This is a genomic window from Thalassospira sp. TSL5-1, from assembly GCF_001907695.1.
GTDB lineage: Bacteria > Pseudomonadota > Alphaproteobacteria > Rhodospirillales > Thalassospiraceae > Thalassospira.
In genome coordinates, this window is record NZ_KV880641.1 from 1 (window position 1) to 203568 (window position 203568).

Consider the following 203568-nt stretch of genomic DNA (forward strand, 5'->3'; position numbering starts at 1 on the left):
CCACCTGTAAACACCTTTTTTGAAGAAAAATGACGTTTTTTACGGAACATTAGGTACAGGCCCGAAACGGTCCGCACAAATGCTGGGGTTTGCGCACTTTGCACATGCAGCATTTTTTTACGTTGCGCAGCACGCAAGGCGATCAATGTCGGATTTATGACAAATGCCAGAGCATGATCTTTCAAAATATCGGCTTGGAGTCCGGGAAGTTACCAGCGAAATGGCAAAAACCGGCGCAGAACGACACAGTATTTTCGCTTTTGTATCCTTTACTCTCGGCGTAAAGAGGTTGGAACTGTATCAGGGTATAGACCCTTTAATATGACACGGCCCTGAGCGGGTAGGCATGAGACCGATTTCCCGTTCGCAGGACCTTTTTCCCGACAAAGCAGGCAAAGAACAGATCATGATCCGCATTCCCCATATTGTTGCCCATCGCGGTGCCTCTATTGAAGCCCCGGAAAACACCATTGCCGCCTTTCGGGTTGCCCAGGCGCGTGGAGTGAACTGGATTGAATGTGATGTGACATTAAGTGCCGATGACCAATGTGTCCTTATTCATGATGACACGCTGGAACGCACCACCAATGGCAGCGGCCCCATTCATCACCATGACCTGGCAACATTACGCCAGCTGGATGCCGGAGCCTGGTTTTCAGACATATATAAAGGCGAGCGCATTCCCACCCTTTCCGAAACGCTTGATACCCTGGCGGCATTGGGCATGGGGGTTAACCTGGAAATCAAACCATCGGGCTGTGATGCCATAAAGCTGGCAGAGGAAGTCGCCCGCGAAATTGCCAACCGCAAGGATGTGCCGATCCTGTTATCGAGCTTTGATCGCGACATTGTTGCGGAGATGGCAAAGCTGTGCCCCGATCATGATTGCGGCTGGCTGGTTGAAGAGATCCCTTCGGACTGGCAGGATGAATATAAGCGCCTGAAGGCCAGCGCCCTGCATGTTGACCATAAACAACTTACAGCAGAAATGTGTGCGGAAATAACAGGCGAAAATGTACCTTTGATCTGTTATACGGTGAATGATCCGGACCGGGCACGTAGCCTGCTGTCCTGGGGGGTGAGCAGCATTATCACCGATAACCCTGCTTTGATGACCACCGTGATCCCCCCGATCAGATAACAAGACCTCTATTAACAAGATGTCCTAGCAACGATTGCCGTATCACCGCCACCCACGGACACGGCACAGAGGGACACATTTCGGAAATGTCTGGACATGACGACGCCCCAAAACGGCATGACGCCGGATTATTCGCCCCAGCCACTTTATCCCCATAACCGGGTAAAACGGCATTTGACAGAGCTGTTCCGCCTGGCGGTTCCGGTTGTGATTGCGCGTATCGGCATGCTGATCATGTCAGTGGTTGATACCATTATTGTCGGCAATTATGACAGTGCCGGACTGGCCTATCTGAACGTTGCCCATGCGCCGTTCATTTCCCTGCTGGTCACGGGGGTTGGCCTTTTGACCGGCATCATGATCATGACATCGCATGCGGTTGGCCGGAAAAACTACCTTGCCGCAGGCCATGTCTGGCGGGCCTGCCTGCCTTATGCCGCCCTTTTGGGGCTTGGTTTGGGGGCGTTTACCTGGAACATCCACTGGCTGTTTGTTCTGACAGATCAACCTGCCGATATTGCCCTGCATGCCTCGAACCTGGTGCGCATTCTTGCCCTGGGGCTGCCCGCAGCCCTGATTTACACCGCCTGTTCGTTTTTTATGGAAGGGTTACAGCGCCCGCTGCCCGGCATGGTCATGATGCTGCTGGCCAATGTGGTGAACCTGTTTCTGGATTACGGGCTGGTGAACGGGGCCTTTGGCATGCCCGAACTGGGTGCCAGTGGCGCTGCATGGACATCAACCATCATTCGCTGGCTGATGGCCTTTTCCATGCTGGCCTATGTCTTGATGCTGAAAAACCATGCCCTTTATGGGTTACGGGACGGTTTTTCCGGCTGGTGGCGGAATTCGCGCGAGGCGCGGTCGGTCGGCTATGCCTCGGGTGCCAGCCAGGGCATGGAAACAATGGCCTTTGCCGCCATGCAGCTTTTTGCCGGGCGCCTGGGAATTGTCGCCGCCGCAAGTTACGGTATTACCATGACGATCCTGGCCCTGATGTTCATGTTTGCGCTGGGGTTGGCATCGGCAACTTCGGTACGGGTTGGTATTGCCTATGGCCGGCGCGACCGGGCCGATATGGCGCTGGCGGGCTGGATCGGTCTGGTCACCACCATGCTGGTGATGTTTGGCCTGAGCCTGCCGGTTTATTTCTTTCCCGGCTGGGTGGCGAACCTATTTAGCGAGGATGCCGTGGTCATTGCCGGGACTTCGGGGCTGTTGATTTTGATGCCAATCATTTTCCCTACCGATGGCGGGCAGAATGCGGCAATCAATGCCCTGCGCGGTACCGGGGAAAAATGGGCCCCGACCATGCTGCACATGTTTTCCTATATCTTTGTCATGATCCCGGCGGGGTATTATCTGGCATTTGTTCAGGGATTGGGCGTAACCGGCCTGTTTTGGGGCATTGCCATTGCCAGCCTGGTGGCGGTCAGCGGCCTTGCCATTCGATTCAAAATTGTATCGGCACGGGAATTGCCTGCTTATCCCTAAGCGGCACGTCACATTGCACCCCTACAAAATGGTCCGCCCGATATTTTCGGAGCGGACCTTTTTATTGCGCCAAAAGCAGGTGACGATCAGACAAACACACCACCCAAAAGACAACACAAAACACGATGGAAAATCGCCATGACGAAAACACCCGCCCCAGCCCCTAACCCGCCTTCCCCGCAATGGCGTGGCAGCCTGTTTGACGCGATGGCAGTTTTACGAAATCAAACCGATCCGCGATTTGAAATCCTGCTCACGCAGGGCAGCATGTCGGTCGAAATTTACGCGCCGCAAAAGCAGGACCATCAAACGCCACACCGCCAGGACGAGCTTTATATCATTCAATCCGGTTCCGGCATCTTTAGCCGGGATGGTCAACGCAGCCCGTGCCGTGCTGGCGATGTGTTATTTGTGCCCGCAGGCATGGATCACCGGTTTGAGGCGTTCACCGATGATTTTGTCACCTGGGTGATTTTCTGGGGACCGGATGGGGGCGAAACCCCATGACCTATGATTTACCCGTCAATTGCGCGTTGCCGCCAGCACCAAGCGCGGCATCAGCATATCGCAAAACGGAATAACCAGGGCATCAAAGGCGGCAGCGGCCCGCGGCGCATCAATGCGGATAATATGCTGTTCAATATCGCGCCGGGTGGAAAGGTCGTTCAGGGCGGCAAGTTCGGGCAGGTTTTGGATCAGCATATCGTAAAACCCGGCCTGATCAGCCGTGACATGTCCATCGCCAACATTGGACAGGTGATTATAAAGCGCCATCGCCAGAAACCAGCGGCAATAAGGCACCAGCCCCTGAATAATATCATCGCGCTGGGCGGACTGAACATATTGCTGCAGGTCCGGGTCGAGCCAGACGGCATTTTGCACCCCGGCAACAAAGGCATTACGCAATGCCGGGCGGTCTTCGGTAAAGAACACACCGGTGAGCCAGCCGGACAAACCATCCAAAGCAGCCTTGCGGCTTTCGGGCGTTGAATTGGGCCCATAATCCAGCGCAGGCAAAGGCGGCTGGCCCGGCATGGCAAGGGCCGCCACCGCCAGATCCATCACCGCATGAGTCAACCAGGCCTGATGCCAGATTTGCATAGGGCGAAAGAACGGTTCCTTTTCGGCCCCGCCCGCCTCGATCCAGCTTTCAATCAAATGGCTGCGCCCCAGCGCAATGCCGATTTGCAAGGCGGCTTCAAAGCCGATACCACCGCCCTGCACCAAATGACGGGTGCCCAGCATATCTTCAAGCAACGGCAGGGTGGCAGCCGGATGATCGCTGCGCACACCCGAGCCCAGCGGCAGATAAAACGCTACTGCATCACTATGCCCGAGAACCGCACGCACATGCCGCCCGAAACGGCCCCAAAACACAAGGCGCACCGGTTCAGACCGCTTGCGCCATAAAGGCCGGGTTTCATCCCAGTTGGCGGTTTCAAAATCGGCCAGGGTCAAAGATTTGGCCAGTCGCGCCAGTGGTTTTTCAAGTGCTGCATCAAGCTCCGACAAGGGGCCGACATGGGCAATTGACAAGCGCCAGCCCGGTTGTTCATGGGGGTGATGGTCCAGCCATAAATGGGCAAAGCCGTCGGACCCGGCACGCTCCATGGCCGGAGCGACCAGATCGAGGAACATTTGCAGGGCGGCGGGAATATTAGCCACATCATGATTGGGCAGGGCATCGCCGACCATGAAGGTGCGGAGCGTGACATCTTCGCCATCGGGCCGGTTGGCAAAAAGCGGAGGGAGGAAACCAGCATAAGGGTCGATGGACATAAGACATACTCGCTTTTTACAAAACCGGATGAAGACCCGGCGACCAAGAAAGACTAGCGCGAAACAAGACGGTCCAGACGCAGGCGATGTCGGGCATCACTTAACCGCCAAACACCGGACTGCACCGCCAGCCACACCCCCAGTCCGGTGGCACCGGCAATCAGAAACATCAAAAGTAGCTGATAAAGAACCGCCTGCAAGGGGTCAATCCCGGCCAGGATTTGCCCGGTCATCATACCGGGAATAAAAACAATACCGCAGGCCGACATGGAATTAAGAATGGGCGTGAGGCCATTTTGCATGGCAACCTTTACGGCCGGGGCAAAGGCCTTTCGGCGTGTACCACCAAGGGCCAGCCGGGCCTCGATCGCGGGGCGCATATCGTGCACCGCTTCGCCCAAGCGCATCATACCCAGCGACACACCATTCAAACTATTGCCCAAAACCATGCCCAACAGCGGCACAACAAACCGCGGATCATACCAGGGATCAGGCCTAAACTGGGTTGCCAGGGCGAACCCCGTGACCAGAATGGAGGCCGCCGCCATCGCCCCGGTACCAAAGGCAAAACCCCACAGCCCGGAAAAACGGTGTTTCTGGCGGGCCGTTGCCTCGCGCCCGGCAAACAACACCATCATCAGCACCAGCAATGCCGTCCAGAGCGGAGCATTCAGCGCAAACAGATATTTCAGCACCAGCCCCAGCAGCAAAAGCTGCACCACCATGCGCAGGGCCGCGACAAGAATGCGTCGCCCAAGCCCCAAACGATAGATCACCGATACCAGACCATGCGCCAGCAATAATGCAGCAGCCAAGCCGACATCAAAAATATCAAGCCGGATGAAAGGTTCGATCATGCCTGAGGACCTTCTTGCATGGCCGTCGCGTCTGGCGGGATTTCCCGGCACCCCTGTGGATCGAGATGATAGTGGCGATCGCCGATCTCGCGGGCCTGGGCGGCGTTGTGGGTCACAAGCAAAATCGCCCCGCCCCGTGCGGCGAAGTGGCGCAGCATGTTTTGCACCGCCTGTGTGCTTTCCGGGTCCAGGGCGGAGGTGGGTTCATCGAGCAGCAAAACCGCCGGTGCCCCCTCCATGCCCCGCAACAGGGCAAGGCGCTGCCGCTCGCCAGTGGAAAGTTCAGCAATCGGGCGGTCCATAACGGCTTCGGCCAACAGCAGAGAGGACAGACGGGTTTGCACCGCACTGGGTTCGCGAAAATGCGCCCGGGCTGTTTCCGCCCACCAGCCCGGTTCGGCCGCCACATAACGCACCCGGTCGCGCCATTTGGGCGCAGGCATGGCGGATAGGGCGATATTACGCAACATGACCGTACCCGATGAGGCCGGTTCCAGGTCCGCTATGGCGCGCAAAAGGCGGCTTTTGCCAATGCCGGATGGTCCGCGCAGAGTGATAATTTCACCCACATGCAGGCACAGCGACACCGGTGGCAAATCACCCACGGTCAGACCATCAATTTCAAGAACGCGATCAGCCATTGGTCACCTTGAACATCGCCAGGGATCAGGCGCGGGTCAGGCCCGCATGCCCCAGCGAAGCCTCACGATAAACCGATGGCGGCATGCCGACAAGACGGCGAAAATCGCGCGAGAAATGGGCATTATCGGTAAAACCACACCAATAGCCGATTTCACCGATTGAAAGGTTCGTGCCACTGATCAGGCGGCAGGCTTCGCGCACACGGGTTAAACGCAGCAAATCAGAAAAACGGGTATTGGCGCTTTGCAACCGGCGCTGCAGGGTTCGGGCTGATGTGTCCATCTCGCGGGCGACATCATCAATCGTCCAGCCCCGGCCAACATCATTTTCCAGCATCGCGACAAGTTTGCGCACCACGGGCCGCCCCGCCACCGCAGACGGTGCCGTTCCGGGCATATTGGCCATAAACGGATAACCCGGCGACACCGGGACAAAACTTTGCCAGCTAATGCGCCAGCGCAGGCCGCGCCCGGCAAAATCACGCACCTTGACCAATTTACCATTGCGCACCATCGTCACAGCAGAGCCGTGCGATGGCAAAATCACGCTGGTAATGCCCTCGACCCCGATGGCTTCAAGAAGGCCAACAATAAAGCCATGCAATAACAGGTTTTCCACCCGTGAGGGGGCCTGGCCGCGCACGGTGCCGCGATGCAGGGTGATCGACCGGCTGGTGGTGGTAAATTCGGTGCGCCCGCGGGCATGGGAATAGCTTTCAAGGCGACGCCAGCGTTCAACAATCAGCTGCGGGCTACCGCCATAACGCAGCATGGTCAAAACCGGAGCCTGTTCCTTTAAGGCCAAATGGCGCCCCAGCTTGACCAGCACATAAGCCCCCACGGCTTCTTCTAGAGCGAGCATGACCGAACGCAGGCGCCCCGCCGTCATGACGGTACCCTCGGGCACAAGGCCATATCCCTGTGGAAGCCAGGCGAGCTGACGAATCAATGCTCCCTGCAGACCGAACGAAACAAATTCCTGCATTAACGCAACGCACCCCTCTTTAATGGCGCAATCTTACAAGCATTCTGCGTTTAGGTCATCCTGCCATAAAAAATATCACGAAGCTGTTACAAAACAATTTCGCGGTCGCATCGAAGACAACAAATACAACCCTTCAGATTCAGGTGGGGGTTCGCGAATGGAATACAATGTGTCATGCTGTGGCTTTAAAAATGACGAAAGGATAACCGTGATCAGGGTTTTGTTTGTTTGCACCGGAAATATCTGCCGCTCTCCCACCGCAGATGGCGTCTTTGCCAAAATGATCGAGGATGCGGGACTTGCGGGAAAAGTTATCGTCGATAGCTGCGGCACCACGGGCTATCATGTCGGCGAACCGGCTGATCGGCGCGCCATACAGGAAGCCCGCAAACGCGGTTATGACCTGACCCATTTACGCGCCCGTAAATTGATACAAGCCGATTTCGAGAATTTCGATTACCTGATCGCTATGGATGACGGCCATCTTGAGGCGCTTGAACGCGCTTGCCCGGAACACTATCGCGACCGCGTGAAACTGTTTCTTGATTACCATCCGGCGCACCGGGGCGAAAGTGTGCCCGATCCCTATTATGGCGGGACACAAGGCTTTACCCATGTGCTTGATCTGATCGAGGAAACATCGCGGAACCTGCTTAAAGAACTGCGCCAGACCCACAAGCTGTAAACACAATGGCTCGATATGGCACGGACAGAACGCATATTGGATCAAAAACGTATCGCAGATACCATCGGATGCACCGTCCGCCATATGCGTGTGATGACGCAAAGCGACATGACCTGCGTGATGTGGGCCGAGCTTGAGGATACCGACGGTGGCGAACCAACGGCCATGGTTCCGCGACAGGTCGTTGTCAAACACACCGCCGATAACACCGCGCTTATTGAAGGCCGGATGTTACAAAAACTGGGCGCGCTCTCTCCCATCCGCTATCCGGGGGTGCTTTACGGCGATGATCACCTGTTGGTCATGGATTACATTGATGCCGATGGTCAGGCGGGACCATCTGGGGCGCAGGATCTGGCACAACAGCTGGCCGCGCAACATGACATTACCCAACCGGATTTCGGGCTGGAATTTGATACCCTGATTGGTGGCTTGTACCAGCCCAATCCCCCCTGTGCCAACTGGCTGGAATTTTTCCGTGATCAGCGCCTGTTATTTATGGCGCAATGTGCCAGCGACAGCGGAAAGCTGCCCGCACGGCTATATCATCGCATTGAAAAACTTTGCACCCGGCTGGACGAATTTATAGCCCCCGATGTTAAACCGTCCCTGCTGCATGGCGATTTGTGGGGCGGGAATATTCTGTATCATCAGGGAAAACTGGCCGGGCTGATTGACCCGGCACTGTATTTTGGCGATGCGGAAATCGAACTGGCCTTTGGCACCCTGTTTGGTGACCTGAATAACGACTTTTTCGATACTTATCGCCAGTATCGCCCGCTGGAGCGGGATTTCTTCACCACCCGGCGCGACCTTTACAATCTTTATCCGCTACTCGTGCATGTTCGCCTGTTTGGCGGCAGCTATGTGAACGCGGTTGACCACAACTTGGCGCAGTTGGGGTTTTAACAAAAAAGGCCGCATCGGCGGGATGCGGCCCTTTGAAAATCATGATCCGTGACAGGCTAATTATTTGCCGATCATGGAGAAGAACTCGCGCCGAGTATTGGCATCATCACGGAAAGCACCAAGCATGCGGCTTGTGACCATCGAGACACCGGTTTTATGCACCCCGCGCGTGCTCATGCACTGATGATTGGCATCAATGACAACGGCAACACCCAGGGGATCAAGCTCTTCCTGAATGGTGTTGGCGATTTGCGATGTCATTTTTTCCTGGATTTGAAGACGTTTGGCATAAACCTCGACAACGCGGGCCAACTTTGAAATACCAACGACGCGCTTGCGCGGCAAATAGGCTACATGCGCCGTGCCGATAATCGGCACCATATGATGTTCACAATAGGATTCAACGCGAATGTCGCGCAATAGGACGATTTCATCGTATCCTTCGGTTTCTTCAAAGGTACGGCGCAAAATTTCTGCCGGATCCTGCTGATAACCGGCAAAAAATTCGCCATAAGACCGCACGACACGATCAGGTGTGCCCAGCAGACCTTCACGCTCCGGATCATCCCCCGCCCAGCGCAGCAATGTCCTTACCGCTTCTTCAGCCTCTTCACGGCTGGGGCGGTTCACTGCCGTTTCCTCATTGCACATATTTGTTCCTCTTTATCTGTCCTGAACGGTTCTTTGCACCTGACCCTGGCAAAGCTTTCCTGTTTTTTACAATCAGTTCAACGTTGCAACACTGTGCGGACTATCGAGCGAGAAGGCCGGAATATCAATCGTAAACTCGTTTCCATCCGGGTCTTCCATCACGTAATGGCCCACCATAAAGCCGCCTGGCGTCGAGAGCGGGGCGCCGCTGGTATATTTAAAGCTTTCGCCCGCTTCGATAACCGGTTGTTCGCCCACGACCCCCTCACCATCGACGATTTGGGTCGCCCCGCGTGAATCCGTAATCTTCCAGTGCCGGCGCAGCAATTTTACCGCACGACTTCCCAAATTCTCGATCAGAACACGATAGGCCCAGACATAACGATGCCGATCCGGGTCTGACTGCTCATCAAGAAAGGTCGGTGTCACCGACACTCTGATGTTATGTGTTACAGCCTTGTACATTCAGAACTCCAGACCAGATCACTCCGCAACGCGGATAACCCGGTTTTCATTATTTCAGCATTTAGATCATCACGGTTCAAATCGCTACCTCCCTAAACGCTGCAAGTCCAATATTTGTGCCATAAATCCTTAAAAAAGAAACGGCCCGCACATCGCAGGCCGTTTGGCTACTCTGTCAGGTTGTGCAAAATTTTATACGTTCAATGCCGCAAACAGATCTTCTTTCAGATCATCAATATCTTCAAGCCCGACAGAAAGGCGCAACATCCCTTCGGTAATGCCCATCGTAATTTTGTCTTCAGCCGGAACACGCTGATGCGTCGTGGTCCAGGGATGGGTGGCGAGGCTTTTGGCATCGCCAAGATTGTTTGAAATATCAATCAGTTGCAAATTATCCAACAGCGAAAACGCCGCCTGTTTCCCGCCCGCCAGTTCCAGCGCGATTAACCCGCCACCGCGGCCTGACATCTGTTTCATGGCCAGTTCATGCTGCGGATGGCTGGCAAGCCCCGGATAAATCACCTTGGAAATCTGCGGCTGTTCGGACAGGAAATTCGCCAGTTCTGTTGCATTTCGGATATGTGCATCGACACGCAGGCTCAGGGTTTCAAGGCCCTTAAGCAAGGTCCAGGCGTTAAAGGGGCTCATGCTGGGCCCGGTATGACGCAGGAACTGGGTTAGATGATTATCGTGCCAGTCCTTGTCATTAAACAGGATCGCCCCACCCAGGCACCGGCCCTGGCCATCGATATGCTTGGTCGCCGAATAGACAACCACATCCGCCCCCAATTCAAACGGATGCTGCAAAATCGGTGTCGCAAAAACGTTATCAACCACCACCTTGGCACCAGCCTTGTGGGCCAGTTCGGCCACAAAGGCAATGTCGATCACTTCAAGGGTCGGGTTGGACGGGGTTTCAAGGAAAACAGCGTCAGCAGGCTTGGACAGCGCCTTTTCCCACGCGGCATGGTCGGTGCCATCCACCAGTTCGGTTTCAACGCCAAAGCGCGGCAACAGGGTGGTGAGAATAAACTCGCAGGACCCGAACAGTGCGCGTGAGCCAACAACACGACCGCCCGCCTTGGTACAGGCGGCCAGCGCATTCCAGACCGCTGACATGCCCGATGCGGTTGCGCGGCAATGTTCTGCACCTTCCAGCAGGGCAAGGCGTTCTTCAAACATGGCAACGGTGGGGTTGGCAAAACGCGAATAGACAAAACGTTCCGGCCCGCTGCCATCAAACGAGGCTTCAGCCTCGGCAGCACTGTCATAGACATAGCCGGAATTCATAAAAATGGCTTCGGAAGTTTCGTTAAAACCGCTGCGTTTGGTGCCACCACGAACAGAACGGGTGGCAGCGCGCCATGTGTCGGAAGCCTTTTTTTCGGTCGTCATCGTCTTGCTCCTGTGCCCGGCTGTGTTGCGCAAACCGGGCATAAAAAAACCCGACCGGCACATGATCAGGTCAGGGGGGCGATGCCATCCTGTCCTCTTTAGCGGTTTTTAACGTGGCCGCAAGCCGGTCAACAAATCCCACGCGAAGGGAGACTACGCCCGACACTTACCAACGTCAAGACATCGGCAGGCGGAAAACCGCCCCCAAACGCCGCTTTTTACCTAACCGTATTTTTTTACACGATATTTTTATCAGCCTGACAATCGCCACAAGAGGTACCGAAACAACCGGCCAATATACGATACCCTATAGCCCCGCCCCAACAAAACCGCAGGTTTTCTTCACGCAATGGTGAAAGCAGTTCATGTGTCAAAGTGCAAATAAGGCTCTATTGTCAGAAAGATACATGAGATGTTTTGGGCCTCCGGTTTGAAAGCGCCATGCGATCACATGACGACATACCGAAAACTTCTTCGGTCTGCCCGTCTGTCCCAAAACACCAAAGAGAGCAACAAAACCCGCGACACAGAACGAAACCCAAAGCCTGTTTTGAACGTTTCAGTACCAGGAACCCCAAAGAGCGACTTGATGACAGCCAGCAACCGGCCCCTTTCAGACCGCACACCGCATAAAGGATGCCCCGGCACCGCCCCCAAGGCGGAACGTGCATCCTCGCGTTTTGCGCTGCGCCGCCTGGTTCCGGTCGGGGTTTTGATTGCCGGGTTGGTGCTGGCCTATTGCCTGGGCACAACCGATTTTCTGTCTTTTAAAACCCTGCACATTCATCGCGATGAACTAGAAGGCCTGGTGGCACAAAACCCGGTTTTAAGCGTTGCGGTCTTTATGCTGATTTACATTGTCGTTGTTGCCCTGTCGCTGCCGGCCGGGTCGATCCTGACAATTGTAGGGGGTTTTTTGTTCGGGGTGACGGCCGGCACATTTTATGTTGTCACGGCTGCAACCCTTGGCGCGTTGATCGTTTATCTGGCTGCGCGCTATGCGTTTTATGACTATATGCGCGCCAAGGCGGGAAATGCCATTCGCAAAATGCAGGATGGCTTTGCCGAGGATGCCCTGTCCTATCTGATGGTGTTGCGCCTGGTCCCGCTTTTTCCGTTTTGGCTGGTCAATCTGGTCCCGGCCTTGCTGGGTGTAAAAATTCGCGCCTTTTTGCTGGGCACGCTGATTGGCATTATCCCCGGTACATTTGTGTATGTATCGATTGGCGATGGTTTGGGCGCACTGTTTGACCAGGGCAAAACACCTGATTTTGGCATTATCTTTGAACCACGCATTTTAACACCGATCATCGGGCTGGCGATATTGGCCCTGATCCCGGTTGCCTATAAAAAATACCGCAAACACAAGGCCGAAAGCCAGACATCATGACCAGCCGCATTGACACCGACATTTGCATTATTGGCGGCGGATCGGCCGGGTTGTCAGTCGCAGCCGGGGCCGTGCAAATGGGCGCGCGCGTGGTTCTGGTTGAAAAGGGCCGCATGGGCGGCGATTGCCTCAATACCGGCTGTGTCCCCTCCAAGGCATTGCTGGCCGCCGCACACCATGCCCATGCCATCAAAAACAGCCATCAGTTTGGCCTGCATACCAGTCCGCCCCAAATTGATTTTGCCGGGGTGATGGCCCATGTCCGCGATGTGATTGTTGGTATAGCCCCCCATGATTCGGTCGAACGGTTTGAACGACTGGGCTGCACCGTGATTACCGATCATGCCCGTTTTACCGGCCACCATACCCTTGTTGCCGGGGGCACAACCGTGCGGGCAAAACGTTTTGTCATTGCCACGGGTTCGCGCGCGGCCATTCCGCCCATACCGGGGCTTCAGGATGTACCGTTTCTGACCAATGAAACCCTGTTTGACAACACCACCTGCCCCCAGCACCTGATTATTGTGGGCGGCGGACCAATTGGCATTGAAATGGCGCAGGCCCACAAAAGACTGGGCGCGCGCGTGACCGTGATCGAACAGGGGCAGATCCTGCCCAAGGATGACCCGGACCTGGTGGCGGTCGCCCGCAAGGCGCTGGAAAATGACGGGATCAGCCTTTATGAAAACGCAATGGCAAAGCAAGTGGCCCGGCATGGCACGGGCTATCGCCTGACCATGATGCACAAGGGGGCGGAACTCACCCTTGAAGGCAGCCATTTGCTGATCGCAACCGGCCGCCATGCCAATATCGAGGATTTGGGCCTGGACGAGGCCGGGGTGGAATGCGCCAAGGGCGCGATAAAGGTCGATGCCCGCCTGCGCACCAGCAATAAACGCATTTTTGCCATTGGCGATGTAACCGGCGGCCTGCAGTTTACCCATATGGCGTCCTATGATGCGGGCATTGTCATTCGCAATGCGCTGTTCCGTCTGCCCGCAAGGGTTAATTACCGCGCCGTGCCGTGGGTGACATATATAGACCCGGAAATCGCACAGGTCGGCCTGACCGAGGATGCGGCACGCGCCGCACATGGCAATTGCGTTCGCACCGCAATTTGGCATTACGCCGACAATGACCGTGCCCGGGCCGAACGACGCACGGACGGGCTGATCAAGGTTGTCACAACCGCGTCGGGGCGCATTCTGGGGGCTGGCATTGCCGGGCCCCAGGCTGGCGAACTGATTGGCCTGTGGTCGCTTGCGATTAACCGGAAAATGAAAATCGGGGCGGTAGCAGGACATATTGCGCCCTATCCCACCCTTGGCGAAATTTCCAAACGGGTGGCAGGGGCTTGGTACACGCCCAGCCTGTTTAGTAAAAAAACCCGTAAAATTGTGCGGTTATTGCTGGCTTTGGGATAAACTGCCAATTCCCGGTTTGCACCGGCAAACACGAACATGCAGCATGGTACGCCAATGCGTGCCACCTCCAACAACATGAAGCCGGCATATGGACAGACCACATCTTCGCCTGCCCCCCTGGACCAAATCGCTTTCAGCCCGGTTGCTGTTTTTAACCGTCGGGTTTGTCATGCTGGCGGAAATCTTCGTGTTTGCCCCCTCGGTGGCACGGTTTCGCATCGACTGGTTGCGCGCCCATCTTGATTCCGCCTATCTGGCCGCCCTCGCACTTGAGGCGACCCCCGACCTGATGGTCTCAAAGGACCTGGCCCGCGAATTGCTGACCAATGCCGGTGTCGAGGCGGTCGTCCTCCGCCGCGATGACCGTAAATTGCTGCTTCAACGCGACGATATGCCCGAAAAGGTAGATCATAATGTCGATCTTGGGCAATTTTCCATCGCATCGGCCATCGCGGAAGCGTTTGAAACCCTGATACAACCCAAAGACCGCATGTTGCGCGTAATGGGCATGCCGTCGATGGCGCCAAACTTCAAAATTGAAATTCTGGTCCATGAAAGCAAACTGGCCCATGAAATGTATGAATTTGGCTGGCGGGTGCTGGGCCTGTCGCTGGTCATTTCATTTTGCACGGCAGCCCTGGTTTATTTTTCGCTCAACCTGTTGCTGGTAAGGCCCATGCGCCGCTTTACCCGTGAAATGATCCGCTTTCGCCGCAACCCGCAAGATAGCGACAACATCATTGTGCCCGACCAGCGCGAAGACGAAATCGGCATTGCCCAGCAGGAACTGGCCAATATGCAACATGACCTGCAGGCCATGCTCAATCAGCGCCGACGTCTTGCCGCCCTGGGCACGGCAGCCACCAAAATCAGCCATGATTTACGCAATGCCCTTGCCACATCCATGCTGATGACCGAACGCCTTGCCAGCAGCGAAGACAAGGAAGTCCGGGCCGTGGTGCCACGCCTGCTCGCCTCGATGGAGCGTGCGGTTTATATCAGTGAACAAACCCTGTCCTATGCCCGCGAAGCCCCGCCAATGCTGGATATTGCGCGCTTTACCCTGCGCGAATTGTTCGAGGAATGTTCCGAAACGATACTGGAACAACTCGCCAGTGACAGCGCCGCATCCGACACGGAAACCGACCTTGCCAGCCGCCCGCTTGATCTGAATGGCGATCAGCCCCAGTCACCGCAATTAACTTTGAATGTGGCCGACGAACTGGTGGTCGAGGCCGACTACGACCAGCTTTTGCGGATTTTTGGCAATCTCATCCGCAATGCCTTTGAGGCCGGTGCCAGCCACGTCACCATCAACGCCACCCCCTGTGACCGAGCCCAACTATCGCAAAGCAACGATATGGCCGGGCCACTGGAGCTGGGCGGGGCGTCGACCGCGCTGGATGATATTGATGATTTCAACCCGGTGCAGGAGCAAAAAGCCATTGAAATTCTGATCACCGATAACGGTCCGGGCCTGCCGGAGAAAACCATCAAAAATCTGTTTGTGCCTTTTGCCGGAACGGCACGCCAGGGCGGCACCGGTCTTGGCCTTGCCATTGCCCGGGAATTGATGATGGCACATGGCGGCACCTTGCGGCTGCGGGCATCCGGGCCAGATGGCACCACCTTTGCCGCCATTCTGCCGGTTAATGCAGCCATTGCCCATCCAGATTGACGGCTCGAAAGCTATAGTTTTATCCTATCGAAAATAACATTTTATTCGATTTAACCCGCAGATCAGTATTTGGCATAGTTGCTTCAAGGCGATGCCGGGCTTTATCCCGAACCCCGATCCGCTCCTGACCCTGGGCCTGGTGTCGCCGTTCCGTTTTTCCCGGCTTGCGAAATGCACATCGGGCGCTATGTCAAAAATACAGGCCTTTAAGGCACAAAAAACGTCAGACCTTGAAGGTATAAAATCCATATACCAGCCCCCAACAGGTAGCGGTATCTGTTAGCTTCCTTACAGATGCCCCGTAAAACCCCGTCCTCCCCTGAACTGACCCCAGGGTTTTATTTTTCAAATATGGAAATTTACCATCACAATATGAAATCAGTCGCGCCAGAATTGCGGGGAGAGCAGGATCAGCACGGTAAAGACCTCGAGCCGACCGATCAGCATGCCAATCGCCATCATCCATTTTGCGCCATCGGGTAAGGTGGCAAAGTTGCCTGACGGCCCGACAATGGGGCCAAGCCCCGGCCCGACATTGGCAATAGCTGTTCCCGCACTGGAAATAGCGGTAATGAAATCCAGCCCCATCGCGCCCAGGCCTGCCGCCAGCACAACAAAGCAGAACACAAACAAAAAGAAAAAGCTGAGAACCGATTCCGTCACATCTTCGGTCAGGGGCTTGCGGTTATAATAGGCAATGAAAACGCCATGCGGCCGCAGCATATGGTTCAGCTGGATTTTGGCGATTTCATAAAGCACCTGCAGGCGGAAAATTTTTACCCCGCAGGTCGTGGAGCCCGCGCAGCCACCAATAAACATGACAAAAAAGAACACCGACACCGCAAATGCTCCCCACAAACCATAGTCAGTGGTGGCATAGCCGGTCCCGGTCATAACAGAAATGATGTTAAAAGAGGCATAGCGCAAAGCGGTCAGGAAGCTAACATCATTGACCTCGCTATGCCACAGGGCAACACTGAGAATAATGGTAAGCGCGATGGTGACAAACCAGCGCACCTGGGAATCACGAAACAGGACAAAGGGCTGCCCCCGCAGGCTTTGCAAATAAAGCAAAAACGGCAAGGCCCCGGTGGTCATACCCAGGGTGATGATCACGTCAATCAGGGCATTGTCGTAATACCCGATCGAAGCATCACGGGTTGAAAACCCGCCAGTGGCGATGGTTGTCATGGCATGGGCAATCGCATCAAAGCCCGACATACCTGCCCACCACAGCAAAAACGACCAAATGATGGTAAAGACGACATACAGGGTGAAAATGCCCATCGCGATTTGCGTCGCACGGGGAAAGGCCTTGTCGGATTTATCGGAATTTTCCATACGAAAAAGCTGCATCCCGCCCACGCGCAGCATCGGCATCACGGCAATCGCCATCACGATAATCCCGATCCCGCCCAGCCATTGCAACAGCGCCCGCCACAGCAAAATGCCCGGCGGGGCCGAATCCAGCCCGACCATCACTGTCGAACCAGTGGTCGATATGCCCGACATGGCCTCGAAAAAGGCGTCGGTATAGCTCATATTCAGGTTGGAAAAGGCAAAAGGCAGGGCGGAAACTGCCGTGAGCACCAGCCAGCTTGCCGTGGTCAGGATAAAGGCCTGACGCGAGGTCATACGCAGGGTATCGGTCCGGTTCATCATCACCAGCGCACCGCCGATAAACAGCGAAACCGCCGAGGCCGCCGAAAATACCAGCCAGTCGGGATGCCCGTAATAAAGGTCCACCAGTGCCGGCACGACCATGCCAATGGCAAGGGTCGCAAGCAAAATGCCAATGATGAAAAGGATTGGTCGAAAATCGATCAATGAATAGCCCCGTCTTCCCCTGTCGGTATCAGCCCGTCTTGCCCGTTGCGTATCGCCATATCACGGACGCTGTTTAATTGCATCCTGCTTTGATCTTCGGCGGACATATGCCCCATATCGGGCGGCCCGCAAGCCGGGTATCTGCCCTGTGACAGCGACACTGGATGCTGGCGGCGGATTCTTGGGGAAAGTGCGGGCAATGTCCAGTTTTTACGCTCACAACGGGCAGACCATGCCCGTAATATTACGCATTTCGCATACAAAAGCCCGTCTGTTTGCCCGTCAAAGCGGGTTGGCAGCCAATAAGCGGGTTGGCAGCAGCCCAGCCAGCCTTTATATCGCAAGGTCAAATCGCATTCCCAACTGAAAGCCGCAACGGAAATGTCCGAACTTTCAAAAACCTTTATCCTGACCATCACCTGCCCGGATACCTTTGGCATTGTCGCAAGTGTCACCAGCTTTCTGGCGGACGAAGGGGCGTTTGTGACCAAGCTTGAACAGTTTGGCGACCCTGAAAGCAAACGCTTTTTCATGCGGGTCAAATTTGATGCCGGGCGCGCCCTGCGCACCGAAGCCGAATTTGTCGAAAAATTCACGCCGATTGGCGAACGGTTTTCGATGGACTGGAAACTGCACGACTATTTCCGCAAGCCGCGCGTGATTTTGATGGTCTCGAAATTCGGCCACTGCCTGCACGATATTCTGCACCGGGTGGCATCGAACAATTTGGGCATTGAAATTCCCGCCGTGGTTTCCAACCACGAAGATATGCGTGGCATTGTCGAATGGAACGGCATTCCCTATTACCATCTGCCGGTTGATCGCGATAACAAACACGCCCAGGAAACCAAACTTCTGGACCTTGTGGGCGAACACAAGGCAGATCTGGTCGGGCTTGCGCGTTATATGCAGGTTCTTTCAACCGATCTATGTCGGGAACTGGAAGGGCGTTGCATCAATATCCACCATTCCTTCCTGCCCAGCTTCAAAGGGGCAAAGCCCTATCATCAGGCGCACAAGCGCGGAGTGAAACTGATTGGCGGCACGGCACATTATGTTACCGCCGACCTTGACGAAGGCCCGATCATCCATCAGGCGGTGGAACGGGTGGATCACACCATGACCGCTGAGGATATGGTGGAAATCGGCCGGGATATTGAATCGGTCGTGTTTTCACGCGCCATTCAGATGCACTGCGAACACCGTGTCTTTCGCAACGGCAGTAAAACGGTTATTTTCCGGCGATAGTAAAATTTACACCGATTGCATCTTAACGTTTAAAAATCCCGGTCAGACCCGTCTATGGCCGGGATTTTTAGTCTGAAACAACAGAAAGCCTATCATTACAGATAGTAAATGGGGCATGGTGTTACAGGCAATTTTCCCATAGATTGCATATTCACAAATGTAAATATCGCGCCCATCATCGGCGCAAGACCGTTTTAAAGTGGAATCCAACGTGCCGGGAAAGAAGCTACATTTTGCCCTGATTCTTTGTATCCTTTTGGGAATAGGGTTCCTTACAACAAGCTTTGTCAGTTTTTATGTCGCACGGGATTCCCTGCAAGAACAAATCGCCGAGAGTACATTGCCGCTTACCAGCGACAATATCTATTCGGAAATCCAGCGCGACCTGTTGCAGCCGATCTTCATTTCATCGCTGATGGCGCACGATACGTTTTTCCGTGACTGGACCCTGAATGGCGAAAAAAACACACAACAGGTCACGCGCTATTTAAGCGAAATCCAGAAACGTTATGGCACAGTAACCGCGTTTTTTGTTTCGGACAAAAGCCGGAACTATTACCACACGGACGGCATTATAAAGCAGGTCTCGCCCGACGACCCTGATGATGCGTGGTATTTTCATTCCAAAAACATGAAAGACACCTATGAAATCAATGTCGATCACGACACGGCCGACCGCTCAAGGCTGACGATTTTTGTCAATTATCAGGTGCGCGATTACGAAGGCAAAGTCATTGGCGTGACCGGGGTGGGACTGGCCGTCAATTCCGTGACCAACCTGATCGAGACCTATCAAAAACGATATGGTCGCACGATTTATTTTTCCGACCGTCAGGGCAATATCACCCTGCATGGCAGCGATTTTGGCAATGACAAAACCCTTCAGGCTCATAAAAGCATCAGCCCGCTGGCAACCCAGATTTTAACCTCGCCGGGAACATCGCTGAGTTACAATGACGGTACAGAAACCATTTTCGTCAATAGTCGCCTGGTACCGGAATTCAACTGGCTGCTGCTGGTCGAACAGCACGAACAAATCGGCGACCAGCGCATTGAAAATACCCTGCTGATCAATATCGCGATTTCGCTGTTCATTACATTGCTGGTTGGCTTTACCGCCTATTTTACCATACGCGGCTATCAAAAACGGCTGGAAGAACTGGCATCGTTTGACAAGCTGACATCGGCGTGCAACCGCCAGGTTTTTGACCTGGTGTTTGAGAAAGTCACCAAGGCTTGCCGTCGTCGCAAAGAACAGCTTGCCATGATCTGCCTGGACCTGGACCAATTTAAGGAAATCAACGATACCTACGGGCATCCGGGTGGCGATACCGCCCTGCGCGAGGTCGCGACAATGATCAGAAGCCAGATTTCCGATGAAGATACGCTGTGCCGCTGGGGCGGGGATGAATTTGTTGTTTTGCTGCCCGGCCGTGACCGCAGCAATGCGATGCAAACCGCACGGCGCATTGCCGATATGATCCGCCAAAACGGCGTTCGCTTTGGCCGCGAAAACATCTCGCTGACCATTAGCGCCGGTGTAACCGAATATCGCGACAGCGAAACACTGTCATCGATCATCAACCGGGTGGACCAGGCGCTTTACAGTTCCAAAAATGCCGGGCGCGACCAGATTTCGCAGGCGTAAGCCCAGTCCAAAGCCTTTTCTGCGTAAACCTGCCCTCCGGCCAACCAGCCGCCAACCAAAATGCAAAAATGGCCCCGCCTGACATTCAGACGGGACCATTTTTATCAATTAGTCATCCGCCCGAAAGCGGGTAAAAAGCCGTGATCAGGCAATCGAGGCCTCGGCAATCTGAACGGCATTAAGGGCGGCACCCTTCAGCAACTGGTCGCCAGCGACAAACAGTTCCAGGCCATGATCACCAAAGATCAGGTTGGTGCGGATACGGCCAACTTCGACATCATATTTACGGGTCGCGTTGATCGGCATCGGATATTCCAGCTTTTCAGGATTATCCACCAGCTTCACACCCTTGGCCTTTGCCAGCACATCGCGGGCTTCCTGCGGTGTGACGGCCTTTTCGGTTTCAACAACGATGGATTCCGAATGGGTCCGTTCCGTCGGAATACGCACAGCGGTACAGGAAACCGGCAAGTCCGGCGCACCAAAGATTTTGCGGGTTTCCCACGTCACCTTCATTTCTTCACGGGTATAACCGTTATCCTGGAAGGTATCGATATGCGGAATAACGTTGAAAGCCAGCGGATGCGCAAACACTTCCGCCTTGATTTCTTCGCCCTTAAGACCCGATGCCAAACCTTCGTGCAGTTCGTTCATGCCCGGCTGACCGGCACCCGATGCTGCCTGATAGGTAGAAACAAACACCTTTTTCAGGCCAAATGCCTGATGCAGCGGCCACAGGGCCACAGCCGCAATGGCGGTGGTGCAGTTCGGGTTGGCAATCAGCTTGGCTTTCTTGGCCAGGTCACCATTGATTTCAGGTACAATCAGCGGCACATCGTCGTTCAGACGGAAAGCCGACGAATTGTCGATCACAAGCGCGCCCTCGGCAATTTGCGGGGCATATTCCTTGGCAAAATCGCCAGATACGGCCAGAAACACGATATCGCATTTCTTGGCATCCTCAACCGAGAACAGGGTCACGGTTTTAGTGCCGTATTTAGTCTCCAGGGTTTTTCCTGCCGAACGTTCGGACGCGAAAAGGGTCAGTTCACCCACAGGAAAATTACGATCAAACATAACATTGATCAGCTCGACGCCAACCGCACCGGTTGCGCCGATCACACCGACATGGAGATTTTCGGCACTCATAATATCTGACTATCCTCGTATATTGTTGTGTCGTTTTCGACCTCCGCGATCATTCGCGGGTCGTGCATTATATTGATTTCCCGATATAACGCAAATCAGGGTTCGTGCGGGTTATCCCGCATAATGACTGCACTGACAAACGCACAACCCTGCGATTTGTTCCCGATCCTTCGAGAAACATCTTGCAAAATGGGTTCATTCATTCCGTCAGGACATGCAATATTTCGCAAAATCACTGGTCTGATTCGCTGTCCAGTCCGGTTTGGGCGTATGTTGCATGGTATCGCACCAGTCACGGCTGCCAATCTCGGGTGCGCAGGCAACCAGTGTCAGTGTCACCATCATGGCGGCCAGGGCGATCAGGATTCTTTGCATCCATCCCATCGTGCTCCTCCGTTCCGGTTTATTTCACCAAAACCCTAAAACACGGATGGGGCAAAAACAGGGCAACAACCTTTTCTTGCACAAGTCGCAAGACTAATCGCGCCAAAAGGCTGGCAGTAACAACACCAGCAGCGTTTCAAATTCCAGCCGCCCCAGGATCATGGCAATATCCAGCACCCATTTTGCCGAATCGGGCAGGCTTTGAAAATTGCCAGCCGGGCCGATAATCGGCCCCATACCCGGCCCCACATTGGCAAGGGCGGTTGCCGCCGCACTCATGGCGGTAATTAAATCCAGACCGGCAAAACCAAGGGCAACGGTGACACCGATATAGCTGATGGACAGCAGAAAAACGAAAACCGTCACCGCGTTATAAATGTCACTGGTGATTTCATTACGGTCAATATAGCTGACCGTCACCGCACTGGGGCTGCGCAACCGCAGGAAATGGGCACGCAGACCACTAAATACCACGTAAAGGCGGAACATTTTAAACCCGCCCGCCGTCGAGCCCGAACAGCCCCCTACAAAGGTGGCAAAGAAAAACAGCATGACGGCCACTGGCCCCCACAGCAAATAATCGCCCGAGGCAAAACCGGTGGTGGTGATCACCGATACCAGATTAAACGAGGCCAGGGTAAAGCTGGCCCACAATCCATCGTCCGAGATTTGCATCAGACGGAATGTCAGAAGAGCAATAAAAAAGCCCGATACCAACAACAAAAGCCGGATTTGCTGGTTATCAAACAGGGCGCGAATGCTGCGTTTGCGGACCATCACGGCATAAGCGGTAAAGGGAAGCCCGCCGGCAAACATGAACACCGTTCCCACCCAGTGCAACGGCCAGTTTCCGGCAAATTTGCCAAAGGACTGGTCGGTGGTGGAATAGCCGCCGGTTGCCAGTGTGGTCATGGCGTGATTGATGGCCTCAAACCAGGTCATGCCAAAAATGCGATACAGCACCATGCAAGTCAGCGACAGCAGCGCATAGATTACAACGATTTGCAGGCACATGTCGCGCATACGCGGGCTGAGTTTTTCCGAACGGTCCGAACTTTCCATCTGAAAAAGCTGCATCCCGCCAACCCGCATCAGCGGCAGCAGGGCAAGGGCGGTTACAATAATCCCAATCCCGCCCAGCCATTGCATGATCGAACGCCACAAAAGCAAACCCGGCGGCATGCGGTCCAGGCCGGAAAGAACCGTGGAGCCCGTCGTGGTCAACCCGGAAATGGTTTCAAACACCGCATCACAAAAGCTGATATCCAACGATGAAAACCATAGCGGCAAGGCCCCGGTCACACTCACCGCAATCCAGGAAAAGCCGGTTAAAACATACCCCTGCCGGGCGGTCACACGCGGGCCAATGTCAGACCGGCAGGCAAGGCAGGTCATGCCGCCCACACCAATGCTGGTAAAGGACGCCTGAGTAAAAATCAGCCAGTCAGGGTTGCCAAAATACAGATCAACAATTGCCGGAATCAGCATGGCGGCTCCGATGATGATCACCATCAGCCCAACAACAAAGAAAATCGGTTGCAGTCGTAACAAGGCAGCATCCATGCAAGTTCGTACAATCGGCATTTACCATGCCGTGGCTTTGGTCCGGGACAGAATTGGATATACCCGTTATCGCGCGGGCCGCGCCTGCATGGCCTTATTTCCTGCCACGCATTTTTCCCCGATCCTTCTTTTGTCCTATGCTCTATAACCGCAAATGGCCTCGTGTGCATCCCGTTATCGCAAACTTGGCGTCAATCAGGCATCTTTTCGCCGTGTTTTCCCATCATGAATGCTATGGTCTGCATCATAGCCCGGTTTACTGACTTGTCCCCGCCCTCGGCTCCCAAAGCGATCATGCGCCCGATCACGCCCTGGCATGGTTGGCACCATGACAAGGGGTGAAGGCCACAACAAAGACAAAAGCAAAGAGAATATCCATGATCCTGCGTGCTGCATTCTGGCAAAAAATCCTGCACCGTCGCATGTCTCTTCCGGTTCTGATCATCGCCCTGGTGGCAAGCGGTTTTGCGGCCAGCCCGCTTGCGGCTGCGACCAAAACCACCACCAAAGCGGCCACCCCGCCCGATGTCAGCAATCAGACGGTTTTCAAGGCCGACGGGCACAAGGTTTTTGCCATTGATGGTGACACCATCCTGATTGATGGGCATGTGTTTGATATTGCCGGGATCGATGCGCCGGAACTGGGCCAGCAATGCCTGCATGATGGCAATTTGAAAGATTGCGGATTATCTGCCGGGATGCAGTTGCAAAAATACTTCACCATGTCACCTTTCCCGGCTGAATGCGTCTTGGCCGATGACCAGCGTGATAATGGCAGCACAAACAGCGGCAAAAATGGCAAAAGCTGGCCCCGCGTCGAATGCTCGATTGGAGATCGCGATGTTGGGGCAGCCATGATAGCCGATGGCGAGGCCTTGCCGATTCCCGGTTTTTCACTGGATTATGACGACCAGGCCAAACAGGCCGCCAATGCCGGAATTGGCCTTTATGGCACCAAAATGATCCCCCCGGCTGAATGGCGGGCGGGCAAACGCCTGCCGGACGAAAAGAAACGCTGCCTGTTTGTCGGCGATGGCAAGGGCCATTACATCAGCTCGCTGGACCCGCGTTTTGTCAATTATGCCAGCGAAAACCCGCCGCAAACCGTTTGTAGCGACGAGGAAGCCCGCAAATTGGGGCTGGAATATTTGCCCAACAACTAAGTACCCGCAACGGCCCTGAAGCTGTTTTCGGGCTTTTTGCCCTTATTCAAACGATAGCAAGACCAAAGCCAGGCCAGCTTGATGCCAAATGTCAGCACAAGCCAGCAGGCAACAAAGGCCGCAACGCCTAATGGCAATTCGGCCATGTGCCGTTGGCCGTCGATCAGCGGGCCAATGCGCACCAGATAAACCGCCATGATTGGCAAAGAGACCAGGGGCAGGATGGTAAAGAATGCGGCCATGACAAATGTACCGCGCCATCCTGCACCAGCTTTGCCGGAACGTTGGCGTTTTTTCATATGCAGCCAGGCCCCACTCAGGGCCAGACCGGACAAAATCAGGCCAAACACAAACCAGATAATTTTGGTTATCACCCCACCAAAGGTACCAAAATGCAGCGGATCAGCCATGTCGGACCAGCGCCAATAGGCCGATAAATCATCCGCATGTTGATTGAAAACAACCGCACCCGTTTGGGGATCAAGATAGATTTTATTGGCGCGATCCCGCACCAGCACATCATCGGACTGGCCGATGACATAAAAATACCCGCCACGATTGGGATAAATGCCGGTAATGCGCATATCGGGCCGGGCGGATTGCGCGTGCACCAATAAAGTTTCAAATGGCAGGCGGTCCTGCGGTTTTATCTGGATTTTGGGCAGGACATGCACTGCCAAGGGAAAGGAATCCGTATAGGCAAACTTGCCATCGCCCAGCTTGTAGCGCCCTTCCTCAAACAGGTACCAAAAACCGGTCAGGGCGATCAGCACCACGAACCACAGGCTCCACAAACCGGCGATTTTGTGCAGGCTGCTCCAGAGACTGACCCGGGTTTTGCCTGTACGCAGTTCAAAAAACCGTCGCCACCAGCGCCGATAAAACAGCAGGGCGCTGACCATTGCCAACATCAACGGCAGAGAAAACGCGGTGATGATGAATTTACCCACCCCGTAAAAGCCAAACAGGGCTTCGTGATATTCGCGAAAGAACCGTTCGATCGTGAAAAGTGACTGGGTTCCCAGCACCGCCAGCGTTGCCGGGTCAACCTGGACAATCCGCCGTTCGCCCTGTGCGGTGATAATATCAACGCTTGCCGGGAAAACGGCATAAAGCGGTTCTTGCAGAAATTCGACCCGGGCGTGCGGGAACTGTTGCTTAACGGCAGCAAAAATGCCCGAAAAATCAACATGCCCGGCAAAGGGGGGCAAATGTGCGGCGGGTGTGAATAACCAGTCCAGTTCCTGCGACAAAGCGGCAAAGGCGCCGCTCCAGCATATGGAAAACAACATCAGCCCCAAACAGACACCAATCCAGCTATGCCAGTCAAACCACCTGGGTTTAACTGGCTTGCCGGTCTGTTTCCTGCCAAGAGGCGCAGGATCAGAATTCAAATCGGATGCTCCCGTAGAATGTGCGCGGTGCGCCAACACTCACCCGATAGGTTCCGCCCGATGCGACATAGTATTTTTCGTCCGTCACGTTTTTAACCCCAAGGTCAAACCGCACACGGGACTCGTTGCGCACCGGAAGGTAATACCATATGCCCACATCCAGCAGGGTATAGTCACCCAGCTCAAAATTGTGCGCACTATCGCCATAACGATTACCCACATGATAAAGCCCGGCACCAAAGCCCAACCCCTTCAGGCTGCTTTCGGCCTTTTGGAACTCGTAACTCGCCCAAAGGCTGGTGGTAATATCGGGCGTATTGGTGGGGGTGTTGCCGTTATTGGCGTTCTCGCTTTCAATTTCGGCATCCAGCACACCGACACCGGCGCGCAGGTTAAAGCCCTGAACCGGATTGGCCGTGATAACTGCCTCCGCCCCGCGCGAGCGAATACCGCCGGTCAGTTCCGGGGTGCCATTCACCGTTTCAACGACATTTTCCTGACGAATGTCAAACAGGGCACCGCTTAATAAAATACGGTCATTCCAACCGGACCATTTTGCCCCGACTTCATATTGGCGGCCCTGCTCCGGGTCAAAAACCGCCGTGGTTTCGTTGCCCGAATAAATATTCTGGGACTGGAACGTTTCGGCATAGGAGGCATAAAGCGACAGGTCTTCCACCGGTTTCCAGACCAGCCCTGCCGATTTGGTCAAATGCCCGTCCGACCCCGGATCAAAACCGCTGGCGGTATCCGTCAGACGATCAATCTGGCTATATTCGTTGGCAACCACTTCGTAACGTGCCCCCAATGTCAGGGTCACGGCATCGGTCAGGTGAATATCCCCCTGGGCATAGGGGCCATAGGAAAGCTGTTTGACCTTGGTATAACGCCGCAGGATCGGATTGCTATCGGTATTATCAACCAGGGTAAATGAGGACGGGTTGGAAACGGTGCCGCCGGTTTGGTTGGCACCGGCAAAGTTGGTCCAGGATTCATCCTGATGGCGCAACTCGACCCCGGAAACCAGATCCACCGGCAACCCGGCATCAAATTCGCCACGCATTTGCATACGGGCAAAAACCGTTCCCAATTCACGATCATCGTTACCCTGAACACGGCGCGTCAAGACACCGGTATTGGAAACATTGACGACCTCGTTACGAATTTCATCAACCTGTTCGTAGGCATAAAACAGCTTGTTTTCCAGCGTCCAGTCGTCGTTAAAAACCGGTATGGCGCTATCAACTTCAAAAATGTGGGTCGATACATCGCGATTGTTCAAATTCGACTGATCAAAGCGTGTATCAACCGCTGTGTTGACGATGCTGCGCTTTCCGCCCCCCGCCGGAACGGTAATGACACCCCGGTCAATCGGCCGTTCGTCATGGGTGTATTCATAATTGAAATTCACATTCGCACCCGTTTCCCCCTCCCAGTAGAAAGAGGAAGACAAAAACTGGCGGTCAATATCGGCCTTGCGGAAATTGCGGCTGTTTTCCGCCGAAGTTGTCAGGCGGTAGGCCATTGTTTTTTCATCATTCAGCGGCCCGGTAAAATCGGCCTGAACCTGGCGTTCACCATATTCGTTAAAATCGGTCGCAACATGATTTTCGCGGGTGAATTTGGGCTTTTTGGTAATGATATTAACCAGGCCGCCCGGCGTCATCTGCCCGATCTCGGCCACCGGACCCTTGACGATCTGCACACTATCGACGGTATCGGGGTTAACGCGCCCATTGGTTTTCAGGCGCACGCCATTGCGGTAAATATCATCCCGGCGGCGAAACCCTCTGATCAGAAAATCTTCACGGCTGCCGCCATAACCATCAACATTCACCACATTGGGGGACAGCCGGTAAACATCCTCGAGTTCGCTGGCATGCTGATCGAGCAAAAGCTGTTCGGGGATCACATCTACCGTGCGGGGAATATCGGTCACATCCTTGGCAAGCAATGTTCCGGTTTCGGAATAGCGGCTGTCATAGCGCGACTGACGGGTGCCAATCACGGTAATCGCATCCAGCGTAATGCCGTCACTCAGGCCGGATGCTGCCGGGCGTTTTTCAATCGTAACGGACTGATCCACCGTATAACGATATTGAAGACCCGTTCCCGCCAGCAAGGTACGCAAGCCATCATTGGTGCCAAACGTGCCCTTCAGGGCCGCCGAGCGAAGGGCATAAATTGATTTATCCGTATAAAGAACCTGAATGCCGGTTATCGCCGAAAAGGCCGCCAATGCCTGGGGCAAAGGCTGGGATGCTATGTCAAAGGCATAGGCTGCCTGATCGCTGTTCGCCAGTTTTCCGCCCGCGACCGGTTTCTGCGCTGCCTCGTCCCCCCAGGCAGCATGGCTGCTCATCAGTGCCCCAAACGACACCATAAGGCACATCCCGAAGCCAATTTTTGGTCTTGCCAAGGTTCCCAATTCCGTCCCCCAAACTCTATACATCATCAAATTGCGAATACGGCGCATTCGCGACATATGAGTAAGACGGACCAGAAACGATCACCCCCTAGTCCCACATCAATTTTTTAAAAATTCTTATTCACAGCAAAAAGGGAAGAGAAGGCACAAGCATCTACGGAAAGGTTCAAGCCCCTGTTTTAAAAACAAAATCAGGCATCATCCTGCCATGCCAGAACGACCAGATAATCCGTCACCCGGATCACACGTACAGAAAGCGTATTTTCAATCGCATCCAAAACCCGGCCAATATTATCCGTGCGAAAGACACCGCTGATATGCAAGTCAGCCAAATGGCGATTTGCGATGACGATTTTCCCCGGATAATAACGGTTCAGTTCCTTGACCACCTCGGAAACCGGGGCGTCGTAAAAAACCATCTGGTCCTTTTGCCAGGCGGTGGTTGCAAAGGCATCAAACGAATGGGCCTTGCCAATCCCGGTCGGTGTTAAATCAGCCGCCATTCCCGGGGCCAGCAGGGTCGGCGCCTGCGACGCGGTGGCCTTATCCCGTAACGCCACCTTGCCTTGCACCAGGCTCACAATAACGGAATCCGCCATTTTGCGCACATTAAACCGGGTTCCCAAAACCGTAATGGTCCCCTGCGCCGTTTCCACGACAAATGGCTTTTGGGCGTTATGGGCCACATCAAACCACACTTCCCCCGCCTGCAATTTCACCAGCCGCTTATCCGCCCCAAAGGCGACCTCCAGCCGGCTATGCACATTCATCGTTATTTTGGACCCGTCCGGCAGGGTTTGGGTCATGGGCTGTTGGCTGGTGATATACAGACCCGGATTAAAATACTGTTCGACATCATTTTTGAAATAACCGCCCGTCACAATGCACAGCAAAATAACAGCGGCAAGGGCCGCAATGCGCCATCCGTTAGAGGGCTTTTGCCGCCCAGCCTGTGATGGCACCGCTTGTGCGTCGGATATAACCGGGGAAACCTGGCCTTGCGCCCGCCATATCCGTTTAACGGGCAATTCCAGTTTGCCCCACAGAAGCTCAACCTCGCAAAAGGCGGCCGGGTGCAGCGAAGATTGTTGCTGCCAGCTTTCAAATTCAGCCAGCACCGTTTCCTGCGACCCAGTATGGAACGCGGCCTCGCGCAGGCGGCCATGCCAGATCACGGCTTCCTGAAACAGCTCGTCAGAAATCTCTGCGGCAAAATCCGCATCGCGTTCACTCATGCCAATCCGCCTCAGCCATCGTTTTGCGCGGCCAAACAACCAGGGCAGCTTGCCCCTTCCCCATCATCATGCCAATATACATACCGGGTGTGACTTACATGATGTTGTCTCACAATTCACGCCTCGCATCCTGCAGGCAACGACGACATTCAACCATGGCCCGCGCAATATGGTTTTCCACCGTACGGACCGAAATATCCAGCGTTTTGGCAATTTCCGACATCGAAAGTTCCTGCCCCCGATACATCAAAAAAACCTGACGGCATTTTTGCGGCAGCCGTGTCACCACGTCGGAAATCAACGCGAGTTCCTGACGGGCCGAGACCATATCTTCATGAGACGGCACAGCGATATCATGCTGGGGCGCACAGTTTTCCGCCTCGCTATTTTCATCATGTGGAAGGGGCGAAAGCTCAATCGTCTGGCGTGCTGAATGATGACGATGATGATCAATGACCAGATTGCGCACCATACTATAAACATAAGCACGCGGATTTCCGGGCATCACCACACGGGTTATGCTGGCGCGGATCCAGGTTTCATGGACAATTTCTTCCGCCAATGGGCGCGATCCTGTCCGACGAACCACAAAGCCCAGCAGCTCGTCGTAATATTCTTCAACAACTTGTGCCAAATTGGAGAAACGTCGCCTGGTCATATGGTTATGCTGCAAATACATTCCTGAACGCCTGCGATCACCAGGGACCCTGGCCGCGCGAAACAGGCACCATATAGATTATGATTATCATTCTCAAATTAATAATATGAAAAGCGCGTAAATACAAATAAGGCGTGCAAACCCTAGATGCACAACACGTTAGTCTATGTAATATCGAGGGAAATTGGAGCGGGTGAAGGGAATCGAACCCTCGTCGTAAGCTTGGGAAGCTTCTGCTCTACCATTGAGCTACACCCGCTTTGCGGCACGCTTTATAGCCTGACTGCCCCGGCTGTGCAAGACAATCACGCAATTGCCACCGCAAATATTTTTGCCCGGTCAGGAACGCGGTGTCATCTTCCAGATCACCCCGGCATGGTCATCGGAAATCAGCACCGACCCATCATCGCCAAAGGGCTTGATATCCACCGGGCGGCCCAGAACCGCGCCATTATCGCGCAGGAAGCCGGACAGGAAGGGCTCTGCGGTTTGCGGCTTGCCTGCGGTGAATTTCACCCGCACCACTTCGTACCCATCCGGCACCGTACGATTCCACGACCCGTGCAGGGCCACCAAAAGGTCGCCCTGATAAAAATGCAGGCCCAGCGGCGCGTTATGGGCGTTAAAGGTAAAGGCCGGGAAAGTTACCTTTTGCGGCACATCTTCGTTTTTGAAATCCGGCGCGCGTGTATCATTGCCCGCAAACCACGGATAGCCATAAAAACCGCCCGGTGCGCTGGCGTGATTGAGTTCCTCGCGCGGGATATTGTCACCCAGGCCATCGCCGCCATTATCGGTAAACCACAAATCGCCACTATCGAGGTTAAAAGTCAGCCCGACGGAATTACGAATGCCCGAGGCATAAATTTCAGGATCACCACCCCCAACCGGCAGGGTGATGATGGTGCCTTCCAGCCCCGAAACCTTGCAGATATTACAAGGAGCCCCCACTGCAACAAACAGTTTTTCACCATCGGGTGATAGGGCGGCATAGCGCCAGCCATGATGGCTTTTGTCTGGCAGGCCATCAAACAGGATATTTGACGGAGAACCAAGTTCTTTGCCGTTAAAATTGGCAAGATCAAACGAAACAACACGACCCTGATCGGCAATAAACAAAGTGCCCTTTTGATAGGCCACCCCATTGGCCGAGGTAAAATCCGATGAAATATTGCGGGCCTTGCCAGCCTTTCCCTGCCCGTCAACCGGCACAAAATACAGGTTACGCCCGCGTGTTCCGACAAACATCCCGCCCTGATCCGGGGCAAGGGCGATGGACCGGGCATTGGGCACAGTGGCAAAAACCGACAGGTCATAACCATCGGCAACGGTGAGCTGGGACCCGATTTTTTCCAGCCTGTCCATGTTTTCATCGGCAAAAGCAGACGAAAACGGCAAGGCTGCCAGAACAAGCGCCAGCAAGGGCAAAGCAACCAACCCGGCACGCTGCAACCTGACGGAACCCGTTTTTTGTAATAATTGGGATAAAAAATACCCGTCTTCACGCCTCTCCTGGTCGCCTTGTGACCAGAAAGAGAATGAAAACGGGCGGAATTGCGTCGTGCGGGGCATGGTTTTCTCCTTTGGGCGCTGGGCCCAGGAAAAACCCCGGGCCGATTAACGGGCGCGTTCGGAAATCGGTGCGTTGACCGACAGTTCCATATCCCAGGGGAAATAAATCCAGGTATCCTGGGAAACTTCGGTAACGAAGCTGTCCACAACTTCACGGCCCTGCGGTTTGGCATAGACGGTGGCAAAATGCGCCTTGGGCAGCTTTTCGCGCACGGCCTTGGCGGTTTTTCCGGTATCGACCAGATCGTCGATAATCAGCATGTTTTCGCCATCGCCTTCGACATCCTTGAGCCATTCCAGGTCGCCACGGCTTTTGTCAGAATAGCTGCGAACGCACACCGTATCAATCAAACGGATATCAAGTTCGCGCGCAATGATCGCAGCAGGCACAAGCCCGCCCCGCGTAATGGCGACAATACCCTTATACGGGCCTTTTTCCAGCAAGCGCCACGCCAGGGCACGTGCATCACGGTGCATTTGCTCCCAGGAAACCGGAAATCCCTTGTTGTATGCGGCTTCGCTCACAACGTTTCTCCTGCAAAAACCACTGTGTCAGCCCTTGGCGCACATGGCCAGGCAAACACCCAAAAATGACAAGGCGCTTTCCTACGCCTTGTCTGATTGAAACACAAGCCTTCGGAATTGTGGATAGGGCATTTAAAGCGGAATTTTCTCAATCCCCCGTCCGGGAGGCATTTTCAACTCTGGCCGCAGCATCTTCTGCCTCCTGGCGCGAAGGTCGGTGCCCGGTTCGGACAGATTGTGCAAACAGGGCGCGAATATAAACCGGATAGGTCAAACCGGCGAGACCCAGGATCGACAGCCAGTTGGACGGCGCAATGCGTAAAACACTAAATTCCAGCCAAAAAGCCACGGCAAACACAAACGCGACGACCACTAGGGCTTCCACCACCAGAAACACAAAAACCGGCACCCGTTTTTGTTCGACCGTATCAATCGTTTCGCGCGAAAAACTCATCAATCGCCCCGGCAGCTTGCGCCCCCAGTCCCGCAGATCAAGCAGCACCGTGCGATAATACAGCATCGCCCCGTCCGTTAAGGTGCAGATTTTTTCATCTGTCGCGTCCGCACCGCCATTACGAACTGAAGCATCGCCCTCCTGCTCCACATCCGTTTTGCCACCGAAAAAACGCACCAACACAAGAAATACCAGACGGATCAAAAACAGCCCCAGCATCGTCAGTAATTCAAGATTATTGGAATTAAGCGTGCCCAGCGGTTGGATGGTATCGGTCCTGGCGGTACCGGACAAATAGGCCGGGCCAAAATGCAACAGGTTTTCCAGCGCCATTGCATGCACATTCACCCCGGCAATATCGGCTTCAACCGTTGGCGGGTGCACGATGTCCTGCAGGCCCTGCAGGTTAAAACTGTACATAATCACCCGGCCCCCCAGTTGACCGATCCAGCTGTCTTCAGCATCGGGGGTGCCTTTTTGCGCCTGGCCTGCACTTACCGTATCAAACGGACCACAGAAATTGGCATCGCCGCGATGCCCCAGCATCGTTTTGACGACAAAGTCGTAAACCAGTCCCACCAGAAAGGAGAAATCCTTTTCCCGACCGGCAGGGCATTTTGTCGGAAAATGATCGCGGATAACCTCGGTTCCGTCGTCTTTCCTGTAAACGGATTGCAAAACCGGCCAACCGGCATAATCAGGCTGGTGATCTGGCCAAACCAAATTCATCGGCCGTTCCTGCGCATAACCGCGCCACAAATCCAGGTTTCGCTGCTGCCAAACCGCCATGTCCGAAGGGGCAGGAACGTCCCCCGCCAGGGCTTTGTCGCAATTCCAGTTGCGACCGGCAAAAGCCGACGTCTCCAATTCTCCCCGCGCAATAGCCTCGGCACGGCGGGCACACAGATCCAGATAGATCTGCAAGGCAGCAGCCGGGTAATAGTCGGCCTGTCGGGCTGCCTTCACTTCCTTGTCCTGTGATGCCGGATCCGCATCGTCCGCCATACCGGGGCGGTTGGGAAAAAGGGCGTAATTCAGACCGCGAATATCAGCACTGCTGCGGGCATCGCCCCACCCGGCAACCAGTTTGACCTTGCCTCTCAAATCTGCCAGCACTTCGGGAAAGCGATCATCATCATGCCGCCCGGCAGTGATATAAACGGGAATGCCCAGCCTGCGATAGCCATCAACGGTCCGGACAAGCTCGTCAAGCGTGTCGTCCCGCATGGTAAATTGCGGCGGTTTATATTTATCAACCGAGATGGTCACTTCGGTATTGCGCGCATCCTGCAGGGTAAAGTCGATAAAAACCGCCAAGGGCAACGGCGCATTTTTCCGCAGAAAAGACCGCAAAACCATGCCATGAACCATAAAAACCGGCGGCCAGCTTGTATCAAGGTCGTACATCGATTTCTGATCAAACAGAACAATGCCAATATCGTCTTTATGAGGGGCGTCATAAACCGCCGACCCGAACAGCCGGTTAAAAAGCTGATAGCTGTATTCATCTACCGGCTCGGTGAATTCCTCGGGCTGAAAAAAGACAATCAGCCCGGCCAACAGAAAGGTAATCGCCGCCCAGTTCAAATAGGCCAAGCCCGGCCCGGCCTTGCCCCGTTGCCGGAGCGGCCTTTGCTGGGGGGTATCGTCGGACACCATTGTTTGCCCCCGCCCGGACGGGTCATCTATCGACATTGATTTTACCTATCGTTTTGGCGCACGAGGACACGGTGAAGGGGTTGCTCTAAAGGCCCCTTCGCCGGTTTGGTCAACACAGCCTAGTTTTCGATAGAACAAAGCTCGCGCTGCTGCGGGTAACGGGCAACACAGCCGACTTTAAGCTCGTTCACCCGGCCTTTTTCCCCCTCGCGGGTCAGTATCGGTATCAGGAAATGATAGGCCTCGACCGGCCAGTCGTAATGGGCGGCGGCCACTTCCATTCCCTCGATGGCCTGCTTTTTCCGGCCAACCTGTTTTTGCAGTTCCGCCCGTTCCAGGGCCAGTTGGAACGGCAGAATATCGCCTGCCTCGGGCGGGGAGACGAGATCGATATTCTTCAGTGCCAGATCATATTTTCCCTGATAGGCCCGCAATTTGGAAAACGCATAGCGGGTATAGGCATGATCAGAGGTTTCACCACTCACCGCAGAACGGGCAAGGGTTTCAAGTTTGCGGAAATTGACCTTGTAGCCTTTCTCGAATTCCGCTTGCTGTAATTCCGAGACCACACGATGGGCCGCAATATAATGATCCAGCAGGTCGGCATTGCCATCCACGGTACGCATATAAAAGGCATTATTGATGGGACGGCGGCGTTCCATCGGGTATTCGCGTTTCATATAGCCCACCAGGGCCACCATACGGTCCTGTGCATCTTCATGGCGGCTGGCAAGCTGGTCCTGAATTTTGCCAATCGCATTGCGAAACTCGCCGATGAATTTATTCCATAACGGACTGTCGCTATTTGACTGGAACTGGGCGGACAGCTGCTTTTCAAGCTGATTGCGTGTCGACAGATGCAAGCGTTCAAAGCTGTCGTCATATTTGCCGACAATAGCCAGAAAACGAAGAGATTCTGACGGATTATACCCCGCCTTTGTCATCAGATCGAGGCCGAGAAAGTCGGCTTCCTTTTCAGCCGCCCGGTCCCAGACCGGCAACAGAATATCGCGCGAAACAATATCGCTGCCATAAAGCTGAAACGATTTGCGAAGCTGGTCATCACCACCCGCGCGCGACACGGCAAAATCCATTGCCGTCACAAGATAGGGCCGCAAAGACCGCAACAGATTATCCGGCGAATGTTGCAAGGCGACATGGCTGTATTCATGCGCCAGCAAAAACGCCAGCTGGTCTTCGGATTGCAAATACTGGAAGGCGGAAAAATGAATGTAAATCGCCCCTTCGGGCACGGCCATCGCACCTGGCCCGGCATTTGCCAGCAAATAAACGCGCGCCTTGGGGGCCCCGGCAGGCGCCCCCTTAATGATGCGATCCAGAACCGATTGGGCATAAGCCTGTAATTCGGGGAAATCGGCAATACCGACCGAAGATGCCATCACCTTGATGCGGGCCTTTTTCAAGCCCTCGGCGGTGTCGGTTTTGGCAGCAGGCAGCTTGACACGATCGATATATTTGGCATCGTCCGGAATGCTGGACCATAAGGGCAGATTAATACCCGTCTGGTTGGTAACGCACCCTGCCAAAAACAGCATCGCCGCACCAGGCAATGCCCATTTGAATTTTTTCATCATGTCCCTGCCCTATTTCTTGCGACAGGTCGAACGACCGCCTGCACCCCGTCCGGTATTCCCCAGTGCCCGGGTCACATCGGCATCACAAAAAACCTCGATCACGCCGTCATAGGCGGAAATCCAGACTTCGTTGCCATCAACCCAGTAATCACCCGGCTGATTGTCCAAGCGAATATGGTGCATCCGCCCGGCGGAAACTTCAGTACCGATATACTCCACCTCGGCCGGAAATTCGCTACCGGGAATGGATTTGACCATATTGCGATTGCGCCCTGGCGCATCATACAGGTCCACATCCAGCATCGGCATTTGAACTTCGACGGCAGAACGGACGCTTCCCGCAGCATAAGCCGGTACAGAAAGGCAAAAAATGCCCCCGACGAAACAGGCCACAGCCGCCCCAAATTTCATCTTGGCACGCAATACGCGCCCACCCGGCAGAAAACCGGTAACAGATTTATTCATGCAGTCCCCCAAATCCTAAGGCCGCAGTCCCAAATGCGGCCTTCTTCAATTTTTGCATCAATTTTTGACTATTTCATACTATCCGTTCGCAGAGTTCTCCCTAACCATTAGGCGTGGCTATTCCCCGCGTTTTCCGTGCTACCAGCAGGTTCTCAAAATCCTGTTTCAGGGCGGCAAAAGGGGCATCCCAGTTATTGGGCTGTTGCTGGCGATAGATGCGCATGGTGGGGTACCAGGGGCTGTCGGCCCGATCCACCATCCAGCGCCAGTCGGTGGTGAAAAGCTGCAACATCCAGACCGGCAGCCCCAGGGCCCCGGCAAGATGGGCTGGCGCGCTATCGATGGTGACAATCAGGTCCATTTCAGCCATCAGGGCGGCGCTGTCGCCAAAATCACCAATCCGGTCGCCCAGATCGTGAATAAAGGCCGAGGCCCCCAAGCGGGCAATATCGGCGCGGCGATCATCAATCTGGAAACTGAAAAAGGCCGCGCCGGGAAGCCCCATCAATCCCATGAATTTTTCCAGCGGGCAGGAGCGATCCCGCGGGTTCAGTTTGCCCGCCCAAATAATGCCAACCTTTAATACGACATCCCCCGCAATACCGCTCAGCGCCATTTTGCGCGGCGGCGTGATATAGGGGCTGGCAGACGCCTGAAACAGTTCCTGCGCACCGATATTAAGCAGATAAGGCAAACTAAGAAGCGGGGCATGAAGGTCAAATTTTGGCGGTCTGACGCCCTTTTCAATCACCTGGCCCACCCCGGGCACGGTTTGCATAATGCCCAGCATTTCCTTGCGGCATTCCACAATCACATGGGCAGCCCTTTTGGCCACCAGCGGAATGAAACGGGCAAACTGGATCATATCGCCAAAGCCCTGTTCAGCACGCAAAAGCAGGGTTTTGCCCCGCAAATCCGCTTTGCCATCCCATTCCACCGCATCGGGAAGCGGGCGTATGGGGTTATCAGCCAGACGGCGACGGACCTCGTAGGCTTTCCAGCCCGCTTCATAATGGCCTAGTGCCAGATAAGCCAGCGAGCGGTCCCACAGGGCCTCGGTATAATCGGGGTCGATGGCGAGTGCCTTGTCAAAATATTCTATCGCCTCGGCAAAGCGGTTAAGGTCACGATAAACCAGCCCGGCATTAAACAGGTGGGATTTGTCATGATCATCGCGCGCCAGCGATTGCTCATGGGCCTGGCGGGCTTCGTCAAAGCGCATCATTTCGCGCAGGCAATTGCCCATATTGGACCAAAGCCCGGCATTATCGGGCCGCAAGGCAGCAGAGCGACGATAGGCCACCATCGCCGCATCGAACTGTTTGGTGCGGCGCAGGGCCACACCCAGATTGTTCAAAATATCAGGCTGGTCCGGGCGGGTACGCAAAATCGCACCATAGAGGGTAATCGCTTCCTCCAGCCGGCCGGCACGATGCGCGGCCACGGCACGGGCAAACAGATTATCGCCCGCCGCACCGGTACGATGCACCGTCAATTTACGCGGAGGAGGAGACGTTGGGGTTGCCACTGCATCGGGCACCGGGGCTGCGTTCTCGTGATCAGACGATGGCACGGACAATGGCACAGGCGATGGTATCGCGCCATTTTCTCCAGGCGGAGGATTGGCCGCAGATGTCGATGCCGTAGCCTCAATATCTAATGCACCTGATGCACCAGACGAACCAGACGAACCACCAGCCGACTTCACCTGATCCCGCATAAGCTTGCGGGCCTTTGATTTAGATTTCGCCATTCCCCAATTCCCCGTCACACCGGTGCCCCGGCTTCCCCCATCGATTTTCAACCGGGACAAAATACCCGGTCTGGCGCGCAACGCAAACGGGATAACAAGACAAAAAGCACTGTACCGATTCGCCCGCACCAACACACCAGGTCGGTTTTGCCGAATAAGTATCGGTGCAGAGCCTGAATTTCAGGGCAAAATCGCCCCAGAGCCGCCTTTCAAACTATTTTCGGAAAGTTCGTTTTAAACAGTTCAGTTATTTGAGGCCTTCGGATAGCCTTATTCACAAGGGTGAGAGAATATGCAACTGGCGCGCGATCCGAAAGGATGCGACTTGCCTGTTCGCAGGCCGGTTTGACGACTGGCAAACACAAAAGCCCCGACAACAGGGGCAACAAAAAAAGGGACCCCGGAAGGCAGGTCTGAACCGGAAAAAAACAACCGGCATGATCTGATACCGGCCGGGAGGAAACAAAAACAGATAAGGCTTAATGGACCGGGAGACATCTATGGCCGCAAAGGGAAAGTCCGGCGCATCTGTCGGACGTAAAGTGATTGTGGTGCTTGTCGCATTGCTGGTAGTGGGATTTGCCGCAATGATGAGCATCCAGGCGGTATCGCAGCGCGATGCCATGATCGATTTGATGTATCGTGAATCCGTCAAAAAAACCGAAATGCTGTCCACTGCCGTTCAGGCGGGCTTCATTGCGATGGATGCCAATTCGATTGAAAAGGAATTTCGCAAGCTGTCAGACAGCGCAGACAGTGAATTGGCCAGCTTGCAAACCAACATGCCGGATGGCACCAATATTGCCCAGTTCCAAGCCGAAAACATGCAGACCTATGACCTGAAGGCTCTGATCGAACCGCACCTGCCCAAATTGGAAAATAAGGAAGTTGTCAGCTTTGTCACTGATGGCGCGGTAATTGTGGCCGCCCCAATTACCAAATATTCCAAACGCAAGGACGAAGACGTTTATCGCGGCATGCTGTTGACCGCCTGGAGCCTGGAAAATGTCCGGGCATCGGTAACAAAAGCGGTGGTCATGCAGTTGGCCCTCGCGGCAATCATTCTGATTGTTTTACTTGGGGCGACATGGTTTGTTCTGCGCGGTCAGATCCTGATCCCCTTGCGTAAAATAAATGCGGTCATGACCGAACTGGCACATGGCAACCTGCAAATTGACATTCCCGGCCTGCAACGCCGCGATGAAATTGGCGAAATGGCCGGATCGGTCGAAGTATTCAAGAAAAATGCCATCCGTGTCAGCCAGTTGGACCGCGAACGCGAAAATGAACGCCAGCGCGCCGAACAGCAACGCCAGGAGGCAATGCACAGCCTGGCCGGGCGGTTTGAACATACGGTTCTGGGTGTGGTCGACGGCGTTTCGGGGGCATCCAACGAAATGCAGCAGGTGGCACAAAGCATGGTGGCAGCCGTCCACCAGAACGAAGCCGGGTCACAAGCCGTGGTCGCCGCCGTAGACCAGGCCAACCGCAGTGTTGAAACCGTGGCCAATGCTGCCGAGGAACTGGCACGTTCTATCCAGGAAATCAGCACGCGGGTAAATGACACCTCCAACATTACCGAACGTGCTGCAACCGAAGCCAACCGTGCCAACGAAATGGTGCAGGGCCTTGATGTTTCGGCACAAAAGGTGGGTGAAGTGGTGCAAATCATTCAGGCCATTGCCGAACAAACCAACCTTTTGGCCCTGAATGCCACCATCGAAGCCGCCCGTGCGGGCGATGCCGGCAAGGGTTTTGCCGTGGTTGCCAACGAGGTTAAAAACCTTGCCAACCAGACAGCCCGCGCGACCGAGGATATTTCCGCCCAGATTTCGGGCATCCAAGGCTCGACACAGGATACTGTTAGCGCCATTGACGGCATCACCCGCATTATCCATGACCTAAATGAAATTTCGGCCGAGGTTGCCGCTGCCGTGCAACAACAGGGCAGTGCGACCAACGAAATTTCCAACTCCGTCCAGCAGGCCGTGAGCAGCACCCAGGAAGTCACCGCCCATATCCGGGAAATGCAGGATGCCGCCAGCCAGACCGGGCAGGCCGCGCGGCAGGTTCTGGATGCGTCGGAAAAACTGGGCTCGCAATCGGGCACGTTGCGCAGCGAGGTCAGCAATTTCCTGCGCGATGTACGCGAAAGCTGACCGTTACCCGCAAAACAGCCGGTAACAAACACAATTAAAGGCACCCTGGATAAAACGGGGTGCCTTTAAACATTCAGCATACGATTGGCAAAATACAAGGCAACCGCCCCAAAAGCGTTAGCGCAAGGGCGGATGCGTTGCAGCGGCATCGTTGATGCGCATCATCAAGGTTTCATCAAGTTCGACATAGCCCAGCTTTCGATAAACCGGCTGCATGTCCCGGGTGGCAAGCAACCAGCGGCGCACACGTTGCATATCCGGGTGCTCATGCAGGGCGGCAACCAGTTTCAGGGCAATGCCGCGACGGCGATAATGCTCATCAACAAAAACATCCGCGACATACCCCACAGCGATGTTGTCGGTAACAACGCGGGCAAAACCAACCTGTCGTCCGTCGCAAAAGGCACTGGCGCACAGCGACTTTTGCACCGCATTTTCAAATTCACCGCGTGAACGGTTCATGGCCCAGTAAGCCTTGCCGATAAAGCCGTAGCAGTAATCAATATCGACACGATCCCGGTCGCAGGTGATTTCGATCTGAGAAGCATTTTCCATAAAGCTGTCCTGTACCTGTTTTTAGACGGCACATAAAACCCACTTTACGCACACGCCCTATTTCAAAACCAGCGCCACCGCAAGACCAATAACTGCCGCCCATAACAGCAGGCCATTTAGGGGTACGCCCCCCCCCTTGCCACGGCGGCGCATGGACGCCACCGTATCAGGATGCAGTTTCAGGCCCTGTTCGGTTAACACTCCCGATGCGCGTTCTGCCGCCTCAATCACACGGGGAAGACGGCGCAACATGCTGCCCGCCTGGCGGGTGGCCTCGGCTATTTTGGCTTCGGGGCCCAAATTATCGCGCATCCATTCTTCGATTAACGGGCGCGACAGGTTCCACATATTTTCATTGGGATTAAGAATACGCGACAACCCTTCGGCCACAATCATGGTTTTTTGCAGCATCAAAAGCTGGGGCTGAGTTTCCATGCCAAAGGTTTCCGTAACCTGAAACAACTGGCCCAGCAAACGCCCAACCGAAATATCGGCCAGTTCCTTGCCCAAAATCGGCTCGCCAATCGACCGGCACACCTGCTGGAAATTTTCAAGCGACTGATGGCGCGGCACATAACCGGCCTCAAAATGGATTTCGGCCACCCGGCGATAATCACGGGTCAAAAAGCCCAGCAGCATTTCGGCCAGATAAAGCCGTGTTTGCCGGTCCACCCGGCCCATAATGCCGAAATCAACCACGCTGACACGGCCGCTATCATCGACAAAAAGGTTGCCCGGGTGCATATCGGCATGAAAAAAACCGTCGCGGAAAACCTGCTGGAAAAAAGCAGCCGCCGCCTTTGCCAGCAATTCGGTGCGATTGATGCCCATATTATCGAGCGCCTCGACATTGTCGATACGCACACCACGCACCCGTTCCATTGTCAGAACATGCTGGGCAGTCCGTTCCCAATCAATTTCCGGGATATAATAGGTCGGATCATCCTGGAAGTTTTCGCGAAATTCTGATGCGGCTGCCGCCTCGAAGCGAAAATCCATTTCCATTTTAACGCTGTCTTCCAGCGTTTTGATGGTTTCAACCGGTTTTAGGCGGCGCAAACGCGGTTGCGTCCATTCAACAATTTCCGCAACCCAGTAAAACAGGTCCAGATCCCGGCCAAAACGCCTTTCGATATCGGGGCGCAGCACCTTAACCGCAACCTCGCGACCATCAGGTGTTGTGGCGAAATGCACCTGCGCAATCGAGGCGGCGGCCACCGGTTTTTCGTCAAATTCGGCAAACAGATCGGCAAAGGGTGCCTCAAGTTGCCGGGAAATCAGACGTTTGGCAATGTCAGCTGAAAAAGGCGGCAACCGGTCCTGAAGCGAGGAAAGGTCCGTTGCGACATCCTCGCCAATCAGATCAGCACGGGTGGCAAGGGTTTGCCCCAGCTTGATAAAGGCCGGGCCCAGTTCCTCGAGCGCACGGGCCAGCCTTTTGCCCGGTGGCAGGCTGGAGCCCCCCGAAAACGGGGCCGTTAACCGGGCCAGGGCCGCCAGAAATTTACCGCCCGGCACCAGATCAAGCGGAAATAGGGCATCATGCCGCGCCAAAGTTCGCGCCATGCCGATCAGGCGGAAACTGTTACGAACAAAGCGAATCATTTGACCAAAACCTCAGATTCGCCAGCCGGAATGAATGGCGGCAATTCCGCCGGACAAATTACGATAGCGCACCCGGCCAAAGCCCGCTTCGCGGATCATGCTGGCAAAAGTTTCCTGGTCAGGAAACTGGCGAATACTTTCGGCCAGATACTGGTAAGCTTCACGGTTGCCCGCAACAAACCGGCCAATTTCAGGCAGCAGCTTGAACGAATAGAGATCATAAATTTTATCAAAGCCCGGCACGACAACCTTGGAAAATTCAAGGCACAGGAACCGCCCGCCCGGTTTGAGCACCCGGTAGGCTTCGTTCAAGGCTTCCTGAATGCGGGTAACATTGCGAATGCCAAAGGCAATGGTATAGGCATCCATCGACTGATCGGGCAGCGGCAATTTCTGCGCATCGCCCACCATCCAGTCGATATTTTTAAGCAGGCCATGATTGGCCGCACGGTCCCGACCCACATGCAACATTTCATAATTGATGTCACACACCGTAACGGCACCACCGCCATTTTTCAGGAACCGAAAGGCAATATCGCCCGTGCCACCGGCCACATCGATCAGGTGCATGTCGGGGCGCGGTTTGAGTTCATTGATAAAACTGTCTTTCCACAAGCGATGGATGCCACCGCTCATCAGATCGTTCATCACATCATATTTGGACGCGACCGTGTCAAACACCTCGCGCACCATGGATGCCTTTTGGTTTTCCGGCACATCGCGGAAACCAAAGTGGGTTGTTTTTTCGCCGGTTTCGCCCGCGGCTGGGCCTTGATGCTTGCTCATGGCGGGAAAATAGCGCAGCAACCGCCCGCCCGCCAGTGTAAAGCAGCAGTTTTTAGAAATATCCTGTTGAAGGGCGGATGTTTCTGCTAAGGAAAAATAACGTTACCTTGCTACATAAAATCATCACAAACAGGATCTGCCATGAGCTGTATGGTCAAAATATGCGGAATCAATAGCGAAGACGCTGTTATTGCAGCCATGAGTGCCGGGGCGGATGCCCTGGGTTATGTATTTTTCCCACCCAGCCCCCGGCACATTTCCCTAAAAGGTGCCGCCACCCTGACCGAACGTGTGCCCGACAGTATTTTGAAAGTTGGCCTGTTTGTCGATGCGGGCAATGAAGCCATCGCCAATGCGGTAAAGGCCGGCCACTTGGACGTGATCCAGCTTCATGGCAGCGAAACACCAGACCGTGTCAAAGAAGTGCAGGATGTTTTGGGCCTGCGCGTGATGAAGGCAATTTCCGTTAGCACCGCAGAAGACCTGGACCGCGCGGCTGAAACCTATGACGGCGTGGCCGACTTCCTGCTGTTTGATGCCAAACCGCCCAAAGACAGCACCCTGCCCGGCGGCAATGCCGTTAGCTTTGACTGGACGCTTCTGGCCGGGCGCGACTGGCAAAGCAACTGGATGCTGGCAGGCGGCCTTGATCCCAATAATGTGGCCGAAGCGGTTGAAATTTCCAAGGCGCCGTGGGTCGATGTTTCATCCGGGGTGGAACGCACCCGCGGCGTGAAGGATGCGCGCAAGATCAATGCCTTCATCCGGGCAGCCAAAGGATATTGATGGCCAAAGCAGATAAAACCGCCCCTTGACCTGCAGATGTCCGGGGGCGGTTTTTTGTTGATATCATCCCGCGATGATTGCGATCATTAATAAATTATTGTTTTCTCAAGTAACCACTTCCATCCTGACATCCTGATCGCATTTTTGATGCGGCATCAATGCCATAGACGGAGCCTTGCTGCATGAATGCGCCTTTGCGCCAACGTTGTTCAGATATTTTGCGCGCCAAAGTGCGCAATGAACCAGTAACGATGGTGGTGCATGTGGCGTTGTCGCTGCTGATTGTGATCAATGTGGCATCGGTAATGCTGGATACAGTCGAACCCTTTGCCCGCAACCATGTCGACTGGTTTTGGGGCATTGAAATTATCTGCACCACAGCCTTTACCGTTGAATATCTGCTCAGGATCTGGAGCGCGCCGGAGGACGACCGTTTTACCGGGCGGTTCGGGCGCCTGCGCTATATCGCAAGCCCGATGGCCCTGGTTGATCTGATCTCGATTTTACCGGTTTTTCTGCTGTTGCTGACCAGCATCGATTTGCGTTTCATCCGAATTATGCGGCTGCTGCGCCTGTTGAAATTTACCCGCTATTCCCACGGGATGGACCTGCTGACAACGGTTCTGCGCCAGCAACTAGGCATGTTGGGAGCCGCCGGTACCGGGCTGGCCTGCTTTCTTATTTTCAGTTCCGGGGCGATGTATTTGCTTGAACATCAGGTGCAGCCCGAAACATTCGGTAATTTGCCCAAAGCCCTGTACTGGTCGATCATTACCCTATCGACCGTGGGCTATGGCGATGTCGTGCCCGTTACGGTGGGGGGCAAAGTACTGGCTGCCCTCATCGCCCTTAGCGGTATTGGCATGGTTGCCGTGCCGGCCGGTATTTTGGCATCGGCCTTTAGCAGCGAATTGCGCCGCCGCGAGGAAACCTATCGCCAGACCGCCACCCAGCATATGCAGGGCGGGCTGCATCTAACCGATGCCATGCGCGCCCGCCTGCAAGACCACCAGGAAGAACTGGGCCTGACCGATGAACAGGCGGAAATGATTATTAATGATGTGCGCGAAGTCCATCGTGGGCATATCGTGGATGACACGCTGTTTTGCCCGCATTGCCGCAAGCCACTGCGCATCGAGGTCTCGGACCGTTCACGCAACCGTTAAACGGCTTTTTGCAATAACGGGTTCAAAAGCCTTGACGTTATAAAAAAGCCCGCGCATAGTTTGCCCATGAAAACACAGGACATGACCCCAAACCGCATTGCAAATCGTTGGTGGTGGCGCGCTTAAAGCGGGCGGCCAACCCATGTCTTGATCATTTTACCGGCCGCCTGATTTTGCAGGCGGTTTTTTGTTTTCAGTCATCTTCCATGTCTTTCTGAAAAACGATCTCCGTCTGTGGCAGTGCCCCACAACAGGAGACGACCCGTGACCACCCCGACCCAGCCCACCCGCCTGTCGCAACCATCGCATCAGGATGATGAAGTCCCCCGCGATTATCACTATGTCACCAATGGCGGCATCCAGGTTTCGCGCCGACAGACCGAGATTGTTTATGAAAACGCCACCGCCGGGCTGATTGACAGCCTGGATGCGGCAAAGGGTGTTTTGCTGTCTTCGTCCTATGAATTTCCCGGGCGTTATTCACGGTGGGATATGGGGTTTGCCCAACCACCGCTGGAACTGACCGGGCGGGACCGTGGTTTTGCGATTCATGCGCTAAATGAACGCGGTCAGGTATTGCTGCCCGCCATTGCCCCGATTTTGGAAAATCACCCCCATATAGAAGGGCTGACCCTGGGCGATGAGGGTATTTTTGGCACCGTTGGTCAACCCGCCAAATGGTTTGCCGAGGAAGAACGCAGCCAGCAACCCAGCCTGTTTTCGGTGGTGCGTATTTTGCGCGACCTGTTTGCCCATGCGGGCGACGAACGGTTGGGGCTATATGGCAGCTTTGGCTATGACCTGGCCCTGCAATTTGAACAGATCGCCCTAAAACAGGACCGTCCCAGCGACCATAAGGACCTGCATCTTTACCTGCCCGACAGCATTATCACCGTGGATCATGCCGCCCGCCGTGCCGTGCGCCTGGATTATGACTTCACCATTTCCAGCGGCGAAAGCACCCAAAGCACGCAGGGCCTAGCCCGCAAAGGTGCCGCCCATCCGCCGTCGCGCGGGGCCAACCATGTTGCCCAAAACGATATGGCCGAGGGCGAATATGCCGCCATTGTCGATGATGCCAAACCGCGCTTTTCCCGGGGCGAGCTGTTTGAAGTGGTACCATCACGGGTATTTTGCACCGCCTGCACCACGCCCCCGTCGGAAATTTTCCGCCGCCTGAAACGGCGCAACCCCGCCCCTTATGGCTTTTTGATCAATCTGGGCCATGGGGAACATTTAATTGGCGCATCACCGGAAATGTATGTGCGCGTCACCGGCAAACGGGTGGAAACCTGCCCGATTTCCGGCACGATAGCGCGTGGCCGCGATGCGATTGAGGATGCGGAAAATATCCGTACCCTTCTCAATTCGGCCAAGGAAGAATCCGAACTGACGATGTGCACCGATGTGGACCGCAACGACAAGGCCCGGGTGTGTAACCCCGGTTCGATCCGCATTATTGGCCGCCGCCAGATTGAAATGTATTCCCGCCTGATCCACACCGTGGACCATGTGGAAGGCAGGCTTCGCGAAGGGTTTGATGCGTTAGATGCGTTTTTGACACATTGCTGGGCCGTCACCGTGACCGGTGCCCCCAAACGTGCGGCCATGACCCATATTGAAAATGTCGAACGCAGCCCGCGCGCCTGGTATGGCGGGGCAATTGGCGCTGTATTATGCAATGGCGACCTTAATACCGGCCTGACCCTGCGTACCGTGCGCCTTAAACAGGGCATTGCCGAAGTCCGCGCCGGGGCAACTTTGCTTTATGATTCAGAATCCGCCGCCGAAGAAGCCGAAACCGTGCTGAAGGCATCGGCGATGATTGACGCCATCACCCGACCCGATAGCGAACAAAATACCGATGACCCCACCCGGTCCGGGATTGGCAAGCGGGTCTTGCTGGTCGATCATGAAGATAGTTTTGTACAAAACCTTGCCAGCTATATCCGTGCGACCGGGGCTGAAACCCTGACCATGCGACCCGGCTTCCCCGATGAAGTGTTTGATGATTTCCAACCCGACCTGGTGTTTTTATCACCCGGTCCGGGCCGACCGGATGATTACGGCCTGCGCGGCAATATTGAACGGGCCCTGGCACATGGCCTGCCTGTCTTTGGCGTGTGCCTTGGCCTGCAAGGGATTGTTGAATTTTTTGGCGGGTCGCTGGGGCAGTTGGATACGCCGATGCACGGCAAACCCTCCAAGGTGCATTTGCAAACCAGTGACCCGCTTTTTGCCGGATTACCGGAAAATGTCGTTGTTGGCCGCTATCATTCACTGTTTGCCGACCCGGAAACCCTGCCCTCCGACCTGATCGTCACCGCCAAAAGCAGCGATGGTGTGATTATGGGCATTCGTCACAAATCATTGCCCATCAGCGCGGTGCAGTTCCACCCCGAAAGCCTGCTAACACTGCAGGGCGAAGCCGGAATGCACATGATTGCCAACCTGTTGCGCCATCCAATGGGCCGTCCTGGTGGCAAAGAAACGAATGAAACCGGTGACACCGATGAAGCAGACAAAGCCGCGTAACACAGACATGTGCCGCTTAGCATTCTGCTAAGCGGCATCACACAGTAGCCTCCCCCACCACCGGTCCCCCCTGAGACCCCGGTGGTTCACTCCAACGACCATGCGGCACTTTGCATGGTCGTTTTTTTATCCCGTTTATCCTTTTTTCGGCTCAGTCCTCGTCATCGCCAAGGGTGCCATCCACCACGCTGTAATCGGGCGGCGGGGTGCGGCGGAAGGCATCAGGATTGCCTTTCTTTTTATCGCGAATGGTGCGGAAAAGCTGGCGACCATGAAACGGCACGGGTTTTTCCTCCGTCGGGCCACCAGCGCGCACCGGGCGCGGGGCAAAACGGCCAAGGGTGATCAGGCGGTCATACATCACGATATTGGCGGCAATGGCGACATTGATGCAAAATTTCATCGGGATTTTCAGGATGAACTCGCAATGTTCCTGGGTTTCAGGCGACAGATCCCCCCGTTCCGGTCCAAAAACATAGGCTGCCCGCGCCGGATGTTTGAAACTGGGCAGTTCGATGGCGTCAGGCGTCAGTTCCACCCCCACCAGGGTGCAGCCCGTTGGCAGCATCATATTGTCCAGGTTGGGAAAGTGGTAATAGGGCATCTGCTCGGACGCCTTGGAAGTATCGGTTGCGTGTGCTTCTTCTGTTTGAAAATCCGCATCGACGGTAAAGGCAAAGCTGGCACCGAAGGCATGGGCCGATCGAAACAGCGTACCAACATTCAAGGGCTTGCTGGCACCCTCAATCCCGATCCCGAAATAACCGCGCATCATAGTCCTCCGTGCTGCACGCCTGTGCGCTTTCACACACTCCAAAATAAAAAATTGCCCCCCGGCTATAGCCCGAAGCCGCCGGTGTATCAAGCAACTCCCCCGCCAAATACGCCGCTTTGGGCGATAGATACGGTGTTTTCTGCAACATGAAGGAAGTGTGCAAACGGATTAGAGGCGAAAGGCGGCATGATGAATCCTGGGTGAATGGATCCTGATCGTCTCAAAACGCGATTTCCGACCTCGATCACGATTAAGGTCGCCCTTCACCGGTATTTTCTGCAAAATCAGGCGATTATTTCCCGCCGGAAGCCGAGGCCGTCCATGCTGTTTATTCCTCTTCCGTTTGTTGTTTCGCTTCTGCTGATCATTCTGTTTGTCGCCGTGATCAAGCGTGACTCCGAAACGGCAGCCAATATTCCCTTCCTTGCCCTGATTTTACTCAGTGCGCTGCAATCGGTTTTTTCAGGTTTACACTGGGGATATGACGTTAAGGCGGTCATGTATATCACCCCGGTGACAGCGGCGTTCATGCCCCCGCTGACCTATCTTGGGGTTTCGCAACTGGTGGGTAAAAACACGCCAAAGCAGTTTTTCCGGCTGAGTTTTCACCTCCTACCCGCCATCATTGTGCTTTTGTGTATGGCCACACGCCGCGCGGCAATTGATATTGTGCTGATCCTGATATTCATCGGGTATGCAGCCGCTATTTTGCGGCTCATGCGGCACGGCACGGATGCCCTGCGCCTGGCCCCGTTCGAGGGGGCGACATCCACCTATCATGCCATTCTGTTCGCGGCCTTTGCCCTGGCCCTGTCTGCCACGCTTGATACCCTGATTTTCCTGGATTTTTTATGGAAAGATGGCGCGCTTGCCGTTCAGGTCATTACCTTTGGCAATCTTGGCACCCTGATCATTTTGTCCATTGCCGCCGGTGTTGCCAGCCGCAGTCATGTACCCGCCGAAATGCCGGAAACCCCGCCACAACCAAAACAAACCGAAGAACTGGCCGAAGACAAAGAAACAATCCTTGCCGTCCAGGCGATGATGAAAGACCGGCATGTTTATCGTGATCCCGACCTTAACCTGGATCGCCTGTCCCGAAAAATGACACTGCCATCACGCCAGATCTCGGCTGCCATCAACCGCGCGACGGGCAAAAACGTGTCACAATATGTCAACGAATACCGCATTGCCGAGGCCTGTACCTTACTTGCGGAATCCGCTACCCCTGTTACCGAAATCATGTTTGATGTCGGTTTTCAAACCAAGTCGAACTTCAACAGGGAATTTCGCCGGGTGACGGACATGTCGCCGCTGGAATGGCGTAAAAAACATGGCGCAAATGGCGGCATGCACTAAAAAAGCCCACCCTATCCAGACAATTTTGACCTGAATCGCGATTAAGGACGACCTAAAAGCTGTTTCAGGTCTCGCATTTTGCCCCATCCTGCATGCTGTCGGCATCACCACAATCATTGCCTGAAATTGCAAGGTTGCCGACATGCACACAATAACCGATCACAACGACAAAATTGCCGCAACACTGACATCCCTGTCGTTTGAACCAGCGGCCAATGACCCACCACCCCCGAAAAAGCACAGATCAAAGGGGGCGCATGCCATCGCCATTATGACGATGATCGGGATCATCGCAGCCTTCCTGACAGCCGCGATAATGGCCCCAAATGATGACGCGCCCCTTCTTGTGCGTATGAAGGGCCTGTTTTCCGAAATAACCGATGTGTCGGAACCCGGAGCCAATGCGCGGCTTAACGCCACATCCACACAAACCACTCTGCCCTTAACCGAAACCTTCCCCACACCGTCAAATGCACCGGCCCCAAGAGAAATTACCGGTTCCGGGTTTGTGGTAACGCCCCGTTTCACCGCCGTATTTTCCAAATATGAAGGCCGCATCACCAATATTGCCGTTGTACCCGGCGACAGGGTGGCACAAGGGCAAATACTGGTCACACTGGAAGATGCCAATGCCGATTTTGCCCTGGAACAGGCCCTGGCCGACAAGAATGCCGCCAGTCTTTCGCTTGCGGCAGCGATGATTGATTTAAAACAGGCCCGCACGACCCTTGACCGCATTGAAATTCTGGCAAAGCGCGATGCGGTATCCAAACAGCGGCTGGATGAAACACGCACAATGGCAAGAAGTGCAGCCAACAACGTAGAGCAGGCGCGACAAAAGATTGAGAGCACCGACCTTGCCATTCGCATCGCCAAAGAACGCCTGGCAGAACTTGTCATTCGTGCGCCTTTTGCCGGGACTGTCACACACTTAAACGCCCATACTGGCGACACGGTACTGGCCCGCGCCGATAGTGTTCGTGACAGCCAAAGCCTGCTGACCCTTGCTGATACACAGCACATGATGATCGACGCCGACGTGGCCGAAACAAATATTGCCAGCCTTCATCCGGGATTACGCGGCGAAGCCGTTCTGGATGGTTTTCCCAATTATCCTTTCCCCGTTGAAGTCACCCGGTTGTCCCCTGTCGTGTCGCTTGAAAAGGGCACAATCACGCTGCGTCTTTCCCTGATTGATCCGCCAAAAGGCATGCGGCCCAACATGGCGGCACGCATCCGCCTTTTGCTTCCCCATCAAGCCAAGCTGCATGAAAGCAGCCTGCAAACAGGTGACGTAACACAATGACACAGAACAGCTATATCGCACTTGATGGCATACAAAAAAGCTATCGTATCGGCGGGGAAACCATCCCGATTTTCACCAATCTTGACCTTTCCATATCCGAAGGGGAATTTGTTGCCATCATGGGGCCGTCCGGTTCCGGTAAATCAACCCTTCTGAACCTTCTTGCCGGTATCGATACCCCGGATGCGGGCATATTGCGCATCCATCATCAGCGTATTGATCGCATGGGCGAAGCCGCACGCAGCGCGTGGCGTGCCCACAATATGGGCATTGTCTTTCAGTTCTATAATCTGTTGCCGATGTTAAATGCGGCGGAAAATGTGGCCCTGCCCCTACTGTTAAAACCCCTATCGGCAGCAGAACGCCAGCTTCGCGTCACCAAAGTACTGAATCTTGTCGGGCTTCGGGGGCGGGAAAAGCAATATCCATCCGTGATGTCAGGCGGGCAGCAACAGCGTGTCGGCATTGCGCGCGCCATTGTATCGGACCCATCCCTGTTGCTGTGCGATGAACCCACCGGTGATCTTGACCGGAAATCCGCCGACGAGGTTCTGGAAATACTCGCCTTTCTGAACCGGGAAATGGGCAAAACCATCATCATGGTCACACATGATCCCCAGGCCGCCCATGCAGCCAGCCGGTTATTGCACCTTGACAAGGGCCAGTTCATTGACACGGAAAGGGCAGCATCATGACCTTTTTAATGTTGGTGCGCAAAAATGCCTGGCGGAAACCGTTTCGCAGCATCCTGTTAACGGTCTGTGTCGCCATCGCCTTTTTGATCTATGGCCTGACAACAAGTTTCGTCGAAGGATCACAGGGAACAAGTGGGGCTAGCGACGATATTTTAGGCGTTATGAATGCGGGAGGACGCCCCCTGACCCTGCCAATGGCCTATCTTGCCCGCATCACGGCCGAACCCGGTGTTGCGGCCGTGTCGCCGGTGGCCCGCCTGCGGGGTTTTGTCAATACGCAAAGAAATATCATGGCGCTTAGTGCCGTTGACCCCGAACAAATTCTTGCCGTAAATGGCAAGGAACTGGGACTGACGCCACCATTGATCGCCGCCCTCAACCAGGATCGTGACGGTATTCTGGTTGGACGTGCCCTGGCATCCAGCCAGAACTGGTCAGTGGGCGACACAATTACCCTGACAACCTTTCAAACCACCCGGTCAGATGGCGGGCACAATTGGCGGTTTGCCATCAAGGGTATTTTCAACGGCGAAAGTACCAGTACCGATACCTATTTTGCCATTGGCCGGTACGATTATGTCAATGCCACCCGTGCGCAGGGACAGGGCAGGGACCAGGTCGATACATTTGCGGTTCGGCCCGGTTCGTCCGTTTCACCTGCCGAACTTGCCAGCCGAATTGACCATCTTTTTGTCAATTCGGCGGCCCCCACCCGCACACAGTCGGAACGGCAGTTTCTAAGTGCCTTCTTGCGCCAATATGCCGACATCACCCTGATCGTCGATCTGGTAATTGGTGCGGCCTTTGTCACGCTTTTGCTGATCGTCATCAACACCATGATTTTTGCCGTGCGCGAACGAACATTCGAGATCGCCATTCTCAAGACACTCGGCTTTTCCAATCGCAAAATACTGGTTTTGGTTCTGTCGGAAACGCTGTTTGTGTTTGTCATTGGCGGCCTGACCGGCCTTGCCCTGGCCAAACTGGCGACGGTCTTTGCCATGCCCGCACTGGGGCTGAGCTTTTCACCCCTTCTCGCCCTCAAGGCCAGTCTTCTGATCCTTGCGCTTGGTATGGCAACCGGCCTTTTGCCCGCGTTCAATGCCATGCGCACACCCGTCATCAAAGCTTTCAGAACAAGGTAAGTTCCATGTCATCCCAGATTAAACAAACACTTGTGATGATACGTGCCAATCTTTTCAGCTTGCCACGGCGCCTCTCGGTCTCGCTTTCAATGGTGCTGTCAATTGCGCTGGTGGTTGCTGTCCTGGTGGGGTTTCTCGCCATGGCCAGGGGGTTTGAAACCGCCCTTTCCAGTGCAGGGTCCCCTGTGGTTGCCGTTGTGCTGGGCGGGGGCACTAACCAGGAAACCGGGTCGGATATTCCGGCCAGTGCCATCCGCAATATCGCGGCAAGCGGCGGCGATATGGGTGTGGTACGCGATCCTGCCGGGAATATCGTTTTATCACGCGAACTTGTCGTACCTGTCGAAATACGGGAGCATGGTAAGAGCCCCGCGACAACACTGGCCCTGCGCGGCATGGATGTAACAGGGCCTGGCATTCGTGACGGCATTACGCTATCTGCCGGGCGCCTGTTTCGGCCTGGCAGCCGGGAAATTGTTGTGGGCAATCACTTGGCTGGCCGCTTTGATGGTTTGAGTATCGGTAATGTCATTCGGCTCGGATCGGTTGAGTGGACGGTCACCGGCCATTTTTCCGCACATGGCAGTGCCTTTGAATCCGAAATATGGGCCGACCTTGATACCGTTCGTGCCGCCTTTGACCGGCAGGGGGATGTGCAAAGCCTGCACCTGCGCCTGCAAGACCCGGCAGCGATAGCAGAACTGAATAACAGGCTTAGAACGATCACGACAACATCCCTGATCGCGGTTTCCGAAGCCAGCCTTTATGCCGCCCAGTCGGGCCAGGTTTCCCGTCTGATCAAACTGTTTGGCTGGCCGTTGACCCTGCTGATGGCGGTTGGTGCAACAGTGGGGGCCCTTAACACCATGATGAGCTCGGTTTCCAATCGCACAATCGAAATTGCCACCGTGCGCGCGCTGGGTTTCAGCCGCCTGTCAGCATTTCTGGCAACGTGGTTTGAAGCCGTCATTTTGGCCGCCATTGGCGCTATTCTTGGTGTGATAACATCCTGGCTTGTTTTTGATGGCTGGCAAGCCAGTACAATGGCAGCCAATAACACGACTGTCGGATTTGCCTTAACCGTCACACCTGACATCATGGTCACGGCTGGCCTTCTCAGCCTTGCGATTGGTTTTTTGGGCGGGGCTTTTCCGGCACTCGTCGCAACGCGGCTTCCGTTAACAGCGGCATTACGGCCACGTAGTTAGAATGTTCCCCTCCCCCGATAAACCGCTACAAAAGGTGGTGGAACATCTTGCAGGTTAAACCGTTTCATTAACAGTGGGCCCGATGGGAATAACGTCCCCTCCCGATGTGAAATTCCCTTGGGCCTGACGCCGACAAACGCCTAATCCGAAATGACACGACAGGAGATCCACAATGAATTGGGATCAAATCGAAGGCAAGTGGAAGCAGTTGCGCGGCAATGTCAAAGAGCAATGGGGCAAACTGACCGAAGACGACATTGACCGCATTGACGGCAACCGTGATCAGCTTGTCGGCAAGTTACAGGAAGCCTATGGCATCGAACGCGAAGAAGCGGACCGCCAGGTCAGCGAATGGTTTGATCGCCTGTAACAGCGTTTTCATCCGGTCCGATACCGTCAGGCCCGACATCCTGCGGGCCGGAAACAAAAGACCGCAACAATGATTGCGGCATTCACATCGCCCCTTTTTGCGCATCCCCCGGCGTGAAAAGGGGTTTTTCCTGTCAGATACAGACCGGAACCATCCCCCATAACCGGCGTAGATCCTGCTTCAGTAATTTATGCTGGCCTAAGGACGAGAGGATGTTAAAAATCCCGAGGCAACAAGATGACAGGATTTTAGGTAACACAATGGCAGTTTCATCCCCCTGTATCGGCATATGCGAACTGGATGCGGAAAAACAGGTTTGCACCGGGTGTTTTCGCCATATTCATGAAATCGGTGCCTGGGGTACGGCCAGCGACGGCCAGAAAAAACGTATTTTGCAAAAGGCGCGTGAGCGCAAAAAACAGTTTGAAAGAAACTAGGAAAATTTGCACGGCATCCCCTAAAGCCACCACCCTAAGCGTCCCGGTACCGGATAATCAGCCTTAATCCGAATTATAATGCAGATCAGTCTCGACAGAGGCCAGCGGCGCTGTCGCCGGGATCACAATACGGAAGGTCGTTCCCTCGCCTTCAACACTATTGACCGTAATCTCGCCCATCAAAACCCGGTTAACGACATTTGCCACCACGCTCAGTCCCAGGCCGCTGCCACCATTGTTCCATTTGGTGGACCAAAAGGGTTCAAAAATACGGTCTGAAAATTCCGCCGGGATGCCGACACCGTCATCCACAATCTCGATGCAAATCGTGTCCTTGGTCAGGGCAAAGGCGCGAACCGAAACCATGCCCGACTTACGCCCGACAAAGGCATGAACCTTGGCATTCTGCAACAGATTCAAAATGATCTGATCAATCGCGCTGGGATAACTTTCCATAGCCAGGCCAGCCGGGCAGCTTTTGCGTAAAATAATGCTGGATTTGCGAAATTCCGGTCGGACCGTTTCAAGCAGAGAATTTAACACAATTGCCAAATCAAACTTGCGGCGGTTCTGGGTGCTCTGGTCCACTGCAGTGCGTTTGAAATGCCCAATCAGGGCAACCGCACGCTCGATATTGGACTGGGCAATACGACAGCCCCCCTTAAGATGTTCCAGATGTTCCTCGACCGTGCTGCGCCTGATTTGCGAGGACCGGAATGCCGTTCCCAGTTCATCCACATCTTCGGACAGGGCCGAAACCGTGGTCAGCGCATTGCCAATCGGTGTGCGCAATTCATGGGCGACACCGGCAACAATGCGGCCCAGCGATGCCATCCGCTGAACTTCAAGCAATTGTTCATCAACACGTTTTTGCACATCCCGGGTTTGACGCCGTTTGATCAAATAATGCGCCCCGACCCAGGATAACAGCCCGCTTAACAGCTCCCAAATTGCGAAGAAAATGAAATCGCGTTTTTCAAAGGCCATCAAACGGCTTTCCAGGCTAATCGAGCCCAAAACCAAAAGGCCATTATCCTCGACCTGACGGGCAATCAACGCCCCACCAGAAATGATGCCTGAAAGCGGCAAATGACGAACAGTATAAAGCGTATCAGCATATTCAAAAACGACATTGCTTTTCTCACTTTCCAGCTTTTGCCACAAAACAGGATCGCTTTTTGCCAGGGTCGTTTCATTACCTGTCATAAAGCCCCACAGATACTGCTTTGGCTTACCAGCCAGCCAGTAGCCATCATTGTTCAGCAGGGTCGTTTGAACATTGCGAGGCGCAAAGGAGCCAAATTCCGCAAGCATTTGTGACGCATCGATATTAAAAACCAGATAGCCTTCCTTGCGACCCGACTTATCGAGGATCTGCGAGATCAAACGCACAGTTGGCCGCCACGGAACCTCGATCTTGCCATTTTCAACATTCAAATCCAGCGCCGAGATATAAACCTCGTCTGCCGTGATTTTTGTCGCCCGCTGGTAGTAATAACGGTCGGACTTGTCCTGCAAGTCCTGGTCGGGAATACGCACAACGCCGCCAACAGTGCGATCCACCCGAATAACCTCCCGGCCATTGGTAGCCAGAATACGTGCCTGAAAAATATCTGGAAGCTGTTTGACGATGACCGAAAGATGCGTCGCGGCAGAATGATCATCGGATAAAAAATTGCGGATATCCTCGGTTTCCGAGGCGATCAGCAATTGTTGCTCGAAACTGATAAAGGCATTGTAGAGGACATTTTCGCGACGATTGGTAAAACGCTCGAGCACCAGTTCGCGATCTTCGCGCAAAGATTTCTGTTCCGCCTGGTACCAGCCCAGCAAACCTGCCCCAAAAAGCAAAGTACAGAACAAAAAAATCAGCCCGAAGATCCACCAGAAACGCAACGAGGACAAAATGGTATGCAAATTTCCGGCACCAGAAAGCAAACCTTCCTGGGCACGTTTGATCATGGCGCGCCGGGCCGTTGTCATTGAGCAAACACCTTGGACATATCCCAGCCTTTTTCCCAGGATATAAAATCGTCTTCCGGCATTGGGCGGCCATACAGAAAGCCCTGCACATATTTCACACCAATGAACCGCAAAATCTGATGCTGTTCGACCGTTTCCACCCCTTCTGCCAACACTTCCAGCCCCAGATTATCGGCAATGGTTTGGGTTGAGGCCGCAATACTTTGCCGGGCTGTGACCACCTGCAAGGGGCTGACAAAGGAACGGTCAATTTTGACCTCGTCAATCGGCAGGCGATCCAGATAACTGAGCGAGGAAAAACCGGTGCCAAAATCATCCAGCGACAGGCGAAAACCGGCCTCTTTCAGCATGGAAATAACCGTGATGCCCTCACGCGCACTGTGCATGGCAAAGCTTTCGGTAATTTCAAATTGCAGGTTTTCCGGCCCCAGTTGCGCATCGCGCACATGTGACAACAACCGGGGCACAAACCCCTTTTGATTAATATCAGACACCGAAAGATTAAGCGAAACCCGCACTTCGGGCAGCGTAAGCTGCTTGCGCCGTTCTACAAATCGCCCGGCAGCCGCCACCGCATGAAAGGTCAATTCCGAAATAAGACCGCTTTTTTCCGCCAGGGGAATAAAATGCGCGGGCGACACCGGTTCGCCTTCAAATGTCCAGCGGGCCAAAATTTCCATGCCAGAGAGTCTGCCGGTTGTGAGGGCGATTTGTGGCTGGAAATGAAACGTAATATCACCATTGCGCAGGGCATCATGCAGGCCGCTGCGCAACTGTACCGACCGGGCAATATTGTCTTGCAGGTCGGGAGTATAAAGCATGGCCTTGCCGGGGGTGTTTTGGGCCGCACGCAATAATGTGGTCCGCACAGCGCGGTCCACCGCGACCGATTCATGGTTTTCCACACCTTCGCGCACCACGCCGATCGTGGCCGACAGGGTGATGCTGTTTCCATCAATCACAAAGGCTTTTTCAAAGACCGACAACAGGATGGTTTCCTCAACCACACAATTTTCGTCAATCACGGCAAGGCGGAATTCCCCCAGACGGGCGACAAAAATGTCATCGCCGATCATGGTTTTCATCCGCGCATGAACCACCATGATCAGGCGGTCAACAAATTCCGTGCCAAAGGCCACGGCAAATTGCGGGGCTTCGTCGATCAGGACCAGGGCGACATGGCAATGCCGATCATCAATATCGATAATGTCAGACAGCTTGCGAAAATAGGCATTCTGGTTGGGAATACCCAGTTTCTGATCAACAAATGCCAATTCATCAAGACGTTTAAGCAGGGCAAGGTTTTCAAAACACAGCGCCAGATTGCCCGAAAACAGCCGCAGCAGCGAGATGGCATCATTATTGACCCTGCCCGCATGCTCAAAATAAACCAGCAATTCCCGGTCACGATTGGCCGCAAAGCGCATGGCAATGCTGTTGCCAATCAAAACCGGTTCATGGCTGTCAAAGGGCAAAGTGCATAGCGAAGTAATGTCGATCCCGGGAACACTGGCAATATCCAGCCCGACCTGATCGTGAAACCGGCCCAGCCCGGCAATAATCGGCAGGCGCATCAGGGTATCGCTGCCTTCCTGTGCTGGACCAATGGCGCAAATGGCCCCTTCCGGTTCCAGATGCAACAGGGCCGCCAGTTGCACAAGCACCCCTTGCGCAAACAGATCAAAACTGCGGCGGCTATATAGATCGCGCGTGCTTTTAATGATCAGTTCCAGCCCACTGCGCGTTTGTTCAAGAGTATTGATATAATCATAGGCACGGATGGAAGCCGTCAGGGTTGTGATCAACCTTGTGCGCGTCAGTTCATCCTTGGTGCGGTAATCGTTAATGTCATAGTCGCGGATGATCCGGCTTTCGGGGGCGTAACCGGGATGACCGGTTCGCAAAATGATCCGGGTTTTGGTATGTCCCTGTTCACGTAATTTGCGCACCAGATGCAGCCCGGCATGTTCTTCTTCCATGACAACATCAAGAAGGATTACCGCAATATCGGGCCGGGAATTGAAAATCCGTTCGGCTTCGGCACCGGAATGGGCGTGGATCAGTTCAAGCGAACGATCAAGAATAGTAACCTTACGCAAGGCAAATTCAGTCGCCTCGTGAACATCAAGATCGTCATCCACCACCAGAATTTTCCACGACGACAGCGCCGGCGGTAATAAGGTGCCATCTACGGGGTCGTCAAGACCAACACCACGGTCGGCACCATCATCAGCGCCGTCAAAAATTTCAATAAAATCGTCTTCATCGCTGTCCACTTTATCCCGATCCCCTTAAAGCCTTTAAATGCCTGCCGACGGGACGTTCCCCCTCAGGAAAATGAAAACTGTCTCCATCATCCTGCCCCTATATGTTTGACCCCCAATCTGAATTGGGGGCATCGCACCCAGTATATCCTCAACACGTTTTTCCCCTTAACCAATTGATTGTCAAACAATAGAATTATTTTAAAAGTTAATTCGCACCATTTTCAAAAAATGTGACTCGTTTCACCTTTCGCCCCTTGTAAACGATCCCTCTGGCACCGATGAGCAGACAGAAAACAGCCCTTTCGTTTTTTATTCAGATTTATCTGATATTACATCGGAACGATGAACAGGCTTAACAACCGGCTGCCGTGTAAAAATGCTTTTTTCTCACCTTTAATTAAGGTGAACATAAAAACTTTCAACTTCAAGGGGTAAAATGGAACAAGATCCAATTACGCCAGCCAATGACGCCGCCAGCCTGCGCCGCCTGATGCGCACGGCCCCCGAAGCAACCCTGGCGACCCTGGCCTTTACCCACAGTCAGGTGGCAAATGGCTGGCCGGTCGCCTCGATGGTGCAGCCGGTGATCGATATGGATGGCGCACCGATTATCCTGATTTCGCAACTGGCCGATCATACCCGTCATATCCATAATGACCCGCGCGTATCCTTGATGTTTCGGCCCTATTCCCCTGGTGGCACGGTAGAAACATCCCACCCCGCCGCCGCACCCAAAACCCCCGTTACCGATACCCAGCGCCTGACAATTTTTGGGCAGGCCACGAAAATTGACGATGCAAGGATCGAACGCCGCTACCTTACTGTTCAGCCCGCAGCCGCCCTTTACGCCGGTTTTGCCGATTTTGCCTTTTACCGCATTGAAATTGAGGCGGCCTATTGGGTCGGCGGATTTGGTAAACAGCGCCGCCTGCGCGGAGAACAGCTTTATGGCGCGGACCTTAACACCCTGACAAAAGGCCATGCCGCGCTAATTGATGATGTGAACAAAAACAAACCAGACCTGATTGCCCAAATTGCGCATTGGTATCTGCCAGCAATAACGGCGCCCAAAACCCGGTGGACACTGGCGGCCATTGACTGCGACGGAGCGTATTTTTCCTTTAATGACACCGTCTTTCGACTCGAATTTCCTCATACAATTTGCAGTATGGAAGATGCGCAAAAGATTCTGGTGAAAATAGGTCAGAAAAAGACCGAAATTCCGATATAAAACGGCAGATTTCCGGCGTTTTCAGCATATATGAACATGCTATTTTCACATTCGGGAAAAGGGTGAAAATTGCGGGTTATTTGACCAAAGCAGCGGTTGCTTTTGCCATGCCATTGTAACAATATGTCGCAATGTCAGGGACCCACCCCACGGGTTGCTTTCATATTTGTTTTTAAACCCCAGAATTTGATCCGACTAGGAGAGATCCGTGCTGCAATCAGGACCCGTTGTCAGCCGTGTAGGCCTTGAAAAACATGGCCTCAAAAATCTTGGCGCTGTTCACTGGAATTTGGACGCCGCAGGCCTTTACGAACATGCCATTCGTCGTTCGGAAGGCAAAATTGCCAAGGGTGGCGCCTTTGTCGCCCTCACCGGCGAACATACCGGTCGCTCCCCACAGGACCGTTATATCGTCGAAGAAGACTCGGTTAAGGCCGATATTGACTGGGGCGATGTTAACCGCCCGGTTTCCCCGGATGTATTTGAGCGCATGTATCAAAAAATCCGCGCCTATTTCCAGGGAACCGAACTTTTCGTACAGGATTGTCATGCCGGTTCCGACCCGCAGTTCCGCCTGCCGGTGCGTATCATCAATGAAAATGCCTGGCACAACCTGTTTGTGCGCAACATGTTCATTCAGCCGCCCAAAGAAGACCTGCGCGATTTTGACCCCGGCTTTACCATTCTGCATGCGCCGGGCCTGCAGGCTGACCCGGAAACGGATGGTACGCGTTCCGACGTTTTTGTCATGGTCAGCTTTGAACGTAAAATGGTGCTGATCGGCGGCACCTGGTATGCGGGCGAAATGAAGAAATCGATCTTCTCCGTCCTTAACCACATTCTGCCGGCCAAAAACGTTTTGCCAATGCACTGCTCGGCCAATATTGGCCCGAACGGCGACACTGCCATTTTCTTTGGTCTCTCTGGCACGGGTAAAACCACCCTATCGGCCGATGCGTCACGCACCCTGATCGGCGATGACGAACATGGCTGGGGCGAAGACGGCGTTTTCAACTTTGAAGGCGGCTGTTATGCCAAGGTGATCAAGCTGTCCAAAGAGGCAGAGCCGGAAATCTACGCAACCACCCAAACCTTTGGGACGGTTCTGGAAAACGTTGTCATGAACAAGCAAACCCGCGAGCTTGACCTTGACGACCCGCGCCACACCGAAAACACCCGTTCGAGCTATCCGATCGAATTCATCCCCAATGCGTCGGAGAATGGCCGGGGTGGTCATCCGAAAAACATCGTCATGCTGACCTGCGACGCCTTTGGCGTTTTGCCGCCAATCGCAAAACTCAGCGCAGCCCAGGCGATGTATCACTTCCTGTCAGGCTATACCGCCAAGGTTGCTGGCACCGAAAAAGGCGTCAAGGAACCGACTGCGGCATTTTCCGCCTGCTTTGGTGCGCCCTTCATGCCGCGTCACCCGTCGGTTTATGCCAAACTTCTGGGTGAACTGATTGAAAAGCACGGTTCGGATTGCTGGCTGGTCAATACCGGCTGGTCCGGTGGCGGCTTTGGCGAAGGATCTCGCATGAAGATCGGCTATACCCGTGCCCTTCTGAATGCGGCCCTGAATGGCGAATTGAAAAACGTTCCGTTCGCAACAGATCCGTTCTTTGGCCTGTCCTATCCGACCGAATGCGGCGATGTTCCGGCAAACGTTCTTAACCCGCGCGAAAGCTGGTCGAACAAGGCCGCCTATGACAAGGCAGCGGCAAATCTTACCGCACGCTTTGAAAAGAACTTTGCCAAATTTGAAGAACATGTAGATGATGGTGTCAAAGAAATTGCTATTCGCAACAGTGCCGAAATCAAGGCTGCCGAATAACATCTGCTTTGTTTAGCACCGGAAGGGCTGACCCTATTCGGGTCAGCCTTTTTTTATGTCGCGAAACATGAACAAAAAGCGGTGCGCCAGACAACCGCAACCAGGGACCGGAATAATGTTACAGATTAAACGCGGTCAGAGGGGAGAACGCGCATGACATGGTTGCGGAACCGGAATTGGGCGATTGGTTTTTTGGCGATATTCCTGTTCTGTGGTATCAGCATCATCGCAGATGCCCACGAAAAACCGCGCCGTAATGTGACGCTGGCCTGCAACCCTTTTCCGCCGTCGAAAATCGCCGAAAACCTGAAAATGCCTGGCTATGATGTGGAAATTCTGCGCGCCGCCTTTGCCGTAAGCGACATCAAGGTCAAAACCCCGTTTTATCCCTGGAAACGGGCATATCTGCTGGCATCAGAAGGGCAGGTAGACGGCCTGTGCTCCTGTTCCTATTCGGTCGAGCGGGAAAACGACCTGCTCTATTCGATCGAGCTTGGAAATGCGCGCATCGGACTGTTTTCCATTGCAGGCCATGTTCCACAATATATTACCAAACTGGAAGATGTGCGCAATTTGCGCATCGGCGTGGTTTCAGGCTACAGCCTTGAAAAATCGGCCGGAGATGCCGGGCTGAATGTGGTAACGGCAACCAGCGAGCAGACTTTACTGGGAATGCTCTATACCGGTCAAATCGATATGATCTATTCTTTCCGCGCGCCGGTTCTTGTGGCACAAAAAAAGCATAATATTCCTTTTTCGCTGGAATATCGCGAACTGAAACATGCCCCTTATTATGGCTGCATTTCACGCAAGATCGACGACGCCTATGCGCTGGTCGAAACCCTCAATCACGGGCTCCGAACCATTCAGGCCAATGGTGTTTATAACAGCATCCTGAAAAAATACGGCGTAAGCGAAATGTCCCTGGCCAATCCCACAAACTGGATCAATTAGTCTCTTTTTACTGGGACGAAAGCCTTTTGCCTTTACCAGAGCAAACGCATAAACATACCTGGCTGCACACAGAAATGACGCGGCCAACAAAACCAGACACATGAATGGAAAAACGCTCTAACTCAAACTCTTGCGCCCACGCCGCGACCGCAATTTCCGCCAATAGCTGGTAATATCTTTTTCCGGCTTGCCAAAAAGATAGCCTTGGGCGTAATCAAACCCGGCCTTGGTCACAAGGTCGCGCATATCGTCGGTTTCGATCATTTCCGCCACCACCTCGACCCCCAGCTGATGGCACAGCCCCACCAGAGAACGCAAAAAAGCCCGGCCTTTTTGGGTTTTCAGCGATTGATGAATCGACGGACCATCGATTTTGACATAATCAACTTCCATCGCGCTCAGATAGCTGAAATTGGCCGCACCGGTGCCAAAATCGTCCAGACAAATTTCAACACCATATTGCCTGAAACGCGCCAGCCAGCGCGACGCCTGCTCAAGTTCGGTAATTTCGGCTGTTTCGGTAATTTCGATCATCAATTGCGGCAGGGCTTTTTTGCTACGCTCGAACAATGCGATCACCGAACGGCAAAAATCGGGATTAACCAGACTGTTGCCCGAAACATTAACCGCCACACGCGCATCAATGCCTTCTTCAAGCTGGCGTTCAATCCATTTCAGGGTCCGGCGCAACATCGCCAGATCAAGCCGGTGGATCATATTAACCTGCTCGGCAAACATGATCAGCTTGTCGGTCGGGATCAATTCGCCATCTTCGCGATAAAAACGGACCAGCACTTCAAAATGGTGAATTTCCGCCGATGGCAGGCGCACAATCGGCTGATAAACCGCATCAAATTCCAGCCGGTCCACACGCTGGCCAAAATCACGCATCGCGCCAAAGGTATCATTGACCAGGTTGGGCATATGCCCGCTCAGGCGTGAAAAGGTAAAATTGTGTTCCTGTTTGTCGCAAAAGCGCCGGATCGAATATAAAACACCACGCGCCAAATCGCCCGGCGGCATGGCATGCGCGGTAAAATCGGTTTCCGACGTCCGCACAATAACACCCTTGCCATCCGGGTCGGCATTTTGCACGCACTGGGTAATCCGGTCTTCCAGGTCGCCAATACGCACTTCGGGATTATGCAACATGCCAAACTGGTTGGTGTTGATACGCCCGGCGGTATCCCCGGCAATGGAATGCGCCCTAAAAAATGCACCGATGGTCGACAGCATTTCGTCACGGGCCACCGTTTCCATGCGGGCGCACAGGGGTTCAAACGCATTCAGGGTAAACAGCGAGAATTTCTGATTCTGTCCGGTTTCGCGTTGCGCCATCAAACGTTCGGTGACAACACGCGACAGGCTTTCCTCGTCCAGCAGGCCGGTTGCGCCATCACGCTGAATGGATTGCAAAACATCATGTGGCAACGAATTTACCGTGACGCGCAAGGCAACAAAAAAATGGCCGTCCAGATCGGGTAAAAAATATCCCGTCAGGGATACTGGCGGGCTGATACGCTCATCAGGGCGGACAAACCGCACCAGGACATTGTCCATCCGGCCACGCCGGCGCGCTACATGCAGCATCTCGCTAACCAGCGGCCTGAAATGACTGGCAAGCAGGTCAACAAAAGGCCCGCCTTCGATTTGCTGGGTCCTTTGCCCCAAAATCCCTTCGGAGGCACCAGACGCAAACACAATACGGAACTCTTCATCAAGCTCCAGCAACAGGTCGCCCCAAACAAATGCCAGTGCTGCAAAACGATTGCGTTCATTGCGCAAGGATGACGCATGTTTCTTAAGACTGTTGGCCAACTACCCCTCGCACGCCAAAACGGCACTCTCATTTCGATCTTCCCGGGAAAACAAAATCATTTTCGCGGAAGCCCCCAATCCGGCATTCACCAGATATACCCAACCCTTTAAAGGCACTTTATCATTCTGACAATTAAAACTGACTTTATGTGGTTTTGTCGAATTTAATCTGTGTGGCACACTGCCCATCACGAATTTTTACGATAAAACCAATTCCAGTTTTATCGCAACCCACTGCGTATGTGCATGTTTACCTGTAGCGGCATTGTGATTGTTCTTCATTCATCCCCCCGGACCCGCTATGACTACAAATCAGTTTCAAATCGGTTTTATCGGCCCGCTTCCGTGATATCCGGACGATTCCGGTCTTTTTCAAGCCCCTGACCAATGGAAAAGGATTTTATGAACCACACTGTTCAGCCAACAGACCCCGCCACCCTGCCGGTCGTTAACGAAAACAGCGTTTTGATCTTTGATCTTGATAACACGTTGTACCCGTCAAGCTGTGATCTTTTTTCCCAGGTTTCTGTCCTGATCGGGAAATATGTAGCCGATTATCTGCGCCTGCCGGCAGAAAAGGCATATCTGGTTCAAAAAGATTATTTTCGTCGATATGGCACCACGCTCCGCGGTCTGATGATGGAACATAAAATCGATCCGGCCGATTATTTGAACAAGGTTCATGATATTGACCTATCGGTCATTGCGCCATCACCCGTACTTGCCAATGCGCTGGCAAACCTGCCCTGCCGCAAGGTCATTTTCACCAATGCCTCGCGCGGCCATGCCAGCCGCGTTATGGAACGCCTTGGCATTGCCGATCATTTTGAAACGATCTTTGATATTGTTGATGCCGAATATATCCCCAAACCGCAACAACAGCCCTATGATCGCCTGCTTGCCCGAGACGGCATAGATCCAACATGTGCGATCTATTTTGAGGACATGGCCAAAAACCTGTTACCGGCAAAGGATATGGGCATGACCACCGTTTGGGTCCATAGCGATTCGGATTGGGCCCATGAGGGACGGGATGACCCGCGTATTGACCATGAAACCGACGATCTGCCGGCCTTTCTGGAAATGCTGGTCAACAAATCAATGCGTTAGTGCGCCGCCATTTTGTCAATCGCCACATATATGTCGCAGTTTGGCAATGATGCCGGAATGATAAAAAGTTATAATCCGTCAAAATACCGAGACGGGCGGAGTTGACTTGACGCCGGGCTTTGCCCATTCTCCGCCGCGACGTATAAAAACAGCCACACCGCAAGGACGACCATAAATGGACAAGATTGAACTTGAAGGCGTGATCAATGTCGCCTGGGAAAACCGCGAACAGATCACCTCGGCCACCCAGGGCGAAACCCGTAAAGCTGTCGAGCAGACCCTGCTGGCTCTCGATAGCGGTGACTTGCGCGTGGCTGAGAAAAAGGATGGAAACTGGACCGTCAACCAGTGGGCCAAAAAGGCTGTTCTGCTGTCTTTCCGCCTGAATGACATGACCACCATCCCCGGTGGGCCGGGCGAAAACACCAACTGGTGGGACAAGGTTCCGTCCAAATTTGCCGGTTGGGGTGAAGAAGACTTCAAAAAGGCCGGTTTCCGCGCCGTTCCTGGCAGCATTGTGCGCCGTTCGGCCTATATCGCGCCGGGCACGGTTTTGATGCCCAGCTTTGTCAATTTGGGTGCCTATGTTGATAGCGGTGTGATGGTTGATACCTGGGCCACCGTTGGTTCCTGTGCCCAGATCGGCAAAAATGTTCACCTTTCCGGTGGTGCCGGTATTGGCGGCGTGCTGGAACCGCTGCAGGCCGGCCCAGTGATTATTGAAGACAACGCCTTTATCGGCGCGCGTTCGGAAATTGTCGAAGGCGTCATCGTCGAAGAAGGTGCCGTCATTTCGATGGGCGTTTTCATCGGGGCATCAACCAAGATCATCGACCGTGAAACCGGTGAAGTCTTTGTTGGCCGCGTTCCGGCCTATTCGGTTGTGGTGCCGGGCTCGATCCCGGGCAAGCCGCTGCCCAATGGCAAACCCGGCCCGAGCCTGTATTGCGCCGTAATCATCAAACGGGTTGACGAAAAAACCCGTTCCAAAACCTCGATCAACGAATTGCTGCGCGATTGATCGCTGTCAGCCCGTGATCTGATTGATTATAAGGGACGAAAGTGCAAAACGCATTTTCGTCCCTTTGTTTATGATTGCATATCCATAAGTTTTTCCCAAAGAGAGGCCCCATGTCGTCCGCCGCCCCGTCTGTCGCCCTGAAACTTGCCCAGTCCCTCATCCGTTGCCCTTCCGTTACACCAGCCGATGCCGGTGCGCTGGATGTTTTGCAGGCCGCCCTTGAAGAACGCGGGTTTGACGTCAAACGCAAAATTTTCAGCGAGGACGGCCTGGACAGCATCGACAACCTTTATGCCCGCCGGGGTACCAAGGGCCGGAATTTCTGTTTTGCCGGTCACACCGATGTGGTCCCTGCGGGCGATGAAAAGGCCTGGACCGTTGCCCCCTTTGGCGGCGATGTGGTGGATGGTCGCCTGTTTGGGCGCGGAGCAGTTGATATGAAAACCGGCATTGCCTGCTTTGTCGGCGCACTGGACCGTTTTTTGGCCGCCAACCCCGATTTTGATGAAAGCATCAGCCTGCTGATCACCGGGGATGAAGAAGCCGATGCTATCAATGGCACCGTCAAATTACTGGAATGGTGCGACGCGCACGGCGAAAAATTTGACGCCTGCCTTGTGGGCGAACCCACCAACCCGAAATATCTGGGCCAGATGATGAAGGTGGGGCGGCGTGGATCCATTACCGGCTGGATTACGGTATATGGCGCGCAGGGGCATGTCGCCTATCCGCATCTGGCAGATAACCCCGTACCCCGGCTTATTCGTGTGCTGGATGCCCTCACCTCGCGCGAGCTGGATACCGGCACCGATCATTTCCAACCCAGTAATCTTGAAGTCACCACCATTGATGCCAACAACCCGGCAACCAATGTGGTCCCGGCCAAAATCAGTGCGGCGTTTAACATCCGCTTTAATGACCTGCACCAGGGGGTTGATCTGGAAAAATGGATCCGCGATACCTGTGCGGAACATGCCGGTGCCCATGACCTGACGGTTAAAATTTCCGGCGAGGCCTTTTTGTCCGCCCCGGGGAAACTGGCCGGGCTAATCGCCGATGCGTCGGAGAAAATCACCGGCCACCGCCCGGAAATGTCCACCACCGGCGGCACGTCGGATGCCCGTTTCATTCAAAAATATTGCGAAGTTGCCGAATTTGGCCTGGTCGGGCAAAGCATGCACAAGGTTGATGAACATGCAATGGTCGATGATATCGACAACCTTGTTCTGATTTACGATGAAATCCTGAACCGGTTTTTTGACTGATCCCGCATGGCGGGAAGGCAACAACAGGCCGCGATGCCGGGGCAAATTTTCCCTACCGGCATTGCGGCATCTTGCCAAGGGCAGGAAAGCCTCCCTATGATGCAAAAGCCGGTCATCCTGTTTCATGGCACGGCATCTTTCATTCCCTTGCGTCAGCATTGACGGATTTCCAACCAATGAAAAAAAACGCCCCCGCCGCCAATGGCGCCCAGCCGGTTCCTGTTTGCCATAAAGGCGATATTGTCCCGCGTATCGCACTGCCCGGCCTGAATGATGTTGCCATAGACCTGACCGACCAGCGTATTGCTGGCGACAGCCTGATTTTATGGGTCGGGACAAAACAACCCACCGCCGATGATATGGCGCAAACCGCAAAATTTGCCGGGCAAATGAAACAAACCACCATTCGGCTTTTCCTGGTGGTAGCGGGCCATAAAGGCAGCCTTGACGAAGATTTCAAACGCCAGATCCCCGATTGCATCACGGTGATATTTGACCCGGAAAACCGCCTGATGCCGGTTTTTGACATCAAGGATCAGGGTTTTATCGTTATTCGCCCCGACGGACGATTGGGCGGCGTATTTTCGGCCCCCGAAGAAGCCATGAACGGATTTCAGATGGCGGTTGCCTATTGCCAGGCCCATTTCGACATGGTGGGATCAGGCGTTATTCAACGCCAGGCACCGGTCCTGGTGGTGGATAACGTGCTGGAACCCGAACTGTGCGACCAGTTGCTGAAATATTGGCGCAAGGGCGACAAACAGGCCAATGGCGTTTCCAAAGGCAACCAAAGCAACCAGGCCGGCGATACCGCGATGAAAGTGCGCAACGATGTCGTGCTTTTGGATGAAAAACTGTTTAACGAGGTTAAAAACCGCATCGTCAAACGGGTTGTGCCCGAAATTGCCAAGGCTTTTCAATTCCAAACAGCCAGCATGGAGGCCCTGCGCATTGGCAATTATCACAGCAAGGAAAAAGGGTTTTTCGGCCGACATCGCGACAATAAAACAACCTTTACCGCCCATCGCCGCTTTGCCGTTTCGCTAAACCTTAACCCGCTGACCTATAAGGGCGGGCAGGTTAATTTCCCGGAATATGGACAGGCGCTATATGCGCCACCTCAGGGCGGCGCACTGGTGTTTTCCTGCTCGCTTCTGCACGAAGCCATGCCTGTGACCGAAGGCGAGCGATTTGGCATTTTCACCTTCCTGACCGATGCCGCAGGTGCCCGCCAGGAACAGGAGATGATGGCCAAACATCGCGGCACCGTGCAGCCACTGGCGATGAAGAAATAACCCGTCCCAAAGCATCCAAAACCAGACAGGCCGGTTGCCATTACCGGCCTGATCCCTTTCAGACTATTCCGGTTTCCAGGTAATTGGCACATAGGCCGGGTGTTGGGCAAATCTCGCAAGCCAGCGGCCAATGCCTGGAAAACGCGCCATATCCAGCCCACCCTCGTCGGCAACATGGGTATAGGCATAAAGCGCAATGTCGGCGATGGTGCAGTCATCACCCACCAGCCAGTCATGGTCTTTCAGACGATCTTCCATGATGGACAGCGCATTATAAGCCGCCTCGCGTTTCATGGGTATCAAGGGCTTGCCATAGTCCGGCGTGCCTTTGACACTCATCCAGGCACGCAAAACCGCAACATTGGGTTCGTGTTCATATTGTTCAAAAAACAGCCACTGATAAACCGCTGCCCGATCCCATTTGTCGGTCGGCACCCATTTGGTGCCTTCAGCCAGAAACAGCAAAATGGCGTTGCTTTCGGCCAGAACATGCCCATCCCCCATATCAAGCGCAGGGATACGCCCGACCGGGTTGATATTTTTGCGAAAATCATCCGTGCGGGTGTCACCCTTGGTGATATCATGTTCAACAAGTGAAAATTCCTGGCCCAAAAACCTCAGCAACAGCCGGATTTTATAGCCATTACCCGATGGCAGAAAATCATGCAAAATCATGGTTTTTATCCTGATAAACGGTCTGTGTAAAATCGGGCCGGCCCCGCAATGCCATCTTTGCTGCAGGATCACTGGCAAACAATCGAATAGTTTTGACGATATTGTTCAATTTCATTGATGGTTTTTTCTGACCAGTTTTGCGGTATCTTTTTCGTCATGCCAAAAAACACGGGAAGCCATCATGGATAGTGATCTTCTGCGCAGCTTTGTTTCCTTTGCCGAATGCGGCAGTTTTAACCGCGCGGCAGACCGTGTGGGCCGCACGCCATCGGCCTTTTCGATGCAAATGAAGCGGCTGGAAGAGACACTCGATCAGAAACTGTTCACCCGTGAAGGCCGCAATGTCGTGCTGACCAACGAGGGGATTACCTTTGTGGGTTATGCAAGGCGCATTTTATCGCTACAGGAGGAAGCCCGCGAAAGCATACGCGGCGAGACACTTTCCCGCCCCATCCGCATTGGCTGCCCGGACGATTATGCCGAAAAAATTCTGCCCGTGGTATTGCGTGCGATCAGCGAAATCCACCCCACAGCACAGTTTTTCATTTCGGTTAATCCGACAATTATTTTACGGCGCATGGTCGATCAGGGCGAACTGGATCTGAGCATTATCAGCCGGTCGGAAAAAGGCGAGGAAGGCTATTTCCTGCATCTTGAAACCGGGGTTTGGGTGACATCACCGATCCATCAGCAACACCTTGAGGACCCTTTGCGCCTGGTATTACCGGCGGAAGACTGCAAATTTCACGCCTGGGCGATTGACGCCATTTCCAAATCGGACCGCCCCTTCCGGCTGATGGCAACAACGCGGCAGGCCGCATCGCTGTTACATCTGGTCCGCGACGGTTTGGGGGTTGCCGCCCTGGCCGCCATTTCCGTAAGTGACGGGTTGCAGATATTGGATCATCAGGATGGTTTCCCACCCCTGCCCGCCGTGGGCATTGCCCTTTTAATCAATGAAGCGGCCCATCCGCTGGTTAATCGGCAACTTGCCAGCACCATCCAGCATCGTGTAAGCACCACCTTTGCCGCCCGTGCAACCACGCGCAAAACGGCCTGATGACGAACAGACCATTCCGTCTGCCGACAAACGAACCGAAAGCACCCATAAATGCCCGCCAAAACCCGCCTTCATGTTTGCATCACCTGCCGGACATCAGATTCGACAGTAAACGGCAACCAGAATGACGCACGCGACGGCAAAATCCTGCTTGATGCTCTGGTCAAAAACCAGAAAAGCAGCGCGGATGTTGAAATTGTGCCGGTAGAATGTCTGAGCAATTGCAAATCGGGCTGTTCGCTGGCGTTAAATGCCGCAGGCAAATGGGGTTATGTATACGGTCATTTAAACCCGGATGTGCATCACGAGGATATTTTGAAACTTGCCACGGCCTATGCACAAAGCGACGACGGCATTGTCCCCTGGCGCGAACGGCCCGAAGGGGTTCGCCGTAATGTCATTGCCCGCATTCCGCCCATCCGTTCCTGATCAGGGCAAAATACCCCGATGCCAGCGTGACCATAAAGGTGCGATCTGGTTTTCAGCGCGCAAGTCATCCAGATAACCATCAAAATGCGCAACCGTGATCGGGGCGTTGTGCGAAATCACGGCGACAAGCGGATAGCTGTTCTCGGCCTGCGGACCAATGGCAATTTTCTCGCCCATATCACGCACCTGCCGAAATTTTTGCGACATGAACCCCGCCGATAAAATACCAACATCGGCATCTTTGCGGATCACGGCTTCCAGAACTTCTTCTTCGTTATATAGCAGAGAAATATTCAAAATCCGCTCAAGTTCTTGCGGATCATCAACAAAATTGACCAGGCGATAATGAAAGCCCAGCACCCCGGCAAGACTGTATTCCAAAATATCCTGAAAATAGCGCGGACCATAAACATTCTCGCGCCGGGCAACCAGCAAATCGGATTCGTGGACAATCGGTTTTGAAAAACCAACCGCCCGACCCGACCAGTTCCAATTCGGATTTTCCAGCAAAATCATATCGACATTGCCCGCCGCCAAATCCTGGTAACGACGCCTGGAAGAGGTCTCAACAGCGACGAATTTAAAATTGTCCTGAACGCGATTAAGCCTATCTAACAAGTCATGGGCAAAGCCTGCCTGCGCACCATCCTGATAAAAATGAATGACACTATATTCGTAAACCCCAACCATGACATTGGTGCGATACTGCGCCTGCGCTGGCTGTGCTGCAAAAACAATCGCAGCCACACACAAGAAATGAAAAAGCAACCTGTCCATGATCTTCATATGCCAGACAATCTGTATTGGACTCTAATGTCTCTTGATAAAGTGGCATCCCACCGCCGCAGCGGCAAAATGACAAAGGGCATTGTGCGCCATTGTACGCCTAAGCCCGTAAAACTGCCACCTTCGTAATATCCTGGAACATCCTGCCGGCCAGCGGGAAATACCGCCATTCCCCTGCCCGGCAAACGCACACGCCCTGTTGCACAACGGCCCGCATCGCTTTCCGTCAAATCTTTCTTGCAACCCAGCTTTCAAGCAAATACCGCGCAATTGAAATTTCACGCGGCAAGTGGATACCACGATTGCCAAGATCGTGCACTTCGGTGCGCGGCACCCACATGGCATATTCGATCTCGTTATCATCAATTACGATATCGGTTGTTTCCGCCTCGCAAATAAAACCCAGCATGAGCGAGCCTGGGAAAGGCCAGGGCTGGGAGGCGATATAGCGTGGCATTTTGGTACGAATGCCGACTTCTTCAAACACCTCGCGCTGGACCGCCTGTTCCAGGGTTTCGCCCGGTTCGACAAAACCGGCCAGAACCGATACCATATCAGGCAGAAATTGCGGCGAACGGGCCAGCAATACATGGTCATCGTGATGCACCAGCATGATCACCGCCGGGTCCGTGCGCGGAAAATGCACGGTCCCACAGGCCGGATTGGAACATTGCAGGCGATACCCGGCTTCCTGGACCAGATTGGGATGACCACACACCCCGCAAAACCTATGTCGCGACTGCCATAAAAACAGGGCACGCGCCTGGGCGGCCAGGGCGGCATCATCATGCGACAGGGCGGCCATGCGGGTACGTATATCGCCAAAGGCCCCGTTCAAAATGATGGCGGCCTGGTCACGGTCCGCTTCTAGCGGCGACACATCAAGGGCCAGCACCGGCGCATTTTGATAGCGCCCCAAATAGGCCCAATTGGCCGCTTCATGATCAAAATCCAGCTGCAACAGGCGTGCCGCATCCAGCAGGACAATTTCATGTTCGCCGCTTTCTTCTGGCCGAACAAACAGCGGATCACCGCCATGACACACCAGAATACGGACATGAGATTCCCGTAAAACCTGCTGACGCCAGCGCAAAGACGCCCGAATTTCAGCGTCGCGGTCCAACCCGACAGACGCATAAAACAACTGTTCCATTTATAACCTGTAATCTTTGGCCAGGATCGACGGGGACGTCGCGGCCTCTGAACTGAATTTTGCCGACATTAAACCGCCAGCCTGCCCGAGGCAAAGGACGAACAGCACGATGACAAAAAATCGCAATCGCCCCTTGCGTTTTTAAACGCCCTGCGCGATATAGGGGGCGAGAGGCTGGTCGTGGACGGACCGCTCGCCAACCCGGTCAGGACCGGAAGGTAGCAGCCGTAACGAGTTTTTCCGGGTCGCGGTCCAGTCTCTCACCCTTTTCCCCTCCAAATCATCATCCGCCCCGCACTGATTTTTGATCAGCCTGTTTGCCTGCCTTTAACCAATCAATACGAAGCCAGAAAGGCGGCAGCATGCCCGTGTAAGCATCCTGCGTTTTCCGGAAACATGCGATGCAGGATGAAAAGGGCATCACGAAAACAGCCCGCTTTCGTCCTGAAGCGCATCGCAAAAGGAGAAAAACATGCGGCACCTTACAGCAAAACTGACGGCTTCCTGCTTGCTTGCCATTGCCTTTATGACAACCCCGGCACTGGCTGACGTTGACATTTATCGTGGCGTGGACGCCAAGCAAAATGGCAGGGCAACGCTTTCGCCCAGCCAATTCAACTTCAACCCGGATCTTTCCACATTCAACGATCCAGCACTTGCCCCGGTACATAAAAGTTGCAACTTTCGTTTTACCGTGACACTGGCAGATGATCCCGAAGTGGGGGATAGTGGACCTGTTGTCGGTCTGGAGGGCTATACTGCCACATACGACAATAACCCCGAAGGCCATTGGGGTATTGCTCATCCCGCCAATGTAAACGCGGACGAGGCCAAAGCAGCAGTTTCCCTGTACGCCCAGGCCAATCGCGGCCGGGTCGTGAACGGTACACAGAATAACTGCAATTGATGGAAACACCCCCATGACCATACGCCATCTCGCCTGTCAATTTAACCCTGATGCCGTGAAAAGCGAGATGGCGTCCTGGTTGCGCCTGCCCTTGTCAAAGCGCCAAACGGCATTGCGCCACGTAATGGCGGACCCACTTGTCGAACCCGTCCTGGATGCCTTGCGCGTCGATACAGATATCGCAAACCGCAATATCAACACGGCGTATGGGGCACTCCTGGCGTCGCTTCGATCGTTCGCCGCCATACCGGGCCTGTCCGACAGCGACTTAACACCGCTGATCGACTGGTTGAATCTGGATAAAACCGCCTTGTGCCCCACCAGCACCAACCCGGCACGGGGGCGAAAAATTGACGATGCCCTGTTTAACGATTTAACAGCCCCGTCTATCGCCAGTGATGACACCATGCCCGAACAGGCCGGAATTCTGCTGCCGCGCGATGTTGCGGCCCTAGGGCAATTTCTGTCAACATCGCTTGCCATCAGTGACCCGACACGTCAGGCGACACATGAAATGCTTGCCAACATTACGACGGATAAAAACGGCTTGCTGGTTATCATTGACCAGTAAAACACAACCCAACCTGATCATGCGATGCTGGCAGCCCACCACATTCACCCTATATGTGCCCGGTAAGCACGCCATATGGCGCGGCATAACGGCAAATACGGCATGAAGAACATATCTGCCCTTTGCCCGCGCCGCCGGATGCTGCTAAAACACAAGCGCGCACCATAAACTTGCCGGACCGGATGAATGACGGATCAGAACCAGACCGCCAGCCCAGATCAAGCAGCCGCCCCTGAAACAGCCAAAAGCGAATATCAGGTGCTGGCCCGCAAATATCGCCCGAAATCGTTCGACGAGCTGATCGGACACGGGCCGATGGTCAAGACCCTTTCCAACGCCCTGGAAAGCGGCCGACTTGCACATGCCTTCATTCTGACCGGGGTGCGCGGCATTGGTAAAACAACGACTGCCCGTATTATTGCCCGCGCGTTAAACTGCATCGGCCCTGATGGCAAGGGCGGCCCCACCATTGAACCCTGTGGGGTGTGCCAGCATTGCCGCGCCATTGCCGAAGACCGCGATGTGGACGTGATGGAAATGGACGCCGCGTCACGCACCGGTGTGGATGACATTCGCGAACTGATCGAGGGTGTGCGTTACCGCCCCACCGCCGCGCGTTACAAGATTTACATCATCGACGAAGTGCACATGCTGTCAAAAAGTGCGTTTAACGCGCTGTTGAAAACGCTGGAAGAACCGCCAGAGCATGTGAAATTCATTTTCGCGACCACCGAAATTCGCAAAATTCCCATTACCGTGCTGTCGCGCTGCCAGCGGTTTGACTTGCGCCGAGTGCAGACCGATGAACTGGTCGCCCATTACCGGCGCATTGCCGGGCTGGAAAATGCCGAGATCGAAGACGAGGCCCTGGCCCTGATCGCGCGTGCAGCCGATGGATCGGTCCGTGATGGCATGAGCCTGCTGGATCAGGCAATTTCGCACGGTGCGGGCAAAGTCACCACCCAGCAGGTGCGTGACATGCTGGGTCTTTCCGACCGGTCGCGCATTTTCGATTTGTTTGATCTGACCATGAAAGGCGAGATCAACGAAGCATTGGAGCTTTTGGGGGCGCAATATGCCCTGGGCGGCGACCCGGCGGTGATGTTGCAGGATTTACTGGACCTGACCCACTGGCTAACCCGTGTGAAACTGGCCCCTGATGCCGCCGATGACCCCGGCGTTTCGCAAATTGAACGTGAACGCGGTCGCGAAATTGCTGCCAAGCTGGCGATGCCGCAACTTACCCGTGCCTGGCAAATGCTGCTTAAGGGCCTGGAAGAAACGCGCATTGCGCCATCGCCCATTCAGGCGGCCGAAATGATTTTGATCCGCCTGGCCTATGCGGCAGAAATGCCCTCGCCGGGTGATTTGATCAAAAAGCTGAAATCGGGCCTGAATGGCCCGCAAGCCGGTAATGGCGGCCCGGCGGGTGGTGGCAATGGCGGCAGCGGTGGTGGCCCGCGCATGCAGGTGGTTAATGGCGGCGGTACGGCACAGGCCGTTTCGCAGCACTATGCCCCGGCCCCCCAGCGCGCCGAAGAGCCCATCTACGCCAAAATGCCCGAAAGCCTGCAAGAGGTTGTCGCCCTGTTATCAGCCGACCGCGAAACAACCGGGCTTGCCATTCAGGTGAAGAACTATCTTCATCTGGTGAAATTTGAAAAAGGGCGTATTGATTTCCGTCCCGCGCGCGGCGCCAATGCTGACCTTTCCAGCCAGTTGATCAAGGCCCTGAACGGCCTGACCGGCCAGCGCTGGATCGTTTCGGTATCCGAGCGCGAACAGGGTGCCCCCACCCTGAAGGAACAGGAACTTGAAGAACTGGAACAGCGCAAGGCGGATGCCTCGCAGGACCCGCTGGTAAAGGCTGTTCTTGAAGGATTTCCGACGTCAAAAATCGTTGCGGTCCATTTACCGGCAGACCAGATGCCGGACCTGGCCGAAGGCGATGACAGCGGATCGGTTTATGATGATGCGTTTTATCTCGAAGGAGACGACGAGCTATGAAGAACCTTGCAGGGATGATGAAACAAGCCCAGCAAATGCAGTCCAAAATGCAGGAAATGCAGGAACGGCTGATGGAAATGGAAGTCGAGGGGCAGTCCGGTGCCGGCATGGTTACGGTCATGCTGAATGGCAAAGGCGAAATGCGCGGCCTGAAACTGGATAAAAGCATTGTTGACCCGGAAGATGTCGAGGTCCTCGAAGACCTGATCGTGGCCGCCTATAACGATGCCAAGGTCAAGGTCGAGGCACAGGTTTCCGAAAAAATGAAAGAAGTCACCGGCGGCCTGAACCTGCCCGAAGGTTTCAAACTGCCCTTCTGATTTCGGATCGGATATGCCCGGCAGTTTGCCACGGCAAAAGCAAAATAAAGGGCGGCATTGCGCTGCCCTTTGTTATTATGGGCAATATCTTGCATCGCATATGACCGCGTTGGAAAAACAGGGACCATCATGACCGGACGGGAAATTGACAATCTGATCAAATTGCTGGCGCGTTTGCCGGGCCTTGGCCCGCGTTCGGCACGCCGCGCGGTGTTACAGATGTTGAAAAAACCCGAAACCCTGATGCTGCCGCTGGCAAAGGCCCTGGAAGATACCGCGCACGCCATGACCACCTGCCATGTCTGCGGCAATATTGATGTAACCGATCCGTGCCATATTTGCGCCGGGGCAGGCCGCCAGCACGATATGATTTGCGTGGTCGAGGAAGTCCAGGATCTCTGGGCGCTGGAACGCGGGTCATCCTTTAAGGGGCTGTATCATGTTTTGGGCGGCACCCTGTCCCCGCTTGATGGCGTTGGCCCGGATGATTTGCGCATCGACCAGCTGGTTGCACGCGTGCGCGATACCGGGGTTAACGAGGTTATTCTTGCCACCAACCTGACGGTCGATGGGCAAACAACAGCCCATTACATTACCGAACGGCTGATCGATACAGGTGTAAAGGTCACGCGACTGGCGCATGGCGTGCCGGTTGGCGGGGAGCTGGATTATCTGGATGATGGTACGTTGACCGCAGCCCTGCGCGCACGCAGTTAAGCAAAAGTCTTTTACCAAAAAAACCGGCCTCACCTGAAAACAGAGAGGCCGGGAAAAGCAAGATTGATAACATCGAGCTTGCCGGAACCCTTTTAAACCCTGCCGCATCTCGGGGAAAATGCGTTAAGGTATGGTTCCGGCATCGGCAATAACCCGGGGAGAGCGGTTATCGCCAGGAGACACCGAAATCCGGATAAATATCAGTCCAAAATACAATTTTTCGTGCAAGCCACAGAAAGACCGGGCAAAAGGCTTGCCGCATATGTACCTTTTCGTGATACGTTGGTATTCGATAATCTCTATCCTTACGTTACGCCTTCTCCCCTGAGGACGCAGTGAACAGTTTCACAACACCACCGCAATTCGCAAAGGTCGCCTCCCGCATTTTGGCAGGCAGCTTTTTATTTGAAGATCTTGATCCGGCCCTGCTGGAGCAGCTCTCGGAGTCCGCCACAATCAAACGGCTGGCTGATGGTGATTTGCTGTTTGAAAAAGGCGACCCGGCCGACGGACTTTATGCCGTCGAGGCCGGGAAAATTCGCATCTCCAGCCTGTCAGGTTCCGGCAAGGAGATTGTGCTGAACGTCCTAGCCCCTGGTGCGGTTTTTGGTGAAATCGCCCTGCTGGACAGCGAACCACGCACCGCAAGTGCGCGTGCAGTTGGCCCCACCCGCCTGCTTTATATTTCGCGGGAAAATTTCTTTGAAATTTTTGACCGCGAAACCGAGCTGCGCCGCCATATCACTGCGCTTTTGTGCCGTCGCCTGCGCTGGGTCAGCGCGCTACTGGAAGATGCCAATTTTTTGGATCTGACCGCACGTTTGATCAAGCGGTTGCTTTGGCTGGCCGAACGGCATGGCGGCCCCGACCCGGAAGGCATTCGCATTGCCCTGCCACTGTCGCAACAGGAACTGGGATATATGCTGGGCGTCACCCGTGAAGCGGTGAACAAAAAGCTGCGCGAGCTTGAAAAAGCAGGCCTGATTACACGGCGTGATGGCCGCCTGGTCATTCGTGACAAGGACGGACTGGCAGATTTACTCGCCAATGCAAGCAAGCCCTGACAAACCCAGCCTTTTTGACCGCCTTGTCGATCGCGAGGAACGACGGGGGCTGTTTGTCGTGGCGTTTTTACGCATTGCGATGCTGGCCTTCATCCTGTTGCTTTTCAGCAAGTCCAACACGCCGACCGGCGAGCTTTATTCGCTGCTAGAGGTGCTGACCTGGTTCATCCCCGGTGTCATCATCCAGATTTTTGTTGCCTATCGCGGCCATAAATGGCGCTGGTTGCTTTATGTGCTGGCGGTGACGGATGCCTTGCTGATTGTCTATGTTTCCGTCGTGCCAGACCCGCGCCATCCCTTTATCGATCATGAAGCCTGGGTGTACAGCTTTGTTGCGCGCGACCGTGGCATCGTCTTTTCCATGATCATGATGGCCCTGGTCATTCTGACCTTTTCACCCCGACTGATTTTGTGGTTCGGGTTGTGGCTGTTCAATGCCTGGATTTTGGGCATCGCCTGGCTGGTCAACCGGCCCGGCATTTTGATTTCGCAGCATTTCGGCGACCAGTGGAGCCCCGGTGAAAGCGGAGAGGTCCCGCTCTATAACCGGCCGGAATATCTGGATGTTTCGGCCCTGGCCGAACAGGTGGTGATTGTTGTCGTCTTTACCCTTGCCTGTGCGGTGATGGTGGCAAGACTGCGCATTCTGATCCGGCAATTTGCCGCCGCCGAACGGGCACACGGCAACCTTGCGCGCTATTTTCCCGCCGCCCTGGCCGACCAGCTTGCCGAACGCGACGAACCCATCCGCATTGGTGAAAGGCGCGAATGTGTGGTGCTGTTTGCCGATATTATCGGTTTTTCCAGCTATGCCGAAAATCGCGACCCCCAGGATGTGATGCGCCTGTTAAACCGCTTTCACGGCACCATGACCACCCAGGTTGCGTCCTATGGCGGGATTGTCGAAAAATATATCGGCGATGCCATGATGGCGAGCTTTGGGGCGTTTGATGCCATGTCCTGCCCGGCGGCCAACGCCCTTTCGGCGGCACAGGCCATGATTGACCGCATCCGCGACTGGCACGCCCAGGACCCCAGCAATGCCAACCGGCCGCTGCGCATTGGGGTTGGCCTGCATTATGGCCCCGCCGTTGTTGGCGATATTGGCGAGGGCGAATCGGTGACACCTGCCGTGATCGGGGCAACGGTGAACCTTGCCAGCCGGCTGGAACGGGCCACCCGGACCCTGAATGCCGAAATCGTTGTCAGCGAGGATTTTGCCCACCAGCTTGAAAAAGAGCTGCCCGATATTGGCAAAATGCTGCTAAACGCCCTGTATAGCCGCGACACCATTCGCGTAAAGGGCTTTACCGCCCCCATACCGGTCCGGTTTCAGCCCCGTCCACTGGCAACATTAAAAAATGCCGGGCAAAAAGCTGACGGATCAGTTTGAAAATCGCAGCATTTGGCATGTAACGATAACTTGAGCGAATATTTTCAAAAAATTTGATCTGGTCGCTTTACCTCCCCGCCTGATACGCCAATATGTGGTTGAATATTTGTATCACATTCACCCGATATCGGAGTAAGGCATGTTAGAAGACGTCATTCGCCAGGAACTTGACCAAAACAACATTCCCCAAACGATCAAAATTGCGACCCTGATGGGGGACCGGGAATTTCGCTGGGACAAGGCGATTTACATGCCTGCCGGTCTCAGCGGATTTGCCGACAACAATATTTTTGCCCTCGCCAATTTCCCCAGCGAAATTTCCAATTGTTTCAAGCTGCTGCAATGCCTGACTGACCCGGAACTGGCCTTCATCGTTGCCCCTTACAATATGGATAGCGGCATTCTGGCTGTCGAAGATCTCGATCCGGCGATTACCGTGCATAACATTGCCCCGGAAAACCTGGCGATTGTTCTGATCGTGACGCTGCAAAAAGCCGATGACAATGACACCATCGAAATGACCGTCAATCTGCGCGCGCCCATTCTGATCGATACCGCCCGTCAGACTGCCTTTCAGATTAGGCTCAATAAACCAAAATATGATTACCGCCATCCCCTAAGCGCCTAAGGAAAGTCCAACCATCCCCCTGGCCTTTTCAACCTTGGGGAGCACCCGCTATTCCTGCCTTTACAAATGCTGTAAACGACACAGACGGACCGGTCTGTGTCGGGGCAAAGGATGCGCCTTGATTATAAAACGGGAAATTTCAAAAACATAATTATCGCAAAGATGATAAAATTCGGGTCTGTTTCCTTTTTCATGCCATTTTTGCCCAATAGACTGTTTTTTCATTAAAAACTTGCGGGCCCAAAGGGCTGTCACACGATCAAAAGGACCCATTCATGGCATCGGAACTGCGCAACCGCCTTGTTCTTGCAACCATCCTGGGGGCAACCCTTTTCGGGGCACCCGATTTATCCATATCTGATGCCAAAGCGGCCGATGCCGCCGACAAGGCCGAAGCATCCGTGCCACTTGCCGCCTCGGATCGCAGTAAAATGCGCCTTACGGTTTATCCCGGCAATCTCGCCATGATTGCAGAACAGCGCCAGGCCAACCTTGCTGCCGGACGCCAAACCCTGAAAATCATGGACCTGCCGCAAACGCTACTGGATGATTCACTGCTGATTGGTGCCGATAAAAATGCCAATTTGCAGTTGCTTTCCACCACCGAGAAAACCAACCCGCAAAGTGGCTATACCCTGCTGGAACAATTTATCGGCAAGGAAGTCAAAATCCGCCGTGACGATGATCTGATCAATGCCACCCTGATTGATCTTGATGGGCAGGCGCTGGTGAAAACGGCGGACGGGGTTGAATATGTGCCCACCCAAAACATCGTCATGCCGGTCCTGCCCGATAATTACACCACCCGCCCGTCCCTGGATGCCACCATTCGCACCTCGGCTGCGACAGATCATGTTTCACTGGCCTATCTGATGGGGGGTATCAGCTGGCAAACCGCCTATGTCGGCCATTATGACAGCAAAACCGGTACCCTGGAGCTGGGCGCACGGGCACGCATCGTCAATAATAGCGGTGGTGACATTCACGATGCCAATTTGCAGCTGATTGCCGGTGATCCCAACCAGAATTCACCACGCCCGATGGCGAAGGCCATGCGTGCGGAAATGATGATGTCCGTTAGTGCCGACAGTGCCAGTGGTGGCCAGGCGGCGCGCAGTAAATTCGAGAATTTCCATGTTTACGGCCCCTATAGCGACCTGAACATGAAGGACGGTCATGCCGTTACCCTGCCGCTGCTGGAAAACCGCAAAATCAACGTTGACCGTGAAATGACCTTTTATGGCAACACATCCATGTATTACAGCGGCAAGGGAACAAGACAGGATTTCATCCGGCCGGAATTGCAGTTAACCCTGAAAAATGATGGCGGCGCTGACGAACAAAGCCCGTGGCCTGCCGGACAAATTCGCATTTATGCCAATGATGCGGATGGCATCCCGGTGTTTTTGGGTGAAGACCAGATGAACCTGACTCCGGCGGGCGAAAAAGCCCACTTGACCCTGGGCCAGGCCAGCGACATTACCGGCAGCCGCCATGTCGTGGAATATGACCGCAAAGCGCGCAAAAACCTGCCCGATGAAGTGGCCGCAACCCTGGAATGGACCCTTAAAAACAGCGGCCCGCGTGACGAAACCGTCACCATCGAGGAAACACTTCCGGCCAACTGGAAAATCATCAAGGAAAACAATCCGCACCAAAACCTCGAAGCAGGCCAGGTCAAATGGCAAATCAAGCTGCCTGCTGGCAAGGAAACCACCCTGCGCTGGTCGGTCCATAGCGACGAATAAGACAGAAGATTTTCCAACAGCACAAAACATCATGGCGGCCCACACGGGTCGCCATTTTTTGTTCCGCCTGACAGGATGAAATGTGAAGAAGGGCATATTTCACAGCCTGCCCCCTTTCCAATCAGGGCACAAACACCCTATGTTGACGGCAATTCAATCATTGCCAGCCTGCTGGCCGTAGAAGCGGAAACCGATTTTAACAATGTCAGTTGCCAGAGAAACCCTGCGCGCCCTGTATGGAACATGGCGCATTGCTCATCGTGATGCCCGCGGCGTGGGGTATTTTACCTTCACCGTCGATGGCTTCTGGCGTTCATTTCTGGCCGCAATCCTGGTTTTTCCAGCCTTTGCCCTGCTGCGCTGGCACGACCTTGACACTGTTCCGGCCGATTTTCCCACCCTGCGCTATCTTCTGGTAGAAACCATTTCCTTTGTCGTCAAATGGGTGGCGTTTCCCCTGGTAATGTATCATGTCGCTGACATGCTGGAACGTCGGCAACGCTACATCCCCTTTATCGTTGTTTATAACTGGGCCAGCGTATTGCAAATGGCGGTTTATTTGCTGGCCTTACTTCTGGGCGCGGCATTCCCCGGTTTGGGGGCGGGCGGATTTGCCCTGCTGGCCGTGATTGCCATGATGGTTTATGGCGGCTACATCACCATGCTAACACTTTCTGTGCCCGTCTTTACGGCTGTTGCGATTGTTTTGCTGGATTTTCTGTTATCGCTGACCATCACGGTCATCGGGGTGCGCCTGGCAATGCACCCGATATTCTAGCAACGACATCGTTTTAAGGGCTCACACCGTCAGCGGACAAAATGGTATTACCAGCTTGCCATAACGCCACCGGGATGGTTAGGCTTGGCGCATCTTTATCACCCTGCCTGTCCCTGTCGCTGGAATGACATCATGAAACCGGTTCTTGCCATCACCCGCCGCCTGCCTGCCGATATCGAAGCCCGCGCCCATGCCAGTTATGACGTGCGCTTAAATGAAGGCGACGCACCGCTGGACCGCGATGCCATCCTGGCCCTGGCAAACGGGGCGGATGCCCTGCTGGTGTCGGTGGGCGATCCGATAGACGCGGCATTTTTTGATGCCCTACCCAAGTCAGTCAAAATCATCGCCACCTTTTCAGTCGGCACCGACCATATCGACCTTGCCGCTGCGGCCCGCAAGGGCATTGTCATTGGCAACACGCCAGGTGTTTTAACCGATGCCACCGCCGATATTGCCTGGCTTTTACTGCTGGGGGCGGCGCGCCGGGCCGGCGAAGGCGAAGCCGAAATACGCACGGCAAGCTGGCGCGGCTGGCGCCCCACCCACATGATTGGCACCCAGGTAACAGGCAAAAAACTGGGGATTATCGGCATGGGCCGCATCGGCCAGGCCGTGGCAAAACGGGCGCGTGGGTTTGACATGGACGTGCATTATTACAACCGCAAACGCCTGCCCGCCGATTTGGAATATGGTGCCACCTATCATGACAGCATTGATGACCTGCTGCCCCATTGCCAATTCCTGTCGTTACATTGCCCGTCAACGGCGGAAACACGCGGCATGGTCAACACCACCCTGCTGGCAAAGCTGCCCAAGGGCGCGATCCTGGTGAATACCGCCCGCGGGGATGTGGTCAATGATGGCGACGTCATTGCCGCCCTGAAATCGGGCCAGCTTGCCGCAGCCGGGCTGGATGTGTTTGCCGGTGAACCCAATATCGCGCCGGACTATCGCGATTTGCCCAACACGTTTTTACTGCCCCATTTAGGGTCCGCCACCGCCGAAACCCGCACGGCAATGGGCACCCGCGCACTCGATAATATCGATGCCTGCCTGGCGGGCAAAGACGTGCCCTTTGCCGTTACAGCAAACTGAAAACAACAAAGCCCCCGTGCCGTTTCATCCGGCATGGGGGCTTTAATGTATTTGACCTTTTTTGGTCGGGATTACCCCAAGTCACTTTCTTCCCCGGCGGGCAAAATACAGGAAATTTCACGGCCATCCCGGCTGATTTTCACACGTCCACCGTGAATTTCAACCACTGCCCGGACCATTGCCATCCCCAATGCCCGACGGGCCGATGCCGGTTCACCATCTCGCAGGCCTTCAAACAGCATCGGTTGCGGGGTTTCGTCGGTCAGGCCAATGGTGATGTCAATGTCATCGCCCCGGCGGCGCGCGACAACTGAGACTTCGCTGCCTTCCGGTGCGGTACGCAAAACATTTGTCACCAGAATAAACAAAGCCTGTTTCAGGCGGCGTTCATCGGCCACCATCCAGCCAATATTGCGCGAACAATAAAGCCGCAACGAAACATTCAGTTCCGCCAGACGCGCCCGCGTCAAGGCTTCAAGCGAGCGCAGCAGCCGCCGCGGGTCAACGGTATCAAGCTCCAGGGCAACCTGCCCCGATCCCAGCGTTGCCAGATCGCGCATGTCATCGACCAGGGCCAGCATGCTTTGGGCCTCGGTCCGGATAATTTCTACCGATTGCGACACATTGCCATGCAGATGCGGCAACATCCGGTCCGCCAGCCCATTGATATGATCCAGCGGACGGGTCAGCTCGCGCGATACAGTCGAGATGAAATCAGATTTCATCTGATCAGCCGTGCGCAGAGCCTCATTCCGTTCACGTAGCGCACGCTCCACCCGGATACTGTCGGTGACATCCAGATAAGACATCATCACCGCCCCATCAGGCAGCGGTACAATGGCAAAATCAATGATGCTGCCGTCACTGCGCTCCAGGCGACCCGACATTGGTTCGTGGTTGGTGATACGTGCCACCATGCGGCTTTTGAATTTTGCCCAATCGTCGGTCACGGTCCAAAAATCGCGCGATTTTTCAATCACATCAGCAATATGTGGTGCAGCGGTCAAAAACACATCATCGAGCGCCCACATATCGCCAAAACCGTGATTATACAGGCGCAGGCGACCATCGCCGCTTATCACGCCGACCGCTTCATGCAGGTTTTCCAGCGTTTCGCGCTGAACGGCGATCAGGGTGTTATAGCTGCTTTCCAAAACCAGTTTGTCGGTCACATCCTCATAGGCAAACATCAGCCCGCCAAACGGGTGCGGGGACACAAACCGGCGCAGGGTCACACCATTTGGCAGGTGCATCAGATCTTCGATCGGCTTGAGCAAATCGGTGAAACGCTGATTTTCCTGATCGCGATACTGACCAAAATCGGTGACTTCGGGCAATTTACGTTCATCGCGCAACCGGCGCAGCAAATCTTCCAGCGCCGGTTCGGTCAACAGCCATTCTTCATCCAGGTTCCAGAGCGATGCAAAGGCGGCATTAAAGAAAATCAGTCGTTTATTCCCGCCAAAAATGGCAATCGCCGTGCCCAGATTTTCCAATACTTCGGCATGGGCCCGCACATGACGCGACAATTCGGCCTGTTTTTCCTCAATCGCGGTGCAATCAATGGCAAAGCCGACCAGCCCGTTCACATCATCGCCATTTAAAACCGGCGATTCGCTAATGCGCAGCAATCGGCGGTCGCCCTGAATAACCACATGGTAATCACGGGTGACGGTTTCGCCATTGCGCAACGCAGAGGCTGCAAGGGCACGCCCCTGATCCTGAATCACACCCGCGCCAAGCTCGCTGCCCGCCTCGATCACTTCGGCAATCGAATTTTGCTCCACCGCATCAATATAGGCGGCATTACAATCAATCAGGTTCAAATCACCATCGCGCCGCCACACGGGAAAGGGTAATTCATCCATCACATGGCGCAGGCTGGAAACATCCTGCCGAAGGGCGGCAAAATCGCCAATCTGGCTTTCGCGTTCTCGGGCATGGCGGGTTTCGTCACGAAACCACACCGCATGGCCCAGCACGGCTGATTTATGATCCCGCCGGGCCACCGTGCCGGTGACATGGAACTTGCGCCCGTCAAGTGTTGTGATCCAAATTGAAAACCGGTCATGGCCGGATTTCAGGGTACGCACCCGGTCCTGAAGGGTTTTGGCATCTTCTTCGCGCAATTGTTCAAGCAGGTCGGGAAAGCGCGCATCGCTGCCCAAATTAAAACAGCGCAGCAAGGACGGGCTGCCACCATCGGCAAACCCCTTATGGGCCCAATAATAAACCGGGTCCGGCGCGGCGTAAAACAGTTGGGTAAACAGGGTGGCGGTATCTTCCATCTGCGATTCGAGGTCTTCGGCCTCGTCAAGATGGCGGCGCATCCGCACGGCAAGGCGCCAGCCAATCGCCCCGGCAATCGCAGCCCCGCCCAACGTTGCCAGCCCGATCACGGTTAAATCGCGGGTTCCCAAATTACCGATTGCGGTAAAAATACCATCGCCTGGCACGGTAATGTCCGGTGCGGTCTCAAAAGCAGTGCCTTGCGACTGGGCAATGGCAAGGGCGGGATAAAACACCCCCGAAAGCGCCGTGTAACAGGCCAAAACCACGCCAAAACGCCGCCCGCCAGACACCATAGAACCTGCGCGCGTCGCCCTGCCACGACGAAACCACGAACCTGCCGCCCGGTATGTAGACCTAACCCCTGCCACCTAATTTACAACCATTCATCCATTTATATTTATACGCTTGCGCATGGCCCCAAAACCATTTCATCGGGTCAGATCCCGTATCTGCCAGCGACCACCTACCGGATAAAGGGCACAACACCCGGCAAATTCCGTTCCGAAAAAACTGTCTTTCTGGCAAATAACTTGACGTTAAACGTTACTTTCTTACCTGTTGTTCATCCCATCGCCCGAATCACAAACAATAACATTGCCATAATATCCTGACAGAAGTGTGGCTGCATGCAGGTTTATAGCGAATTTCGGCTGAAGATGAACAAAGATTGCCAACATATTAACAGGTCCCGGCCCTGGGGCAGTTTCGATGATTTTGGGAAAATCCGCAATGACATAAGGGGGAAATCGGGCTATGTCTGCCAGTGCCTTTACCGTGACCAGAAATCGACGCAGCTAGTATCAGAATGAGTGTCAAACCGCAGTTGGATCTTTTTGCACCAAGCACCGCAGCAAAGCCCGCGGTGCCAAACAAGGATTCCCTGACACACGCCCAAACGCCTGCCGCGCCGATCATGAAGGACCTGTTTGACAGCGACTTTAACGCCGAAGACATCCGCGAATGGAACCAGCTTTTTCCCACGGCCCCGCAATATAGCTATCATTTCAAACGCGCGCAGATCAGCTCCGCCTTTGACCGGCCGTTGCACAAACGCCTGATCGCATCGCACGCCTTTGAACGGTTGCGCGAAATTTCGTTTTTGGGGGCCATTGACTACCTGTTTCATCCCAATGGCAAACCGGCCAATATCCGCCATTCGCGCTATGACCACAGCATTGGTGTTGCCCTGCTCTCCCAGCAATATTGCCGCCTGATGGGCCTTTCCGAAGCTGATCGCGACCTTTTGGGGGCCGCCGCCCTTTTGCATGATATTGGCCACGGCCCGTTTTCCCATACCCTGGAACCGGAATTTGCCCGGCGCTTTAACCTCAACCACCATCAACTGACCAACAAAATCATCCTGGGCGAGGTTGATCTGGACCTGTCGGTCCGGCATTTGCTGGAAAAGCATCATGTGGACCCGGATGCCGTAATTGCGATTTTGTCCAAAAAATCCGACCACCCGCATGCCAGCCTGTTTACCGGCCCGGTCAATATTGACACCCTCGAGGGGATCAGCCGCACCAAAACCTATGTGCATCCGCATTATGTGCATTGCCATCCGCGCCTGTTGCTGGAAGCAGCGGTAAAACTGGATGACGAATCGCTCCAGCGCCTGGATAAATTCTGGCAGCTCAAGGAAGACATTTATCGCAATTTCATTTTTGGGCCGATGTGCTTTGCCACCGACCATCTATGCCGCGAATTTGTCGTCGATAATGCCCCGGATTTTGCCGCCAATGACTTTCTGTTGACCGAACCGGCCTTTTTGCGCCGCCACCCCGCCTTTCGCAAATTCCTTCACAGCCTGAAAAACCGCATCGAACTGGATGGCGTTGCCGATGTCATTGACAGCGACCGCCCCGACCTGGTCGATCAGGCAACCAAGGTGCCAAAACGCGAATTTCACATCAATAAAGACGTCGCCGTAAACAGCTTTGCCGACCTTGGCAAACGCTATTACGAAGAAAAAAACAGCTTCCTGCGCCGTGTTGGCAATCTGGCTGACCCTGCCCAGCAAGCTGCCGCTGCCAGCCTGTTTGACTAACCTGCCCTTCACAATGGCCCCGCCGGAACAAGGCGATATATAACGGCGTTCTTCGTAAATGCCTGAAAACCGTATTTGCACAACAGCGCCAAAATGGCCGTCAAAAGCCCGTAATAGCCCTTAGCAGCCCGTACTTTAATTCAGGATCTTTGTTTCAATGGCACAAACCAACGACAAGATTAAACGCAGCTTTGTCATTATTGGTCTGGGCACCTTTGGCGGCACCATCGCCACCGAACTGGCCCGTTTTGGCAACCGGGTACTGGGCATTGATATTAACGAAAAAAATGTCAGTGACCTTGCCGATACCATTGCCGAAGCCGTGATTGCCGATGGCCGCGACGATGAAGCCTTAAAACAGGCCGGAGCCAACCATTATGACGTGGCCGTGGTCGCCATTGGCGAAGACCTCGAAGCCAATATCCTGTGCACCATGAATGTGAAATTGCTGGGCATCAAAACGGTGTGGGTCAAGGCACTAAGCAAAACGCATCACCGCATCCTCAGCAAAATGGGGGCGGACCGGGTCATCCTGCCCGAACAGGAAATGGGCCAGCATATCGCGCAAATGCTCCATAACCCGGTGGTGCGCGACTATCTTAGTCTGGGCAACAATTTCCACGTCATCAATATCAACATCCCCGAAGAGCTGGAGGGCAAAACCCTGGGCGACCTGCATCTGGGGGAGAAATACGAAACCCGCTGCCTGGGTGTGATGCGCGGTAGCGACTATCTGGGCTGCGAGGATGATGTTGCTCTGAAAAAAGATGATAAAATGATGGTGCTGGGCCGCCGGGGCGAATTGCGCCTGTTCGGCGATACCCTGTAGGCTCCTTCATTCAACCGCCGCCCCAACAGGTCAACAGGCCCATTCATGAAAATTTCGCTGCCACAAATTTCAACCCGGAAATTTCTCATCCCGCCTCCGGCGGTACTGGCAGCTACCTATGCCATCCTGATCATTACCGGCACCTGCCTGTTAAAATTGCCCGATGTTTCACAACCCTTAACCTGGTCCGATGCCCTGTTTACCGCCACATCCGCCGTGACAGTGACGGGTCTGTCGGTGGTGGATGTTGGCAGTCATTTCACCCTGTTTGGGCAGATTGTCGTGCTTGTCCTGATCCAGCTTGGCGGGCTGGGATTAATGACCTTTGCGGCCCTTGTCCTATCGGTGCTTGGCCTGCCCATTGATATTCCCCATCGCACCTATCTGCGCGAGGATTTGAACCAGACATCGGTTGGCGATCTCCTGCAACTGGTCAAAATCATCTTGCGCGTGGTGCTGCTGTGCGAATTGATCGGCGCCATCCTGCTCTGTTTTGTTTTCATCCCCGATGCCGGTTGGGCCGAAGGCATGTGGCAGGCCCTTTTCCATTCCGTATCGGCCTTTAACAATGCCGGTTTTTCCCTGTTTCCCAACAGCATGACACATTACGCCACCAACCCAATTGTCAACCTGACCATCCCGGGCCTTTTGCTGATTGGCGGTGTCGGATTTAGTGTGCTGTCCGATCTTTATTATGTCCGCCGCTGGCAAAAATTTTCCCTGCACAGCAAACTGATGCTAACCGGCAGTGCAGCACTCATTATATGGTCCGTTTTTTCCTTCGCCCTTCTGGAATGGAATAATCCCGCCACACTGGGCCATTTCCCCGGTATTTTCGATAAACTGCAAATCAGTTGGTTTCAGGGCACCACAACCCGAACCGCCGGCTTTAACACCACCGATATCGCCGGCATGCACGACAGCACCACGCTGATTTTTATCCTGCTGATGCTGATTGGCGGGGGCAGCACCTCGACCGCCGGCGGCATCAAGGTGACAACCTTTATTGTACTTTTGCTGGCAACAATCGCCTTTTTCAAACGCCGCCAGCAACTTCATGCCTTTGGTCGCTCGATTGGCCTTGAAGAAGTGCTCAAGGTTCTCGCCCTGACCATGATCAGCATGCTGGTGGTGGCAATGTCGCTGTTTTTATTGACCATGGCCCATGATGGCGATTTTCTCGACATGCTGTTCGAGGTTGCGTCCGCCTTTGGCACGGTCGGCTTGTCACGCGGCATTACCCCGGAACTCAACGACATTGGCCGTGCAGTCATCATTTTCACCATGTTTGTTGGCCGGGTCGGGCCGCTTACGCTGGGCTTTTTCCTGGCAACACGGGTTCCGCCACGCATTCGCTATCCGTCCAGCCAGGTTTATCTGGGTTGACGCAACGACGAACGGTTTATTTCCCGGTACGCAGCTCGAGCAGGCCAGTCATGGCACCGTTCAACATCACCTCGCGCTGGTAAACCAGCCCCGCGCGTATCAATACCCGTTGTGACGCGGCATTGACCGACCGGGCCAGCCCGATAATCAAGGGTGCGCGCAATTCATCGCGGGCAAAAGAAACGGCCGCCCTGGCAATTTCGATGGCATAGCCATGCCCCCAGTAATCGGGATGCAAATGATAGGAAAGATTAAGCCCGTCATAATATTGCGAATGGGCAACTCCACCAAAACCAATGCGCTGCCCATCCTGTAAAACCGCCCAGCGGCCAAATCCGTATTCCGCCCAATGTGCCATATCCCGCGTCAGTCTTTCCCGGCAGGCAGTTTCATCATCGGGTGTTGGGTCCGGGCGGTGACGGGTCAATTCCGGGCGGGAAAACATGTCCTGCAAAAACGCAAAATCGTCATTTTGCGGAGCGCGCAAAATAAGCCGCGATGTTTTCCACATCCCGTTGTCGCTCTGCATAATCGGCAGATGATTCCTGTCTGACGCGCGGTTCTCGCCATTATCTTTTGTCGTATTGGTTTCCAATGTTTTATCCGCCCCTCACAAACCGCGTATCGCCCGATTATTTTGCGTCCCGAGAATACCAGTTCCTTCTGACAACGATATGTCAGGAAAGGCTGTCTGCCAAACAGCGTTCCACAAGCTGGCGGACATATTCAACATCCGGCGCGGTTTGGGAAAAGATAATGCGATAAACCATCGGGGCAAAAACCAGATCCACAACATGGTCGGGCGCAGGGCAATCTTCACCCCGGGCTTGTGCCCGATCTGTCAGAATAGTCAGACGCGTTGTAATGATATCCGCACAGCGCCCGGCACACTGGCTGTCATCGGATGCGGCGACATCGCGCAGCATGGACCGGCCAAGGCTGGAACTCATTTCATCAAGATACTGTTCGGCATAGGCCATAAGATCGCCCGCGAAACTGCCGGTATCAGGCAGCTTGTCATCGGGTTCAAACCGTTCCAGGGCAACATCGGCCAGCAATGTCGCCAAATCCCCCCAGCGCCGGTAAATCGTCGAGGGCGTGACCCCGGCCTGCTGGGCAACCATTGGCACCGTCACAGCGGCACGGTCGTGGGATTCCAAAAGCCGCTTTACCGCTTCATGGATGGATTGCTGGACCCGGGCGCTGCGCCCGCCAGTACGTATGCCTTTGTGAATCGTCATGGCAAATACCTTAACACAAATAATTTGCGTTAAGCGAGATTTTAGATCACACTGCACTTAACGCAAATAATTCGCTTTTAAGGACTCATCCCGATGCCCACCCAACATACCCCGGCAATCGGCGGAACATCGGTTCCCGCCGTAAGGTGGTTTCTGTCGCTGGTTTTAATGACCTTCCTTGCCGCCTCGGCCGCGCCAACGCCGCTCTATCATCTCTATCAGCAAACCTGGCATTTCTCGGCCACCATGCTAACGCTGATTTTTGCCGTTTATCCCTTCACGCTACTCGTCTCCCTGCTGATTTTCGGCTCTCTTTCCGACCATATCGGCCGAAAACCGGTGATCTTTGCCGCGCTTATTCTCGAACTTGTCTCGATGGGGCTGTTTATAACGGCAGGTTCGGTAACCGATTTGCTATTGGCCCGTATCATCCAGGGTTTTGCCACGGGTATTGCCACCAGCGTACTTGCTGCCGCCCTGTTTGACGCCGACCATCACAAAGGCCCGCTTGCCAATAGCATATCACCCCTGATCGGCATAGCGACAGGTGGACTGATTGCCAGTATTCTGGTCGAATATGCGCCAATGCCGCTGCATCTGAGTTATGAATGCCTGGCTGCCCTGATCGGTCTGCAGGCAGTAATTGTTTGGGGCCTGCCAGAAACCGCCAAGCGCCAGCGCGGGGCGTTAAAATCGCTGCTGCCGCGCATTGCCGTGCCCGTCGCTGCCCGCCCGGCCCTGCTGGAAATTGCCCCAGCCAATATTGCCTGCTGGGCGCTGAGCGGATTTACCCTTTCGCTGGCACCATCCTTAATTGCCGCAGCGACCGGGGCGACATCGGCCCTCAATGGCGGGATCGCGGTTACCCTTCTGAGCCTGGCGGGCACAGCCTCGGTTGTGACATGGCGTCGCCAAAACCCGGAAAGCGTTTTGCGCTTTGGCACCATCACCCAGGCCACCGGTGTGGGTCTTATCTTACTGGCAATCAACTACGCCATGCTGTGGCTGATCTTTGCCGGTTTTCTTGTCGCCGGGCTTGGGTTTGGCGCAAGCTTTCTGGGGTCTGTCCGCACACTCATGCCGTTGGCAGCCCCGCATCAGCGCGCCGGTCTTATGGCGGCCTTTTACATCATGTCCTATCTTGCGTTTAGCCTTCCGGCCCTACTGGCCGGAACAATGGTGCGGGTTGTTGGCTTGGTAAACACGGCAAATGGCTATGGCATGGTACTGATGATTCTTGCCGCCGTTGCGCTTGTTGGCCAAATACGCCGCAGCAAGGCCCCATCCTGCCCGTAAGCAACTGTGACAGACCATGCTAAAACCTGTCACTTTTCGGGCTGAATTTTCGACACTTTTACCAACAGTCATGTGGAGAAAGCTGTGGATAACATGTGCGAAATGTGGAAAATCAGGCCTTTTCGCAGTGGATAAAACCGGGGTTAAAATGTGAATCAATCGTTAAAATCATTGGATTCTAACGGTTTGGCAGGCCGTTCTCCTGTCGGGTCTTGCGAATGTCTTCGGCCCCGTCAGCAACCATCTGCCGTAAATCATCCAGCCCGGCGCGTTGCAGCTTTACCGCATCGGCACATTCATCCTTGGGCGTGTAGCCATTGGGGGTTTGCCGGTCCCAGTCAAGCACACGCCGAAGGGTTGCGGTCAGGGCGGGCACATCGCCAAAGGCATACAGGTTCAGGGGACGGCCGATTTCCTCGCTTAAGGCACCAAACAGGGCCGGGTCACCATCTGGCGGCAAATCGGGATGGCAGGTCAGATAAACGCGATACCGCAATTGCCCGGCATAAAACCAGAAAACCGCTTCCTGGCGCTGTGCCTCGTTAAACAGCTTTTGCGCCAGAATATAATAGGCGGCGGGATGTTTGTTTTCGATATGATCGCGAATTTCCGCTGCCGACATCTCGTTAAAGGTTGCCTCGGTTTTGGCGTGGGCAGGTATCCCAAAGGCACCTAAACCGCCCATCAGGGGCAATATCATCATCCATTTGCGAAGCTGCACTTTGGGGTGCAAAATCATCACAGGCACTCCTTTGCTCGCAGAATTCATCCCCCAACCCTGACCGTGTGCCTTGCCGGTCTTTATTGTATCAGGCTGCCCTGGCGCGCCGGGCGTCTGGGCGTCCTTTTTTGTGTTGTGTTGGGATTAATTTTTGGCCAACCGGTTCAAAACCAGTATCTGCCACCAAAATATGGCTGTTTTACGTAAAAATGCGCCAAGACAGACTGAAATGCCGGTTTTTTATTGCATCGGGTTATGCCAATAATACCCAAAGTAAAACCAATCAAAACAATACGGAACCGGTTGTGCTGCCTGACTGCATTCGCCAAAATCAGGAATATTCCGCCCGCCACCTCCATGACATGCGCGAGGCCCTGGCAGCGCATTTGCACGGCAGTGCGTTTTGTGTGGTTGTCACCGGGTCATTTGGCCGGCACGAGGCATCGGACCAATCAGACCTGGATTATTTCCTTATTGGCCGCGAAGCCGACCGCAAACTGGCCCCCTATAAGGCCGTTGGCGATATTCTCGGCGCAATGGTTGCCAAAAAACCGGCCATTGGCGGCCCGTTTTCAGCCTATGTCCCGGCAGAGGAACTGGTGAACCGCATTGGCCTGGATGGCGATACCAATTCGATTACCACCCGCCGCCTGCTGTTTTTGCTGGAATGCGAATGGCTGTATAACGAACCGGCCAAGCGCGCCTTTTTTAACGAACTGATCGCCAATTACGTGACCGAGAATGTCACGCGCGAGTCAATTGCCCGGTTTCTGGTCAATGACGTCATTCGTTATTACCGCACCATCAGTGTTGATTTTGAAATCAAAACCCGCGAAGGCCACGCCAAGGCCTGGGCGCCGCGCCGCCTGAAACTGGTTTTTTCGCGCAAGATGCTGTATTTCGGCGGCATCATTGCCGCTGCCGAAACAGCCGGTTTTGACTATGAAGGCAAACGCGCCAAACTGGCCGAATTGCTGCAACTCCCGCCCATTGCGCGACTACAAACCGTATTTGGCGACCAAAGCCTGGCCGCCCTGGAAATTTATGATCATTTCCTGGCAGCACTAAATGACCCGGAAACACGCCTGCGGCTGGAAAAAATTGACCAGAATGACCGTCACCACCCGGAATTGCGCAAACTGCTGGACGATGGCAAACAGTTCTCGCGTGAATTGATCAATCTTTTGAAACATCGCTACAGTCCGGATCACCCGATCCATGAAGCCCTGCTGATGTAGAAGTACCAGACGATAGCCGTTTATGAATATCGATAATCGCCTGACAAAAGGCGTCAATCAGTCGTGATTTGGGCGAAACGCCAGGATACACCAGGTCAATATTGCGGTTGAATTCATCCCCGGCAACGCGGTGCCAGTGAATATCTAGTCCGGTGTCATAAACCTGCATCCAACCGGGCACCAGCGACACCCCCAGCCCTTCATGAACCATCCGCGCCATTGTTTCCTGCGAATCAATGGTACAGAAAAGCCGCGTTTCAATAGCGTGCCGTGCCAAAAACTGCTCTGCCAGTCGCCCGCCCCACGAAGACGGATCATAACGAATATAGGGCATATGTGCAAAAATGCGGGCAACGGAGGGCAGATCGGTCACATCCTGCGGCGTGATGCTGGAAGGTGTCATCAGCATCAGGGGTTCAGAACGCAAATTACGCGCCTCTAGCGATTTGGACCGTTCAAAAGGCGGAGCGATGGCAACAATCACATCCAGTTCCTGGCGGCTGATACGATCATGCAAGGACACTGACGTGCCCGGGTAAATTTCAGGCACCAGCAAGGGCGCAGTTTTGCGCAAATGTTTTAGCGTCAGCGGCAAAAGGCTGGTCATCACCGTTGAAATGGCACCTATTCTCAAGATGCCAGACAGGCTTTCGCCATCCAGTGAACCGGCAAGCAAAGCGGCTTCACCCACCATTTTGCGGGCATGGGGCAACAAACGTGAACATTCCGCCGTGGGTTGCACGGTTTTACCGTTACGACGAAACAACACCACCCCCAGTTCAGTTTCCAGTGTTTTTAACCGCTGTGATATGGCCGCAGCCGTTAGGCCCTGCTGGCGTGCCGCCGCCGCGACCGACCCCTGTTCAGCAACAATAATCACGCTTTCCAAAAACCGCGTGTCCAACGCAATATTTCCTTACGAATGAAACTATAAATACAAGTTATTCCATCTTTCAAAAGGGTGCAATTCTCCTGCCGCATTCATGAAAGGGAGAATAATGTCGCCTGCCGTCTTTTTCGCCGTTTTATGCTCCGCCCTGCTTCATGCGGGTTGGAACAGTTTTGTCAAAGGCTCTGCCCGAAAGGATCTTGCCACTTTTTCAATCGTTCTCGCCCATATACCCGTCGCCATCATCGGGGTCATACTTTCGCCCGTGCCCGATATGGCAAGCCTGGGTTATTTGGTGTTCGGGGCGTTTTTGCATGTCGGTTATCAACTGTTTTTGATCCGAAGCTATATGCACGGCGATCTATCACAAATTTACCCACTGGCGCGCGGCCTGTCCCCGGTACTGATCACCATTATCTCGCTGGTTTTTCTTGATGTGTCGCTTAGTGGCATCGAACTTGCGGCCATTGCCATTATTGCCACGGGCATTGCCATGCAGGCGCAATCGGCCTGGAAAAGCCAGAATATCCAGTCCTTTCTGCTGGCCTTTGGCACGGGCTGTTTCATTATGGGTTACAGCCTGGTTGACGGGACCGGCGCGCGCGTTTCCGGTTCGGCCCTTGGTTTTTACAGTTGGCTGTCCATTTTAAACGCCACCCTGATGCTGGCCTATGTCGCCCTGTTCAAACCCGGCCTGATTGGCGCATTACGCACGGTGTCGCCGGTTCATACCCTTATTGGCGGAACAGGGTCCTTTTGTGCCTATGCCATTGTCATATGGGCCTGCACGCAAGCCCCGATTGCGCTGGTTTCGGCCCTGCGCGAAAGCAGCATTCTGTTTGCCATCGTGATTGCCCGCTTCGTTTTAAAAGAGGAAATCACCCGCCACCGCATACTGGCGGTGTCGCTGATCGCAAGTGGCGTTGTCCTCTCACGGCTGGGGCATTAACCCATGACAGCCGATACCGATATACACACCCCTCATCAACATCCCAAAACCCGGCATGTTCTGAATATTTTGGCCTTTAGCGATCTGCACCTGAACCACAAAGCGGCAGAAAACCTGATCAGCCAGGCACCAAAGGCCGATATCGTCATCGGTGCAGGCGATTTCGGGCAAAAGGGCACCGGACTGGCACGTTTCATGCCGGTTTTTGCTGCCCTGACCTGCCCTTTCATCATCGTTGCCGGGAATCATGATGATCTGGATGAGTTAAAGCAGCATTGCGCCGGTCAAACCAACACCCAAGTACTGCATGGCGACTGCATCACCCTGTATGGACAGGCATTTTTCGGACTGGGATATGAATGCCCACCCTCAAATACCGAAGGCTGGAACCGCGCGCTTGACGAAGACACAGCAGACTTGATGCTATCATCCTGCCCGGAAAATGCCGTGCTGATCACCCATGCTCCGCCACATGGCATTGCCGACCAACAGGCAAACGGTTTTCATGCCGGAAGCCACGCCATTTATGCCGCCATCATGAAAAAACAGCCACGCTTGCATCTGTGCGGGCATATTCATGCCGCATGGGGCCAAACTGGCGTAATTGGCACAACACCCGTGCACAATCTTGGCCCGGCGGGGAAAATATTCACACTTCCCTGGCCCGATTCCCGTCAAAATGAGCAGACATGACCCTATGGGTCAAACAACCGCCTTGTGATAATTGGCGCGATCAAGATCATGAATTTCGGTGGTGAACTGAACCGAAAAGCCGCCAACCCGGTCCTTGAGATGGGCCAAAAGCAATTCCTGGACCTTTTGCCCGACGGCCTGTTTTACCGCGTCCGTGCGGCCCGAAAGCAGGCGCACATCCACATGCACCATCGCGTTTTGCGCCGTGCCATCGCCAATAAGCAGCCCTGATAACGGCGAGAGACGGGTTTTGAAGTTGGCAATTTCGGTATCGGCAATCGGTGCCAGGGCGCGGTGTATTGCCAAGGCCAGATCCGGCAGTGCATCAGCAACAGGCAAATCGGCGGAATATTCGATTTCGATTTGGGGCATGTGACTTTTCCAAATTTACAGCATGTCAATTCTCACTTTTTGTTAGCGCGAATATAACACCCCGCAAACAAAAAACCGGCCCGCAACAGGTGCGGGCCGGTTTCATCATTCATGCCATAGGGCAGAATTAGTAACGGTAATGATCCGGCTTGAACGGACCAGCCTGCGGCACGGCAATGTATTCGGCCTGTTCAGCAGACAGTTTGGTCAGTTTCACACCAAGGCGTTCAAGGTGCAGGGCTGCAACCTTTTCATCAAGGTGTTTGGGCAGGACATAAACCTGATTTTCGTAATTGGCGTGGTTTTTCCACAGTTCGATCTGTGCCAGCACCTGGTTGGTGAAGGAGGCCGACATCACGAAGCTGGGATGACCCGTTGCACAACCAAGGTTAACAAGGCGGCCTTCGGCCAGAACGATCAGGCGTTTGCCATCGGGGAATTCGACTTCGTCAACCTGCGGCTTAACATTGTGCCATTTGTAATTGCGCAGCGAATTGATCTGAATTTCAGAATCAAAGTGGCCGATATTACAAACAATCGCCCGGTCCTTCATCGCCCGCATATGGTCGAGCGTGATGATGTCGATGTTACCAGTGGTGGTGACGAAAATGTCGCCAAACGGGGCGGCATCTTCCATCGTGGTCACTTCATAACCTTCCATTGCGGCCTGAAGCGCACAGATCGGGTCAATTTCGGTAACCAGAACACGGGCACCCTGGCTGCGCAGCGACGCAGCCGAACCTTTACCCACATCGCCATAACCGGCAACAACGGCGATTTTACCGGCAACCATCACGTCAGTAGCACGTTTGATACCGTCAACCAGGCTTTCGCGGCAGCCATAGAGGTTATCGAATTTCGATTTGGTAACCGAATCGTTCACATTGATGGCCGGAACCTTGAGCGTACCTTTTTTCGCCATTTCATACAGGCGGTGCACACCAGTGGTGGTTTCTTCCGACAGACCTTTAATGTCGGCCAGCAGTTCCGGGTATTTTTCGTGGATCAGCTGGGTCAAATCGCCGCCATCATCCAAAATCAGGTTCGGCTTCCAGCCGTCCGGCCCTTCGATGGTCTGCTCGATGCACCACCAGAATTCTTCCTCGGTTTCACCTTTCCAGGCGAAAGTCGGGATTTCAGCAGCCGCCATCGCAGCAGCAGCCTGATCCTGGGTCGAGAAGATGTTGCAGGACGACCAGCGAACGGTGGCACCCAATGCAATCAGGGTTTCCATCAGAACGGCGGTCTGAATGGTCATGTGCAGGCAGCCCGCGATGCGGGCGCCAGCCAGCGGCTTGCTGGTGCCAAATTCGTCGCGCAGCGCCATCAGGCCCGGCATTTCGGTTTCGGCAATCGCAATTTCCTTGCGGCCCCAATCGGCCAGGGAAATGTCTGCGACCTTGTAATCGGTAAAGTTCGACATGTCGTCTCCATCAATAAGATATGGCGCTTCCATATCCTTTGCCGGACCTTGCCGAAAAAGGATATGAAACCGCCGTTAAACTTTTAGCTGTGGCCCATAGCGCCACCGCGCATGCCCATATATAAAGATATGTTTATATCGGCATCAAGCATTTTCTTGCTTTGCCATCAAACTTGATGCGCACACAAATCTTCAGGCAGGCAACACATATCGGGATGATGAGGGTTGATTGCACCTAATAAAGGCCCATTTTTGTATAAAATCATTGAGCATAAGCAAACCTGCCCGTCTTAGCCCCCATCACACAGATATGAAGAAGGCCACATTATTGCTACTTGATCGGGCTGCCGGTCTCGGATATCGCTTATTCACCTCATCAAGCAAGGACCCTGTCGCGTGCGGACGTTTGCCCTTTTCCTGACCGTTCTTTTCTCACTGGCAGTTATACTGACCAGTATGAATGATGGTATGGCGACGGAAATGGCACATACGCAATCGCACGGGATGCCGCATCACGGAATGGCATTGTCCCCCCTGACGGATCATTCATCACATAAGTCGGCAATGCCCTCGAACGGACATACTGACATGTGCGGCATGATCCTGTGCGGGCCCTTCATGCCCCTGTCCCTTGGCGACTCCTCCCGCAATCAGGAACTGAAACCGGTAACCTATCGGGTATCGAACGATCTGCTCCAATCGCTTAGCGAAGCCCCCGGCGGCAAACCTCCGCGCATCTGAAAGAGAACCGGCTTATTGCCGGAAATTTTCCATTCCCGCCTTTTATATCACTGACCTGCTATCAACGAGGCGCCTCGTGATAGCCATTATCCGAACGTGCATGAACCGCGCGCGCCAGGAGGTCAGGCCATGCAACCCAGGCGGGAGAACATTTTGAAAATATTCTCGCTTTCAGGAGCATTTCATGCCCGCTTTTAAATCATCCTTCGCCCACATTCTGTCTCTGGCCGTACTTTCCATCGGAGTCACATTTCTGGCACCGGTCGCAGCCTATGCGGATGCCGGCCATAAAAATGGCATGCACGCTACCGATATCGGTGCACCCGGAATTCCTGCCGATGCGAAAAAAACGATCGAGATCATCATGCAGGATAACTTTTTCGAGCCGGAAAAAATTGTTGTGCAGGGGGGTGAAACGGTTCGCTTTGTCATCCGCAACGAGGGTGAATTCGTTCATGAATTCAACATCGGCACTATTGCCATGCATGCGGCCCATCAAAAAGAAATGGAAATGATGGTCGAGCACGGGGTGCTTGAGGCCGATAAAATAAACATGCAGGCCATGAATATGGACATGGGCAACGGCATGTCCATGAAACATGACGACCCAAATAGTGTGCTGATCGAACCGGGTAAAACTGCCGAAATCATCTGGAAATTCCCTGAAAATGCCGACCTGGAGTTTGCCTGCAACATTCCGGGCCATTACCAGTCCGGCATGATGGGCCAGGTCAAGTTTCAGTAACAACGTGCAGCAAAGCAAGGCTGGAAGCCCGGCTCCGGTGTCACAATTGGCCGGGTTTCCTGCCCGCCTGCCAAGCGGAATTCATGCCATGAACATCAAAAATTCGTGGGGCACCCTTATGGCTGCCCTTGCCGTTGTTGTGCTGTCTTTGCCGGCACAGGCCAAACCCTATGAACTGAGCGTCGATTACGTAGACATCGAAACCAACGGAACCAAAACAGCCGGTATTGGCTATAACGGATCATCCCCCGGTCCAACCCTGCGTTTTCGTGAAGGCGAAGAAGCAGAAATCAGGGTAACAAACAATCTTGATGAAACAACATCCATCCACTGGCACGGCCTGATCCTGCCCTATCAGATGGATGGCGTTCCCGGTATCAGCTTTCCCGGTATCAAACCGGGCGAAAGCTTTACCTACCGGTTTCCGGTTCAGCAAAACGGCACCTACTGGTTTCACAGCCACTCCGGTTTTCAGGAGCCCGACGGTGCCTATGGTGCCATCATCATTGAACCCAAAAGCCGCGACCCGTTTCGCTATGACCGCGAATATGTCGTGGTGCTGAAGGATAAACACCCCCATTCCGGGGCGCGTATCATGCGCAATTTAAAAATGATGCCCGATTATTACAATCGCCAGCAGCGCACCCTTGGCACCTTTATCGATGATGCCACCCAAAACGGGCTTTCTGCCACGCTGTCCGAACGCAGGGACTGGGGTAGTATGCGGATGATGCCAACCGATATCGAAGATGTCCAAGGCTTTACCGGCCTGATCAATGGCATGTCCCCCAAACAGAACTGGACCGGTATTTTCACCCCCGACGAACGTGTGCGCCTGCGTTTCATCAACGCATCGGCAATGACCTATTTTGATGTTCGTATTCCGGGCCTTCAAATGACAGTGGTTCAGGCCGACGGCAACAATGTGCAACCTGTTACCGTTGATGAGTTTCGCATCGCGGTTGCGGAAACCTATGACGTGATCGTGCAACCGACAGAAGACCGGGCCTATGCGATCATGGCTGACTCTATGGGGCGTTCGGGTTATGCCTTTGCCTCGCTCGCCCCGCGCAAGGGCATGCGGGCTGAAATGCCCGAACCGCGCACCAAAAGCCCGTTACTGACCATGTCGGACATGGGCATGGACCACGCCAATATGGCCGGTATGGCCCATGACATGACGGACATGACGGGAATGACAAGCATGCCATCATCGCATGGCATGGCAGGCATGGATCACAGCAAAATGGACCATGCCGCAATGAATATGGACACCGAAACCGCCGACCCGTTTTTTGCTCCGGGCAGCGGTCTGACCCCCAAAGCGGCCAATGGCGGCAAGTTCCTGTCTTATGCCGATCTGAAAGCACAAAAGCCACGTTACCCGGAACGCCCGGCAATGCGGGAAATTGAGTTGCGCCTGACCGGGAACATGGAACGTTATGTCTGGTCGATTAACGGCATCAAATACGAGGATGCCGACCCGATCCGATTGCAATACGGCGAACGGGTGCGCTTCACCTATATCAACGAAACCATGATGGCCCATCCCATGCATCTGCATGGCATGTGGTCGATACTTGATAACGGCAGCGGCAAATGGAACCCGGTAAAACACACCATCAATGTCAATCCGGGCACCACGGTTTCATTTGAAACCGAAGTCGACGAACCCGGCGAATGGGCCTTTCACTGCCATCTCAGCTATCACATGGCATCTGGCATGTTCCGCAAGGTCATTGTCAAAGGCGGGCCACAAGCAGCCCTGACATCCAATGCCAAGGAGAACTGAGCCATGATGAAAAAATCTAACGCAATTTCAGTTTCAATTGGTTTGGCCTGTAGCCTTATCGCGGCACCGACAATGGCAATGGACGGAAGCCTCTATTATGGCCTGCAGGTCGAACAACTCGAATATCGTTATGGCGACGAAAATGAAAAAAGCGCCGCATGGGACGGAGATGTCTTTGTCGGGACGGATGAATTAAAGCTGCGCTGGCAAAGCAAAGGCGAACGTGACCTGAGCGATGAAAGTTTTGAAACACTGGAAAACCAGTTGGCCCTGCAAACTCCGATCACAGACTTTTTTGATGCCAGGGCTGGTGTCCGGGCGGATACCCCGACGGGCCCCGATCGCTGGTATGGCATCGTTGGCATTAGCGGCCTGGCACCGCAATGGTTTGAACTGGATGCCGATTTCTTTCTTAGCGAGACCGGCGATAGCAGCGCCAGACTGGATATAAAATATGAAGGCCTGCTGACCAATCGCCTGATCCTGACACCGTCACTGGAAACCGACATTGCCTTTTCCGATGATCAGGAAATTGGCACCGGACAGGGCATTTCAAAGGTCGAACTTGGCTTGCGGCTCAGTTACGACCTGATTGACCGCGCCGTTTCGCCCTATATCGGCATCAGTCATGAACGCAAATTTGGCAAAACCGCCCGTTTCGCGCGCGACGAAGGGGGCGATCGAGACACCACCTATATCGTGATCGGCACACGCCTCATGTATTGAGCCAATCAGAAACAGCGGGGAAATCAAAATTTCCTCGCTGTTTTATTTCCGCAATCAGGCTAAATCGTTAAAGTCATCCAGCATCGTTGCAATACGGGCCGGGTCCCATTGATCAAGGATTTGCTGGGTCTGATATTCCGAAGTGCGGCTATCGAGGCGTCGCAAACGCTGCTTGACCGGCAGCAGACTGCCTGGCGACATCGACAGATTGCGCAATCCCATGCCCAAAAACAGCGGGGTATAGCGCGGATCACCGGCCATTTCGCCGCACACACTCAGGGGCACATTATTACGTTTTGATGCCTTTGAGACTTCGTGGATCAGGCGCAAAATAGCCGGATGCAGCGGGTCGTAGGACTGTGCGACCTGGTCATCACTGCGGTCGATTGCCAGGGTATACTGGGTCAAGTCATTGGTGCCGATGGCAAAAAAATCGCATACCCGTGCCAGGGCATCAATACTAAGCGCGGCTGCAGGAATTTCGATCATGGCCCCTAACGGCGGCAATTCTGACGGTATATTATGCCCCTGATCGCGCAACCGGTCAGCAACGCGATGATAAACCTGGCGCACCCGCACCATTTCGGCCACCGTCACCACCATTGGCACCAGCACACGCACCTGCCCATGCAGGGAAGCACGCAAAATGGCCGCCAATTGGGCCTCCAGCAGGTCTTCACGCCGCAGCGACAACCGCACCCCGCGCAGGCCAAGGGCCGGGTTGGGGCCACTACCCATTTCGTTTTGCAGGGCCACCGCCAGCTTTTCACCGCCAATATCGAGGGTGCGGATGGTAACAGGCAAATCCTTCATCTGGCTGACGATGCCTGCGAGTTCCTGATATTGCTCTTCTTCATCGGGCAGGTAGCTTTTATTCATGAACATGAATTCGCTACGCAAAAGCCCGATGCCCGTTGCCCCGTTTTGCAAAACCGTCGACACCTCGACGGGAAGCTCAATATTAGCGTGCAGGGCAATTTGCACTTTGTCACGGGTTTCCGACAGCAGGTCGCGCTGGCTTAACAGTTTGGCGCGTGCCGCCAGCCAGTCTTCCCGGCGTTTGCCATATAATTTCAAATCGGCATCGGTGGGCCGCAAAATGACTTCGCCACGGATACCATCGACAATAACCGTATCACCGCCCGAAAGACCGCGAATAATATCCGCCGCGCCTAGCACGGCAGGAATACCCAGTGCACGCGCCATAATCGCGGTATGACCCTCCGCCCCGCCAATGGCGGTGACAAAGGCCCCAACATTGCCCGGTTGCAAACGGGCCATATCCGCCGGGCTGAGTTCTTCGGCAATCAGGATGGCTCCGCTGGGGGCATTATCCAGTGCGCGGTCGGTTTCGCCAATCAGGCAGCGCATCAGGCGCAGGCCCACCTCGCGAATATCAGCTGCGCGGGCGGCAATGTATTTGTCCTTGATGCCGGTAAATTGCTGGGCGATGCTGTCGATCACATCACTAACCGCCCAGATCGCATTCATTTTTTGCTGGCGAATGCGTTCTTCGGCCCCGCGCAACAGACGCGACTGGGTTAGCATCTGGATATAGGCATCCAGCAAAAAGCCCAGCTCATCGGATGCCGATGCCTCCAGCGCACCCGATTGCGATTTCAAACGGCGAAGCTGATCAATACTGTCGTCAACCCCGCGATGCAGGGCGCTGACTTCCTGTTCAATGCAATCTGCCGAAATGGTCTGACGGACAACATGGATATATTGGCGATCCAGAACAAAGGCCCGACCGATCACAATGCCGCCCGATGCCCCCAGGCCGGCAATCATGCGCCGACCCGTTACCAAGGCGTCCTTGCTCTGGTCTGTGTCCTGCGGTGTAACTTGCAAACGTTTCCTGATCGGTTTTTTGCCGTTATTCTTCGTGGAACTTGGCTTCAACCAGTTCGCTTAAGGCGGCAATCGCCTTCTGGCAATCACTGCCCGATGCTTCAATTTCAATTTCGGTACCGGTTGAGGCAGCAAGCATCATCAGCCCCATGATCGAAACCCCCGAAACCTCGGTACCGCGATTGCGCACCATAATGCGGGATTCAAATTCGCCCGCCAGTTTAACAAATTTTGCCGCCGCCCGCGCGTGTAATCCACGCTGATTGACGATGGTGACAATACGCTTTTCAGTTTGCGACATTCTGTTCCCCGTTGGCAGAAGGAAAATATTTCCTGTCTGCCACGCCTTTAATGTTCTTATTCTTCACCGCTTAACAAACGCGAAGCGACATTAATATATTTGCGGCCTGCGTCCTGGGCAGCATTCACCGCCTGGGCAAGGCTGCCATCCACCCGAACGGATGCCAGCTTGATCAGCAAAGGCAGGTTCACACCGGCAATCACCTCGACATGGGCCTGCTCCATAATGGAAATGGCCAGGTTCGATGGCGTGCCCCCGAACATGTCGGTCAAAAGCACCACCCCTTGGCCGGAATCGACATTTTCAACAGCGGCAAGAATATCCGCACGACGCTGTTCCATGTCATCATCCGGTCCGATGCACACAGCCGCAATCTTGTCCTGCGCGCCAACAACATGTTCCAAAGCAGCGACAAATTCCCGTGCGAGATCGCCGTGGGTGACAAGCACCATCCCGATCATGCAGTTTTCTCCATCAAATCATTTCCCCCGGCTTGGTTTGATCCGGCTCTGCCGGTTTGTCACGATGACTGAGATGAACGTCATATCCCAGTGTTGATATCCAGTCATTAAGCAGGCGCGCAATATACACGGACCTGTGTTTCCCGCCAGTACAACCAACCGCAATGGTCAGGTAACTTTTGCCTTCTTCGGCATAGCGGGGCAGTATTGGCCCGATCAGAGCCTTGAGCCGATCCATAAAACCGGCAAAATCCCGGTCCTGCGCGACATAGTCCCCTACAAGCGGGCTCATGCCGGTAAGATCGCGAAGGTCGGGATCATAATGCGGATTGCGCAAAAAGCGCACATCAAAAACCAGATCCGCCTCGCCAGGTACCCCCTGGCGAAACGAAAAGCTTTTAATAAAAATCGCCATCTGCCCTGATGTGGGGCTGGCGAAATGATCCTGCAAGATTTTGCGAAGTTCGGTAGCCTTAAGGCGGGATGTATCGATTTGCATATCCGCAATGGCGGCAATCGGTGCCATCAGGCGTTTTTCATGCGCAATGGCATCCACAAGGGGGCGGTCCTGGGTCAGCGGATGCGGGCGGCGCGTTTCGGTAAAGCGCCGTTGCAAAACCTCGCTATCGGCATCGACAAATACCACTGTTACATCCAGCCCGGGTTGCGCGCGCAGGGAGGCAATGATCTCGCCAAACTGATCCACGCCAAAATCGCGGGTCCGAATGTCCAGGCCAATGGCAACCGGCACCTTTATTTCGGCATCCCCGCTCAACAAATTGGGCAGCAAACGCAATGGCAAATTATCCACCGCATCATAACCGAAATCTTCCAATATTTTCAGACTGGTGGTACGCCCTGCTCCCGAAACCCCCGTGACCAGTACAAGGCGGGCATTTTCCGGTTCTGCATCTTCTACATCCGGCTCTTTCCGCGCCGTGTGGGCGGAAAGCTGCGACGCAGCAGGCGAAACAGTGTCGTCCCGGGGCTTTACGGGTCTTTGGGGCTGGTCAGTCATGATACAATCCGCATCTTCCCGGTTGCCAGGAACAAAACCGTTTTAATCTTGTCAGGGGCGCTGCTTTCAAATGCAAAGAACTTCCATACCGGCACATGAACCCCGCACAGCGTTTCCGTTGCGGGCTCGGGCATACGCTCGATTATATCATGTGTGCCCGGTTCGACCAGATCGACAATCACATGAATTTCGGCATGGCGACAATGCGCCAGCCCCGCAACAATGCCAATCCCGCGCACTTCGATCATTCCGGCCAGGGTTTGGGGTGCTGTGGCCAGCAATTTGCCATCCTTGATGAAAATATCGGTACGGTCATCGGATACAAGTTGTGCCCCGCGCGAAACCAGGCGCAGGGACAGGTCCGACTTGCCGCTACCCGACGGACCCCGCAGCAAAACACCCTGCCCGTCAAATGCGACACAATTTGCGTGAAGCTGTGTCATATCGGGCAAAACGATGCGCGGCACAACGCGGCTTGTCAAACGGGGAATTACGCTAAAATGCCCGCACTGCACAAAAAAGGGCTTGCCGATTAGCGGCTAACGGTTTCCAGCGGCAGGCGAACGGTAAATACCGCCCCCTTAACCTCGCCTTCCACCGTGCGATTCGATGCGCTGAGATGCCCGTTATGGGCTGCGACGATTCGCTGCGAAATCGACAGACCCAACCCGGAATGCTGACCAAATTTCTCCGTCGACGGACGTTCAGTATAAAAGCGGTTAAAGATCGCTTCTTCCTTGCCTGCCGGGATACCTGGCCCGTCATCCTCGATGGTGATAACCGCCTGGTTTTTATCGCGCCAGGCCCGCACACGGACTTCGCCATCTTCAGGGCTAAAGGTCAGTGCGTTGGAAATCAGGTTACGAAACACCTGTACCAGACGGCTTTCAAGGGCAGGCACCACCAGATTTTCCGGGGCGGTTACCTTCACCGGCGGGCCACCTTCGCCGGCATTATACAGTTCCGACAGGGTTTGCAGCAAAATGCGCAAATCAACTTCTTCGGTTTCCGCGCGCGACAATTCGGCATCCATGCGCGAATAATCGGAAATATCACTGATCAAACGATCAAGGCGCTGCACGTCTTCGGCAATGATTTCCATCAGGCGGCGCTGGCGTTCCGGGTCTTTCAGGCGCGTTGCGGTTTCCACCGCACTGCGCAGCGATGTCAGCGGATTTTTAATCTCGTGTGCCACATCGGCAGCAAAGCGTTCAATCGCATCCATGCGGTCCCACAGGGTTTCCGTCATGGCGCGCAGCGTGCCGGAAAGATCGCCAATTTCATCATTGCGGTCCGACAGGTCGGGAATGGTGAATTGGCGGTTTTTGCTGCGCCGCACCCGTTCGGCCGCCCGGGCAAGCCGGTTAAGCGGGCGGGTAATCACCCCGGCCAGATAAATCGAGAGCAACACCGTAATGCCAAAGGCAAAAACAAATATTTTCAGAATATCGAGCCGCACCGCATGCAGGGCGGATTCAATCGCATCACCATTTTTGGTCAACATGATCGAGGCCAGCACCTGCTTGAACCGCTGCACCGGCACCGACACCGACAAAACCCTGCGCCCGCGACTGTCCACCCGCACCACCCCGCGCGAATAACCGGCAAGGGCCGCGCGCACTTCGGGGTAATCCGATGCGCTGGCAATGGGGGGATCCACATAAAGCGGCAGCGGCTGGTCGCCTTCAAACAGGGACAATACGCCCTCGGTCAGATTGCGCATAATCTCGGCAAGTTCGTCATCATCGCCAGGTGCTGGCAGTTCTTCGGTCTGGACCGCACCGGCCCCAAATGACTGAATATTGCGGCTATCCGCAATCAATTGCCCGTTCGCCCCAAACAGGCGGGCGCGGGCGCCGGTAATGCCCACCAAACGGCGCACCATTTCGCGGGCCGTTTCCAGTTTCACACGTTCGGTGGCATCATCGCCCCGGCCCACCGCGGCTGTAGACAGAGCAGCAGCATACATTTCGGCCTGAACGGCCATGGCCTCAAGCTCGGAATGGATCAGTTCCTGTTTATAACGGCCCAGATACAAAATCCCCGCCACCAGCACAAACAGTGCCAGTGCATTCACCGCCAGAATGCGCCATGTCAGCGGAGAAAACAGGCCGTGACGTTCCTCAAGACGTACGGAACGCGTCTCGCCGGAGCGGGAATCGGACTGGTTTCCTCCCTGCGGGGATGCCGTAGCAGCTTGATCGCTCATAAAAACCGTAAATTATCCCGGCATGTTGTGACATGCCGGGGTGTTAATCAAAGCCCTGCTTATTCCGTAACGACGGTACCGGGGGCCACAGCAGCAGCAGCCGTATCGCGATAACGATAACCGACACCATACAGCGTTTCGATTTCCTTGAATTCCTTGTCGGTTTCACGGAATTTTTTACGCAAACGCTTGATATGGCTGTCGATGGTACGGTCATCGACATAAATATGTTCGCCATAAGCCGCATCAATCAGCTGGTCACGATTCTTAACGTGCCCAGGATGCTTCGCCAGGGCCTGAATCAGCAAAAATTCGGTCACGGTCAGGTTCACATGCTGGCCCTTCCAGCTACACATGTGACGCGACGGGTCCAGAACCAGATCACCACGCTGGATCACATCGTCTGACCCGGTCGGGCGCACACCACCGGCACGAATGATTTCCGCACGGCGCAACAATGTGCGAATACGTTCAATCAGCAAACGCTGGGAAAACGGTTTTTTGATATAGTCATCCGCCCCCAGGCGCAAACCCGTCAGTTCATCCACCTCGTCATCCTTGGACGTCAGGAAAATGACCGGCATCTGGGTTTTTTTACGCAAATGGGTCAGAAGTTCCAGCCCGTCCATACGCGGCATCTTGATGTCGAGAACGGCCAGATCGGGCTCGTCCTTTGTCAGGGCGTGCAGGGCTTCGGAGCCGTCGGAATAAGTGCTGACTTCATAGCCTTCTTCTTCCAGGGCCATCGAAACCGATGTCAGAATATTCCGGTCGTCGTCCACAAGCGCAATCTTACTCACCTGGATCCTCGTTTCAAAAATTGAACTACTTAACGTGGACTATACAAAAAACACTGCTTTGTGGCGAAAAAATAACCAGATGCGGCATCTTTGAGATTTTTTCGTCCATACAAAACACCTTTGCATTGTCGCAGATACATTGCCAAACATATTTCGGTACCTCAATATGCCTATACGCCACAGATATAGGCTAGCCTATTCTTTGGAAGTCCCATAAGCTGCCGTGACGACAGCGCGAAAAAGAACCGCGAAAAGGCGGCAGCCGGGCACAGACGCATATATTTCTTCAAGGGAGGAAGACGAGATGACATCCATTCGTGCGAAATCCGTACTTGCCGGGGCAATGGCGGTGGCACTGAGCTTTGGCAGCGCATCAATGGCCAAGGCCGATGAATTTATCAATGTTCTGACCGGCGGCACGTCGGGTGTGTATTATCCGCTGGGCGCGGCCCTTGCCAATATTTATGGCGAGAAAATCGAAGGTGCCCGCACCCAGGTACAATCCACCAAGGCATCGGTTGAAAACCTGAACCTGCTGCAGGCGGGTCGCGGTGAAATCGGCTTTGCGCTGGGCGATTCGGTAAAATTGGCCTGGGAAGGCGACAAGGAAGCCGGTTTTAAAAAGCCGCTCGATAAGCTGCGGGGCATTGCCGCCATTTACCCGAACTATATTCAGATCGTGGCCTCCAAGGAATCCGGTATCAAGTCACTGGCCGACCTGAAAGGCAAAAGCGTTTCTGTTGGTGCCCCCAAATCGGGCACCGAACTCAATGCCCGCAAAATTTTTGAAGCGGCTGGCATGTCCTACGAAGATTTGGGCAAGGTTGAATATCTGCCCTTTGCCGAATCTGTCGAACTGATGAAAAACCGCCAGCTTGACGCCACCCTGCAATCAGCAGGCCTGGGTGTGGCTTCGCTCAAGGATCTGTCATCCTCGATGGATGTAACCATTGTGTCGGTTCCGGCGGAAGTCGCCGAGAAACTGGGTGCCCCCTATATTGCTGGCACCATTCCGTCAGGCACCTATGAAGGCCAGGCAGACGATGTGCCGACCGTTGCCATCGTCAACTTCCTGGTGTCGCATTCCGGCGTTTCCGACGAAATCGCCTATCAGATGACCAAACAACTGTTTGAAAACCTGCCAACCCTGGAAGCCGCCCACAATGCGGCCAAGGCGATCAAGCTGGAAAATGCCGTCAAAGGCATGCCGCTGCCGCTGCATCCGGGTGCGGAAAAATACTACAAAGAAAAAGGCATCATGTAAGTGCCGCTCACAGTCAGTTCCACCGTTAAACGGTGCCGACTGTGCCCTTATTTACCGGCCGGGGTCTTATCATCCCGGCCGGGTTTGCTTTTTACCCACCCATAAATCTTTCCAACCTGCCTGAAGCCGACCTTGCCGGGGACCCTAACTAAATGTCGCAAGACCAATCCGCCCATCACGTACCAGCCGATTCCCCTGATCTGGCGGTTCACGACCCACTGGTTGACAGCTTTGCGCCCACCTTTGAGGGACGTTTGCTGTTCTGGATCGCCTTTATCTTTTCCGCCTTCCAGATTTCGACCGCTGCCCACCTGATTGACTTTCCCAGCCAGGTGACACGCGCCATCCATGTCGGTTTTTTGATCCTGCTGATTTTCCCGCTGATCGCGATTGGTCGCAAGGCCAGCCTGCCGGTGAAAACCCTAGCCTGGATTGTGGGCCTGTCAGGTGTTGCCGTTGCCGGGTATCAGTGGGTTGAATATAACGACCTGATCCTGCGCGCCGGCGACCCGAACAATATCGACATTGTTTTTGGCATTGTCGCCCTGATCGGCGTTTTTGCCGGGGCCTATGTGCTGATGGGCCCGGCCCTGCCAATTATTGCCGCCTGTTTTTTGGCCTATTGCCTGTTCGGGCAATATCTCCCCTCGCCACTTAATCACCGGGGTTATGCCTTCACCCAGGTCATCGACCATATGACCTATGGGACCGAGGGCATTTACGGCATTCCGATTTATGTTTCCTCGACCTACATCTTTTTGTTCATCCTGTTTGGCGCCTTTCTGGAAAAGGCCGGGATGATCCAGCTTTTTACCGATGTCTCGATGGGTCTTGTGGGCCATGCACGCGGCGGGCCGGCCAAGGTTTCAGTCATTTCATCGGGTCTGATGGGCACCATTTCGGGCTCTGGTGTTGCCAATGTGGTCACAACCGGCCAGTTCACCATTCCGCTGATGAAACGTTTTGGCTACCGCCCGGCCTTTGCCGGTGGGGTTGAATCAACATCAAGCATGGGCGGGCAGCTTATGCCGCCGGTGATGGGGGCCGTGGCCTTTATCATGGCCGAAACGCTGGGTGTCGAATATTACGAAGTGGTCAAGGCCGCCCTTATTCCCGCGATCCTGTATTTTGCCTCGGTCTTCTGGATGGTGCATTTGGAAGCGGGCAAATATGGCCTTTCGGGCATGGACAAATCCGAACTGCCCTCGCCGCGGGCCGCCATTCGCAAGGGCTGGTATCTGATCTTGCCGCTGGCCGTGCTGGTTTATCTGCTATTTAGCGGCTATACCCCGCTTTTTGCCGGGACCGTGGGCCTGGCACTGACAGTATTGCTGATTTTGGGAAGCTCGATTGTTCTGGGCCTGCCCAAGGGCATCATCCGCACCATTTTCTGGATCTGCCTTGGTGTGATTTCGGCGGCGTTTCTGGAATTTGGCATTCATGTCATTGCCGGTGCCATCCTGATCCTGATGGCCTGGAATGCCATTTCCAAAGGCGGGCGTGAAACCCTGCTGGTCTGCCGCGATTCACTGGCCGAAGGCGCAAAAACCGCCCTGCCCGTTGGGGTTGCCTGTGCCGTGGTGGGCATCATTATTGGCACCATGACGCTGACTGGCGTTGCCAATACCTTTGGGGCCTTCATTGTTCATGTCGGGTCCCAAAGCCTGTTCCTATCCCTGATCCTGACCATGATCACCTGCATCATTCTGGGCATGGGCATTCCCACCATTCCCAACTATATCATCACCTCTTCCATCGCCGGTCCGGCGCTGTTGCAACTGGGTGTGCCGCTGATTGTCAGCCACATGTTCGTGTTCTATTTCGGCATTCTGGCCGATCTGACACCACCGGTGGCCCTGGCCTGTTTTGCCGCCGCGCCGATTGCGCGGGCAAGCGGGCTTAAAATCTCGTTTGAGGCGGTCAAGGTGGCGGCGGCCGGGTTCCTGATTCCCTTCATGTCGGTTTATACCCCCGCCTTGATGCTGCAGGATGGCGGGCCAATGGCCGATGAAATTGGCTATATTCCGGCGGTCGCCTATATTTTTGTCAAAACGGCCATTGCCATTGGCCTGTGGGGCATGGCGGTGATCGGGGCATTCAATATCCGCCTGACCATCCCGGAACGGCTGATTGCGGTCGCAGCCGCCTTTAGCCTGATTGCTGCCTATTCCGTCACCGACCTTATGGGCTTTGCCCTGTTTGCGCTGTTTTGTACCATGCACTGGCTGCGCCTGCGCAAAATCAAAGAAACCGCAGGGGCCTGATCAATGGGCCTTTGCATCCTGACAGCGGGTAAAACCATCAGCCTTGCCATCACGGCCTTTACATTGTCGTGGATGCACTCGGTCGAGCATACCGGCTGGCAGGAGGATTATCACATCGTGCCACACGGGCTTAAAATTGTGGAAGCCCGTGTGAAGGGCGGCGGGGCCGGTATGGAACCCCCGCCCGACGCGATTTTGAAAAATGACTGGTGGGTTTATACCCCGCACCTTGGCGTCCTGCCGGAACTCAACCTGGCTGCATCCGGGGCCACTGGCGGCGGCTGGCATGTGTGCAGCCCGCAAATGAAAAACTGCCTTGATCTGGGCGAACAGGCGCAGGCTGCCATCAAGGTCCGCCCCTGTGACGTGGATGGACCCCAAGGCACTGTTACAACGCAAAATCACGGCTAAGGTCTAACATAACAGCCTTTTACAAGGTACTATCGGAACATTCCGGTATCAGATGCGTGGACATTACCCGCTTGGGCTGTAGACGACGATAATTTGAATCGATACAATTTAAATTATTTATCACACTCAAACCAGTAAGTTTTAAAATGGAGTTTTTCCACCTTTTGCGTCAATCCCCACGCCCGTTGGCGTTTGGGGCTTTGCACAGTTTTGGTTCGGCCTTTGGCCAGACATTTTTAATCGCCTTATTTGTTCCCTTCATTTCACAAAGCCTGGGCATTAGCGAAACCGGGTTTGCCAACATTTATGCCGGCATCACCATCGCCAGTGCCTGTGCCCTGCCCTTTGTCGGCCGCATGATCGACCGGATCGACATGTTGCGTTACAGCCTGCTGGTCATGATTTTTCTGGCAATTGGCTGTTTTGTCACCTCGGGCGCAGAGAATATTTACGTTCTGATTGCCGGGATGTTTATCCTGCGTTTTGGCGGGCAAGGGTTAATGAGCCATGTCAGCATGACAAGCATTGCCCGCTATTTTGATCGCAGCCGGGGCCGAGCACTGGCGATTGCCGCCTTTGGTTTTCCCATGGCCGAGGCTATCATGCCCGCCCTTTTCCTGGGCCTGATTGCCGCCCTTGGCTGGCGAATGGCCTTTGTTGGGGCGGGTATTGTTATTTTGGCGGTGATGCTGCCGCTGGCCCTCTGGCTGGTGCGCGGCAATGCCCGTTTTCGCGCCATTCCGGCCAATAATGCAAACGCAGAAATATCAACAAAAGCACCCGCTGAAACGCAGCCAAACACCCCAATCCAAAACGCCGATGATGTATCGAAGAAAACCACCGCACATCCAAGGCTTTTCAAGTCGGTCTATATCTGGCTAACAATTCCCATGCTCGCCGGGCAGCCGCTGGTCTTGACCGCCCTGTTTTTTCATCAATCGGTCATTGCCAGCCAAAAGTCGATTGATCTGGGCTGGTTTGCGGCAGGTTTTACCGTATTTGCCATCACATCGGTGATCGGGGCCTTTGGCAGCGGCCCGCTGATTGACAAATTCGGGGCGCGGCGACTGTTTCCCTGGCACCTGTTGCCGTTGATGGGCGGGGTTGTCGTGCTGACATTTGCCGAAACCGGGCAGATCATCCCCGTTTATATGGCGCTGGCAGGGTTTACCACCGGCTGTGCCACCACACTGCGCACGGCCATTGTCCCGGATCTGGTCCCGATCAGCGAAATTGGCTCTGTCCGATCCAGTCTGACAGCGATTATGGTCCTGGCATCCTCGGCGGGGCCGCCTATTTATGGCTGGTTATTTGCTGCACATGTCGCATTGCCCACCATATTAATGGCAACCGTAATCGGCATGGCTGTGGCAACCCTGTTATCGTGGCTGGCGGAACGGCCAGGATTTTACCAGCCACCGCACCTTGGCACAGTGCCGCATCGCCGACATGCCGCCCAAGGACATCAGGGCAGCAAATGATGAAAACCATTTGTGCCCCGAGGGCAAAAAAATGGCCCGGAACACAAAAGTGTCCGGGCCAGTCGGGAAAACAGCGTCATAACTTGGGAGGAAGGACGCTACAGTAAAACTCGGGTAGGTACCGGAGCGCGGGCAACGCGCTCACGGTTTAAGTTCTGATCAAAGATCAGGCTGCACCACCAACGGTGCCGGCAGGGGTCGCAGTACGACCGGCTTTGTCATCGGAACCTTTGAAAAGGTTACGGAAAAAGCTGCTGATATATTCAGCGCGAAGCTGCTGGCCCTTGCGCACGCCAGCTTCAATCTCGCTGGTTTCAATGTTCAGCAATTTGATGTCAGCAAACGTCCTCATATCGGACCTCCTTGAATTTCGGTTTTCGCGGCAACATCGCCGCTTCGTCTGAAAAACAATCTAATTCTCTTTACTGCGAAGGGGAATTACCTCAATATGCACATTACTTATGAACAATGATCACAAATAACCAACTTGATCTGAGGAAACGCCGATGGATCGCGCTGCAGAAATGGAAATCTTTGTCTATGCTGTTGAAGAAGGCAGCTTTTCGGCAGCAGCACGGGCTTTGCGCCTGTCTCCATCCGCGGTGTCAAAATACATCTCGCGGTTAGAAGACCGGCTGGGGGCCCGTTTGCTAATGCGGACGACCCGGCAATTAAGCCTGACCGAGGAAGGCCGCGCCTTTTATGAACGTGCGCGCACAATTCTAAATGAAATTGAAGAAGCCGAAGAAGTTGTCACACAGCTTTATGCCGCCCCGCGCGGTACCTTGCGCATTAACGCATCGGTCGCCTTTACCAAATACCAGGTGGTGCCGCTGATCCCGGAATTTCTGAATATGTATCCGGACGTGCGCATCGAACTGACGCTGGATGATAAATTCACCGATCTGGTCAACGATGGTTATGACCTTGCCATTCGCCTGTCCGAACTTGAGGATTCATCGCTGATTGCCCGTAAATATGCCGTCAACCGGCGTTTTATTGTCGCCTCGCCGGATTATCTGGAGAAAAACGGCATTCCGCGCAAACCGCAGGATCTGGTGAACCATAACTGTTTGCATCTATCCTCACGCGAAAGTTTCAATGACTGGCATTTTGAAACGCCCGAAGGCCATATGTCCTTTCGCGCCCAGGGCAGCTTTTCGGCCAATGATGGCGATGCGCTTCATGCCGCCGTTGTTGCCGGGCTGGGCATGGCCCGCCTCGCCGAATATCTGGTCCATGAAGACATCCGTGCGGGTCGCCTGACCCCGGTTCTGACCGATTTTATCCATGACCGCGCCTGGATTTCGGCGGTGTATCCGCATAAGCGGCACCTTTCGCCCAAGGTCCGCGCCTTTGTGGACTTTCTGGCCGAAAAATTTACACCGGTCCCGCCGTGGGAACTGGGGATGCGCGATGCCCGTTCTGTCCGCCGCGAAGATGGCCGCCCGGTGCAAACCAACCAAAAGGCGCTCAACCCCGAAGCCACCGCAAAAGGGCAAGTCAGCTAGGCCTTATTTTCCAAAAACAGAATAACACAAAACAGCCTGATCATTTGGGTCAGGCTGTTTTGTATCGACGATCAAAACCTTGAAGACATGGCGAATGGTTCGCCACAGCCCAACAATTATGCCACAGCTAAAATCGCTGCCGGTTCGGCACAAAAGGCCAATTCCGCCGAATTGCTAAGGTCATCCAACCTGCGGGTCTGGCCGGTTTCGATGAAACCGCATTTACGATAAAAATGATGCCCGGCAATAAAGCGGGTATCGGTCCATAAAATCAGTTCCTGACAGGCGGGGTGTTGTGCCAACAGCCAGTCCCGTGCACCGCCAAGAAGGCGCTGGGCAAGGCCCTGCCCGCGGCTGGATTTATCCAGATAAACCTTGTGCAGTTCCGCCACCGTTTGATCAGCGGAAATCTTTATCCCCAGGCAGCCAATAATCCGCCCATCGGCATTTTCCGCCACCCAGATGGCACCTTGCGGGGCGAAATCATCGGCGATAGCATCAAGTTCGGGAAATTCTGCCGCCCGGTCAAAAACACAGCCGGGATATTCGGCAAATACTTTTGCAATCAAATCACCGATCTGATCACCATCATGATTGGTGGCAAGGCGAATTTCTGTCATCAAAGTTTCCTGTTAAGCTGATAAGGAACACCGGCACGCCCAAATACGCCCAGGACAATATCAGGAAACAATAACACCCTGGGCCAGTTTGTCATACCCGCGCAAAACCGCATCGGTATCCATTGCCGCCTTGCCGGGGCGCTGGATACGGGTCGGGCGCAGGGCACCACCGCTGCCACACGCGATGGTCAGGTGGTCATCCAAAATCTCGCCGGGCTGGCCGCTGGCATCGGCGACGTGCAGGGCCGCCTGCACCTTGATGCGTTCCCTGCCAAAATCAAAATAGACCCCGGGCCACGGCGTAAAGGCGCGGATTTTGCGTTCCAGCAGGGCCGCATCATCGGCAAAATCCAGCTTGCCCTCGGTTTTTTCCAGTTTGGCGGCATAGGTCACGCCCGCTTCTGGCTGGGGAATAGCCGTTAGTTGCCCGGCAGGCAGTTTTTCAAGCGCCTCGACAATCAATCGTCCGCCCATATCAGCCAAATCATCGTGCAGGCCGCTGGCATAGGTTTCCGGCGTGATGGCAATTTCATCAACCAGCAGCATATCGCCAGTATCAAGGCCAACATCCATTTGCATGATGGTGACACCGGTTTTGGCATCCCCCGCCAGAATGGCGCGCTGAATGGGGGCCGCCCCGCGCCAGCGCGGCAACAGGGATGCGTGAATGTTCAAACAACCCATTTTCGGTGCGTCCAAAATCGCCTTTGGCAAAATCAGGCCATAGGCGGCGACCACGGCAATATCCAGGTTCAAATCGGCAAAGGCCTGCTTTTCGGCATCGGATTTTAAGGAAACGGGGGTGCGCACCTCGATCCCCTGATCGTGCGCCCAGGCATGAACCGGGGTTGGTGTTTCCTTATGCCCGCGGCCAGCGGGGCGCGGCGGCTGGGAATAAACACACACCACGTCATGACCTGCCTTAACCAGTTCCTTAAGCGCCACCAGGGCAAAATCCGGCGTTCCCATAAAGGCAATTCGCAATTTCGTCATGACCAAACCATTTCATCGTAAGAGGCAAACTGATGTTTGCGCAATTTGGCGGTATGATCGAAAAAATACAAGCCGCATGTCGGTTTACCGGCATCATCCCTGCCCCGCGACAAGCCCGAATGACACAGCATGCCCTTTGATATTGATGATATTTACCATGCCGACTGGTCGGTCACAGCAAAGGGGCGCTGGAAGGCCCATGCCTGCCGTAAAAACGGGGACTGGCTGATTGATGACATCTCCCCCGTCGGGGACATTCCCCTGTTCATCAATATTTTGGCACAACAGGCAAAGGAAAAAAGAGTGGTGCTGGGCCTGGATTTTCCCGTCGGGTTATGCCGTGCCTGGTATCAAAAGGCCGGGTTTAAAACCTTTGCCGCGGTGCTGGACTGGCTTAAAAAACCCGCCGGGCAATGCTTTTTTGAGATTTGCGAAACCCCGGACCAAATCACCCCCACCCGGCCCTTTTACCCGGTCCGCGCCGGGGCCAAAGGCCATGTTAAACGTGCTCACCTTGTTGATAGCCTGGGTGTTGATGATTTTGCCCAACTTTACCGCGAATGTGAAAAAGCATCGAACAGTCGCCCTGCCGCCGCTGTGCCGTTCTGGACGTTAGGGGCCAATCAGGTGGGCAAGGCGATGCTGCATGGCTGGCAAAACCTTCTTTTGCCGGGCATTGAACGCGGATGTCACATTTGGCCGTTTGATGGCGAGCTTGGATGCCTTTTGCATCAGCCCGGCGTTACCTTTATCGAAACCTATCCCGGTGAAATTTATGGTTGGCTGGGATTGCATCATATGAACCTGCCATCAGGGCGTTTTGCCAAATCCCGGCAGGAATCCCGGTGCGAGGTTCTGGCACAACTGATCCCCGATCTGGCAAAACAGGGCATCCACATAACCCCGAAAATTCAGGCACAAATCGCCAACGGCATCGACAACGCCAATGGCAAAGATGATGCCTTTGACGCCTTCATCGGCGTAATCGGCCTGATCCTGATAGCAATTGGCAAAAGGGCCGAGAACCTGCCTGACTCAGACCGAATTCGTACACAGGAAGGCTGGATCATCGGACAGCAGCAGTCCGAAACACATCTCACCGGATAATCCGGGCCAAAAGCCGGCCGCCAGGCGGTCCCTCAGCCCGGCTGAAGTTTGGCCCGGTACATTTGCACAACAGGTTCCCACATCCCGGCCCCCGTGATCAGAACAACACCGGCAAGATCGCGCAAACCTATTGGTTCATGTGCCCAAATGGCGGCGGTGATCGTCCCGGCGCTGATCTCCGTCATGAATAATATGGCCAGCAAACCGGGGCTTAACACCGTTGCCCCCCACATCACGGCAAAGGCCGGGGGAATGACCAAAAACAGCACAAAAGGCACAATCCAGGGCAAAACATCCCAAATTGCCGACCAGCCGGGAATATGACCAGCCCCCTCCAGCGGCAAGGCGGTTAACAACAATGCCGCCATACTGCCCCAGAAAAAATAGGACAGGGTAAAATCAAATCCGTTGCCACCCGCATCCGACTTCATCCAGACAGCGGCAATCGCCCAGACAATGCCCGAGGCAATCCCCATCCAGTCACCGGCCCGCAACATCCCGGCAAAGCCGCTATCAAACCCAAGAATCAGCAAAAGCCCGCTTAATGCCAAAGCAATCGTCCCCAAACGGGCACCGGTAATAGCTTCCCGGATCATGATGCGGGCAAGCAGGGTGCTCCATAACGGGGTGAGGTAATAAAACAGCAAGGCCCGGACAATATCGGTAAACACAAGGGATGCCGCATAGAGAACAAGTGCCGTCCCGGCGAGCATCCCGGCAACATGCAGGGGCCACCCCAACCGCAAAAGCCGCCGCCAGCGCATCATCATCACCGGCAGCAGCAATATCGCTGGCACCAGATAAAACAGCACAATCGCCCAAATGCCGGTAATCCCGTTGTCATCCAGCGCCCGCAATGGAATCCAGAAAATACCCCAGACAAGACCGGATAGGGCGACCGATGCCATCGCCACATGTTCGGTTTTAAATCCTGTCATTGGGGTTCTCCGCCGTTGCACACCACATTGCTGTTCTTGACGGCGACATTGGCATACAAACCGTTCCGTCATCTGGCGGTTTTCGGACCTTAAAATCCATATCCGTTCGACAAGTCATGCCAGCCCGGCTAACTTTACCCCATGCTGAGTTTTGAAATATGCGAGGCGGCACGGCTGGCGCGTGACCCGACATTTGACGGGGTGTTTTTTGTTGGGGTCACAACCTCGAAAATTTACTGCCGCACGGTTTGCCCGGTCCGGCAACCGCTTCGCAAAAATGTGGTTTATTTTCCGACCGCCCCGGCAGCCGAGGCACAGGGCTTTCGCCCCTGCCTGCGATGCCGCCCGGAATCAGCACCCAGATCGGCCGCCTGGAACGGCACACTGGCAACCGTCTTTCGTGCCCTGAAACTGATCGAGGAAGGGGCCTTAAACCGCGGCAATATCGGGGAGCTGGCGGAAAGGCTTGGCATCGGCGAGCGGCATTTATCCCGCCTGTTTCAAAAACATATTGGCGCCACACCGCTTCAGTCGGCGCGCACAATGCGCCTGCAATGCGCCAAACGCCTGCTAGATACAAGCGACCTTAAGATCGCCGATATTGCCTTTGAGGCCGGATTTGGCAGCATCCGCCAGTTCAACGACACATTTTTACAAAAGTACCGCTGCACGCCATCCTTTTACCGGCGCAAACAGGCACACAAGCCCGATAAAACACCCGATATAACAAAGGACCGGCAAAACCGGTCCTCTGGCAAGATTACATAACAGCACAACACCCGCGCCAGTATCAGGCCGATTTCTTGGCCTTCTGCAATTTCATAACCTTTTTCAGGATCATATTGCGTTTCAGCGCACTCAGATAATCGGTAAACAGCACCCCGTCGAGATGATCAATCTCGTGCTGGATACAGGTTGCCAGCAGGCCATCGGCCTCGATCTCATGTTCCTTGCCGTTTTCATCAAGGTAACGCACGCCAACTTCGACCGGGCGTTCAACATCGGCATATTGCTCCGGGATCGACAGGCAACCTTCCTGATAAACCGATACATCCTCGGACTCCCAGATAATTTCCGGGTTGACCATTTTCATCGGCGCCGGTTTTTCCTTGTCGTCGGAAACATCGAGCACAATAACCCGTTTCATCACACCAATCTGCGGACCGGCCAAGCCAATGCCCGGCGCGTCATACATGGTTTCCAGCATATCATCCAGAATCTGGCGAATCTCGTCATCCACATCGGATACCGGTTCGCATTCCTGTTTTAAGCGGGGGTCAGGAACGATAAGAATTTCACGCAAGGCCATGTCAGATTTTCCGGGTCAAAACAGGAAACCGTCCAAACCGGCCCGCGCAAGGCACAGGAACACGGCTGGAACGGTTTCAATATAATATAAGTTGGCCTTGGAGATAAGACCGCACGTTGAGGGAGTCAAGAAATCCGTCGCCCAACCGCCCTGTTGGCGTTAGCTCTTGTCTTCAAGCATATGGGCGGTCAGCTCCGGCTTGCTAAGCTGGCGCACATGGGTTTCGGACTGGGTGGGCTGATCAATCTCGCGGTCATCGGCCACAATCTGCTTTTCCTTCAACCGCTTGGCCGACACCAGCACCGAACTTTCAAGCGAGCCCAGCGTTTTGTTGTAATGCTTGACCGTCCCCTCCAGCGACTTGCCCATTGCGGTAAAGTTTTTGGCAAGCGTACCCAACCGATCAAACAATTGCTGACCAATTTCGCTAATCTCGCGGGCATTATCGGCCAGGGCCTCCTGCCGCCAGCCATAGGCCACAGCCTTGAGCAAACCCAGCAACGTGGTGGGCGTTGCCAAAATCACCCCATCGCGGAAACTGTCCTCAATCAGGCTAGGGTCACGCTCCAGGGCTGCCGAAAAAAAACTTTCCCCCGGCAAAAATAACACAACAAACTCCGGTGAATTAACAGATTTCCAATAGGATTTCTTGGAAAGACCGGAAATCACCTTACGCACATTGGTAACATAGGTCCCCATCAGGGTTTCGCGGCGATCATCGTCATATTTTTCCTCGATCGCCTCAAGATAGGCTGATGTCGGAGCCTTGGCATCGACGACAATCTTTTTGCCGCCCGGCAGGTTAATGACCATATCGGGCTTCTGGTCGCCCTCATCGGTTTTGAAATGAACCTGTTCTTCAAAGTCGCAATAGTTCAGCATCCCGGCCAGTTCGACAATACGCTTAAGCTGCAATTCACCCCATTTGCCCGATACCGACGAACTGGAGCGCAGCGCGGAACTTAGCGTTTGCGTTTCGCGCGACAGGCGCTGCTGGGATACCACAAGTGACCCCACCTGTTCACGCAATTCGCCATATGCCTGCTTGCGGGAATTTTCAAGTTCATTGACCTTGATATCAAAGGCCTCCAGCCGCTCTTTGATGGGTTTGACCAGGCCGTCAATCGCCTGCTGGCGTTTTTCAAGGTCGCCCTTGGCCCCTTCCTGCAGGCGCGAGAAACTTTCGCGGGCCATTTTCATGAATTCGTCGTTATTGACCTTCAACGCATCCGATGACAGCGCCTTGAAACTATCGAGCAGTTTGACCCGCGCATCATCCAGCATCTGAAGTTTTTCCTGGGCGGCTTCGCGTTCCTTTTCGAGCGCGGTTTCCAGCTCCGCGCCTTTTTCGCGCCAATGTTCCAGCGATGTGCGCAATTCGCGAATTTCGCTTTCCAGCCCCGGTACCCGGTTGGCCGTGGTTTCAGCAATGGCACGTTTTTCGGCAACCGTATCAAACCGGTCACGCAACTGGGCCAGTTCGCTTGCCAAATCGCGGCGGGTGGCTTCGGCCTGTTCAAGCTGGGCGGCCAACAGCGCCTGATGCGATTCAGCCTCGGCCCGGGCCGATTCCCGCGCCCGTTTGACCAGTTGCGCACTGAAAACCAGCGACACCACCAAAACCACAATGCCGCCGACGGCCAAAGAAACCGGATCCATATTCACACCATCTGATTACAGGACAATTCGGTTGTATCTGTTTTGTTCTTATAAATCCAGCCACGCAAACAGCAGCGCCGATAAAGCCGTCAAAAGACGGCTTTATGAATGGGCAAATCCACGCCGATCTGGCGCAACATCTTTTCAAATTCGGCAATTTCAAAACCGGGGGCTTCGGTTGCCACGCCATAGGTAATCCCCTTGCCCATCGGGCCAATATCAAGGGCATTTACCACGTCATCAGCCGGGTCCAAGAAGGTGCAATTCGGGGCTGCTTCCTCAAAATATCGACGCAGCCACGGCAAATGGGTGCTTGAAAGCGTCAGCACATCAATTTCCGGGTCAACGGCCAGAATATCGGCCATCAGTTTTTCAACGGTGGCGCGGGTTTCATCGGGTTTAAACAGGAAATCACCATTTTCAACATGGTCAATCGCGCCCGATGCGTTAAAGCCCGTAACCGTCGCCTGCCCGGCAAATGGCGCCACAAACTGTGCAAACATGTCGCTATCAATTAACGATGCCACCCCCATCACCGCAACATGCCCGCTCGCCGATGCCGCAATAGCGGCCAGCACGGGTGGCAGAACCCCGCTCACCGGTGTTGATGTCAGCTTTTGTACATCGTTTAACACCATGATCGAGGGGGCATTGGACGCAATAACAATGCCCGACGGGTTAAAATTATTCAAATAATCAATGGTCTGACGCATGACCTCCAGCAACGATGCCGCATTTTTGCGACCATAGGGAAAACTGGCGCGATCGGCAAAATAGACGATATCCTTTTGCGGCCATTTTTCGCGAATCTTCGCAACAATTGAATAACTGCCGATTCCCGCATCAAATACGGCAACCGGCGCAACAAGTTCCGGTATCATGATCAAACCCTGTTTACGAGACGATCTGTGGTTTAACGCTGGGCGCACACGATTTGCGACCAAAAAAGGAAAATAATGCCAATTTCGCCTGTGCCACTGGCGAAACCGGAAAATTGTGACTATGCTTCAAGCATCTATTCAGGAAACGGCTTTTTAAAAACAACAACCGCCAGCGGATGCAAAACGCTCCCAAACGTCCATCCAAATGGCGTCATCACAATCTTATTCCCAGGCAAAGGGCAACTTTGCTGTCTTGCGGCACCCGTCTTAAGTTGTATTCCCTGAATATGTTCTGCGCACTAGCATAGGGCGCAAGCGACAGGTCTCGTTTGACCGGCTTTCCGTAACGGAAGGCTGTCAGGCACAGCCAGGCGGGAAACTGGACCGCACCGAATTTTCACACCGGTGCACATACCCTGGTCTTTGCGGGCGGGTATGCGGTGTGAACGCATAGACAACAGGAAACGAACAAGAGGCTTAACAATGTCTGCGAACGTTTATCCCGTCTCCGATGAAATCGCCAAAGGTGCTTTGATCGACAAGGCCAAATACGATGCCATGTACAAACAATCGGTCGAGGACCCGGAAGGTTTCTGGGGCGAACATGGCAAGCGCATTGACTGGATCAAGCCTTTCACCAAGGTCAAAAATGTCAGCTATGATCCGCACAATCTTTATATCAAATGGTATGAAGACGGCACGCTGAACGTGTCGGCCAACTGCCTGGACCGCCACCTTGAAAAGCGCGGCGATCAGACAGCGATCATTTTTGAAGGCGATGATCCGTCGGTTTCCGAACACATCACCTATAAAGACCTGCATGAACGGGTTTCGCGTTTTGCCAATGCCCTGAAATCGATGGGCGTGAACAAGGGCGACCGCGTTGTCATTTATCTGCCGATGATCCCGGCAGCTGCGGTTTCCATGCTGGCCTGCGCGCGTATTGGTGCCATCCATTCCATTGTTTTTGGTGGTTTCTCGCCCGAGGCCCTGGCGGGCCGCATCGAGGATTGCGGCGCAAAGGTCGTGATCACCGCCGATGAAGGCCTGCGGGGCGGCCGGGGCGTTGCCTTAAAACGCAATGCCGACGAGGCCCTGTCCCATGCCGGTGTCAAATCGGTTGAAAAGCTGGTGGTGGTGAAACATACCGGCAAGGACATTCCCTGGAACGATGCCCGCGATGTCTGGTACCAGGACATTTGCGATGCCGCATCGCCGGACTGCCCCCCGACCGAGGTCAATGCCGAAGACCCGCTTTTTGTGCTTTACACATCTGGCTCCACCGGCAAACCCAAGGGCGTTTTGCACACATCGGGCGGCTATCTGGTTTATGCGTCCATGACGCATCAATATGTCTTTGATTACCATGAAGGCGATGTTTACTGGTGCACCGCCGATGTGGGCTGGGTCACGGGCCACAGCTATATCGTGTATGGCCCGCTGGCCAATGGGGCCACCACCCTGATGTTTGAAGGTGTGCCCAGCTACCCGGATGCCTCGCGCTTCTGGAAAGTGTGCGAAAAGCACAAGGTCAATATTTTCTATACCGCCCCGACCGCCATTCGCGCCCTGATGCGCGAAGGGGCCGAATGGGTGGAAAAAGCTGACCTGTCATCGCTGCGCATTCTGGGGTCGGTGGGTGAGCCCATCAACCCGGAAGCCTGGGAATGGTATCATGAACATGTTGGCAAACGGAAATGCCCGATTGTCGATACCTGGTGGCAGACCGAAACCGGCGGCATTCTGATTACGCCGCTGCCCGGTGCAACGGATTTGAAGCCGGGTTCCGCCACCCTGCCCTTCTTTGGTGTTGAACCGGCCCTGCTGGACCATGAAGGCAACGAACTGGAAGGGGCAACCGAAGGCAGCCTGGTGATCAAATATAGCTGGCCGGGTCAGATGCGCACGGTTTATGGCGATCATGAACGCTTCATCCAGACCTATTTTTCAACCTTTGCCGGGGTTTACACCACCGGGGACGGTGCACGTCGCGATGAAGACGGTTATTACTGGATTACCGGGCGTGTCGATGACGTGATCAACGTTTCGGGCCACCGTATGGGCACGGCCGAAGTTGAAAGCGCCCTGGTTGCCCATCCGAAGGTGGCAGAGGCCGCCGTTGTCGGTGTTCCGCACGACATTAAGGGCCAGGGTATTTATGCCTATGTCACGCTGAATGCCGATGAAGAACCGAGTGATGAATTGCGGGCCGAACTGGTGAAATGGGTGCGCAAGGAAATCGGCCCGATTGCCAGCCCCGATTACCTGCAATGGTCGCCGGGCCTGCCGAAAACCCGTTCGGGCAAAATCATGCGCCGTATCCTGCGCAAAATTGCGGCAAACGAATATGATCAGCTTGGCGACACCTCGACCCTCGCCGATCCGGGTGTGGTCAATGACCTGATCGATAACCGTCAGAACCGTTAATCCCGGTTTTAATCACGGTTTCATCATCCTTTCACAAAGGGGCGGCATCGTTTGGCGGTGCCGCCCTTTTTTGAGCCAAACACACCTGTTTACGCCTGCGACCCTTACCTTCCCAATCATCCCCAACACAATCCCAAACGCCTTTTGCACGGTCATCTGCATGTCTGCACCCCGCAGGGGAAAGGCAGGCAAGGTTGTGTTTTGGGCGAAATTGGGGTAGGTACAAGCCGCTGCAATGCAGCATGTGATTTGAATAATTATGGATTTTGGTTCGATGTAGGGGGCCGCCCGATTAATCACTGCCCAGCAAGTGCGACGAAAATTTCTTCCCGGCGCCTGTTTTATGTGGGGCAACACGGCACCTGATTAACCGATTATCCCGGATTTTCGCAAATTCCGTTACAAGACGACCCGCGCCCATCGACGCGGGACGGGGGACGACTGGAGATATTCCTGTGAACACCGATTTTCTTCCGAAATTGCGCGCCGAATGGCTGGGCAATATTCGCAATGACGTATTATCCGCTATGGTTGTTGGCCTGGCGCTGATTCCCGAAGCCATCGCCTTTTCCATTATTGCCGGGGTTGACCCCAAGGTCGGCCTGTATGCGTCATTCTCTATTGCCGTAATTACCGCCATTTTTGGCGGTCGCCCCGGCATGATTTCAGCCGCAACTGCCGCAACCGCCGTTTTGATGGGCTCGCTTGTGCGTGAACACGGGCTGGATTACCTGCTGGCCGCAACGGTGTTGGCCGGTATTTTACAAATGCTGGCGGGCCTGCTGCGGCTGGGAAACCTGATGCAGTTTGTTTCCAAATCCGTCCTGACCGGATTTGTCAACGCCCTGGCGATCGTGATTTTCATGGCCCAGTTACCGGAACTGATCAATGTGCCGTGGGTGACATATGTGATGGTGGCCGGTGGCCTTGCCATCATTTACCTGTTCCCGCGCATCACCAAGGCCATTCCCTCGCCGCTGGTCTCCATTGTCGTGCTAACCACGATCTCCCTATTCATTGATGCCGATTTCCACACCGTTGGCGATATGGGCGCATTGCCCGACGCTTTCCCGGCCTTTGGTATTCCCAATGTGCCATTCAACCTTGATACTTTACTGATCATTCTGCCCTATTCCGCCGGGGTTGCGACCGTTGGCCTGCTGGAATCCCTGATGACGGCGACTATCATTGATGATTTGACCGATACCCCGTCAAACCGTACGCGCGAATGTTACGGTCAGGGCATTGCAAACTTTTTTACCGGCTTTATTGGCGGCATGGCCGGTTGCGCCATGATCGGCCAGTCGGTGATCAACATCAAATCGGGTGGCCGCACCCGCCTTTCAACAATGTTGGCCGGTATTTTCCTGCTGATTCTGGTGGTGGTTCTGGGTGATCTGGTCAGCATCATTCCGATGGCGGCCCTGGTTGCCATCATGATCATGGTTTCGATCGGTACCTTTAGCTGGTCCTCGATCAAAAACCTGAAAACACATCCGCGCAGTTCGTCTATCGTGATGCTGGCAACTGTGGTGGCTGTTGTCGCAAACCCTACCCATAACCTGGCAATTGGCGTTCTGGTTGGTGTGTTGCTGTCGAGTATTTTCTTTGCCTGGAAAGTCTCGCAAATCTTTCGGGTCCGCAGCGAAATTTCCAATGATGGTGCAACACGCACCTATCATGTCGAAGGGCAAATCTTCTTTGCCTCGGTCGAGCGTTTTTCCAAGGCTTTTGATTTCCGCGAAGCCCTTGATAAAGTCGTTATTGATGTCACCCACGCCCATATCTGGGATATTTCCAGCGTTTCGGCACTGGACATGGTGGTGATGAAATTCCGCCGCGAAGGGGCCGAGGTTGAATTGATCGGCCTCAATGAAGCAAGCGAAACAATCGTCGACAAACTTGCCATCCATGACAAGCCGGGCGCGTTTGAACGCCTTGCAGGCCACTAGGGAAGGACGCAACCATCATGACCAAGCTTATCGCCCTGATTGACGGTTCAATCTATTCCAACAGCGTGTGTGACCACGCCGCCTGGATTGCCGAACGCATCGAGGCATCCGTGTCACTGGTACATGTGCTGGGCCGTCGCCATGCTGCCGGCGAACAGGCCGATTTTTCCGGCAACCTGAAACTGGGTGCACGCAGTGCACTGTTACAGGAACTGGCCGACCTGGATGCGCAAAAAAGCAAACTGGCCCTGCAACATGGCCGCTTGCTGCTGGCGGAGGCCAGTGAACATATCCGTGAACAAAGCGCGATTGAGGTCGAGACCAAACTCCGCCACGGCGATTTGATCGAAACCATTGGCGAATTTGAACAGGATGCCGGTCTGATCATAATTGGCAAACGCGGCGAAGCAGCTGATTTTGCCAAGAACCATTTGGGGTCCAACCTGGAGCGTGTGGTGCGCGGGGCGACCAAACCGGTTTTGGTCACATCACGCGCCTTTAAACCGATTGAAAAATTCGTCATCGCCTTTGATGGCGGCCCCAGTGTGATGAAGGCCGTTAATCACATCGCCCAAAGCAAGCTGTTTAAGGGCCTCTCCTGCCTGCTTTTGGCGGCGGGCGAGCTTAACAAAGATGCCCGCCAGTCGCTTGACGACGCGGTTGCCATCCTGAACGCCGCCGGGATTAACGCCGAAAGCGCCACCGAAAAGGGGGATGCCGAGACCGTGATCAAAACCCGCATCGAAAATGACAAGTTCGATCTTCTGGTGATGGGGGCCTATGGTCATTCGCGCATTCGCAACCTGATTATCGGCAGCACCACCACCGAAATGGTACGATCCTGCCATGTGCCGGTGATGCTGTTCCGCTAATTCGCATCCGCCGAACACTGACGCAAAAGGCGCGCAACCGTTTTGGTTTGTGCGCCTTTTTGATTTTTACAGCCCCAAAAAGGACCTCGATCGCGATCAAGGTCGCACCATCTGGCACGTTTGGCGCACATTAAGGACATCCCTTCCACCGATCACCAAAGGTCCTTTCATGTTACGCCGTCGCCAAATCGCTTTTTTCACCCTCATGATCCTGGGCGCATCGTCCCTGTTTTGCAGCAATGCGCACGCAGACCAGCCCCGCCATGAAACCGGGTTTCAAAAACTGGAAATTCCGGCCAGCGACCAGGGCCGGGCACTTTCCGGGGCAATCTGGTATCCAACCGAAAATGTAACCCACACAACAGCGACCCTGATCGCGGATAATGCCGCCTTTGTCGGCGAGAAAGCCATTATCGATGCCGCCCCCGATGCGCAACCGCATCCCCTTATTGTGCTGTCGCACGGTTTTGGCGGCAACTGGCGCAATCAGGCCTGGCTGGCAACATCGCTGGCTCAGGCCGGATATATTGTCGCCGCTATCAACCATCCCGGCACCACCAGCCGTGACCTTGAACCGCTTAAAGGGGCCCGCCTGTGGCAGCGCCCAGCTGATATTTCGCATCTCGTTACCGCACTGGAGCAGGATGCCCGATGGGCGCCGCATATCGATACGTCTGACATTTCAGCCATCGGACATTCACTGGGCGGCTGGACCGTTCTGGAACTGGCGGGTGCGCGCATGGATGCCGACAAAATGGCGCAAGATTGCCAGCGTCACCCCGAATTGGCCGCTTGCGACGTTGTCCGCGACTTTGCCATTGGCAAAACGGCAACGGATCGCACAAACCTGGAACAGAATTTACGCGACCCGCGCATCAAACGGGTGATCTCGCTTGATCTTGGCCTGGCGCGCGGCTTTAGCGAGGATAGCCTCGGCCACATCACCATTCCAACCCTGGTCATCGCAGCAGGCAGCCCCAACCCCAAACTCCCGGCAAAACTTGAATCGCGTTATCTGTTTGATCATTTGCCAGCCAAATACCGTACATTAATCGTACTGGAAAACGCCGCCCATTTCAGCTTCCTGCAAAGCTGCAAGCCCAATGCCATTAACCTGCTTGAAGCCGAAAAACCCGGCGATGGAATCATTTGCAAAGACGGCGTCAAGAGCGACCGCCCGCAAATTCATCAGGAAGTCACGCAACAGGTTCTGGCGTTTTTGGCCCGGCATTAAACGGTGTCGCCAACTTGGCAGGCGTATCGGCATTTTGGCTGCGGTAATCACGCGGGTTCATGCCCGCCACCCGGCGAAATTCGCGGTTAAAGTTTGATTTGCTTTGAAAACCACAATCAAACTGGATTTCGGTGATGGTTTTGGCCGTATTGCTTAATAGGTGCATCGCCTCGGCAATGCGATATTCATTGATGATGCAGGAAATATTACGACCATAATAACGATTGATCGCCAGTGAAATTGCGCGCGCCGGTATCACCGCCCGGCGCGCCAGCCGATCCAGCGTTAAATCAGGATCGTGATATAGCTTGCGGGTTTGCATCAATTGATCAATTTCAGCGGCAATATCACGGTCCGATGCCAAGTCTGCCCGGGCCTGCGCTGTCGTGATCGGGGCAGGCGCATCGCCCTTAGCCACGGCACCGGTTTGCTCTGGTGGAGCGATGTAGCTGCCAAGGCGGACCAGCAAGAAAACACAAAACGCCAGGATTACCGCATTGCCACTGGCGACAATTTCGCGGGCATGCAGGCCCCGCTGCCAGGCAAAATCAAGGGCGATGGCGCCATCAATAACGGCTGAGAGCATAAGCACCCCGCCCACCACCGCAACAATACGCCGGGCCGCGCCAATATCGCCAATGCAAACATCGCCATAAGACGATTCCCCTGCACCGGCCCGGCGCATCAAAAGCCCGCCATAAACCAGAAACTGCCCACACAGCAAAAAATCAATCGGCGGATACCAATAGGGCCAGGTTAACGAGCACAGAAAAACCAGTCCGACAAAGGGACCATGCAGCATCAAGCGCCGCAGCGTGATAACCGGACCGTCAAAGCTGGCAAAACACAGCCAGGCAATGACCGGCAGCATGGAAGCCAAAACAGGCTGCAAAAAGCGAAAAAACGCACCATCAACCTGCCAGCGCAGCCCCACCGAAACCAGCAAGACCGCACAGGAAAATGCAAATATTGCCGGGCGACGCACGCCTGGCGACACATCCCAGCGTGCGCAAAGCCGCCCGGCATAAATACCCAATACCAGGGCAACAACGAATGGCAGGGGAAGGGCAATCATCAACCGATTCCCATTCGGCCAGCGTTGTGCCGACATTGACCCACTAAAGGCAACGATCTTATCCCTGCATCAAAGGGCATTATCCACAACACGAAAGCACATCACGGGCAATGTGCCTGTGATGGATTAATTCAAAATATAACGCCCCATATTTTTATGAATCTGCTTACCCAGTTCGCGGTCCAGATCCATCAACAGGGCTGCGGTTTCGTCATAAATCGCTTTTTCACGTTCCGCAACCGACATCGATTCCGAAAGGGTTCGGCTGCGTTCAACCACAGCAGATATCTCGGCTTTTTGGGTGCCGTCCTGGGTGAGAAGTTCCAGCTTCGCCCCAACCTTCAAATTCACCTTCTGGGACTGATCATCGGTGAACATGCCCGAAATACCGCCCTTCGTTTGCAAATCCTCGGTGGTAATCGAGGCATCGGTGACGCTATAGCGCAAAATATCGCTCGTCCCTGCCGTTTCAAGGCGGTCATCAGGCCAGTTCATTGCCATGCGGCCCAGATTAAAGGGCAAATCAGGCTGCAAATCATTGGCCGCAGGCACACCATAGGCCGCGACCTTTTCAATCGGACCGGCAGAAAATTCAATCGGGGAAAGATGACGCCATGTTACATCCGGGAATGTTTGCACCGGTGCCGTTGTACAGGCCGCCACCAACATTGCCATGCCCCCTGCCACTGCCAGGCTAATGCCACGCAAAGACAACCCCATCATTACCCCGTTCTCCTGCACATTTTCATCACGAAAGGAACCGGGGAAAGCCCCCGGTTCTACCAACTGTCATCGTGACGATGCACAAGGATTAAGGCAAGCCTGTGACGCGCTTAACCACATCAATGACTTATCGGCTTTCAGGCCTCGCCCGTTGCCGCATCATCCGCCGTGGCCTCACCCGCCTTCAGAATACGCAAATCGGCCTCGTTAAAACCGTAATGCGTATTGCAGAACTGGCAGGTTACGCCAACCTCACCCGTGTGCGCCTCGCGCATGGCCAGCAATTCATCGAGCGGATAGGCCGCCAGCGCCCCTTCGATTTTCTGGCGCGAACAGCGGCATTTGAACTGCAACTGATTTTGCTCGAACACACGCGGTTCTTCGTCATGGAACAACCGCCAGATCAGGTCATGCGCCCCAAGCGAAATATCCACCAGTTCATTTTCGGTGGCGCTGCCCATCAGGATTTTGGCACGCCGCCAGTTATCCTGCCACTCGGCATCCTGTTCCGGTGTAAGGGCATCGCCCGATGCACTGCCGGGCAGGCGCTGGACAAACATGCCCCCAACCCACCAGTCCCGTTCGCTTTCACCACGATGCACATCAATCTTGAAGGCTGTTTCAAGCTGTTCGGACTGGCGGAAATAGGCCTCGGCACATTCCGAAAGGGTGTCACCTTCCAGCGAGACAATGCCCTGATAGCGTTCATGGTCATCACCCTGATCCACAGTAAAGGCGATATGACCATATCCCATCAGCTTGTGCACCTTGCCGCGCAGGGCATCTTCACCACCTTCTTCAGCCGCGATCATGGCATTGAGGCGGTCTTCATCCACACGCAGGCAGGCACGGATATTGCCATCACTATCCACATCGACCACCAACATGCTGATCGGCCCGTCAGACGATGTCTGCAGGGTGAAAAGACCTTCATATTTCAGGGCCGACGACAGCAAAACCGCCAGCGCGATAATTTCGGCCAGCAGGTCATTTGCCAATGGCGGATAATTATGTTGCCCGACAATGGTTTGCACTGTCGGCCCAAGGCGCGTAAAGCGGCCACGGATATTGGAATGTTCCAGCGTAAAGGGCTGACAAAAATCGACAGCAACTTGCATGATCAGCTTCCGATGGTTGAAAGTTCATTTCAAATGCCAAAGGGGCGAACATTGCTGTTCGCCCCAAAATCTGACCCTAATCTAGGCAGAATTTTTATGCAGGCAAGCCATTAAAACAGTATAGCAGAATGCCTTTCTGCGCATGCAGGCGATTTTCGGCTTCATCAAAAACCACCGACTGCGGCCCGTCAATCACCTCGTCGGTGACTTCTTCGTTCCGGTGGGCCGGCAGGCAGTGCATGAACAGCGCATCCTTGTTGGCCTTTGCCATTGCCGTGGCATTAACCTGATACGGTGCCAGGGCCTTCATGCGGGCATCGGCATCCTTATCGCCCATCGACACCCAGCAATCGGTCACAACCACATCAGCCCCGGCAAGGGCATCGTCAAATTCAGCCAGGCGTACTTTGCCACCGGCGGCATTGGCGGCCTCGATCAGGCCCTGCTGCGGGCGGAACCCCACCGGGCAGGCCATATCAAGCGAGAAGCCAAATTTCGACGTCGCATGGATCATCGATGTCGACACATTGTTACCATCGCCGACCCAGGCAAATTTAAGCCCTTCAAGCCTGCCTTTATGTTCGCGCACCGTCATCAGGTCCGCCATGATCTGGCAGGGGTGGCTTTGATCCGTCAAACCATTGATCACGGGAACGGTGGCATATTCCGCCAGTTCCAGCAATTTGGATTCATCGGTCGTGCGGATCATGATGGCATCAACATAGCGCGACAGAACACGCGCTGTATCGGCAATGGTTTCGCCCCGGCCAAGCTGGCTGCTGGCAGCATCCAGCACCACTACATCACCGCCCAACTGGCGCATGCCCACTTCAAACGACACACGGGTTCGGGTTGAGGGTTTTTCAAAAATAAGCGCCAGGGTTTTACCAGCCAGCGGCTTGGCACCAAAGGGGGCTTTGCCCGCCTTTTCATTGTCTCCCAATGAAAGGATATCGTGCAATGCCTCGGTGGACATGCCCTCGATATCCAGAAAATGTCTGATATCCGTCATTAATCTGTTCCTTACGAGGTAAAGGCAGCCGCAACGGCATCAATTGCCGCCAGCGCCTCGTCTACCTGGGTTTTTGTGATGTTAAGCGGCGGCAACAGTCGCACGACATTGTCGCCTGCCGGAACGGTCAGCAGGTTCTGTTCGCGCAGTTTCGCCACCACATCACCATTGTTCGGGACCATCTTCATGCCCAAAAGCAGGCCTTTGCCACGCACTTCCTCAATGAAGCCCGGATGTTTGGCTGCAATTGCGGCCAATCCATCACGCATCAATTTGCTCATGGCCAGAACGTTATCAAAGAAGCCCGGCTTTAAAACTTCGTCCAGCACCGCATTGGCCGCCGCCATTGCCAGCGGGTTGCCCCCAAAGGTGGACCCGTGCATACCCGGCGTTAAGGCCGCTGCCGCCTTTTCATTGGCCAAAAGTGCGCCAACAGGGAATCCCCCGCCAAGCCCCTTGGCCGATGAAATAATGTCCGGCACCATATCGGTCCATTCATAGGCAAACAGCTTGCCGGTCCGGCCAATACCGGTCTGGATTTCGTCAAACATCACCAGCAGGCCATATTCATCAGCCGCCTTGCGCAAACCTTCAAGATAGCCTTCAGGGGCGGGCATGATACCGCCTTCGCCCTGAACCGGCTCCACCAGGATACCGGCGGTTTTTTCGGTAATGGCATTGCGCAATTCGTTCAAATTGCCAAACGCCACCCGGTCAAATCCCTCGGGCATCGGGCCAAAACCTTCGCGGTATTTATCGCTTGCCCCGGCGGTCAGCGTTCCAATGGTTCTGCCATGAAAGGCATTGCTGGCAACCAGAATGCGGTTCTTTTCGGCATGGCCACTGACATACTGATAGCGGCGCAGTATTTTCAGGCCCGCTTCATTGGCTTCCGCACCGGAATTGCAGAAAAACACGGTATCGGCAAAGGTATGTTCAACCAGCCGCTTTGCCAGCTTTTCCTGGCCCGGAACCCGAAACAGGTTCGAGGTATGCCAAACCTTGCCCACCTGTTCGGTCAAAGCCGCGATCAAATGCGGATGGGAATGGCCCAGGCAGTTCACGGCAACACCGGACCCGAAATCGAGGAATCGTCGGCCATCCTGCGCATAGAGATAAGGTCCTTCACCTTTCTCAAAGGCCAAATCGGCCCGCGCATAGGTCGGCATGACGGGTGTAATCACAGTTCAATTCCTCGATTAAGGGTAAAATTCCATTTCTGACCACATGGTCAGCACCGGCAGAATACCGGAAAGCTGCGGAGTATCAAGAGATTCCCGCCCTCTGTCAATGCGGCAAAATACGGTTTTCAGTGCAGCGCACAAATAATTCGGGCAGTATCCAATATGGAATACTGCCCGAAAACCGAATTTAATGCTGAAATTGGCGCTTTACGCCCCGGTCAGGCTTTCAGTTTGTAGCCGGTTTTGATCATGCGATAACACAGGATCGATAAAAAGATATTCACGCCTAACAGCACAAACACGCCGGTCATCACCGATCCGTCGGAAATACCGATAAAGCCATAGCGAAACCCGTCGATCATATAAAAAAACGGGTTGAAATGGGCCAATACACGGCCAGCTTCGGGCAGATGTTCGGCACTGTAAAAGGTGCCCGACAAAAACGATAACGGCGTAATGACAAAGTTGGTCACAACGGCGATGTGATCAAACTTTTCGGACCACACACCCCCGGCAATGCCCAGCAGCGAAAGCATCAGCGAGGCGGAAATGCCAAAATAAAGAATGGCCCAGATATTGTGGATTTGCACATCAACAAAAAAGGCCATTGCAATGATGGTGGCAACGCCCACCATAATGCCGCGCGTCACCGCCCCCAGGGCAAAACCGGCCACCAGTTCAAGGGCAGATAGCGGCGGCATCAAAACATCGACAATATTCCCCTGTACCTTGGAAATCAGAATCGAGCTGGAGGTATTGGCAAAGGAGTTCTGCGCCATCGTCATCATGACCAGACCCGGCGCCAGAAACGTGGCAAAAGAGACACCATTCACGGTTTCAACAGCCCGTCCCAGGGCCAGCAGGAACACCGCCAGAAACAGAAGACTGGTCACGACCGGCGCGCCAACAGTTTGAAGATGCACGTTTAAAAAACGCCGCACTTCCTTGGCATAAAGCGTCCACAGGCCGAGCCAGTTGATCGCGCCCATCGGACGCGGAGCAAGCTCTTGCATTGGTTTTCCTCGAAATTTACAGACAATTGCCGGTAAAATAGGGACAGTTACCCCTTAAACGCAAGCCCGGCCGGCAAAGAGATTATGTCAGACGTCAAACTTTCCTCTCAACACTCACCTCAGACACAGGACCAGGACGCAAAAGACGCGGCCCGGAATTTTGCCGATTCCCCTGCAAAACAACGCAGGACAAAAGGCCGTGACAAAAAAGAAGCGGCCCAGCAGGGGCCGAAAAAACCGCGCCGGGTCACGCGGGACTATTTGATGAATTATGCCACCTGGTATCTGGAACGCTTTACCGCGTCACGCGCCCGGCTGGAAAAACTGATGCGCGGCAAAATCCGTCTGTCGATTGCCGAATATGGCACCGACCCGCAAGAAGCCGAAGACTGGATGAAAAGCGTTTTAAATGCCTGTGAAAAGGCGGGCTTCATCAATGACGAGGCCTATGCCCTGGGCCGGGCACGGTCCATGATGCGCAAGGGCAAGGCCCTGCGGGTGATCGGGGCGGATCTGAATGCACGGGGCATTTCATCGCAATTGGTGGATGATACCATCGTCACCTTGCGCAGCGAGGCCGATGACGCGGCCCACAATAATATGCAAGGCACCGACCCCAACCGCGCCGCTGCCGCCGCCTATGCCCGGCGCCGTCGCCTTGGCCCGTTTCGCCGCCCCGAGCAGCGCGATGAAAAACGCGACAAGGACCTGGCCGCCCTCGCCCGGCAGGGTTTTTCCTATGATATTGCGCTGCGCATTATCGATGCCGATGCCGATGAGCTTGAAGACCTTTTGCAAATCATCGATGGCCTGTAACCTGCCATCTTCATCCGCATAATGGTTTGCCCAACCGCCCCAAACAAGGACCTTTCCATGAGCGTCACCATTTACCACAACCCGCGCTGTTCCAAATCACGCCAGACCCTGGCCCTGATCGAGGAAAAGGGCATTTCGCCAACAATCGTTGAGTATCTGAACACGCCGCCAAGTATCGCGGAACTAACTGACATTCTGGCAAAGCTGGGCAAAAGCCCGGAACAGATTGTGCGCAAAAAGGAAGCCCGCGAGGAAGGCATTGCCGATTTAACCGGGGATGACCTGATAAGCGCACTATGTGCCCATCCCCGCGCCATTGAACGGCCCATCGTCGTGAATGGCAACAAGGCCGCCCTTGGCCGCCCGCTCGAGGATGTTCTGGCAATTTTATAAGCCGGTTTACATTGGCTGACTGCGCAAAATAACGCCTGTGCCAAACATGCACGGGCGTTTTTCATAATTAATAAAAGTTATCGGCGGCAAAGCAGGGTATGTCACAGTAAGAGATCACCAAACGTGACCGCGATCACAAAAAACGACCTTTCGGGAGGCCAATATGATTGCCGCATTCGCCCTGATCCTTGTCTGCCAGCTTTTTGGCGAAGTTTTGTCCGAACTGTTCAGCCTGCCCGTGCCTGGCCCGGTGATCGGCCTGGGGTTGCTGTTTATCGGCCTGCTGGTCAAGCGCAAGCCGCCCAAGGAACTGACCAACGCCGCCGACAACCTGCTGATCCATTTTTCGCTGTTATTCGTGCCCGCCGGCGTTGGTGTGATTACACAAATTGACCGGGTCAAAAGCGACTGGCTGCCGATTGTGGCATCGCTGGTGATTTCAACCCTGCTGACCATCGCCGCAACCGCGTTTTTAATGTCCAAACTGCTGCCCAAGGCACCCGCCGACGCAACCACCACCAGCAATGAAGGGGCGAAATAATGGAACCGGCGGATCTGACACAATTATGGGTCTATCTTTCCACCAAACCGCTCACCGGGCTGACCATCACGCTGGTGGCCTATAGCATTGGCTTTTGGCTCTATCAAAAAAGCAACCGGAACCCGGTTTGCAACCCGGTGGTGATTGCCATTGCCATCATCGCCGCCATTCTGCATGTCACCAACACGCCCTATTCGGTTTATTTTGACGGGGCACAATTTGTCCACTTCCTGTTGGGACCTGCCACCGTCGCCCTTGCCGTTCCGTTATTCCGGCAAATGGAAACCCTGAAACGTGCCTTGCCGGTCATCATTTTCGGGGTGTTATTTGGGTCGCTGATGGCAACCGTCAGCACCGTTGCCATTGCCCATTTCCTGGGTGCCAGCACCGAAACCCTGGCCTCGTTAGCACCCAAATCGGTGACAACACCGGTGGCGATGGGCATTGCCAAGGAAATTGGCGGTGTTCCGGCCCTAACCGCTGTTTGTGTGATTGTCACCGGCATTGTCGGGGCCACCCTTGGCCCGGCTGTCATGAATATTGTCGGCCTGACCGACTGGCGTGCGCGCGGCTTTGCTATGGGCGTTGGCGCGCATGGCATTGGCACCGCACGCGCCTTTCAGGTGAACCATACTGCCGGGGCCTTTTCCGGCCTGTCGATGGGGTTAAACACCATTGCCACCGCCTTGACCGTCCCGTTTTTGTGGCACTGGCTGTTTGGCTAAGAACGCACGGGAAAACGGGCAGGGTGTTGTCAGGCGGTTAATCCGCCAATGCTTCGCCCTGCAACACGGTTCCCTTGATTGCCGTGATACGCACCTGTTGCCCGGCCAAAAGCGGCTGATCAACATAAAGCCGCCAGGTTGTACCATCCAGCGTCACCCGGGTTTCCCCACCTGACACATCCTGGGGCAGGGTAATAATGCGGCCGCGCAATTGGGCTTCGCGCTGGTTTAAGGCCAAGTCTTCACTGTTTTCGTCATCGGGTTCCTGGCCGGTCCTGTGCACCAGCCAGCGCCGCCCGGCAAAGGTTGCCACCACGCCACACAGGGCAAATACCAGCAACTGGATTTCAATGCCCAAACCGGCCAAAAACAATTTGGCAAAGCCGGTAATGGCCGCTGCAAAAGCCAGCCACAAAAAGAACACTCCCGGTGCCGTCATTTCCAGCACCAGCAACACCGCCGCCAGGCTCCACCAGTGCCAATAGGTCATGCCTGTTGAGAACAGAAAATCCACGTCATCCGGCCTTTCACATGTCACAATATTGCATCAAACGGCATTGCCGCCTGACACACCCCGGCGAGCTCTAATCCCAAAAAGTGATCAATTCCCCCACGGTCCTTTCCGACCGGCTGCTGCGCCACCACCATCCTTGCCATCCCCACCAAGATTACGGATCAGTTCAGCAACACCGCCAATGGAACCAACAACCCCCGACGCATCAAGCGGCATGAAAACAAGTTTGCTGTTGGAACTGCTGGCGATATTACCAAGGGATTCGACATATTTTTGCGCAACGAAATAGTTGATCGCGTTAATGTCGCCTTCGGCAATGGCCTTGGACACCACCATTGTGGCCTCGGCTTCGGCTTGCGCTGCACGTTCACGGGCTTCGGCATCGCGAAAGGCGGCTTCGCGGCGGCCTTCGGCCTCAAGGATTTTGGACTGTTTTTCACCTTCGGCCCGCAAAATGGCGGCTTCGCGTGCCCCCTGAGCCTCAAGGATTTGTGCCCGTTTTTCACGTTCCGCCTTCATCTGACGGCCCATCGAATCCACAAGGTCTGTGGGCGGGGAAATATCCTTGATCTCGACACGGGTAATTTTAAGGCCCCAGGGATCGGTTGCGCTATCGACCACCGATAACAGCCGTTCGTTGATCTGGTCACGCTGCGACAGTAACTGGTCCAGATCCATCGACCCGACCACAGTACGCACATTGGTCATCGACAGGTTCAGGATCGCCACTTCAAGGCGGTTCACCTCATAGGCGGCACGGGCGGCATCAATGACCTGATAAAACACCACGCCATCCACCGTCACCATCGCATTGTCCGACGTGATCACTTCCTGCGAAGGCACATCCAGAACACTTTCCATCATGTTCATTTTACGTCCGACACGGTCAATTAATGGCACGATGATGTTCAAACCCGGTTTCAGGCTGCGGGTATAGCGACCAAACCGTTCCAGCGTATATTGATAACCCTGTGGCACGATTTTCACTGCCTGCAAGACAACGAAAACCGCCAATATCACCACGACAAAAGCAAAAATCGGAAACCCAAACGACATGTGGATATGTCCCTGCAATGGTTATGTCCATTCCCCAAACAGCAATAGAACCGTGTTTCACCTTCCACAACTGTTATTTACCGTTCTGCCTCGTTGAAATCACTTTTCACACAACGACAAGACACCCAAAAAAAGGCCGACAGCAAAACGCTGCCGGCCCCAGATAAAAAACGGTAAAATTCCCTGCCCTATTCCTTGCGTAAACGCACCAGAAAGGCCGAAATCTTGCTTTGTAAGGTTTCAATACGCCCTGAAAGCTCCGTCATCGAATGTTCCAGTTCGCCCGCTGCCGTGCCACCATCGCTCACGGCATGCAGCACATCATCAATCGTATTCACAACTTCGGTTGATCCGCTTGAAGCATTTTGCGCACTTGAGGCAATTTCATTCACGGCGGCATTTTGTTCGGCAACCGCCGAGGCAATACCATCGGTAATGCCGCTGATCGAGGAGATGGTGCGCGTCACCTTTTCAATGGCCTCGACCGTCAGATGTGTTTCGTTCTGGATCGAACCGATCTGCTGGGCAATTTCGTCGGTGGCCTTGGCGGTTTGGTTGGCCAGGTTTTTTACTTCCTGGGCCACAACGGCAAAGCCTTTGCCCGCCTCGCCAGCGCGGGCGGCCTCGATGGTGGCGTTCAGGGCCAAAAGATTGGTTTGGGCGGCAATCTCGTTAATCAGGTTTACCACTTCGCCAATGCGTTCGGCCGCAACGGCTAGGCCACTGACCATTTCATTGGCCCGCGAGGCCTCCTCAACGGCGTTCGTGGTAATGGAGGTCGATTCGTCAACCTGCCCGCCAATATTGTTAATGGATGCCGAAAGCTCCTCGGTCGCGGAGGCCACAGTCTGAACATTCTCGGCGGCACTATTGGCCGCATTGCTGACATTGCGGCTCTGGGTAATAGAATGATTGGCCGACTCGCTCATTTGCCGGGCCGATTTTACCATGCCCTGCGTTGCCTTGCGAACCGATGCAATAATTTCACCAACCGACGCATCCAGCTCGGATGCCAGGGCTTCACGCTGATCCTGACGGGCTTTTGTGGCCTGGCGTTCGGCCTGCAATTTGGCTTCTTCGGCCGCATTAATCTGCTGTGCGGTTTCACGCCAGCGCATCAGCCCCTTGGCAATAATGCCCACCTCGTCGTGACGGCTGCTATGCGGGACTTCGCCAGAAAAATCGCGATCGACAAACTGTTCAATCGTATCGCCCAAATCATGGAACGGACCAAGCTGACGGCGTAAAAACACGGCCAGCAAAATGGCGGCCAGCACCGCCACAATCAGCCCGGCAATAGCGATACGCATTTCAATGGCACCGGAAACAGCGGCAACTTTGGCCTTTTCAATCCCGACATACAAAATGCCCTGCACATTACCCACAGGATCAAAAATCGGCGTATATTGCGTTACATATTCCTTGCCCAGAATAACCGCTTCACCGCGAAAGGTTTTACCCGATGTAACCGGCCCGTAAGCCGCACTGCCATTCCCCAGGAAAGTGCCCACGGCACGCTTGCCATCCCCCTTGATGATATTGGTCGAAACGCGGATAAAATCCTTTTTCTCTGGCACCCACTGAAACACGGTTGCGGTTTCACCCGTTGCCAGGCCGATCTTATCAATCATTTGATGGGACGACAGATCAGGAATGGCGGGAATAACCAGCTTGGTGGTTTCCCCGGATTTATCAATGGTGACTTTCAAATCAGGATAAGCGTTTTGAAAGATAATAGACGCTACACGCAAATTCAGCTTCTGGGATTGAAGGCTGGTATCATGCACCTGTTGTTCAACACGCTGCATAATAACGCCACCCAGAATCAGGATACCCACAATTAAAATTACAACTGACGCCGTTGTAACTTTAAAAACAATGCTATTTTTCATTTTGGATGTCTCCCATTCGCACCCCGGTCCAATTGCCCCCAGCAATACCATTGCAGCAAATTTTCCGGATTTATTACCTATTGGGATCGGGTGAGAAATTTATAGTACAGGAGAAAATGAAACTTTACACAGGCAAAACCTGGACGCGCGGAAAAGTACCGCCTCGATTTCAATCAATTACCAAACTAAAATTGAAAGATACCAAGTCACAATCACAAAAGGATAACACCCGGCATCGTTTGCGATTTCAGGCTTTAACGCGATTTTTCTTTAATAATCCACATGGACAAAATACAGCCCGTCGGCAGGTGCCGTTGGGCCGCCTGCACTGCGCTGGCGTGCTTCAAGCGCAGTCTTCACGTCAATCGGTTTCCAGCTGCCTTTGCCCACCAGCACCAATGTGCCCACCATGTTGCGCACCTGATGATGCAGGAAGGACCGGCTTTCGGCATAAATGCGTATTTCCTGGCCTTCGGCCGCCACAACTTCCAGCCGTTCCAGCGTTTTGATCGGGCTTTTGGCCTGGCATTCGGTGGCGCGAAAAGTCGTAAAATCGTGCGTGCCCAGCAAGTATTGGGCGGCTTCGTTCATGGCCGGAATATCAAGCGGTTTATAGACCCCCCAGGCCAAGCCCGCCTCGAATGTCAGCGGCGGACGGCGGTTGATAATGCGATACATGTAATACCGCTTTTTCGAGGCAAAGCGGGCGTGGAAATCCTGATCGACCAGTTCGGCATTAACAATGGCAACCGGGTCGGGTTTGAGATGATGATTGACCGCATTCATCACCACATCGGCAGGATAGTTTTTTTCCAGGTCAAAATGCACAACCTGGCCCAGGGCATGCACCCCGGCATCGGTCCGCCCGGAAACGTAAACACGCACAAAGTTCCCCGTCAGCTTTTCCAGTGCCGTTTCAAACACCTGCTGAACCGAAATGACTTCATCCTGATACTGCCAACCGTGATAGGGGCGCCCATCATATTCGACTGTGCATTTGTATCTTTGCATCGCGTGTCTTGTATCCGGGGAATGAAAACAGAACGAGGGGTGCAAAACACCCCTCGTCCACAAAGCAATTATCGCATCGGGCGTTTATTTAACGCTGTTACGATCAAAACCAAGGCGCAGGCGCAGGGCGTTCAGTTTAATGAAGCCTTCGGCATCGCGCTGGTTGTAAACAGTGTCGGCTTCAAAGGTCACATGGGCTTCCGAATAAATCGAATTCGGCGACTTGCGACCCGTTACCGTGACATTGCCCTTATACAGGTCAAGGCGAACGGTGCCGTTAACGGTTTTCTGGGTTTCGTCGATCAGACGCTGAATCGCCTGACGTTCCGGCGACCACCAGTAACCGTTATAAATCATTTCGGCGTAACGCGGCATCAGCTCGTCTTTCAGGTGGCCCGCATTACGGTCCAGCGTGATCGATTCCATGGCGCGATGTGCCGTTGCCAAAATGGTGCCGCCCGGGGTTTCGTAAATGCCGCGCGATTTCATGCCGACATAACGGTTTTCCACCAGATCAAGGCGGCCAATGCCGTTTTTACCGGCAACGTCATTCAGCTTGGTCAACAGGGTTGCCGGGCTCATGCGTTCGCCATTGATGGCAACCGGATCACCCTGCTCGAATTCAATTTCGATGGTGGTGATTTCGTCCGGGGCATTCTGCGGCGAAACGGTACGGATGAACATTTTTTCATCCGGCTTCACCCACGGATCTTCCAGTGCCTTGCCTTCATAGGAAATGTGCAGCAGGTTGGCATCGGTTGAATAAGGCGGTTCATCACCACCCAGCTTGTCTGCCGAAATCGGAATCTGGTGCTTTTTGGCAAAATCCAGCAGCATGGTACGGGAATTGAGGTCCCATTCACGCCACGGCGCAATCACCTTTACGTCCGGCTTCAGGGCGTAATAGCCCAACTCGAAACGCACCTGGTCGTTGCCCTTGCCGGTTGCGCCGTGCGACACCGCGTCGGCCCCTACCATTTCGGCAATTTCGATCTGGCGTTTGGCAATCAGCGGACGCGCAATCGAGGTACCCAGCAGGTAAACACCTTCATAATGGGCATTGGCGCGGAACATCGGGAACACGTAATCGCGCACGAATTCTTCGCGCAGATCCTCGATGAAAATTTCCTTCACACCAAACATTTCGGCTTTTTTGCGGGCGGGTTCCAGTTCCTCGCCCTGGCCGAGGTCGGCGGTAAATGTAACGACTTCGCAGTTATATTGTTCGCGCAGCCATTTCAGGATAATGGAGGTATCCAGCCCGCCCGAATAGGCAAGCACCACCTTCTTAACCGGATCGCTCATGCTGTGACGCCTTTCTTCTTCCGATGTTGTGCCGGGGCAGCGTGGTTTCGCCGTCATCCCGTATCGTCACGGGGGCCAAAACGAAACATTCGCCAATCTGGACCCTGGACCTTGCGCGCGGAGTATAGGAAAACCCGTGAGGCGGGCAAGGGCCAAGATGCACCTGCCGGTAAAAACGCGTAAATTCTTGCTGCTTTTTTAACAAATTCGGCGATTATTCACCGCAATATGACACAGAACATCGAAGAAACCGAAATCGACCTGCCGCGCCTGGGGCCCGTTCCCGTGCGTTTGCGCAGCAGTGCGCGCGCATCAAAGCTGAAATTACGGATCGATCCGGGCTTTGATGGCGTCGAAGTCGTGATCCCTAACGGCATATCACGCAAGGCCGCCTTGTCCATGCTGCGCCAGCATACCGACTGGATCGAGGCGCATTTATCGCGCCTGCCCGACCGGGTTTTGTTTGTGCCCGGGGCCTGGGTGCCCCTGTTGGGCCAGGAACATGCCATTCGCGCTGTGCCCGATGCCAAACGCGGCGTTTGGGCCGAAGCCGGGGTGATTTGGGTTTCCGGTTCGCCCGAACACAGCAACCGGCGAGTCGCCGATTGGCTCAAAAAGCAGGCAAAGCTGGAAATCGCCCCGCGCGCCCATGCCTATGCCCAGGAAATTGGCAAGAAAATCAACCGCATCTCGATCAAGGATACCCGTACCCGCTGGGGCAGTTGTTCGTCTGGCGGCAATCTGTCCTTTAGCTGGCGGCTGATCCTCGCCCCCGAAGATGTGCTGGATTATGTCGTGGCCCACGAAGTGGCACATTTGCAGGAACTGAACCACAGCGCCCGCTTCTGGAAAGTGGTTGAAGACCTGTACGGCCCGTCATCGCGCCAGCAACACTGGCTGAAACGCAACGGGTCCGGCCTGCACCGGTTTGGGGCGGATGGCTGATCCTTCCGACAAACCGGAAACGACCTGCTAACGATTGGCAAAATAACAATTTTCCGTCATTGTACGACGGCAATAATCGCCATCCATCAAGTCAAAACCATCGGACCAAGGCATCCCCATGATCATCCCCTATGAAACATTGCTGATTTTTATCCCTACAGCGCTGGCGCTGAATATGACGCCGGGCAATGACATGCTGTTTTGCCTCGGCCAGGGGATCAAATCCGGGCCACGGGCGGGGTTGGCGGCCAGTTTTGGCATTTCAACAGGGTCGCTTATTCACACACTTCTGGCGGGTCTTGGGTTGGCGGCCCTGCTCGCGGCCCATCCTGTTGCCTTTCAGGTTTTACGCTGGGCTGGCATATCCTATCTGGTGTGGCTGGCAATTCAGGCCTTTCGCAGTAAAGCCGAAACACTTTCCGCCACCGAAACCAAGCGCGGGTCAGCACTCCGGGCCTGGCGAGAAGGCATTATGGTTAATCTGCTCAACCCGAAGATCATTGTCTTTGTACTGGCTTTTCTGCCGCAATTTGTGGATCCATCGCGCGGGTCGGTGTTGTTGCAATTTCTGATCCTGGGGCTGATCCTCAATATCGGCGGTACCATTATCAATTGTCTGGTCGGGGCCTTTGCCGGGCAATTGGGGCAATTTCTGGCGCGCTCCGCCCGCGTTACCCGGGCCTTTCAGATTTTTACCGGCTGTGTGTTTTTAACCCTGGCGGCCAAGCTGGCCTTTGATCGCAAGGCATAGCTCATAATTGGCCAAGTGCGTTACATAACGCAGCCTTCGGCCCGCAAATGCGGAATTTCAGCCTGCAAAAAGGCCAAAAAGCTGCGCTGCACGTTTGATAATTCCCGATTGGCATGAAACAGGGCCACATCCCAGGCAATTTCCGGGGTCAGGGGCCGGGCCACAACCCGGTCCTGATCAACCAGCAGGGCAGCAAACGGATCGCTGATCGCGATGCCAACACCGCGTTCCACCAGCCGGGAAATAGTACGCACTGTGCGTGCCTCGACCGCGATATGACGCAGCCGCCCGGCGATTTGGAAAATATAATCCACCTTGGTGCGCAGCGGGCTGCCAATAGTCAGCTCAACGAACTTTTCACCGCGCAAAAGGTCAATATCGATGGTTTCAAACCCGGCCAGCCGGTGATCGCGCGGAACCAGGCACACCGCACGACATTGCGCCAAGCGGGTCATGGCGACATCCCGGTCCATCAAATCCAGGGTAATGCCAATGCCCAGGTCACAATCGCGCCGTGTCACCATTTCCAGCACCCCTTCCATACCAGAATCGGTAATACTGACCGAAACATTGGGGTGCTGTGCCTTGAATTTGGCAATCACATCCAGAAGATATGTATCAACATAAATGGGTTGCGCCGCAATCCGGATGCTGCCGAGTTGCTGATTGGCAATGGCACGCGCACTGCTTTCAAGATCGCGAAAACCATTTAAGGTACGCAGGACCGTGTAATGGAACTGCACGGCTTCCTCGGTTGCCACAAGCTGGTTGCGCTTGCGGATAAACAAAGCAAAACCTACTGATTTTTCAAGGTTTGCCAGCATGCGGCTGACCATTGGCTGGCTGATATTCATCGCCTCGGCGGCCTTGCTGACCGTGCCATAGGTCATGAAAGCATTAAAACTTTCCAGCTCGCGCAAGTTCATGGCGGCATCCCCTACTTTCGTGCAGTATTTACATAAGTTATACTGAAATTAAATTTTTGCTTCTATAGTTATAGTTTGCCATCTTTCAGACACAAAACAAGAAGTATCGACCCGGCAATAACGCCACCATCAACAGGGAGACATGAAAATGTTTCGTCATCTGAAGAAAGCTGCATTGGGTGTTGCAGCCCTTGCAGCTGCAACGGCCTTTGCAACATCGGCACAGGCAGACTCCTATCCCGATAAAGCCATTACGCTGGTCGTTCCTTATGGTGCCGGCGGCGCCTCCGACCTGGCCGGTCGTGCACTGGCAGAAACCGCGCGCAACTACACCGATGGACAGCCCATCGTCGTGGTTAACAAAACCGGCAATGGCGGCATGAACGGTGCCCGCTTTGTCACCGAATCCGATCCCGATGGTTACACCCTGCTGCTGTCGCGCGTGGGTATGGCCCTGTATCCGGCCGTTTACACCGACAGCCCGGTTGGTTGGGATGACTACACCTTCCTGGGTATTCTCGAAGCAACCCCGATGATTTTGGCTGTTAATGCCGAATCCGACATCAAAACGGTTGATGACCTGATCGCCAAGATCAAGGAAAGCAACGGTGCAACCACCTATGCTGCTTCCGGCCCGACCGCGATTGACGGTTTCTCGGTTCAGGCGCTGCTGTCTGATGCCGGCCTTGACCCGCTGAGCGCATCGACCCTGGTGCCTTATAAAGGCGGCGGAGCCCTTGCGGCGGCCCTGCTGGGCAACCATGTTGATTTCCTTGCCATTTCGGCCGGTTCGCTGATGCCCCATATCCAGGCTGGCAAAATGCGTGCGCTGATGGTTTATGCCCCGAAACGCATGACGGACCTGCCCGACGTTCCGACCGCAAAGGAACTGGGTTATGCCACCGCAGCCCAGGTTGGCGGCTGGAGCGGCCTTTACGCCCCCAAAGGCCTGCCGGAAGATGTCGTTGCCAAATGGAAAGACATTCTGGGCAAGGTTGCCACCAACGAACAGTGGCTTGATCTGGCTGCAAAACGCGGTTCCATCTCGGTTATCGGTGATGAAGACCCGTCAGCTTATGTCAAGTCGCAGTACGACCTGTATCACGGTCTGGCCAAGAAATTTGGCTACATCCAATAAGATTTTACCCCGTTTTTAGGATGCGAGGCGGAACCATGACCCCGAACCGCGATTTTTACACCGGACTGGTGGCAACGGCATTTTTTGCCCTTGTTCTGTTTGTTCTGATCCCGGTTTATGTTCGGGTTCCGTCTTTTATTCCGGGGTTTGCCCCACCCCCTGACATGTGGCCCCGCGTTATTGGCTGGGTCGGCCTTGTCATGGGGGTGCTGGCTCTGGTGCTGGCGGTACCGAAAATGCGCCGCCAATCCAGCGAAAAAGTAACCTCCATTGGTGCCTATTTGTGCGCCAATCGCGTTTTCATTTTCCGCTTTATCTGGATGGGCCTCGGTTTTGCGATTTTTGTCTATCTGATGCCAAAAATCGGTTTTCTGACGGCGACAATGGCTTTGCTGGCCTTCCTGTTCATCATGACCGGCGATTTTTCCAAACGGGCATGGATGATCGGCCTGACCATTCTTTTCCCGATTTTTCTTTATGTGATTTTCACCGAAATCACCCACACCCCCTTCCCGCACGGCAAATGGTTTTCCCTTGCCCGTCTGCTGCACCTGATCTGACGAGAAAATTACCATGTGGAATGAATTGCTAGGCGCCTTTAGCGCCGTCGCGACACTGCCCAATTTCATCGCCATGGCCGCCGGGATCTGGGGTGGGGTCATTATCGGCGCCATCCCCGGCATGACCGGGACAATGGCTGTTACGCTCGCACTGCCCTTTACCTTTTACCTGCCGCCCGTCACAAGCCTTCTGCTGCTGGTTGCCCTTTACAAGGGCTCAACCTATGGCGGCTCGATTTCGGCCATCCTGATCAAAACGCCGGGCACCGCATCGGCGGCCTGTACCGTGCTGGATGGTTATCCGCTAGCCCGCGAGGGTAAAGGCGGCAAAGCCCTGAACATGGCACTGGTTTCAAGCTGCATTGGCGACTTTATTTCCAACATCTCGCTGATCTTTCTGGCAGCGCCACTGGCAATGTTTGCCCTGCGTGTGGGCCCGCCGGAATATTTCATGCTGATGGCCTTTTCGCTGACCATCGTTGCCAGTATTTCCGGGCGTTCGCTGTTGCTGGGCATTGTTGCGGCCTGCCTGGGCCTGTTGCTGGCAACCGTTGGCGAGGACATGTATGGCTCGTTCCGTTTTGCCCTGACTGAAGATATGAAAAGCGGCCTTGGCGTTGTCCCGGTTCTGATCGGCCTGTTTGCCCTGCCCGAAATGATCAAGCTGGCAGTCTTCCGGCCCGAGGAAAACACCCAGGCGATGAAGCTGGGTGACAACCGGCTGACATTGAAAGAATTTCGCGGCAGCCTGAAATCGATCATCCGCGGCAGCTTTATCGGCGTTATTCTGGGGGCCATTCCAGGCATTGGACCGTCAACCGCTGCCTTCTTTTCCTATAGCGAAGCGCGCCGTACCTCCAAAAATGGTGATCGTTTTGGTGAAGGCGAGCTTGAAGGCATTGCCGCATCGGAATCGGCCAATAATGGCTGCTGTGGGGCGACCATGATCCCGCTTCTCGCCCTTGGCGTACCGGGCGACGTGATCACGGGTGTGATGCTGGGGGCCTTCATGATCCACGGCCTAACCCCTGGCCCGCTTCTGTTCCAGAACAATATCGGCGAGGTTTATTCGCTGTTTATTGGCATGCTGTTTAGCTCGTTCTTCCTGTTTGTGGCCGGTAAACTTACCGCCAGCGGATTTGCCAAGATCTCGCGCATTCCCCAGCAATTGCTGCTGCCCTGCATCGTCATTCTGTGCGTGTTTGGCATTTATTCGGTGGCATCAAGCCCGTTTGACGTCGCCGTGCTGCTGGTGATGGGGATTGTCGGCTTTATCATGATGGTGCTGAACATCCCGGCAGCGCCCTTCCTGATCGCCTTTATCCTCGGCCCGATGTTTGAAGACAATATGCGCCGCTCACTTGCGATTTCGCGCGGTGATCTTGGTGTGTTCTTCCAGTCCTGGATTTCATGGGCCTTCTTTGCCCTGACCATTCTGTTCGTGGCCCTGACCATTCGCCGCGAATGGCAAAAATGGCGCAGCAACGCGCGCGCCACCAATTAATTCGAGACACAAGAAGCTGAAAAAAATGACACAAACAAACATGTCCCGCCTGCATCTTGCCATTGATATTCTTGGCAAACTGGTGGCGTTCGACACGACCAGCAAAAACTCGAATCTCGGTCTGATCAAGTATGTGCAGGATTATCTGGCACAATACGATATCGAAACGACCCTGTTTTATGACGAAACAGGCGAAAAGGCCAATCTGCTGGCCACCATTGGCCCCAAGGATGTCCCTGGTATTGTTCTTTCCGGGCATACCGATGTCGTCCCGGCACTGGAAAAAGGCTGGGTCAGCCCCGCCTTTGACATGACAGAGCGCGACGGCAAACTATTTGGCCGTGGCACTGCCGATATGAAAGGCTTTGCCGCCTGTGTGCTCGCCACCGTGCCCGACCTGGTCAAACAGAAGCTGGCCGTGCCGTTTCATATTTGCCTGTCTTACGACGAAGAAGTGGGGTGCCTGGGTGTTGGCAGCATGGTGGATCATCTAGCAAAAATCGATCATCCGCCGCGTTTGGCCGTTATTGGCGAGCCGACCGAAATGAAGGTGATTAACGGCCAAAAGGGCAAATATTCCATGCGTGTGACCGTGACGGGCACCGCCGGGCATTCGTCCTTTGCGCCCCATCACGTCAATGCCATTGAATATGCCTCACGCGCCATTGCCCTGATTTCCGATGTCGCCCGCGAATTTGAAACCAATGGCCCGTTTGACCCTGATTTCACCGTGCCACACAGCACCATGCTGACCACCACCATTTCCGGTGGGACAGCAACCAATGTGACGCCGGATTGCTGCGAATTCACCTTTGAAATTCGCCACCTGCCCGACCACGATGCGGCCAGCGTGATCGAACAGATCAAATCCCGCGTAAGCGAAACGCTTGAAACCGAAATGAAAGCCCGCGAAGCCGATACCGGCTTTGAATGGGAAGAAATCTTTCATTATCCAGGCATGGGCGATTGTACCGGGGCCGAGAGCTTTGCCTTTGTGCGTAACATCATCGACGAGGTTTCGGGCAAGGTTTCCTATGGTTCCGAAGGCGGGATCTTTGAAAAGCAGGGTAACATTCCCTCGATCATCTGTGGTCCTGGCTCCATCGCACAAGCCCACAAGCGCAACGAATTTGTCGAGATCTCCCAGCTCGACGAATGCCTGGCTTTCCTGGAAAAGCTGGGTCTTCAGGCGGTTGAATAAACCGTCTGACCAGGCTTTGACATTGTGACACCCCATTAATCTGATCTCACGCACTTCTCCCCGCGTGCCCCCCGGATTAATGCACCGTCAAGGCCTTCCTACGGGTTTCGGACAACTCCCTTCCGAAACCTGCAATGCCTTCCCTTGGCCGGATTGCCTCCCATTGGCATCCGGCCCTTTTTTATGAAATTGGCTCGTTTGCCGGCTAATTTTTGCCGGTAAAACCGGAATTGAATTTTTTCCAGCTGTCATCTTCGCCCATGCGAATGGCCCGCATGGAGGCTGCCTTGCCCAGCGATCGTACCGGCAAATCCTGATGGGCATGCAGCATAAAGGATTTCCACATTTCAGCTGGCAGGCCACCACCGGTGACCTCTTCCATCGGCGATCCATTGTCATTGCCCAACCACACCCCGGCCACCAGGTCTGCGGTATAGCCGACAAACCAGGCATCACGATAATCCGATGTAGTGCCGGTTTTGCCCGCCGCCGGCCGGTCCAAAAGGGCGTTTTTGCCCGTACCCTTCGCCATGACGGCCGCCAGCATATTGTTCATTTCCCCCGCCGTAACAGGGTTGAGAACGCGGGTCAGATAACCGCCCCCGCGTTCATACAATATCTCACCATTCTGCCCGACGATTTTGGTAATCGCATGCGGAATGATATTAAAGCCGCCATTGGAGACCACGGCATAAGCCGTTGTCATTTCCAAAAGGGACACTTCACTGGTCCCCAGTGCCAGGCTGGGTTCGGCAGGCAGGTCCGACGACACCCCCAGTTTATGGGCCATATCGATAACGTGGTTCAGCCCGGTTTTCATCGCCACTTCAACGGCAATCACGTTATTGGACGAGGCCACCGCATCGCGTAACGACAGGGTGCCGTGATGCTGGCGGTCAAAATTGCGCGGGCTCCAGCCATTGACACTATAGGGTTCATCACGCATCCAGTCATCGGCGCGCATGCCATCTTCCAGCGCGGCCAAATAGACAAACAGCTTGAACACCGACCCCGGCTGCCTTTTCGCCTGGGTAACACGATTATACTGACTTTGGAAAAAGTTCTTGCCGCCTACCATGGCCCGCACCGATCCATCGGGTGTCATGGCAACCAGTGCGCCTTGCGAAACCTTGCGCCGGTCGGCTTCCCGGCTATCAAGCACACGGTTTACCGCATCCTCGGCCGAAGCCTGCAAATTGGAATCAAGGCTCGTATACACCACCATATCCTGGTCGTGATAGCCGACATAATCGGTCACGCGATCCAGAATCCAGTCGGTGAAATAGCGCACATTCGGCCCGCCACGACCAGAGGCCGAGGATGTTGTAACGCGATCAAAGTGATTAGCCTGTGCCTGCCGGGCGGTAATGGCGCCGGTATCAAGCATGGCCGCAATCACCTGATTGGCCCGCTTTGCCGCATCCCTCGGGGCTATCAGCGGGTTATAGCGGCTCGGCGCCTTGGGCAACCCGGCCAGCACGGCCGCCTGATACAGCGACAAACGGCGCGGATCGACGCCAAAATACTGACGGGCGGCGGCATCAATACCATAGACCCCGGAGCCAAAATAAATGCGGTTCAGATATAACGAGAGGATCTGCCGTTTGCTAAATTTGATCTCCAGCCACAAGGACAGCAAAACCTCTTCAATCTTGCGGCCATAGCTGCGTTCGGGCGACAAAAAAAGGTTCTTGGCAAGCTGCTGGGTAATGGTACTGCCACCCTGGGCAATGCGCCCGCGCCAAATATTTTGCACAAAAGCGCGGGCAATGCCGATCACATCAATGCCAAAATGCTGGTAAAACCGGCGGTCTTCAATCGAGACAAAGGCCTGCCCGACATAATCGGGCAAATCGCCCACTTCCACCGGGCGGCCATAACGGTCGCCATAGTTGGCCAGATTAACCCCGTCGATGCTCATGATGCGCACCAGCGGTTTGCGCTGGGTGGCGACGTTAAAATCAATCTTGCTGGTCAAATCATAGCCGTAATAGGCGACAAGCCCGCCGCACAACACCGCCGACCAGATCGCCAGAACCACCATGACACGGGCAAGCATCATCGGGCGCGGCACAAAAGCCCGCAAAAAACCACCAAAGGATTTTTTCTGCCCGGCACGCCTGCGTCCACGCCCGCGCGGTGATGAACCTCCACCGGTTTTACGCGGTGCCCGTCGGCGGGGCGGCGTGGAAGTGTTACGGGTTGGTCGCTTCGCCACAATCGTCCTCAAAACCTGAATTCATCGCCAACAGGCATAAAAGCCCGTCACGACAGGCCCCCCAAAGAAACACATGCACATGCAATATCCCGGCAGGGCACATCATCGCCAACTGGCCCGGCTTACAGCAAAACCAGACAGGCTGTTTCGCACCGCGCCAAGGATGGCAGCATCAAAAATTTACATACTGATCCAAGGCCGATACCAAAACCGGATGGCCTTCATCGCATAATCACTGTTTGATGTCTTGAAGATATTCACTGTCCGGACAGGCGAGCCCCATCAACCAGAAGCCCGAGCCATCCACAGCCCCCCTTACCCCAAAACACGAAAGAGTTTAACACACGCATCGACAGGATGATCTAAAATTTGAACAATTAGAGTGTTCCCCGCTGCCAGCGCAACAGGGCAGGATGACGAAGGGCAAAAACAGCACGTCAATCCGTTTGATGGTGCTACGGGTTAATTTTGCAGCGGCGGATTGGGATCAACCCAGTGGCGTTTCCACATATCGGTCACACCATCCTGTTCGATCAGGCGCTGGCTGGTTCCGCGCGCCACCGACCGAATCGAAAAGCCCTGCGAGGCATCCAGCATGAATAACCGCCACAGTGATGCCACCTCGACATCCGGGCGAATGGCCTGGGCCGGGCTCCGATCATCATTGCCCACCCACACAACCGTATAAAGATCGGCGGTAAAGCCGGCAAACCACGCATCACTTCCCCGCCCGGCACGCGCCCCGAACCCCACAAAAGGCCGATCCAGGCGTACCTGGGGGTCTGTTACACCGGCAAGCATACTGTTCACCGCCAGCATTGCTTCATCGGTCAACATCTTGTCATGTCCACGCGCAACCCGCTGATATAACAACGGTTGCCCCTCTGCAGTCGATCGGATCTCGTTGATCAGGGTAATATCAGGCGAAATCCCCCCATTGAGCGACAGCGTATGCAGGCGGGCAATATCTGGCAGCGTCACCGGGTCAAGTCCAACCACGGAGCGAATATCCCTGGAAAGCGGGCTTCTAATGCCGACTTTGCGGGCAAAGTCGCGCATATTCTCCAGGCCAAATTTATGTGTCAGTTCCACCGGCACGGTATTAACATCACGGGCAAAGGCATCCCGCAGGGGAACCTGGCCGCGATATTGCCGGTCCGGGTTCACCGGTTTCCAGCCTTCCACTTCCTTGCGGGTATCGGGCACCCATTGGGCTGGGTCCGGGTTGTCGTTCAGGGCGTAATAATAGGGCAAAATTTTAATCATCCGCCCCGGAAAATACCGGACATTCCACGCCCGATTGCGCGAGATCGGGTCATACTGCGTGCCGCCCACCATTGCTCGCACCCGGCCATCCGGGCTGATCGCCAAAAGGGCGGCCTGATCCGCGCCGCGCGGCTGAAGGCGCACACGGCTAACCTCGTTAACCGCACTTTGCGCCATTTCCTGCAGGTCACGGTCAATACTGGTGACAACATGCAAATCCGTGCTGGTATAGCCCACACGCCGGGCCACTTCATCCATCACCAGATCAATCACGTATTGCGCTTGCCCTTCTTCACGCGGGGCGCGCGGTGCCAATTGGGGAACATCGCGCATCAGGGCGTTTATTTGCGCTGGCGTCAGGGTATCGTCGGGCTCCATTTTCTGCAAAACCATATTGGCAGCCTGGGCCGATGCCTTGGGAAACTGCAATGGATTAAGATTGGCAGGATCATTCATCGCTACAGCCAGAACAGCCGCCTGATGCAACGACATTTTATGGGCCGGAACATCATAGAGAAGGCGCGATGCCGCCGTAATACCAAAAATACCGGACCCGACATAACTGCGTTCCAGATAGGACCGCAAGATCGTATCCTTGTCAAAACGCGCTTCCAGCCACAAGGCAACCAGCATTTCCTCGGCGTTTCGGATCGTACCGGAACCCGGCATGCGAAAGAAACTGCGCGCCACCTTCATGGTTATGGTGGAACCCGGTGCCGCATCGCCAGACAGAATACGCATTACATCGCTGAAACCCGCGCCAAAATGGTGATAAAAACCAGGATCTGCTGCGGCAATAAAGACGTGCTGCAATCGTTTGGGAAAGGTTATAAGCGACACATCCTGACTATAATGCCCCTGAACATTTGTCATGATGGTGCCATCAAAATCGGCAATTTGCACACTGGGGCTGCGGTCCGCCTTGCGGCTGAAATCAAGCTGACTGCGAATCGATAAGGTCAGTAAAGTCGCCCCACCTGCCAATAGCAGCAAAATAACGGCTGTTATTGCCAGCATAATACGTCTTTTGCGGCGACGAATTTCACGTCGTTCCCGTTCTTCAATTTCCTTGACGGCCGCCTGTGCGGCCGCAACGCCGCTTTTTTTCGCCTGTTTATTTTCGTCCACGTCCCAATCTGCCCAATCCGCTTATATCGCCGGTTTATTTTGCTTTTTCGAGTAAACGCTCAATGGCTTAATAAATGGTAGCAGACCCTGACCATTACCACCATGCTCCAGGTCAAACCGGCATATTGGCGTAAATCGTGACGTTTCAGTATATTGGCTCCCTTGCGGTGGCATCACTGCCCTCTGGCTGACGCCTTCCCGAATCCCATCAATCTTTGCTGCTGGATGACACAAAGGTGATTTATCCCGGCATTCTGGCACCGGTTACATTGGTCTTTACTGATAATGTCGATTATCGCCCCGATGACCTTAAAACCTTGCGATCCCCGATACAAAGTGACCTCTCGCTGCCTTTTGATGGATGCTGAACTATCTGTTCAGCTCTCAATATCGGGCATCACATCAAACAAAAAAATGGCCCTTCACCATACATGGCAAAGGGCCATCACATTCAGCAGATCGCAGAAACCTCACAAGAGGTTTCCTTCCGCATCAAACGTCAAGATTGGCGACTTTCAGCGCGTTGCTTTGGATGAAATCACGACGGGGTTCGACAATGTCGCCCATCAGGGTCGAAAAGACCTCTTCGGCTTCATCGGCATGTTCGACTTTCACCTGCAAAAGCGAGCGAACATTCGGGTCGAGCGTGGTTTCCCAAAGCTGATCGGGGTTCATTTCACCCAGACCTTTATACCGCTGAACCGCAATGCCGCGACGGCCATATTCCATCACCGCATTGACCAGGTCGACCGGACCGTGAATTTTCCAGACCTTGTCTTTGGCACCAAATTCCGATCCTTCTTCAAAGATCTCGCGCAGTTCGCCAATCAGCCCGGCCAAAGCCCGGCTTTCGGCGGAACGCAGGATATTGGCATCAATCACATAGCGTTCTTCAACACCACGCATCATCCGCCAGACCACCAACTGATCGAGCGGCGCCTCGCCTTTCCAGCCCCGGTCAAAATCTTCGGCCAGGGTATCAAGGTGGGTCGCCAGGGTCTGGGCGGACTCAAGACGTTTTTGATCATCATCAAGTAGTGCCGGGTTAAGCGCCCCGGCCAACACGGCCTGTTCCAACACCGAAATCGGCAGTTTAAGCGACAGCGGTTCCAGCAGCCCCTTTGCCTTGCGCGCCAGTTCGACAATCCGAATAAGGTCGGCTGCGGCATATTGGGTGCCATTGGCAAGGGTTAGTACCGCATCCTCGGTGCCCTGCGCGGTCAAATACTGTTCCATCTCGCGGTCACCCTTGAGATACTGAACAGAATTGCCCCGCTTGGCCCGGTAAAGCGGCGGCTGGGCGATATAAAGATAACCGCGTTCGATCAATGCCGGCATCTGACGATAAAAGAACGTCAAGAGCAGTGTGCGAATATGCGCACCGTCGACGTCGGCGTCGGTCATGATGATGATTTTGTGATAGCGGATTTTTTCGATATTAAAATCATCCCGGCCAATGCCGGTACCAAGTGCTGTAATCAACGTGCCAATTTCCTGGCTCGACAGCATCTTGTCAAAACGCGCACGTTCCACGTTCAGGATTTTACCGCGCAATGGCAAAATCGCCTGAAAACCACGTTCACGCCCCTGCTTGGCCGACCCACCTGCGGAATCACCCTCCACGATGAACAGTTCGGCTTTGGACGCATCGCGTTCCTGGCAATCGGCAAGTTTGCCGGGAAGGGATGAAATATCAAGCGCCCCTTTACGGCGGGTCAGTTCGCGAGCCTTGCGCGCGGCTTCGCGGGCGGTGGCCGCCTCAACAACCTTGCCAACAATCTTGCGGGCATCCTGCGGGTGCTCTTCCAGCCACTGTGAAAGCTTGTCATTCACGACATTTTCCACAACCGGGCGCACTTCGGACGACACCAGCTTGTCCTTGGTCTGGGACGAGAATTTCGGGTCTGGCACCTTGACGGAAATAACGCAGGTCAGACCTTCGCGGGCATCATCACCCGACAAGGCAACCTTTTCCTTTTTGGCAATCCCGCTTTCCTGGGCGTAATTGTTGATCTGGCGGGTCAGCGCGGCACGGAAACCGGCCATATGCGTACCGCCATCGCGCTGGGGAATGTTGTTGGTAAAACACAGTGTGGTTTCGTGATAGCTGTCATTCCATTGCAGCGAAACTTCAACGGTAATGCCCTCTCTTTCACCAACAATGCTGATCGGTTCTTCGATCTGCCGGGTTTTGGAACGGTCGAGATATTCAACAAACGCCCGAATCCCGCCTTCATAATGCAATTTGATTTCGGTCGGCTCGCTGCTGCGTTCATCGCGCAGGGTCAGGAACACGCCGGAATTCAAAAATGCCAGTTCCCGCAAGCGATGCTCAAGGGTCGGCAGGTTAAATTCGGTCATGGTGAAAATTTCGGCATCGGGATAGAAGGTCACTTCCGTCCCGGTCAGCGGTTTACCATCTTCCATGATCGGCGCATCGCCCACCACTTCAAGCGGCTTAACCGCATCCCCCCCGGAAAATTCCATGTAATGTTCCTTGCCGTTGCGCCAGATGCGCAATTTCAGCAAGGTGGACAGAGCATTCACCACCGAAATACCCACACCGTGCAAACCACCGGAAACCTTGTAGGAATTCTGGTCAAACTTACCACCGGCATGCAGTTGGGTCATGATGACCTCGGCCGCCGAAACGCCTTCTTCCCTGTGGATGTCGGTCGGAATACCACGGCCATTGTCACGAATCGTTGCCGACCCATCGCCATTGAGCTGCACCAGCACCAGGTCGCAATGACCGGCCAGGGCTTCGTCAATGGCGTTATCAACCACCTCATAGATCATGTGATGCAGACCGGTTCCGTCATCGGTATCCCCGATATACATGCCCGGCCGCTTGCGCACCGCTTCCAGGCCCTTCAGGACCTTGATGGATTCGGCACCGTATTCTTCCGGGTCAATTCCGGCAGCAATCGGGGCTTCTGTTTCGTTGGTCATAGCGTCACAACCTCGGCAGTCACAGATCAAATCTCATCGGGTGTTACGCGGGCCTCTTCGACCCTTAAAAACTGCGCACGCCCGATCAGACCATTAAAAAGCGCCCGGTCCGTACCTGTCATCCAGGCCTGAACGCCAAGCGCCACGATTTCGTCAAAGAGGTCCCCCCGCCTTTCGGCATCAAGATGGGCGACCACTTCATCTAGCAACAAAAGCGGACCCGCACCCCGGGCCCGGCTTTGCAGGCGCGTATTTGCCATCACGATTGACAGCAAAAGCGCCTTTTGTTCGCCCGTCGAGCATTGTGCCGCGGGCTGGTTTTTCGCTTCATGCCACACCATCAGATCGCTTCTTTGCGGCCCGACAGCGGCACCTCCATACATCGCATCACGTTCCCGCCCGTCGCGCAGGGCAGCCCGCATGCGGTCTTCAACCTCAACAGCCGGAAATTTCTCCAGCCAGTTTTCAAGGTCCCCCGCCAGCGCCAGACGTGCTGCCGGAAACGCCCCAACCGCCATTGTCCCGGCCCGCACCAGACGTTCAAGCAAATCTGCACGGGCCACCACAACGGCAATGCCGTGGCGCACCATCGAATCCTCGATGGCATTAAGCCATTTGTCATCCGCCTTGCCGGCCTTCAACAGTTTGGCCCGGCTGCGCAGGCCATGCTCGAATGCGGCAACACGGCTGCTATGGTCCGGGTCCAGGCCGTATACCAGCCGATCCAAAAACCGCCGACGGGCCGATGGCCCATCCAAAAACAGCCGGTCCATTTGCGGTGTCAGCCAAACCGCGGCACAAACCCGGCTCAGGGCCGCCTGCCCGCGCTGGGCTTCGCCATCAATTTTAACCGCCCGGCGTTCACGTCCCTGGCGCAAGGCCAACGGGTCCAGTCCAGAACCCACCTGATATTGCCCGTCTGGCGTTTCAAGCTGGGCACTTACCGCCCAGGCCCTCAAGGCACCATCATCGGTGGGTGGCACATTGCGGCTGATTTCACCCAATTTTGCCCGCCGCAACCCGCTGCCCGGGGCCAAAAGCGACACGGCTTCCAAAAGGTTGGTTTTCCCCGCCCCGTTTGGTCCGGTCAAAACCACCGGCCCGGCGTCGATATCCAGGCGCAGCCGGGCATAGCAGCGAAAATCGCCAAGATCGAGACGGGAAACAGCAAGACGGTGTATTATCATGGGCGCACCGTCTTGCCGGTCATGATTATGGGCAAGGAAAGCCACAACAAGGAAATCGCGGGTCAGACGCGCATCGGCATCAGGACATACAATGCCGACAGGTCATCGGTATCGCGCAGAATGGTCGGCGACTGCCCGTCAGACATCAGAAGGTTAAGCGTATCGCCCTTGACCTGCTTGGCAATGTCGAGAAGATAACGGGAGTTGAAACCGATTTCGATGTCATCGGAATCGTAATTGATTTCAAGTTCTTCCGATGCCGTGCCGTGTTCCGGGCTGGAGGCCGAAAGGGTCAGGGTGTTGCCAGACATGACAACCTTAACCGCACGGGATTTTTCAATCGAAATCGCCGAAACACGGTCAACCGCATCGGCAAAAGGCTTGCATTCCAGATCCAGGCTTTTGTCATTGCCCGCCGGAATAACACGTTCGTAATCCGGGAAGGTGCCGTCAATCAGCTTGGACGTCAGAACCGCCTTGCCAAAACCAAAGCGGATTTTGGTATCCGACAGGGCAATATCCACGGCTTCGCCGGTTTCATCAATCAGCTTGCGCAATTCGCCAACGGTTTTGCGCGGCACAATCACGCCCGGCATGTTTTCCGCGCCATCAGGCAGCGGGGCTTCGATGCGGGCCAGGCGGTGTCCGTCGGTGGCAACGGCACGCAAAATCTTGGTACCTTCGGCATCGGCGGCATGGAAATAAATCCCGTTCAGGTAATAACGGGTTTCTTCGGTGGAAATGGCAAATTCGGCACGGTCAATCAAACCGCGCAGTTCGGCAGCCGCCAAACCAAAGCTGACCGGAAGGTCGCCACCAGACATCACCGGGAAATCATCAACCGGCAGAACGGCAAGATTGAATTTTGAGCGCCCCGCCGAAAGGGTCAGGCGACCCGCCCCCGGCTCAAGGGTGATTTGCACCTGGGAACCCTCGGGCAATTTGCGCACGATTTCATAAAGGGTGTGCGCAGGTGTTGTCGTTGCACCGGGTTCGGAAACTTCCGCCGTGGTGGTTTCGATAACTTCCAGGTCCATATCGGTTGCGGTCAGCGACAGGGTATTTTCTTCGGCCCGCAGCAGGATATTGGACAGAATCGGAATGGTGTTGCGCCGTTCGACCACACTTTGAACATGTGTGAGAGATTTTAACAGAGCCGCGCGTTCGATGGTCAGCTTCATGCCCGTCCTATCCGTCTGTCTGCAGTTACTTAATGAATTGATTTTTATTCATTTTTTCGACTTACCCCCACCCCTTTTGGCTGGGTTGGGCGCATTATAACATGGCAGTCCCAAAACCGAAGGATTTTTAGTGCAAAAAACCAAGCGATTGAAAGGAGTCGAGCCTTTAAAAACGCGCAGAAATCACAGGCGCGGTTTTCTGCGGCTTTCAGCACGCCAAACCACAATAAAGCCGCCCGAAAATTACCCCGCACATAGGCAAAAAACGCAATCACAACGCCGAAATCACTCAAATAAAAACGGCAATCAGCCTGATCTGGCCAATTGCCGTTTTTTAAGCGAATCACAGTCGCGCCATCCGGTCAGCTTTCCAGCATACGACGCAGCAAATCGATATCTTCGGACAAAGACGGATCCGCCTTGTGCAGTTCCTCGACCTTGCGTACCGCGTGCATCACCGTGGTATGGTCACGCCCGCCAAATTTACGGCCAATTTCCGGCAGGGAATGCGTGGTCAGCTGCTTTGACAGATACATCGCCACCTGGCGCGGACGGGCCACCGCACGGGCCCGGCGGGCAGAGTGCATGTCGGACACCTTGATATTGAAATGCTCCGCCACGCGTTTTTGAATTTCTTCAATCGTAACCCGGCGTTCGGAGGCACGCAGCACATCGTGCAAAACATCCTGCACCATCTCCAGGCCAATCTCGCGACCGACAAGCTGGGAATGGGCGATCACACGGTTAAGCGCCCCTTCAAGTTCACGAACGTTCGCCGTAATCTTGTGGGCCAGAAATTCCATCACCCGCTGCGGCAGTTCCACGCGCTGGCGTTCGGCCTTGGATTCGAGAATCCCCAAACGCAGCTCATAGGTGGTGGCGTGAATATCCGCCACCAGGCCCGACCCCAGACGGGAACGCAAACGCTCTTCAATATCTTCAAGGTCGGAGGGCGATTTATCGGCCGAAACAATGATCTGACGGCCCTGATCCACCAGCGCATTAAAGGTATGGAAAAATTCTTCCTGGGTGGAATCCTTGCCGGAAATAAACTGTACGTCATCGACCATCAGCACATCGACCGACCGGAACTGGTCCTTGAAATCCACGGTGTTTTTATCGCGCAGCGCCCGAATAAAACGATACATGAATTTTTCAGCCGACAGGTAAATCACCGTGCGGTGCGGCTGGGTGCGGCGAATATGCCAGGCAATGGCGTGCATCAGGTGGGTTTTACCCAGACCAACACCACCATACAAAAACAGCGGATTGAACGGAACGGACTCGGCCTCGGCCAGACGGCGGGCGGCGGCATAGGCAAATTCGTTCGGCTTGCCGATCACGAAATTATCAAAGGTATAACGCGGGTCCAGGGCGGCACTGATGCCATCATCGGACATGCTGCCAATCGCCCCCCGCCCGGCAGACGATGCCGACTGAAAGCCGTTTGAAACCGGGGCCGGATGACACGGCGCCTTACGGCTGCCCGGAGCATCATAATTCTCGGCGGTATAACGCGGATGCTGCTTTGCCGGTTCATTATAGGAAGGGGCACGGCTCCCCTCCGGGTTTGTCGAGACCGGCCGCGGCGCGGCAGAGGATGCGGAAGCGGAGGAAGAGGCAGAAGAATCGCTACCCGAATCCGGGGCGGCTACCACCACCTCGACAAAATGAACATTGGGATCTTCGGCATGCCAAAAGGCCTGGATGCGATCCAGATAATGCTGAGAGACCCAGTCGCGCATCGCCCGATTGGGTGCGCCAAGGCGGGCCACACCGGCCTCAACCGTGATCAGGGCAACTGGATCAAGCCAGTATCGATATGCCGTAGCGCCAAACTCGCTACGCAGTTTTTCGCGAACAATCTTCCAGGTGGTCATGACATGATCTTCGAGTGCGGCCTGCTGGCGACCGGGAGTCTTGCTCCCTGAGTTATCAGCGCCAAATGGTGCTCCCCTTAAGGCGTGCTGCACTTTCAAGACCTTTCCCCGCTATTGACTAAAATCCCGACGCCAGTTTCCAAACGCACTGCCGGACACGACAAAATACAAAGCATTGCCGCGTTGACCGAAAACTGACCAACACGCCCGTCTTGCTACTAGAAAATGGAAGCGTACTCGCGCCCTTGTTTTTCATTCTTCATTAGTCGCGATATGGAACCGCGATCGAAGTCGAAACACTGTACTGATGCGTCCCGCATCAGGCAAGGCGATCTTTAACAGAACGTTAAAAGGATTTCGCCCCCAAAACGTTCGCGGAATTGCGGGACTTTTTCACTTTCGCAACCAAAGAACGAAAGGTGAATTCCTGGAATTCCGGCAGCGAAAAGGCCGCGCAAGAAACGCGGCCTTCGACTCGCCATCCCGAAGGATAAAATTAAAGCGCTTTGACGCGAGCGGACAAACGCGAAACTTTGCGAGCGACGGTGTTTTTGTGCAGAACACCGAGCTGCGCACCACGCGCCAGTTCCGGCTCGGCAACTTTAAACGCAGCCAGAGCGGCATCCTTGTCGCCAGCTTGCAGCGCGGTTTCGACCTTCTTGACGAAGGTGCGAATGCGGCTGATACGCGCACCGTTAACTGCGGCGCGAGTTTCATTCCGGCGAATGCGCTTCTTGGCCGATTTATGATGAGCCATTGCGAACCTGTCTCTTAAAACAAAAATGTTACGTAATTCGGAGCGCGGCTTATAGCTCCCTGCCAACAAGCCGTCAACCCCCGATACCGCTATTATCCGCGTTTTTCCGCGCTTTCCGAGTCGATTGACCGAATCTCGCGGCAAACCGGCATCAGCGATGCTTGAATTCGGGTTTGCGTTTTTCGCCAAAGGCCTTCATGCCCTCGGCCCGGTCTTCCAGCGCAAAGGTCGAATGGAACTCGCGGCGTTCAAACATCAGGCCTTCGGCCAGGGTCATTTCAAAGGCCTTATTGACACTTTCCTTCACCTTCATCGCCACCGGGGCCGAGAAGGAGGCAATCTTTTCCGCCAGTTTCATCGCCTCATCCATGAGCGAGTCGGCGGGAACAACACGGGCCACAAGGCCGGAACGCTCGGCTTCTTCGGCATCCATCATGCGCCCGGTCAGGCACATTTCCATTGCCTTGGCCTTGCCAATGGCACGGGTCAAACGCTGGGTGCCGCCGGCACCGGGAATCGTGCCAATGGTGATTTCCGGCTGACCAAACTTTGCGGTATCGGCCGCAATCATGATATCGCAGCTCATGGCAAGTTCACAGCCACCGCCCAGGGCGAATCCGCTGACCGCGGCGATGGTCGGCTTGCGGCAGGCCGCCATCCGGGTCCAGCCTTTGGTGATAAAGTCGGCTTTATAAACATCCATATAATCGCGATCGATCATTTCCTTGATGTCGGCCCCGGCAGCAAAGGCCTTTTCCGACCCGGTAATGACAATGGCCCGAACCGATTCGTCATCCTCGAATTCATCCAAGGCCGCAGCCAAATCGGCAATCAGGGCATCGCAAAGGGCATTCAATGCCTTGGGACGGTTCAACGTGATCAGGCCGACATTGCCCTTAACTTCGGCCAGGATGTTTTCGTAAGTCATGGAATATCCCTTTCAAATGACGATGTTTCGACCGGTTTTGACCAATCCACCGCCTGAAACCATAATTACATACTGTTTTACCGATTTTATACCCACGAGGCAAGAAACACCCCACAAGGCCACCCGTTAAAGCAGTCCTGCAAAGCCAACTGCAAACGTAGCGAAGGTTTTGAAACAACGGTACATCCCGTGGCGCACCGCATAAAGCCAGGATCAGTCCCTAATGCTGGCAAAGCGGGCAATAAAAGGTCGAACGCCCGCCCTGCACCAGACGGCCCACGGTGCCATCACAATCCGGGGTGATACAGGGTTCACCCTCGCGGCCATAAATACGGAAGTTATGCTGGAAATAACCCAATTCGCCATTGGCCTGACGATGATCGCGCAGGGATGACCCACCGGCGCGAATGGCATCTTCCAGTACCATGCGAATCTCACGATACAGCAGGTCAATTTCGTCGCGCGTCAGGCTGTTTGACAGGCGCAACGGATCAATCCGGGATCGAAACAGGGCTTCGCAGACATATATATTGCCAAGCCCGGCCACCAGCCGCTGATCGAGCAGCGTGGTTTTAATCGGGCTTTTGCGTTTGGCAAGGGCCTCGGCCAGCATGGTGGTATTAAACTGGTTGCCCAAAGGTTCCGGGCCAATACCTGCCAGCATCGGATGATTGGGCAGCGCATCTACGTTGGTTAACGCCATCAGGCCAAACCGGCGCGGGTCGTTAAAACGCACCAAAACGCCGCTATCCATGACAAAATCCACATGGTCATGCTTGCCTGCCTCGGGCATATCGACGTCATTTTGCGGTTCAATCACCGTCATGCGGCCCGACATGCCCAAATGCACCAGCAACACCTGCCCGTCATCAAGGTAAACCAACACATATTTGGCCCGCCGGGTCAGTTGATCCACGCGCCGCCCTGTCAGCTTTGCGACAAAATCTTCGGGAAACGGGGTGCGCAGGTTGGGGCGCCGCTGTACGACCGAAGCCAGAACCCGCCCTTCCATAACCGGGGCAAGCCCCCGACAAACTGTTTCCACTTCTGGCAATTCAGGCATCACAACCTCGTCACGGCGTTGGGGATCAATAGGACCCACTATGTAATCGGCAACAGGCACAAATGCCAGATTGTTACGATGACAAATTATAAATAGCACAAAAAACAGAATGGCTTATGCTGACCCTGTTTCAAAGTTTATAGCTTTTATTGGCGGAATATACGCATGGAATTTGGTGTCGATCTTTTAATGATCATGTTTGCCGTGGCCCTGATTGCCGGGTTTGTGGATTCAATTGCCGGGGGTGGCGGCCTTATTTGCATTCCCGCCCTGTTATGGGCCGGCATCACCCCCACCCAGGCCCTGGCAACCAACAAATTGCAAAGCAGTTGTGGCAGTTTTTCCGCTGCCCTTAATTTCGCCCGGCGCGGCCTGGTCAATCCACGTGAAATGGGGCTGGCCATTATCCTGACCCTGCTGGGTTCGATATTGGGCACCACCCTGATTCAGATGCTCGATCCTGGCCTGTTGATGACGCTGCTGCCGGGTCTTTTGATTGCGATTGCCCTGTATTTCCTGTTTTCCCCGCGCGCCAGCGACATTGATGCCCAGCAAAAAATCGGCAAAACCCTATTTGCCTTTACTGCCGGTTTTGGCATTGGTTTTTATGACGGCTTTTTTGGTCCCGGTACCGGGTCTTTCTTCTCCATCGCCTTTGTCGCCCTGCTGGGCTACAACCTGACCAAAGCCACCGCGCACACCAAGGTTTTAAACTTCACCGCCAATGTCGCCTCCCTGGCAACCTTTATTGTCGGCGGCGAAGTCGTCTGGGAAATTGGCCTGGCAATGGCGGTTGGCCAGGTGATCGGGGCAACGCTGGGCTCGCATATGGTGATGAAGGTCGGTGCGCGGCTGGTTCGCCCGCTGCTGGTTTTTGTCTCCATCGCCATTTCGATCAAACTGATCATTGACCAATATGGCGACCAAATCGGCGCGTCGTTTCGCGCGGTTGGGCTGGCATTCTGCTAACGACCATCCCCCCCGTTTCAGCTTTTCGCAAGTATTCAGCCAAACAAAATGGCCCGGGCATTTAATCTGCCGCGGGCCATTTTCGTTTGCCTGCCCAACACCCCCGTCAAAGGCACAACAAGGCTGAAAGCATGCTTGCTTACGCGCCAATGGCCGCTTGCGGGTCGATTTCGGTTTTACGGTCCATCAAATAGGAAAAAACCGCCAGCATCAGGGCTGCCACTGCAATCAATGCGCCAATCCAGGGAATTTGGGCATAACCGATACCGGCATTAATCGCGAGGCCCCCCAGCCACGCGCCGCCCGCATTGCCAAGGTTAAAGGCCCCCTGATTAATGGTAGATGCCAAATTCGGCGCCCCTGTTGCTTCATTCACCACGCGAATTTGCAAGGGTGACACCAGGGCAAACATCACCACCCCCCAAATAAACAGGGATATAATGGCCGGCCACACCTGATAGATGGTTTCCGTCAGCATCATCAAAACCAGCACCAACGCCACCAGCGTGATGATAATGGCGGGCATCAACCGCCAGTCGCCCAGGCGGCCACCAATGAAATTGCCCACCGTCAGCCCCACGCCAAACAGCAGCAAAACCACCGTTACATTTTGCGGCGAAACGCCAGTGACATCGGTTAAAATCGGGGTGATATAGGTAAAAACACTAAACAGGCTGGCCGATGCCAAAACGCTGAGCGCCATTGCCAGCAAAACCTGCATTTTGCCAAGTGCGCGGGCTTCGGCCATAAAACTGGTCCGCTCTGCCTTGATGTTGCGCGGTACAAACAGATAAAGCGCAATAAAGGCCACCACCCCAATGGCAACCACCGCCCAAAAGGTAGAGCGCCAACCCAATGCCTGACCCATTGCCGTGCCAAATGGCACGCCCAAAACATTGGCCAGTGTGAGGCCAGAAAACATCAGGGCGACAGCCTGCACCCGTTTATGCGGCGGTACCAACCCAGCCGCCACGACCGAGCCAAGACCAAAAAATGCGCCATGCCCCAGCGCGGTAATCACACGCGCCACCATCAGCAGGCTGTAATTGGGCGCAATCGCGCACAGTACATTGCCCAGCAAAAACAGCGACACCAAAAACAGCAAAACCCGGCGGCGTTCCATTTTTGCCGTTGCCACCGCCAAAAAGGGCGAGCCAAAGGTCACACCTAACGCATAACCCGTCACCAACAACCCGGCACTGGGGATGCTAACCCCCAAATCAGCAGCCACATCGGGCAGCAGCCCCATAATGACAAATTCCGTCGTCCCGATTCCAAAGGACGCCATTGCCAGCGCCAGAATGGGCAAACGGGCCAAAAAAGCCTGGCGGGAATGAGCAAAGGACATGGGGCACCCGTTACGTTGGCGGCAAAAGCGGCATAAAATCAAAAAAGGCGGTGCCCTGCATCCAGCAGGCACCGCACTTCCAGAACATGATCTGAACCGATTCAAAACTGCCTGTAAACGATGCCGGGAACTATCGCTTTCTACGCATAGAATCTATGCGATTTTGGCAAATATCGCGGGCCTGCCCGAAAATTGATCATTGCCCTGCGGTTTGACTTGCATACTGCCGCTGCCCAAAACCGGTGCATTATGGCATCTGTCGCCCACACAGGGCATCAAGGGCACTGTTGAATTGATCCGCCGTCAGGCCATCGCCTAGGGCGCGATGAAAAAGCTGGTTTTGTGTTTCCGGTGCCAACCCGCCCACGGGCGGATCGGTATCGAGGTTGGTTGGAAAGGAATACCCCTCGGCACAGGCGGCAATCGCGGCGGCCTGTTCGGCTTCTGTCATCGTCCCCCTGGCCTGCATGGCACGAAGGACCGGATAAACCGCCTTGCACATGGCAATACGGTCCAGCGATTCCATTGCCCGCCCATAAGCCGACGAAACCTGCAATAAATTCGCCATCCGCTGGATATTCTGGCTGCTATTGCGGCCTGCTGCATGGAACAGGGCCGGGTTAAAAAACAGCGCATCGCCTTTTACCAGCGGCAATTGCACATGGCGCGCATGAAACAGATTGCGGAAATCCTGGCGACGCCACGCCATATAGCCTTCACGATAAAGCTGCGAAAAAGGCAGCAACAATGTCGGCCCGCTTTCAAGGGGCATATCACAATGCGCCACCGCGCCCTGAAGCGTTAATACCGGAGAAAGATGATGCACATGGGCGGGGAATTTTTCGCACATTTCAGCAGTTTGGAACCCCAAATGATAATCGCGATGCACCTGCTGTGCCTGCCCGCCCGGCCGCACCAGATTGACCTGTGCCGTCATCTGGTAACACGGGCCAAGCCAGGCCTCACACACCATATCGATCACCGGATTGCCAAAATAGCGGGCAAACACATCCGGCGCACACAAACACAGTTTTTGCGCCGAATTCCAAATGCGGTCATTGGCCCCCGCCTTGGCAAAATGGTCCGCGGCAGTGCCATTGGCCGCCTTTTCATCGGCAATAATATCCAGATAAGTCCGAGTTGCGTCATCAAGGACGCTGCAATCAGCATAGGCGGCCTTGATCACCAACACACCCGCCCCGCCCAGCATCACCCTGGCCCATTCCGCCATCACCGCACGGCGTTGATCCTGCCGGGTCATGATTTGGCGTAGCGCATCGCCATCATAAACCGGCACATTCCGCAGGATTTCACGGGCATGGGGCACATCTTCAGCCCGGGTTTCCCGGTTAATGAAGGGCAACAGGTCATCCGTGGAACATGCCGCCTCGCGGTAATATCCCGCGCCATGCGCGGCCTCTTCTCGCCCGGTGACCGGATAAGAATGGAGTTCAGGGTACGTGTTCGATTTCGGTTGACGGGATGGCATGGCTTTTTCCTCCTGATCACGGCGGATCGTTGAAATGCCCGCCCATACCGGAATGCTAGAGCGAAAATGCTTTGCCTGGGGAATTGGAATCCATCAAAAATACATCAACAAAGGAAAAGACACCATGACCCATCGTTTCCCCGTCAAGGAAATCGCCCGACAATCCGGCCTGAGCACCGCCACGATTGACCGGGTATTAAATGACCGCCCCAATGTCAGCGCCCAAACCCGTCGCCGGGTCCGCGATGCCATAGAGGAACTGACCCGCCAGGAAGGACAACTTGCCGCACGCGGGCGACGATTGTTCATTGATGTCGTGGTCGAGGCCCCCACCCGTTTTAGCAACGCCATCCGCACAGCCCTGGAGGCGGAACTTCCCAGCCTGCACCCGGCGGTAATCCGTCCGCGCTATATGATGCAGGAACGCATGCGCCCGGGCGATGTGGTTGCCATTCTTGCGCGGATTGCCAAACGGGGCAGCCAGGGCGTGGTGCTCAAGGCGCAGGACCAGCCCGATATTCGCCATGCCCTGTCCATGTTGCACGACCGAAACATCCCGGTGCTGACCATTTTCACCGATATTCCCGACGCCGGGCAAATCGCCTATGCCGGGGCTGATAATGAAGCAGCCGGCGAAACGGCGGCTTATCTGGTGCATCATTTTCTGGCGGGCACGTCCAATAAAGGTGCCATTCTGATCACACTTAGCAATGAACGCTTTCGCGGTGAAGAAGCCCGCAAGGAAGGTTTTATCGCAGCATTGACCAGACTGGCCCCCCAACGAGAGATTATTGATGCCAGTGGTGGCGCGGGACTGGACCATGACACAGCCCACCGGGTGGAAGCCATCATCGGCCAAACCGGCGATATTGCCGCCGTCTATTCGATGGGCGGGGGCAACCGGGCCATTTTAAACACCCTGGCCGATCACGGCATATCCCCTGCCATTTACATCGCCCACGACCTTGATGCCGAAAACATCACCCTGTTACAGCAGGGCAAACTGACCGCCGTGCTGCATCATGATTTACGCCAGGACATGCGCACCGCCTGCCATCACCTGATGGCCTGGCATGGCCTGCTTCCGCACGGGGCAATAGCCCCTGCCAGCGACATCCAGATCATTACGCCTGCCAACATCCCGACCTTTGCCAAAGAACAGGCCCGCACAATAAAGGCGGGCCTGGCATAGAATTCAATCAAATCTTTGGCTGTTCATCCGCCCTGTTATCGGGGGCGAAAACACCGACCGGCAATCAGGATCAGGCCGGTTATGCCAGTTCGTCCACAATGCGTTGGGCGGCGGCCACCGGGTCATCGGCCTTGGTAATCGGGCGGCCAATCACCAGCACGTCGGAGCCACGAGCCACGGCATCACGCGGGGTGACAATGCGTTTCTGGTCATCGCTGCTGGCCCAGGCGGGGCGAATGCCTGGCGTGATCAATTTGAAATCGGGGCCGCAAGCTGCGCGCACCGGCTCAATTTCCTGAGCCGAACACACAATGCCATCCAGGCCGGATTTTTGCGTCAATTCGGCCATTTTCACCACCCGCTCGCTTAACGGGCCACGCAGGCCAATCTCGTCGAGGTCATTTTCATCCAGGCTGGTCAGGATGGTGACGGCAATCACCCAGGGGGCGGCCACACCGGCTTTATCCGCTGCTTCACGGGCGGCCTCGCCGGCACGTTTCATCATTTCCTGCCCGCCAGCGGCATGCACATTGACAATCCGAAGGCCCAACGGTGTTACCGCACGAATGGCCCCGGCCACCGTATTGGGAATATCGTGGTATTTCACATCAAGGAAAACCGGCATCCCGGCTGCTGCAACCGCCTTCACCCCCTGCGGGCCGTGGGCGGCGAAAAATTCCTTGCCCAGTTTTGCCCCGCCAATCACGCCCGATAACCGGGTTGCCAAATCAATCGCATGATCAAGATCAGTGGTATCGATGGCGCAAAAAATCCGGTCCTTCGCAGCAATCTGGGAATTCTGGGCGGTCATGGCATCCTCCGGTTGGCATATAAATGATCCTATCCGGGCTAGCACATCAAACGCGGCACACAGGATTCGGACCAACCGGCAACCAGACGCAAAAAGGCAATGCCACACGACATTTCCATACCCAATGCACCTGAAAATCAGCCCTTATCCCCGCAGCCTTCGCAAACCGGCCCCGCATGGATCAGGTGAACAGGCTTTAGTCGATTCGGAAGCCAAAAACCATTCCTTATTGCCCGCCTTTTGCCATTCCAGACAACAAAAGGCAGCCCCCGCGTTCAAGGACTGCCTGTTTTATGCTGTACGGCCCGGCCATCCGGAAACAGGGACGGCAAAACACACCTTATCGGTTTAAACGCCGGCAGGCTGAACAGGGGCACTATTGGTTGTATCGGCTTTGGATTGTGCATCCACCATCGGCGGCTGCCCGGCCTGTTTTTGGCTGGCAATGGCGGCACGTTCCTGTTCGCGTGCGGCTTCCTTCTCGCGACGCAGGCGGGAAAGTTCGGATTCCATTTTGCGGTTCGCACGGCGATGTTTACCGGTCAAAAGCCATTCAAACAGCAATCCGATCAAAAGCCCCAGCAACAACGCCCCCAAGACCGGCACAAAAAGCGGCAGATCCATTTCAAAGGGTAAGGGCCATAGCGACAGGGTCGTCGCCTGACGGTTGGCAACGGCAAAAACCGTAATCACAATCGTCAAGGGAATGGCGATGATCCAGTAAAGAACGCGCAAATCTACCTCCTGCTTTCCGGCGTTGCGATGTCTGACAGCGGGGATCTTCCCCACCCGTAATCGCGGCCATCATCGGTCTGCCACCTGATTTTATCCTGTCGGAAAGGCTGCGTCACCCCCAACAGGCAATATCAACCTGATCGGGAAGCGGCACCATAATGAATAATGGTCCATGCACGACACGCACAAACCCTAAACCACGTAAACCCGGCACTGGTAACGTTACCTGAACCGACAAACATGGTTTTGCCCGGCAAAGAACACCTTATCCGCCCATCACAGCAAACGAAGGGCGGCAAAGGTCAGTCCCGATTTTTCCGAAAACAAGCTTCACCAGATAAAGAACCGGCGAGTCCGAATTTTTGGCAAGTTGGTTCATACAGCCCGCAACGTGCGAAGCCACCCGCAACTGGCCTGCGCCTTAAGCCAGTATCAGTTTAACCGTTCACGCAATTGTTTGCCGGTTTTAAAATAGGGAACACGTTTTTCACTGACAGGAACAGCTTCACCCGTGCGCGGGTTCCGCCCGACGCGCGATTCACGTTCCTTGACAGAAAAAGCGCCAAATCCCCGCAATTCGACCCGATCGCCGCGTGCCAGTGCCTCGGTGATTTCATCGAAAATGGTGGCAACAATCCGTTCCACATCCCGCTGGTACAAATGCGGATTCAGTTCGGCCAACCGGGCGATCAGTTCTGATTTCGTCATATTCAAGCCCCATCCAGTTCGATTACACAGTTGTGGGAAGTCAACTTCAGGTTAACGCTTGGAAAGTCGGCACTTTCTTTAAGGGTGCCAGACAGTTAGCAACCCGTCAAGTTTAAGCCCTTCAGATGGCAGCACATTTCCGATCGTGCCTTTAAAAAGATCCATGACGATTGAGCTTTCAGGGTCCTCAACCTGCATGGGAACCACCGGCGTATCAGAAGCGATGCCTTTCTGCTGTTCCAGCCATTGCAGCGCCTCGCGACGACCACCAATCGCGTCAATCAGGCCATTGGCAACGGCCTGCTGACCGGTATAAACCCGGCCATCCGCCAGCGTCTTTACCTGTTCGACTGTCATGTCACGACGTTCTGCAACCATGCTGACAAACACGTTAAACATGTCAGAAATCAGGCCTTTCATCACATCGCGGGCCTGTTCCGTAGTCGGTTCAAACGGGTTTGGTGCCGCCTTGAGCGGGGCACTTTTTACCGTGACAGGTTCGACACCGAGTTTTTCAAGCGCGCCGGTCACATTCATCGACTGAAAAATCACCCCGATGGAGCCGGTAATCGTCCCGCGATGGGCCAGAATATGGTCCGCCGCAATCGCCGTCATATATCCGCCCGATGCCGCCACTGTGCCCATCTCGGCAACAATGGGCCGGGTTTTACCAATCCGGCGCAGCGATTCGTAAAGTTCCTCGCCGCCCACCATTGTGCCACCGGGGCTGTCGATATGAACAATCACGCCGACCGCACTATCATCTTTTTCCAGGCGGTCCAGGGCCTCAAGGAACAGCGGATCACTGGCAATGACGCCTTCCACCGTGACCTCGGCGATATAAGGCCCCACCGCGCTATCAAACACACCGCTGCGGGCCAGCCCCACCACAATGGCAATCACCACGGCCACACCGGCGAGGACACGCCAGCGCAGGATGGATCGTTTCAAGCGGCGTCGATCAAGAATGAAATCGGCATCAAGGGCCATCGCGGTCCTACTACCTCACTGAAAGAAAACAAAAACCATGCCTTTTGAAATGGTTACTCTACCCCTGCTTGGCAAGCAAAAAATACGATCCGCCCGCAGATAGCACCGCAAAATGACAAAAAAGGGGCGCATCAGCGTGCGCCCCGGGCAATTTCACCCAAATTCAGGCCTTCGGGTCATCGAGGCAAAAAACGCGCAATCTGTGACCATCGGGGTCGGCGGCAACAAATGTATAGCCAAAATCCATCTCGACCGGCGACTGCAATATCACAAGCCCCTTTTCCCGCCAGCCCGCATATAGCCGATCCACCATGTCCCGGGTTTCGACCGGAAATCCGGTTTCGCTGCATCCGGGATGACCATCGGGGTCGACTGCCGGTTCAACTCCGTCACGCCCCCACAGGCCAAACCGGGGGCCCTTTTCCGTAATAAAAAGCGCAAATGTCGCCGAAGACTCAACCGGATCGCATTGTAAAATGTCCCGGTAAAAAGCCGCACTTTGCTGCACACTGGCGACATAAAGCAGCACATAGGAAGGTTGAAGCATTTGATTTCCCTCACATATTTACGAGATAGCTCCACCAGAAGCAAAGCTGATGGCATGCAGGGAAACCCTAACCTGACATGCTGCCAGTTTTTGGCAGCATCAAACAAAGGCCGCTCAAAAACACGACCCGGGCCGCGTTTCAAAAAAGCGCAATAGCCGGCTATGTTTATGTAATGCCCTGTTGCTGCCGCCATTTTTGCAGCAGGCCCCGGCGCGATTGTGGATAGCGCACCTCAAGCACGTCAACTGAAACAATCCGATCGGTTCGGAAATGACGAAACGCCTGACGGGTTTCACACCATGCCGCGATAATGCGGGCCTGTTCAAAAAAACCAATGGCGACCGGCCACAGTGTCCGGCGGGTCTCAGCACCGTTTTCGTCACGATAGGCGATAGAGATTTTATGCTCACGCCGGATGGCATCGCGAATCCGTGCCACATCAATATTGGGTTCGTTATCGGATCGGCTTCCAACAAATAAAGGCGATATTTCCAGCCGGCCCTGCAAATCCGATGGCAGAACCGCCGTCACTTTGGCAATCAGGTCCCCTGCGGCCACTGCCAGATCTTTATCGGCATGGCGCGTCACCCAGCGTGTGCCCAAAATCAGCGCCTCGATTTCTTCTTCCGAAAACATCAGCGGCGGCAACATAAAGCCGGGCCGCAGAACATAGCCAATCCCCGGCTCACCCTCGATCACCGCGCCCTGGGCCTGCAAGGCAGCGATATCGCGATACAGGGTCCGTAAACTGATACCAAGTTCGGATGCCAGAACCCGCCCGCTCACCGGAAGCCGGTAATGGCGCAAAAGCTGCATCAGTTCCAACAGCCGTTCAGCCCGCGACACAAGCACCGCCTTTGCACAACATTTGCCCCAATCCCCCGCTGATCATACGGCCCCCGGCCTTCTATCCCGGCCAGCAGGTTCTTGCCAAACCGGCACGCATATTCTGCAGCTTATGCGACATCAGACCAAACAAAAACGGGCCGTGCAAAGCACGACCCGTTCTGCGCCCCGAGAGGCAAATTATTCAGCGCCAAATGCTTATTCAGCGTCCTGCTGTTTTTTACGCAGAGCTTCACCAAGGATATCCCCGAGCGATGCGCCGCTGTCAGCCGAACCGTAATCCGCCATTGCTTTCTTCTCGTCTGCGACTTCCAGAGCCTTGACCGAGAGAGAAACCTTACGCGAGTTACGATCAACCGAAACAACGCGAGCGTCGATTTTTTCGCCAACAGCGAAACGTTCCGGACGCTGGTCCGAACGATCACGTGCGAGTTCAGCCTTGCGGATGAAGCCCTTCAGATCGCCTTCGCCAACGGAAACTTCGATGCCGCCGTCATTGGTTTCAATGATTTCGCAGGTAACGGTGTCACCGCGTTTGATACCCGAAGCAGCTTCTTTGAACGGATCTTCATTGAGCTGTTTGATGCCCAGGGAGATGCGTTCTTTTTCAACGTCAACGTCAAGAACCTTGGCTTTGACGACGTCGCCCTTCTTGTATTCCTTGATGACTTCTTCGCCCGGACGATCCCAGGAGAGATCGGACAGGTGAGCCATACCGTCGATACCGCCGAGCAGGCCAATGAACAGACCGAATTCGGTGATGTTCTTGACTTCGCCTTCGATTTCCGAGCCAACCGGATGAGCGGCAAGGAAAGCATCCCACGGGTTCGAGGTACACTGCTTGAGACCAAGCGAAATGCGGCGCTTCTGGCTGTCAACATCCAGGACCATGACTTCGACTTCCTGCGAGGTCGAAACGATTTTGCCCGGGTGGATGTTTTTCTTGGTCCAAGACATTTCAGAAACGTGGACCAGGCCTTCAACACCGGCTTCAAGCTCAACGAATGCGCCGTAATCGGTGATGTTGGTAACGCGGCCTTCAAACTTGGAACCGACCGGGTATTTGGCTTCAACACCTTCCCACGGATCAGCTTCAAGCTGCTTCATGCCAAGCGAAATACGCTGGGTTTCGCTGTTGAAACGGATAACCTGAACCTTGACGGTCTGGCCGATCTGAAGAGCTTCAGACGGGTGGTTGATACGTTTCCAGGCGATGTCGGTAACGTGCAACAGGCCGTCAACGCCACCCAGATCGACGAATGCGCCGTAATCGGTGATGTTTTTGACAACGCCGTCAAGAACCTGACCTTCCTGGAGGTTCTGGATCAGCTCTGCACGCTGTTCAGCACGGGTTTCTTCAAGAACGGCACGACGCGAAACCACGATGTTACCGCGCGAACGATCCATTTTCAGGATCTGGAACGGCTGCGGGTTGTTCATCAGCGGGGTAACGTCACGGACCGGACGGATGTCAACCTGGCTGCCCGGCAGGAATGCCACGGCGCCTGACAGATCAACAGTGAAACCACCCTTGACGCGACCAAAAATGGTGCCATCGACGCGCTTGCCATCGTTGAACTGCTTTTCAAGTTCAACCCAGGCTTCTTCACGACGGGCTTTTTCACGCGACAGGACGATCAGGCCGTCTTTGTTTTCGTAACGGTCAACGTAAACGTCAACGGTGTCACCGATGCTGACTTCACCAGCACCAAATTCTTTCAGCGGTACGCGGCCTTCAGATTTCAAACCAACGTCAACGATCGCATCATCGTCGGTTTTCTTGACGACCGTACCGGTCATCACGCGGCCAACAAATCCCTCGTCTTCCGAGCCAAGGGTTTCGGCCAGCAGGTCGGCGAAGTTTTCGCCGGTGGTAAATTGTGCTTCTTCAGCGGTTGCCATTAAGCAGACTTCCTTTCGAGTATCGACACTATTCCGGCCAATCGGTTGTATCCGATGGTCTTGCCGCAAAATTACGGCGGGTTTTGCCAATTGATGTAACAGGCTGGCACATATCAAATCCAAAGGACTTCACATGCACGAAAAGGCGAACGACAGGGTCGTTCACCTTGCAGCCCGGCTCTATCGCCTGACGGTTTGAAACGTCCCCCGGTCAGTCATCCTCACCCATATGGGTGCGAATATGGGCCATCACGGCGTTAAACACGGCATCGGCATTCAAACGGTCCGTATCAATATGGATCGCATTGTCTGCCATTTTCAGCGGTGCAACATCGCGGGCACTGTCGCGGGCGTCCCGTTCTTCAAGCTCGTTGAGAACGCGCTCGTATATAACAGCGGGATTTTTTTCCTGCAACTGTTTGAACCGTCGGTTTGCCCGTTCGGCAACGCTGGCGGTCAAAAAAAACTTGATCGGGGCTTCGGGGCACACCACCGTACCAATGTCCCGACCATCCAGGACCGCGCCATGTTTGCCGCCCGGCGGGTTTTTGGCAAGATGGCGCTGAAAGTCCAGCAACACCGCACGAACCTTGGGAATTGCCGCCACGCGCGAGGCCGCATTTCCCACATCCTCTCGGCGCAAATCATCATTTTCCAGGTCTTCGGGCTGCAATTTTTCGGCCGCCATGACCGCCATATCGACGTCATCGGGGTCTCCCCCCAATGCCAGAACCTTTGCCCCGGTCGCACGGTATAAAAGCCCGGTATCGAGATAGGCATAGTTCATGGCCGCAGCGACTCGACGAGCCAAAGTTCCCTTGCCCGATGCTGCCGGTCCATCAATGGCGATAATCATAGCCGTTCCCAATCCTGCTTGCGTTTAAATCCAATAGTGTCGTTCTGCCCGTGCCCGCAGCCCAGTGCCACAGGCTATTCTGTTAGGGGTTGGACGGGGCAAAACGGGTGCCCAGCCCGGCCATCATTTCCTCGAAGACCGGGAAACTGGTGGCAATCGGTGCGGCATCATCAACCTTGACCGGCTTTTCCGCCCCAATCCCCAGCACCAGGAACGACATGGCAATCCGGTGATCCAAATGGGTTTGCACCAGCCCGCCACCGGGCACAACACCGCCGGTGACAATCAAATCATCGCCTTCGATGCGGTGAATAACGCCATTGGCCGCAAGCCCGGCCGCCACAGCCGCCAGACGGTCCGATTCCTTCACGCGCAATTCCGCAAGGTCACACATGCGGGTTTCGCCCTCGGCATAGGCCGCCGCCACCGCCAGCACCGGATATTCATCAATCATCGACGGCGCACGTTCGGCAGGAACGGTAATACCCTGCAAACGGTTTTTACCTGTCACGACCAGATCCCCAATGGTTTCACCGGCTTCTTCACGTTCATTGGTAATGGTGATGTCACCGCCCATTTCGATCAGGGTGGTGATCAGCCCGGTGCGCAGCGGGTTCAGGCACACATCGCGAATCGTCACATTCGATTCCGGGTTGATCAAGGCCGCTACCAGCGGAAACGCCGCCGAAGACGGGTCGGTCGGCACGACAATATCGGCCGCCGTCATCGTGCAGGGGCCGGTCAGGCTGATGGTGCGACCACCATCGTCATTTACCTGCACATCCACTTCCACGCCGAAATGGCGCAACATGCGTTCGGTATGGTCCCGCGACGGTTTGGGCTCAATCACCGTGGTGGTTCCGGCAGTATTCAGGCCCGCCAGCAACACGGCCGATTTCACCTGGGCCGATGCCATTGGCAAGGTATAGGTCACCGGCAGGGCTTCGTCGGTGCCAATCACAGCCATTGGCGGGCGGCCCTGATCACGGGTGACGAATTTTGCCCCGAACTCCGCCAGCGGGTCGGCAACGCGGCCCATCGGGCGTTTGCATAGCGACGCATCACCGGTAAAAAAGGTGGTAATCGGATGGGTGGCGACAATCCCGGCCAGCAGGCGAATCCCGGTACCGGCATTGCCCATATCAATAACGGAGTCAGGCTCGCGCAATGCACCAACGCCCACACCTTTTACATGCCAGGTGCCGTCATCATCGCGGGTTACCTTGGCGCCCAGCTTGCGCATGGCCTCGGCGGTTGCCAGCACATCTTCGCCTTCCAGAAGGCCGGTAATGCGGGTTTCGCCTTCGGCCAGGCCGCCAAACATCAGCGAGCGGTGCGAAATCGATTTGTCACCCGGTACCCGCACATCGCCAACAAGGGCACCACATTTGGCTGACTGGAGGGGACGTTTGCTTTGCGCTGAACTCATTTGAACTGCCTGTCTTTTCTTTTGGGGCGAACCGGCCTGTCGCGTTTCGGTCCGCAGAATCATGAAACACCTGCAGGGCAATATGCACGAAAATGACGCGACGAAAACCGGGTAAAATCACAAGAAACCATCTTGCTCCCCTTGAACGGCCATTCAGGCGGGCAAATTTCTCTATTTAATCAGCACATTATCATCCCTTTATCCACACACTAAGGGGGACCTTCCGGGCTCTGCTCCGGCCAACGATTTGATCAAGGCCCAACCGCTATTCTACGGTCAATCCCGCCACCGTCTGGTCGCAACGATGATGGTTACTGTAAGCAGGGCGCATACAGGCCAAACCGGCCAGCCTGCCCACAATTTTGCCAAGGCCAAAACGGCATCGTCCCTCTGGTCTTCCACAGCGCAAATCACCATTGTTAAAACAGGTGCAATTTCCTTTTGACAAGCCTGTAACAAGATGGCAATTGGGCCTCTCAGAATGAAGGGCGGTAGTCCTTCGTCCCGCTTTTGTAGAAAATGGTATTAAAGAGGGTCTACCGTAATGTCAGCTCGCGGTAAGAAACGGCATTGCCTCGCATGCGGCACCAAATATTACGATCTGAATCGGACACCGGTTGTCTGCCCGAAATGCGGCACACCGGACGGCATGGCCAAACCGAAACGGGTCGCGGCAGCAAAGCCGAAAAAACAGGACGACGACATCGATGATGTTTCGGATCTCGACGATGATGTCGATACCGATATCGACGACGATCTTCTCGAAGATGCCTCTGATCTGGGCGAAGACGATGATGATCTCGGCGAGGTTCTCGAACATGTCGAAAATGACGACGACGACCGCTAATTTTTTTTGAAATTAGGTCTTGCCAAGCATCAAAGAACCTTCTAAATATCCCCGCGCTGCAACGGACAGACACTGAAAATTGCAGCGCGGACGATCCCCCAAAGATCGTTAGATGTCGCAAAATTATGGGGCCGTAGCTCAGTTGGGAGAGCGCTACAATGGCATTGTAGAGGTCAGGGGTTCGATTCCCCTCGGCTCCACCAATCAAAACCCGTTGCCTAAAGCGACGGGTTTTGTCGTTTTTGGCCCATGAGCCGAGATCCGTCTTTGATGAGCATACTCAGGACATCCGCAATTAATGCCTGCGTTTCAGAGCACGGAGAAATATATTGCGACACCGCCTGTCGAAATACCTGAATCAATACGTCCCGCAGGCCTGCATCACTTCCTTGATCATCTTCATTAAATGATCGCGCCAAATTCTATCGACGATAACAATCGAAATCAGCTGCCGGGGCTCAGGCAAGCTATATGCCGGTTTCAAATGCGCCCGTAATCAACATGTGGGACACCAGTTCATCATCCTGATTATGCGCTTGCACCCGCATTGTAATAAATCCCAGATGCGGCTTGGATTTTGAGCGCCGGATCTCCGAAATTTCCATATCCATATAAAGCATGTCGTCGGCATAGACCGGCTGGACCCAAACCAGCTTTTCAACGCCGCCCCCGGCGAGACCCTTGATCGATGTCCGTTCATAAAACGGGCCCACCAGGATATTCATCACAGCAGCCGTGTGCCACCCACTGGCAGCCATCCTTTTAAAGACGGCATGTTCAGCGGCAGCCTCGTCGGACAAATGAAACGGCTGGGGATCAAATCTGCGCGCAAACGCAATGACCTCTTCACGAGCCATTAAGTGCTTTCCCAAAACAAACTTATCCCCAACCCTCAAACTGCCAAAGGTCAGGTCCGGATATTTGGTCATGTCCGGCGTGGAATTGGTAATCATGATTCCTCCCGTTTATGAAAGCAGGCAAATGAACCCGTTGCCCATGAACAACAAACGAAGGACAACACAAACGCCTTGAACCTTGCCCAGCAGCCGTGAGCCGCAAGTTTCTAGGCCGCCGAAATTCCGCCATTAAGCGACACCACCTGACCCGTCAATCGCGCTGCAGCAGGGGAAGCGAGATAGGCCACAAGCTCGGCAATCTCCGTCGCATCAGGCAAACCAAGTGCCGCCTTTTCAGTAGCCTTTGCAAAAACCCTGGCGGCAAAAGGCGAGGCCATAATTTTCTGTTCTGATCCTGTCCCCCGAACCAGCGAAGGCGTTACAACATTAATGCGGATTCCGTCTCGCTTGGCTTCCATCGCAAGGGTACGTGAAAACATTGCAATCGCAGCCATAGCAGCACCGATGACGGCCTCACCCGGCGTTGCCACCTTGGCCGCGTCAGAGGCAATATTGACAATTACCCCACCTCCCCGCGCCTTCATACCGGCCAGCACGGCCTTTGCCAGATACATCGGAGGAAGTGCTATCCCGGTCAATCCGCGCTCGATATCACGCATCTCCAGATTGCTCACAACACCCAGCATCGTCTCCGCCGTCGTTGCCGAAACAGCAATGTCAACCGCACCAAATGCCTCCTGCGCTGCGGAAACACCCGCCATAACCGACGTCGCATCCGTGGCATCACAAGAAAAGAACCGGATATCAGCCGGACCGCGCAAGGTCTCTATCGCCGCCGCTCCACGTTCAGGGTTTCTGGCAGCCAGCATGATCTTGCGGACACCTTTATCCTGAAGAACGCGCGCAACGGCTAGGCCAATCCCGGACGTACCGCCAAGCACAAAAACAGATGCCTCATCGAAAGATATGAGGCCGGGGCTAGGTTCGGTCATTTTTTCTCTCCGAATTTAAAATTCCGACATCTCGGTTGACTGAGGTTTACCATCCCAAAATATTTCACACAACACATATTGTCTAATTCGATAAGTGTTGTATATATAGTCTAACGTCCACACTGAATGGACGGCCTGGGAGGTAAAAATGTCATCTACAAAGTCTGAGCGATCCGGCTACGTAACCGACAGAATGTCGGATATCGCACGATCCGGTCGCCATACCGGCCTACGGGCCGTGCCGTCCAGCGTGATCGATCACATGGCAAAGTCACACCATGCTTCTGGCCGTCGCCGCCGGAAACGCCCCAAAACCTGCACATGAAAAATCGTGGCGGCTGTGCGGAGGTTTGCTGCATGGCGCAATTGAAATCCGCACGGCCTTCCTGCTGCGCCCCAGAACACTTTAAAGACAGCCACCCGTGCAATGCGCATCCCCGGACACCCCACAGACGGCCTGGCACTCTGCGCCAAACAGCCTGAGGACACAAAAATGGTTATCATGACGAACACACCAGCCATTGCTGCCGCAACTGAGATAAAACCTGGCCGCTATCCGGATTTAAGCAATGCGCAGCTTTACTTTCAGGTGATCGGCCAATTTCTTTCTGACTGGAACGTAAAACCGGGCGATATTGATGGCGTTCTGGCCGCGCCGCTTGATATGGCGACACCGTCTCCGAAGATTTTCACACATGAAATGCTGGCAGAAGAGCTGGGATTGACCCCGCGCCTGGGATTAACGATGTCCGCCGGAGGGGCCACCTATGGATATATGGTGCAATATGCCGCACTGGCTGTCGCGGCAGGAAAGGCCGATGCCGTGCTATGTGTGGGGGCCGGAAAATTCCCCAAAATGAGCCCCGAAATGGCCGAAACCCTGATCAAGTCAGTTGCAGATCCGGAGTTTGAATTTCCTTATGGTCCAGTCATTCCCGGGCTCTATGCCCAATATGCGTCTCGCTATATGCACGAGTTCGGCGTCACGCCAGAAGATATGGCAGCCGTTTCGGTCTCAAGTCGCAAATGGGCCAAACTGAACCCTGCTGCACTGACCTATTCCAAACCCGAAATTACCATCGCCGATGTTCTGGCATCGCGCATGATCGCTTCGCCCTTTCATTATCTTGACTGTTCTATTCCATGTGAAGGTGGCGGTGCGGTTCTGGTGACAAGCGGAGAAATCGCGCGTCGGATATCACCCCAGCCCGCCTATATCATGGGAATGGGCGAATTTCATGGTCATGGTTATGTCAGCCGCAACCCAAACCTCGCAGACTGCGGGGCTGCCCGCGCCGGGGCAGATGCCTTTCGCCAGGCCGGGGTGACACCGTCGGAAATCGACCATGCCCAAATCTATGACGCATTTTCAATCAACCCGCTGATGTTCCTGGAGGACCTGGGTTTCGCAGCCCGAGGAAAGGCCGCCGGGCTATTTCACTCTGGTCGCACAGCACCTGGTGGCGATTTTGCCGTGAACACTTATGGCGGTCTCATCAGTTACGGACACGGTGGCGATGCGTCGGGAATGTCAATGATTGTCGAGGGTGCACTTCAGATTATGGGACGTACTAACCGACGACAGGTTCACGCCGAACGCGCCCTGGTTCACAGCTATGGCGGCATGATGGCCGAGCATTCAACCCTGATTTTAGGGAGGAACATCTGATGTCAAGACGCCCTGTGCCCCCAATGACCGACGCCACCCGGCCCTATTGGGAAGCCGCCCGTGAAAACAGGCTGTGCCTGCCAAAATGCGACGCATGTGGGGAACTATTCTTCCCCCCAAAAAACACTTGCCCAGCCTGTCATTCCAACAGGATCACCTGGACAAACGCCACGGGCGAAGGAGAAATCCTGTCCTTTTCAGCAATCCATATACCGCCTTTCGCAGGCTACACAGACGAATTTCCCTATGTGCTTGCCATCGTGCGCCTAACCGAAGGTCCGCAATTGATGACCAACATCGTCGATTGCGATGTCGATTCACTTCGGATTGGTGACCGCGTGCAGGTTTGTTTCGAGGAACGCGCGAATAAAACCCGTGTCCCTCAATTTCGCCCCGCCACCACCAAAGATTAAAACAAAGAAAAAGGAACCCTTCGATGAATATGCAAGCCACAATGACAGCCGATGGCATTCCTGCCCTACCTTTGGAACCGACGGTAGAGGAACGTGCAATCCGCGAATCCGTTTCCGCAATCGCGACCAAATATGGCCCTGACTACTGGGCAGAAAAAGTCAAAGCCAAGGAACCAATGAGTGAGCTGTTGCACGAATTGGGTGAAGCCGGTTTCCTGGGCATCCATCTACCCGAGGAATATGGCGGGGGCGGCCTTGGCATTTTTGAATTATCAATGGTGATGGAAGAAACGGCACGCCAGGGCTGCCCGATTGCCGGGCTGGTCTTCTCGTCAGGCATTGGCGCTCCGATTATCGCGCGTCATGGCACAGAAGAACAGAAGAAGGACTGGATTCCCGATCTTGCGACCGGAAAACAGCTTTTTTCCTTTGCGATAACAGAACCGGACGCAGGCTCCAATACACACAACATCAAAACGACGGCGGTGAAAAAAGGTGACAAATGGGTCATCAACGGACAGAAATACTGGACCACAGGTCTTAATCTCGCCGACAAGGTACTGATCGTTGCACGCACCGGGACAGATGAAAAAACCGGTCGCGGCCTGCTTTCTCTATTCCTGGCCGATACAGATTCTCCCGGCATCACCAAAACAGTTATTCCGTCCTTCATGCACATTCCTGAACAGTCGTATCAGGTCTTTTTCGACAATGTCGAAGTATCGGAGGACCGGTTGATTGGTGAATTACACAAGGGCCTTCATACGGTGTTTACCGGGCTGAACCCGGAACGCATCGTTGCCGCAACCAACATTATGGGTCTTGCACGCTATGCGCTCGACAAAGCGGCAAGCTATGCCTGCGACCGATCAGTCTGGGGCAAACCCATTGGCACCCATCAGGGGGTAGCTCATCCTCTGGCACGAGCCAAGGTTGAACTTGAACTTGCGGCACTCATGGCGCGAAAAGCCGCCCTCATGCACGACCACGGCCTGCATGCCGGCGACTGCTCAAACATGGCAAAATATGCCGCTGGCGAAGCCGCACTTCATTGCATGGATGCAGCAATCGGCACGCATGGCGGCAATGCCGTCGCCCTGGAATACCAGCTGATGCCTTACTGGCCGATGATCCGCATGACCAAAAACGGTCCTGTCTCACCTGAAATGATTCTCAACTATATTGCGCAAAGCATGCTCGGCCTACCCCGCTCTTACTGATACCTGAAAAAGAAAAAAATCAAGGGAGGAAGAACCATGGGAAGAGTCATATGGAGCCATCAAGGGCAAAAGACACTGATGGATTTTCTGTCAGAAGCCGTTGAAATTTCGCCCGACAAGGTGTTTCTAGACTTTACTGGAGACAAATTCACCTATGCAAGCGTCGAAAAGAACTGCAACCAGCTCGCGCACGGCCTCCGCGAGCTGGGAATAAACAAAGGCGACCGGGTTATCGGCATACTCGATAACACCATCAACTTCGTTTTAACCTGGTTTGCCGTTAACAAGCTCGGCGCGATCTTCGTGCCAATGAATACCCAGCTGAAGGGCGAATTTTTACGTCATCAGATCCACGACACGGCCGGCTCGGTCATCATTGCCGAGAACCATTATTGCGACAACATTTTCGCAATCGAACATGCACTTTCAGACATTCATTCGCTTGTCACACCCAAACGGCAGGAAGCAGGTTCAACCAGATTCCGCCTCCACACCATCGACGCTCTCAAGCATGAAAATTCGTCACCGCCAGACGTCGAGGTTACACCGCGGGATATCTCCCTGATCATATACACCTCAGGAACGACCGGCCCGTCAAAGGGATGCGTCCTGCCACACAATTCGGTGTGTAATGGTGGCAAAACAAATGCCTGGATGGCACTTCAAGAACCCGACGACATTCTTTGGACACCCTGCCCGCTGTTCCACATTGCTGCGGGTGTCGGAAGCCTTATCGGCACTCTCAGCATCAGGGGAACAATGTCGGTCTACCCCCGGTTCACGCCGAACGGCTTCTGGGAAGAAATCGAACGCAGTAAAGCCACACATATTCAGATGCTGAGCATTATGCTTACGATCATTCCTCAAATGCCGGAGACCGAAGCAGAAAAACGATGCCACGGACAGGTAAAAGTCCTTTTTGGCACACCACTTCCCGAAGCACTGATCGAAACATGGCGCAGTCGATACGAAATCAAACTGGTTTCCTCTCCTGCTTATGGATGTTCGGAGTGCTTTCCAATCACCTGCATTCCCGTCGATCAGCCAGGACCGGACGGATCATCTGGCAAATGTGCACCGGGCATGGATGTAAGAATCTTCGACGACAATGGCGACGAATGTCCCGTTGGTGTCGCCGGAGAGATCTGGCTGCGGCCTCTCAGACCTGACGTCATGTTTAAAGGCTACTGGTCCCGTGCCGAAGCCACGCTGGAAGCCTTGGACGAGATGTGGTTTCGAACTGGCGACATCGGCAAATTCGACGAAAATGGATATTTCTATTTCATTGATCGTAAAAAGGATTGCTTGCGTTACGGGGGCGAGAACATTTCCAGTTTTGAACTCGAAAACGCCTTTATGGGCCATGAAGACATCGCGGAAATTGTTGTCCATGCCGTAAAATCGGAAGCGGCCGAGGACGAGATCAAGGCAACGATTGTTCTCAAGGATGGTGCCAGTATCACCGAAGAAGAAATCTGCCGCTGGTGCTTAGACCGTGTGCCGGCTTTTGCCGTTCCCCGCTACATCGAATTCCGAGAATTCATCGAACGCACCGGCAGCGGTCGTGCTCAGAAATTCAAACTGAGAGAACAGGGCGTTACACCCAACACCTGGGACCGGAAACGTTCTGACATCCAGATCAAAAGGATCAGGCCGAATGTCAAACCAATCACAAATTGAGAACCGCCTGAAAGACGAAATCGAACCCTTCGAGACAAAGGCAGAATTACCGGTTGATCGTCGGGCGATCCGACGCTGGTGTTCGGCGATAGGTCTGGACTATCGCCCCTATCTCAACCTTCAACAGGCCGAAGGCCCTCTGGCGATGCTGCATTTCTGGACCGTTTGGGAAACCACGCGCCATCCGATGTCGGTAAACCAGCGCCTGCGTTCCGAAATGACGGCATCGGGATACCCGGCCATCGTCGCGACAAATTATGAACTTGAACAGTTTCGCCCCGCCCGGATTGGCGACACCCTTACGACCCGCATCTGCCTGGAAGATATTTCCGAACTGAAACAAACACCTTTGGGCGCAGGCCATTTCGCCACCGAACGACACGAATTTCTTCGTGAAGACGGAGAAATCCTAGGGAAACTCCGCATTCGTTGCCTGTTTTTCAAACCAGGGGCACCAACGGTATCCCGTTCCGCAACGCGCACGCCTCCCACGGCCTCCATGCCTAAGGCGGCATCCGAAACGACTAACCTTTCAACGCTGGAAATTCCTGTAAGCGCGACCACGATAATTTCGGGGGCTCTTGCCTTTAACGATTTTGAATTGGTTCATCATGACCGTAATGTCGCAAAATCACAGGGGCTGCCTGATATCATCATGAACAGTGCCACCAGTTTGGGACTTGTTTATCGCTACATAATGGAAACGGTACCATCCGAACGAAAGCTCACCCGGATCGCCATGAAACTGGGAACACCTTGTGTGCCCGGAGATATACTATCTTTCAAAGGAAGCCATAGCGCAGACTTTACTCTCGACATTCGCGCAATGACTGGCAGGGGAGAGCATCTCAAAGCAACCGCATCTTTTGCCGAAAATATTGCAGGCGATGATGCCAAGGTCTCGTCTGTGTCGACACAGACCGCATGATGGAAAATGCTGAAACGAACCGTTTGGCACATCAGGTCGCCCGGCTTGGCGTCCTCGATATCTATCTGCTAGAGCATCCACCGCCACGATGGGGCATGACTGCCAATTCCTACATTCTCGTACAAGGGCCTCGCTGGGCAGTTATCGATACTGGCTGGCCCGGTTCATCAGGCGCTCGTCTATGGGATAATTCCGCAAAACAACTTGGTCTTCAATGGTCTGAACTCCAATCTGTCTGGATTACCCATGCCCATCCAGATCACATCGGACAAGCCCGACATCTGTTCGAGAGGTCGGGGTGTCCTCCGTCGATACATCCGAACGCGCTTGCGGAATTCAGATTCGCACAAAGTCGTGCATCGAATGACAAAGACGGCATATTCGCTGATCTGCTAACCCGTTCAGGATTAACATTTTCCGATGGCACCCGGGTTCCCAACCTGTTTACAAGTTACAATCAGATCACTGTGCCACCGGACTTTTTACCGCTTCGGGAAACTAAAACGCTCGCTTTTGGCAGTGAAACCTTCCAGCCCATCCTCTGCACGGGGCATTGCAAAGGCCATATCTGTATTTGGCATTCTTCAACAAGAACGCTTTTTGTCGGAGACATGGTTCTCTCAAACGGGTTTTCGCCTATTGTGGCCATGCCGGGAACATCAGAAAATCCGATGGAGGAGTATCTCGCAGCACTTGCACAACTGCGCACGTTAAAAGCTGGTCTTTTCCTGGGCGGGCACGGCAAGCCCCTATTCCAGCCCAATATACGTCTTGATGAGAGCCTTAATTTCCATCATTCACAAATAAACCGGATTGCCGGAATCCTCTCGGAGACCTCCCTGTCCGCAGCTGCAGTCGCAACAATTCTCCAACATCGGGATATACCTTTTTCGACACTATCGCGTTTTGGTAAAGTACAAGTTCTCGCTGAAATAGTGGCATATCTGCATTATCTGGTCACACAGGATATAATTGTTACCAATCAGAGTAATCCGCCAGGCGTGGTTCAGTATTGCCCGTACTCTCGAGATGGTCTATCTAACAAACCCTTCACAGAATGCGACGAGTAGAGCTTTTGCCCTCAGACAACCGTATTTATGATACTGCCCCGACGACATCAATCCGCGAAGCACAAAAAGAGCTTACACGGCAACGGATCATTGATGCTGCATTTGTAATGTTCCAACAGTCGGGATTTCGGAGCACGACAATCGACAAGATTGTAAAGCGCGCCCATATAAACCGAACAACATTCTATCTGCACTTCAAAGACAAGATCGACGTAGCCATTGAAATCGGGCGAAGATACGTCCCCGGTTTCGTCGCCGAATTTGATCAGCTCGTATCTCTTGATCCCGCCTCGCCAGAAGCCGTGAAAAAATGGGTCACAGGCTTCCTGGCCTCAAGCGGACAAAAAGACCTGAAAATCGTCAATTATGTGCTCAGCGAAGCAACATTGGCGGAGCCAACATTCGCTGTCGAATTCAGCATTTTTCTGGAAAGACTGGGAAAACGGCTGATACGTCAGTCTCTGGGACCCCTTCCGACCGAGGAAAAAAGTCTCCGAACGGCAGAATTCATTTCAGCTGTTATCCTGATGAACAAATACACCACCCATACAAGTGTGCAGGAAATCTCCTTTTTCGGACCAGGATTTGAAGACGTCATCACTGCAATGCTTTCCAGAGCCCTTTTCGCCCCCAAAGTGTAAATCCCCGTGCAAACGGGAACGAACGAGTGAGATCTGCTATCAGTCAGGCGGTAATGATCAACATGATCCCGCCTAAAGCTGGCTTTCACGTTGCAGCAGCGACATCATCCGGCGTGACAGTTTGGTGAACTGGCTTTCGGGGCGGGCGGTGATGATGACCTTGCCGCGCATGGCGCTGGGCACGGTGGCACCGGTATCGTTATGCAGGACGACACGATAAATGGCGCGGCCGGGGACAAAACTTTTGTCGGGCTGTTCCACCGTTTCAATCGGCCCGCCATTTTGCGAGCGCATATAGGGTTCGCTCAAATTGGTCACACCGGTGGCATCAATGCGGGTCACGGTGGCCGAAACCGGCTTCATCACGCCATCTTCGGAATAAAACCGCGCCTTCGCCCCCGATTCAATTCGGGGCAGGGAGATTTCGTCAAGATACGCAATGATTTCCGCCCCGTCACCGACAACTGACAGTACGGGTTCATCAGCAGCCACCCAGCCGCCCTGATTAAGGTTGGGATTCATATCAACAATTTTGCCCGAGACCGGCGCATGGAGCTCCAGTCGCGCCTTTTGCGCCTGCTGGCCGCGTAATACCCGTTCCTGGGTGGCAAGCTGGCTTGCCAAAACAAGCGCGCGGTTCTGGCGCAGCGCATCCACGCCAATGCTGGCATTTTCCCAGGCCAGTTCGGCGCGTTTCAGCTCCGCAATCCGGATTTGCTCATCAAGCTCCGGCGATTGCAATTGGGCAATCACATCACCCTTTTTCACCACCTGCCCGCTTGTGACCAAAACCTGTTCCACCCGGGCGGCCATTGGCGCATAGACCGTATTATAGGGCAGGGTCAAAACCGCTGGTGCACTAACCTCGCCCTGCCAGGGAATCAGCAGCCATGCCAGAAACAGCCCCAGCACCGTGAGCGACCGTATCAGTGCAAAATTGAATTTCAGCAATTTGCCAAATGAAAACCACACAACGATTTCCTTTATGATCGGCCGGGCAATGAAAAAATAGATTTCCACCAGGAAAAGCACGATCCCCAGTGTTTTGAAAAACAGGTGATAAACCGCAAGCGCGATGCCAAAAAACAGCAAAAACCGGTAAACCCAAATGGTAAAACCAAAGCCCATCAGCAGCAAAGTCGGCTTTTCGGGCGGGGTCACGCCAAGGCCCAAAACAACCTCGCGCAGTTTCCAGCGGCAGACGGCATGGGCGCGGCTTTCAAGGTTGCGTTCGCGCACCAGATCGGAAAACAGGTAATAGCCGTCATAGCGCATCAGCGGGTTCAAATTGACAAACAGGCTGAGGATCCAGGTGCTGGTACCAAACAAAAACAGGATCGAACCGATGGGCCCGTCGGGAAACAGGTTCCAGAGCAGCATGGACCAGGCGGCAATCACCAGTTCGCACAAAATCCCGGCTGCGCCGATTTCAAGCCTGTCGCGCCGGCTGGGCAGGCGCCAGGCATCGGTGGTGTCGGTATAAAGAACCGGCCAAAACACGATAAAGGCGACGCCGATTACCGGCACCCGCAAGCCATGCGCCTTGGCGGTATAGGCATGTGAAAGCTCGTGAAAGGCCTTTACTGCCGTCACTGCCAAACCATAGGAAACAATGCCTTCAAACGATAAAAAACCGCGCAGAGTATGCAAAAAGACATCGGGCTGGCGCGAGACCAGGTAAATCCCGGCAAGGGCGGCACAAACATGCAAAAACACCATCGGCGAGGAGGCCAGCCAGCGCACATAGCCAATGGTGCGGTTTAAAAACAGGTCGGGTGTTACCAGCGGAATGCGAAACGAAATGTAGGATTTCACCAGTTTCGCCGCGATCCCCGGCTTCATTTTAAGCTGGGTTTTATGGCGGCCATGCTGCACATCGTCACACAGCACCAGATTATGGGCGCGCAAAAAGCCAAACAGCCGGGTGATTTCCTCGACCGAGACGGTATGGCCCAGATATTTTTCCGCCAATTGCGAAATTTTATCGGCCGGGCGGCCATCAATCAACGGCAACAAATCAACCGTCACCGGATCAAGCTGGAAATGCCGCCCCGCTGCCGCATCATGCAAAATATAAACTGGCCGCCCGTTTCGCTCCGGCTCGCCCGGCACAATATCGAGGTCACGGCGCAAAACCGGGGGCGGTTCCTGACGCGGGCCGGGCGGACCAAAGGAGAGTGCCGGTGCTGCCATGCTGCGGGTTCCTTACAGTTCCAGCCACGGCCGCAACGCCGCCCACGGACGACGGAACAGCAGCACATAAAGCGGTACGTCATCGCCATATATTTTGGCAACACCGCGCAGGCCGACGCGCGGGCGGTCCTTACCCTCAAAACTGGCGCGGGCGCGGAACGACAACACACCGGCGGGCGAGTTTTTGGCCTGAAAATCCACCAAATGAATTTTCGCTTCATAGGGATGATCCGGCTCGACATTCAAAAATAGCACCACCCGGTTATCATCATGCAGGGGAATGCGGTCCTTGACCGGCAGCCACAGCTCCATCTCGACCGATTTGGGGTCGGCCAGTACCATCAGCCGTTCGCCCTGCGACACCGGCAGACCTTCCATTTCCGTGCGGCCTGGCAAAATTACCACCCCATCCTGTGGGGCCTTGATGTCAGCACGGGCAAGCTGATTGGTGATATAATCCAGTTCGGCATTTTTCTGATGCACGCGCGAGAGCAAAACCTGCATCTGGCTGGATGATTCCCGGTCTGAACTGGCCGCCTGCTGGGCACGGCGATATTCGGCAATCGCAATTTCATATTCCTGGCGCGCCACGGCCAAATCAGTTTCAAGCTGGGTGGCATCCATGTGCACCAGGCTATCGCCCACCTTGACCATCTGGTTGGCGTCAACATCAACACTTTCGACAACGCCCCGCAAGGGGGCGCGCACCACATAGGGGTCCAGCGGCACCACCTCGGCCGGGGCCAGAATGGTCAGCGGCACCTTGATAAACATCGCCGCCGCAATGGCAACAACAGCGATCCCGGCCAACAAAAACCGTTTGCGGTTGCGCAAAAAATGGCGCCGACGCCGACGGCGCATGAGAAATTCCAGCGAAAACGCCGTGCTTTTTGCCAGGCGATCCAGCACACGCAGTTCTTCATCCTGCCAGGGTTTGGGCCGCGACAAGAGCAACCCGCCCAGATCATGCCCGTCGGGTGCGCGCAAAGGCAGCCAAAGCGAATGCGCGGGCAAATAATGGGGCCAATCCACCTGCAGGCTTTGATCAATGTCCTCCACCTCGACCCGAACGGGGCGTTCGTGGCGCACCCGCGAAAGATGGCCGCACAGCTTTTTGCTCCACAGCGTAAAGGCCGATTGCCGTTCGGGTTCCGGCAGGTTTGAAACCGCCAGCACATCGCCGCGCCCGCGTTCCCCCTGCCAAAACACGGCAATATCAAAGGGAACAATGATGCGGGTATCATTCACCACAACCGCGCCCAAAGCCGCCCGGCTTTCCGCATCGCGAATGCGGTCCTGCAACAGCAAAAGATTGGCAAGACCCCGTGCGCCTGCCCCGTTATCCTGTGTCGACATTATTGGTTATCCGCGCTTGTGCGGGCGGAAACCTGCCGGGCGAAGTCAAACCGGACATTACCACTCATACCGGGCAGCAAATCCGGGTCTGCCTTTACTGGCGCACCAATCACCCGCACGGTCTGGCTGACCGGGTCCACCTCGCGCACAACATATTTGATGCTTGCGTCAACATCGCGGTCCAGCTCGTCAACATGCAGGACAAAATGGTCGCCCGCGTGCAACTTGCGCAACAGACTGGAAGGCACAACCATTTCAATTTCCAGATCGTCAATATTTACCAGCCGCAAAACCGGATCGCCCGGATTGGTAAATTCCCGGGCCTGAACCATTTGCTGTGTGACCACGCCTGAAAAAGGCGCTTCAACACTGCATTGTGCCAATTGGGCCCGAATGCCCTTAATATCGGCCTCGGTCAGTTCCACTTCCGACCGGCTTAAGGCCAGGTCCAGCTTACTAACATTGTGAATCTTCTCCAGCCGTTCATTGACATCCAGCTTGGTCAGGGCCGCCTTGCGCCGTGTCTGGGCGACAATCAGCTGGGCTTCCAGCGGGGTGCAGTCAAACTTCATCAGCACATCACCCTTTTTTACCCGGCTACCTTCCCGTGCGCCCAGGGTTAAAAGGGTTGCGGCAAGGGGGGCGGATAAAACAGCGTGTTGCACCGGGCGAATTTTCGCCCGGACCGACCCCTGAAACCGGTCATTTGCCGGGTCGGTTTCGGGGAAATTGCCGTTGGCATCGGGTAACGGTACAGGTGCAAGCGCGGGCAAATCTATTTTGCCCTGATCATCGCCCTGGGCTGCCATTGCCACAGAACCCGGCCCCCACATTGCTTGCAGCAGTGACACCGACACTGCCAGCACCATTGTGAAAATTCCCGTCTTAAGCCTGCTCACACTGTTTTCTCCGTGCGGTCAGGCAAGAATCCCTCGCCTGACCAGCCTGTTCAAATGTTATTTGTCTTCAATAAAGTCGGGCATTACCCCGACAGTTTCGACCGTCGGCAAATCACCATCTTCCCACTTATCAAGCGATTCCCTGATCTTGGCGGATAGTTGTGCCTCGGGGGCGTTCAAAGATGTGCTCACATCCGGCACAAGGCCCAAGCTCAACAAAAAGCGCCCATAGGCATCCTGCGCATCCGAATAGGCCAGCACACGCGCCACGGCAGAACGCAGGGCACGGATTTCGCTTCGAATACGTTCCATCCCGCTGACCGCATCGGTCGATACCGATTGCTCCGTCAGCTTGGAGATTTCCTTGTCAATGTCATCAATGCGCTTGGCCTGGTCCAGGCGGGCATTGGCATCGGCATATTCCTGCCACGACACATGCACCGATGTAATCACCGCCATATTGGCGGCCAGGCGGCGGGCGACAGTCATATTGCGGCGGGCCTCGTTGGTTTCATTAACATCATCAAGCCGCAACACGTTAAACAGGTTCCACGATACCCGCGCTCCAGCCTCATACCAGGACGGGTCCGCCAGGAAATGGTTGGTATCGGCGTTAAACGATCCAAAACCCTCAAGCGAGGGAAACAGGCGGGCAATTGCCTTGCGCGATTCATTCCGGGCAATCCGCAGATTATAAATCTCGTCGGTGTAATCCGACGAATGCACCAGCGCGTAAAGCTCCAACTTATCAAAATCGGGCTCTTTACGCGGCAGGGCCGGGAAATCGCTGTTCACCTTCAATTTAAAGGGCGAACCACTGGGCGCATTGATCAGGGATGCCAAATCAATCCGCGCGGCCCCGATCGATTGCTGCATGGTTTCAAGCTGCTGGATAATCTCGATCAGGGCACGCTTATCTTCCAGCACGGCCAGCGGCGGGCGCAGCCCTTCATTGCGGGCGGTTTCAAGGTCCTTCATCGCCTGATCGGCACGGGCCAGCAGCCCATCAACATTTGGCGCAACACGCTCTAGCAGCACCACACGCCAAAATGCTGTACGGACTTCCTGAATCAGGCGCGCCATCGATTTTGTCCGCGCATGCAGTGCAATCACCGCACGGTCCGCTTCCTGTTTGGCCTGCAAATAACTGATGCCAAAATCAAGAATGTTAAAACTGAAGCGCAAATTGCCATCCCAATGCTGCGGATCATCGGAATAGGAATAGGACGTCGATTCGATATCGGTCCGATAGTCGCGGCTGTTGGTGGCATTTTTTCCCGTACGCGCACTATAGCCGCCATCCGCCTTGAAAAGCGGCATCATATCAAGTTTTGCCAGGTCAAAATTCTTGGTGGCAAGGGCCGATTCCATAATCTTGACCCGGTTCGCAAGATTGTATTTCAACGCCCGCGCAATCGCGTCCGATAATGTCATGGGCCCGCTGATCGGCGGAACAGATGCCTTGATCATTTCCATGTCATGTTTGGCAGCAGCAGCAACATCCGCATCGCTGATCGGTTCCATCTTCACGGCACAACCGCTTAGAAACATAACCGCTGCCACCACCGGAAGGCTCTTATATGCCAATTTCTTGCCCACAGATTTTTTCGTCTTTTGCATATCCGTAACCATTTGCTTCTTTCTCCCCCTTAAAAGAAGCCTGTCCCACATCACGTCTGCCGGTCGCCTGGGCAACCACGCGCAGCTATGCTGTGAACTCTCCCCTTTTAAAGGTCGCGTTTCCCGCGGCCCATTACAGCCAAGCCCTGCCAGAAGCCGTTTGCACGGCTCCTGGCCCTGATTGATTTCTGTTTTCACAACCGATTATTTATCCCCGAAACAAAGCGGCAAAATCAGCCAACAGGGCCTCACGCTCGGCCAAAATCGCATGACGACCGAAATTCATGGCCTGCGCATCCACGGCAATACGGCTCAGCATCCGCTCTTTTGCCGCCATACCGGCCAATGCGTCGCGATCTGAAATTGGCGCCTCGGCACGGTCATTCCCGCTGGTGGCCGGGGCTTCGCCCGTGTCAGGTGCATTGCCGTTATCCGGATTACCGTTATCGGGATTGACGTTATCGGGGTTGCCCTGATCCTTCTCCCCGTCCTGTTTGTCCGGGGCATTTTCACCAGCTTTTCCATCCTGCCCATCAATATTGCGGTCGGTAAACAGAATGGTGAAAGTCGTGGTTGCCTCGTTGCCGCGGGTATCACGCCCCGTCACCCGGATATCGATACTTTTCGCCCCGGCGACACGCGCGGCATCCCCATCGACCACAAACACCAGGTTCTGGGCATTGAAGTTCACATAGGACGGCAGTGGTGATCCATCGGGCTGGGAGGCCTCGATATCCAGTGTTTCCGTCGGATCGGTATGCTGGAACGCCGTTGCCGGAACCGGGAACAGCTGGATACCGGAAGCCGTGGCGACACGGTCCTGCAATTCCAGGGTCAGTCGCACCGGATTATTCAGCGGCGAACGGAAATCCACCTTGGATCCAAAGCTGTTTTCAACCCGGGTGAAAGGATCATTTCCGGGTCCGGGAGTCCCTCCTGGTCCCGGGTCCGGTGAACCAGGGGGGTCTCCCGGTCCTGGCCCGGTTCCTGGTGTTGGCGGCGGTGACGGTGGTTTCGACGCATTCGGCCCATCAATGGTGATGGTCACAGTTGCCACATCGGTATCAATGCCATCCGACAGCGTATAGGTGAATGTTTCCGTCAGGGTCTGGCCAACCGGCAGGTTGCGCACCGCGCTGTTGCCGGTATTCAACACATACCGATATGTCCCGTCCGAATTAACCGTGATGGTGCCATACGTAATCGTAACCGGAGTCCCGATATTGCCGGTTGCCCCGTTAATCCCCACGACCGACAAGGTCTGACTGGTATTTTCTGTATTCGAGTCAACACCATGACCGTCATTATCAGAAATAACGTTGCCAGTTGCCGTTTCATTATTGCCAACCTTGACAGAATTGCTGTTGTCAGTTGCTTCCGGCGGCTCATTGTGACCCAGAATCTTGATATGAAGGGTAGCCGTATCGGTCTGGCCGTCATTATCCGTGATCTGGTAGGTAAAGCTCTCCGTCAGGGGGGCATCCCCCGGCAATTGCTGAATCACGGCCGTATTGGTCGGATCTAACTTGTAACTATAAGTCCCGTCGGCATTGATCGTGATCGTGCCATAGGTGCCGGTAATGGTCTTGCCCACATTGCCCGTCGCGCTGTTCACCTCTGTCACGGTGAAGTCGGCTTCATGGGTCGGGTCGGCGGTATGTTCGGGGTCACTGTCATTGGTTTTGACATTGCCCGTTCCCGTCGTGCTGTCCTTGGACACCGTAACCGTATCGTCGGTTGCGGTTGGCGGATACCGGAAGGTAATCGTCCCGGTCAGGGCCGCGGAATTCAGGCTGGTCGGGCCACCGGCATCCTTGACGCCGTCAATGGCACCACCATCGGCGTTATTGTCACCGTCATTCAGAACAATCGAATAGGCCCGCGTGGTATCGGTCTTGTTCGCCGTCGGATCGGCATCAACACTGCCATACCGAATGGCTTCAATAATCGATTTCACCTGGGCGGAGGTCGCATCATTGGTCAATGAAATCACCAGCGCCGAGCCATTGCCGCCAGTGACCCCGGCCATCCCGGCCAACATGCCCCCATTAACCGACAAACGATCGCCCGACTGATAGCCTTCGGTGAAGCTTACTATGATGGTACCGCCCCCATAGCTGCTGACATCCGCATCAGTGGTGATATCGATATCCGACACACTGACACCACTTGCCAAAGCCGCGGTGCCGGTTGTTCCGGTGCCGTCATCCTTGATCACCATCGCCGGCGACTTGCTCGTGCCACTCAAAACCGGCGCATCATTCACGGGCGTAACGCTGATATCCATCGTACCAGTGGCGGATTCCGCCGGCACATTGCTGCTCGCAGCGTGGCCCTTGTCCCAAACACTATAGGTAAAGCTGGTCTTGGCTTCCGGCCCGTTCAGGTTGGCATCCGCCCGGTAAATCAGTTTTCCGGCCGTAATATCGGCTGCCGAAATATCCTGGCCCACGGCAACTTCCGTATAAACCGGGCTGCCACCACTGGTGCCGGTCTGCAGCAACAGCTTGCCTTTTGTGCTGTCAGGCAGGCTCTTGACCGTGATCTTATTCAGATCGGTATCAACCGTGCTTTCGCCACCTTTTTGTTCATAATGGAAATCGCCAAGTTTAAAGGCGTAATCCGTATCTTCCGTCGCGGTTACTGCCGGTGATCCACTAATGACAGGCGGATCATTCTTCTCAACAACCGTTATCTTGGAAACCAAATCAACCGACAGCGCATTCGGGCCACCGGCATCGCCGCCCGCCTGAACGTTACCGTCATTGGTCGAGACCTTGCCATCGCTCAGCGTCGTTGTGATCGTGCGTTCACCACCGGTAAAGGTATCCGAAGTGGTGCTATAACGGATCGCATCCAGGATCGCATTCACTTCAGCGACCGTCGTGTTGGCATCGAGCGTAATCACAAGGTTGCTGCCATTGACCCCACCCGTCTGCGTTACACCGGCTGGCAGCGCCGAGCTGTCAATTGTCAGCTGTTCGCTGGCATCGGCACCGGTAATCGCAACCGTGATCGTGCCTTCACCATAAACCGTGCTCGACAGTGCACCGGTCGTTGAAAGGTCGATATCACCGATATTCGCACCGGTAATAATCGCTGTCGCCGGAACACCCTTATTGGCATCCGTGCTTTCATTCACCGATGTTGTGACCGCCTTGCTGTCGTTAAAGCTCGGCGCATCATTTTGCGGGGTGACGTTCACCGTCACCGTTTTCGGCGTGGTGTCAAACCCGTCCCGGCTGTCCTGGACCGAGAAGGTGAAGGTCGTCACTGCATCGCCATTGACGTTTTCCGCCGGGCTGTACACCAGCTTGCCCGATGTAATATCGGCAACCGACACCACCGTGCCCGCACTAATCGCCGTGCCATTCAGTTTCAGCGTGCCACTATCCGGCAGAGTATCAATCCGGACGGCCTTGAAAGTATCTTTTTCACCGCCAGGCTGGCTGTAATTGAAGTCCGTAACTTTCAGTTTGTAGTCAGTGTCTTCCAGTGTGGTCACCGTCTGATCCGCCCCCAGCGGCGGATCGTTCTTTTCAACAACCGTGATCTTCGAAATCAGCTGTGCCGACAACGCATCCGGGCCCCCGGCATCGCCGCCAGCCTGAACGTTGCCGTCATCAGTCGAAACCTTGCCATCGCTCAGCGTCGTTGTGATCGTGCGTTCACCACCGGTAAAGGTGTCCGAATTGGTGCTGTAACGGATCGCATTCAGGATCTGGTTGACCTCGGTACGCGTGGTGTTGCCATCCAGCGTGATCACCAGATCTGCGCCATTAACACCCCCGCTCACAACAACGCCCGAAGGCAGGGCTTTCCCGGTCAGCGCATCTGTATCAATCGTCAGTTGCTCGCTGCTATCGGCCCCGGTGATCGCAACCGTGATCTTGCCTTCGCCAAAGGTGTCGCTATCAAGGCCACCCGTCGTGCTCAGGTCAATATCACCGATATTGGCATCGGTAATAATCGCTGTCGCCGGAACACCCTTATTGGCATCCGTGCTTTCATTCACCGATGTCTCAACGGCCTTGCTGTCGTTAAAGCTCGGCGCATCGTTTTGCGGGGTGACGTTCACCGTCACCGTTTTCGGCGTGGTATCAAACCCGTCCCGGCTATCCTGGACCGAGAAGGTGAAGGTCGTCACTGCATCGCCATTGACGTTTTCCGCCGGGCTGTACACCAGCTTGCCCGATGTAATATCGGCAACCGACACCACCGTGCCCGCACTAATCGCCGTGCCATTCAGCTTCAATGTGCCACTATCCGGCAGGGTATCAATCCGGACGGCCTTGAATGTATCTTTTTCACCGCCAGGCTGGCTGTAATTGAAATCCGTGACTTTCAGTTTGTAGTCGGTGTCTTCCAGTGTGGTCACCGTCTGATCCGCCCCCAGTGGCGGATCGTTCTTTTCCACAACCGTGATCTTCGAGATCAGCTGTGCCGACAACGCATCCGGGCCCCCGGCATTACCGCCTGCCTGTGCATTGCCATCATCACTCGACACCTTGCCATCACTCAGGGTCGTCGTGATCGTCCGTTCACCGCCGGTAAAGGTATCCGAGTTTGTGCTGTAACGAATGGCATTCAGGATCTGATTGACCTCGGCACGCGTGGTGTTGCCATCCAGCGTGATCACCAGATCTGCGCCATTAACACCCCCGCTCACAACAACGCCCGAAGGCAGGGCTTTCCCGGTCAGCGCATCTGTATCAATCGTCAGTTGCTCGCTGCTATCGGCCCCGGTGATCGCAACCGTGATCTTGCCTTCGCCAAAGGTGCCGCTATCAAGGCCACCCGTCGTGCTCAGGTCAATATCACCGATATTGGCATCGGTAATAATCGCTGTCGCCGGAACACCCTTATTGGCATCCGTGCTTTCATTCACCGATGTCACAACGGCCTTGCTGTCGTTAAAGCTCGGCGCATCGTTTTGCGGGGTGACGTTCACCGTCACCGTTTTCGGCGTGATATCAAACCCGTCCCGGCTATCCTGGACCGAGAAGGTGAAGGTCGTCACTGCATCGCCATTGACGTTTTCTGCCGGGCTGTAAACCAGCTTGCCATCGGTAATATCAGCAACCGAAACAACCTGGCCCTTCGTAACCGCCGTACCATTCAGCTTCAATGTGCCACTATCCGGCAGAGTATCAATCCGGACGGCCTTGAAAGTATCTTTTTCACCGCCAGGCTGGCTGTAATTGAAATCCGTGACTTTCAGTTTGTAGTCGGTGTCTTCCA

177 protein-coding genes, 2 tRNA genes, 1 other RNA gene and 1 riboswitch are annotated in these 203568 nt (G+C 54.6%); of the genes, 86 read left to right on the plus strand and 94 right to left on the minus strand.

Translation table 11 applies throughout. The features are described 5' to 3' along the window. The coding region (locus tag LF95_RS23360) for a hypothetical protein (RefSeq protein ID WP_215905718.1) at positions 1-185 on the minus strand (185 nt) is incomplete at its 3' end. Between the two features lie 161 nt (positions 186-346). Here LF95_RS23360 and LF95_RS19950 point away from each other — a divergent pair. The 3 genes from LF95_RS19950 (at position 347) to LF95_RS19960 (ending at position 3142) form a co-directional block, all read left to right on the plus strand. Next, complete coding sequence (locus LF95_RS19950) at positions 347-1141, plus strand: glycerophosphoryl diester phosphodiesterase (RefSeq protein ID WP_252509841.1); 795 nt, start codon at positions 347-349, stop codon at positions 1139-1141. Between the two features lie 96 nt (positions 1142-1237). Further along, positions 1238-2635 (plus strand): MATE family efflux transporter, encoded by a 1398-nt coding sequence (locus tag LF95_RS19955; protein ID WP_083607837.1) that lies wholly within the window; start codon positions 1238-1240, stop codon positions 2633-2635. 138 nt (positions 2636-2773) lie between these two features. Then, positions 2774-3142 carry a cupin domain-containing protein gene (locus tag LF95_RS19960; protein ID WP_073956970.1) on the plus strand — a complete coding sequence of 123 codons (369 nt, stop codon included), beginning with the start codon at positions 2774-2776 and terminating at the stop codon, positions 3140-3142. A gap of 15 nt (positions 3143-3157) precedes the next feature. Here the strand turns inward: LF95_RS19960 and LF95_RS19965 are convergent, their stop codons facing one another. From LF95_RS19965 to LF95_RS19980, 4 genes are read right to left on the minus strand one after another with little or no spacing between them, the layout of a single operon-like run. Further along, a complete protein-coding gene (locus LF95_RS19965; protein ID WP_073956971.1) occupies positions 3158-4414 on the minus strand; it encodes a hypothetical protein in 1257 nt (418 codons plus the stop codon). Positions 4415-4467: 53 nt separating this feature from the next. Further along, the gene (fetB, locus tag LF95_RS19970; RefSeq protein ID WP_073956972.1) at positions 4468-5271 is read right to left on the minus strand and encodes an ABC transporter permease; all 804 of its coding nucleotides are present in this window, start codon (positions 5269-5271) and stop codon (positions 4468-4470) included. Then, the gene (locus tag LF95_RS19975) at positions 5268-5912 is read right to left on the minus strand and encodes an ABC transporter ATP-binding protein (RefSeq protein WP_073956973.1); all 645 of its coding nucleotides are present in this window, start codon (positions 5910-5912) and stop codon (positions 5268-5270) included. Before LF95_RS19975 ends, fetB begins: the two co-directional genes overlap by 4 nt. 25 nt (positions 5913-5937) lie before the next feature. Beyond that, the gene (locus LF95_RS19980; RefSeq protein WP_252509842.1) at positions 5938-6861 is read right to left on the minus strand and encodes a helix-turn-helix domain-containing protein; all 924 of its coding nucleotides are present in this window, start codon (positions 6859-6861) and stop codon (positions 5938-5940) included. A gap of 244 nt (positions 6862-7105) precedes the next feature. Between LF95_RS19980 and LF95_RS19985 the strand changes: the two genes are divergently transcribed. Next, positions 7106-7582 (plus strand): low molecular weight protein-tyrosine-phosphatase, encoded by a 477-nt coding sequence (locus LF95_RS19985; RefSeq protein ID WP_073957117.1) that lies wholly within the window; start codon positions 7106-7108, stop codon positions 7580-7582. A 36-nt stretch (positions 7583-7618) separates the two neighbouring features. Beyond that, the gene (locus LF95_RS19990) at positions 7619-8491 is read left to right on the plus strand and encodes a fructosamine kinase family protein (protein ID WP_083607858.1); all 873 of its coding nucleotides are present in this window, start codon (positions 7619-7621) and stop codon (positions 8489-8491) included. Between the two features lie 60 nt (positions 8492-8551). On the opposite strand, the gene folE is transcribed toward LF95_RS19990, so the two are convergent. The 3 genes from folE to metZ all read right to left on the minus strand — a co-directional run bounded on the left by folE (position 8552) and on the right by metZ (position 11002). Continuing rightward, the gene (gene folE / locus LF95_RS19995) at positions 8552-9142 is read right to left on the minus strand and encodes a GTP cyclohydrolase I FolE (protein ID WP_073956976.1); all 591 of its coding nucleotides are present in this window, start codon (positions 9140-9142) and stop codon (positions 8552-8554) included. A 72-nt stretch (positions 9143-9214) separates the two neighbouring features. Further along, positions 9215-9607 (minus strand): Co2+/Mg2+ efflux protein ApaG, encoded by a 393-nt coding sequence (gene apaG, locus LF95_RS20000; RefSeq protein ID WP_073956977.1) that lies wholly within the window; start codon positions 9605-9607, stop codon positions 9215-9217. Positions 9608-9799: 192 nt separating this feature from the next. Continuing rightward, a complete protein-coding gene (metZ, locus tag LF95_RS20005; protein ID WP_073956978.1) occupies positions 9800-11002 on the minus strand; it encodes an O-succinylhomoserine sulfhydrylase in 1203 nt (400 codons plus the stop codon). Between the two features lie 77 nt (positions 11003-11079). Continuing rightward, positions 11080-11154: riboswitch (SAM riboswitch) on the minus strand. A gap of 437 nt (positions 11155-11591) precedes the next feature. Here metZ and LF95_RS20010 point away from each other — a divergent pair. The 3 genes from LF95_RS20010 (at position 11592) to LF95_RS20020 (ending at position 15494) form a co-directional block, all read left to right on the plus strand. Further along, positions 11592-12392, plus strand: a complete 801-nt coding sequence (locus LF95_RS20010) for a TVP38/TMEM64 family protein (protein ID WP_083607839.1) — start codon at positions 11592-11594, stop codon at positions 12390-12392. After that, a complete protein-coding gene (locus LF95_RS20015; RefSeq protein WP_073956979.1) occupies positions 12389-13816 on the plus strand; it encodes a dihydrolipoyl dehydrogenase family protein in 1428 nt (475 codons plus the stop codon). The genes LF95_RS20010 and LF95_RS20015 overlap by 4 nt, the downstream gene beginning before the upstream one ends. 88 nt (positions 13817-13904) lie before the next feature. Next, complete coding sequence (locus LF95_RS20020; protein WP_073956980.1) at positions 13905-15494, plus strand: sensor histidine kinase; 1590 nt, start codon at positions 13905-13907, stop codon at positions 15492-15494. 378 nt (positions 15495-15872) lie between these two features. Here LF95_RS20020 and LF95_RS20025 read toward each other — a convergent pair whose 3' ends face one another. Further along, positions 15873-17321, minus strand: a complete 1449-nt coding sequence (locus tag LF95_RS20025; protein WP_073956981.1) for a TrkH family potassium uptake protein — start codon at positions 17319-17321, stop codon at positions 15873-15875. 381 nt (positions 17322-17702) lie between these two features. On the opposite strand from LF95_RS20025, the gene purU reads away from it, so the two are divergent. Continuing rightward, on the plus strand, positions 17703-18569 hold the full coding sequence (purU, locus tag LF95_RS20030) for a formyltetrahydrofolate deformylase (protein ID WP_073956982.1): 867 nt from the start codon (positions 17703-17705) through the stop codon (positions 18567-18569). Between the two features lie 211 nt (positions 18570-18780). After that, positions 18781-20217, plus strand: a complete 1437-nt coding sequence (locus LF95_RS20035; RefSeq protein WP_143182120.1) for a sensor domain-containing diguanylate cyclase — start codon at positions 18781-18783, stop codon at positions 20215-20217. Between the two features lie 144 nt (positions 20218-20361). Here LF95_RS20035 and LF95_RS20040 read toward each other — a convergent pair whose 3' ends face one another. The 3 genes from LF95_RS20040 to LF95_RS20050 form a co-directional block, all read right to left on the minus strand. After that, positions 20362-21366, minus strand: coding sequence for an aspartate-semialdehyde dehydrogenase (locus tag LF95_RS20040; protein ID WP_073956984.1), 1005 nt, complete (start codon positions 21364-21366; stop codon positions 20362-20364). A 207-nt stretch (positions 21367-21573) separates the two neighbouring features. Next, complete coding sequence (locus LF95_RS20045; RefSeq protein WP_215905719.1) at positions 21574-21750, minus strand: DUF3012 domain-containing protein; 177 nt, start codon at positions 21748-21750, stop codon at positions 21574-21576. 93 nt (positions 21751-21843) lie between these two features. Further along, a complete protein-coding gene (locus LF95_RS20050) occupies positions 21844-23301 on the minus strand; it encodes a TrkH family potassium uptake protein (RefSeq protein WP_252509844.1) in 1458 nt (485 codons plus the stop codon). 389 nt (positions 23302-23690) lie between these two features. Between LF95_RS20050 and LF95_RS20055 the strand changes: the two genes are divergently transcribed. After that, the gene (locus LF95_RS20055; protein ID WP_143182121.1) at positions 23691-24476 is read left to right on the plus strand and encodes a thermonuclease family protein; all 786 of its coding nucleotides are present in this window, start codon (positions 23691-23693) and stop codon (positions 24474-24476) included. Here LF95_RS20055 and LF95_RS20060 read toward each other — a convergent pair. The 11 genes from LF95_RS20060 to LF95_RS20110 form a co-directional block, all read right to left on the minus strand. Next, complete coding sequence (locus LF95_RS20060; RefSeq protein ID WP_143182122.1) at positions 24473-25870, minus strand: PepSY-associated TM helix domain-containing protein; 1398 nt, start codon at positions 25868-25870, stop codon at positions 24473-24475. The genes LF95_RS20055 and LF95_RS20060 overlap by 4 nt on opposite strands. Continuing rightward, the gene (locus LF95_RS20065) at positions 25860-28232 is read right to left on the minus strand and encodes a TonB-dependent receptor (protein ID WP_168173731.1); all 2373 of its coding nucleotides are present in this window, start codon (positions 28230-28232) and stop codon (positions 25860-25862) included. Before LF95_RS20065 ends, LF95_RS20060 begins: the two co-directional genes overlap by 11 nt. A gap of 257 nt (positions 28233-28489) precedes the next feature. Continuing rightward, positions 28490-29533, minus strand: a complete 1044-nt coding sequence (locus LF95_RS20070) for a FecR family protein (RefSeq protein WP_073956988.1) — start codon at positions 29531-29533, stop codon at positions 28490-28492. Positions 29534-29642: 109 nt separating this feature from the next. After that, positions 29643-30191 carry an RNA polymerase sigma factor gene (locus LF95_RS20075; protein WP_073957121.1) on the minus strand — a complete coding sequence of 183 codons (549 nt, stop codon included), beginning with the start codon at positions 30189-30191 and terminating at the stop codon, positions 29643-29645. A gap of 185 nt (positions 30192-30376) precedes the next feature. Further along, a tRNA-Gly gene (locus tag LF95_RS20080) sits at positions 30377-30450 on the minus strand. An 80-nt stretch (positions 30451-30530) separates the two neighbouring features. Beyond that, entirely contained in the window at positions 30531-31763 is a 1233-nt protein-coding gene (locus tag LF95_RS20085; RefSeq protein WP_252509845.1) for a PQQ-dependent sugar dehydrogenase, read from the minus strand. Between the two features lie 45 nt (positions 31764-31808). Beyond that, a complete protein-coding gene (gpt, locus tag LF95_RS20090) occupies positions 31809-32288 on the minus strand; it encodes a xanthine phosphoribosyltransferase (RefSeq protein ID WP_073956989.1) in 480 nt (159 codons plus the stop codon). A gap of 148 nt (positions 32289-32436) precedes the next feature. Beyond that, entirely contained in the window at positions 32437-34437 is a 2001-nt protein-coding gene (locus LF95_RS20095; RefSeq protein WP_083607841.1) for a CHASE2 domain-containing protein, read from the minus strand. 83 nt (positions 34438-34520) lie between these two features. Next, a complete protein-coding gene (locus LF95_RS20100; protein WP_073956991.1) occupies positions 34521-35996 on the minus strand; it encodes a M48 family metallopeptidase in 1476 nt (491 codons plus the stop codon). 9 nt (positions 35997-36005) lie between these two features. Beyond that, on the minus strand, positions 36006-36461 hold the full coding sequence (locus LF95_RS20105) for a hypothetical protein (RefSeq protein ID WP_073956992.1): 456 nt from the start codon (positions 36459-36461) through the stop codon (positions 36006-36008). Between the two features lie 100 nt (positions 36462-36561). After that, complete coding sequence (locus tag LF95_RS20110; protein ID WP_252509846.1) at positions 36562-38214, minus strand: tetratricopeptide repeat protein; 1653 nt, start codon at positions 38212-38214, stop codon at positions 36562-36564. A gap of 500 nt (positions 38215-38714) precedes the next feature. Between LF95_RS20110 and LF95_RS20115 the strand changes: the two genes are divergently transcribed. Further along, entirely contained in the window at positions 38715-40373 is a 1659-nt protein-coding gene (locus LF95_RS20115) for a methyl-accepting chemotaxis protein (RefSeq protein WP_073956994.1), read from the plus strand. Between the two features lie 117 nt (positions 40374-40490). Here the strand turns inward: LF95_RS20115 and LF95_RS20120 are convergent, their stop codons facing one another. From LF95_RS20120 to ubiE, 3 genes are read right to left on the minus strand one after another with little or no spacing between them, the layout of a single operon-like run. Then, complete coding sequence (locus LF95_RS20120) at positions 40491-40928, minus strand: GNAT family N-acetyltransferase (RefSeq protein ID WP_073956995.1); 438 nt, start codon at positions 40926-40928, stop codon at positions 40491-40493. Between the two features lie 57 nt (positions 40929-40985). After that, positions 40986-42533 (minus strand): 2-polyprenylphenol 6-hydroxylase, encoded by a 1548-nt coding sequence (gene ubiB, locus LF95_RS20125; RefSeq protein WP_073956996.1) that lies wholly within the window; start codon positions 42531-42533, stop codon positions 40986-40988. Between the two features lie 12 nt (positions 42534-42545). After that, positions 42546-43319 (minus strand): bifunctional demethylmenaquinone methyltransferase/2-methoxy-6-polyprenyl-1,4-benzoquinol methylase UbiE, encoded by a 774-nt coding sequence (ubiE, locus tag LF95_RS20130; RefSeq protein ID WP_073957123.1) that lies wholly within the window; start codon positions 43317-43319, stop codon positions 42546-42548. Positions 43320-43460: 141 nt separating this feature from the next. On the opposite strand from ubiE, the gene LF95_RS20135 reads away from it, so the two are divergent. From LF95_RS20135 to LF95_RS20145, 3 genes are all read left to right on the plus strand, one after another. Continuing rightward, positions 43461-44105 (plus strand): phosphoribosylanthranilate isomerase, encoded by a 645-nt coding sequence (locus tag LF95_RS20135; protein WP_073956997.1) that lies wholly within the window; start codon positions 43461-43463, stop codon positions 44103-44105. Positions 44106-44287: 182 nt separating this feature from the next. Continuing rightward, positions 44288-45271 (plus strand): ion transporter, encoded by a 984-nt coding sequence (locus LF95_RS20140; protein ID WP_073956998.1) that lies wholly within the window; start codon positions 44288-44290, stop codon positions 45269-45271. A gap of 264 nt (positions 45272-45535) precedes the next feature. Continuing rightward, positions 45536-47806, plus strand: coding sequence for an anthranilate synthase component I (locus LF95_RS20145; protein ID WP_073956999.1), 2271 nt, complete (start codon positions 45536-45538; stop codon positions 47804-47806). Positions 47807-47957: 151 nt separating this feature from the next. Here LF95_RS20145 and LF95_RS20150 read toward each other — a convergent pair whose 3' ends face one another. Continuing rightward, positions 47958-48578 carry an RNA methyltransferase gene (locus tag LF95_RS20150; RefSeq protein WP_073957124.1) on the minus strand — a complete coding sequence of 207 codons (621 nt, stop codon included), beginning with the start codon at positions 48576-48578 and terminating at the stop codon, positions 47958-47960. 324 nt (positions 48579-48902) lie between these two features. Between LF95_RS20150 and LF95_RS23570 the strand changes: the two genes are divergently transcribed. The 7 genes from LF95_RS23570 (at position 48903) to LF95_RS20185 (ending at position 55101) form a co-directional block, all read left to right on the plus strand. After that, positions 48903-49940: a helix-turn-helix domain-containing protein gene (locus tag LF95_RS23570; RefSeq protein ID WP_073957125.1), complete on the plus strand. Its 1038-nt coding sequence runs from the start codon at positions 48903-48905 to the stop codon at positions 49938-49940. A gap of 142 nt (positions 49941-50082) precedes the next feature. Next, on the plus strand, positions 50083-51246 hold the full coding sequence (locus LF95_RS20160) for an efflux RND transporter periplasmic adaptor subunit (protein WP_083607842.1): 1164 nt from the start codon (positions 50083-50085) through the stop codon (positions 51244-51246). Then, the gene (locus LF95_RS20165; RefSeq protein WP_073957000.1) at positions 51243-51941 is read left to right on the plus strand and encodes an ABC transporter ATP-binding protein; all 699 of its coding nucleotides are present in this window, start codon (positions 51243-51245) and stop codon (positions 51939-51941) included. Before LF95_RS20160 ends, LF95_RS20165 begins: the two co-directional genes overlap by 4 nt. Continuing rightward, positions 51938-53086, plus strand: coding sequence for an ABC transporter permease (locus LF95_RS20170; protein WP_073957001.1), 1149 nt, complete (start codon positions 51938-51940; stop codon positions 53084-53086). The genes LF95_RS20165 and LF95_RS20170 overlap by 4 nt, the downstream gene beginning before the upstream one ends. A gap of 5 nt (positions 53087-53091) precedes the next feature. Next, a complete protein-coding gene (locus LF95_RS20175; protein WP_073957002.1) occupies positions 53092-54294 on the plus strand; it encodes an ABC transporter permease in 1203 nt (400 codons plus the stop codon). 172 nt (positions 54295-54466) lie between these two features. Next, a complete protein-coding gene (locus LF95_RS20180) occupies positions 54467-54664 on the plus strand; it encodes a CsbD family protein (protein ID WP_073957003.1) in 198 nt (65 codons plus the stop codon). Positions 54665-54924: 260 nt separating this feature from the next. After that, on the plus strand, positions 54925-55101 hold the full coding sequence (locus LF95_RS20185) for a DUF1289 domain-containing protein (RefSeq protein WP_073957004.1): 177 nt from the start codon (positions 54925-54927) through the stop codon (positions 55099-55101). Positions 55102-55164: 63 nt separating this feature from the next. On the opposite strand, the gene LF95_RS20190 is transcribed toward LF95_RS20185, so the two are convergent. Both LF95_RS20190 and LF95_RS20195 read right to left on the minus strand, forming a co-directional pair. Next, a complete protein-coding gene (locus LF95_RS20190) occupies positions 55165-57084 on the minus strand; it encodes a sensor histidine kinase (RefSeq protein WP_073957005.1) in 1920 nt (639 codons plus the stop codon). Continuing rightward, complete coding sequence (locus LF95_RS20195; RefSeq protein ID WP_073957006.1) at positions 57081-59360, minus strand: putative bifunctional diguanylate cyclase/phosphodiesterase; 2280 nt, start codon at positions 59358-59360, stop codon at positions 57081-57083. Before LF95_RS20195 ends, LF95_RS20190 begins: the two co-directional genes overlap by 4 nt. Positions 59361-59787: 427 nt before the next feature. On the opposite strand from LF95_RS20195, the gene LF95_RS20200 reads away from it, so the two are divergent. The 3 genes from LF95_RS20200 to LF95_RS20210 all read left to right on the plus strand — a co-directional run bounded on the left by LF95_RS20200 (position 59788) and on the right by LF95_RS20210 (position 63370). Beyond that, positions 59788-60582, plus strand: coding sequence for a HugZ family pyridoxamine 5'-phosphate oxidase (locus LF95_RS20200; RefSeq protein ID WP_073957007.1), 795 nt, complete (start codon positions 59788-59790; stop codon positions 60580-60582). A 208-nt stretch (positions 60583-60790) separates the two neighbouring features. Continuing rightward, the gene (locus LF95_RS20205; RefSeq protein ID WP_073957008.1) at positions 60791-62416 is read left to right on the plus strand and encodes a phosphoenolpyruvate carboxykinase; all 1626 of its coding nucleotides are present in this window, start codon (positions 60791-60793) and stop codon (positions 62414-62416) included. Positions 62417-62569: 153 nt separating this feature from the next. Further along, entirely contained in the window at positions 62570-63370 is an 801-nt protein-coding gene (locus LF95_RS20210) for a substrate-binding periplasmic protein (protein ID WP_073957009.1), read from the plus strand. A gap of 117 nt (positions 63371-63487) precedes the next feature. Here LF95_RS20210 and LF95_RS20215 read toward each other — a convergent pair whose 3' ends face one another. Further along, positions 63488-65188, minus strand: a complete 1701-nt coding sequence (locus LF95_RS20215) for an EAL domain-containing protein (RefSeq protein ID WP_073957010.1) — start codon at positions 65186-65188, stop codon at positions 63488-63490. A 402-nt stretch (positions 65189-65590) separates the two neighbouring features. On the opposite strand from LF95_RS20215, the gene LF95_RS20220 reads away from it, so the two are divergent. The 4 genes from LF95_RS20220 (at position 65591) to LF95_RS20235 (ending at position 69879) form a co-directional block, all read left to right on the plus strand. Beyond that, positions 65591-66298, plus strand: a complete 708-nt coding sequence (locus LF95_RS20220) for a pyrimidine 5'-nucleotidase (RefSeq protein ID WP_073957126.1) — start codon at positions 65591-65593, stop codon at positions 66296-66298. A 175-nt stretch (positions 66299-66473) separates the two neighbouring features. Further along, on the plus strand, positions 66474-67319 hold the full coding sequence (gene dapD / locus LF95_RS20225; protein ID WP_073957011.1) for a 2,3,4,5-tetrahydropyridine-2,6-dicarboxylate N-succinyltransferase: 846 nt from the start codon (positions 66474-66476) through the stop codon (positions 67317-67319). 110 nt (positions 67320-67429) lie between these two features. Further along, the gene (dapE, locus tag LF95_RS20230; protein ID WP_073957012.1) at positions 67430-68584 is read left to right on the plus strand and encodes a succinyl-diaminopimelate desuccinylase; all 1155 of its coding nucleotides are present in this window, start codon (positions 67430-67432) and stop codon (positions 68582-68584) included. A gap of 176 nt (positions 68585-68760) precedes the next feature. After that, positions 68761-69879: a 2OG-Fe(II) oxygenase family protein gene (locus LF95_RS20235; RefSeq protein WP_073957013.1), complete on the plus strand. Its 1119-nt coding sequence runs from the start codon at positions 68761-68763 to the stop codon at positions 69877-69879. 63 nt (positions 69880-69942) lie between these two features. On the opposite strand, the gene LF95_RS20240 is transcribed toward LF95_RS20235, so the two are convergent. Further along, positions 69943-70554 (minus strand): glutathione S-transferase family protein, encoded by a 612-nt coding sequence (locus LF95_RS20240; RefSeq protein WP_073957014.1) that lies wholly within the window; start codon positions 70552-70554, stop codon positions 69943-69945. Between the two features lie 181 nt (positions 70555-70735). Here LF95_RS20240 and LF95_RS20245 point away from each other — a divergent pair, with 181 nt between their 5' ends. Together LF95_RS20245 and LF95_RS20250 are read left to right on the plus strand one after the other, a co-directional pair. Then, positions 70736-71614: a LysR family transcriptional regulator gene (locus LF95_RS20245; protein WP_073957015.1), complete on the plus strand. Its 879-nt coding sequence runs from the start codon at positions 70736-70738 to the stop codon at positions 71612-71614. A 51-nt stretch (positions 71615-71665) separates the two neighbouring features. Then, positions 71666-72043, plus strand: a complete 378-nt coding sequence (locus LF95_RS20250) for a DUF1636 family protein (protein WP_073957016.1) — start codon at positions 71666-71668, stop codon at positions 72041-72043. On the opposite strand, the gene LF95_RS20255 is transcribed toward LF95_RS20250, so the two are convergent. Then, positions 72044-72820, minus strand: coding sequence for a transporter substrate-binding domain-containing protein (locus LF95_RS20255; protein ID WP_168173732.1), 777 nt, complete (start codon positions 72818-72820; stop codon positions 72044-72046). It abuts the gene before it with no gap. Between the two features lie 235 nt (positions 72821-73055). Then, entirely contained in the window at positions 73056-73982 is a 927-nt protein-coding gene (gene nudC / locus LF95_RS20260; RefSeq protein ID WP_073957018.1) for an NAD(+) diphosphatase, read from the minus strand. 169 nt (positions 73983-74151) lie between these two features. Here nudC and ffs point away from each other — a divergent pair. The 12 genes from ffs (at position 74152) to LF95_RS20325 (ending at position 85213) form a co-directional block, all read left to right on the plus strand. Beyond that, positions 74152-74246, plus strand: an RNA gene (gene ffs, locus LF95_RS20265) — signal recognition particle sRNA small type. Positions 74247-74454: 208 nt separating this feature from the next. Further along, the gene (locus tag LF95_RS20270; protein WP_073957019.1) at positions 74455-74889 is read left to right on the plus strand and encodes a hypothetical protein; all 435 of its coding nucleotides are present in this window, start codon (positions 74455-74457) and stop codon (positions 74887-74889) included. Between the two features lie 13 nt (positions 74890-74902). Then, entirely contained in the window at positions 74903-75460 is a 558-nt protein-coding gene (locus LF95_RS20275; protein WP_073957020.1) for a hypothetical protein, read from the plus strand. A 186-nt stretch (positions 75461-75646) separates the two neighbouring features. Beyond that, positions 75647-77467, plus strand: a complete 1821-nt coding sequence (locus LF95_RS20280; RefSeq protein WP_073957021.1) for a DNA polymerase III subunit gamma/tau — start codon at positions 75647-75649, stop codon at positions 77465-77467. Next, positions 77464-77787 carry a YbaB/EbfC family nucleoid-associated protein gene (locus LF95_RS20285; RefSeq protein ID WP_073957022.1) on the plus strand — a complete coding sequence of 108 codons (324 nt, stop codon included), beginning with the start codon at positions 77464-77466 and terminating at the stop codon, positions 77785-77787. Before LF95_RS20280 ends, LF95_RS20285 begins: the two co-directional genes overlap by 4 nt. Before the next feature lie 129 nt (positions 77788-77916). Then, positions 77917-78504: a recombination mediator RecR gene (recR, locus tag LF95_RS20290; protein ID WP_073957023.1), complete on the plus strand. Its 588-nt coding sequence runs from the start codon at positions 77917-77919 to the stop codon at positions 78502-78504. A gap of 335 nt (positions 78505-78839) precedes the next feature. Further along, complete coding sequence (locus LF95_RS20295) at positions 78840-79568, plus strand: Crp/Fnr family transcriptional regulator (RefSeq protein ID WP_083607843.1); 729 nt, start codon at positions 78840-78842, stop codon at positions 79566-79568. Further along, a complete protein-coding gene (locus LF95_RS20300; protein ID WP_073957024.1) occupies positions 79552-80961 on the plus strand; it encodes an adenylate/guanylate cyclase domain-containing protein in 1410 nt (469 codons plus the stop codon). Before LF95_RS20295 ends, LF95_RS20300 begins: the two co-directional genes overlap by 17 nt. A gap of 139 nt (positions 80962-81100) precedes the next feature. Further along, complete coding sequence (fliW, locus tag LF95_RS20305; RefSeq protein ID WP_073957025.1) at positions 81101-81589, plus strand: flagellar assembly protein FliW; 489 nt, start codon at positions 81101-81103, stop codon at positions 81587-81589. A 275-nt stretch (positions 81590-81864) separates the two neighbouring features. Then, positions 81865-83337 (plus strand): DUF4139 domain-containing protein, encoded by a 1473-nt coding sequence (locus tag LF95_RS20315; protein WP_073957027.1) that lies wholly within the window; start codon positions 81865-81867, stop codon positions 83335-83337. 202 nt (positions 83338-83539) lie between these two features. Beyond that, positions 83540-84115 carry a hypothetical protein gene (locus LF95_RS20320; RefSeq protein WP_073957028.1) on the plus strand — a complete coding sequence of 192 codons (576 nt, stop codon included), beginning with the start codon at positions 83540-83542 and terminating at the stop codon, positions 84113-84115. Positions 84116-84247: 132 nt separating this feature from the next. Further along, positions 84248-85213: a 2-hydroxyacid dehydrogenase gene (locus LF95_RS20325; protein WP_143182123.1), complete on the plus strand. Its 966-nt coding sequence runs from the start codon at positions 84248-84250 to the stop codon at positions 85211-85213. Between the two features lie 71 nt (positions 85214-85284). Here the strand turns inward: LF95_RS20325 and LF95_RS20330 are convergent, their stop codons facing one another. After that, a complete protein-coding gene (locus tag LF95_RS20330; protein ID WP_083607844.1) occupies positions 85285-87798 on the minus strand; it encodes a PAS domain-containing sensor histidine kinase in 2514 nt (837 codons plus the stop codon). A gap of 512 nt (positions 87799-88310) precedes the next feature. Between LF95_RS20330 and LF95_RS20335 the strand changes: the two genes are divergently transcribed. From LF95_RS20335 to LF95_RS20345, 3 genes are all read left to right on the plus strand, one after another. After that, positions 88311-89552: an HD domain-containing protein gene (locus LF95_RS20335; RefSeq protein WP_073957029.1), complete on the plus strand. Its 1242-nt coding sequence runs from the start codon at positions 88311-88313 to the stop codon at positions 89550-89552. Positions 89553-89709: 157 nt separating this feature from the next. Then, positions 89710-90381 carry a potassium channel family protein gene (locus LF95_RS20340; protein WP_073957030.1) on the plus strand — a complete coding sequence of 224 codons (672 nt, stop codon included), beginning with the start codon at positions 89710-89712 and terminating at the stop codon, positions 90379-90381. Positions 90382-90426: 45 nt separating this feature from the next. Next, positions 90427-91767, plus strand: coding sequence for a TrkH family potassium uptake protein (locus LF95_RS20345; protein ID WP_073957031.1), 1341 nt, complete (start codon positions 90427-90429; stop codon positions 91765-91767). 16 nt (positions 91768-91783) lie between these two features. On the opposite strand, the gene LF95_RS20350 is transcribed toward LF95_RS20345, so the two are convergent. Together LF95_RS20350 and LF95_RS20355 are read right to left on the minus strand one after the other, a co-directional pair. Next, positions 91784-92296 carry a GNAT family N-acetyltransferase gene (locus LF95_RS20350; RefSeq protein ID WP_073957032.1) on the minus strand — a complete coding sequence of 171 codons (513 nt, stop codon included), beginning with the start codon at positions 92294-92296 and terminating at the stop codon, positions 91784-91786. Positions 92297-92444: 148 nt separating this feature from the next. Next, the gene (locus LF95_RS20355) at positions 92445-93008 is read right to left on the minus strand and encodes a TetR/AcrR family transcriptional regulator (protein WP_073957033.1); all 564 of its coding nucleotides are present in this window, start codon (positions 93006-93008) and stop codon (positions 92445-92447) included. 93 nt (positions 93009-93101) lie between these two features. On the opposite strand from LF95_RS20355, the gene LF95_RS20360 reads away from it, so the two are divergent. Further along, positions 93102-94304: an MFS transporter gene (locus LF95_RS20360; protein WP_073957034.1), complete on the plus strand. Its 1203-nt coding sequence runs from the start codon at positions 93102-93104 to the stop codon at positions 94302-94304. A gap of 178 nt (positions 94305-94482) precedes the next feature. Here the strand turns inward: LF95_RS20360 and LF95_RS20365 are convergent, their stop codons facing one another. Further along, entirely contained in the window at positions 94483-95043 is a 561-nt protein-coding gene (locus LF95_RS20365) for a hypothetical protein (RefSeq protein ID WP_073957035.1), read from the minus strand. Between the two features lie 191 nt (positions 95044-95234). Here LF95_RS20365 and LF95_RS20370 point away from each other — a divergent pair, with 191 nt between their 5' ends. Next, the gene (locus tag LF95_RS20370; RefSeq protein ID WP_252509847.1) at positions 95235-96263 is read left to right on the plus strand and encodes a DUF294 nucleotidyltransferase-like domain-containing protein; all 1029 of its coding nucleotides are present in this window, start codon (positions 95235-95237) and stop codon (positions 96261-96263) included. On the opposite strand, the gene LF95_RS20375 is transcribed toward LF95_RS20370, so the two are convergent. Then, positions 96202-97167 carry a LysR family transcriptional regulator gene (locus LF95_RS20375; RefSeq protein ID WP_073957036.1) on the minus strand — a complete coding sequence of 322 codons (966 nt, stop codon included), beginning with the start codon at positions 97165-97167 and terminating at the stop codon, positions 96202-96204. The two genes, LF95_RS20370 and LF95_RS20375, sit on opposite strands and share 62 nt — an antisense overlap. Positions 97168-97261: 94 nt before the next feature. On the opposite strand from LF95_RS20375, the gene LF95_RS20380 reads away from it, so the two are divergent. Together LF95_RS20380 and LF95_RS20385 are read left to right on the plus strand one after the other, a co-directional pair. Beyond that, positions 97262-98101 (plus strand): DMT family transporter, encoded by an 840-nt coding sequence (locus tag LF95_RS20380; protein WP_073957037.1) that lies wholly within the window; start codon positions 97262-97264, stop codon positions 98099-98101. 3 nt (positions 98102-98104) lie between these two features. Next, positions 98105-98794 (plus strand): metallophosphoesterase family protein, encoded by a 690-nt coding sequence (locus LF95_RS20385; protein WP_083607845.1) that lies wholly within the window; start codon positions 98105-98107, stop codon positions 98792-98794. Positions 98795-98803: 9 nt separating this feature from the next. On the opposite strand, the gene LF95_RS20390 is transcribed toward LF95_RS20385, so the two are convergent. Beyond that, entirely contained in the window at positions 98804-99166 is a 363-nt protein-coding gene (locus tag LF95_RS20390) for a 5-carboxymethyl-2-hydroxymuconate Delta-isomerase (RefSeq protein WP_073957038.1), read from the minus strand. 127 nt (positions 99167-99293) lie between these two features. Further along, the gene (gene ahcY / locus LF95_RS20395; RefSeq protein ID WP_073957132.1) at positions 99294-100589 is read right to left on the minus strand and encodes an adenosylhomocysteinase; all 1296 of its coding nucleotides are present in this window, start codon (positions 100587-100589) and stop codon (positions 99294-99296) included. 396 nt (positions 100590-100985) lie between these two features. Between ahcY and LF95_RS20400 the strand changes: the two genes are divergently transcribed. The 4 genes from LF95_RS20400 (at position 100986) to LF95_RS20415 (ending at position 104593) form a co-directional block, all read left to right on the plus strand. Then, positions 100986-101330 (plus strand): hypothetical protein, encoded by a 345-nt coding sequence (locus LF95_RS20400; RefSeq protein WP_073957039.1) that lies wholly within the window; start codon positions 100986-100988, stop codon positions 101328-101330. Between the two features lie 184 nt (positions 101331-101514). Beyond that, positions 101515-102075: a cupredoxin domain-containing protein gene (locus LF95_RS20405; RefSeq protein WP_073957040.1), complete on the plus strand. Its 561-nt coding sequence runs from the start codon at positions 101515-101517 to the stop codon at positions 102073-102075. A gap of 88 nt (positions 102076-102163) precedes the next feature. Next, positions 102164-103867: a copper resistance system multicopper oxidase gene (locus LF95_RS20410; RefSeq protein ID WP_073957041.1), complete on the plus strand. Its 1704-nt coding sequence runs from the start codon at positions 102164-102166 to the stop codon at positions 103865-103867. 3 nt (positions 103868-103870) lie between these two features. Beyond that, positions 103871-104593, plus strand: coding sequence for a copper resistance protein B (locus LF95_RS20415; RefSeq protein ID WP_073957042.1), 723 nt, complete (start codon positions 103871-103873; stop codon positions 104591-104593). Positions 104594-104647: 54 nt separating this feature from the next. On the opposite strand, the gene ptsP is transcribed toward LF95_RS20415, so the two are convergent. From ptsP to LF95_RS20450, 7 genes are all read right to left on the minus strand, one after another. Then, positions 104648-106384: a phosphoenolpyruvate--protein phosphotransferase gene (gene ptsP / locus LF95_RS20420; protein WP_073957043.1), complete on the minus strand. Its 1737-nt coding sequence runs from the start codon at positions 106382-106384 to the stop codon at positions 104648-104650. Positions 106385-106469: 85 nt separating this feature from the next. After that, positions 106470-106745, minus strand: a complete 276-nt coding sequence (locus LF95_RS20425) for an HPr family phosphocarrier protein (RefSeq protein ID WP_073957044.1) — start codon at positions 106743-106745, stop codon at positions 106470-106472. Between the two features lie 56 nt (positions 106746-106801). Beyond that, positions 106802-107206 (minus strand): PTS sugar transporter subunit IIA, encoded by a 405-nt coding sequence (locus LF95_RS20430; protein ID WP_073957045.1) that lies wholly within the window; start codon positions 107204-107206, stop codon positions 106802-106804. A gap of 13 nt (positions 107207-107219) precedes the next feature. Further along, a complete protein-coding gene (rapZ, locus tag LF95_RS20435; protein WP_083607846.1) occupies positions 107220-108224 on the minus strand; it encodes an RNase adapter RapZ in 1005 nt (334 codons plus the stop codon). Continuing rightward, entirely contained in the window at positions 108221-108706 is a 486-nt protein-coding gene (locus LF95_RS20440) for an HPr kinase/phosphorylase (protein ID WP_252509848.1), read from the minus strand. The genes rapZ and LF95_RS20440 overlap by 4 nt, the downstream gene beginning before the upstream one ends. A 50-nt stretch (positions 108707-108756) precedes the next feature. Further along, on the minus strand, positions 108757-110433 hold the full coding sequence (locus LF95_RS20445; protein WP_083607847.1) for a stimulus-sensing domain-containing protein: 1677 nt from the start codon (positions 110431-110433) through the stop codon (positions 108757-108759). Positions 110434-110492: 59 nt separating this feature from the next. Continuing rightward, positions 110493-111233 (minus strand): response regulator transcription factor, encoded by a 741-nt coding sequence (locus tag LF95_RS20450; protein WP_073957046.1) that lies wholly within the window; start codon positions 111231-111233, stop codon positions 110493-110495. Between the two features lie 304 nt (positions 111234-111537). Here LF95_RS20450 and LF95_RS20455 point away from each other — a divergent pair, with 304 nt between their 5' ends. The 4 genes from LF95_RS20455 to LF95_RS20470 all read left to right on the plus strand — a co-directional run bounded on the left by LF95_RS20455 (position 111538) and on the right by LF95_RS20470 (position 116653). Beyond that, positions 111538-112497, plus strand: coding sequence for a TAXI family TRAP transporter solute-binding subunit (locus LF95_RS20455; RefSeq protein WP_073957047.1), 960 nt, complete (start codon positions 111538-111540; stop codon positions 112495-112497). A gap of 152 nt (positions 112498-112649) precedes the next feature. Next, positions 112650-114761 carry a TRAP transporter permease gene (locus tag LF95_RS20460; RefSeq protein WP_073957048.1) on the plus strand — a complete coding sequence of 704 codons (2112 nt, stop codon included), beginning with the start codon at positions 112650-112652 and terminating at the stop codon, positions 114759-114761. A gap of 3 nt (positions 114762-114764) precedes the next feature. Beyond that, positions 114765-115172 (plus strand): DUF1850 domain-containing protein, encoded by a 408-nt coding sequence (locus tag LF95_RS20465; protein ID WP_073957049.1) that lies wholly within the window; start codon positions 114765-114767, stop codon positions 115170-115172. A gap of 164 nt (positions 115173-115336) precedes the next feature. Then, positions 115337-116653 carry an MFS transporter gene (locus LF95_RS20470; protein WP_252509849.1) on the plus strand — a complete coding sequence of 439 codons (1317 nt, stop codon included), beginning with the start codon at positions 115337-115339 and terminating at the stop codon, positions 116651-116653. Between the two features lie 166 nt (positions 116654-116819). Here LF95_RS20470 and LF95_RS20475 read toward each other — a convergent pair whose 3' ends face one another. Continuing rightward, positions 116820-117005, minus strand: a complete 186-nt coding sequence (locus LF95_RS20475) for a hypothetical protein (RefSeq protein ID WP_073957051.1) — start codon at positions 117003-117005, stop codon at positions 116820-116822. A 154-nt stretch (positions 117006-117159) separates the two neighbouring features. Between LF95_RS20475 and LF95_RS20480 the strand changes: the two genes are divergently transcribed. Next, positions 117160-118164 carry a LysR family transcriptional regulator gene (locus LF95_RS20480; RefSeq protein WP_252509850.1) on the plus strand — a complete coding sequence of 335 codons (1005 nt, stop codon included), beginning with the start codon at positions 117160-117162 and terminating at the stop codon, positions 118162-118164. A 116-nt stretch (positions 118165-118280) separates the two neighbouring features. Here the strand turns inward: LF95_RS20480 and LF95_RS20485 are convergent, their stop codons facing one another. Next, complete coding sequence (locus LF95_RS20485) at positions 118281-118784, minus strand: GNAT family N-acetyltransferase (RefSeq protein ID WP_073957052.1); 504 nt, start codon at positions 118782-118784, stop codon at positions 118281-118283. A 60-nt stretch (positions 118785-118844) separates the two neighbouring features. Next, on the minus strand, positions 118845-119777 hold the full coding sequence (gene fmt / locus LF95_RS20490; RefSeq protein ID WP_073957053.1) for a methionyl-tRNA formyltransferase: 933 nt from the start codon (positions 119775-119777) through the stop codon (positions 118845-118847). Positions 119778-119906: 129 nt separating this feature from the next. On the opposite strand from fmt, the gene LF95_RS20495 reads away from it, so the two are divergent. Beyond that, positions 119907-120884: a hypothetical protein gene (locus tag LF95_RS20495; RefSeq protein ID WP_073957054.1), complete on the plus strand. Its 978-nt coding sequence runs from the start codon at positions 119907-119909 to the stop codon at positions 120882-120884. A 32-nt stretch (positions 120885-120916) separates the two neighbouring features. On the opposite strand, the gene LF95_RS20500 is transcribed toward LF95_RS20495, so the two are convergent. After that, positions 120917-121822, minus strand: a complete 906-nt coding sequence (locus LF95_RS20500; RefSeq protein WP_073957055.1) for a DMT family transporter — start codon at positions 121820-121822, stop codon at positions 120917-120919. Positions 121823-121963: 141 nt separating this feature from the next. Between LF95_RS20500 and LF95_RS20505 the strand changes: the two genes are divergently transcribed. Beyond that, positions 121964-122590 (plus strand): bifunctional transcriptional activator/DNA repair enzyme AdaA, encoded by a 627-nt coding sequence (locus tag LF95_RS20505; protein ID WP_083607848.1) that lies wholly within the window; start codon positions 121964-121966, stop codon positions 122588-122590. A gap of 22 nt (positions 122591-122612) precedes the next feature. Here LF95_RS20505 and def read toward each other — a convergent pair whose 3' ends face one another. The 3 genes from def to LF95_RS20520 all read right to left on the minus strand — a co-directional run bounded on the left by def (position 122613) and on the right by LF95_RS20520 (position 125671). Beyond that, the gene (gene def / locus LF95_RS20510; protein WP_073957056.1) at positions 122613-123131 is read right to left on the minus strand and encodes a peptide deformylase; all 519 of its coding nucleotides are present in this window, start codon (positions 123129-123131) and stop codon (positions 122613-122615) included. 159 nt (positions 123132-123290) lie between these two features. Beyond that, on the minus strand, positions 123291-124790 hold the full coding sequence (gene rmuC / locus LF95_RS20515) for a DNA recombination protein RmuC (protein ID WP_073957057.1): 1500 nt from the start codon (positions 124788-124790) through the stop codon (positions 123291-123293). 89 nt (positions 124791-124879) lie between these two features. Further along, positions 124880-125671: a glutamate racemase gene (locus LF95_RS20520; RefSeq protein WP_073957058.1), complete on the minus strand. Its 792-nt coding sequence runs from the start codon at positions 125669-125671 to the stop codon at positions 124880-124882. 483 nt (positions 125672-126154) lie between these two features. Here LF95_RS20520 and acs point away from each other — a divergent pair, with 483 nt between their 5' ends. The 4 genes from acs to LF95_RS20545 all read left to right on the plus strand — a co-directional run bounded on the left by acs (position 126155) and on the right by LF95_RS20545 (position 132156). Further along, a complete protein-coding gene (acs, locus tag LF95_RS20525; protein WP_073957059.1) occupies positions 126155-128098 on the plus strand; it encodes an acetate--CoA ligase in 1944 nt (647 codons plus the stop codon). Positions 128099-128553: 455 nt separating this feature from the next. Continuing rightward, the gene (locus LF95_RS20535) at positions 128554-130050 is read left to right on the plus strand and encodes a SulP family inorganic anion transporter (RefSeq protein ID WP_073957061.1); all 1497 of its coding nucleotides are present in this window, start codon (positions 128554-128556) and stop codon (positions 130048-130050) included. 17 nt (positions 130051-130067) lie between these two features. Further along, the gene (locus LF95_RS20540) at positions 130068-130922 is read left to right on the plus strand and encodes a universal stress protein (protein WP_073957062.1); all 855 of its coding nucleotides are present in this window, start codon (positions 130068-130070) and stop codon (positions 130920-130922) included. Between the two features lie 169 nt (positions 130923-131091). Further along, positions 131092-132156: an alpha/beta hydrolase family protein gene (locus LF95_RS20545; protein WP_073957063.1), complete on the plus strand. Its 1065-nt coding sequence runs from the start codon at positions 131092-131094 to the stop codon at positions 132154-132156. Here LF95_RS20545 and LF95_RS20550 read toward each other — a convergent pair. From LF95_RS20550 to LF95_RS20575, 6 genes are all read right to left on the minus strand, one after another. Continuing rightward, entirely contained in the window at positions 132119-133231 is a 1113-nt protein-coding gene (locus LF95_RS20550; RefSeq protein ID WP_168173733.1) for a helix-turn-helix domain-containing protein, read from the minus strand. The two genes, LF95_RS20545 and LF95_RS20550, sit on opposite strands and share 38 nt — an antisense overlap. Before the next feature lie 126 nt (positions 133232-133357). Beyond that, positions 133358-133954, minus strand: coding sequence for a hypothetical protein (locus LF95_RS20555; protein WP_073957064.1), 597 nt, complete (start codon positions 133952-133954; stop codon positions 133358-133360). 137 nt (positions 133955-134091) lie between these two features. Then, positions 134092-135072, minus strand: coding sequence for an Hsp33 family molecular chaperone HslO (locus LF95_RS20560; protein ID WP_073957065.1), 981 nt, complete (start codon positions 135070-135072; stop codon positions 134092-134094). A gap of 94 nt (positions 135073-135166) precedes the next feature. Beyond that, on the minus strand, positions 135167-136084 hold the full coding sequence (gene argF / locus LF95_RS20565) for an ornithine carbamoyltransferase (protein ID WP_073957066.1): 918 nt from the start codon (positions 136082-136084) through the stop codon (positions 135167-135169). An 11-nt stretch (positions 136085-136095) separates the two neighbouring features. Further along, positions 136096-137268, minus strand: a complete 1173-nt coding sequence (locus tag LF95_RS20570; RefSeq protein ID WP_305790988.1) for an aspartate aminotransferase family protein — start codon at positions 137266-137268, stop codon at positions 136096-136098. Between the two features lie 218 nt (positions 137269-137486). Then, positions 137487-138281, minus strand: coding sequence for an ABC transporter permease (locus LF95_RS20575; protein ID WP_073957068.1), 795 nt, complete (start codon positions 138279-138281; stop codon positions 137487-137489). A gap of 264 nt (positions 138282-138545) precedes the next feature. On the opposite strand from LF95_RS20575, the gene LF95_RS20580 reads away from it, so the two are divergent. From LF95_RS20580 to LF95_RS20595, 4 genes are all read left to right on the plus strand, one after another. Then, positions 138546-139097 (plus strand): regulatory protein RecX, encoded by a 552-nt coding sequence (locus LF95_RS20580; protein ID WP_073957137.1) that lies wholly within the window; start codon positions 138546-138548, stop codon positions 139095-139097. Positions 139098-139154: 57 nt separating this feature from the next. Then, positions 139155-139490: an arsenate reductase (glutaredoxin) gene (gene arsC, locus LF95_RS20585; protein ID WP_073957069.1), complete on the plus strand. Its 336-nt coding sequence runs from the start codon at positions 139155-139157 to the stop codon at positions 139488-139490. Positions 139491-139653: 163 nt separating this feature from the next. Continuing rightward, positions 139654-140031, plus strand: coding sequence for a CidA/LrgA family protein (locus LF95_RS20590; protein WP_073957070.1), 378 nt, complete (start codon positions 139654-139656; stop codon positions 140029-140031). Continuing rightward, entirely contained in the window at positions 140031-140756 is a 726-nt protein-coding gene (locus LF95_RS20595; RefSeq protein ID WP_073957071.1) for an LrgB family protein, read from the plus strand. The genes LF95_RS20590 and LF95_RS20595 overlap by 1 nt, the downstream gene beginning before the upstream one ends. 37 nt (positions 140757-140793) lie before the next feature. Here LF95_RS20595 and LF95_RS20600 read toward each other — a convergent pair whose 3' ends face one another. The 5 genes from LF95_RS20600 to LF95_RS20620 form a co-directional block, all read right to left on the minus strand. Then, complete coding sequence (locus LF95_RS20600; protein WP_083607851.1) at positions 140794-141270, minus strand: NfeD family protein; 477 nt, start codon at positions 141268-141270, stop codon at positions 140794-140796. A gap of 87 nt (positions 141271-141357) precedes the next feature. After that, positions 141358-142326, minus strand: coding sequence for an SPFH domain-containing protein (locus tag LF95_RS20605; RefSeq protein WP_073957072.1), 969 nt, complete (start codon positions 142324-142326; stop codon positions 141358-141360). Positions 142327-142514: 188 nt separating this feature from the next. After that, on the minus strand, positions 142515-144218 hold the full coding sequence (locus LF95_RS20610) for a methyl-accepting chemotaxis protein (RefSeq protein ID WP_073957139.1): 1704 nt from the start codon (positions 144216-144218) through the stop codon (positions 142515-142517). A gap of 270 nt (positions 144219-144488) precedes the next feature. Further along, the gene (gene truA / locus LF95_RS20615) at positions 144489-145229 is read right to left on the minus strand and encodes a tRNA pseudouridine(38-40) synthase TruA (protein ID WP_073957073.1); all 741 of its coding nucleotides are present in this window, start codon (positions 145227-145229) and stop codon (positions 144489-144491) included. A gap of 84 nt (positions 145230-145313) precedes the next feature. Beyond that, positions 145314-146534 carry an argininosuccinate synthase gene (locus LF95_RS20620; protein ID WP_073957074.1) on the minus strand — a complete coding sequence of 407 codons (1221 nt, stop codon included), beginning with the start codon at positions 146532-146534 and terminating at the stop codon, positions 145314-145316. Positions 146535-146762: 228 nt separating this feature from the next. Between LF95_RS20620 and LF95_RS20625 the strand changes: the two genes are divergently transcribed. After that, positions 146763-147479, plus strand: coding sequence for a M48 family metallopeptidase (locus tag LF95_RS20625; RefSeq protein ID WP_073957075.1), 717 nt, complete (start codon positions 146763-146765; stop codon positions 147477-147479). 118 nt (positions 147480-147597) lie between these two features. Continuing rightward, positions 147598-148230 carry a LysE family translocator gene (locus LF95_RS20630; protein WP_073957076.1) on the plus strand — a complete coding sequence of 211 codons (633 nt, stop codon included), beginning with the start codon at positions 147598-147600 and terminating at the stop codon, positions 148228-148230. 20 nt (positions 148231-148250) lie between these two features. Here the strand turns inward: LF95_RS20630 and LF95_RS20635 are convergent, their stop codons facing one another. Next, on the minus strand, positions 148251-149156 hold the full coding sequence (locus LF95_RS20635; RefSeq protein WP_073957077.1) for a LysR family transcriptional regulator: 906 nt from the start codon (positions 149154-149156) through the stop codon (positions 148251-148253). A gap of 148 nt (positions 149157-149304) precedes the next feature. Between LF95_RS20635 and LF95_RS20640 the strand changes: the two genes are divergently transcribed. The 4 genes from LF95_RS20640 to argE are packed head-to-tail and all read left to right on the plus strand — an operon-like array spanning position 149305 to position 153559. Beyond that, a complete protein-coding gene (locus tag LF95_RS20640; RefSeq protein ID WP_073957140.1) occupies positions 149305-150294 on the plus strand; it encodes a Bug family tripartite tricarboxylate transporter substrate binding protein in 990 nt (329 codons plus the stop codon). A gap of 35 nt (positions 150295-150329) precedes the next feature. Next, on the plus strand, positions 150330-150854 hold the full coding sequence (locus tag LF95_RS20645; protein WP_073957078.1) for a tripartite tricarboxylate transporter TctB family protein: 525 nt from the start codon (positions 150330-150332) through the stop codon (positions 150852-150854). Positions 150855-150867: 13 nt separating this feature from the next. Beyond that, on the plus strand, positions 150868-152358 hold the full coding sequence (locus LF95_RS20650) for a tripartite tricarboxylate transporter permease (RefSeq protein ID WP_073957079.1): 1491 nt from the start codon (positions 150868-150870) through the stop codon (positions 152356-152358). Between the two features lie 25 nt (positions 152359-152383). After that, a complete protein-coding gene (argE, locus tag LF95_RS20655) occupies positions 152384-153559 on the plus strand; it encodes an acetylornithine deacetylase (RefSeq protein WP_073957080.1) in 1176 nt (391 codons plus the stop codon). A 205-nt stretch (positions 153560-153764) separates the two neighbouring features. Here argE and LF95_RS20660 read toward each other — a convergent pair whose 3' ends face one another. The 10 genes from LF95_RS20660 to mutM all read right to left on the minus strand — a co-directional run bounded on the left by LF95_RS20660 (position 153765) and on the right by mutM (position 168119). After that, positions 153765-155777, minus strand: coding sequence for a transglycosylase domain-containing protein (locus LF95_RS20660; protein WP_073957081.1), 2013 nt, complete (start codon positions 155775-155777; stop codon positions 153765-153767). A 462-nt stretch (positions 155778-156239) separates the two neighbouring features. Beyond that, positions 156240-158171, minus strand: a complete 1932-nt coding sequence (locus LF95_RS20665; protein ID WP_073957082.1) for a transglycosylase domain-containing protein — start codon at positions 158169-158171, stop codon at positions 156240-156242. 492 nt (positions 158172-158663) lie between these two features. Continuing rightward, positions 158664-161123 (minus strand): DNA topoisomerase (ATP-hydrolyzing) subunit B, encoded by a 2460-nt coding sequence (gene gyrB / locus LF95_RS20670; protein ID WP_073957083.1) that lies wholly within the window; start codon positions 161121-161123, stop codon positions 158664-158666. A gap of 26 nt (positions 161124-161149) precedes the next feature. Next, positions 161150-162310: a DNA replication/repair protein RecF gene (gene recF / locus LF95_RS20675; protein ID WP_073957084.1), complete on the minus strand. Its 1161-nt coding sequence runs from the start codon at positions 162308-162310 to the stop codon at positions 161150-161152. A gap of 62 nt (positions 162311-162372) precedes the next feature. Continuing rightward, entirely contained in the window at positions 162373-163491 is a 1119-nt protein-coding gene (gene dnaN / locus LF95_RS20680; protein WP_073957085.1) for a DNA polymerase III subunit beta, read from the minus strand. 44 nt (positions 163492-163535) lie between these two features. Further along, complete coding sequence (locus tag LF95_RS20685; RefSeq protein ID WP_073957086.1) at positions 163536-163838, minus strand: hypothetical protein; 303 nt, start codon at positions 163836-163838, stop codon at positions 163536-163538. Between the two features lie 15 nt (positions 163839-163853). Beyond that, positions 163854-165371 carry a chromosomal replication initiator protein DnaA gene (gene dnaA, locus LF95_RS20690; protein ID WP_143182124.1) on the minus strand — a complete coding sequence of 506 codons (1518 nt, stop codon included), beginning with the start codon at positions 165369-165371 and terminating at the stop codon, positions 163854-163856. A gap of 496 nt (positions 165372-165867) precedes the next feature. Further along, positions 165868-166128 carry a 30S ribosomal protein S20 gene (rpsT, locus tag LF95_RS20695; RefSeq protein ID WP_073957088.1) on the minus strand — a complete coding sequence of 87 codons (261 nt, stop codon included), beginning with the start codon at positions 166126-166128 and terminating at the stop codon, positions 165868-165870. Between the two features lie 151 nt (positions 166129-166279). Continuing rightward, positions 166280-167056 carry an enoyl-CoA hydratase gene (locus LF95_RS20700; RefSeq protein WP_073957089.1) on the minus strand — a complete coding sequence of 259 codons (777 nt, stop codon included), beginning with the start codon at positions 167054-167056 and terminating at the stop codon, positions 166280-166282. Between the two features lie 220 nt (positions 167057-167276). After that, positions 167277-168119, minus strand: coding sequence for a bifunctional DNA-formamidopyrimidine glycosylase/DNA-(apurinic or apyrimidinic site) lyase (gene mutM / locus LF95_RS20705; protein WP_073957141.1), 843 nt, complete (start codon positions 168117-168119; stop codon positions 167277-167279). 165 nt (positions 168120-168284) lie between these two features. On the opposite strand from mutM, the gene LF95_RS20710 reads away from it, so the two are divergent. Next, complete coding sequence (locus LF95_RS20710; RefSeq protein WP_073957090.1) at positions 168285-169088, plus strand: TSUP family transporter; 804 nt, start codon at positions 168285-168287, stop codon at positions 169086-169088. A 139-nt stretch (positions 169089-169227) separates the two neighbouring features. Here LF95_RS20710 and LF95_RS20715 read toward each other — a convergent pair whose 3' ends face one another. Then, positions 169228-170436, minus strand: a complete 1209-nt coding sequence (locus tag LF95_RS20715; RefSeq protein WP_073957091.1) for an MFS transporter — start codon at positions 170434-170436, stop codon at positions 169228-169230. 247 nt (positions 170437-170683) lie between these two features. Then, positions 170684-171925 carry a phytanoyl-CoA dioxygenase family protein gene (locus tag LF95_RS20725; protein WP_083607852.1) on the minus strand — a complete coding sequence of 414 codons (1242 nt, stop codon included), beginning with the start codon at positions 171923-171925 and terminating at the stop codon, positions 170684-170686. 124 nt (positions 171926-172049) lie between these two features. Between LF95_RS20725 and LF95_RS20730 the strand changes: the two genes are divergently transcribed. After that, a complete protein-coding gene (locus LF95_RS20730) occupies positions 172050-173117 on the plus strand; it encodes a LacI family DNA-binding transcriptional regulator (RefSeq protein WP_073957093.1) in 1068 nt (355 codons plus the stop codon). A 79-nt stretch (positions 173118-173196) separates the two neighbouring features. Here the strand turns inward: LF95_RS20730 and pyrF are convergent, their stop codons facing one another. The 9 genes from pyrF to aroA form a co-directional block, all read right to left on the minus strand. Then, positions 173197-173928 (minus strand): orotidine-5'-phosphate decarboxylase, encoded by a 732-nt coding sequence (gene pyrF / locus LF95_RS20735; RefSeq protein WP_073957094.1) that lies wholly within the window; start codon positions 173926-173928, stop codon positions 173197-173199. A gap of 348 nt (positions 173929-174276) precedes the next feature. Beyond that, complete coding sequence (locus LF95_RS20745) at positions 174277-174663, minus strand: lipopolysaccharide assembly protein LapA domain-containing protein (RefSeq protein WP_073957096.1); 387 nt, start codon at positions 174661-174663, stop codon at positions 174277-174279. Positions 174664-175095: 432 nt separating this feature from the next. Next, complete coding sequence (gene ihfB, locus LF95_RS20750) at positions 175096-175371, minus strand: integration host factor subunit beta (RefSeq protein WP_073957097.1); 276 nt, start codon at positions 175369-175371, stop codon at positions 175096-175098. A gap of 78 nt (positions 175372-175449) precedes the next feature. After that, positions 175450-176361 (minus strand): signal peptide peptidase SppA, encoded by a 912-nt coding sequence (sppA, locus tag LF95_RS20755; protein ID WP_073957098.1) that lies wholly within the window; start codon positions 176359-176361, stop codon positions 175450-175452. A gap of 163 nt (positions 176362-176524) precedes the next feature. Beyond that, positions 176525-176908 (minus strand): VOC family protein, encoded by a 384-nt coding sequence (locus LF95_RS20760; RefSeq protein ID WP_073957099.1) that lies wholly within the window; start codon positions 176906-176908, stop codon positions 176525-176527. Between the two features lie 166 nt (positions 176909-177074). After that, positions 177075-177755 carry a helix-turn-helix transcriptional regulator gene (locus LF95_RS20765; protein WP_073957100.1) on the minus strand — a complete coding sequence of 227 codons (681 nt, stop codon included), beginning with the start codon at positions 177753-177755 and terminating at the stop codon, positions 177075-177077. 198 nt (positions 177756-177953) lie between these two features. After that, on the minus strand, positions 177954-179657 hold the full coding sequence (gene rpsA / locus LF95_RS20770; protein WP_073957101.1) for a 30S ribosomal protein S1: 1704 nt from the start codon (positions 179655-179657) through the stop codon (positions 177954-177956). Between the two features lie 211 nt (positions 179658-179868). Then, positions 179869-180513: a (d)CMP kinase gene (gene cmk, locus LF95_RS20775; protein ID WP_073957102.1), complete on the minus strand. Its 645-nt coding sequence runs from the start codon at positions 180511-180513 to the stop codon at positions 179869-179871. Between the two features lie 82 nt (positions 180514-180595). Next, positions 180596-181942 carry a 3-phosphoshikimate 1-carboxyvinyltransferase gene (gene aroA, locus LF95_RS20780; RefSeq protein WP_073957103.1) on the minus strand — a complete coding sequence of 449 codons (1347 nt, stop codon included), beginning with the start codon at positions 181940-181942 and terminating at the stop codon, positions 180596-180598. Between the two features lie 544 nt (positions 181943-182486). Between aroA and LF95_RS20790 the strand changes: the two genes are divergently transcribed. Next, entirely contained in the window at positions 182487-182789 is a 303-nt protein-coding gene (locus LF95_RS20790; protein ID WP_073957105.1) for an FYDLN acid domain-containing protein, read from the plus strand. 127 nt (positions 182790-182916) lie between these two features. Then, positions 182917-182992, plus strand: a tRNA-Ala gene (locus tag LF95_RS20795). A 264-nt stretch (positions 182993-183256) separates the two neighbouring features. On the opposite strand, the gene LF95_RS20800 is transcribed toward LF95_RS20795, so the two are convergent. Together LF95_RS20800 and LF95_RS20805 are read right to left on the minus strand one after the other, a co-directional pair. Next, complete coding sequence (locus LF95_RS20800; protein WP_083607853.1) at positions 183257-183742, minus strand: MaoC/PaaZ C-terminal domain-containing protein; 486 nt, start codon at positions 183740-183742, stop codon at positions 183257-183259. Positions 183743-183852: 110 nt separating this feature from the next. Then, on the minus strand, positions 183853-184638 hold the full coding sequence (locus LF95_RS20805) for an SDR family NAD(P)-dependent oxidoreductase (RefSeq protein ID WP_073957106.1): 786 nt from the start codon (positions 184636-184638) through the stop codon (positions 183853-183855). A 502-nt stretch (positions 184639-185140) separates the two neighbouring features. Here LF95_RS20805 and LF95_RS20810 point away from each other — a divergent pair. From LF95_RS20810 to LF95_RS20845, 7 genes are all read left to right on the plus strand, one after another. After that, entirely contained in the window at positions 185141-186307 is a 1167-nt protein-coding gene (locus LF95_RS20810) for a thiolase family protein (RefSeq protein WP_073957144.1), read from the plus strand. Then, positions 186307-186720, plus strand: a complete 414-nt coding sequence (locus LF95_RS20815) for a Zn-ribbon domain-containing OB-fold protein (protein WP_073957107.1) — start codon at positions 186307-186309, stop codon at positions 186718-186720. Before LF95_RS20810 ends, LF95_RS20815 begins: the two co-directional genes overlap by 1 nt. A gap of 23 nt (positions 186721-186743) precedes the next feature. Next, entirely contained in the window at positions 186744-187940 is a 1197-nt protein-coding gene (locus LF95_RS20820) for an acyl-CoA dehydrogenase family protein (RefSeq protein ID WP_215905720.1), read from the plus strand. A 78-nt stretch (positions 187941-188018) separates the two neighbouring features. Then, positions 188019-189620, plus strand: coding sequence for an AMP-binding protein (locus tag LF95_RS20825; RefSeq protein WP_168173734.1), 1602 nt, complete (start codon positions 188019-188021; stop codon positions 189618-189620). Then, the gene (locus LF95_RS22670) at positions 189598-190548 is read left to right on the plus strand and encodes an FAS1-like dehydratase domain-containing protein (protein ID WP_083607854.1); all 951 of its coding nucleotides are present in this window, start codon (positions 189598-189600) and stop codon (positions 190546-190548) included. Before LF95_RS20825 ends, LF95_RS22670 begins: the two co-directional genes overlap by 23 nt. Continuing rightward, a complete protein-coding gene (locus LF95_RS20840; protein WP_083607855.1) occupies positions 190545-191618 on the plus strand; it encodes an MBL fold metallo-hydrolase in 1074 nt (357 codons plus the stop codon). The genes LF95_RS22670 and LF95_RS20840 overlap by 4 nt, the downstream gene beginning before the upstream one ends. A gap of 5 nt (positions 191619-191623) precedes the next feature. Continuing rightward, positions 191624-192259, plus strand: a complete 636-nt coding sequence (locus tag LF95_RS20845) for a TetR/AcrR family transcriptional regulator (protein WP_168173735.1) — start codon at positions 191624-191626, stop codon at positions 192257-192259. A gap of 72 nt (positions 192260-192331) precedes the next feature. Here the strand turns inward: LF95_RS20845 and LF95_RS20850 are convergent, their stop codons facing one another. The 5 genes from LF95_RS20850 to LF95_RS20870 form a co-directional block, all read right to left on the minus strand. Further along, positions 192332-194452, minus strand: coding sequence for an HlyD family efflux transporter periplasmic adaptor subunit (locus tag LF95_RS20850; RefSeq protein WP_073957111.1), 2121 nt, complete (start codon positions 194450-194452; stop codon positions 192332-192334). A gap of 12 nt (positions 194453-194464) precedes the next feature. Then, positions 194465-195808, minus strand: coding sequence for an efflux RND transporter periplasmic adaptor subunit (locus LF95_RS20855; protein ID WP_073957112.1), 1344 nt, complete (start codon positions 195806-195808; stop codon positions 194465-194467). After that, on the minus strand, positions 195808-196707 hold the full coding sequence (locus LF95_RS20860) for an efflux RND transporter periplasmic adaptor subunit (RefSeq protein WP_143182126.1): 900 nt from the start codon (positions 196705-196707) through the stop codon (positions 195808-195810). Before LF95_RS20860 ends, LF95_RS20855 begins: the two co-directional genes overlap by 1 nt. A gap of 57 nt (positions 196708-196764) precedes the next feature. Then, positions 196765-198294, minus strand: a complete 1530-nt coding sequence (locus LF95_RS20865) for a TolC family protein (protein ID WP_168173736.1) — start codon at positions 198292-198294, stop codon at positions 196765-196767. 241 nt (positions 198295-198535) lie between these two features. After that, on the minus strand, positions 198536-203568 hold a 5033-nt coding region (locus tag LF95_RS20870; RefSeq protein ID WP_143182127.1), incomplete at its 5' end, for a beta strand repeat-containing protein.

Coding starts and splice junctions, on each gene's coding strand:
- LF95_RS20075 (WP_073957121.1), bottom strand. CDS start 30,191: ATGACCAGGCGACGTTTCTCCAATTTGGCACAAGTTGTTGAAGAATAT.
- metZ (WP_073956978.1), bottom strand. CDS start 11,002: ATGACGACCGAAAAAAAGGCTTCCGACACATGGCGCGCTGCCACCCGT.
- LF95_RS20365 (WP_073957035.1), bottom strand. CDS start 95,043: ATGATTTTGCACCCCAAAGTGCAGCTTCGCAAATGGATGATGATATTG.
- sppA (WP_073957098.1), bottom strand. CDS start 176,361: ATGGCCCTTGATGCCGATTTCATTCTTGATCGACGCCGCTTGAAACGA.
- LF95_RS20505 (WP_083607848.1), top strand. CDS start 121,964: ATGCTGAGTTTTGAAATATGCGAGGCGGCACGGCTGGCGCGTGACCCG.
- LF95_RS20725 (WP_083607852.1), bottom strand. CDS start 171,925: ATGCCATCCCGTCAACCGAAATCGAACACGTACCCTGAACTCCATTCT.
- LF95_RS20760 (WP_073957099.1), bottom strand. CDS start 176,908: ATGCTTCAACCTTCCTATGTGCTGCTTTATGTCGCCAGTGTGCAGCAA.
- LF95_RS20855 (WP_073957112.1), bottom strand. CDS start 195,808: ATGTCGACACAGGATAACGGGGCAGGCGCACGGGGTCTTGCCAATCTT.
- LF95_RS20095 (WP_083607841.1), bottom strand. CDS start 34,437: ATGTCGATAGATGACCCGTCCGGGCGGGGGCAAACAATGGTGTCCGAC.
- LF95_RS20485 (WP_073957052.1), bottom strand. CDS start 118,784: ATGACAGAAATTCGCCTTGCCACCAATCATGATGGTGATCAGATCGGT.
- LF95_RS20625 (WP_073957075.1), top strand. CDS start 146,763: ATGACACAGAACATCGAAGAAACCGAAATCGACCTGCCGCGCCTGGGG.
- LF95_RS20415 (WP_073957042.1), top strand. CDS start 103,871: ATGATGAAAAAATCTAACGCAATTTCAGTTTCAATTGGTTTGGCCTGT.
- LF95_RS19965 (WP_073956971.1), bottom strand. CDS start 4,414: ATGTCCATCGACCCTTATGCTGGTTTCCTCCCTCCGCTTTTTGCCAAC.
- recF (WP_073957084.1), bottom strand. CDS start 162,310: ATGATAATACACCGTCTTGCTGTTTCCCGTCTCGATCTTGGCGATTTT.
- ubiE (WP_073957123.1), bottom strand. CDS start 43,319: ATGAGCAAGCATCAAGGCCCAGCCGCGGGCGAAACCGGCGAAAAAACA.
- LF95_RS20560 (WP_073957065.1), bottom strand. CDS start 135,072: ATGCAAGTTGCTGTCGATTTTTGTCAGCCCTTTACGCTGGAACATTCC.
- ptsP (WP_073957043.1), bottom strand. CDS start 106,384: ATGATTGCCGGCCTGGGGGCATCGGGCGGCATTGTGATCGGTCGGGCC.
- LF95_RS22670 (WP_083607854.1), top strand. CDS start 189,598: ATGTCAAACCAATCACAAATTGAGAACCGCCTGAAAGACGAAATCGAA.
- LF95_RS20160 (WP_083607842.1), top strand. CDS start 50,083: ATGCACACAATAACCGATCACAACGACAAAATTGCCGCAACACTGACA.
- LF95_RS20715 (WP_073957091.1), bottom strand. CDS start 170,436: ATGTCCTTTGCTCATTCCCGCCAGGCTTTTTTGGCCCGTTTGCCCATT.
- argE (WP_073957080.1), top strand. CDS start 152,384: ATGACACAAACAAACATGTCCCGCCTGCATCTTGCCATTGATATTCTT.
- LF95_RS20015 (WP_073956979.1), top strand. CDS start 12,389: ATGACCAGCCGCATTGACACCGACATTTGCATTATTGGCGGCGGATCG.
- LF95_RS20040 (WP_073956984.1), bottom strand. CDS start 21,366: ATGAGTGCCGAAAATCTCCATGTCGGTGTGATCGGCGCAACCGGTGCG.
- LF95_RS20350 (WP_073957032.1), bottom strand. CDS start 92,296: ATGCAGAGCGACAACGGGATGTGGAAAACATCGCGGCTTATTTTGCGC.
- LF95_RS20115 (WP_073956994.1), top strand. CDS start 38,715: ATGGCCGCAAAGGGAAAGTCCGGCGCATCTGTCGGACGTAAAGTGATT.
- LF95_RS20325 (WP_143182123.1), top strand. CDS start 84,248: ATGAAACCGGTTCTTGCCATCACCCGCCGCCTGCCTGCCGATATCGAA.
- LF95_RS20055 (WP_143182121.1), top strand. CDS start 23,691: ATGATCCTGCGTGCTGCATTCTGGCAAAAAATCCTGCACCGTCGCATG.
- LF95_RS20250 (WP_073957016.1), top strand. CDS start 71,666: ATGCCCGCCAAAACCCGCCTTCATGTTTGCATCACCTGCCGGACATCA.
- dnaN (WP_073957085.1), bottom strand. CDS start 163,491: ATGAAGCTGACCATCGAACGCGCGGCTCTGTTAAAATCTCTCACACAT.
- LF95_RS20430 (WP_073957045.1), bottom strand. CDS start 107,206: ATGATCGGGATGGTGCTTGTCACCCACGGCGATCTCGCACGGGAATTT.
- LF95_RS20235 (WP_073957013.1), top strand. CDS start 68,761: ATGAAAAAAAACGCCCCCGCCGCCAATGGCGCCCAGCCGGTTCCTGTT.
- LF95_RS20620 (WP_073957074.1), bottom strand. CDS start 146,534: ATGAGCGATCCGGTTAAGAAGGTGGTGCTTGCCTATTCGGGCGGGCTG.
- apaG (WP_073956977.1), bottom strand. CDS start 9,607: ATGTACAAGGCTGTAACACATAACATCAGAGTGTCGGTGACACCGACC.
- LF95_RS20020 (WP_073956980.1), top strand. CDS start 13,905: ATGGACAGACCACATCTTCGCCTGCCCCCCTGGACCAAATCGCTTTCA.
- LF95_RS20070 (WP_073956988.1), bottom strand. CDS start 29,533: ATGAGTGAACGCGATGCGGATTTTGCCGCAGAGATTTCTGACGAGCTG.
- LF95_RS20590 (WP_073957070.1), top strand. CDS start 139,654: ATGATTGCCGCATTCGCCCTGATCCTTGTCTGCCAGCTTTTTGGCGAA.
- LF95_RS20840 (WP_083607855.1), top strand. CDS start 190,545: ATGATGGAAAATGCTGAAACGAACCGTTTGGCACATCAGGTCGCCCGG.
- LF95_RS20220 (WP_073957126.1), top strand. CDS start 65,591: ATGAACCACACTGTTCAGCCAACAGACCCCGCCACCCTGCCGGTCGTT.
- LF95_RS20330 (WP_083607844.1), bottom strand. CDS start 87,798: ATGGTGTCTGGCGGGCGGCGTTTTGGCGTGGTTTTGGCCTGTTACACG.
- LF95_RS20120 (WP_073956995.1), bottom strand. CDS start 40,928: ATGGAAAATGCTTCTCAGATCGAAATCACCTGCGACCGGGATCGTGTC.
- LF95_RS20610 (WP_073957139.1), bottom strand. CDS start 144,218: ATGAAAAATAGCATTGTTTTTAAAGTTACAACGGCGTCAGTTGTAATT.
- folE (WP_073956976.1), bottom strand. CDS start 9,142: ATGTGCAATGAGGAAACGGCAGTGAACCGCCCCAGCCGTGAAGAGGCT.
- LF95_RS20045 (WP_215905719.1), bottom strand. CDS start 21,750: ATGGGATGGATGCAAAGAATCCTGATCGCCCTGGCCGCCATGATGGTG.
- LF95_RS20285 (WP_073957022.1), top strand. CDS start 77,464: ATGAAGAACCTTGCAGGGATGATGAAACAAGCCCAGCAAATGCAGTCC.
- argF (WP_073957066.1), bottom strand. CDS start 136,084: ATGACGGATATCAGACATTTTCTGGATATCGAGGGCATGTCCACCGAG.
- LF95_RS20640 (WP_073957140.1), top strand. CDS start 149,305: ATGTTTCGTCATCTGAAGAAAGCTGCATTGGGTGTTGCAGCCCTTGCA.
- LF95_RS20645 (WP_073957078.1), top strand. CDS start 150,330: ATGACCCCGAACCGCGATTTTTACACCGGACTGGTGGCAACGGCATTT.
- LF95_RS20390 (WP_073957038.1), bottom strand. CDS start 99,166: ATGCCCCAAATCGAAATCGAATATTCCGCCGATTTGCCTGTTGCTGAT.
- LF95_RS20300 (WP_073957024.1), top strand. CDS start 79,552: ATGCAAGCAAGCCCTGACAAACCCAGCCTTTTTGACCGCCTTGTCGAT.
- LF95_RS20850 (WP_073957111.1), bottom strand. CDS start 194,452: ATGGCAGCACCGGCACTCTCCTTTGGTCCGCCCGGCCCGCGTCAGGAA.
- LF95_RS20410 (WP_073957041.1), top strand. CDS start 102,164: ATGAACATCAAAAATTCGTGGGGCACCCTTATGGCTGCCCTTGCCGTT.
- dapE (WP_073957012.1), top strand. CDS start 67,430: ATGTCGTCCGCCGCCCCGTCTGTCGCCCTGAAACTTGCCCAGTCCCTC.
- LF95_RS23570 (WP_073957125.1), top strand. CDS start 48,903: ATGCTGTTTATTCCTCTTCCGTTTGTTGTTTCGCTTCTGCTGATCATT.
- LF95_RS20805 (WP_073957106.1), bottom strand. CDS start 184,638: ATGACCGAACCTAGCCCCGGCCTCATATCTTTCGATGAGGCATCTGTT.
- LF95_RS20405 (WP_073957040.1), top strand. CDS start 101,515: ATGCCCGCTTTTAAATCATCCTTCGCCCACATTCTGTCTCTGGCCGTA.
- fmt (WP_073957053.1), bottom strand. CDS start 119,777: ATGACGAAATTGCGAATTGCCTTTATGGGAACGCCGGATTTTGCCCTG.
- LF95_RS20730 (WP_073957093.1), top strand. CDS start 172,050: ATGACCCATCGTTTCCCCGTCAAGGAAATCGCCCGACAATCCGGCCTG.
- rmuC (WP_073957057.1), bottom strand. CDS start 124,790: ATGGATCCGGTTTCTTTGGCCGTCGGCGGCATTGTGGTTTTGGTGGTG.
- LF95_RS20180 (WP_073957003.1), top strand. CDS start 54,467: ATGAATTGGGATCAAATCGAAGGCAAGTGGAAGCAGTTGCGCGGCAAT.
- LF95_RS20495 (WP_073957054.1), top strand. CDS start 119,907: ATGCCCTTTGATATTGATGATATTTACCATGCCGACTGGTCGGTCACA.
- LF95_RS20630 (WP_073957076.1), top strand. CDS start 147,598: ATGATCATCCCCTATGAAACATTGCTGATTTTTATCCCTACAGCGCTG.
- LF95_RS20100 (WP_073956991.1), bottom strand. CDS start 35,996: ATGATGAAAAAATTCAAATGGGCATTGCCTGGTGCGGCGATGCTGTTT.
- LF95_RS20500 (WP_073957055.1), bottom strand. CDS start 121,822: ATGACAGGATTTAAAACCGAACATGTGGCGATGGCATCGGTCGCCCTA.
- LF95_RS20700 (WP_073957089.1), bottom strand. CDS start 167,056: ATGACTTACGAAAACATCCTGGCCGAAGTTAAGGGCAATGTCGGCCTG.
- LF95_RS20460 (WP_073957048.1), top strand. CDS start 112,650: ATGTCGCAAGACCAATCCGCCCATCACGTACCAGCCGATTCCCCTGAT.
- LF95_RS20315 (WP_073957027.1), top strand. CDS start 81,865: ATGGCATCGGAACTGCGCAACCGCCTTGTTCTTGCAACCATCCTGGGG.
- ubiB (WP_073956996.1), bottom strand. CDS start 42,533: ATGATTCGCTTTGTTCGTAACAGTTTCCGCCTGATCGGCATGGCGCGA.
- LF95_RS20320 (WP_073957028.1), top strand. CDS start 83,540: ATGTCAGTTGCCAGAGAAACCCTGCGCGCCCTGTATGGAACATGGCGC.
- LF95_RS20545 (WP_073957063.1), top strand. CDS start 131,092: ATGTTACGCCGTCGCCAAATCGCTTTTTTCACCCTCATGATCCTGGGC.
- LF95_RS20200 (WP_073957007.1), top strand. CDS start 59,788: ATGGAACAAGATCCAATTACGCCAGCCAATGACGCCGCCAGCCTGCGC.
- LF95_RS20340 (WP_073957030.1), top strand. CDS start 89,710: ATGGCACAAACCAACGACAAGATTAAACGCAGCTTTGTCATTATTGGT.
- LF95_RS20010 (WP_083607839.1), top strand. CDS start 11,592: ATGACAGCCAGCAACCGGCCCCTTTCAGACCGCACACCGCATAAAGGA.
- LF95_RS20335 (WP_073957029.1), top strand. CDS start 88,311: ATGAGTGTCAAACCGCAGTTGGATCTTTTTGCACCAAGCACCGCAGCA.
- arsC (WP_073957069.1), top strand. CDS start 139,155: ATGAGCGTCACCATTTACCACAACCCGCGCTGTTCCAAATCACGCCAG.
- LF95_RS20520 (WP_073957058.1), bottom strand. CDS start 125,671: ATGATACCGGAACTTGTTGCGCCGGTTGCCGTATTTGATGCGGGAATC.
- rpsT (WP_073957088.1), bottom strand. CDS start 166,128: ATGGCTCATCATAAATCGGCCAAGAAGCGCATTCGCCGGAATGAAACT.
- LF95_RS20210 (WP_073957009.1), top strand. CDS start 62,570: ATGACATGGTTGCGGAACCGGAATTGGGCGATTGGTTTTTTGGCGATA.
- LF95_RS20605 (WP_073957072.1), bottom strand. CDS start 142,326: ATGTCGTTTGGGTTTCCGATTTTTGCTTTTGTCGTGGTGATATTGGCG.
- LF95_RS20825 (WP_168173734.1), top strand. CDS start 188,019: ATGGATTTTCTGTCAGAAGCCGTTGAAATTTCGCCCGACAAGGTGTTT.
- dnaA (WP_143182124.1), bottom strand. CDS start 165,371: ATGACCACCTGGAAGATTGTTCGCGAAAAACTGCGTAGCGAGTTTGGC.
- LF95_RS20280 (WP_073957021.1), top strand. CDS start 75,647: ATGACGGATCAGAACCAGACCGCCAGCCCAGATCAAGCAGCCGCCCCT.
- LF95_RS20820 (WP_215905720.1), top strand. CDS start 186,744: ATGAATATGCAAGCCACAATGACAGCCGATGGCATTCCTGCCCTACCT.
- LF95_RS20150 (WP_073957124.1), bottom strand. CDS start 48,578: ATGCGCGGTTATTTCGGGATCGGGATTGAGGGTGCCAGCAAGCCCTTG.
- LF95_RS20185 (WP_073957004.1), top strand. CDS start 54,925: ATGGCAGTTTCATCCCCCTGTATCGGCATATGCGAACTGGATGCGGAA.
- LF95_RS19950 (WP_252509841.1), top strand. CDS start 347: ATGAGACCGATTTCCCGTTCGCAGGACCTTTTTCCCGACAAAGCAGGC.
- LF95_RS20380 (WP_073957037.1), top strand. CDS start 97,262: ATGTCGCCTGCCGTCTTTTTCGCCGTTTTATGCTCCGCCCTGCTTCAT.
- def (WP_073957056.1), bottom strand. CDS start 123,131: ATGGCCTTGCGTGAAATTCTTATCGTTCCTGACCCCCGCTTAAAACAG.
- LF95_RS20650 (WP_073957079.1), top strand. CDS start 150,868: ATGTGGAATGAATTGCTAGGCGCCTTTAGCGCCGTCGCGACACTGCCC.
- LF95_RS20245 (WP_073957015.1), top strand. CDS start 70,736: ATGGATAGTGATCTTCTGCGCAGCTTTGTTTCCTTTGCCGAATGCGGC.
- LF95_RS20480 (WP_252509850.1), top strand. CDS start 117,160: ATGGATCGCGCTGCAGAAATGGAAATCTTTGTCTATGCTGTTGAAGAA.
- LF95_RS20085 (WP_252509845.1), bottom strand. CDS start 31,763: ATGCCCCGCACGACGCAATTCCGCCCGTTTTCATTCTCTTTCTGGTCA.
- LF95_RS20810 (WP_073957144.1), top strand. CDS start 185,141: ATGACGAACACACCAGCCATTGCTGCCGCAACTGAGATAAAACCTGGC.
- purU (WP_073956982.1), top strand. CDS start 17,703: ATGTCCGAACTTTCAAAAACCTTTATCCTGACCATCACCTGCCCGGAT.
- LF95_RS20580 (WP_073957137.1), top strand. CDS start 138,546: ATGAATTATGCCACCTGGTATCTGGAACGCTTTACCGCGTCACGCGCC.
- ihfB (WP_073957097.1), bottom strand. CDS start 175,371: ATGACGAAATCAGAACTGATCGCCCGGTTGGCCGAACTGAATCCGCAT.
- LF95_RS20270 (WP_073957019.1), top strand. CDS start 74,455: ATGCGGCACCTTACAGCAAAACTGACGGCTTCCTGCTTGCTTGCCATT.
- fliW (WP_073957025.1), top strand. CDS start 81,101: ATGTTAGAAGACGTCATTCGCCAGGAACTTGACCAAAACAACATTCCC.
- LF95_RS20465 (WP_073957049.1), top strand. CDS start 114,765: ATGGGCCTTTGCATCCTGACAGCGGGTAAAACCATCAGCCTTGCCATC.
- LF95_RS20575 (WP_073957068.1), bottom strand. CDS start 138,281: ATGCAAGAGCTTGCTCCGCGTCCGATGGGCGCGATCAACTGGCTCGGC.
- LF95_RS20275 (WP_073957020.1), top strand. CDS start 74,903: ATGACCATACGCCATCTCGCCTGTCAATTTAACCCTGATGCCGTGAAA.
- LF95_RS20360 (WP_073957034.1), top strand. CDS start 93,102: ATGCCCACCCAACATACCCCGGCAATCGGCGGAACATCGGTTCCCGCC.
- LF95_RS20255 (WP_168173732.1), bottom strand. CDS start 72,820: ATGGACAGGTTGCTTTTTCATTTCTTGTGTGTGGCTGCGATTGTTTTT.
- LF95_RS20110 (WP_252509846.1), bottom strand. CDS start 38,214: ATGGCGAAATCTAAATCAAAGGCCCGCAAGCTTATGCGGGATCAGGTG.
- rpsA (WP_073957101.1), bottom strand. CDS start 179,657: ATGGCAACCGCTGAAGAAGCACAATTTACCACCGGCGAAAACTTCGCC.
- LF95_RS20455 (WP_073957047.1), top strand. CDS start 111,538: ATGACATCCATTCGTGCGAAATCCGTACTTGCCGGGGCAATGGCGGTG.
- LF95_RS20345 (WP_073957031.1), top strand. CDS start 90,427: ATGAAAATTTCGCTGCCACAAATTTCAACCCGGAAATTTCTCATCCCG.
- ahcY (WP_073957132.1), bottom strand. CDS start 100,589: ATGTCGAACTTTACCGATTACAAGGTCGCAGACATTTCCCTGGCCGAT.
- LF95_RS20475 (WP_073957051.1), bottom strand. CDS start 117,005: ATGAGGACGTTTGCTGACATCAAATTGCTGAACATTGAAACCAGCGAG.
- LF95_RS20065 (WP_168173731.1), bottom strand. CDS start 28,232: ATGAGCAGCCATGCTGCCTGGGGGGACGAGGCAGCGCAGAAACCGGTC.
- LF95_RS20710 (WP_073957090.1), top strand. CDS start 168,285: ATGGAATTTGGTGTCGATCTTTTAATGATCATGTTTGCCGTGGCCCTG.
- LF95_RS20550 (WP_168173733.1), bottom strand. CDS start 133,231: ATGATTGCCCTTCCCCTGCCATTCGTTGTTGCCCTGGTATTGGGTATT.
- LF95_RS20425 (WP_073957044.1), bottom strand. CDS start 106,745: ATGTCGCAAACTGAAAAGCGTATTGTCACCATCGTCAATCAGCGTGGA.
- nudC (WP_073957018.1), bottom strand. CDS start 73,982: ATGGAACAGTTGTTTTATGCGTCTGTCGGGTTGGACCGCGACGCTGAA.
- truA (WP_073957073.1), bottom strand. CDS start 145,229: ATGCAAAGATACAAATGCACAGTCGAATATGATGGGCGCCCCTATCAC.
- LF95_RS20135 (WP_073956997.1), top strand. CDS start 43,461: ATGAGCTGTATGGTCAAAATATGCGGAATCAATAGCGAAGACGCTGTT.
- fetB (WP_073956972.1), bottom strand. CDS start 5,271: ATGATCGAACCTTTCATCCGGCTTGATATTTTTGATGTCGGCTTGGCT.
- LF95_RS20800 (WP_083607853.1), bottom strand. CDS start 183,742: ATGATTACCAATTCCACGCCGGACATGACCAAATATCCGGACCTGACC.
- LF95_RS20790 (WP_073957105.1), top strand. CDS start 182,487: ATGTCAGCTCGCGGTAAGAAACGGCATTGCCTCGCATGCGGCACCAAA.
- mutM (WP_073957141.1), bottom strand. CDS start 168,119: ATGCCTGAATTGCCAGAAGTGGAAACAGTTTGTCGGGGGCTTGCCCCG.
- LF95_RS20105 (WP_073956992.1), bottom strand. CDS start 36,461: ATGAATAAATCTGTTACCGGTTTTCTGCCGGGTGGGCGCGTATTGCGT.
- rapZ (WP_083607846.1), bottom strand. CDS start 108,224: ATGACTGACCAGCCCCAAAGACCCGTAAAGCCCCGGGACGACACTGTT.
- LF95_RS20385 (WP_083607845.1), top strand. CDS start 98,105: ATGACAGCCGATACCGATATACACACCCCTCATCAACATCCCAAAACC.
- acs (WP_073957059.1), top strand. CDS start 126,155: ATGTCTGCGAACGTTTATCCCGTCTCCGATGAAATCGCCAAAGGTGCT.
- LF95_RS20595 (WP_073957071.1), top strand. CDS start 140,031: ATGGAACCGGCGGATCTGACACAATTATGGGTCTATCTTTCCACCAAA.
- LF95_RS20355 (WP_073957033.1), bottom strand. CDS start 93,008: ATGACGATTCACAAAGGCATACGTACTGGCGGGCGCAGCGCCCGGGTC.
- gyrB (WP_073957083.1), bottom strand. CDS start 161,123: ATGACCAACGAAACAGAAGCCCCGATTGCTGCCGGAATTGACCCGGAA.
- LF95_RS20165 (WP_073957000.1), top strand. CDS start 51,243: ATGACACAGAACAGCTATATCGCACTTGATGGCATACAAAAAAGCTAT.
- LF95_RS20170 (WP_073957001.1), top strand. CDS start 51,938: ATGACCTTTTTAATGTTGGTGCGCAAAAATGCCTGGCGGAAACCGTTT.
- LF95_RS19960 (WP_073956970.1), top strand. CDS start 2,774: ATGACGAAAACACCCGCCCCAGCCCCTAACCCGCCTTCCCCGCAATGG.
- dapD (WP_073957011.1), top strand. CDS start 66,474: ATGGACAAGATTGAACTTGAAGGCGTGATCAATGTCGCCTGGGAAAAC.
- LF95_RS20175 (WP_073957002.1), top strand. CDS start 53,092: ATGTCATCCCAGATTAAACAAACACTTGTGATGATACGTGCCAATCTT.
- pyrF (WP_073957094.1), bottom strand. CDS start 173,928: ATGACCGCCCAGAATTCCCAGATTGCTGCGAAGGACCGGATTTTTTGC.
- aroA (WP_073957103.1), bottom strand. CDS start 181,942: ATGAGTTCAGCGCAAAGCAAACGTCCCCTCCAGTCAGCCAAATGTGGT.
- LF95_RS20815 (WP_073957107.1), top strand. CDS start 186,307: ATGTCAAGACGCCCTGTGCCCCCAATGACCGACGCCACCCGGCCCTAT.
- LF95_RS20240 (WP_073957014.1), bottom strand. CDS start 70,554: ATGATTTTGCATGATTTTCTGCCATCGGGTAATGGCTATAAAATCCGG.
- LF95_RS20190 (WP_073957005.1), bottom strand. CDS start 57,084: ATGACAACGGCCCGGCGCGCCATGATCAAACGTGCCCAGGAAGGTTTG.
- recR (WP_073957023.1), top strand. CDS start 77,917: ATGACCGGACGGGAAATTGACAATCTGATCAAATTGCTGGCGCGTTTG.
- LF95_RS20445 (WP_083607847.1), bottom strand. CDS start 110,433: ATGAGCGATCAAGCTGCTACGGCATCCCCGCAGGGAGGAAACCAGTCC.
- LF95_RS19975 (WP_073956973.1), bottom strand. CDS start 5,912: ATGGCTGATCGCGTTCTTGAAATTGATGGTCTGACCGTGGGTGATTTG.
- LF95_RS20140 (WP_073956998.1), top strand. CDS start 44,288: ATGAATGCGCCTTTGCGCCAACGTTGTTCAGATATTTTGCGCGCCAAA.
- cmk (WP_073957102.1), bottom strand. CDS start 180,513: ATGATTATCGCCATTGATGGACCGGCAGCATCGGGCAAGGGAACTTTG.
- LF95_RS20540 (WP_073957062.1), top strand. CDS start 130,068: ATGACCAAGCTTATCGCCCTGATTGACGGTTCAATCTATTCCAACAGC.
- LF95_RS20555 (WP_073957064.1), bottom strand. CDS start 133,954: ATGATGGGGTTGTCTTTGCGTGGCATTAGCCTGGCAGTGGCAGGGGGC.
- LF95_RS20635 (WP_073957077.1), bottom strand. CDS start 149,156: ATGAACTTGCGCGAGCTGGAAAGTTTTAATGCTTTCATGACCTATGGC.
- LF95_RS19955 (WP_083607837.1), top strand. CDS start 1,238: ATGACGACGCCCCAAAACGGCATGACGCCGGATTATTCGCCCCAGCCA.
- LF95_RS20370 (WP_252509847.1), top strand. CDS start 95,235: ATGCGCCAAGACAGACTGAAATGCCGGTTTTTTATTGCATCGGGTTAT.